218 protein-coding genes, 1 tRNA gene and 7 pseudogenes (2 of these 226 only partly in view) are annotated in these 226,693 nt (G+C 71.8%); 122 read left to right on the forward strand and 104 right to left on the reverse strand.

Translation table 11 applies throughout. The features are described from left to right. The 4 genes from O7623_RS26685 to O7623_RS26700 all read left to right on the forward strand — a co-directional run. Window positions 1-2,284 carry the 3' portion of an ATP-dependent DNA helicase gene (locus tag O7623_RS26685; RefSeq protein WP_282225702.1) on the forward strand. Its footprint begins 1,184 nt before the window's first position, so the window shows 2,284 of its 3,468 coding nt (coding positions 1,185-3,468); its start codon lies beyond the left edge, outside the window; its stop codon occupies window positions 2,282-2,284. Continuing rightward, entirely contained in the window at window positions 2,281-5,628 is a 3,348-nt protein-coding gene (locus tag O7623_RS26690) for an ATP-dependent DNA helicase (protein WP_282225703.1), read from the forward strand. The genes O7623_RS26685 and O7623_RS26690 overlap by 4 nt, the downstream gene beginning before the upstream one ends. A 240-nt stretch (window positions 5,629-5,868) precedes the next feature. After that, window positions 5,869-6,072: a cold-shock protein gene (locus O7623_RS26695; RefSeq protein WP_123605346.1), complete on the forward strand. Its 204-nt coding sequence runs from the start codon at window positions 5,869-5,871 to the stop codon at window positions 6,070-6,072. A gap of 160 nt (window positions 6,073-6,232) precedes the next feature. Next, on the forward strand, window positions 6,233-7,585 hold the full coding sequence (locus O7623_RS26700; RefSeq protein WP_282225704.1) for a DEAD/DEAH box helicase: 1,353 nt from the start codon (window positions 6,233-6,235) through the stop codon (window positions 7,583-7,585). Here O7623_RS26700 and O7623_RS26705 read toward each other — a convergent pair. Together O7623_RS26705 and O7623_RS26710 are read right to left on the reverse strand one after the other, a co-directional pair. Next, on the reverse strand, window positions 7,538-8,938 hold the full coding sequence (locus tag O7623_RS26705; RefSeq protein WP_282225705.1) for a glucose-6-phosphate dehydrogenase: 1,401 nt from the start codon (window positions 8,936-8,938) through the stop codon (window positions 7,538-7,540). The genes O7623_RS26700 and O7623_RS26705 overlap by 48 nt on opposite strands. Next, window positions 8,935-10,791, reverse strand: a complete 1,857-nt coding sequence (locus tag O7623_RS26710) for a glycoside hydrolase family 15 protein (protein WP_282225706.1) — start codon at window positions 10,789-10,791, stop codon at window positions 8,935-8,937. Before O7623_RS26710 ends, O7623_RS26705 begins: the two co-directional genes overlap by 4 nt. A 475-nt stretch (window positions 10,792-11,266) precedes the next feature. Here O7623_RS26710 and O7623_RS26715 point away from each other — a divergent pair, with 475 nt between their 5' ends. From O7623_RS26715 to nudC, 5 genes are all read left to right on the forward strand, one after another. Then, a complete protein-coding gene (locus O7623_RS26715) occupies window positions 11,267-11,467 on the forward strand; it encodes a hypothetical protein (protein WP_282225707.1) in 201 nt (66 codons plus the stop codon). A 47-nt stretch (window positions 11,468-11,514) separates the two neighbouring features. After that, window positions 11,515-12,450, forward strand: coding sequence for a hypothetical protein (locus tag O7623_RS26720; RefSeq protein ID WP_282225708.1), 936 nt, complete (start codon window positions 11,515-11,517; stop codon window positions 12,448-12,450). A 55-nt stretch (window positions 12,451-12,505) separates the two neighbouring features. Continuing rightward, window positions 12,506-13,816 carry a pitrilysin family protein gene (locus tag O7623_RS26725; protein WP_282225709.1) on the forward strand — a complete coding sequence of 437 codons (1,311 nt, stop codon included), beginning with the start codon at window positions 12,506-12,508 and terminating at the stop codon, window positions 13,814-13,816. An 89-nt stretch (window positions 13,817-13,905) separates the two neighbouring features. Beyond that, window positions 13,906-15,216, forward strand: coding sequence for a pitrilysin family protein (locus tag O7623_RS26730; protein WP_282229596.1), 1,311 nt, complete (start codon window positions 13,906-13,908; stop codon window positions 15,214-15,216). A gap of 56 nt (window positions 15,217-15,272) precedes the next feature. Beyond that, the gene (nudC, locus tag O7623_RS26735) at window positions 15,273-16,229 is read left to right on the forward strand and encodes an NAD(+) diphosphatase (RefSeq protein ID WP_282229597.1); all 957 of its coding nucleotides are present in this window, start codon (window positions 15,273-15,275) and stop codon (window positions 16,227-16,229) included. Between the two features lie 193 nt (window positions 16,230-16,422). Here nudC and O7623_RS26740 read toward each other — a convergent pair whose 3' ends face one another. From O7623_RS26740 to O7623_RS26755, 4 genes are all read right to left on the reverse strand, one after another. Beyond that, window positions 16,423-16,680 carry a hypothetical protein gene (locus O7623_RS26740; protein ID WP_282225710.1) on the reverse strand — a complete coding sequence of 86 codons (258 nt, stop codon included), beginning with the start codon at window positions 16,678-16,680 and terminating at the stop codon, window positions 16,423-16,425. A gap of 270 nt (window positions 16,681-16,950) precedes the next feature. Continuing rightward, on the reverse strand, window positions 16,951-17,187 hold the full coding sequence (locus tag O7623_RS26745; RefSeq protein ID WP_282225711.1) for a DUF397 domain-containing protein: 237 nt from the start codon (window positions 17,185-17,187) through the stop codon (window positions 16,951-16,953). Window positions 17,188-17,227: 40 nt separating this feature from the next. Continuing rightward, entirely contained in the window at window positions 17,228-18,370 is a 1,143-nt protein-coding gene (locus O7623_RS26750; protein ID WP_282225712.1) for a helix-turn-helix transcriptional regulator, read from the reverse strand. Between the two features lie 160 nt (window positions 18,371-18,530). Then, a complete protein-coding gene (locus tag O7623_RS26755; RefSeq protein ID WP_282225713.1) occupies window positions 18,531-18,776 on the reverse strand; it encodes a mycoredoxin in 246 nt (81 codons plus the stop codon). 190 nt (window positions 18,777-18,966) lie between these two features. Here O7623_RS26755 and O7623_RS26760 point away from each other — a divergent pair, with 190 nt between their 5' ends. The 3 genes from O7623_RS26760 (at window position 18,967) to O7623_RS26770 (ending at window position 22,148) form a co-directional block, all read left to right on the forward strand. Continuing rightward, complete coding sequence (locus O7623_RS26760) at window positions 18,967-21,147, forward strand: ATP-dependent DNA helicase UvrD2 (RefSeq protein ID WP_282229598.1); 2,181 nt, start codon at window positions 18,967-18,969, stop codon at window positions 21,145-21,147. A gap of 64 nt (window positions 21,148-21,211) precedes the next feature. Beyond that, the gene (locus O7623_RS26765; protein ID WP_282225714.1) at window positions 21,212-21,604 is read left to right on the forward strand and encodes a hypothetical protein; all 393 of its coding nucleotides are present in this window, start codon (window positions 21,212-21,214) and stop codon (window positions 21,602-21,604) included. Window positions 21,605-21,743: 139 nt separating this feature from the next. Continuing rightward, window positions 21,744-22,148: a WhiB family transcriptional regulator gene (locus tag O7623_RS26770; protein WP_282225715.1), complete on the forward strand. Its 405-nt coding sequence runs from the start codon at window positions 21,744-21,746 to the stop codon at window positions 22,146-22,148. Window positions 22,149-22,500: 352 nt separating this feature from the next. Here the strand turns inward: O7623_RS26770 and O7623_RS26775 are convergent, their stop codons facing one another. From O7623_RS26775 to O7623_RS26785, 3 genes are all read right to left on the reverse strand, one after another. Then, window positions 22,501-23,829 carry an AarF/ABC1/UbiB kinase family protein gene (locus O7623_RS26775; protein ID WP_282225716.1) on the reverse strand — a complete coding sequence of 443 codons (1,329 nt, stop codon included), beginning with the start codon at window positions 23,827-23,829 and terminating at the stop codon, window positions 22,501-22,503. Between the two features lie 10 nt (window positions 23,830-23,839). After that, entirely contained in the window at window positions 23,840-24,904 is a 1,065-nt protein-coding gene (locus O7623_RS26780; RefSeq protein ID WP_282225717.1) for a hypothetical protein, read from the reverse strand. A 192-nt stretch (window positions 24,905-25,096) separates the two neighbouring features. Beyond that, complete coding sequence (locus tag O7623_RS26785; RefSeq protein ID WP_233606684.1) at window positions 25,097-25,264, reverse strand: DUF5679 domain-containing protein; 168 nt, start codon at window positions 25,262-25,264, stop codon at window positions 25,097-25,099. Between the two features lie 482 nt (window positions 25,265-25,746). Between O7623_RS26785 and O7623_RS26790 the strand changes: the two genes are divergently transcribed. Next, complete coding sequence (locus tag O7623_RS26790; protein WP_282225718.1) at window positions 25,747-26,277, forward strand: M48 family metallopeptidase; 531 nt, start codon at window positions 25,747-25,749, stop codon at window positions 26,275-26,277. Window positions 26,278-26,375: 98 nt separating this feature from the next. Beyond that, entirely contained in the window at window positions 26,376-26,966 is a 591-nt protein-coding gene (locus O7623_RS26795; protein ID WP_282225719.1) for a hypothetical protein, read from the forward strand. Window positions 26,967-26,991: 25 nt separating this feature from the next. On the opposite strand, the gene O7623_RS26800 is transcribed toward O7623_RS26795, so the two are convergent. After that, complete coding sequence (locus O7623_RS26800; RefSeq protein WP_282225720.1) at window positions 26,992-28,329, reverse strand: zinc-dependent metalloprotease; 1,338 nt, start codon at window positions 28,327-28,329, stop codon at window positions 26,992-26,994. A 126-nt stretch (window positions 28,330-28,455) separates the two neighbouring features. Between O7623_RS26800 and O7623_RS26805 the strand changes: the two genes are divergently transcribed. The 3 genes from O7623_RS26805 to O7623_RS26815 all read left to right on the forward strand — a co-directional run bounded on the left by O7623_RS26805 (window position 28,456) and on the right by O7623_RS26815 (window position 32,811). Beyond that, window positions 28,456-29,478, forward strand: coding sequence for a PDZ domain-containing protein (locus O7623_RS26805; protein ID WP_282225721.1), 1,023 nt, complete (start codon window positions 28,456-28,458; stop codon window positions 29,476-29,478). 131 nt (window positions 29,479-29,609) lie between these two features. Beyond that, entirely contained in the window at window positions 29,610-32,603 is a 2,994-nt protein-coding gene (locus O7623_RS26810) for a UPF0182 family protein (protein ID WP_282225722.1), read from the forward strand. Window positions 32,604-32,734: 131 nt separating this feature from the next. Then, a tRNA-Met gene (locus O7623_RS26815) sits at window positions 32,735-32,811 on the forward strand. 151 nt (window positions 32,812-32,962) lie between these two features. Here O7623_RS26815 and O7623_RS26820 read toward each other — a convergent pair. The 6 genes from O7623_RS26820 to O7623_RS26845 all read right to left on the reverse strand — a co-directional run bounded on the left by O7623_RS26820 (window position 32,963) and on the right by O7623_RS26845 (window position 38,032). Beyond that, the gene (locus O7623_RS26820; protein ID WP_282225723.1) at window positions 32,963-33,802 is read right to left on the reverse strand and encodes a hypothetical protein; all 840 of its coding nucleotides are present in this window, start codon (window positions 33,800-33,802) and stop codon (window positions 32,963-32,965) included. Window positions 33,803-33,860: 58 nt separating this feature from the next. After that, window positions 33,861-34,574 (reverse strand): hypothetical protein, encoded by a 714-nt coding sequence (locus tag O7623_RS26825; protein WP_282225724.1) that lies wholly within the window; start codon window positions 34,572-34,574, stop codon window positions 33,861-33,863. Window positions 34,575-34,654: 80 nt separating this feature from the next. Next, window positions 34,655-35,449 (reverse strand): 2OG-Fe(II) oxygenase, encoded by a 795-nt coding sequence (locus O7623_RS26830; protein WP_282225725.1) that lies wholly within the window; start codon window positions 35,447-35,449, stop codon window positions 34,655-34,657. Window positions 35,450-35,500: 51 nt separating this feature from the next. Next, on the reverse strand, window positions 35,501-36,286 hold the full coding sequence (locus O7623_RS26835) for an aldolase/citrate lyase family protein (RefSeq protein ID WP_282225726.1): 786 nt from the start codon (window positions 36,284-36,286) through the stop codon (window positions 35,501-35,503). Further along, the gene (locus tag O7623_RS26840; protein ID WP_282225727.1) at window positions 36,283-37,119 is read right to left on the reverse strand and encodes a hypothetical protein; all 837 of its coding nucleotides are present in this window, start codon (window positions 37,117-37,119) and stop codon (window positions 36,283-36,285) included. Before O7623_RS26840 ends, O7623_RS26835 begins: the two co-directional genes overlap by 4 nt. A gap of 79 nt (window positions 37,120-37,198) precedes the next feature. Continuing rightward, complete coding sequence (locus O7623_RS26845) at window positions 37,199-38,032, reverse strand: SDR family oxidoreductase (protein ID WP_282225728.1); 834 nt, start codon at window positions 38,030-38,032, stop codon at window positions 37,199-37,201. Between the two features lie 423 nt (window positions 38,033-38,455). Here O7623_RS26845 and O7623_RS26850 point away from each other — a divergent pair, with 423 nt between their 5' ends. Beyond that, a complete protein-coding gene (locus O7623_RS26850) occupies window positions 38,456-38,941 on the forward strand; it encodes an N-6 DNA methylase (protein WP_282229599.1) in 486 nt (161 codons plus the stop codon). 943 nt (window positions 38,942-39,884) lie between these two features. Here O7623_RS26850 and O7623_RS26855 read toward each other — a convergent pair. Together O7623_RS26855 and O7623_RS26860 are read right to left on the reverse strand one after the other, a co-directional pair. Continuing rightward, window positions 39,885-40,358, reverse strand: a complete 474-nt coding sequence (locus O7623_RS26855; protein WP_282225729.1) for a hypothetical protein — start codon at window positions 40,356-40,358, stop codon at window positions 39,885-39,887. Beyond that, window positions 40,359-41,615, reverse strand: coding sequence for a helix-turn-helix transcriptional regulator (locus tag O7623_RS26860; RefSeq protein WP_282225730.1), 1,257 nt, complete (start codon window positions 41,613-41,615; stop codon window positions 40,359-40,361). A 548-nt stretch (window positions 41,616-42,163) separates the two neighbouring features. On the opposite strand from O7623_RS26860, the gene O7623_RS26865 reads away from it, so the two are divergent. After that, entirely contained in the window at window positions 42,164-42,529 is a 366-nt protein-coding gene (locus O7623_RS26865) for a hypothetical protein (protein ID WP_282225731.1), read from the forward strand. Then, entirely contained in the window at window positions 42,514-43,146 is a 633-nt protein-coding gene (locus O7623_RS26870; protein WP_282225732.1) for a GNAT family N-acetyltransferase, read from the forward strand. Before O7623_RS26865 ends, O7623_RS26870 begins: the two co-directional genes overlap by 16 nt. Window positions 43,147-43,188: 42 nt before the next feature. On the opposite strand, the gene O7623_RS26875 is transcribed toward O7623_RS26870, so the two are convergent. From O7623_RS26875 to O7623_RS26885, 3 genes are all read right to left on the reverse strand, one after another. Continuing rightward, on the reverse strand, window positions 43,189-43,428 hold the full coding sequence (locus O7623_RS26875) for a helix-turn-helix domain-containing protein (protein ID WP_282225733.1): 240 nt from the start codon (window positions 43,426-43,428) through the stop codon (window positions 43,189-43,191). 101 nt (window positions 43,429-43,529) lie between these two features. Then, complete coding sequence (locus O7623_RS26880) at window positions 43,530-43,946, reverse strand: type II toxin-antitoxin system VapC family toxin (protein WP_282225734.1); 417 nt, start codon at window positions 43,944-43,946, stop codon at window positions 43,530-43,532. A 3-nt stretch (window positions 43,947-43,949) separates the two neighbouring features. After that, window positions 43,950-44,201, reverse strand: coding sequence for a type II toxin-antitoxin system Phd/YefM family antitoxin (locus O7623_RS26885; RefSeq protein WP_278118340.1), 252 nt, complete (start codon window positions 44,199-44,201; stop codon window positions 43,950-43,952). A gap of 165 nt (window positions 44,202-44,366) precedes the next feature. Between O7623_RS26885 and O7623_RS26890 the strand changes: the two genes are divergently transcribed. Further along, window positions 44,367-44,909, forward strand: coding sequence for a class IV adenylate cyclase (locus O7623_RS26890; protein WP_282225735.1), 543 nt, complete (start codon window positions 44,367-44,369; stop codon window positions 44,907-44,909). A 328-nt stretch (window positions 44,910-45,237) separates the two neighbouring features. Here O7623_RS26890 and O7623_RS26895 read toward each other — a convergent pair whose 3' ends face one another. From O7623_RS26895 to O7623_RS26905, 4 genes and pseudogenes are all read right to left on the reverse strand, one after another. Beyond that, window positions 45,238-46,458, reverse strand: coding sequence for a cytochrome P450 (locus tag O7623_RS26895; protein ID WP_282225736.1), 1,221 nt, complete (start codon window positions 46,456-46,458; stop codon window positions 45,238-45,240). Continuing rightward, window positions 46,451-46,783 (reverse strand): nuclear transport factor 2 family protein, encoded by a 333-nt coding sequence (locus O7623_RS31425; protein WP_348775178.1) that lies wholly within the window; start codon window positions 46,781-46,783, stop codon window positions 46,451-46,453. Before O7623_RS31425 ends, O7623_RS26895 begins: the two co-directional genes overlap by 8 nt. 114 nt (window positions 46,784-46,897) lie before the next feature. Continuing rightward, a pseudogene (locus O7623_RS26900) lies at window positions 46,898-47,746 on the reverse strand (aldo/keto reductase); the annotation flags it as partial. 106 nt (window positions 47,747-47,852) lie between these two features. Next, the gene (locus O7623_RS26905; protein ID WP_282225737.1) at window positions 47,853-48,899 is read right to left on the reverse strand and encodes a type III polyketide synthase; all 1,047 of its coding nucleotides are present in this window, start codon (window positions 48,897-48,899) and stop codon (window positions 47,853-47,855) included. Between the two features lie 769 nt (window positions 48,900-49,668). On the opposite strand from O7623_RS26905, the pseudogene O7623_RS26910 reads away from it, so the two are divergent. Together O7623_RS26910 and O7623_RS26915 are read left to right on the forward strand one after the other, a co-directional pair. Beyond that, window positions 49,669-49,875 (forward strand): annotated as a pseudogene (locus O7623_RS26910) (IS5/IS1182 family transposase); the annotation flags it as partial. A 325-nt stretch (window positions 49,876-50,200) separates the two neighbouring features. Beyond that, complete coding sequence (locus O7623_RS26915; protein WP_282225738.1) at window positions 50,201-50,422, forward strand: hypothetical protein; 222 nt, start codon at window positions 50,201-50,203, stop codon at window positions 50,420-50,422. A 413-nt stretch (window positions 50,423-50,835) separates the two neighbouring features. Here O7623_RS26915 and O7623_RS26920 read toward each other — a convergent pair whose 3' ends face one another. Beyond that, window positions 50,836-51,750: a hypothetical protein gene (locus O7623_RS26920; RefSeq protein ID WP_282225739.1), complete on the reverse strand. Its 915-nt coding sequence runs from the start codon at window positions 51,748-51,750 to the stop codon at window positions 50,836-50,838. A gap of 298 nt (window positions 51,751-52,048) precedes the next feature. Here O7623_RS26920 and O7623_RS26925 point away from each other — a divergent pair, with 298 nt between their 5' ends. From O7623_RS26925 to O7623_RS26935, 3 genes are read left to right on the forward strand one after another with little or no spacing between them, the layout of a single operon-like run. Continuing rightward, a complete protein-coding gene (locus O7623_RS26925) occupies window positions 52,049-52,621 on the forward strand; it encodes a hypothetical protein (protein WP_282225740.1) in 573 nt (190 codons plus the stop codon). Between the two features lie 6 nt (window positions 52,622-52,627). Further along, window positions 52,628-53,980 carry a histidine kinase gene (locus O7623_RS26930; protein WP_282225741.1) on the forward strand — a complete coding sequence of 451 codons (1,353 nt, stop codon included), beginning with the start codon at window positions 52,628-52,630 and terminating at the stop codon, window positions 53,978-53,980. Then, on the forward strand, window positions 53,977-54,660 hold the full coding sequence (locus O7623_RS26935) for a response regulator transcription factor (protein WP_282225742.1): 684 nt from the start codon (window positions 53,977-53,979) through the stop codon (window positions 54,658-54,660). Before O7623_RS26930 ends, O7623_RS26935 begins: the two co-directional genes overlap by 4 nt. A 30-nt stretch (window positions 54,661-54,690) precedes the next feature. Here the strand turns inward: O7623_RS26935 and O7623_RS26940 are convergent, their stop codons facing one another. From O7623_RS26940 to O7623_RS26950, 3 genes are all read right to left on the reverse strand, one after another. Then, window positions 54,691-55,560 (reverse strand): ricin-type beta-trefoil lectin domain protein, encoded by an 870-nt coding sequence (locus O7623_RS26940; RefSeq protein ID WP_282225743.1) that lies wholly within the window; start codon window positions 55,558-55,560, stop codon window positions 54,691-54,693. A gap of 152 nt (window positions 55,561-55,712) precedes the next feature. Beyond that, window positions 55,713-56,141 (reverse strand): MerR family transcriptional regulator, encoded by a 429-nt coding sequence (locus O7623_RS26945; protein ID WP_282225744.1) that lies wholly within the window; start codon window positions 56,139-56,141, stop codon window positions 55,713-55,715. A 2-nt stretch (window positions 56,142-56,143) separates the two neighbouring features. After that, the gene (locus O7623_RS26950) at window positions 56,144-57,175 is read right to left on the reverse strand and encodes an NADP-dependent oxidoreductase (RefSeq protein WP_282225745.1); all 1,032 of its coding nucleotides are present in this window, start codon (window positions 57,173-57,175) and stop codon (window positions 56,144-56,146) included. Window positions 57,176-57,381: 206 nt separating this feature from the next. On the opposite strand from O7623_RS26950, the gene O7623_RS26955 reads away from it, so the two are divergent. Then, complete coding sequence (locus tag O7623_RS26955) at window positions 57,382-59,025, forward strand: L-lactate permease (RefSeq protein WP_282225746.1); 1,644 nt, start codon at window positions 57,382-57,384, stop codon at window positions 59,023-59,025. A gap of 15 nt (window positions 59,026-59,040) precedes the next feature. Here O7623_RS26955 and O7623_RS26960 read toward each other — a convergent pair whose 3' ends face one another. Next, on the reverse strand, window positions 59,041-59,649 hold the full coding sequence (locus O7623_RS26960) for an MOSC domain-containing protein (RefSeq protein WP_282225747.1): 609 nt from the start codon (window positions 59,647-59,649) through the stop codon (window positions 59,041-59,043). Window positions 59,650-59,796: 147 nt separating this feature from the next. Here O7623_RS26960 and O7623_RS26965 point away from each other — a divergent pair, with 147 nt between their 5' ends. After that, the gene (locus O7623_RS26965) at window positions 59,797-60,375 is read left to right on the forward strand and encodes a redoxin domain-containing protein (RefSeq protein ID WP_282225748.1); all 579 of its coding nucleotides are present in this window, start codon (window positions 59,797-59,799) and stop codon (window positions 60,373-60,375) included. Then, on the forward strand, window positions 60,376-61,227 hold the full coding sequence (locus tag O7623_RS26970) for a cytochrome c biogenesis protein CcdA (RefSeq protein WP_282225749.1): 852 nt from the start codon (window positions 60,376-60,378) through the stop codon (window positions 61,225-61,227). It begins immediately after the preceding gene. A gap of 32 nt (window positions 61,228-61,259) precedes the next feature. On the opposite strand, the gene O7623_RS26975 is transcribed toward O7623_RS26970, so the two are convergent. Then, on the reverse strand, window positions 61,260-61,637 hold the full coding sequence (locus tag O7623_RS26975; protein ID WP_282225750.1) for a MerR family transcriptional regulator: 378 nt from the start codon (window positions 61,635-61,637) through the stop codon (window positions 61,260-61,262). A gap of 60 nt (window positions 61,638-61,697) precedes the next feature. Between O7623_RS26975 and O7623_RS26980 the strand changes: the two genes are divergently transcribed. Continuing rightward, entirely contained in the window at window positions 61,698-62,387 is a 690-nt protein-coding gene (locus O7623_RS26980; RefSeq protein ID WP_282225751.1) for an SDR family oxidoreductase, read from the forward strand. Window positions 62,388-62,415: 28 nt separating this feature from the next. Here the strand turns inward: O7623_RS26980 and O7623_RS26985 are convergent, their stop codons facing one another. Together O7623_RS26985 and O7623_RS26990 are read right to left on the reverse strand one after the other, a co-directional pair. Continuing rightward, window positions 62,416-63,039: a hypothetical protein gene (locus O7623_RS26985; RefSeq protein ID WP_282225752.1), complete on the reverse strand. Its 624-nt coding sequence runs from the start codon at window positions 63,037-63,039 to the stop codon at window positions 62,416-62,418. Between the two features lie 13 nt (window positions 63,040-63,052). Continuing rightward, window positions 63,053-63,721: a hypothetical protein gene (locus O7623_RS26990; RefSeq protein WP_282225753.1), complete on the reverse strand. Its 669-nt coding sequence runs from the start codon at window positions 63,719-63,721 to the stop codon at window positions 63,053-63,055. 214 nt (window positions 63,722-63,935) lie between these two features. Between O7623_RS26990 and O7623_RS26995 the strand changes: the two genes are divergently transcribed. Next, a complete protein-coding gene (locus tag O7623_RS26995) occupies window positions 63,936-64,904 on the forward strand; it encodes a DUF6745 domain-containing protein (RefSeq protein ID WP_282225754.1) in 969 nt (322 codons plus the stop codon). 99 nt (window positions 64,905-65,003) lie between these two features. On the opposite strand, the gene O7623_RS27000 is transcribed toward O7623_RS26995, so the two are convergent. Next, entirely contained in the window at window positions 65,004-65,654 is a 651-nt protein-coding gene (locus O7623_RS27000; RefSeq protein ID WP_282225755.1) for a DUF4360 domain-containing protein, read from the reverse strand. Window positions 65,655-66,120: 466 nt separating this feature from the next. Here O7623_RS27000 and O7623_RS27005 point away from each other — a divergent pair, with 466 nt between their 5' ends. Continuing rightward, the gene (locus tag O7623_RS27005) at window positions 66,121-66,768 is read left to right on the forward strand and encodes a DUF4360 domain-containing protein (protein WP_282225756.1); all 648 of its coding nucleotides are present in this window, start codon (window positions 66,121-66,123) and stop codon (window positions 66,766-66,768) included. A gap of 66 nt (window positions 66,769-66,834) precedes the next feature. Here the strand turns inward: O7623_RS27005 and O7623_RS27010 are convergent, their stop codons facing one another. After that, entirely contained in the window at window positions 66,835-67,518 is a 684-nt protein-coding gene (locus tag O7623_RS27010) for a hypothetical protein (RefSeq protein ID WP_282225757.1), read from the reverse strand. A 400-nt stretch (window positions 67,519-67,918) separates the two neighbouring features. Here O7623_RS27010 and O7623_RS27015 point away from each other — a divergent pair, with 400 nt between their 5' ends. The 7 genes from O7623_RS27015 to O7623_RS27045 all read left to right on the forward strand — a co-directional run bounded on the left by O7623_RS27015 (window position 67,919) and on the right by O7623_RS27045 (window position 73,485). After that, window positions 67,919-68,299: a hypothetical protein gene (locus O7623_RS27015; protein ID WP_282225758.1), complete on the forward strand. Its 381-nt coding sequence runs from the start codon at window positions 67,919-67,921 to the stop codon at window positions 68,297-68,299. A 223-nt stretch (window positions 68,300-68,522) separates the two neighbouring features. Next, window positions 68,523-68,732, forward strand: a complete 210-nt coding sequence (locus tag O7623_RS27020; protein WP_282225759.1) for a hypothetical protein — start codon at window positions 68,523-68,525, stop codon at window positions 68,730-68,732. Beyond that, complete coding sequence (locus tag O7623_RS27025) at window positions 68,716-69,342, forward strand: GPP34 family phosphoprotein (RefSeq protein WP_282225760.1); 627 nt, start codon at window positions 68,716-68,718, stop codon at window positions 69,340-69,342. Before O7623_RS27020 ends, O7623_RS27025 begins: the two co-directional genes overlap by 17 nt. 77 nt (window positions 69,343-69,419) lie before the next feature. Then, the gene (locus tag O7623_RS27030) at window positions 69,420-70,052 is read left to right on the forward strand and encodes a GNAT family N-acetyltransferase (protein WP_282225761.1); all 633 of its coding nucleotides are present in this window, start codon (window positions 69,420-69,422) and stop codon (window positions 70,050-70,052) included. Between the two features lie 126 nt (window positions 70,053-70,178). Beyond that, window positions 70,179-70,895: a YcnI family protein gene (locus O7623_RS27035; protein ID WP_282225762.1), complete on the forward strand. Its 717-nt coding sequence runs from the start codon at window positions 70,179-70,181 to the stop codon at window positions 70,893-70,895. Window positions 70,896-71,017: 122 nt separating this feature from the next. Then, window positions 71,018-72,727 (forward strand): copper resistance protein CopC, encoded by a 1,710-nt coding sequence (locus O7623_RS27040; protein ID WP_282225763.1) that lies wholly within the window; start codon window positions 71,018-71,020, stop codon window positions 72,725-72,727. Next, on the forward strand, window positions 72,724-73,485 hold the full coding sequence (locus O7623_RS27045; RefSeq protein WP_282225764.1) for a DUF1775 domain-containing protein: 762 nt from the start codon (window positions 72,724-72,726) through the stop codon (window positions 73,483-73,485). Before O7623_RS27040 ends, O7623_RS27045 begins: the two co-directional genes overlap by 4 nt. Window positions 73,486-73,687: 202 nt before the next feature. On the opposite strand, the gene O7623_RS27050 is transcribed toward O7623_RS27045, so the two are convergent. From O7623_RS27050 to O7623_RS27060, 3 genes are all read right to left on the reverse strand, one after another. Continuing rightward, entirely contained in the window at window positions 73,688-73,855 is a 168-nt protein-coding gene (locus tag O7623_RS27050) for a hypothetical protein (RefSeq protein ID WP_282225765.1), read from the reverse strand. 156 nt (window positions 73,856-74,011) lie between these two features. Next, window positions 74,012-75,208 carry a helix-turn-helix transcriptional regulator gene (locus O7623_RS27055; protein ID WP_282225766.1) on the reverse strand — a complete coding sequence of 399 codons (1,197 nt, stop codon included), beginning with the start codon at window positions 75,206-75,208 and terminating at the stop codon, window positions 74,012-74,014. Window positions 75,209-75,347: 139 nt separating this feature from the next. Beyond that, window positions 75,348-76,661: an extracellular solute-binding protein gene (locus tag O7623_RS27060; RefSeq protein ID WP_282225767.1), complete on the reverse strand. Its 1,314-nt coding sequence runs from the start codon at window positions 76,659-76,661 to the stop codon at window positions 75,348-75,350. Window positions 76,662-76,876: 215 nt separating this feature from the next. On the opposite strand from O7623_RS27060, the gene O7623_RS27065 reads away from it, so the two are divergent. Together O7623_RS27065 and O7623_RS27070 are read left to right on the forward strand one after the other, a co-directional pair. Then, window positions 76,877-78,787: a family 16 glycoside hydrolase gene (locus tag O7623_RS27065; protein ID WP_282225768.1), complete on the forward strand. Its 1,911-nt coding sequence runs from the start codon at window positions 76,877-76,879 to the stop codon at window positions 78,785-78,787. Between the two features lie 186 nt (window positions 78,788-78,973). Then, a complete protein-coding gene (locus O7623_RS27070; RefSeq protein WP_282225769.1) occupies window positions 78,974-79,804 on the forward strand; it encodes a phosphoribosylaminoimidazolesuccinocarboxamide synthase in 831 nt (276 codons plus the stop codon). Window positions 79,805-79,961: 157 nt separating this feature from the next. Here the strand turns inward: O7623_RS27070 and O7623_RS27075 are convergent, their stop codons facing one another. Together O7623_RS27075 and O7623_RS27080 are read right to left on the reverse strand one after the other, a co-directional pair. Beyond that, window positions 79,962-81,584: an MFS transporter gene (locus tag O7623_RS27075; RefSeq protein WP_282225770.1), complete on the reverse strand. Its 1,623-nt coding sequence runs from the start codon at window positions 81,582-81,584 to the stop codon at window positions 79,962-79,964. 58 nt (window positions 81,585-81,642) lie between these two features. Then, entirely contained in the window at window positions 81,643-82,242 is a 600-nt protein-coding gene (locus tag O7623_RS27080) for an XRE family transcriptional regulator (RefSeq protein WP_282225771.1), read from the reverse strand. A gap of 78 nt (window positions 82,243-82,320) precedes the next feature. On the opposite strand from O7623_RS27080, the gene O7623_RS27085 reads away from it, so the two are divergent. Further along, window positions 82,321-82,962: a class I SAM-dependent methyltransferase gene (locus O7623_RS27085; RefSeq protein ID WP_282225772.1), complete on the forward strand. Its 642-nt coding sequence runs from the start codon at window positions 82,321-82,323 to the stop codon at window positions 82,960-82,962. Between the two features lie 103 nt (window positions 82,963-83,065). Here the strand turns inward: O7623_RS27085 and O7623_RS27090 are convergent, their stop codons facing one another. Further along, window positions 83,066-83,200 (reverse strand): hypothetical protein, encoded by a 135-nt coding sequence (locus tag O7623_RS27090; RefSeq protein ID WP_282225773.1) that lies wholly within the window; start codon window positions 83,198-83,200, stop codon window positions 83,066-83,068. A gap of 41 nt (window positions 83,201-83,241) precedes the next feature. Between O7623_RS27090 and O7623_RS27095 the strand changes: the two genes are divergently transcribed. Next, window positions 83,242-83,463: a DUF397 domain-containing protein gene (locus tag O7623_RS27095; protein WP_282225774.1), complete on the forward strand. Its 222-nt coding sequence runs from the start codon at window positions 83,242-83,244 to the stop codon at window positions 83,461-83,463. 48 nt (window positions 83,464-83,511) lie between these two features. On the opposite strand, the gene O7623_RS27100 is transcribed toward O7623_RS27095, so the two are convergent. Continuing rightward, on the reverse strand, window positions 83,512-84,423 hold the full coding sequence (locus tag O7623_RS27100) for a DUF559 domain-containing protein (protein WP_282225775.1): 912 nt from the start codon (window positions 84,421-84,423) through the stop codon (window positions 83,512-83,514). A 158-nt stretch (window positions 84,424-84,581) separates the two neighbouring features. Continuing rightward, window positions 84,582-84,914, reverse strand: coding sequence for a YnfA family protein (locus tag O7623_RS27105; RefSeq protein WP_282225776.1), 333 nt, complete (start codon window positions 84,912-84,914; stop codon window positions 84,582-84,584). A gap of 171 nt (window positions 84,915-85,085) precedes the next feature. On the opposite strand from O7623_RS27105, the gene O7623_RS27110 reads away from it, so the two are divergent. From O7623_RS27110 to thrS, 4 genes and pseudogenes are all read left to right on the forward strand, one after another. Further along, window positions 85,086-85,409: a class I SAM-dependent methyltransferase gene (locus tag O7623_RS27110; RefSeq protein WP_282225777.1), complete on the forward strand. Its 324-nt coding sequence runs from the start codon at window positions 85,086-85,088 to the stop codon at window positions 85,407-85,409. After that, entirely contained in the window at window positions 85,342-85,866 is a 525-nt protein-coding gene (locus O7623_RS27115; protein ID WP_282225778.1) for a hypothetical protein, read from the forward strand. Before O7623_RS27110 ends, O7623_RS27115 begins: the two co-directional genes overlap by 68 nt. A gap of 266 nt (window positions 85,867-86,132) precedes the next feature. Next, the gene (gene aspS / locus O7623_RS27120) at window positions 86,133-87,437 is read left to right on the forward strand and encodes an aspartate--tRNA(Asn) ligase (RefSeq protein WP_282225779.1); all 1,305 of its coding nucleotides are present in this window, start codon (window positions 86,133-86,135) and stop codon (window positions 87,435-87,437) included. Window positions 87,438-87,647: 210 nt separating this feature from the next. After that, window positions 87,648-88,934 (forward strand): annotated as a pseudogene (gene thrS / locus O7623_RS27125) (threonine--tRNA ligase); the annotation flags it as partial. A 107-nt stretch (window positions 88,935-89,041) separates the two neighbouring features. Here the strand turns inward: thrS and glpK are convergent. Continuing rightward, the gene (gene glpK / locus O7623_RS27130) at window positions 89,042-90,592 is read right to left on the reverse strand and encodes a glycerol kinase GlpK (RefSeq protein WP_282225781.1); all 1,551 of its coding nucleotides are present in this window, start codon (window positions 90,590-90,592) and stop codon (window positions 89,042-89,044) included. A gap of 64 nt (window positions 90,593-90,656) precedes the next feature. On the opposite strand from glpK, the gene O7623_RS27135 reads away from it, so the two are divergent. Together O7623_RS27135 and O7623_RS27140 are read left to right on the forward strand one after the other, a co-directional pair. Then, window positions 90,657-91,631, forward strand: a complete 975-nt coding sequence (locus O7623_RS27135; protein WP_282225782.1) for an alpha/beta fold hydrolase — start codon at window positions 90,657-90,659, stop codon at window positions 91,629-91,631. A 54-nt stretch (window positions 91,632-91,685) separates the two neighbouring features. Next, window positions 91,686-92,624 carry a ribose-phosphate pyrophosphokinase gene (locus tag O7623_RS27140; protein ID WP_282225783.1) on the forward strand — a complete coding sequence of 313 codons (939 nt, stop codon included), beginning with the start codon at window positions 91,686-91,688 and terminating at the stop codon, window positions 92,622-92,624. A gap of 9 nt (window positions 92,625-92,633) precedes the next feature. Here the strand turns inward: O7623_RS27140 and O7623_RS27145 are convergent. Then, window positions 92,634-93,084 (reverse strand): annotated as a pseudogene (locus tag O7623_RS27145) (ATP-binding protein); the annotation flags it as partial. Window positions 93,085-93,253: 169 nt separating this feature from the next. Here O7623_RS27145 and O7623_RS27150 point away from each other — a divergent pair. Both O7623_RS27150 and O7623_RS27155 read left to right on the forward strand, forming a co-directional pair. After that, window positions 93,254-94,444 carry a DUF5931 domain-containing protein gene (locus tag O7623_RS27150; RefSeq protein ID WP_282225785.1) on the forward strand — a complete coding sequence of 397 codons (1,191 nt, stop codon included), beginning with the start codon at window positions 93,254-93,256 and terminating at the stop codon, window positions 94,442-94,444. Between the two features lie 25 nt (window positions 94,445-94,469). Next, a complete protein-coding gene (locus O7623_RS27155; RefSeq protein ID WP_282225786.1) occupies window positions 94,470-95,144 on the forward strand; it encodes a response regulator transcription factor in 675 nt (224 codons plus the stop codon). Between the two features lie 77 nt (window positions 95,145-95,221). Here O7623_RS27155 and O7623_RS27160 read toward each other — a convergent pair whose 3' ends face one another. From O7623_RS27160 to O7623_RS27170, 3 genes are read right to left on the reverse strand one after another with little or no spacing between them, the layout of a single operon-like run. Beyond that, window positions 95,222-95,806 carry a DUF5709 domain-containing protein gene (locus O7623_RS27160; protein ID WP_282225787.1) on the reverse strand — a complete coding sequence of 195 codons (585 nt, stop codon included), beginning with the start codon at window positions 95,804-95,806 and terminating at the stop codon, window positions 95,222-95,224. Window positions 95,807-95,834: 28 nt separating this feature from the next. Continuing rightward, window positions 95,835-96,356 carry a hypothetical protein gene (locus O7623_RS27165; RefSeq protein ID WP_282225788.1) on the reverse strand — a complete coding sequence of 174 codons (522 nt, stop codon included), beginning with the start codon at window positions 96,354-96,356 and terminating at the stop codon, window positions 95,835-95,837. Window position 96,357: 1 nt separating this feature from the next. Continuing rightward, window positions 96,358-97,218, reverse strand: a complete 861-nt coding sequence (locus O7623_RS27170; RefSeq protein WP_282225789.1) for an ATP-binding protein — start codon at window positions 97,216-97,218, stop codon at window positions 96,358-96,360. A 163-nt stretch (window positions 97,219-97,381) separates the two neighbouring features. On the opposite strand from O7623_RS27170, the gene O7623_RS27175 reads away from it, so the two are divergent. Next, window positions 97,382-98,761 carry a glycosyltransferase gene (locus O7623_RS27175; protein WP_282225790.1) on the forward strand — a complete coding sequence of 460 codons (1,380 nt, stop codon included), beginning with the start codon at window positions 97,382-97,384 and terminating at the stop codon, window positions 98,759-98,761. Between the two features lie 176 nt (window positions 98,762-98,937). Here O7623_RS27175 and O7623_RS27180 read toward each other — a convergent pair. The 4 genes and pseudogenes from O7623_RS27180 to aroA form a co-directional block, all read right to left on the reverse strand. After that, window positions 98,938-99,720, reverse strand: a pseudogene (locus O7623_RS27180) (hypothetical protein); the annotation flags it as partial. Between the two features lie 138 nt (window positions 99,721-99,858). Further along, window positions 99,859-100,650, reverse strand: a complete 792-nt coding sequence (hisN, locus tag O7623_RS27185) for a histidinol-phosphatase (RefSeq protein WP_282225791.1) — start codon at window positions 100,648-100,650, stop codon at window positions 99,859-99,861. Between the two features lie 18 nt (window positions 100,651-100,668). Continuing rightward, on the reverse strand, window positions 100,669-101,775 hold the full coding sequence (locus tag O7623_RS27190) for a ribosome small subunit-dependent GTPase A (RefSeq protein ID WP_282229600.1): 1,107 nt from the start codon (window positions 101,773-101,775) through the stop codon (window positions 100,669-100,671). A 47-nt stretch (window positions 101,776-101,822) separates the two neighbouring features. Beyond that, window positions 101,823-103,142 carry a 3-phosphoshikimate 1-carboxyvinyltransferase gene (gene aroA, locus O7623_RS27195; protein WP_282225792.1) on the reverse strand — a complete coding sequence of 440 codons (1,320 nt, stop codon included), beginning with the start codon at window positions 103,140-103,142 and terminating at the stop codon, window positions 101,823-101,825. 50 nt (window positions 103,143-103,192) lie between these two features. Between aroA and O7623_RS27200 the strand changes: the two genes are divergently transcribed. From O7623_RS27200 to O7623_RS27225, 6 genes and pseudogenes are all read left to right on the forward strand, one after another. Then, on the forward strand, window positions 103,193-103,999 hold the full coding sequence (locus O7623_RS27200) for an SOS response-associated peptidase (protein WP_282225793.1): 807 nt from the start codon (window positions 103,193-103,195) through the stop codon (window positions 103,997-103,999). Between the two features lie 254 nt (window positions 104,000-104,253). Continuing rightward, a pseudogene (locus tag O7623_RS27205) lies at window positions 104,254-104,568 on the forward strand (WhiB family transcriptional regulator); the annotation flags it as partial. A gap of 208 nt (window positions 104,569-104,776) precedes the next feature. Beyond that, window positions 104,777-105,433, forward strand: a complete 657-nt coding sequence (locus O7623_RS27210; RefSeq protein ID WP_282225794.1) for an alpha/beta family hydrolase — start codon at window positions 104,777-104,779, stop codon at window positions 105,431-105,433. Window positions 105,434-105,873: 440 nt separating this feature from the next. Then, window positions 105,874-106,614, forward strand: a complete 741-nt coding sequence (locus O7623_RS27215) for a sigma-70 family RNA polymerase sigma factor (protein ID WP_282229601.1) — start codon at window positions 105,874-105,876, stop codon at window positions 106,612-106,614. Window positions 106,615-106,619: 5 nt separating this feature from the next. Further along, window positions 106,620-106,904 (forward strand): mycothiol system anti-sigma-R factor, encoded by a 285-nt coding sequence (gene rsrA, locus O7623_RS27220; protein ID WP_282229602.1) that lies wholly within the window; start codon window positions 106,620-106,622, stop codon window positions 106,902-106,904. A 293-nt stretch (window positions 106,905-107,197) separates the two neighbouring features. Next, window positions 107,198-107,413, forward strand: coding sequence for a biotin/lipoyl-binding carrier protein (locus O7623_RS27225; protein ID WP_282225795.1), 216 nt, complete (start codon window positions 107,198-107,200; stop codon window positions 107,411-107,413). A 67-nt stretch (window positions 107,414-107,480) separates the two neighbouring features. Here O7623_RS27225 and O7623_RS27230 read toward each other — a convergent pair whose 3' ends face one another. Further along, a complete protein-coding gene (locus O7623_RS27230; RefSeq protein WP_282229603.1) occupies window positions 107,481-109,217 on the reverse strand; it encodes a tetratricopeptide repeat protein in 1,737 nt (578 codons plus the stop codon). A gap of 287 nt (window positions 109,218-109,504) precedes the next feature. Here O7623_RS27230 and O7623_RS27235 point away from each other — a divergent pair, with 287 nt between their 5' ends. From O7623_RS27235 to O7623_RS27260, 6 genes are all read left to right on the forward strand, one after another. Beyond that, window positions 109,505-110,554 (forward strand): SIS domain-containing protein, encoded by a 1,050-nt coding sequence (locus tag O7623_RS27235; protein ID WP_282229604.1) that lies wholly within the window; start codon window positions 109,505-109,507, stop codon window positions 110,552-110,554. A 110-nt stretch (window positions 110,555-110,664) separates the two neighbouring features. Next, entirely contained in the window at window positions 110,665-112,188 is a 1,524-nt protein-coding gene (locus O7623_RS27240) for a histidine kinase N-terminal domain-containing protein (protein WP_282225796.1), read from the forward strand. A gap of 362 nt (window positions 112,189-112,550) precedes the next feature. Further along, window positions 112,551-114,242 carry a nitrite/sulfite reductase gene (locus O7623_RS27245; RefSeq protein WP_282225797.1) on the forward strand — a complete coding sequence of 564 codons (1,692 nt, stop codon included), beginning with the start codon at window positions 112,551-112,553 and terminating at the stop codon, window positions 114,240-114,242. Window positions 114,243-114,261: 19 nt separating this feature from the next. After that, a complete protein-coding gene (locus O7623_RS27250; RefSeq protein ID WP_282225798.1) occupies window positions 114,262-114,423 on the forward strand; it encodes a hypothetical protein in 162 nt (53 codons plus the stop codon). Beyond that, on the forward strand, window positions 114,420-115,181 hold the full coding sequence (locus O7623_RS27255) for a phosphoadenylyl-sulfate reductase (protein WP_282225799.1): 762 nt from the start codon (window positions 114,420-114,422) through the stop codon (window positions 115,179-115,181). Before O7623_RS27250 ends, O7623_RS27255 begins: the two co-directional genes overlap by 4 nt. Continuing rightward, a complete protein-coding gene (locus O7623_RS27260) occupies window positions 115,178-115,963 on the forward strand; it encodes a CbiX/SirB N-terminal domain-containing protein (protein ID WP_282225800.1) in 786 nt (261 codons plus the stop codon). The genes O7623_RS27255 and O7623_RS27260 overlap by 4 nt, the downstream gene beginning before the upstream one ends. 228 nt (window positions 115,964-116,191) lie before the next feature. On the opposite strand, the gene O7623_RS27265 is transcribed toward O7623_RS27260, so the two are convergent. Continuing rightward, window positions 116,192-116,449 (reverse strand): WhiB family transcriptional regulator, encoded by a 258-nt coding sequence (locus O7623_RS27265; RefSeq protein ID WP_282225801.1) that lies wholly within the window; start codon window positions 116,447-116,449, stop codon window positions 116,192-116,194. Window positions 116,450-116,873: 424 nt separating this feature from the next. Next, complete coding sequence (locus tag O7623_RS27270) at window positions 116,874-117,824, reverse strand: diacylglycerol kinase family protein (RefSeq protein WP_282225802.1); 951 nt, start codon at window positions 117,822-117,824, stop codon at window positions 116,874-116,876. 42 nt (window positions 117,825-117,866) lie between these two features. Between O7623_RS27270 and O7623_RS27275 the strand changes: the two genes are divergently transcribed. After that, window positions 117,867-118,256: a hypothetical protein gene (locus O7623_RS27275; protein ID WP_282225803.1), complete on the forward strand. Its 390-nt coding sequence runs from the start codon at window positions 117,867-117,869 to the stop codon at window positions 118,254-118,256. A 9-nt stretch (window positions 118,257-118,265) separates the two neighbouring features. On the opposite strand, the gene O7623_RS27280 is transcribed toward O7623_RS27275, so the two are convergent. Together O7623_RS27280 and sodN are read right to left on the reverse strand one after the other, a co-directional pair. Next, complete coding sequence (locus O7623_RS27280) at window positions 118,266-118,679, reverse strand: ATP-binding protein (protein WP_282225804.1); 414 nt, start codon at window positions 118,677-118,679, stop codon at window positions 118,266-118,268. A gap of 180 nt (window positions 118,680-118,859) precedes the next feature. Further along, window positions 118,860-119,267 (reverse strand): superoxide dismutase, Ni, encoded by a 408-nt coding sequence (sodN, locus tag O7623_RS27285; RefSeq protein ID WP_282225805.1) that lies wholly within the window; start codon window positions 119,265-119,267, stop codon window positions 118,860-118,862. Between the two features lie 107 nt (window positions 119,268-119,374). Here sodN and O7623_RS27290 point away from each other — a divergent pair, with 107 nt between their 5' ends. Both O7623_RS27290 and O7623_RS27295 read left to right on the forward strand, forming a co-directional pair. Beyond that, entirely contained in the window at window positions 119,375-119,698 is a 324-nt protein-coding gene (locus tag O7623_RS27290; RefSeq protein WP_282225806.1) for a S24/S26 family peptidase, read from the forward strand. 139 nt (window positions 119,699-119,837) lie between these two features. Continuing rightward, window positions 119,838-121,004 carry an NADP-dependent malic enzyme gene (locus tag O7623_RS27295; RefSeq protein WP_282225807.1) on the forward strand — a complete coding sequence of 389 codons (1,167 nt, stop codon included), beginning with the start codon at window positions 119,838-119,840 and terminating at the stop codon, window positions 121,002-121,004. A 72-nt stretch (window positions 121,005-121,076) separates the two neighbouring features. Here O7623_RS27295 and O7623_RS27300 read toward each other — a convergent pair whose 3' ends face one another. Continuing rightward, entirely contained in the window at window positions 121,077-122,021 is a 945-nt protein-coding gene (locus O7623_RS27300; RefSeq protein ID WP_282225808.1) for a hypothetical protein, read from the reverse strand. An 82-nt stretch (window positions 122,022-122,103) separates the two neighbouring features. Here O7623_RS27300 and O7623_RS27305 point away from each other — a divergent pair, with 82 nt between their 5' ends. Together O7623_RS27305 and O7623_RS27310 are read left to right on the forward strand one after the other, a co-directional pair. Beyond that, window positions 122,104-122,412 carry a DUF1707 domain-containing protein gene (locus O7623_RS27305; protein WP_282225809.1) on the forward strand — a complete coding sequence of 103 codons (309 nt, stop codon included), beginning with the start codon at window positions 122,104-122,106 and terminating at the stop codon, window positions 122,410-122,412. Between the two features lie 14 nt (window positions 122,413-122,426). Further along, the gene (locus O7623_RS27310; RefSeq protein ID WP_282225810.1) at window positions 122,427-123,389 is read left to right on the forward strand and encodes a zinc-binding dehydrogenase; all 963 of its coding nucleotides are present in this window, start codon (window positions 122,427-122,429) and stop codon (window positions 123,387-123,389) included. Here O7623_RS27310 and O7623_RS27315 read toward each other — a convergent pair. Then, complete coding sequence (locus tag O7623_RS27315; protein WP_282225811.1) at window positions 123,386-124,306, reverse strand: chlorophyllase; 921 nt, start codon at window positions 124,304-124,306, stop codon at window positions 123,386-123,388. The genes O7623_RS27310 and O7623_RS27315 overlap by 4 nt on opposite strands. A gap of 93 nt (window positions 124,307-124,399) precedes the next feature. Between O7623_RS27315 and O7623_RS27320 the strand changes: the two genes are divergently transcribed. Further along, window positions 124,400-124,564 carry a hypothetical protein gene (locus tag O7623_RS27320; RefSeq protein ID WP_282225812.1) on the forward strand — a complete coding sequence of 55 codons (165 nt, stop codon included), beginning with the start codon at window positions 124,400-124,402 and terminating at the stop codon, window positions 124,562-124,564. A gap of 76 nt (window positions 124,565-124,640) precedes the next feature. Here O7623_RS27320 and O7623_RS27325 read toward each other — a convergent pair whose 3' ends face one another. The 7 genes from O7623_RS27325 to O7623_RS27355 form a co-directional block, all read right to left on the reverse strand. Next, complete coding sequence (locus O7623_RS27325) at window positions 124,641-125,771, reverse strand: acetate kinase (protein ID WP_282225813.1); 1,131 nt, start codon at window positions 125,769-125,771, stop codon at window positions 124,641-124,643. Further along, window positions 125,768-127,831: a phosphate acetyltransferase gene (gene pta / locus O7623_RS27330; protein ID WP_282225814.1), complete on the reverse strand. Its 2,064-nt coding sequence runs from the start codon at window positions 127,829-127,831 to the stop codon at window positions 125,768-125,770. Before pta ends, O7623_RS27325 begins: the two co-directional genes overlap by 4 nt. Window positions 127,832-127,911: 80 nt before the next feature. After that, window positions 127,912-128,088, reverse strand: coding sequence for a DUF6104 family protein (locus tag O7623_RS27335; protein ID WP_282225815.1), 177 nt, complete (start codon window positions 128,086-128,088; stop codon window positions 127,912-127,914). Between the two features lie 14 nt (window positions 128,089-128,102). Beyond that, on the reverse strand, window positions 128,103-131,975 hold the full coding sequence (locus tag O7623_RS27340) for a multifunctional oxoglutarate decarboxylase/oxoglutarate dehydrogenase thiamine pyrophosphate-binding subunit/dihydrolipoyllysine-residue succinyltransferase subunit (RefSeq protein WP_282225816.1): 3,873 nt from the start codon (window positions 131,973-131,975) through the stop codon (window positions 128,103-128,105). A gap of 239 nt (window positions 131,976-132,214) precedes the next feature. Beyond that, window positions 132,215-133,042 carry an ABC transporter permease subunit gene (locus tag O7623_RS27345; RefSeq protein WP_282225817.1) on the reverse strand — a complete coding sequence of 276 codons (828 nt, stop codon included), beginning with the start codon at window positions 133,040-133,042 and terminating at the stop codon, window positions 132,215-132,217. Continuing rightward, window positions 133,039-133,950 (reverse strand): ABC transporter ATP-binding protein, encoded by a 912-nt coding sequence (locus tag O7623_RS27350; protein ID WP_282225818.1) that lies wholly within the window; start codon window positions 133,948-133,950, stop codon window positions 133,039-133,041. The genes O7623_RS27345 and O7623_RS27350 overlap by 4 nt, the downstream gene beginning before the upstream one ends. Window positions 133,951-134,031: 81 nt before the next feature. Beyond that, window positions 134,032-134,769, reverse strand: a complete 738-nt coding sequence (locus O7623_RS27355; protein WP_282225819.1) for a hypothetical protein — start codon at window positions 134,767-134,769, stop codon at window positions 134,032-134,034. Window positions 134,770-134,881: 112 nt separating this feature from the next. Here O7623_RS27355 and O7623_RS27360 point away from each other — a divergent pair, with 112 nt between their 5' ends. The 5 genes from O7623_RS27360 to O7623_RS27380 all read left to right on the forward strand — a co-directional run bounded on the left by O7623_RS27360 (window position 134,882) and on the right by O7623_RS27380 (window position 140,678). Further along, a complete protein-coding gene (locus tag O7623_RS27360; RefSeq protein WP_282229605.1) occupies window positions 134,882-135,688 on the forward strand; it encodes a GNAT family N-acyltransferase in 807 nt (268 codons plus the stop codon). Further along, window positions 135,685-136,599: a lysophospholipid acyltransferase family protein gene (locus O7623_RS27365; protein WP_282225820.1), complete on the forward strand. Its 915-nt coding sequence runs from the start codon at window positions 135,685-135,687 to the stop codon at window positions 136,597-136,599. Before O7623_RS27360 ends, O7623_RS27365 begins: the two co-directional genes overlap by 4 nt. Before the next feature lie 127 nt (window positions 136,600-136,726). Beyond that, window positions 136,727-137,428 (forward strand): response regulator transcription factor, encoded by a 702-nt coding sequence (locus tag O7623_RS27370; RefSeq protein ID WP_282225821.1) that lies wholly within the window; start codon window positions 136,727-136,729, stop codon window positions 137,426-137,428. Window positions 137,429-137,442: 14 nt separating this feature from the next. Beyond that, window positions 137,443-139,014 carry an ATP-binding protein gene (locus tag O7623_RS27375; protein ID WP_282229606.1) on the forward strand — a complete coding sequence of 524 codons (1,572 nt, stop codon included), beginning with the start codon at window positions 137,443-137,445 and terminating at the stop codon, window positions 139,012-139,014. A 62-nt stretch (window positions 139,015-139,076) separates the two neighbouring features. Then, window positions 139,077-140,678: a trypsin-like peptidase domain-containing protein gene (locus O7623_RS27380; protein WP_282225822.1), complete on the forward strand. Its 1,602-nt coding sequence runs from the start codon at window positions 139,077-139,079 to the stop codon at window positions 140,676-140,678. Window positions 140,679-140,843: 165 nt separating this feature from the next. Here the strand turns inward: O7623_RS27380 and O7623_RS27385 are convergent, their stop codons facing one another. Continuing rightward, a complete protein-coding gene (locus O7623_RS27385) occupies window positions 140,844-143,096 on the reverse strand; it encodes an MMPL family transporter (RefSeq protein WP_282225823.1) in 2,253 nt (750 codons plus the stop codon). A 174-nt stretch (window positions 143,097-143,270) separates the two neighbouring features. Between O7623_RS27385 and O7623_RS27390 the strand changes: the two genes are divergently transcribed. The 7 genes from O7623_RS27390 (at window position 143,271) to O7623_RS27420 (ending at window position 151,930) form a co-directional block, all read left to right on the forward strand. After that, the gene (locus O7623_RS27390) at window positions 143,271-144,590 is read left to right on the forward strand and encodes a sensor histidine kinase (RefSeq protein WP_282225824.1); all 1,320 of its coding nucleotides are present in this window, start codon (window positions 143,271-143,273) and stop codon (window positions 144,588-144,590) included. Then, window positions 144,587-145,267 carry a response regulator transcription factor gene (locus O7623_RS27395; protein ID WP_282225825.1) on the forward strand — a complete coding sequence of 227 codons (681 nt, stop codon included), beginning with the start codon at window positions 144,587-144,589 and terminating at the stop codon, window positions 145,265-145,267. The genes O7623_RS27390 and O7623_RS27395 overlap by 4 nt, the downstream gene beginning before the upstream one ends. 16 nt (window positions 145,268-145,283) lie before the next feature. Beyond that, window positions 145,284-145,739 carry an SRPBCC family protein gene (locus O7623_RS27400; protein WP_282225826.1) on the forward strand — a complete coding sequence of 152 codons (456 nt, stop codon included), beginning with the start codon at window positions 145,284-145,286 and terminating at the stop codon, window positions 145,737-145,739. A gap of 124 nt (window positions 145,740-145,863) precedes the next feature. Next, window positions 145,864-149,355, forward strand: coding sequence for a cyclic nucleotide-binding protein (locus tag O7623_RS27405; protein ID WP_282225827.1), 3,492 nt, complete (start codon window positions 145,864-145,866; stop codon window positions 149,353-149,355). 73 nt (window positions 149,356-149,428) lie between these two features. Then, window positions 149,429-149,584, forward strand: coding sequence for a hypothetical protein (locus O7623_RS27410; RefSeq protein WP_233606460.1), 156 nt, complete (start codon window positions 149,429-149,431; stop codon window positions 149,582-149,584). A 91-nt stretch (window positions 149,585-149,675) separates the two neighbouring features. After that, a complete protein-coding gene (locus O7623_RS27415; protein WP_282225828.1) occupies window positions 149,676-150,521 on the forward strand; it encodes an Os1348 family NHLP clan protein in 846 nt (281 codons plus the stop codon). A gap of 83 nt (window positions 150,522-150,604) precedes the next feature. Then, on the forward strand, window positions 150,605-151,930 hold the full coding sequence (locus O7623_RS27420) for an ABC transporter ATP-binding protein (RefSeq protein ID WP_282225829.1): 1,326 nt from the start codon (window positions 150,605-150,607) through the stop codon (window positions 151,928-151,930). 160 nt (window positions 151,931-152,090) lie between these two features. On the opposite strand, the gene O7623_RS27425 is transcribed toward O7623_RS27420, so the two are convergent. Then, window positions 152,091-153,620: a serine/threonine-protein kinase gene (locus O7623_RS27425; protein ID WP_282225830.1), complete on the reverse strand. Its 1,530-nt coding sequence runs from the start codon at window positions 153,618-153,620 to the stop codon at window positions 152,091-152,093. Window positions 153,621-153,775: 155 nt separating this feature from the next. Here O7623_RS27425 and O7623_RS27430 point away from each other — a divergent pair, with 155 nt between their 5' ends. The 5 genes from O7623_RS27430 to O7623_RS27450 all read left to right on the forward strand — a co-directional run bounded on the left by O7623_RS27430 (window position 153,776) and on the right by O7623_RS27450 (window position 160,668). Further along, complete coding sequence (locus O7623_RS27430; protein ID WP_282225831.1) at window positions 153,776-154,612, forward strand: patatin-like phospholipase family protein; 837 nt, start codon at window positions 153,776-153,778, stop codon at window positions 154,610-154,612. After that, on the forward strand, window positions 154,612-155,634 hold the full coding sequence (locus O7623_RS27435; protein ID WP_282225832.1) for a 1-acyl-sn-glycerol-3-phosphate acyltransferase: 1,023 nt from the start codon (window positions 154,612-154,614) through the stop codon (window positions 155,632-155,634). Before O7623_RS27430 ends, O7623_RS27435 begins: the two co-directional genes overlap by 1 nt. Window positions 155,635-155,643: 9 nt before the next feature. Continuing rightward, window positions 155,644-155,964, forward strand: coding sequence for a divalent-cation tolerance protein CutA (gene cutA / locus O7623_RS27440; protein ID WP_282225833.1), 321 nt, complete (start codon window positions 155,644-155,646; stop codon window positions 155,962-155,964). Between the two features lie 69 nt (window positions 155,965-156,033). After that, window positions 156,034-159,522, forward strand: coding sequence for a hypothetical protein (locus O7623_RS27445; RefSeq protein ID WP_282225834.1), 3,489 nt, complete (start codon window positions 156,034-156,036; stop codon window positions 159,520-159,522). 120 nt (window positions 159,523-159,642) lie between these two features. Continuing rightward, on the forward strand, window positions 159,643-160,668 hold the full coding sequence (locus O7623_RS27450) for an acyl-CoA desaturase (protein WP_282225835.1): 1,026 nt from the start codon (window positions 159,643-159,645) through the stop codon (window positions 160,666-160,668). A 61-nt stretch (window positions 160,669-160,729) separates the two neighbouring features. On the opposite strand, the gene O7623_RS27455 is transcribed toward O7623_RS27450, so the two are convergent. Next, window positions 160,730-161,518, reverse strand: coding sequence for a hypothetical protein (locus tag O7623_RS27455; protein WP_282225836.1), 789 nt, complete (start codon window positions 161,516-161,518; stop codon window positions 160,730-160,732). A 501-nt stretch (window positions 161,519-162,019) separates the two neighbouring features. Between O7623_RS27455 and O7623_RS27460 the strand changes: the two genes are divergently transcribed. Both O7623_RS27460 and O7623_RS27465 read left to right on the forward strand, forming a co-directional pair. Beyond that, window positions 162,020-162,313 carry a 4a-hydroxytetrahydrobiopterin dehydratase gene (locus O7623_RS27460; RefSeq protein ID WP_282225837.1) on the forward strand — a complete coding sequence of 98 codons (294 nt, stop codon included), beginning with the start codon at window positions 162,020-162,022 and terminating at the stop codon, window positions 162,311-162,313. A gap of 16 nt (window positions 162,314-162,329) precedes the next feature. Continuing rightward, complete coding sequence (locus tag O7623_RS27465; RefSeq protein ID WP_282225838.1) at window positions 162,330-163,445, forward strand: FHA domain-containing protein; 1,116 nt, start codon at window positions 162,330-162,332, stop codon at window positions 163,443-163,445. A 10-nt stretch (window positions 163,446-163,455) separates the two neighbouring features. On the opposite strand, the gene O7623_RS27470 is transcribed toward O7623_RS27465, so the two are convergent. Genes O7623_RS27470 through O7623_RS27480 form a run of 3 tightly spaced genes read right to left on the reverse strand, consistent with a single transcriptional unit; the run spans window position 163,456 to window position 164,660 of the window. Then, window positions 163,456-163,905 carry a Uma2 family endonuclease gene (locus tag O7623_RS27470; protein ID WP_282225839.1) on the reverse strand — a complete coding sequence of 150 codons (450 nt, stop codon included), beginning with the start codon at window positions 163,903-163,905 and terminating at the stop codon, window positions 163,456-163,458. Next, window positions 163,895-164,188 (reverse strand): hypothetical protein, encoded by a 294-nt coding sequence (locus tag O7623_RS27475; protein WP_282225840.1) that lies wholly within the window; start codon window positions 164,186-164,188, stop codon window positions 163,895-163,897. The genes O7623_RS27470 and O7623_RS27475 overlap by 11 nt, the downstream gene beginning before the upstream one ends. Then, window positions 164,172-164,660, reverse strand: coding sequence for a hypothetical protein (locus O7623_RS27480; RefSeq protein WP_282225841.1), 489 nt, complete (start codon window positions 164,658-164,660; stop codon window positions 164,172-164,174). Before O7623_RS27480 ends, O7623_RS27475 begins: the two co-directional genes overlap by 17 nt. Window positions 164,661-164,802: 142 nt before the next feature. On the opposite strand from O7623_RS27480, the gene O7623_RS27485 reads away from it, so the two are divergent. The 6 genes from O7623_RS27485 to O7623_RS27510 all read left to right on the forward strand — a co-directional run bounded on the left by O7623_RS27485 (window position 164,803) and on the right by O7623_RS27510 (window position 167,767). After that, window positions 164,803-165,576 carry a helix-turn-helix transcriptional regulator gene (locus O7623_RS27485; protein WP_282225842.1) on the forward strand — a complete coding sequence of 258 codons (774 nt, stop codon included), beginning with the start codon at window positions 164,803-164,805 and terminating at the stop codon, window positions 165,574-165,576. Beyond that, the gene (locus O7623_RS27490) at window positions 165,563-165,757 is read left to right on the forward strand and encodes a DUF397 domain-containing protein (protein ID WP_282225843.1); all 195 of its coding nucleotides are present in this window, start codon (window positions 165,563-165,565) and stop codon (window positions 165,755-165,757) included. Before O7623_RS27485 ends, O7623_RS27490 begins: the two co-directional genes overlap by 14 nt. A 285-nt stretch (window positions 165,758-166,042) precedes the next feature. Further along, complete coding sequence (locus O7623_RS27495) at window positions 166,043-166,336, forward strand: hypothetical protein (RefSeq protein WP_282225844.1); 294 nt, start codon at window positions 166,043-166,045, stop codon at window positions 166,334-166,336. Next, window positions 166,336-167,037 carry a nucleotidyl transferase AbiEii/AbiGii toxin family protein gene (locus O7623_RS27500; RefSeq protein ID WP_282225845.1) on the forward strand — a complete coding sequence of 234 codons (702 nt, stop codon included), beginning with the start codon at window positions 166,336-166,338 and terminating at the stop codon, window positions 167,035-167,037. Before O7623_RS27495 ends, O7623_RS27500 begins: the two co-directional genes overlap by 1 nt. Further along, the gene (locus O7623_RS27505) at window positions 167,034-167,228 is read left to right on the forward strand and encodes a DUF397 domain-containing protein (protein ID WP_282225846.1); all 195 of its coding nucleotides are present in this window, start codon (window positions 167,034-167,036) and stop codon (window positions 167,226-167,228) included. Before O7623_RS27500 ends, O7623_RS27505 begins: the two co-directional genes overlap by 4 nt. A gap of 14 nt (window positions 167,229-167,242) precedes the next feature. Further along, window positions 167,243-167,767, forward strand: coding sequence for a GNAT family N-acetyltransferase (locus O7623_RS27510; protein ID WP_282225847.1), 525 nt, complete (start codon window positions 167,243-167,245; stop codon window positions 167,765-167,767). On the opposite strand, the gene O7623_RS27515 is transcribed toward O7623_RS27510, so the two are convergent. The 5 genes from O7623_RS27515 to O7623_RS27535 all read right to left on the reverse strand — a co-directional run bounded on the left by O7623_RS27515 (window position 167,750) and on the right by O7623_RS27535 (window position 174,398). Next, window positions 167,750-168,658 carry a fibronectin type III domain-containing protein gene (locus O7623_RS27515; protein ID WP_282225848.1) on the reverse strand — a complete coding sequence of 303 codons (909 nt, stop codon included), beginning with the start codon at window positions 168,656-168,658 and terminating at the stop codon, window positions 167,750-167,752. The genes O7623_RS27510 and O7623_RS27515 overlap by 18 nt on opposite strands. A gap of 10 nt (window positions 168,659-168,668) precedes the next feature. Then, window positions 168,669-169,451 carry a transposase family protein gene (locus O7623_RS27520; RefSeq protein WP_282224205.1) on the reverse strand — a complete coding sequence of 261 codons (783 nt, stop codon included), beginning with the start codon at window positions 169,449-169,451 and terminating at the stop codon, window positions 168,669-168,671. A 365-nt stretch (window positions 169,452-169,816) separates the two neighbouring features. Further along, the gene (locus tag O7623_RS27525) at window positions 169,817-173,239 is read right to left on the reverse strand and encodes a tetratricopeptide repeat protein (protein ID WP_282229607.1); all 3,423 of its coding nucleotides are present in this window, start codon (window positions 173,237-173,239) and stop codon (window positions 169,817-169,819) included. Between the two features lie 185 nt (window positions 173,240-173,424). Then, window positions 173,425-173,754 carry a hypothetical protein gene (locus O7623_RS27530; RefSeq protein ID WP_282225849.1) on the reverse strand — a complete coding sequence of 110 codons (330 nt, stop codon included), beginning with the start codon at window positions 173,752-173,754 and terminating at the stop codon, window positions 173,425-173,427. Window positions 173,755-173,936: 182 nt separating this feature from the next. Then, window positions 173,937-174,398 carry an SRPBCC domain-containing protein gene (locus tag O7623_RS27535; protein WP_282225850.1) on the reverse strand — a complete coding sequence of 154 codons (462 nt, stop codon included), beginning with the start codon at window positions 174,396-174,398 and terminating at the stop codon, window positions 173,937-173,939. 164 nt (window positions 174,399-174,562) lie between these two features. On the opposite strand from O7623_RS27535, the gene O7623_RS27540 reads away from it, so the two are divergent. Together O7623_RS27540 and O7623_RS27545 are read left to right on the forward strand one after the other, a co-directional pair. After that, window positions 174,563-174,961: a hypothetical protein gene (locus O7623_RS27540; RefSeq protein ID WP_282225851.1), complete on the forward strand. Its 399-nt coding sequence runs from the start codon at window positions 174,563-174,565 to the stop codon at window positions 174,959-174,961. Window positions 174,962-175,092: 131 nt separating this feature from the next. Next, window positions 175,093-177,408: an NACHT domain-containing protein gene (locus O7623_RS27545; RefSeq protein WP_282225852.1), complete on the forward strand. Its 2,316-nt coding sequence runs from the start codon at window positions 175,093-175,095 to the stop codon at window positions 177,406-177,408. A gap of 110 nt (window positions 177,409-177,518) precedes the next feature. On the opposite strand, the gene O7623_RS27550 is transcribed toward O7623_RS27545, so the two are convergent. Then, the gene (locus tag O7623_RS27550; protein ID WP_348775112.1) at window positions 177,519-178,442 is read right to left on the reverse strand and encodes an oxidoreductase; all 924 of its coding nucleotides are present in this window, start codon (window positions 178,440-178,442) and stop codon (window positions 177,519-177,521) included. Window positions 178,443-178,545: 103 nt separating this feature from the next. Between O7623_RS27550 and O7623_RS27555 the strand changes: the two genes are divergently transcribed. Next, window positions 178,546-179,406 carry a helix-turn-helix transcriptional regulator gene (locus tag O7623_RS27555; protein ID WP_282225853.1) on the forward strand — a complete coding sequence of 287 codons (861 nt, stop codon included), beginning with the start codon at window positions 178,546-178,548 and terminating at the stop codon, window positions 179,404-179,406. A gap of 5 nt (window positions 179,407-179,411) precedes the next feature. Here the strand turns inward: O7623_RS27555 and O7623_RS27560 are convergent, their stop codons facing one another. Then, window positions 179,412-182,231, reverse strand: a complete 2,820-nt coding sequence (locus tag O7623_RS27560; RefSeq protein WP_282225854.1) for a BTAD domain-containing putative transcriptional regulator — start codon at window positions 182,229-182,231, stop codon at window positions 179,412-179,414. Window positions 182,232-182,383: 152 nt separating this feature from the next. On the opposite strand from O7623_RS27560, the gene O7623_RS27565 reads away from it, so the two are divergent. Then, the gene (locus O7623_RS27565) at window positions 182,384-183,229 is read left to right on the forward strand and encodes a hypothetical protein (protein ID WP_282225855.1); all 846 of its coding nucleotides are present in this window, start codon (window positions 182,384-182,386) and stop codon (window positions 183,227-183,229) included. Here O7623_RS27565 and O7623_RS27570 read toward each other — a convergent pair whose 3' ends face one another. Further along, window positions 183,230-183,838, reverse strand: coding sequence for an XRE family transcriptional regulator (locus O7623_RS27570; RefSeq protein WP_282225856.1), 609 nt, complete (start codon window positions 183,836-183,838; stop codon window positions 183,230-183,232). 47 nt (window positions 183,839-183,885) lie between these two features. On the opposite strand from O7623_RS27570, the gene O7623_RS27575 reads away from it, so the two are divergent. Further along, window positions 183,886-184,185, forward strand: coding sequence for a SelT/SelW/SelH family protein (locus tag O7623_RS27575; protein WP_282225857.1), 300 nt, complete (start codon window positions 183,886-183,888; stop codon window positions 184,183-184,185). Window positions 184,186-184,288: 103 nt separating this feature from the next. Then, complete coding sequence (locus tag O7623_RS27580) at window positions 184,289-185,089, forward strand: NPP1 family protein (protein ID WP_282225858.1); 801 nt, start codon at window positions 184,289-184,291, stop codon at window positions 185,087-185,089. A 17-nt stretch (window positions 185,090-185,106) separates the two neighbouring features. Here the strand turns inward: O7623_RS27580 and O7623_RS27585 are convergent, their stop codons facing one another. Continuing rightward, a complete protein-coding gene (locus O7623_RS27585; protein WP_282229707.1) occupies window positions 185,107-185,274 on the reverse strand; it encodes a hypothetical protein in 168 nt (55 codons plus the stop codon). Here O7623_RS27585 and O7623_RS27590 point away from each other — a divergent pair. The 3 genes and pseudogenes from O7623_RS27590 to O7623_RS27600 form a co-directional block, all read left to right on the forward strand. Then, window positions 185,207-185,359, forward strand: a pseudogene (locus O7623_RS27590) (hypothetical protein); the annotation flags it as partial. The gene O7623_RS27585 and the pseudogene O7623_RS27590 overlap by 68 nt on opposite strands. Window positions 185,360-185,420: 61 nt before the next feature. Continuing rightward, window positions 185,421-185,573 (forward strand): hypothetical protein, encoded by a 153-nt coding sequence (locus tag O7623_RS27595; RefSeq protein ID WP_282229708.1) that lies wholly within the window; start codon window positions 185,421-185,423, stop codon window positions 185,571-185,573. 776 nt (window positions 185,574-186,349) lie between these two features. After that, window positions 186,350-186,949, forward strand: a complete 600-nt coding sequence (locus O7623_RS27600; protein ID WP_282229609.1) for a hypothetical protein — start codon at window positions 186,350-186,352, stop codon at window positions 186,947-186,949. Between the two features lie 79 nt (window positions 186,950-187,028). Here the strand turns inward: O7623_RS27600 and O7623_RS27605 are convergent, their stop codons facing one another. From O7623_RS27605 to O7623_RS27615, 3 genes are read right to left on the reverse strand one after another with little or no spacing between them, the layout of a single operon-like run. Further along, window positions 187,029-188,048, reverse strand: a complete 1,020-nt coding sequence (locus O7623_RS27605; protein ID WP_282225859.1) for a hypothetical protein — start codon at window positions 188,046-188,048, stop codon at window positions 187,029-187,031. Window positions 188,049-188,105: 57 nt separating this feature from the next. Continuing rightward, the gene (locus O7623_RS27610) at window positions 188,106-188,594 is read right to left on the reverse strand and encodes an SRPBCC family protein (protein WP_282225860.1); all 489 of its coding nucleotides are present in this window, start codon (window positions 188,592-188,594) and stop codon (window positions 188,106-188,108) included. A 44-nt stretch (window positions 188,595-188,638) separates the two neighbouring features. Continuing rightward, window positions 188,639-189,466, reverse strand: coding sequence for a DUF72 domain-containing protein (locus O7623_RS27615; RefSeq protein WP_282229610.1), 828 nt, complete (start codon window positions 189,464-189,466; stop codon window positions 188,639-188,641). A 239-nt stretch (window positions 189,467-189,705) separates the two neighbouring features. Here O7623_RS27615 and O7623_RS27620 point away from each other — a divergent pair, with 239 nt between their 5' ends. Together O7623_RS27620 and O7623_RS27625 are read left to right on the forward strand one after the other, a co-directional pair. Continuing rightward, entirely contained in the window at window positions 189,706-190,341 is a 636-nt protein-coding gene (locus O7623_RS27620; protein WP_282225861.1) for an HNH endonuclease family protein, read from the forward strand. 38 nt (window positions 190,342-190,379) lie between these two features. Beyond that, window positions 190,380-191,018 carry a hypothetical protein gene (locus tag O7623_RS27625; RefSeq protein ID WP_282225862.1) on the forward strand — a complete coding sequence of 213 codons (639 nt, stop codon included), beginning with the start codon at window positions 190,380-190,382 and terminating at the stop codon, window positions 191,016-191,018. A gap of 63 nt (window positions 191,019-191,081) precedes the next feature. Here the strand turns inward: O7623_RS27625 and rocD are convergent, their stop codons facing one another. The 3 genes from rocD to O7623_RS27640 form a co-directional block, all read right to left on the reverse strand. After that, window positions 191,082-192,296, reverse strand: coding sequence for an ornithine--oxo-acid transaminase (gene rocD, locus O7623_RS27630; RefSeq protein WP_282229611.1), 1,215 nt, complete (start codon window positions 192,294-192,296; stop codon window positions 191,082-191,084). Beyond that, window positions 192,296-193,105 carry a dimethylargininase gene (gene ddaH / locus O7623_RS27635; protein WP_282229612.1) on the reverse strand — a complete coding sequence of 270 codons (810 nt, stop codon included), beginning with the start codon at window positions 193,103-193,105 and terminating at the stop codon, window positions 192,296-192,298. The genes rocD and ddaH overlap by 1 nt, the downstream gene beginning before the upstream one ends. Before the next feature lie 317 nt (window positions 193,106-193,422). Continuing rightward, complete coding sequence (locus O7623_RS27640) at window positions 193,423-194,073, reverse strand: hypothetical protein (protein WP_282225863.1); 651 nt, start codon at window positions 194,071-194,073, stop codon at window positions 193,423-193,425. Between the two features lie 147 nt (window positions 194,074-194,220). Here O7623_RS27640 and O7623_RS27645 point away from each other — a divergent pair, with 147 nt between their 5' ends. Beyond that, window positions 194,221-195,114 (forward strand): DNA-formamidopyrimidine glycosylase family protein, encoded by an 894-nt coding sequence (locus O7623_RS27645; protein ID WP_282225864.1) that lies wholly within the window; start codon window positions 194,221-194,223, stop codon window positions 195,112-195,114. A 94-nt stretch (window positions 195,115-195,208) separates the two neighbouring features. On the opposite strand, the gene O7623_RS27650 is transcribed toward O7623_RS27645, so the two are convergent. From O7623_RS27650 to O7623_RS27665, 4 genes are all read right to left on the reverse strand, one after another. Continuing rightward, window positions 195,209-195,847 (reverse strand): DUF1707 domain-containing protein, encoded by a 639-nt coding sequence (locus tag O7623_RS27650; protein ID WP_282225865.1) that lies wholly within the window; start codon window positions 195,845-195,847, stop codon window positions 195,209-195,211. A 71-nt stretch (window positions 195,848-195,918) separates the two neighbouring features. After that, window positions 195,919-197,298 (reverse strand): FAD-dependent oxidoreductase, encoded by a 1,380-nt coding sequence (locus tag O7623_RS27655; protein WP_282225866.1) that lies wholly within the window; start codon window positions 197,296-197,298, stop codon window positions 195,919-195,921. Beyond that, window positions 197,295-198,512, reverse strand: a complete 1,218-nt coding sequence (locus O7623_RS27660) for a glutamate--cysteine ligase (protein ID WP_282225867.1) — start codon at window positions 198,510-198,512, stop codon at window positions 197,295-197,297. Before O7623_RS27660 ends, O7623_RS27655 begins: the two co-directional genes overlap by 4 nt. Window positions 198,513-198,775: 263 nt before the next feature. After that, window positions 198,776-199,558 (reverse strand): hypothetical protein, encoded by a 783-nt coding sequence (locus O7623_RS27665; protein ID WP_282225868.1) that lies wholly within the window; start codon window positions 199,556-199,558, stop codon window positions 198,776-198,778. Window positions 199,559-199,716: 158 nt separating this feature from the next. On the opposite strand from O7623_RS27665, the gene O7623_RS27670 reads away from it, so the two are divergent. From O7623_RS27670 to O7623_RS27680, 3 genes are all read left to right on the forward strand, one after another. After that, entirely contained in the window at window positions 199,717-200,019 is a 303-nt protein-coding gene (locus O7623_RS27670; RefSeq protein ID WP_282225869.1) for a DUF6412 domain-containing protein, read from the forward strand. Between the two features lie 83 nt (window positions 200,020-200,102). Then, on the forward strand, window positions 200,103-200,930 hold the full coding sequence (gene yidC / locus O7623_RS27675; protein ID WP_282225870.1) for a membrane protein insertase YidC: 828 nt from the start codon (window positions 200,103-200,105) through the stop codon (window positions 200,928-200,930). Window positions 200,931-201,100: 170 nt separating this feature from the next. Then, window positions 201,101-202,507 carry a glycoside hydrolase family 16 protein gene (locus O7623_RS27680; RefSeq protein WP_282225871.1) on the forward strand — a complete coding sequence of 469 codons (1,407 nt, stop codon included), beginning with the start codon at window positions 201,101-201,103 and terminating at the stop codon, window positions 202,505-202,507. Window positions 202,508-202,600: 93 nt separating this feature from the next. Here the strand turns inward: O7623_RS27680 and O7623_RS27685 are convergent, their stop codons facing one another. Next, entirely contained in the window at window positions 202,601-203,332 is a 732-nt protein-coding gene (locus O7623_RS27685) for a helix-turn-helix transcriptional regulator (RefSeq protein ID WP_282225872.1), read from the reverse strand. Window positions 203,333-203,434: 102 nt separating this feature from the next. On the opposite strand from O7623_RS27685, the gene O7623_RS27690 reads away from it, so the two are divergent. From O7623_RS27690 to O7623_RS27700, 3 genes are all read left to right on the forward strand, one after another. Continuing rightward, a complete protein-coding gene (locus O7623_RS27690; RefSeq protein ID WP_282225873.1) occupies window positions 203,435-204,349 on the forward strand; it encodes an alpha/beta hydrolase in 915 nt (304 codons plus the stop codon). 36 nt (window positions 204,350-204,385) lie between these two features. Next, entirely contained in the window at window positions 204,386-204,883 is a 498-nt protein-coding gene (locus O7623_RS27695) for a DinB family protein (protein WP_282225874.1), read from the forward strand. Between the two features lie 103 nt (window positions 204,884-204,986). Beyond that, window positions 204,987-206,393, forward strand: a complete 1,407-nt coding sequence (locus tag O7623_RS27700; RefSeq protein ID WP_282225875.1) for a cellulose binding domain-containing protein — start codon at window positions 204,987-204,989, stop codon at window positions 206,391-206,393. Between the two features lie 149 nt (window positions 206,394-206,542). On the opposite strand, the gene O7623_RS27705 is transcribed toward O7623_RS27700, so the two are convergent. Next, window positions 206,543-208,600 (reverse strand): heavy metal translocating P-type ATPase, encoded by a 2,058-nt coding sequence (locus O7623_RS27705; RefSeq protein WP_282225876.1) that lies wholly within the window; start codon window positions 208,598-208,600, stop codon window positions 206,543-206,545. 99 nt (window positions 208,601-208,699) lie between these two features. On the opposite strand from O7623_RS27705, the gene O7623_RS27710 reads away from it, so the two are divergent. Next, window positions 208,700-209,182 (forward strand): DUF6153 family protein, encoded by a 483-nt coding sequence (locus O7623_RS27710; protein WP_282225877.1) that lies wholly within the window; start codon window positions 208,700-208,702, stop codon window positions 209,180-209,182. 99 nt (window positions 209,183-209,281) lie between these two features. Beyond that, window positions 209,282-209,914 (forward strand): DUF305 domain-containing protein, encoded by a 633-nt coding sequence (locus tag O7623_RS27715; RefSeq protein WP_282225878.1) that lies wholly within the window; start codon window positions 209,282-209,284, stop codon window positions 209,912-209,914. Between the two features lie 32 nt (window positions 209,915-209,946). On the opposite strand, the gene O7623_RS27720 is transcribed toward O7623_RS27715, so the two are convergent. After that, a complete protein-coding gene (locus O7623_RS27720; protein ID WP_282225879.1) occupies window positions 209,947-210,615 on the reverse strand; it encodes a DedA family protein in 669 nt (222 codons plus the stop codon). 52 nt (window positions 210,616-210,667) lie between these two features. Further along, window positions 210,668-211,669: a LacI family DNA-binding transcriptional regulator gene (locus tag O7623_RS27725; protein WP_282225880.1), complete on the reverse strand. Its 1,002-nt coding sequence runs from the start codon at window positions 211,667-211,669 to the stop codon at window positions 210,668-210,670. 236 nt (window positions 211,670-211,905) lie between these two features. Between O7623_RS27725 and O7623_RS27730 the strand changes: the two genes are divergently transcribed. After that, on the forward strand, window positions 211,906-213,573 hold the full coding sequence (locus tag O7623_RS27730; RefSeq protein WP_282225881.1) for an alpha-amylase family protein: 1,668 nt from the start codon (window positions 211,906-211,908) through the stop codon (window positions 213,571-213,573). Here O7623_RS27730 and O7623_RS27735 read toward each other — a convergent pair. Beyond that, window positions 213,552-214,019 (reverse strand): hypothetical protein, encoded by a 468-nt coding sequence (locus O7623_RS27735; protein WP_282229613.1) that lies wholly within the window; start codon window positions 214,017-214,019, stop codon window positions 213,552-213,554. The two genes, O7623_RS27730 and O7623_RS27735, sit on opposite strands and share 22 nt — an antisense overlap. A 7-nt stretch (window positions 214,020-214,026) precedes the next feature. Continuing rightward, a complete protein-coding gene (locus tag O7623_RS27740; protein WP_282225882.1) occupies window positions 214,027-214,395 on the reverse strand; it encodes a hypothetical protein in 369 nt (122 codons plus the stop codon). A gap of 163 nt (window positions 214,396-214,558) precedes the next feature. Here O7623_RS27740 and O7623_RS27745 point away from each other — a divergent pair, with 163 nt between their 5' ends. Further along, complete coding sequence (locus O7623_RS27745) at window positions 214,559-215,254, forward strand: hypothetical protein (RefSeq protein WP_282225883.1); 696 nt, start codon at window positions 214,559-214,561, stop codon at window positions 215,252-215,254. A gap of 118 nt (window positions 215,255-215,372) precedes the next feature. Further along, complete coding sequence (locus O7623_RS27750; protein ID WP_282225884.1) at window positions 215,373-216,314, forward strand: Gfo/Idh/MocA family oxidoreductase; 942 nt, start codon at window positions 215,373-215,375, stop codon at window positions 216,312-216,314. 93 nt (window positions 216,315-216,407) lie between these two features. On the opposite strand, the gene O7623_RS27755 is transcribed toward O7623_RS27750, so the two are convergent. Then, a complete protein-coding gene (locus O7623_RS27755) occupies window positions 216,408-218,459 on the reverse strand; it encodes a hypothetical protein (RefSeq protein ID WP_282225885.1) in 2,052 nt (683 codons plus the stop codon). Window positions 218,460-218,579: 120 nt separating this feature from the next. Between O7623_RS27755 and O7623_RS27760 the strand changes: the two genes are divergently transcribed. Continuing rightward, window positions 218,580-218,708 (forward strand): hypothetical protein, encoded by a 129-nt coding sequence (locus O7623_RS27760; protein WP_282225886.1) that lies wholly within the window; start codon window positions 218,580-218,582, stop codon window positions 218,706-218,708. A 205-nt stretch (window positions 218,709-218,913) separates the two neighbouring features. Next, window positions 218,914-219,768, forward strand: a complete 855-nt coding sequence (gene erm / locus O7623_RS27765; protein ID WP_282225887.1) for an ErmE/ErmH/ErmO/ErmR family 23S rRNA (adenine(2058)-N(6))-methyltransferase — start codon at window positions 218,914-218,916, stop codon at window positions 219,766-219,768. Window positions 219,769-219,783: 15 nt separating this feature from the next. On the opposite strand, the gene O7623_RS27770 is transcribed toward erm, so the two are convergent. Both O7623_RS27770 and O7623_RS27775 read right to left on the reverse strand, forming a co-directional pair. Next, the gene (locus O7623_RS27770; protein WP_282225888.1) at window positions 219,784-221,139 is read right to left on the reverse strand and encodes an Hsp70 family protein; all 1,356 of its coding nucleotides are present in this window, start codon (window positions 221,137-221,139) and stop codon (window positions 219,784-219,786) included. Then, the gene (locus tag O7623_RS27775; protein ID WP_282225889.1) at window positions 221,123-223,225 is read right to left on the reverse strand and encodes a hypothetical protein; all 2,103 of its coding nucleotides are present in this window, start codon (window positions 223,223-223,225) and stop codon (window positions 221,123-221,125) included. Before O7623_RS27775 ends, O7623_RS27770 begins: the two co-directional genes overlap by 17 nt. Window positions 223,226-223,601: 376 nt before the next feature. Here O7623_RS27775 and O7623_RS27780 point away from each other — a divergent pair, with 376 nt between their 5' ends. Together O7623_RS27780 and O7623_RS27785 are read left to right on the forward strand one after the other, a co-directional pair. After that, window positions 223,602-224,192 carry a TMEM165/GDT1 family protein gene (locus O7623_RS27780; RefSeq protein ID WP_282229614.1) on the forward strand — a complete coding sequence of 197 codons (591 nt, stop codon included), beginning with the start codon at window positions 223,602-223,604 and terminating at the stop codon, window positions 224,190-224,192. A gap of 110 nt (window positions 224,193-224,302) precedes the next feature. Then, window positions 224,303-224,695 carry a cupin domain-containing protein gene (locus tag O7623_RS27785; protein WP_282225890.1) on the forward strand — a complete coding sequence of 131 codons (393 nt, stop codon included), beginning with the start codon at window positions 224,303-224,305 and terminating at the stop codon, window positions 224,693-224,695. A gap of 21 nt (window positions 224,696-224,716) precedes the next feature. Here the strand turns inward: O7623_RS27785 and O7623_RS27790 are convergent, their stop codons facing one another. The 4 genes in view from O7623_RS27790 to O7623_RS27805 are tightly spaced (at most 24 nt apart) and all read right to left on the reverse strand, a layout consistent with a single transcriptional unit that may run on beyond the window. Continuing rightward, on the reverse strand, window positions 224,717-225,226 hold the full coding sequence (locus O7623_RS27790; protein ID WP_282225891.1) for a hypothetical protein: 510 nt from the start codon (window positions 225,224-225,226) through the stop codon (window positions 224,717-224,719). Between the two features lie 24 nt (window positions 225,227-225,250). After that, on the reverse strand, window positions 225,251-225,853 hold the full coding sequence (locus tag O7623_RS27795; RefSeq protein WP_282229615.1) for an ATP/GTP-binding protein: 603 nt from the start codon (window positions 225,851-225,853) through the stop codon (window positions 225,251-225,253). 22 nt (window positions 225,854-225,875) lie between these two features. Then, window positions 225,876-226,406, reverse strand: coding sequence for a DUF742 domain-containing protein (locus tag O7623_RS27800; RefSeq protein WP_282225892.1), 531 nt, complete (start codon window positions 226,404-226,406; stop codon window positions 225,876-225,878). Then, a protein-coding gene (locus O7623_RS27805) for a roadblock/LC7 domain-containing protein (RefSeq protein ID WP_282225893.1) crosses the window boundary here: on the reverse strand, window positions 226,403-226,693 show its 3' portion. Its footprint extends 195 nt past the window's final position; the window shows 291 of its 486 coding nt (coding positions 196-486); its start codon lies beyond the right edge, outside the window; its stop codon occupies window positions 226,403-226,405. The genes O7623_RS27800 and O7623_RS27805 overlap by 4 nt, the downstream gene beginning before the upstream one ends.

Genomic DNA, 226,693 nt, shown 5'->3' on the forward strand with positions numbered 1-226,693 from the left:
GCCAGCCCAGGCCGCCCCGCCGACGGGCGAGTCGGCGGCGACCGACCACGCCCAGGTGCGGGTGTTCCGGTCGGCGACCAGCGAGGCCAGCTACCTGGCCCACGCACTGCGGGTGGCGCACCTCGTCGACGGAGTGCCCTGGTCGCGGATGGCGGTGATCGTCCGGTCGACCACATTGCAACTGCCGCCGCTGCAACGGGCCCTGCACATCACCGGCGTACCGACCGTGGTGCACGCCGAGGACCTGCCGTTGCACCGGCAGCCGGCGGTAGCGCCGCTGCTGCTGTTGCTGCGGTGCGCCCTGGAGCCGGCCCGGCTCGACGAGGAGGCGGCGGTGGCGTTGCTGCACTCGCCGTTGGGCGGGGCGGATCCGCTGGCCGAGCGGCGACTGCGGCAGGGGTTGCGGGCGTTGGCGCTGGCCGCCGGGGACCGGCGCCCCTCCGGTGAGCTGCTGGTCGACGCGTTGCGGGATCCGGCGGAGCTGGCGGCGATCGAACGCCGCTGGGCGGCCCCGGCGCAGGCGGTCGCCACCCTGCTGGCCACCGCCCGGGAGACCGCCGCCCGGCCGGGCGCGACCGCCGAGGACGTGCTCTGGGCGGTGTGGCAGGCCAGCGGGCTGGCCGACCGCTGGTTCGGCGCGATCGTGCGGGGCCGGACCCTGGGCGGGCCGGCGGGCGCCGTACCGGCCGGTGGGGTGAACGACACCGGGGCGCGGTGGCGGGCCGCCGCCGCGGACCGGGACCTGGACGCGGTGATGGCGTTGTTCGACGCGGCGGCCCGGTTCGTCGACCGGCTGCCGGGTGCCCGGACCGAGGTCTTCCTCGACCACGTGCTCGGCCAGCAGTTGCCGGCCGACACCCTGGCGCCCACCGGCGACCGGGGCGAGGCGGTCCGGCTGCTCACCGCGCACGCCGCCAAGGGCCTGGAGTGGGACGTCGTCGCGGTCGCCGGGGTGCAGGAGGGCGTCTGGCCGGACCTGCGGCTGCGCGGCAGCCTGCTCGGTTCGGAACGGCTGGTGGACGTGCTCAGCGGCCGCTCCGACGGGGCCGGGCTCAGCGCGTCGCTGGTGGCGCAGACCTCGGCGCTGCTCGACGAGGAACGCCGGCTGTTCTACGTGGCGGTGACCCGGGCCCGGCGACGGCTGCTGGTGACGGCGGTCGCCTCCGCCGGGGTCGGCGGCCTGGACCACGAGGAGCAGCCGAGCCGGTTCCTGCACGAGCTGGGTGTGTCGGCGGTGGACGCCGACGGCGAGGAACCGCCGACGCTGCCGGTCGGGCGGCCACCCCGGTCGTTGACCCTGCCGGCGCTGGTGGCGGAGCTGCGTACCGTCGTCACCGACCAGGCGGCGGCGCCGGAGCGCCGGCACGAGGCCGCGGCGGTGCTGGGCCGGCTGGCCGTCGCCGGGGTGCCCGGCGCCCACCCGGACGACTGGTGGGGGCTGCGGCCGCTGTCGGACGACCGGCCGCTGGTCGACGACGGCGAACCGGTGCGGGTCACCCCGTCGACCATGGAGAGCGCCCTGCGGTGCAGCCTGCGCTGGCTGCTGGAACGCCACGGCGGGCGGGGCGAGCCGAGCGCGGCGGCCGGGGTCGGCAACCTCGTGCACGCGGCGGCGATGCTCGCCGAGGACGCCAGCGTCGACCGGGCGAAACTGCTGGAGTACGTCGCCGCCCGGTTCGACGCGATCGACCTGGCCGCCCGCTGGATGGCCGGCCCGGAGCTGGCCCGTGCCGAAGGCATGGTGGACAAGCTGCTGCGCTGGCTGGCCGGCAACCCGCGCCGGCTGCTCGCCATCGAGCACGAGTTCACCGTACGGCTGGACGACCCGACCCGGCCGGTGGAGCTGACCGGTCGGGTGGACCGGCTGGAGGTCGACGCCGACGGCCGGCTCGTGGTGATCGACCTCAAGACCGGTAAGTCGACCGCGGTGACCGCCGCCGAGCTGGCCGAGCATCCGCAGCTTGGTGCCTACCAGGCGGCGGTCGAGGCGGGGGCGTTCGCCGAGTACGGCGACGACTCCGGCGGTGCCGCGCTGGTGCAGCTCGGCACCCCGGTGAAGGAGGCGAAGGAGCAGCAGCAGGAGCCGCTGGCCGACACCGACGACGCCGGCTGGGCGACGGCGATGGTCCGTCGTACCGCGCAGACGATGGCGGCGTCGACCTTCTCGGCGGTGGCCAACTCCTCCTGCCGGGTCTGTCCGGTGAAGACCAGCTGCCCGGTCTCCGGCAAGGGCCGCCAGGTCGTCGAACCACCAGCCGTCGAGCCGCCCCCGGAGCGCGGATGACCCAGCCATCGCTGTTCGCCGCCACCCCGTCGCCGCGTCGTCGGGCCGACGCCGGGCCCCGCTACACCCCGCAGGAGCTGTCCCGGCTGCTGAAGCTGCCGCCGCCGACGCCGGAGCAGGCGGCGATCATCGCCGCCCCGGTGGAGCCGCTGCTGGTGGTGGCCGGGGCCGGGTCCGGCAAGACCGAGACGATGGCTGCCCGGGTGGTCTGGCTGGTCGCCAACGACCAGGTACGCCCGGAGCAGGTGCTCGGTCTGACGTTCACCCGTAAGGCTGCCGGGGAGCTGGCCCATCGGATCCGTACCCGGCTCGGACAGCTGGTCCGTCAGCTCGGTCGGCAGGGTCGCCGGCCGGAGGAGGATCCGCTGTCCGGCGAGCCGATGGTGGCCACCTACCACTCGTACGCGGCCCGGGTGGTCACCGAGCACGGGCTGCGCGCCGGCTTCGAGCCGTCGGCCCGGCTGCTCACCGAGGCGTCCCGCTGGCAGATCGTCGACTTCCTGGTCCGCAACTACGACGGTGACATGTCCGAGGTGGACCGGGCGCCGGGCACGGTCACCGATGCCGTCCTGGCCCTCGCCGGTGAGCTGGCCGAGCACCTGGTCACCCCGGACCAGCTGGCCGGCTGGACCGGCCGGTTCTTCGCCGAGGTGCAGTCGCGGCCGGGCCGGGTCTACGCCGACGTGCGCCGGGCGCTGACCATTCAGCAGATCCGGCTGCGGCTGCTGCCGCTGGTCCGGGCGTACCAGCAGCGCAAGGCCGATTTCGAGGCGATGGACTTCGGTGACCAGATGTCGCGGGCGGCGCAGGTGGCCCGGGACCATCCGGCCGTGGGCGAGCTGGAACGTGACCGGTACCGGGTGGTGCTGCTCGACGAGTACCAGGACACCAGCCACGCCCAGGTGGTGATGCTGCGGTCGCTGTTCGGCGGCGGGCACCCGGTGGTCGCCGTCGGTGACCCGTGCCAGTCGATCTACGGCTGGCGGGGGGCGAGCGCCGGTACCCTGGACCGCTTCCCGGGCGAGTTCGCCAGGGCCGACGGCACCCCGGCCCGGTCGTTGACGTTGACCACGAGTTGGCGTAACCGGCCGGAGATCCTCAGCGTCGCCAACGAACTGTCCGGCCCGTTGCGCTCGGCCGGGGCGCGGGTGGCGGCGTTGGCGGCCGCCGCGAAGGTCGACCCGCCGATCCCGGGCCGCACCGCTCGCGGCGCGCCGGCGGCGACGGTGCACTGTGCGCTGCTGGACACGGTGCTCGACGAGGCGGAGTGGATCGCCGACGGGATGCTGGCGGCCTGGCGGGGGGCGGCCGGCGCGGATCCGGGCCGGGGTGACGAGATCCCGGTCGAGTCCCGCCCGACCAGCGCGGTCCTGGTCCGGGTGCGTAGTCAGATCCCGGTGATCGAGGCGGCGCTGCGGGCCCGCGGGCTGCCGGTCGAGGTGGTCGGTCTCGGCGGCCTGCTGGACACCCCGGAGGTCCGCGACGTCGTCAGTACGCTGCGCGTGCTGGCCGATCCGACCGACGGCGCGGCCCTGCTGCGGCTGCTCACCGGTGCCCGGTGGCGGATCGGCCCCCGTGACCTGGTGGCCCTGCACCGGCGGGCCCGGGCGATCGCCGACGCCCGCCGGCAGCTGCCCCGCTCCGGCACCGCCGAGCCGGAGATCGTCGTCGACCACCTGGACGAGGCGAGCCTGGTGGAGGCGCTGGCCGATCCGGGGCCGGCCCAGCTCTACTCGGCGGAGGGCTACGCCCGGCTGCGCGCGTACGGCCGGGAGCTGGCCCTGCTGCGGCAACGGCTGGACCAGTCGCTGCCGGATCTGATCGCGGACGTGGAGCGGACCACCGGCCTGGACGTGGAGGTGGCGGTCCGGGCCGGCGGGGCCGGCGGCGGGGACGCCGGCCTGGCCCGGGGGCATCTGGACGCGCTCGGTGACGTCGCGGCCCGGTTCGCCGGCGAGTCGGACACGGCGACGCTGTCGGCGTTCCTGGCGTTCCTGGCCGCCGCCGAGGACGAGGAGCGCGGGCTCAGCCCGGGTGAGGTCGACGTGGTCTCCGGCGCGGTGCAGATCCTCACCGCGCACGCCGCCAAGGGCCTGGAGTGGGACGTGGTGGCGGTCGCCGGGTTGACCCGCGACGTCTGGCCGGGGTCGGTGCGCGGTGTCGACCACTACCTGTACGGCCTGGGGGTGCTGCCGTTCCCGCTGCGCGGTGACGCCGACGGCCTACCGGTGCTCGACCTCGACGAGGCCGAGGACCAGAAGGCGGTGGAGCGTGAGTTCACCGAGTTCGGCAAGCGCTGGCGTGAGCACGACGAGCGGGAGGAGCGGCGGCTGGCGTACGTGGCGGTGACCCGCCCGCGTCGGCTGCTGCTCTGCTCCGGCTACTGGTGGGGGGCCGGGGTGAAGCGCCACCGGGGGCCGTCGGCGTTCCTGCGGCAGATCCACGACGACTGCCTGGCCGGGGCCGGGGTGGTGGACCACTGGGCGGCGGAGCCGCTGCCGGGGGCGACGAACCCGGTCGACGAGGTGACCGTACGGGCCGAGTGGCCGGCGGATCCGCTCGGCGCGCTGCGGCCCCGCATCGCCGAGGCCGCCGGGCTGGTCCGGCAGGCGATGGACCGGGCGGCCGACCAGCCGGCCGCCGACGCCGACGGCTGGTGGCGGGAGGCGCGGATCCTGCTCGCCGAACGCGACCAGTTGGCCCACGGCGTCGGGCCGGTCGACGTACCGCTGCCGGAGCAGTTGTCCGTGTCGCAGCTGGTCGCGCTGCGCCGGGACCGGTTCGCCCTGGCCCGTACGCTGCGCCGGCCGCTGCCGAACCGGCCGGACCCGCACGCCCGCCGGGGCACCGCCTTCCACGCCTGGCTGGAGCAGCGCTTCGGGGCCGACCGGCTGCTCGACGTCGACGAGTTGCCGGGCGCGGCCGACGCCGACGCCGCCGGGGACGAGGCGTTGCAGGAGCTGCAGGAGCGCTTCCTGGCCAGCGAGTGGGCCGACCGGGTGCCGGTCGAGGTGGAGGTCCCGTTCGCCACGGTGATCGCCGGGGTGGTGGTACGGGGCCGGATGGACGCCGTCTTCGCCGGCCCGGTCGGCCGGTACGACGTGGTGGACTGGAAGACCGGCCGCCGGCCGACCGGGGTGGCCGAGACCGCCGCCACGGTGCAGCTCGCCGCGTACCGGATGGCCTGGGCGGATCTGGCCGGGGTGCCGGTGGAGCAGGTCCGGGCCGCGTTTCACTACGTCCGCGACGGGGTGACCGTGCGCCCGGCGGACCTGCTGGACCGGGCCGGCCTGGCCGCACTGATCGGTGAGTTGCCAATGCTGGGTGAAACGCCGGATCCGTGATAGCGTGGGTGACGTTGCAGTTTTGGTTCCCCGTGCCGCCCTCGGGTCCGCCCGACCGGCCGGTCACAGTGACAGTGCGAGCGCCTGTGGGATCTCGGCCCAGGCGCTCTTTGTTGTGTCCGGAGAACGTTCCGGATGGGGCGATCAGCACCGCGACGCCGATCCGCGTGACGAGCGCGGATCTCCCATCGGCCCGCAGGCAGTCTCGGGACCGATCGTTCCGTCAAGGAGAGCAGTTACATGGCAGTAGGCACCGTCAAGTGGTTCAACGCGGACAAGGGCTTCGGCTTCATCACCCCGGATGAGGGTGGCGCCGACGTGTTCGCCCACTTCTCCGCCATCCAGTCCTCCGGCTACCGCAGCCTGGACGAGAACCAGCGGGTGGAGTTCGAGATCACCCAGGGCCAGAAGGGCCCGCAGGCGGCCAACATCCGCCCGCTCTGAACCACCTCGTACTTCCCGTACGTGCGGTCCGGCTCCCACCACCCGGTGGGAGCCGGGCTACGGCAGACACACACCTGGTTCGTGCTTGTGACCGCTGGCGGCCCGGCCGCCGTCGCGCCTTCCTCGCTACGTGCCAAACCAGCGGAAGGCTGACCCGATCATGAGCACCACCACGTTGTCCCGTGCCCAGACCCCGTCCTTCGCGGACCTGGGTCTACCGGCGAACCTGTGCGCGGTCCTCGCCGCCAACGGCATCGCCGCGCCGTTTCCCATCCAGACCGCCACGTTGCCCGACTCGTTGGCCGGCCGCGACGTGCTCGGCCGGGGGCGCACCGGCTCCGGCAAGACTCTCGCCTTCGGGTTGCCGCTGGTGGCCCGTACCGCCGGGCGCCGGGCCACCGCCGGCCGGCCGCTGGCGTTGGTCCTGGTGCCGACGCGGGAGCTGGCCCAGCAGGTGACCGCCGCGCTGGAACCGTACGCCCGAGCCGCCCGGCTGCGCTGCGTCACCGTCGTCGGCGGCTTGTCGCTGCAGCGGCAGGCCGACGCGCTGCGGGCCGGCGCGGAGATCGTCGTCGCCACCCCGGGGCGGCTCAACGACCTGGTCAACCGGGGCGCCTGCCGCCTCGACCAGGTCACCCTCGCGGTTCTCGACGAGGCCGACCAGATGGCCGACATGGGCTTCCTGCCGCAGGTCACCATGATCCTGCGCCAGGTCGCGCCCGGGGGGCAGCGGATGCTCTTCTCGGCCACCCTGGACCGGGGCGTGGACCGGCTGGTCCGCGACTTCCTCAGCAACCCGGTCTCCCACCAGGTCGACCCGGGTACGGCGACGGTCACCGCGATGAGCCACCACCTGTTCCACGTGTCGGCGGCCGACAAGCCGGCCACGGCGGCGGCGATCGCCGCCCGGGACGGCCGGGTCATCATGTTCATCGGGACCAAGCACCGGGCCGACCGGCTGGCCCGCCAACTGCTCGCCGCGGGCGTGCGGGCGGCGGCCCTGCACGGCGGCAAGTCCCAGGGCCAGCGCAACCGGATCCTGGAGCAGTTCCGTTCCGGCCAGGTCACCGCGCTGGTCGCCACCGACGTCGCCGCCCGGGGCATCCACATCGACGACCTCGACCTGGTCCTCAACGTGGACCCGCCGGCCGACCACAAGGACTACCTGCACCGGGGCGGACGGACCGCCCGCGCCGGCGCGACAGGTGTCGTCGCCACCCTGGTCCTGCCGGAGCAGCGCCGGGACGTGGACCGGCTGTTCGCGGCGGCGCGGATCCGTCCGCAGTCGGCGCGGGTCGGCCCGGTCGACGCGGAACTGACCCGGGTCACCGGGGCCCGGACGCCCAGCGGCGTGCCGGTCACCCTGGCCGCACCGCCCGCCCGGCCGACGGCGCAGACCGCCGCTGGCTCCGGCGGGGCCCGTCGCCCGGCCCGCCGCCCCGGCGGACGTCGCCGGCCGGCCGGGTCAGCGTCGCGGTCCGGTACTGCCGGCCGGGTAGTCCCGCAGCGGTGACCGCCCGGCGGCCCAGCCGTCGAGCACGGGTTCGATGATCCGCCAGCTCTCCTCGGCCTCTTGGGCCTGGGCGGACAGGCGGGTGTCGCCCTCGATGATCGCCATCAGCAACTGCCCGTACGGGCTGGGCGCCTGGCGGGCGAGTTCGGTGACCAGTTCGACCGGTTCCAGGTCGAACGGGTCACCGATGCCGTTGACGTTGAGTTTCAGCGACATCCGGTCCGGGTCCAGCTGCAGCCGCAGCTCGTTGCACTGGCTGTCCCGGTCGGCGAAGATCGCGTGCGGCACGTCCGCGAACCGCACCACGATCTCCCGCCGGGCGGCGGCCATCGCCTTGCCGGTACGCAGCCGGAACGGCACTCCCGACCACCGCCAGTTGTCGATGTAGACGGTCAACTCGGCGTACGTCTCGGTGCCGCGTGCCGGATCCACCCCGGGCCCGTCGACGTAGCTGGCCACCGATCGTTCGCCGCCGCGACCGGTCACCGTGCCGGCGGTGTAGCGGCCCCGGACGGTGCAGTGGTCCACGTCGGTGTCGCGGATCGGGCGGACCGCCCGCAGCACGTCGAGTTTGCGGACCGCCAGATCCGCCGGGTCGATGGTCAGCGGCGGTTCCATCGCCACCAGGGTGAGCAGCTGCAGCAGGTGGTTCTGCACCATGTCCCGCAGCGCCCCGGCGTGGTCGTAGTAGCTGGCCCGGCCCTGGGCGTCGACCGTTTCGTCGAAGACGATGTCGACGCCGGTGATGTGGGTGTTGCTCCACAGCGGCTCCAGCACCCGGTTGGCGAACCGCAGCCCGAGCAGGTTCAGCACGGTCTGCTTGGCCAGGAAGTGGTCCACCCGGAACACCCGGTCGTCGGGCAGCACCTGGTGCAGCACCGTGTTGAGCCGCCGGGCGCTCGCCAGGTCCTCGCCGAACGGTTTCTCCACCACCACCCGGATGCCGGGGGGCAGGTCACAGCGGCCCAGCGCGACCGCGACCGGCTCGAACAGCCCGTGCGGCAGCGCCAGGTAGACCACCACCGCGTCGTCGCCCCGGCTGGCGGACCCACCGGTACGGGCGGCCCGCAGCGCCGCCTGCAGCACCTCCGGGTCGGTGACGTCGCCGTGCAGGTAGCCGGCGTCGTCGGCCAGCGCCGCCCGGGCCCGGTTGCCGACGGTCGGGGCGTGTTCGCGCAGTGCGGCACCGATCCGCTGGCGGAACTGCCGCTCGTCGATGTCGTCGCGGGCCACCCCGATGATCCGCAGCCCGTCGACGGGCCGCCCCAGCTCCTGCAACTGGGCCAGGCCGGGCAGCAGGTACCGGGTGGTCAGGTCACCGGTGGCACCGAGCACGATCACGGTCGCCGTCACGGGCGCCTCCCTCCGTACCGGGCCAGATTGACCGCGCTGCTGATCAGCCCGATGTGGCTGAACGCCTGCGGGAAGTTTCCCAGGAACGCGCCGGTGGCGGGGTCGATCTGCTCGGGTAGCAGCCCGACGTGGTTGACCCGGGCGCAGAGCCGCTCGAACAGTTCGGTCGCCCGGTCCAACCGGCCGCTGCCGGCCAGGTTGTCGACCCACCAGAACGAACAGAGCAGGAACGCCCCCTCGTGGCCGGTCAGCCCGTCGGGCGACTCGTCCGGCAGGTACCGGTAGAGCAGGTCACCGCCGGCACCGAGGCGGCGCACGACGGCGTCGACGGTGGCGACCATCCGGGGGTCGGCCGGGTCCACGACCCGGCGCAGCGGCAGCGCCAGCAGACTGGCGTCGACGGTGCCCGGCTGACCGAGGTGTTCGGTGAAGTGCCCGGCGACCGGATCCCAGGCCTCGGCGAGCAGCGTGTCGCGGATCTCGGCGGCGGCCCGCCGCCACGGTTCCACCTCGTCGCGGCGGCCGGTGGCGGTGGCGAGCCGGGCCATCCGGTCGGCCGCGACCTGGCACATCGCCACCGAGTAGGTGAACGGTCGGCCCTCCTGACGGATCTCCCAGATGCCGTGGTCCGGGGTACGCCAGTGCTCCAGCGCCGAGCGGCCCAACCGGGTCAGCCTGGCCCACCGCTGGTCGCTGAGCTCACCGCCGGCGCGGGCCCACTGCCAGGCACAGTCGAGGATCTCGCCGTACACGTCGTGCTGGATCTGGTCGGCGGCCGCGTTGCCCCAGCGCACCGGCCGCGAACCCCGGTAGCCGGCGAGCTGCGGGTCGATGTGTTCGGTCGGCGGCGCGGTGCCGTCGAGGGTGTAGAGCACCCGGGGGCGTCCGTCCTGGGTACAGGCGCGCAGCACCCAGGACAGGAAGGCGTCGGCCTCGCTGGCCATCCCCACCCGGCGTAGCGCGTACACGGTGTAGGCGGCATCGCGGACCCAGGTGAAACGGTAGTCCCAGTTGCGTTCGCCGCCGATCGCCTCGGGCAGCGACGAGGTGGGCGCGGCGACGACCGCGCCGCCGTCGTGGTCGTCGCAGAGTTTGAGCGTGATGGCGCTGCGGCGGACCAGGTCGGTGTACGGGCCACGGTAGGTGATCTCCCTGGCCCAGGTCCGCCAGGCGGCGGCGGTACGGTCCAGCGCGGCCGCCACCTGCTCGGCGTCGGTGTGGCGGGTCGGCCCGTCGACCCAGCGCAGCACCAGGCCGAGCCGTTCGCCGGCGGTCAGCCGCACCCGTCCGGCCAGCCGGTCCAGTCCGGGTACCGGCCGGCTGGCGGTCAGCCGCAGCGGCGTACCGTCGCCGGCCGGGAAGTCGAGGTGGATCTGGTCGGTGTCCGCGCGCGAGCGCAGTCCGCCCCGGCCGGTCAGCCCGATCTCCAGGTCCACCTCGCCGTGGGTGACGGTGACCAGCCGGGCCAGCTCTCCGCAGGCGGTGCCGAACCCGGCCGGGCCGGTCGGTGCGCTGGCGCCGGTGACCAGCAGCGCGTCGCGGACCTCGCAGCTGCCGGTGGCGGTGTGCAACTCGGTACGCAGTACCGCCGTGTCCGGCAGGTACTCCTGGCGTACCGACCGCAGCCCGGCGGGACGCAGCGTCCAGGCGCCACCCCGGTCGGTGTCGAGCAGGCCGGCGAAGAGCGCCGGGCCGTCGAACCGGGGCAGGCAGAGCCACCGTACGGTGCCGTCCACGCCGACCAGGGCGGCGGTCTGTCCGTCGCCGATCAGTCCGTGGTCGGCGATCTGCGGGTATCCGTCGGCGAACGGGGGTACCGGCCGGGCGGCGGTCTCCGCCAACTGGTCCGTCACGGGCGTCTCCTCGTCGTCGGCGGTCGCCCGACCTCGTGGTCCGGTGCTTACCCGGCCACCTACCCCGGTGGAGACTTCCGCTCACCTGTCGTGCCGTGATTCACTGGTCGCCTCTCGTCACGGTGGTCGGCTCGATGCGGAGGGTGTCGACTGGACCGCCGACCCGGCCAGCCGGGTGTCGACTGGCCGGCCGTAACCGGCCGGGCGTCAGCGGTACGGCCGTAACCGGCCGGGCGTCAGTGGTACGGCGGTAACCGGCCGGGTGTCGGCCGTACGGCTGGTCTCCTCCGGCTGTGTCGCTGACCGTGCCGTCCGGACGGGCCGGACCGATGATCGTCCGGTCGTGCGGATCCGCGAGACATCCACGCTTTTCGTCCGATGGCCGACTGCACGGCACGGTCGTTGCCGGGATCCTGTCGATGGCGCGCGAGTACGGGGCTCGCCGAGCGCCACCCCGGCAGGAGGTCTTGTGGAGATGGCCGCCGACACCAGTGCGACGAGGGAGGTCCTCTTCGTGGTCGGCGTCGCGCTGCTCGGTGTCGCGTTGGCGCTGGCGTCCGTCCTCACCCCCTGGTACGTCGGACCGACGGCCACCACCGGCCCGTCCGTGGTCGAGATGCGCGCGCCGCAGCACCCGCCGGCGACGACCGGAATCGACGCGGCCCCGCCGCGCTGACCAGGGCCCTGCCCGGGTACCCGACCACAGGTGTTTCACTAAGGAAGATGTCTGCCACGCCGCCACCGCCCGGGACCGCCGTGAACCGGGCCACCGGAGCCGTCACCCGGCCGGGTGACTGGGCCGCCGGCGCGGTCACCCGCCCCGGTACGCCGTACCCCCCGATGGCCGGCGGCGCTGGTGCGCCCCAGCCACCACCGGCGGCCGGTCCGCCTGGCGACCCGCCACCGTCGGACAACCGGCGACTGTGGTGGTTCGGCGGCGCCGCCGCGGCCGTGCTCGCCGTCGGCCTGGCGGCCGTCCTGGCGCTGGTGCTCAGCGGCAACCCGGATCCGTTCCGGACCCCGCCGCCGCCGGAGGACGTCCGGCCGCCGCTGGCGCAGCTCTGCGCCGGGGCCACCCCCACCGCGAGCGAACCGCCGCCACCGGCCGACCCCGGGCCGGCGCTGCCGGATCCGACCGGGCCGCGCACCGTCGACCCGGACGCCGGCATCTCCTACACCAGCTACGGAGAGCCGTGGCAGCCGTGGCGGGCGGTGTGGAACGCCGGTTCGCTGCAGGTGCCGTACAAGGTGGGGCAGCACTTCGTCACCGAGGCGCAGTACAACGGGTTCAGCGACTACCACGCTTCGATCCTGTCCGCTGCCGTACCGGTGGCCGACAACGACGCGCTCACCGTCGACCTGGAGTGCATCGGCCGGCAGGTGGCCGCCGACGTCCGCGCCGAGTACTACCCGCAGCCCAACCGCGCGGACCTGATCCGCGACGAGCGGACCGCGATCGGCGGTCGACCCGCCTGGTTGACCGTGTTCCGGTTGCACTTCACCCAGCCAGGGCTGCAGGCCACCGATGAGCTCGTCGCCGTGGCCTGCATCGACGTGGGGCGGCCCACTGCGGCCGTGCTGTTCCTGTCGATCCCGGGCACCCACCGCCACCTCGACTGGATGGTCGAGGACCTGTACGCATCGGTGCGTGTCGAATAGCGCTCGTTGGGCTCAGGCGCGGCGCGGGCCGGCGGCGACAGGTTAGGGTCGGTCCGTGGCACCACGTGCAGTGCGGATCCCGGCGACCGCGTACCCGGTGGAACGGTTCACCCTCGCCAACGGTCTGCGGGTGGTCGTCGCGCCGGACCGCAGCGCCCCGGTGGTCGGCGTCGCGGTCGTCTACGACGTCGGGATCCGCTCCGAGCCGCCAGGCCGGACCGGATTCGCGCACCTGTTCGAGCACCTGATGTTCCAGGGGTCGGCGAACCTGGAGAAGCTGGCGCACTTCCGCCACGTACAGGGCTCCGGCGGCACCTTCAACGGCAGCACCCACCTGGACTACACCGACTACTACGAGGTCCTGCCGAGCAACGCGCTGGAACGGGCGCTGTTCCTGGAGGCCGACCGGATGCGCGGCCCCCAGCTGACCGAGGAGAACCTGCGCAACCAGGTCGACGTGGTCAAGGAGGAGATCCGGGTCAACGTCCTCAACCGACCGTACGGCGGGTTCCCGTGGCTGCTGCTGCCGCCGGTGATGTTCGACAGTTTCCCGAACGCGCACGACGGTTACGGATCCTTCGTCGACCTGGAGAGCGCCACCGTCGGGGAGGCCGCCGACTTCTTCACCCGCTACTACGCCAGCGGCAACGCGGTGCTCGCGGTCGCCGGGGACGTCTCCGTGGCCGAGGCGACCGCGCTGATCGAACGGCACTTCGGGGACGTGCCGGCCCGGCCCGCGCCGCCCCGGCCCAGCTTCGCCGAGCCCGACCTGACCGGCGAACGCCGGACGACGTACACCGACGCGTTGGCGCCGCTGCCGGCGGTCGCCGTCGCCTGGCGGGTGCCGGACCCGATCGACGACCTGACCAGCTACCTGCCGTACGTGGTGCTCGCCGAGGTGCTCACCGACGGTGACGCCGCGCGGCTGGTGGACCGGCTGGTCCGCGGCGACCGGTCGGTGACCAGCATCGGCGGCTACCTGTCCTTCGAGGGGGAGCCGTTCGACGTACGGGACCCGACGGTGCTGGTGCTCCAGGCGCACCTGCCGCCCGGCGGCGACGTCGGCCGGGTGCTCGCCGCGATCGACGAGGAGCTGGACCGGCTGACCACGGACGGCTTCGACCGGGGCGAGCTGGCCCGGGTCAAGGCCCGGATGGCGACCCATCTGCTGCGGGACACCGACGCGGTGCTCGGCCGCACGTTGCGGATCGCGGTGCTGGAACAGCAGCGCGGCGCCCCGGAGCTGATCAACGAGCTGCCCCGGTTGATCGGGGCGGTCACCGAGGAGCAGATCAGACAGGCTGCCGCCACGTTGCGCCCGCATCGGCGGGCCGTGATCGAGGTCGCCGCAGGAGGTGCCCAGTGACCGCCGACGCCGTGCCGGCCGGGCCGGGTTCGACCGGGACTGGCCAAGCCGATGCCGGTGCGGCCGGGCAGCCGCAGCCGCGGCGGCCGTTGCCGCCGCTGGGGCCGACCCGCACCCCGCCGGTGCCCACCGTGGCCGAGCGGACCCTGGACACCGGGTTGCGGGTGATCGCGATCCGTCGGCCGACGGTGCCGTTGGTCGAGGTCCGGCTCTGGGTGCCGTTCGCCCGGGCCCCGCTGGCCCGGGCCACCGTGCTGTCGCAGACGATCTTCTCCGGCACCGCCGAGCGCTCCGGTGTGCGGCTGGCCGCGGAACTGCAGGCGGTCGGTGGTGGACTGGCCGCCGGGCTCGACGCCGACCGGCTGTTGATCTCCGGTGCCGGGCTGGTCACCGGGCTGCGGCGGATGCTCGAACTGCTGGGCGAGGTGCTGACCGGTGCGACGTACCCGGCCGACGAGGTGGCGGTCGAACGGGACCGGCTCGCCGACCGGATTCAGGTCGCGTTGAGCCAGCCGGCGCATCTGGCCCGTACGGCGTTGACCCGTCGGCTGTACGGACGGCACCCGTACGCCGAGCCGACGCCCGGGGTGGCGCAGGTCCGGGCGGTCCGGGCGGCGGCGCTGCGGGCGCTGCACGCCGACCGGGTGCAGCCGGCCGGGGCGAACCTGGTGCTGGTCGGTGACGTGGCCCCGAAGCGGGCGTTGGACGTCGCCGAGCAGGCGCTCGCCGGCTGGGTCACCGTCGGGCGGCAGGTGACGTTGCCGCCGGCACCGGACCCCCGGCCGGCACCGCTGCTGCTGGTCGACCGGCCGGGGTCGGTGCAGTCGTCGATGCGTATCGCGTTGCCGGCGGTCGACCGCCGGCACCCGGACCACGCGGCGTTGCAGTTGGCCAACATGGTCTTCGGCGGCTACTTCTCGTCCCGCTGGGTGGAGAACATCCGGGAGGACAAGGGCTACACCTACAGCCCGTACTCGATGGTCGAGCATTCGATCGCCGGCTCGGTGCTGATGCTCTCCGCCGACGTGGCGACCGAGGTGACCGCCCCCGCGCTGCTGGAGACGTTGTACGAGCTGGGGCGGCTGGCGGCGCTGCCGCCCGGGGCCGAGGAGTTGGAGCAGGCCCGGCAGTACGCGGTCGGCACCCTGCAGCTGGGCATGTCGACCCAGGCCGGGCTCGCCGGCCTGGCCAGCACGTACGCCGGGTTCGGTCTGCCGCTGGAGTTCCTCGCCGAGCACACCGCCCGGCTGGCGTCGGTCACCCGCGACGAGGTCGCCGAGGCGGCGACCCGCTACCTGGCGCCGGCACGGTCGTCGGGTGTGGTGCTCGGTGACGTGGCACGCATCGCCGGGCCGGTGGCCGCGTTGACGCAGGTCGAGCTGTCCGGCACCACACCGTGACCGACGTACCGTCGGCCCGGCCCGACCAGGCCGGTCAGCCGGCGCCAGCGGGCGCCCTGGCGGATCAGCCGGCGCTGGCCCGTCGCGCGGTCGACCGGGCGGCGCGGCACCGGACCGACCCGCAGTGGTTGGCACAGGCGTGGCGGCGGGCCCGGGTGCTGGTGGTGGACTCGGCCGCCGGGGGCCGGGCGGTGGTCCGCGACGACGGAGCCGGCGTGGCGTTGGTCCTGCTCGACGCGGACCGCGCGCCGGCCGTGCCGGCCGAGGAGCGGATCTTCCTCGGTACGGACGGCGACGGCACGCCGTACTTCGCCGTCGACGCGCCCCTGGAGCCACCACCAGGGCCGCCGTTGTCGCCGGCCGGTGCCCGGCTGGCCACGGTACGGCAGGTCGGTCACCTGCTCGGAGGCCGCGACGCCGGGCTGTTCACGACGGCGGCGGCGCTGGCCGGCTGGCATGCCCGGCATCCGTACGCGTCGTCGACCGGCCTCGGCACGCGCTGTGCCGACGGCGGCTGGAACCGGGTGGACGACGCCGGCACCCGGCACTGGCCACGGACCGACCCGGCGGTGATCGTGCTGGTGACCGACGGGGTAGCCGGGCCGTCGGGCCGGTGCCTGCTGGCCAACCACCACGACCGACCCGGCGACGGGGCGGGGCGGCTCTACTCCTGCCTGGCCGGGTTCGTCGAGCCGGGCGAGTCGGCGGAGGCGGCTGCGGCCCGGGAGGTGGCCGAGGAGGTGGGCGTGACGCTGACCGGGTTGACGTACGTGGCGAGCCAGTCGTGGCCGTTCCCGGGCACCCTGATGCTCGGCTATCTCGGTCTGGTCGACCCCGGTCAGCCGGTCCGGGTGGATCCGGCGGAGATCCGGCGGGCCCGCTGGTTCACCCGGGCACAGGTCGCGGCGGTGCTGGCCGGGGAGCGGGTCGACGCCGGCGACGGATTCGAGGTTCAGTTGGCGGCACCCGCGTCGATCGCCGCCTTTCTGATCCGCCGCTGGGTGTCGGCCTGACCCGGGGTGTCGGCGTGTCCCCAGGTGCCGGCCTGACCTCGGCCCGTGGACGCCGTTGCCGCGACGCCCACGGGCCGAAGCCATGGACCGTCGTGGGCCGGCGTCGGCGGCGCGCTCTGCGGCGGGCCGCCGGCCGGCGTACGACGGTCGTCCGGACTGCGCCGTCGACGCGGCGCGGCCGGGGACTACGCCGTCAGCGCGGCGGGGCCGGTGTCGGATCGCCTGGCACCGGCACCACCTTGACCCGGTGCCGGCCGGATCGGACCGAGCCGACCGTGGACAGGGCGCGGGCCAGCCGCATCGCGGATTCGCGGTCGGTGGCGCGCAACGTCTGCCGGCGTTGCTCGGGAGTGGTCTGTTCGTCGCGGATACGTCGACCGTCGATGACGGCCGTGACGAGTTCGTGGTGGGCGACCGCGCGGATCTCCGTGCGGACGATCAGATATCGCATGGGCGACTCCGGGAACCGTGACCGATGGTCGGACAGTCGACGGGTCCCGCGACGATTCCGCATGCGAAGGTCTCTCGCGCGAAAGATCCTTGTCTGGAATTTCCATCGAGTGTCTCGGTACGGGGAGAACCCGGATTACCGACCGGTCAAACCTGACGATCGGCCTGACTCCGGTGCCCGTTCGGGGGATCGACGTCGGTGCACCAGCGCCGAGGGGAGGGGAACCGAGCCGGGTCGGGGTGGCGGTGGCCACCCGGCTCGACCGGCCCGTCAGCTCAGGTCGAACTCGCCGTCCTTGGCGCTGTCGATGAACTCACGCCAGGTGGTGCGGTCGAACGACAGCACCGGCCCGGACCGGTCCTTGCTGTCGCGCATCAGCACCGGCGTGCTGCGACCAGCCAGTTCCCCGACCTCCACACAGTTGGTGCTCTGGCTGCGGCTACTGGTGCGCCAGGTGGGCGAGGCGCCGCCGACGATCCGCACGACGGACTGATCTGCTGGGTTCATTCCTGCTCCTTGCTGGTGAAGCGGACCGGCGGACACACCGTCACTCCGGTGTTGCCTGCTCGGTCCGGCGCGTGGGACGCTCACGCGGTCCACGCTGGATCGGCGGCCCGGCCGGTCGGCCGGGGCCTGTCCCGCCGGTGGCCGGCGGGGACAGCGGGGCAGGGGTGGCGGGGGGAGGGCCGTCGTCGTCACCGACGGCACTGAGCTCGGTGGCACCGGCCGCGACGTGCCGGGCGATCTCCTCGGCGAGCCAGTCGATCGACTCCGCCGGGCTGCGGGCAGCCTCGCAGAGCCAGTCGAAGACCTGGCCGTAGCGTTCCAGGACGGGGGCGTCGTTGACGATGATGTCGGCGGCCAGGGTCTCGATCGCGACGGCGCTGGGATCCTCGGGGTCGGCGAAGTGGTAGATCGAGAAGGCGGTCTCCGACAGGTACCAGGAGGCGACGGTCGCGCCCGGCGGCAGGACCCGCAGCGTGACGTTGTCCAGCTGGGCCATGGCCCTCAGGTGCTGCAGCTGGGCGACCATGACGTCCGGCGGGCCGCAGCGCAGCCCCAGCGCGGACTCCTCCAGCACCGCGGTGTAGCGCGGCACCCCGTTGTCGCGCAGCAGCATGGACTGCCGCGACTGGCGGGCCGCCACCTCGGTGTCGGGGTCGTCGGCCTGGCGGCGGGCACCGGCCGGCTGTTTCTGGTTGGCGGCCTTGCTGCTGGCCGCCTGGCGCAGGATCGTCATCTGGTCGCCCGGCCCGACCAGGGGCCGGGCCGACATGATCCGCACCTTCGCGTACGCGGAGGTCTGCAGCAGCCCGGGGATGATGACCGCGCCGTACTCCTGGATCTCGGTGCACCCGGCCTCGAGCTCGGCGTACGCCCGCTGCCGGCTGGTCATCACCTTGTACGAGCTGAGAAAGGCCCGGGTGTTGCCGGCGTCCCGGGCGATCGCGACGAGCTCGTCGCGATCGGCTCCGGTGACGCCGTACAGGTCGAGCAGGTCCATCACGTCGCCGACGCCGGGTCGGCTGCGCCCGTTCTCCAGCCGGGAGAGTTTGGAGGCGGACGCCCAGTTGACCCGCTCGATCACCTGTTCGCCGGTGAGCCCGGCGCTTTCCCGCAGTCGCCGCAGCTCGCTGCCGAGACGGCGGCGACGCAGCGTCGGACTGGGTATGGGCTGCTCGGGCTGCACCGGAAACTCCCCCCGATCCGTTGGTATCCGCCTATGTCGCGGCGTTGTGCGTCGCGGCCCGAAACAGTATGGACCGGTTGCTGCCTTCGTGGGGTCCGCTGGGGGGCGTGTTAGCCAAAAGCGACGTGCGTCATGGCGGCGGACGGACCGTGAGTGCGACTCAGCTCGCCCCGAGGTCGGCGAGCCGTTGCTTGACCTGAACGATGCTCGGGTTCGTCAATGCCGAACCGTCGGGGAAACGGATCGTCGGAACGGTCTGGTTTCCACCGTTGACGCCCATCACGTACGTCGCGGCGGCGGTGTCCTGCTCGATGTCGATCACCTCGTACGGGATCTTCTCCCGGTCGAACTGCGACTTCAGCCGATGGCAGTAGCCGCACCAACTGGTCGAATACATGGTCAACATCAGGGAGGTCCTCCGGGATACGGCGACGGGGCATCGGCCCGGGCGGCACCCGGGCTGTCCGGTGCAACGTCCGGCGGGGCTGCGATGATTCCTACCCGTGGCGGCGAACCTCAACTCAGCCCCGACCCCCGATCCCGACCCGGACGCCGGGCCGACGGCCGGGCCGGCCTCCGCGCGCGTCGCCCGGGTCCTGGCCGGGCTGGACCCGGAGCAGCGTACGGCGGTCACCGCGCCGGCCGCCCCGGTCTGCATCCTGGCCGGTGCCGGCACCGGTAAGACCCGGGCCATCACCAGTCGGATCGCCTACCGGGTGCTCTCCGGTGAGATCGCCGCCCGGCACGTGCTGGCGGTCACCTTCACCGCCCGGGCCGCCGCCGAGATGCGGGCCCGCCTCGGCGCGCTCGACGTCGGCGGCGTACAGGCCCGCACGTTCCACGCCGCCGCGTTGCGTCAGGTCCGCTACTTCGCCCCCAGGCTGCTCGGCGGCCGGCAGATGCCGGAGCTGCTGGACAGCAAGGTGCGGCTGGTCACCCTCGCCGCCGGGCGGGTCGGGATGCGCACCGACCGGGCCGCGGCCCGGGACCTGGCCGGCGAGATCGAGTGGGCCAAGTCGTCGATGGTCGAGCCGGGGGAGTACGCCGTCGCGGCGGCCAAGGCGTTGCGTGAAACACCGCACGATCCGGCCCAGGTCGCCGAGGTGTACGCCGGCTACGAGAAACTCAAGCGCTCCTCCGGGGTGATCGACTTCGAGGACGTGCTGCGGGCGGCGATCTGGGGCATCGAGGAGCATCGGGACGTGGGCGAGCAGGTCCGCGCGCAGTACCGCCACTTCGTGGTCGACGAGTACCAGGACGTCAACCCGCTGCAACAGCGGCTGCTGCAGGCCTGGGTGGCCGGGCGTGACGACCTGACCGTGGTCGGTGACGCCAGCCAGACGATCTACTCGTTCACCGGTGCCACCTCGACGTACCTGATCGATTTCGCCCGTCACCACCGCGACGCGGTGGTGGTCCGGCTGGTCCGTGACTACCGGTCGACGCCGCAGGTGGTCGGCCTGGCGAACGCGGTGATCGCGCAGGCCCGGGGCACCGAGGCCCGGTTGCGGCTGGAGCTGGTCGGGCAACGGCCGCCCGGTCCGGAGCCGGACGTACGGATCTTCACCGACGAGCCGGCCGAGGCGACGGCGGTCGCGGCCCGTTGTGCCGAGCTCATCGCGGGCGGTACGCCGGCCGCCGAGATCGCCGTGCTGTTCCGGACCAATGCCCAGTCCGAGGCGTACGAAAAGGCGCTGGCCGAGGCCGCGGTGCCGTACGTGGTGCAGGGCGCGGAGCGGTTCTTCGAACGCGCCGAGGTACGCCAGGCGATGGTGGCGCTGCGCTCCGCCGTCCGGTCGACGCCGGGGGAGACGCCGCTGGTGGAGGCGGTCGTCGCGGCGTTGTCGGCGACGGGGTGGGCACCGGGTCAGCCGCCGCCCGGCGGCGCGGCCCGGGAGCGCTGGGAGGCGCTGGCGGCGCTGGTCCAGTTGGCCGAGGAGGTCGCCGCCGCGCCGGTCGTGGTGCCGGTGGGCGAGGCGGCGGTCAGCGAACGGCCCGTGTCGCTGGCCGATTTCTGCGCCGAACTGGCCCGCCGGGCGGCGGCACAGCACGTGCCGACGGTCGCCGGGGTGACGCTGGCCTCGCTGCATTCGGCCAAGGGCCTCGAATGGGACGCGGTGTTCCTGGTGGGGTTGGCCGACGGGACGCTGCCCACCACCTACGCCCGTACGGCGGAGCAGCTGGAGGAGGAGCGTCGGCTGCTCTACGTCGGGGTGACCCGGGCGCGGCAGTGGCTGTGGCTGTCGTACGGCCAGTCGCGGTCCCCGGGTGGGCGGGCCCGGCGGCCGTGCCGGTTCCTGCCGCAGCTGGACCGTTCCGGCGGCTCCGGTGGTTCCGGCGGTGGGGCGAGGCGCGACGGTACGGCGGGTGCCGGGGCTCAACGGCGGCGCGGCCAGCCGGTGTCCTGCCGGGTCTGCGGGGCGACCCTGTTGGCCGGGGTGGACCGCAAGCTCGGCCGGTGTCCGGGCTGCCCGTCGGATCTCGACGAGGAGCTGCTGGAGCGGCTGCGGACCTGGCGGTCGCGGGCGGCCGGGCAGCAGCGGGTGCCGGCGTACGTGGTGTTCACCGACGCGACGCTCGTGGCGATCGCCGAGCGCCGGCCCGGCACCGACGCCGAGCTGCTGGCGATCGCCGGGATCGGGCCGCGCAAGCTGGGCCTTTACGGCCCGTCGGTGACCGCGCTGGTGGGCGGCGCGAGCGTAGATGATCTTGAGCCGCAAAAAAGTTCGGAATCCGACCCGGAAAATGGTTTGCCCCCGGCCACGCAAGAGGCTTAGCCTCAGGTCACACCTCGCGAGCAGTGGTCGTTCTGGCTGCTCGACCGGGGTGGGAGGGTTATCCGTGACGAGTTTCAGGCAGGAGGTGGCGACGATGGAGATCACCATGATCCCGACGTCGACGCTGGCCGCTGCCTGCGCTCCGACGGTCGGCGGCTATCTGGCCGCTGTCGCGCCCACCGGAGGATCCGGGGCGCACCAGGCCCAGTCCCAGCAGTTCCACCAGCTCCCACTCGGAGTGACCGAGGCGTCCGCCGGCCTGGCCGCGCGGCGTCGGGTCGGTGCCGAGCGGGCCCAGGTGGCCCAGGCATGGCTGCGGCACCGTGGTGCGTCGGTAGTGACGGCGACCAATGGCATCAGCAGCTCCGAAGGCAGCGTCCGCACCACCATCCCGACGGCCAAGAAGCCGTTCATGGATGCTGCCCGCGGTGTTCCCCCTCGAGGAAGGCCGGTCTGACCCACCAGACCAACCGGCTCACCTCGAGGCCGCGGAACCCGTAACCGGGATCCGCGGCCTTAATTTTTGCGACCGCACAGGTACGAGCACGTCGGAAGCGATCTACGAGATCGAAGCGAAAGAAAGAGGTGACCGGGCGATGAGTCTGGCGTTGGCCACTCTCGACCGCAGCGTCTCCCAGCCGGGTTGCCGGCCGGCCGGAACCGGCCAGCCGGATGTGCTGGCAGGCCTGCCGTGCCGGAAGTTCGACCCTGACCTGTGGTTCTCCGACTCCCCGACCGAGCTGGAGCTGGCCAAGTCGCTCTGCGTGGACTGTCCACTGCGGGTGGAGTGCCTGGCCGGCGCGGTCGAGCGGGCCGAGCCGTGGGGCGTCTGGGGCGGCGAGATCTTCGAGCGGGGCGCGGTCGTGCCGCGCAAGCGGCCGCGTGGCCGCCCCCGCAAGGAGGACCTGGCCCGCGACGCCGCCCTGCAGGTCGAGGTCGAGGCCCGGATGGCTGCGAACGGAGTCCGCGACTCCCGTCGGGCCGTGAAGGTGGCGGCCTGACATGCACCCGACAACGAGGATCGCCGGCGCACCGCCGGCCCGAACCGACAGCCCGGCGCTACCGGGCTACAGCGCACCGACCGTAACTGGAGAAACCGTCATGCATCTGCTCTACGAAGCGCTCTCCCGGGCGCGAATGCGATCGCCTCAGGCCGGCACCACGCGTACTGAGGCAACCCGACCCGCCCGTACCGTCGCGATGCAGGCCCGGCAGCACTGGGCCCGCGCGCTCGGCGGGCGCTGACCGCGCCGGTGGCGCACCGGCACGGTGCGCCACCGGCACTCACGACACTTGTCGGCTACCGGGCCGCGCAGTGCCCGCACTGCGCGGCCCGCTTCTTTCCCCACTGTTTCAATCGACTGGCGCGAAGCCGGGCAGCCACTGCTGGACGACCTCGCGGTACGCCGCTCGGGCCTCCAGTTGGCTGAGCACCCCGATCGAGCCCAGCGTCACCCGGTGGATCAGCAGGTACGCCGGCGGCAGGTTCAAATGCCGGCTCAACTGGTACGCCGGCGACTTCGGGTTGGCCAGTCGGGCCGCCTCCTCCCGCAGCCACTGCCGGGTGAACTGGAACTCCTCGGCGGCCAGCGGCGCCAGCATCGGCAGCAGGAACTCGAGCACCGCGGGCGCGTCGATCGGATCGTCGGGCTTGATGAAACCCTCGTCTCGCAGCCCGGCCACCACCGCGTCGGCGTCGCCGTCGAGCGCCAGCCGGACCAGCCGCCCGATCGGCTCCGGATGCCCGCCGGGCAGCCGGGCGACCGCGCCGAAGTCGACCACCCCGAGTCGGCCGTCGGCCATCAGCCGGAAGTTGCCCGGATGCGGGTCGGCGTGCAGCAGCCCGGCCCGCGCTGGCGCGGAGAAGTGCAGCACCGCCATCAGCAGCCCGGCCCGGTCGCGTTCCTCGGTGCTGCCCGCTGAGATGATCTTCGACAGCGGCGTACCGTCGATCCACTCGGTGACCAGGACCCGGGGGGCCGCGGCGAGCACCGCCGGCACCCGGATCTGGTCGTCGTCGGCGTACGCCGCCGCGAACGCCCGTTGCGACTCGGCTTCCAGCTCGTAGTCCAGCTCCTCGGCGAGCCGGTCCCGCAGCTCGTTGAGCAGTGGTTTGATGTCCAGCCCCGGCTGGATCGCCCGGAACATGGTGCTGAGTCGGGACAGCTGTTTGAAGTCGGCGAGCAACGCGTCGCCGGCCCCCGGGTACTGCACCTTGACCGCGACCGGCCGGCCCTCGGGCGAGCCGTCGTGCCAGCGCGCCCGGTGCACCTGCCCGATGCTGGCGGCGGCGGCCGGGTGGTCGTCGAACTCGACGAACTTCTCCCGCCAGTCGGCACCGAGCTGCTCGGCGAGGACCTTGTGCACGCTGCCGGCCGGCAGCGGCGGGGCGGCCTCCTGGAGCTTGGTCAGCGCCTGCCGGTACGGCGCCGCCAGCTCCTCGGGCAGCGCCGCCTCGAACACCGACAACGCCTGGCCGGCCTTCATCGCACCGCCCTTGAGCTGCCCGAGCACGCTGAACAGCTGCTCGGCGGTGCGTTCCTGGATCTCGGTGGAGATCACGTCGGAGGCGAGCCCGGTGACCCGCTTGCCCAGCCCCAGGACGGTACGGCCGGCGAAGCCCAGCGGCAGCGCGGCGAGCTTGGCGGTCCTGGACACGGCCCAGCGCGGGATATCGGTCACCTGGCCATTGTTACCGACGATCGCGTACGGTGACCCCTCCCTGAGCGTGGCTCATGCCACGGCGGGGTGCCGGCCGTCGCTGGCAGGGGCAGCGCGGGTGGACCGACCAGGCCCGTCGGCGCAGCTGGGCGGGGGCGTGCACCTCGACCGCCGCTCCGACGGTCTCCGGGCTCCCACCGTCGACGAAACTCAGGATCTCGGCGGTGCCGATGCTCACGGCGGCGAGCAGGGTGGCGGCGTCGCAGGTGGTCGCCGGGCCGATCGCGCACAACTGGGCGGCGAGCTGCCGCCAGCCCGGGTCACGGTCCTGCCGGTGCAGGTCGAGGCAGTGCAGGCAGGGCGCGCCGAGGGCAGGTACGAGCGGGCCGACCACCGGTGTGCGGTCCCGGACGTCGATCAGCAGGTGCGCCTGCCGGCGGCGGGCGAGACCCGCCGCGACCAGGTTGGCCGGGCGGTCGACGCCGAGCAGGACGACCAGGTCGGCCGTACCGAGCGGGCCGGGCCGTACCGGGGCGGTGCGGGTCTCCGGGGCGACCTGCTCGACCGCGCGGGTGACCTCGTCCCGGACGTGTTCCGGTGCGGGCAGGTCGAGGCCGAGGTGCCCGATCCCGGATTCGGCCAGGGCGACGGCGAGCGGCCGGACGAGCCGGCCCCGACCGGCCAGCACGATCCGGGCGCGCTGGCGGCGCCGGAGGATCTGGGCGGGTGTGTCGGCGCTGCCCGGCCGGCGCAGCGCCAGTGCGGCCGCTTCGGTGGTGAGCCGGCGTCGGGCCGGTGCGGGCAGGTTCGCCGGGAGCAGGGTGTGCGCGCCGACGACGAGTCCGTGGCCGGCGAGCGTGTCGAGCAACTGCTGGGCCTGCTCCCGGGGGACCCCGAGCCGGCCGGCGACGTCGAGGACGGCGCGGGCGGGGCGGCTGCCGTCGAGGGTGTCGAGCAGCCGGGACAGGGCCGGGTCGGCGAGTTCGAGCAGGACGGCGTGGGTGGGGTCGGCGCCGAGCTGCAGGGTGTGCGGATCGCGCCAGAGGCGGGCCAAACCGGGCAGCAGGGTCGGCCGGAGCAAGGGGTCGGCGGTCATGAATGACAGGCTGTCACCGTAACGGAACGGTGCGCGGATCGTTGTCCACAGCCGGTGGCCGCCGTACCCTCGGTTGTCCACAGGAATCGGTGAGTTATCCACAACCCGCCGGTAACTCTGTTGGCGGGTCTCGTCACCGACGGTGCGCAGCGGGAAGGGGCGGCCGCAGCCGCCCCTTCCCGCAGCTCCGGTTCAGACCTTGGCCTTGCCCAAGATCCGGTTCACTGTTGTGCCGCAGACCGGGCACTTGCCCTTGGCCATGTTCATGCCGGTCTTCGACACCTCGACGGTGCCCTCGAAGTCGCGCTTTTCCTTGCACTTCACGCAGTAACCGTTGTAGGTCTGGGCCTGGTCGGCCACGGTGCCCCTCCTCGTCTCGTCGCCGGGTGGTTGCAGACCCGGCGTGCACCCGCTCGCGGCCACCGTTGCGGCGCCGCGCGCTGGGATTTCTCCACGGCCACTGTTGACCGCTGGTCCGCGGACCCTACCCAGGACTGGGCGGTTCCATGTCAACAATTCGCCGACACTGTGAGTAAGTCGACGTCGAGAGTGTGCATGCCGGAATACATCGGATAAGTCAGATTCGCAGTGACACGCCGGTAGAAGCTCCGCGAGTGCCCTCTCGACGGGGGGTGGAGGTGAAAAGTTCTTCGCGATCGCCTACGGTGATCGACAGCGGCTCGGGCGCCAGGTGGGGCGGTCGAGTGGTTAACTTTTTTCGCGACAATCGACCCCAAAAGGGGTGATTCCGGCGCGCTACGCCGTGTTGCCTCTTGCGTTCACCTGGTCAGTACGGATTAGCGTGCCATCGTGAGCGAAACCCGGGGCTGCGCGGGCCGCTGATGGCGGGGGCGCGCAAGCCGGTCGTCGAGGTGCGGCGCAGTCAGCGCCGGCGCCGGACGGTGTCCGCGTACCGGGAAGGCGAACGGGTCGTCATCCTCATCCCGGACCAGTTCTCCCGGGCCGAGGAGAGTGAGTGGGTCGACCGGATGCTTGCTCGCCTCGCCGCCCGCGAGGAGCGACTACGGCGCTCGGACAGCGAACTCGTCGGCCGGGCCCGCCGGCTCGTCGACCGCTACCTGCCCGAGCACGCCCGGGTGGCCGAGCTCGCCAGCGTGCGCTGGGTCACCAACCAGAACAGCCGCTGGGGGTCGTGCACCCCGGCGGACCGCACCATCCGCATCTCCCACCGAATCCAGGAGATGCCCGACTGGGTGATCGACTACGTGCTGCTGCACGAGCTGGCGCACCTGGTCGTGCCCAGCCACAACGCCCGATTCTGGGAGCTCGTCGGGCGCTACCCCAAGGCCGAGCGGGCCCGTGGCTATCTGGAGGGTGTGGCTGCCGCGACCGGCTTCGTACTGGCCGACTGACCGGCCCGCCTGACCGCCCCCGCGACCCCGGCAGCGCCGCACCGGCATCCGCACTGCCGCACCGGAAGCGATCCGCGCCACCCCACTAGAGTGGGCGGGTGCGTCGCGCCGTGGTGATCCTGCTCAGTCCGGTCGGCTGGTCGCCGCCCGGCACCGACCCCGCCACTTGGCGGGCCGCCCTGGCCGAGGACATGGTCGACCTGCTCGCCACGCTCAGCCAGCTGGAACCGGCGATCGCCGCCGCCGCCGAGGACCTGCCACTGGCCCGGTCGATCGCCTGGCCGGACATGCCGATCCACACCCTGCCCGAGGCTTCGGTCAGCGCCGCGCTGAGCGCCGTGGCGGCCGACGGCTACGACCAGGCGGCGGTGCTCGCGGCGGACGCACCCGACCTGCCGGGCCTGCTGATCGGCAAACTGCTGCGGCCGATCACCACCCGACCGGTGGCCGTCGCACCGGCGCACGGCGGCGGACTGCTCGGCGTGGCCGCCCGCCTACCGGCCCCGGACTGGCTGCCACCGCTGGAGCTGACCGCCGACCCGGAACTGCTGCGGGCCGCCGCGCCGCGCCGGGCACTGGTGGCGGTGACACCGGCGTGGCATCGGTTGCGGGGCCCGGCCGACCTGGCCGCCCTCGACCCGGCGGTCGAGGGCTGGGAGACCACCCGGTCCCTGCTGACCGCCGGCTGAGCGCCACGTCGACACCGGCCGCCGCCTACTGCGGCTTGTCCGGTCCGGCTCCCGCGTCCGGTCCAGCCTCCGGCTTGTCATCCGGTCCAGCCTGCGGTGCGTCGGGTCCGGCCTGCGCGTCAGGCCGGGCCGGTGGCTCCGGCGGCGACGAGCTGAAGTCGATGTCGCCGAGATCGAAGTCGAACGTGGCGCGCGCGAACGCGTCCGGGTCGGCGAAGTCGGCGTCCGACGGCAGCAGATCCGGGTGGCTCCAGACCGCGTCCCGCCCGTCGACGCCCCGGTGGGTGGTCAGCGCGGCCCACAACGCCGCGGCCTCCCGCAGCCGGCGGGGACGCAGCTCCAACCCGACCAGCGCGGCGAAGGTCTGCTCCGCCGGGCCGCCGGCGGCCCGCCGCCGGCGGAACGCCTCGGCCAGCTTCACCACGTTCGGCAGCCGGTCGGCCGACGCGCTGTCCACGACGTGGCCCACCCAGCCCTCGATGAGGGCCAGTACGGTCTCGATCCGGGCCAGCGAGGCCTTCTGCGCGGCGGTGTCCTCCGGCGTGAAGATCCCCTCCATGGCGATCTCCTGCATCGACTCCGGGTTGGTTGGGTCGACCCGGCCGAGCGCGTCCTCGATCGCCTCCCGGTTGACGGTGATCCCCGAGGCGTACGTCTCCACCGCCGCCAGCACGTGCCCGCGCAGCCACGGCACGTGCTCGAACAGCCGCTGGTGGGCGGCCTCGCGCAGCGCCACGTAGAGGCGGACCTCGTCCTCGGGCAGTTCGAGCCCGGCACCGTACGTCTTGATGTTGGCCGGCAGCAGCGCGGCCGTGCCGGCCGGTCCCAGCGGCAGCCCGATGTCGCTGGCCGAGAGCACCTCGGTGGCGAGCGAACCGAGCGCCTGACCGAGCTGGCCGCCGAACAGCGCGCCGCCGAGCGTCGTCATCATCGCCTGCATCGGCCCGAGCTGGCCGCGCGCCTCTGGCGGCACCAGGTCACCCATCGCGCCGACCATCCGTCCGGCCACCGGGTCGCAGAGTTTGCGCCAGACGTCCAGCGTCCGGTAGATCCACTCGTTGCGGTTCCACGCCACCGACGTGCGGATCCCCGACGGCAGCGCCGCCGACGACTCCAGCCACAGGTCGGCCACGCGCAGCGCCTCCGAGACGGTGTGCCACTCGTGCGGGTTGACCGCCGGGTCACCCTGGGCGGAGAGCTGGCTGGCCGCCACCTGGCGGGCCAGATCCCAGTTCACCGGGCCGCTGCCCGGCGCGGCGAGTAGTTGCTGCAGCTGCGCCATGAACTGCTGCAGCTGCTGCGGGTCGTTGGGGTCTGGCGGTTGGCCTCCGGGAAGCTGGAAGCCGAACGGAATATCAGGCACGTCCCCCACGGTACGCGGCCGGCACCGCCGGACAGGCCAGCTGAGTTCCGCTCAGCGCGAAGCGGACCGGGTGGGAACCCCGGCTGCGGCGGCATCCGACGCGACGGCGATCGGTACGCTCGGCGCATGAGACGTCGCGGTGTCACGGTCCTCCTCGGCGCGCTGCTCACCGCACTGCTCGCGTACGGGGTGTTCGCCGCCCCGGTGCCGTACGTGGTGCTGGGTCCCGGCCCGACGGTGGACACCCTCGGCGCCGACGACGGCGAGGACGTCATCCAGATCTCCGGCGTCGACACCTCGACCTCGGCCGGCCAGCTGCGGCTGACCACGGTCGGCGTACGGCCCAACGTGGGGTTGCGGGAGGCGATCGCCGGCTGGTGGAGCGACTCCGAGGCGGTCGTGCCGTACGACGTGATCTATCCGCCGGGGCAGACCCGCGAGGAGGTCGAGGAGCGCAACGCGGAGGACTTCGCCGCCTCGCAGACCAGCGCCGAGACCGCCGCGCTGCGCCAGCTCGGCTACCCGGTGCAGGTGCTGGTGCGGGCGGTCACGCCGGACGGGCCGTCGGTGGGGCGGCTGCAGACCGACGACGTGATCACCTCGGTCGACGGTGCGCCGGTCACCTCGGCCACCCAGCTGACCGAGCTGATCCGGGCGCAGCCGGTCGGGACCACGCTGACCGTCGGCTACACCCGTGCCGACCAGCCCGGCACCGCCGAGATCACCACCCGGGCCACCGACGGCGGCCCACCCCGGATCGGCGTCGAGATCACCGAGGACCAGCCCCGGCCGTTCGAGCTGACCATCGACCTGGACGAGATCGGCGGGCCCAGCGCCGGGCTGATGTTCGCCCTGGGCATCATCGACAAGATCGAGGCGGAGGATCTCACCGGCGGGAAGATCATCGCTGGTACGGGCACCATCGACGAGCAGGGCAACGTCGGCGCGATCGGCGGCATCCCGCAGAAGCTGGTCGGGGCGAAGTCGGCCGGTGCGGTGGCGTTCCTGGTGCCCGAGGCGAACTGCGCCGAGGCGGTGGCGAACGCCGTACCGGATCTGCCCTTGCTGCGGGTGGCGACGCTCGACGAGGCGCTCGACGCGCTGGCGGACCTGCGCGCCGGGCGCCAGCCGGCGCTCTGCGACGGCTGACACCACCGCCGGGCGCGGGCGGCTGACACCGGTCAGCCTGACCTCAACCGGCCTTGAGGTGGACACACCCCGTAGTCTTGGTGCCTGATCGCCAGCGGATCACACCAACGTGCGGAGTGCCAATCGTGGTCATGCGTAGCAGCCCTATGCCCGGAATGAGCCGTCGTGGCCGCGTCACGGTCGGCGTACTGATCGGGATCTTCCTTCTCTTCACCCTGCTCGGTTGGGGGGTGAACGCCTGGACCGACTGGTTGTGGTACCAGGAAGTGGACTTCACCGGGGTCTTCACCGGCGTGCTGTTCACCCGGCTGCTGCTGTTCGCCGTCGTCGGGCTGGCGGTCGCCCTGGTCATCGCCGTCAACCTGTGGCTGGCGTACCGGTTGCGGCCCACCCTGCGCCCGCACTCGCCGGAACAGGTCAGCCTGGAGCGGTACCGGATGCTGCTGACGCCGCGTATCGGCGTCTGGATCGCGGTGCTGTCGGCGCTGGTCGGCCTCTTCGCCGGGCTCTCCGCGCAGAACCGCTGGAGCCAGTGGCTGCTGTTCCGCAACTCCCAGGAGTTCGGCATCACCGACCCGGAGTTCGGCATCGACATCGGCTTCTACGTGTTCGAGTACCCGTTCCTGCGCTACCTGCTCGGCCTGGCGTTCACCGCCGTGGTGCTGTCGGTGCTCGGCGGTCTGGCGATGCACTACATCTACGGCGGCGTACGCCTGCAGGGCATCGGCGACCGGATGACGAACGCCGCGCGGGCCCACCTGACCACGCTGGTCGCGGTCTTCGTACTGCTCAAGGCCGTGGCGTACGTGCTGGACCGGCGCGGCATGCTGCTGGAGTACAACGAGCAGGCCCGCATCTACGGCGCCGGCTACGCCGACATCAACGCGCTGCTGCCGGCCAAGGAGATCCTGGCCTACATCTCGATCGTCGTGGCGATCGCGATCATCGTCTTCTCCAACGCGGTGATGCGTAACCTGGTCTGGCCGGGCATCTCGCTGGCCCTGCTGGGCATCTCGGCGGTGGCGATCGGCGGCATCTACCCGTGGGCGGTGCAGACCTTCGAGGTCAACCCGAGCCTGCGGGACAAGGAGGCCCAGTTCATCGAGCGCGGCATCGTCGCCACCCGGGAAGCGTTCGGGCTCGACATCAGCGAGCAGACGCCGTACCCGGCAACGAACCTGACCCCGCCGGAGAGCCTGGCCACCGACACCGCCGTGGTGCCCAACATCCGGCTGCTGGACCCGCAGCTGGTCTCCGAGACCTACACCCAGTTGCAGCAGGTCCGGGGCTTCTACGACTTCGGCACCAAGCTGGACATCGACCGCTACACCATCGACGAGCAGACCCAGGACTACGTCGTGGGCATGCGGGAGATCAACTACGGCGAGCTGACCGAGCAGCAGAGCAACTGGCTCAACCGCCACACGGTCTTCACCCACGGGTACGGCATGGTCGGCGCACCGGCCAACCGGGTGGTCTGCGGCGGGCAGCCGTACTTCGTCTCCGGCTTCCTCGGTGACCAGGCACAGGAGCAGTGTTCGTCGTCGACCGAGGAGATCCCGGTCGAGCAGCCGCGGATCTACTACGGCGAGCAGATGGACGGCACCGACTACGCGATCGTCGGCTCGCCCGGCGAGAGCAACGTCGAGTTCGACCGGCCGACGGACAGCGGCGGCGAGCAGTACTACACGTACACCGGCGAAGGCGGCGTGGAGATCGGTTCGTTCGGCCGCAAGCTGCTGTACGCCATCAAGGAGCAGGAGACCAACTTCCTGCTCTCCGACGCGGTCAACGACAACTCCAAGCTGCTGTACGTGCGTAACCCCCGTGACCGGGTGGAGAAGGTGGCGCCGTTCTTGACGCTGGACGGCGACCCGTACCCGGCGGTGGTCGACGGGCGCATCCAGTGGATCGTGGACGGCTACACCACCTCGGCGACCTACCCGTACTCGGAGCGGGTCAACCTGCAGGTGGAGACGGCCGACGAGCTCACCGGCCAGGGCACGTTCGTGCTGGCCCGGGAGAACGTCAACTACATCCGTAACTCGGTCAAGGCGACCGTCGACGCCTACGACGGCACGGTGCGGCTGTACGAGTTCGACGAGAACGACCCGGTGCTCAAGGCCTGGAACGCGGCGTTCGGTGGTGACCTGGTGATCCCGAAGGCGGAGACGCCGCAGTCGCTGGTCGACCACTTCCGCTACCCGGCGGACCTGTTCAAGGTGCAGCGCAACCTGCTGGCCCGCTACCACGTCACCAACCCGGCGGAGTTCTTCTCCGGGCAGGACTTCTGGGAGGTGCCCAACGTCCCGGACTCGCCGGACAGCGGGGTCAAGCAGCCGCCGTACTACCTGATGACCCAGTGGCCGGAGCAGGACGAGCCGCGGTTCCAGCTGACCTCGGCGGTGACCCCGGCCGGCCGGCAGAACCTGGCCGCGTTGATCTCCGGTTCGTACGTCGACGGGCAGCCGCAGCTGCAGGTGCTGGAGTTGCCGGACCAGACGGCGGTCTCCGGCCCGGTGCAGGTGCACCAGCGGATGACCAACAACGCGGCGATCCGCCAGCAGCTGAACCTGCTGTCGTCGAACCAGGCCCAGGTGCAGTACGGCAACCTGCTGTCGCTGCCGTTCGGCAACGGCATGCTCTACGTCGAGCCGGTGTACGTGAAGAGCAACCAGACGAACGCGTACCCGTTGCTGCAGCGGGTGCTGCTCTCCTACGGTGACGGCGGTTCGTACGTGGTGCTCGCCAACAGCGTGCAGGACGGCATCCGGCAGCTGATCGAGCAGGCCGAGCAGGGCGGTGCGCCGACGACCCCGCCGGAGGGTGAGGAAGGCGAGGGCGAGGGTGAGGAGCCGGGCGGCACGCCGAGCCCGACGACTCCGACTCCGCCGACCGGTGATCCCGGTCTGGTGACGCCGGAGCTGCAGGCGGCGGCCGCCGAGGTCAGTGCCGCGATCGACGAGGCCCGCGCCGCGCAGGCGGCAGGTGACTTCCAGCGGTACGGCGAGGCGCTGGCCCGGCTCGATGCGGCGATGACGGCGTTCCAGGAGGCCCAGCGGGCTGCCGGGATCGGCGGCGCGGCTGCACCGCCGCCCGCCGCTGATCCTTCTCCCACCGGCTGACCACTGCCCCCGCGATCTTGCACTTATCGAGAAGATATGTCCGTATTGTCCAACGATAAGTGCAAGATCGCGGGGGAGTTGGGGGTCGTTTTGCGGCGGCCGGACGGTGTGCGCTAGTGTTAACGCATCGCCGCGGGGTGGAGCAGCTCGGTAGCTCGCTGGGCTCATAACCCAGAGGTCGCAGGTTCAAATCCTGTCCCCGCTACCACGGTGAACGGCCCGCCAAGGATTCCCTGGCGGGCCGTTTCGTGTGCGTACCGTTTCCCGTCCAGGCCGGTTTCCCGCCTGGGCCCTAGATGGCTGGACAATGCGCCCGGGCCCAGACGGAGCGCCTGGGACCCGGACGTAAACAAAGCCAACTAACTTCGCAGCGATTCGGCGATGTCGAGCAGCTGGCCGATCGTGCGGGAAGTGACGGTGTTCTCCGCCAGCTTGCCGGTGTCGGCCCGGAACCGTCGGCGCAGCTCGGCGGTGACCGTCGGGCCGTCGCCGCAGAGCAGTTCGACCAGCGCGGTGTCCTTGGCCTCGATGGGCAACTGGGCCACCCAGCCGGCCAGTTCGGCCGGGTCGGCGGCGGCCTGCGGCGTCACCGGGGCGCTGGCCTGGGCGGCCGCCGCGATCAGGTCCGGGTCGATCCGCAGGAACTCGGCGAATTCGCGCAGCGCCCCGGTGAGCCGGCCGAGTCCGGCCGGCACCGGCGGCTCGGTCGCTTCGTCGCCGAACTCGCCGCCCTGAATGAGGAACAGCCAGGCCAGGTAGAGGGCGCGGTGGTCGCCGGCGGCGAGCTGGTCGCGGACACCGACGATGTCGGCGAGCCAGCCTTCACCGTCGCGGTCGATACTGTCGTCGTCGGCGTCCTCGTCCGAGCTGGTGAAGTTGAGGATGAGGTGGTCGTCCGACTGGTACGCCTCGGCCGGTTCGGCCCAGCAGTACTGCTGGGCAGTCGTCAGGTCGAGCAACCGCAGCGGCAGCCGGAGCACCAGCTGCCGGGTGCCCCAGTTGGTGAAGTAGAGGTGCGCGTCGAAGTACTCCTCGACCATGGCCAGGGGGTCGGCCTTGAGGTCACCCCACTCGTACGAGTTGGTGAAACTGGTGGCGGTGATTTCCGCACGGGTCGACAGTTCACGGAGTTCGGCCTGCTGTCGCTTGTCGAGCGGCCGGTCGATGGCAAGGAAGTCGTAGAACTGGTACTCGCTCACCGGGCCATCATTCACCTGGCCGGTGCCGATGTCTGCCCCGGGCGGCATCATGCCGCTCCTACCATTCCCGCCACAGGGCGGTGAAGAGCAGGGCGGCGCTGGCGACGGCGAGGGTGACCGGGATCGCGCCGGCGATCCAGAGCCAGGTGTGGTCGGGTGCGACGTCGCGGGGCAGTTTCGGGTAGAGGATGCCGGCCGGGTCGACCTGGACCTTGGTCCGCTCGTCGAGCTGGAACTCGCCGACGTCGCCGGAGACGGTGAACTCCCGCTGGTCACCGTCGACCAGCCGCATCCGGTAGGACTGGTACGGATCCCCGAACCCCGGCAGCGGCTGGTAGGTCTGGGACACCTCGGTCACCACGGCGACGGCGGATGGCCCTATACGGAGGATTTCCCGGTCGTGGTGCGCGGAGACCGACACGCAGAAGGCGTAGCCGGCGGCGGCGACCAGCAGCACCCCGGTCAGCAGCGCCGCCCCGAGGTCGTCCTCGTCGACCAACCGGTTGAACACGACCATCACCCCGGCGATGCCGGCGACGGTGACCAGCGCACCGAACAGCATGGCCCGGTGCAGGTCGCCCTCGACCTGGGTGACCCGCGACACGTGCCGGCCGAGCACCCCGAACGCGACGATCATCGCCAGCTGGCAGGCGAGGATGGCGGCGCTGGGCAGCAGCGCCCGGCGCAGGCGGGCGCGCCGTTCGCGGCGCCGGTAGTCACGGAACTGTTGCCGTCGCGCCGCCAGGTCGAACTCACCCGGTCCGTTGGTCATATCGTCGACGGTAGAAGTCTGGTGCCAGCGTACCGGTGGGTCGCGGCGGTCAGCTCCACCGGCGCGGCGCGGCGGGGCGCTCAGCTCCACAGCCGCAGCGGGGCGGGCGGGTCGGCGTACCCGATGAAGCCGGACAGTGTGACGCGGCGGCCGTGGTGGGTGGGGGTGACGGCGTGCACCCGGTCGCTGCGCAGCAGGACGAGGTCGCCGGTGCGCGGCGCCAGGGAGACGGCTGGTTCACCCAGCAGGTCGCGGCGGTAGCCGTAGGTGCCGGCGACGCCGTGGTCGGTCCGGTCGACTGTGTACGGGTCGACGTCCCACAGTTGCAGTAGTCCGTCGTCGTGGCCGGCCGGCACCTGCAGGAACAGGTTGACGCCGAGCTGGCCGGTGAAGTGGTGGGCCTCAGGCACCCGGGGTGCGGCCCGGGCCAGAATGTCCATGTGCGGCAGGGCGTGTGCGCCGTCCTGCCAGATCCGCAGCATCCCGAAGACCAGTGGTGCGCCGTCGTGGCGCAGCAGTTGGCTGCCGGCCGGCCAGATCTCGTCCAGTTCGCAGCGGAGCCGGTCGACGGGGGAGGCGTACGGGGCGCAGCTGGCGCGGACGGCGCGCAACGTGTCGACGGCGCGGGACCGGTAGCGGGCCAGGGCCTCGGTGTCCTTCTGGGCTTCGCTGAAGGTGCCGACGTTGCTGCGGTAGATCCGGCTGGTGGCGCCGGCGGCCCGGTCCAGGTGGTGCAGCAGTGCGGGGACGATGTCGGCGCAGACCTGCGCCGGGGTGTAGCGGCGCACCCGGGCGATCAGGGCTTTCCCACTGGTCAGGGCGTCGAGGGTAGCGGTGTCCAGGGTGGGGGAGTCCAGGAACACGGCCGTCTCCATTCAGTTGTGGTCGTCGGTGGCCGGTGGGTGTCGGTGACTGATGGTCGTCGGTCACTCCCGCTGGTCGTCGGGGTGCCGTTTGCGGTGCAGGCTGTCCAGGGTGGCCCGGGCGGTGCCGGCCATCAGCCCGATGTCGGAGCCGATGGCGACGAAGCTGGCACCGTGCGCCAGCTCGTCGGCGGCTCCGTCGGCGGTGCCGGAGAAGATGCCGAACGGCACCTTGGCGGCACCGCAGGCGGCGCGGACCTGTGCGACGGCGGCGCGGACCGCCGGGTCGTCGACCTTGCCGAGCCGGCCCATGCTGCCGGACAGGTCGTAGGGGCCGATGAAAACGGCGTCGTAGCCGGGTACGGCGACGATGTCGTCGATGTGGCGGACCGCTTCGGCGTCCTCGATCTGCAGGATCAGCGCGGTGGCGTCGTTGGCGCGGGACAGGTAGCCGGCCAGGTCCATGCCGTAGCCGTGGGCGCGGGCGATGCCGACGCCGCGGGTGCCCAGCGGCGGGTACTTCGCTGCCCGGACCCAGCGGCGGGCGTCGTCGGCGGAGCGTACGTGCGGCACGATGACGCCGTCGGCGCCGCTGTCGAGGATCCGGGCGATCCAGCCTTCGTCGGCGACCGGGATCCGGGCGATCACGTACGCGCGTCCGGCGACCGCCTGGGTGATCCGTTGAATCGATCGGGTGTCGAGGGTGGGGGAGTGTTCGGCGTCGACGAACAGCCAGTGCATTCCGCTGATGGCGAGTGCTTCGGCGGCTTCTGGATTTTCCATCGTCACCAGGGTGCCGATCAGTGGTGGTGCGGTGGCGAGCCGGTTCGGCAGTGCGGACAACGTCATGATCCAATTTCCCTGAGTCGGTGGAATTCGTCGGTGTCCCGCAGTTCGGGGTGCAGGTCGGCGAGCAGGTCGAGGTTCGCCGCATAGACCCGGCGACCTTCGTTGATGTGCAGGGCGGCGTGCCACAGCTTGTCGAAGTGGCCGAGCATCACCTGGGCGACCGCTTCGTTGCGAATGAGTACGGAGTCCATCGCCCCGGTGAGGTTGACCGGCGGGAACAAAAAGACGAACGACTGACCGTCCTTGACGGTGATGTGCATGCTCAGCGGGTGCAGCAGCGGCCCGGTGGTCGTCTGGCGGAACACGGCGAACGACGCCCGGCCGGTGGCGGTCAGCTCCAGCGAGCGGGCCAGCAGGAAGCGGAGCTTCTGGTTGCTGTCGATGCTGGCGATGCTGCGGAAGCTGCGCAGCGGGGAGCGCTTGGCGCGGATGTAGGCGTGCAGGCGCTGGAAGTAGACGTCGAGGTTGCTGTGCTCGCCTCGCGCCGGGGAGAGGTTGAGGGTGCTGACCGTCTCGGCCCCGATGCTGATCTCGATGAGCTTTTCGAGGAATTTTTCACTGGTGTGGAACACTTCGACGCCCTGTGCCGGCTGGTTGAGGATGTTCGCCTGCTGTTCGGCGACGTGGTCGAGCCGACCATGGACGTACGCCGCAAAAGCAGTCAATGTCGCGAACATGTAGCCGATGGTCAACTCGACGGGCAGCTCCACCGGGGCGGTGGTGAACAGGTTGAAGACCCCGATTGGAAGTGCGACCAGAGTGAACGCGCCGAACAGCCAGAGTGAAACCGTTCCTGCGGTGTCGGCGTCCGGACGTCGGGTATGTTTGATCATGCAGCGGGACCCCGGGTCCAATGTCAGCTGATGAAACGTGTCAGTCCATCGTCCTGAGACAATGTCTGTTGCGCAAGTGTCAGTCGTGAATCGACCAGTTGCCACCGGCGAGGAAGCCCCCGTCGGCGTAGAAGGTGTGCCCGGTCAGGAACGCGCCGGCGTCGGAGGCGAGCAGCAGGAGCAGGCCGGTCATCTCGTGCGGGAGGCCGGGGCGGGCCAGCGGGACCCGGGTGAGGATCCAGTCGGCGATCGCCGGGTCCGCCCAGAGCGGCTCCGACAACGGAGTTTTCAGGAACCCCGGGGCCAGGCAGTTGACCCGGATCCGGTGCCGCCCCCACTCCACCGCCTGCACCCGGGTGAGCTGGGACAGTGCGGCCTTGGCGGCACCGTAGACGGCGACCCGCGCCAGCCCGAAACTGCTGTTGATCGAGCCGACGTGCACGATCGAGCCGCCGCCCTGGTCGATCATGTGCCGGGCGCTGGCCTGGGCGAGGAAGAACGGGACCTTCAGGTCGTTGTCCATGATCCGGTCGTAGGTGGACTGGTCGACGTCGAGCGTCGGTGACCTGCTGTTGACGGCGGCGCAGTTGATCAGCACGTCGAGCCGGCCGCAACGCTCGACGGTCCGGTCGATCAACTCCTGGCAGTCCTGCTGGTCGTGCAGGTCGGCCACGTCGGTGCTGGTGTCGGCGTGCGGCGACAACGCGTCGGCGGTGATCTTCAGCCGTTCGGCGTCGCGGTCGGTGAGGACGGTGTGGGCTCCGGCGGCGGCGAGGCCGGCGGCGAGCCACTGGCCCAGGCCGCCGGCGGCACCGGTGACGAGGGCGGTACGGCCGGACAGGTCGAAGAGGTGTTCCGGACGTAGATGCGTCCACTCGGCCAGCGATCGGACGCCTGCCTGGCGGTCCTCCATCGTGACTCCAAACGTGAAACGTCGTCGTGACGCAGGAATATCACGGAAATCGATCAATGTTTACCGGGCGATTGTCTAGGAGCAGATCCCGAATACGTGCTATCGCATGATTAGAGCACATTACGGTCTTTTGAGCTTCTTATCCTGTGCGGTGTCGTGACCTGCGGCGACTCGTCCGGTGGCCGGGGCAGCCTGTCCGGTGGCCGGGGTGGTCTGACCGGTGGCCGGTGGTGGCTACGCCGCCCGGTCGGTCCACACCCGCCCTTCGGCGGGGTGACAAGCATCGTCGGCATCGATACCGTGTAGCGTTCTGCACCGCTCAACACCCCTCTGTGGAGAGTTGTGGATCTTCAACGCATTCGGCGGCTCGCCAACCGGTCCGCCAGCTTGGGAGTCCTTGTGGATCGGCGAGCCAGCGTCGGCGTGAGGATCTGCTCGCCAAGGGCACGAAGGACGCCGAGTCGGGAGCCGGACGGCATGGTCAGCCTGGTGCTGGCCAACCCGCCGTTCGGGCGTAGCTCGTCGATCCGCATGATCGGCGAGGACGGGCGGGCGAGCCGCGAGGAGCGGGAGATCGAGCGCGCCGACTTCTGGGCGACAACGTCGAACAAGCAGCTCAACTTCGTGCAGCACATCGCGTCGATGCTGGAGATCGACGGGCGGACCGCGGTGGTCCTGCCCGGCAACGCTCTCCTCGAAGGCGGGGCGGGGGGAATACTCGCCCGCAGGGCGCTGGTCTGTGGACCCGTGACGGCGATCGGCCCTGCGCCGCTGTCCCCCCTCATCACGTGCGAGCTTCGGCCAACTCGAGGCGCGGGCCCAAGGCTGCGTCAGAGTTCCTCACCGGCGCTCGGCTACTCCAGACCTGCCAAGCCTCTACCGCCGCCACGGTGCCGGGCTTGTAGATGATGTCGATAGATCTGCAGCTGCGGCTGTGACTGGTCCGGGTTGATCAAGGCCCTCATCAGGCAAAACTCCGATTCTTCTTCGCAGGTGCCGATGGGTGTCGGGTTCTGGACACACTGCTCTTGAGTGTGTTGCTAGCACTTTTGGGTAATGCTCCTGGTTCTTCTGGACGGATGCGATCATGAATGCGCTTCGTGTACGGTGATCCGTGAAAATGTCCGCTGGGAAGGGGATGTAAGCTGAATGCATTGATCATCACCGTAGTAGTGGCCGTTGGTACTGCCGCGCTCCAGGTGGTCATGAAAGGAATAAGTAGAACGGACCTTCCTAACAAAAACCATGGATTGACGCGCGATGACGCCCTGTTTTGGTCGGATTGGGTTGTGGCTGCAAGCCTTGCCTTGGCGGGATCGGTAATAGTTGCCGCAAATCAGGGGAAGAGCGTTCCCGCCGCGCAAGCGCTAGCTAGCTTCATTTCTATCGTTCTTGGCTGTAGCGCATTTCCGTTTTTCCTTCGAGTCTTTGCGTATGGACCCGGTGCGCAGATGAAGAGCTGGGGGTGGAGGGGAATCGGGTGGATAATAATTGCGAACTCGGTTGGGATCATAATCCTGTTGGGAGCTGTGGTTGCGGGAGCTAAAGTTTATGACTGGGACTAGCTCGGATGAACCCCATGAGCCGTCGCCCCCAAAGTCGCAGACCGTGCCCGCTGCCGTTGGTGCGGCTGGGACGGTTGCCGGTGCTGTTGCGGCCGCAGCGATTGGGCTCGGATTCGCTGTTGTGCCTGTCACTGCGGTAGCGCTTGGGGCGGCAGTAGCGATTTCTGGAATCGTAGCTCGACATATACGTCGACAGGCTGAGTCGGATGGGTGGCAGGATCGGAACGACTAGGTTGCGGAACGCGTGCTGCCGGTTGCGCGAATTGGACCAGTTTCCGAAGGGTCGGTCAGTTACGGTGGGTGCCGGCAGGCCAGATGACGGTAACTGGGATCCCGCGAGCCTCGGCATAGGCGACGACGTCGGCGGTGCCACCGTAGGCTCGGGCGGGCATGCCGTCCCAAACGGCGAAGAGCTGATCCGACTGATCGACCATCAACTCGCTTGCGGCCATGTGGGCAGTCGAGTCGGAGACGCGGTAGTCGCAGTGGTGGACAGCTGCGGCCTGACTGATCAACTTGTCGTATGCCGCATGGGCATGTTTGGGTAGTCCGTTTCGGTACTCCTGGGCGGGGACGACGACTTCAAGCTGACCGCCGTGCCGGAGCACCGCCTCGGCAAAGAGCTGATCGGCTCCGTCGGCGAGGCAAGTTAGGCCGACGATCTCCTCCTTGACTTCGGACAGCCTCATGTTCAAGATTTCGGTGACTTTGGCTGTGACTTCGTCGTTCAGTCCGCGATGTCCAGTGATGGCGATCCGCAACTAACGATCCTCCTGGTATCTTCCGTAGAGTCGATCGTCAAGATCGAGGGTCAGCTTTCCGGCCCGTCCTCCGATGGCTTCGCGGAACCGCGAGACTGATTGGAGGATCTTCTCTGACTCATACTTCTTGCCTGCGTCGAAAGCCTCACAGGCAATGTTGCATGCCTCGTCGAGGCGTCCCGACTTCGCCAGGATCTCTGCTCGAAGGACGTCGGATAAGGCTTTGGCTTTCGGGCTTTGAGCTGGACCGCTGGCTGCTATAGAGAGCGCCCGGCTGGCCAGGTTGGGCTGATCCAGCTTGCTTGCGACTTGCGCTCGAAACGATGCCAGTTTTTGGTGATCGAAGCGAAAGATCCAAGGCCAGACGGGTTCATCGTTTCGGGCCTTCGCTAGGCGATCCTCGGCATGGTTCAGGAGGTGAAGCGACTTTTTGTCGCCAGCCTCAGCGAGCGCGAGTGACTCGATCGCGTCCATCCAGACCGTAGAGATAGCGGGCGCTGAGCGGGGAAGGGCTAGGCGAGCGGATGCGACAATCTGGACGGCTTCGCGTGCGTCGCCGCAGTTCGCTGCGAACTGGCCCAGGCTCGCCCGCATGTATGCAAGGAGCAGTGGGTGTCCAGACCGATCTGCCGCATGGACCGCGAGTTGGTAGTGGCGGCGGGCGTTGGCTCGGTCGTCGACATCGACGTACAGCCACGCGGTCAGCCCAGCGGTTTCGCTGAGCACCGAGTAAAGCTGGCGGGTGTGTACAGGTGAGCGTTCGTTCCGCGATGCGAGTTGGCGGATGAGCGCAAGGTGTGCGCTCACAGGCGGAAGGAGGCTACGCGCAGACATGCGCTGCTCTAGTCTGCGGTAGGTGGTCGAGGGGATGGTCAGTAGTTGCTCGTCGTCGCGTGATTCGAGGGGAACGCCTCCAGCAGCTGTGCCGACTAGGGCAACCCCCGTGGCTGCTGCGGCTGCGGCGACGAATTGGCGGCGGTTCGTGTCACTCTCCTGTTCATCCAGCAAGCCGGCCAGAGATCGGGGTATCCCCAGGCCGTCGCAAAGTGCCCGCACGGTGCGAAGCCCTGGATCTCGGCTCCGTCCGGTGAGCAGGCGGGAAACGTGTGGCTGCGATATGCCAACGGCTTGCGCGATCTCCGTCTGCGACACCCGAGTTTCGGTCGTGACGACCTGAAGGACGGTAGTCCAGTCGCCGGCCTTCAACGCCTGGCGTACATCCGTTCGCTCCAGGATCTCGGGTGGCAGCTTGATCATTTGCTCATGCCTGCGCAGCTCGGCGCTGGTTCATGCCCTTGCATCTGTCCCTCCTGCGGTGCTGCGCATCCGTCCGCTAGGGAAGCGAACGGACCTCCTCTACTATGCCGCTTCCGTGTCGCAGGCGTATGCCTGAAGGTATAGATCTTGATTCCTATGCCGCTGTGAGTGGCGCTGACTATCTGTGATCGCCAAGCTGCGTGTCGTCGCGATCCGCGACAGGGACAACTCAGACGCTCATGAGCACGCCGATTGGCCACGGCCGTACCGGCGTGGTGGGGAGGATCAAGAGTGTTGACCTTGGTAGGAGTCGTGTTGGCGGCGCTGGGCGGGTTGTGCGTCGGCTTCTTCACGTTCCGGTTGAAGCAGCGGTGGTGTCCGGTGTGTGGGGCGACGTTGCGGTGTCCGGAGTGTGTGCCTCGGCATTCGATGCGGTTCAGCCCGACCGGGCCGGCCGGTGCACCCGGTACGGCGGGTGCTGGTCGGCCTGGTGCTGTGGGTCGGGCTGCGGTGGACGCTGCTCGGGTGAACCGGGGCCGGTGGTCGCGGTGAGGGCGCGGTTGCGGGGCCTGGCCGCCGCTGGCGGTGGGGTGCTGGTCGTCCGTCATGACGGGCAACCTGGGGTCGGCCGGGTCGGCAGTTCGGCGTACCGGGATGTTGCTGGCGTGGAGCCGGCGGCCGACAGCGGCGGTGGTGGTGGTCATGTGGCGGTGCGGCCGTCGTGGTCGTGTGCCGGCTGCGGCGAGTTGTGGCCGTGTCTGGTGGCGCGGGTGGAGTTGGCGGGGGTGTTCGGGCCGGTCGCGTTGGCGACGTACGCGGTGGAGCGGATGACCGAGGCGGCGTTCGACCTTCCCGACGTGACGGCGGCGGAGTTGTTCGACCGGTTCCTGGTGTGGACGTGGCGGCCGTGCTGACCGTACGGGCGGCGACGGTCGCCGACGTGGAGCCGTTGGGGGAGTTGTTGGCGCAGTCGTGTGTGGTGGATCCGGTGGTGGCGTGGCTGATCGGCGATCACGCGCTGCGGTATCTGACGATGCATCAGTTCTTCACCGCCGAGCTGGAGTTCGGGATACGGCACGGGATCGTCGATGTGGTCGGGCACTGCGACGGGGTGGCGGTCTGGTATCCGCACCCGGCGGACCGGCTGCTGGGTGCGGAGCATCAGCGGCGCAGGTTGCGGTCGTGTGGTGACCGGCATGGCCCGTACGCGCACTACACGTTCACGGCCGGCCGGCTGGAGCCGACCGGCCGGCATCATCATCTGGCGTTCCTGGCGGCCGCCCCCTGGCTGAGACGCAAAGGGATCGGGTCGACGCTGCTGGCCGCGCACCACGCCCGGCTGGACCGGATCGGGATGCCGGCGGTGGTGGAGGCGAGCAGCGTGCGGCAGCGGGCGTTCTACGAACGCCACGGTTACCGCGTCGTCCGGCTCGCCCACTTGCCGGCCGGCGGCCCGCCGTTGTGGGCGATGCGCCGCTCCAGCGACCCGGTCGACCAACCACCGATGGCCGCCGCACTGCGCGTCGGCTGAGTCGGACGCTGGCCTGCGGCCACGTTGCCGCAGGCCAGCAGGTCACGAAGCGAGAGGGTACTCCGCACGGGTGCTGGTGCCGGTGATCTTGATGTCCAGCTCGCCCTCCAGTGCTCCGGCCAGGCGATGCAGCAGCGGGAGCGTCGGCGTGACCGCGCCGCCTTCGAGCCGCGAGATCACGGTCTGGGTGGTGCCAGCCCGAGCGGCGAGCTCGGCCTGGCTCAGGCCGAGCGCGACCCGACGGTCGTAAACGGCCTGCCCGAGGGCGATGCGGGCGGGCACCGGCCTCGACGTACTCAGGGCTTGCCCGGTGCTCATCCGGAACAGTCCACCTGGTGTGGTATCTCTTCATGGCCTCATCTGCGTGTGGGGTGTCTCGCCTGTCAGTGCGGATCGAAGGGGTTGACGGTGCTGACCCCGGTCCGAGAGACGTCGGCGACGTTGCGGGTGACCAGGGTGAGGCGGTGGACTTTCGCGGTCGCCGCGATCAGTCCGTCGACGACCGGTGGTGGCGCAGGCGGGATATTCATCCGGCCCCACTCGATCGCTATCTCGGTCGTCACGGGCAGCACCCGATCTCGGAAGCTCGCGATCAGGCCGGTCAGCCAGCGCTGAAGTGACTCAGCGCGCTGCGGGTCACGCGGGCGAAGCCGCTCGATTCCCTGCCGGATCTCACCTACCACGAGCACGCTCAGGTAGGCCTCGGCGGCCGAATGTGTCTTGTTCCACGCGATGACGTTCTGGTTCGGGTTTGTCTTACGCAGTTCCGACACCACGTTGGTATCCAGCAGAAATGCCAACGGTCAGCCAGCCAGGTCGATGTCGCGGGGGAGATCCTGCTGGCGTTCGATCTCGAAGTCGTCGTCCATGTCGGGATTGCTGCGAAGATACTCCATGAAGCTGGTCTGTTCGCCGCGGAGACGGCGGTACTCCGAGATGTCGATGACCACGGCCACCTCCTCGCCGTGCTTCGTCACGATCTGCGGCTCACCCCGCTCAGCTGCGCGAAGCACCTCGCTGAACCTCTGTTTCGCCTCTTGGACCTGCCAGTGCATCCAGCCGTACCTCCGTCTAGTCTGACTAGACTATACCTGCTGTCGGAGGCTGTACCGCTTGTTCTCCTGCGTCGACGCGGGTAGCCGCTGGCGTGCCGCGCTGGCGGCTCGGTGACGGCTGTGCCACGCTGCGCAGCCAGTGTGGCGACGGCAGGTGGAGGCGCGGTGCGCGAGGTCGAGGTCAAGTACCGAGTCCAGGATCGGGAAGCGTTGCTCGTCGCGCTCACCGCACGCGGCATCGAGCCGGGCCCGCCGGTCGTGCAGGACGATCAGGCGTACGCCCCGCAAAGCTGGTCGTACGGCGACAGCAAGCTCGGCGTCCCCTTCGTACGGCTGCGGACCGTCGACGGTCGGCACATCTTCACCCTGAAGCGTCCCGCCGACAACGCGCTGGCCTGCGACGAGTACGAGACGGCGGTGACCGACCGCGACCAGATGCACGCCGCGATCCTGGCGATGGGCTTCCGCGCCACCGTGCGAATCGCGAAAGTACGCCGTACCGCCGAATTGCCCGACGGCGTGCTGTGCGTCGACGACGTCGCCGGCCTCGGCACCTTCCTTGAGTTGGAACGCATCGTCTCGGACGGCGTGCCCGGCGTGGCGGTGCAGGCCGAGTTGGCGGCGTTCGTCGCCGCGCTCGGCGTGGCGGCGTCCCGCACCGACGAGACGTACGACTCGCTGGTCCGCGCGGCCCTCGCCTCAGCCTGATCGCGGTGCTGACGACCAGGTGAGGCAGGTCGGTCGGTGGCCGGTCGACACGTACTCGACAACGGCCTGCCGGGCGCCGTCGACGCTTGCGTAGCTCATCGTTGTACTTCTACGGCGCGGGCATCGCTGGTGTTCCTTCCAGGTTTCTGATTTCCATCAGACCCGGTGCGGGACACCGCCCGGCGGACCTCGTCGAGGGCGTCAGGGATCCACCCCCAAGCCGGTCCGCCGGGTGAGATGTGGTCGGTGCGCACGTGCGCCAGGCGAGCAGGTCCCCGGCGCCCCATCCGATCAGGCGTTCGTGGTCACGGCGCCGACACCGCGGGCTTCACCATCGGACCGGAAGGGCGACTGGAAAACGCCAAATGGAGCTCGCGTTCCACTCGATGTCGTCTGGATCGACAGCCAGTCGCAGGCTCGGGAACCGGTGCAGTAACGCCCCGATCGCCACCTGCAGCTCCATACGAGCCAGCTGAGCTCCAGGACAACGGTGTGGGCCGTACCCGAATGTCATGTGCGGCTTGGGTGTCCGGTCCACATCGATCTCGTCCGGCTGAGGGAAGACCTCGCCGTCTCGGTTCGCGGTCAGATACGACACGTGCACAGCATCGCCGGCGCGGATGAAGCGGCCTCCGAGTTCCACGTCTTCCATGGCTATCCGGGCGATGCCGACGCCTTGCCGGAACGGGATGAAACGCAGCAACTCCTCGATCGCCCTCGGAAGCCGCTCTGGGCGAGCACAGATCTGAGCCAGGACGGCCTCGTGGGTGAGCAAGACATAAACGATGTTGCTGATCTCGTAGGTGAGTGTGTCGTGGCCCGCGACCATGAGAACCTGACCGAGCATGGCCAGTTCGCTGTCACTCAGCGGCTCGTCCGTGCTGTCCGCCTGGCACATCGCGCTCAGGAGGTCGTTGCCGCCCTCTCGCCGGCGGCGTGCCACCAGATCCGTGAAGTACTCTCGCAAATCGGCCTTCGCGTCACTTGCCGCAGTGCCGCCCTCAGGCGCAATGGTCATGATCGAGATCGTGCGCCGCCGCAGCCAGTCACGGTCTTGCTCGGGTATGCCGAACATTGTACTCATCACCGCGAGGGGAAGATGGTCGGAAAAGTGCCCAACCAGATCCGCTGGCGCACCCTCGGCAACGAGTTCATCCAGGAGCCTGTCCACGATTTGCTCGGCGTGGGGCCGCAGACGCTCGACTGCCCCGGGGCTCAGACCGCTGGCGATGACCCGACGCAAACGTGTGTGGGCAGGCGGGTCCATGAGGTTGATGGCATCCGGGTGCGCGATGGGCTCGGGTGTCATCCTCGGCAGGTCCCGACCGACGACGGCCGCACGGCTGAACCGACGATCCTCGGTGACTACTTGCACGTCGCGGTACCTGGTCGCCAACCATGCTTCCTCGGTTCCGTACCGCATGCGAATCCGTGCGACTGGATCCTCTTTGAGCAGCTTCGACAGCAGCGGGTCGAACTCGAGCCCGTTGGCGTGGTGGAAGGGACAATCCCGGACTCCAGCGCTACGGAGCGTTTCGGCCTCACTCATGGCCTTGAGTCAGCTTTCGCACATCGTCCTGGGCGTTGTAGGCGTTTTCCCAATGCTCGACGATCCGGCCGTTGCGGAACCTCCAGACTCCGCAGAACGGAATTGCCGCGACCTGCGGATACTGCGTGCGTATGGTGCCGAGCACCGTCCCGAAGCTGTCGTTGGCGCTGATACTCTCCACATCCATCACCATCGTGCCGCGATGGGACTTCAACAGTGCGTCCTGTCGGGCCAGGACGGTGGCTTTCCCGACCAGGTCGCCTGGATCACTCGCGGTACGCCAGGCCGGGTGCAGGACGATGTCGTCGTCCGCGTAGTCCCCCATGGTGGTGACGTCCGCATAAATCGTTCGCAGGATGCCCACGTGGGGGTGCTCGTCAGGCTGGATCCGGGTCGGTGCCGTGGGCCGCTCAGGTGCCTCGTCCTTGCAGAGTTCGTCGATCTCGTCCCACTTGTCCTCGTCTAGCACGACTTCCAGCGCCCGCATGTTCTCCGTCAGGTGTGCGATTGACGTCGTTCCCGGGATCGGCAGTGTCCGGGGCGAGTCGCGGAGTAGCCAGGCAAGTGCGAGCTGAGCGGGCGTCACCCCGACATCGTCTGCGATTCTCTTCAAAGCGCCCGGCGATGCGAGGAGGCGACCGCTGCCCAGGGGCCAGTAGCAGATGTAGGCGATGTCGTGTTTCTCGGCGTATCGGACGACATCCTCGTCGGTCCGGTCGGTGACGTTGTACAGATTTTCGACTGAGGCGATAGGTGCGACGCTCGCCGCTTGGGTCAGTTGAGCGATCGAGACTCCAGGCTGCGATGACAGTCCGATGTGTCGAATCTTCCCCTCCACCTGCAACGTGCGCAGCTCCGCCACCTGGTCGACGAGCGGAACCGTCGGATCAATGCTGTGCAGCTGGTAGAGGTCGATACGGTCCAGACCGAGATTGCGTAGGCTCATCTCGACCTGCTGACGTAGATAGGCCGGCCGACCGCAAGCGACGATCCGCCCCTCGCGCCAATCGTTGGGACCGCTCCGCAGCAAACCACCCTTCGTGGAAATGACCAAGTCGTCGGGGTACGGATGCAAGGCCTCGCGGATGATTTGTTCGTTGAAGTCGGGGCCATACGAATCTGCGGTGTCGATGAAGTTGACACCCAGATCGACCGCATGGCGAAGCAATTCGATGGCTGCCTGCGGGTCGCGCGGTGGTCCCCAACACCCCGGTCCGGTCAGCTTGATGGCACCGTAACCGATACGGTTGACCTTGAGATCGCCACCGATGACGAGATCTCTCCTCATTTCAGCTCCCACTGTTCTGATGGTAGAACCTTGATAGGTGGTCAGGCTGAACGGCGGCCACGTGAGCTGCGATATTCGATCCCGAGCGCATTTCTCAAATGGTCGCTCAACATTGCCACGTGCCCACCATCATTTCTGCGGTGATACCGGGACCGAAGCCGGCCAGGAGGCAGGTCTCTCCGTCGACCATTGCAGCCTCATCGAATTTCCGACGGAGAACATCGAGCACTACCGCAGAGGCAATATTTCCATACTCACGTAGTGTTCGGCGGCTGACGTCGAGTTTCTCGGGGTCGATGCCTAGATACAGCGACAGGTCATCAAGGATTCGTGGCCCGCCGGCATGTATGACAAAATGGTCGATCTCATCGATCGACCTTGAGGTCTCCGAAACGAATGCCTTCAGCTCCGGCGCGAGCTGCTTCATCGTCGCGGGAACCCGCTTGTCCAGGAGGAAATGAAAACCGGTCTCCTTGACCATGTAGGAGATCCAGTCCTGCGTATCGGGCACAAGCCTTGAACCGACCCGCTCGATGACCAGACCACTTCGGTCACGGCCCGCCACCACGGCCGCTGCCACCGCGTCACCGAAGAGACCGTTGGAAAGCAGATTACCTACCAGGAGATCGGTCGGCTGATAACCCAACGAGCAGAACTCGCAAGCGACGATGAGGACGTTTGATCCGGGATGGGCAACCGAGTAGTCATAGGCACGTCCGATCGCGGCCCCGCCTGCCGCACAGCCCAGCTGGGCGATAGGAATCTGGACTGCATCAAGGCGGAAGCCGAGCTTGTTGATCATCCAAGTGCTCAGCGGCGGCATGGTGAAACCGGTGCAGGAGACAACGATGATCGCGTCGATGTCGACGGCGCGCAGCCCCGCGTTGTGCATAGCCTCTTGGGCCACCGGCGGAATCCGAGCTGTCGCCTGCTCGACGTAAATCTGTGTGCGCTCGGTGAGACCCGGATGCTTCAAAGTCTCTTGCAACGGCTGAACAATGTGGCGTTTGAGAACGCCGGTGTTGCCGATCAGGCGGAGCGCAAGAGACAATTTTGTGTGGTGAGCATGTACCTGTCGGGTAAGTTCGAGTGTCTCGTCCAGCGTGACGACGAATTCCGGAACGGCAACCGCAGGTTTGCAGAGTACGGGCACTGAGTCTCCAATGAGGTCGTCCCGGCGTTTGCGGGTGTCGAAGGAACCGTAGTTTTTCGACCACGTTCGGGGCGTTGGTGGCCCAGATCCTTTACGATCTTGGGCGCTGTGTACTCTGACTGATGGCTGTCGCTGTCCTGGGTGTGGTTCGGGTTCCGGGCATGGTGCGCGCCCGGCAGCGTGCCGGGCACGGCGCTCAATGCCTCAGGCGATGTGAAGGCGGGTACGGCGGCACCGCCTTGGCGCCGTGTTCGGTCGTGAACCCGATCAACCGCAGGCTCTCCGACCCAGCAACAGCCGATCAGGCGTGAGCCCTCCGTGAACCACATACATGCTGTGCAGGAAGTGCAGCAGGGTGACAAATTCTTCGGCGAAGCCGTGGGCTGCTTCGTCGGTGAACGTTCCCCCGAGTTCGGCCATTTCGACTCGGAGACGTTGCACCAGGGCCGGCCCGTACGTTGAACAGATGGTATGGGTCGAGTCCAGCAGTGGTAGCGAGATCACCGTTGTTCAGGGCGAAAGCCCTTACCCTGACCACCACCTGACCCGGTTCGGGCCTCGGTTCCGGTGCGGTGCCGAGTCTGAATTCTGAGCGCCGCGTGTGATGGACGATCAGCACAGGCACGGCTCTCTCCTCACTGATCCGACGATCCCGTGGTGGCGTGGCCGCCTTCTGCTCTATTCAACACGGTCAAAGCCGTCGATAGCTCAAAGGGGCAGTGCAGACTAGGGTATTTCCCGTGTCTGCTAGAGGTTCGTAGCGGACTCAATGTGGGTACCGCTGGCCTCGCCAGCTGCCCAGAGTGGATCTTTCCTGCTCACCGGGTTGCAGCCCGTCCAGATCCGCCGCCTGGTCAAGCTGGTCGCCGAGCGTGGCGGGGAGGCGTTCGCTGACGGCCTGCCGGCCCTTCAGTGGTCTCTCGACCTGCCGGACCGGGTGTTGCTGGTCCCCGCGTACTGGCGCACGAACCCGACACCTGCGGCGAACTCGGCCTGACTGAGGCCGAGGGCGATGCGGCGGTCATAGCCAGCCGGGCCGAGCTCGATGCGGGCACCTGCCTCGACGACTGGGCGGCCGGTCGCGAGCGGGACGAGCCGACCCTCGGCGTACTGCGGTATCAGCTGGCGGACCTGGGAGCGTACGCGCTGGCGGCGCAGGCCCAGCGGGAGAGCTTGCGCTACGCCGACACCGACTGGGACCGCGCATCAGCCTGGCAGTCCCTGGCCGAGTTGGAGCGCTGGCCGGCGACCATCAGGCCGCCTGGCAGGCGCTGGGTGAGTGCCGCCGGGCTTTGGCAGGCGTGTCCGGCTGGACGGAGGTCGGCCTCGGCCGGATGTACGTCGAGCAGCTGTTCCTGCTGGCCTGCTCCACTGACGGCGAGTTGGCGGGTGTGGTGTTCGCCGAAGCCGACCGGCAGGCCAGCGACGTCCCCAGGTTGCCCCTGGTCGTGCTGCGGGCCGCCAGCGACGCCGCCGACGTCGACCCCCTGACTCACTGGCGGCAGCGGCTGGTACCGACATGATAGGCAGGACTCGTGACCCATGCAGGCGGTCGATACCACGGTGCCGGATGGGTCGTCGACCTGTCCCGGGGCGAGCTGGCCGAAGCGGGCCGGCTCACCAGCATTCACGAGACCTGGCACAACCGGCTGCAGTTCACCACCATCTACGGACTGCTGGTCGAGGTGTTGTGGGCCGGCGCCGCCGCCTCCGGCGACGAGCGCTGGTCAGCCCAGGCGGACACGTTGCTCGCTGGCGCCGTCCGTACCCATGAGGAGTTCGCCGCCTGGATGACCGAGCAGGTGGCCGGCCCGCTGCTGACGTCGTTGCGCTCGGCCTATCCTGCCTACGCCGCGTACGCCGATCGCGCACCGACCGGAACCGGCTGGCCACGTCGCGAATCCGCGACATGGCCAGCCGGGCGTACGGGTGCGGGCTACAGCTGGCCGCCGGTGCCGGTCTGCCAGAACACCTGCCAGGTGGACCAGGATCGCAGCACCAGGTTCCCGTCGTTGTGCAGCACCAGCTCCGGCGTCGGCCCCGCCCCGACGGAGTTCGACGCCCACACCGCCGGCGCGGTGGCGGCCGAACTGGCGTAGACGACCAGGTTGCCGTCGGACTGCATCCGGGTCTCCCGGATGCTCATGCCGCCCACCACGATCTGGTTCGTCCCGGACGACCAGAGCACGCTGTTGGCCGGCCCGTACAGGACCAGGTTGCCGTCCTGCTGCTGCATCAGGTGATAGACCTCGTTCGGCGAGGACATGTAGCGCAGGGTGGTGAGCCGGTAGGAGGCCGGCATGGTGCCGGCGTACGCGAGGTAGCTGTTCTGCTCGGCCAGGCCTATCAGCAGTCTCACCATCGAACCGTCCCAGCGGGCCAGGTACAGGAAACCCTGGTTGGTGACCATCACCCTGGTCGCGCCGGAGCCGTCGGTGTTCGACGCCCAGGCGACGCTACCGTTGGGGCGGTAGACGACCAGGTTGCCGTCGCTCTGCATGACGACCCGGTTGCCGGGCTGGCCGCCGGTGTTGCTGGCCCACCAGTCGTACGGGCCCCGGCAGATGTTGGGCTGGGCCCACCCACAGGGTGACGGCCCGTAGGCGACGAGGTTCCCATCGGTCTGCATCAGCAGGCCGTAGCGGCCGTCGGGGGACAGGATGTACTGGCCCCCGTACATGGTCGTGTTCGCGTTGAGCTGGGTGCCGATCCTGGTCGTGCCGACGAACGCGCCGGTCCGGATGGCACCGGCCTGGGCGGCCGGGACACTGACGACGGCGAGGGCGCCGGTCGCGGCGACGACGCCGGCGACCAGCACCGCCAACCGACGTTTCCACATGTAACGGTGCATCTTGCTCCTCCTTCGGTGCGGCGGGTATCGGAGGAACCTGATGATCGCGGCCCGGCGGTCGAAGCGCGTCAGCCTGACGACATCTGCCGCAGGTCCGCCGCTCGACCAGCGGTGACGACCGGCGGGTCCACCTGCGGGCACGGTCCGCCGCCGATCTCCGGTCACGGTCGTACGGGCATCCGACCGAGCGGATGACACGGACCATCCGAAAGGGAGACGAAGCCGACCAGTAGCGATATCGACCGGCCTGCGGCGGACCACTACCCTGCTGGTGACTTCGATCATGGGAGTGCCAGAGATGTGTACCGGAACGACGACGCACGCCGACATCCGGGTGTCCGTCCAGGACCGCAACGCCCGGGACCGGGCCGCCGGTCATCTGGCCGCCGCCGTGCTGGTCGACGGGGATGCGGTGCTGGTGCCCAACCCGAGGCCCGAACTGCTCGATCCGGCCACTGAGCTGGAGATCCTGATCTTCCCGGCCGACCCGACCGCGCACCTGCCGGTCGAGCGCATCGACGCGTGGAAGTGGAGCCCGTTCCAGCTGACCGGGGCGAAGGAGCCGCTGGCGACCGTCGGCCGGCTGCGCCACCACTCCCGCTACAGCGCACAGATCGGCGAGGTGGACCCTCGCGAACTGGCCGCCGCCACGCAGGAACACGGCGGGGACCTGTGGGCGGCCCTGGACCAGCTCGCGGCAGTGCCGCCCGGGATCGGCGACATCAGCGGCGAACTGCTGACCGAGATTTCCCGCGTCGAGCGCGAGCAGCGGCGTCCGCGCCGGTCGGCGCATCAATTCGACTCGTACGATCAGCTGGTTGGCGGTTTCTGCGTCTTCTTCTGCTTCTGCGGCACGCACGGCACCAAGTAGCCGGTGATGCCGACCGTCGTCCCGGCCGTCACCCGGCGGACCGTACTGCTCGACACGCTGTTGGCGTTCGGTGTCGGCGTGCTGGACGTGGCGCTGTTCTCCACGGTCGGCGCCAACCTCGACGGCAGCGACCCCCGGTCGCTGCACCCGCTGATCATCACGGCGTACGGCCTGTTCGGCGCGGTGGCGCTGATCGGGCGGCGACGGTACCCGGTCGTCGTACTGGCCCTCGCCTGTCTGCACGCGCTCGTCGGGACGGCGCTGGTGGCCGGCTACCAGCCGGTCATCGCGCTGCTGGTGGCGGTCTACACCGTCGGTGCCTACCGGCCGCTGCGCTACAGCTGGCTGATCGGCCCGGCGCTGCTGCCGTACGCGGTGATCGCCGGCAACGAGGCGTGGCGGGCGCAGCAGGCCGGCACCGGGCAGTTCGGGCCGGTGCTGGCCGCGCTGCTCGCGATCTACACGGTCTTCGTCGCCGGGGTCTGGGCGGTCGGCCACTGGGCGGGGCTGAACCGGCGGCGGCTGGTCGCCGCCGAGCGGCGGCGCGCCGAGGCGGCGGCCCGCGCGGTGCACGCCGAACGGCAGCGGATCTCCGGCGAGCTGCACGACATCGTGGCGCACGCCGTGACGGTGATGGTGCTGCAGGCCAGCGGCGCGCAGCGGGTGCTGCGCAAGGACCCGGACCGGGCGGCGACCGCGTTGGAGCAGATCACCGCGCAGGGTCAGCAGGCGATCGGTGAGCTGCGCCGGATGTTGACGCTGCTGCGCGACGACGAGCCCGACGGAGAGCCCGCCGGAGAGCCCGACGACGAGCCCGCCGACCGGACCGACGACCGGGACAGCGGGCCGCAGCCCGGGTTGGCCGACCTGCCGGCGCTGCTGGACCGGTTCCGCGGCCTCGGGCTCACCGTCCACTGGGAACACACCGGCACGGTGCAGGCCGTGGACCCCAGTGTCGGCCTGGCCGTGTACCGCACGGTGCAGGAGGCGCTCACCAACGTGGTCCGCCACGCCGGCCGTACGGCGCCGGCCACCGTACGGCTCGACTGGCAGCCGACGCAGCTGTCGGTCACCGTCACCAACCAGCAGCCGACCGACCGGACCACCACGGACCCGGACGGGCCGGTCGTCGGGCTGTCCACCGGCAACGGGCTGGCCGGCCTGCGGGAACGGCTCCGGCTGATCGGCGGGCACCTGGCGGCTGGTCCGGCTGCACCTGCCGGAGCCGCCGCGTCCGCCGGACCGGCAGGGTCCGCCGGACCGGCAGGGTCCGCCGGTTTCCAGGTGGCCGCGACGCTGCCGGTGGCCACCCGGCCGGCCGCCCTGCGGCTGACCGCCGACCCGGGGGAGCCGGCATGAGCATCCGGGTGCTCCTGGTCGACGACCAACAGCTGGTCCGCTCCGGGATCGCGATGCTGCTGGCCGGTGAACCGGACATCGAGATCGTCGGCGAGTGCGCCGACGGCGCGTCGGCGGTCGCCATGGCCGCGGCCCGGCAGCCGGACGTCGTACTGATGGATGTCCGGATGCCCGGCATGGACGGCGTCGCCGCCACCCGCGAGATCACCTCGGACGACTTCGCCGCCGACCCCGACCGGCCGGTCCGGGTGATCATCCTGACCACCTACCACGTCGACGAGACGGTCTACGCGGCGCTGCGGGCCGGCGCGTCCGGCTTCCTGCTCAAGGATGCGGCACCGGCCGAACTGGCGCTCGCGGTCCGCGCGGCCACCGCCGGTGAAGCCTGGCTCGACCCGGCGGTGGCCCGCACCCTGATCGACGACCTCACCGCCCGACCGGAGCCGTCGATCGGCGTGCCCGGCCGGCTGTCCGCGCTGACCGGGCGGGAACGCGACGTGCTCGTCCTGGTCGCCCATGGCCTGTCCAATGCGGAGGTCGCCCGTCGGCTGCTGGTCGGCGAGGCCACCGTCAAGACCCACCTGGGCCGGGTGCTGATCAAGCTGGGGCTGCGCGACCGGGCCCAGGCGGTCGCGTTGGCCTACCAGAGCGGACTGGTCGCGCCCGGCTCCGCGCCGTAGCTTGCCTGCGCCCCGCCTCAGCTCAGCCGTCTACTTGAGATACCAGGACTGGTGGGCGGCACCGCTGCAGGGCCACAGGATCGTCACGGCTCCGTTGTCCTGCCGCCCGTCGTACACGTCGACACACTTGCGGGCGTGCCGGTGGTAGAGGTCGTCGACAGAGTTCAGGTGAAACTGCTGGGACGGTGCACCACTGCACCCGGCCAGGATCACCTGCGTACCGTTGGCCGTCGAGCCGTCCCGCAGGTCCAGGCACAGGCCCCGGACCCGGACAGTGCCGTCCGAGTGGAACTCCCAGCGCTGGTCGCGAGGCCGCTGCCGACAGTCGTACAGCACCACGGTGTCCAGTTCACCGGACCCGGTCAGGCACCGACCGGACGCCCCACTGGCCAGCAGCCCGGCCCGCAGCACCGGGTCCGCACCGGCGTCAGCGGGGGGTTGCGCCGATGCGGCGGGGGACGTCGGCGACGCCGCCGCAGCGTCGGCCTGCCGGTCCGGGCCTGCCGGCGACGCCGTGGGACTCGGCGTGGCGCTGGGCGACGGTGCCGCCGGATCGGGCGTACGCGGATCCTCCGGCTCAGCCGACGACGCCGCCGGCTCGCCGGTCAGCGCCACCGCCCCCGGCGTCCCGATCTCGTCGGCCCGGTTCGCGAGGGCCACGGCCGTTGCGATCGTCAGCACCACGGCGACCGTGCCGAGCGCCCCGAGCAGCAGCGCCGGCCGCCGAGGTCGGGTCGGCGGCCGGTCGCCGCCCGGGCCGGAACGCGACACCCCGCCGGCGCCCGTGGTGGCGGCACTGTCGATGCCGACGTCGCCGCTGCGTTCACCCATCGGGGTGCCGGTGACGACGACTGCCGGATCGACATCGGCCCACGGGTCGACCGGATCACCCTGCGACATCGACTCTCCTGACGGACCAGCGACAAGGTACGGGTCGTCCGGGACCCGGACGCGGCGCACCGGGGCCAGGCCACGGTGCCCGGCACAGACAAGGCGCCAGCGGGAGATCCTGCCAATCCGCGCGGGCCGCTGACCAGTTACGGCCGGTGAATCTAGGCGGTAGCCACGTCTGGCTCACCGCCGCCGACCTCGCCTGCCGGGATGTCGGTGAGCTGCGCATGACAGACGGACAGCAGTTGGCGGAGTTGAATCAGCCGTGCGATCTGCCGGTCGATGACCTCCAACCGTCGGCCGAAGGTCTCGGCCGCCTCCGGGATCCGGATGTGTGCCGGGAGGATGTGCTGCGGCAGCGTGTCGCCGTCGAGCAGGTGCAGCCGGTCGCTGAGGGTCGCGATGTCCTCGACGGTGAGGCCGAGTGACAGCAGCTCTCGGATGATCCGTACCCGGGCGACGTCGGCGGGGCCGTACGTCCGCTGCCCGGTGCGGGTGCGCGTCGGCGGTGGCAGCAGCCCGCGTTGCTCGTAGAAGCGTAGCGCTCGTGGCGTCGCTCCCGCCGCTGCCGCCGCGTCACCGATCCGCATTCCTACTCCCGTTGCTGCAGCTCCACTATGACGGCGCCGATGTGCCGACCGTCAGTGACTTGCTGGAACGCCTCCGGTGCCCGGTCGATTCCGGGCAGCCGCACATGCGGGAACTGGATGCGGCCCTCGCGCAGCCAGCCGCCGAACCGCTCGGTCCATTCGCCGAGCATGTCAGGATGGTCGGCGGCGTTGAAGCCGTGCAGGTGGATCCGCTTGAGCACGACCGGCACCAGGTCGAGCTCCACCGGGGCGCTGATGCCCAGACCTTCGGCGGCCAACTGCGCGGAGAGCGCCCCGACGAGGACGAACCGGGCGTGTGGACGGGCCACGGCCACGGCTGCCTGGAGTTGTTCGCCGCCGACGGTGTCGAGCAGCACGTCGATGCCGTCGGGCGCGCCGTCGGTGAGCTGCTTCGCGACAGGTCCCGCGCCGCGCACGACCGCGGCGTCGTAGCCGAGTTCGGTGGTCAGGCGGTCGGCCTTCTCCGCCGAACCGGTGGTGCCGATGACCCGGCCCGCGCCCAGGAGCCGGGCGATCTGACCCGCGAGCGACCCGACAGCACCGGCCGCGCCGGTGACCAGGACGGTGTCGCCGGGGCGCACGTCGACGGCCCGGGTCAGTGCGCCGTACGCCGTCCAGCCCTGCGACAGGTGTGCGACGGGGTCCGCGAGGGAGTTCCCCAGGGGCCGGCATCCGTCGACGGGCACCGTCGCGTACTCGCGCCAGCCGAGGTCGTGCCCGACGAGGTCGCCTGGCTCGAACCCGCTGCCGTCAGGGGCGGTGACGACCTCGCCGATCGCCGGTCCCGGCAGTGGCTCGCCGGGACGTACCCCGGGCAGCCCCGCCGCCGCAGCGCCGATCATGGTCCGCAGCAGCGCGGCGAACACCAGGAATGCGCGGTTGCGGACGAGGATTTCGCCCGGTCCGGGGCGTGGTGTCGGGACCTGCGCGACGGTGAAGTGCTCGGGCCGGGGCAGTCCGTCCGGGACGGCGGCGAGCCGCACCTCCCGGTGAGTCGAGGGTGTCGAGGGCATGACGCGCTCCTTCGCAAAGGGATGCAGACGGCAGCAAGGACGCTGACGGCAGACCGTAGACCTTGACCCGCGCGTCAGGGTCAAGCGAAGGCATCCCCGGGGCAACTGCGCAATTTCTGAAGGGACGTACGGTGATCGACCGGGGACAATGAGCAAGATTCGCGTACGGCATCCGCCGGGCGACGTCCTGCTCCCCGGAGGCGTGCGTGTACCGGCCGACCCTGGACCCCCTGGCCGACTCGTTGGCGTGGAGCGCCCTCGTCGCCGCGCTGCCGATCGTCACGCTGTTTCTACTGCTCGGCGTGTTCCGGGTCCGAGCCTGGCTGGCCGCCCTGGGCGCGCTCGCCGTCGCCCTGGCGGTGTCGATCCTGGCGTACGCGATGCCGACCGGGCAGGCACTGCTGGCCGCCAGCCAGGGGGCGACCTTCGCGCTGTTCCCGCTGGTGTGGACGTTCGGCACCGCGATCTGGATCTACCGGATGACTGTGACGAGCGGGCACTTCGACGTGCTCCGGCGCTCGTTCGCCCGGGTCAGCGACGACCAGCGGGTGCAGGCGATGGTGATCGCGTTCTGCTTCGGCTCGGTCCTGGAAGGGCTGGCCGGGCAGGGCACTCCGGTCGCGATCACCACGGTGATGCTGCTGGCGTTGGGTTTCGGTCCGATGAAGGCGGCTACCGTCGCGCTGGTGGCCAACACCGTGCCGGCCGCGTTCGGGCCGCTCGGCCTGCCGATCACCACACTGGCCGGAGTCACCGACCTGCCGGCGGACCAGCTGGGCGCGATGGCAGGGCGTCAGGTGCCGGTCGTCGCGCTGGTCATTCCGCTGCTGCTCGTCTTCATGGTCGACGGTCGCCGAGGGCTGCGGCGGACCTGGCACATCGCCGTCATCTGCGGGCTGTCGTTCGCGCTGGCCCAGTTCCTCACCTCGAACTACTTCTCGGTGGCCCTCGCCGACATCGTCGCCGGCCTGGTCAGCGCCGTGGTCGTGGCCGTCACCGCACGCAGGTGGTCGCCCCGGCGTACCGACGACGGCGCGGCGGCGGCCCGCGACGGCGGCGCGGCGGGCGTGCCGGACCGCCGTACGGCGACCGTCGTCGACCAGCCGGACGCCCCGGCAGAGGTCTGGCGGGCGTACGCCCCGTACCTGGTGATCGTGGCGATCTTCGGTCTGTCGCAGGTGCCCGTGATCTCCGGCGCGCTCAACTCAGTCACCGTCCTGTTCGACTGGCCAGGTCTGCATCTGCTGACCGTCTCCGGCGAACCGTCGTCGTTGCCGGTCTTCCGGTTCAACTGGCTCTCCTCGACCGGCACCCTGCTGGTCGCCGCCGGCCTGATCACGATGGCGATCCTGCGGATCACCCCGCGCGCCGCGATCGTCGCGTACGGCCGGACGCTGGCGTCGCTGCGGTGGGCGATCCTCACCGTCTGCGGGCTGCTGGCGTTGGCGTTCGTGATGAACGGCAGCGGGCAGACCGCCACCCTGGGCACCTGGATGGCCGGCGCCGGCGGCCTGTTCGCCCTGCTCTCACCGGTCCTCGGCTGGCTGGGGGTGGCGCTCACCGGCTCGGACACCTCGTCCAACTCGCTGTTCGGCGCGCTGCAGGTCACGGCCGCGCAGCGCGCCGGCCTGGACCCAGTGCTGCTCGCCGCCGCCAATGCCTCCGGCGGCGTGATCGGGAAGATGATCTCGTTGCAGAACCTGACGATCGCGGCGAGTGCGGTCGGGCTCAGCGGCCGGGAAGGCGATCTGTTCCGCCGGATGTTCGGCTGGAGCGTGGTGCTGATCTGCGCGATGGCGCTGCTGGTCGGCCTGCAGGCGACCCCGGTGCTGAGCTGGATGGTGCCCTGACGGCGACCTCGCCGGTCAGGGCTGGTCGGCGTCGGCCGGGCCGAGCACCCGGATCGGGTCGCCCGGCCGGATGACGCCGGCGACGACGACCCGTGCGTAGAGGCCACGCAGCCGGGCCTGACGACCATCCTCGCTCCAGACCAGCTTGTGCGCGTCCCGCCCGTAGCGGTGGGCGAACTTCGCGCAACCGTTGTGCGGCTCGGCCGTCACCTCGACGACCGCCTCGTCGCCCACCGCCAGTCGGGTGCCGGGTGGCAGCGCGTCGGTGTGCAGGTCGAGGTCGGCGAAGAGCTGGTCGCCCGCCAGCGCCCAGTCCTGCGGGTCGTCACCGGCGATCAGCCGGACGAAGCGGGAGTTCATGACGGTGAGTTGCCGGCCCGGGTGGGCCGACCCGTCCTCGGTCGCCGTACTGCCTCGCTGTGCCCAGCAGTCGCCGACCAGGCCGGCGGTGACATCGAGCGTGCCCTCGGCGAGCACCTCCCGCTCGTCGACGGCCGGCCGGCGGACCACCAGGTCCAGGGTGCCGGCGTCGCGGGGGGAACGGGCCACCTCGGCGAGGCCGGCGGTCAGCTCGGCGGTGGACAGCTGGCGGGGTGCCATGGTGTGTGCCCTGGCCTGCTCCATGCCCGTCAGTGTCCCAGAGCGTGCCCGTACCGTCGATGGGTTTCCCCGGCCGCCGGCGTGCGTGGACCGGACCGGACCGGACTACCGTGCCGTGCCCAGGGTCGGGGAGGATGTCAGTCGCAGCCCCTATCTGCCCAGGAGGCACGGATGGACGTACGGCACCGGGTCGCCGCCCTCGTCGCGGTCGGCGCGCTGACGCTGACCGGTTGCGGCGACGCGGCCGGCGACGCCCCGACGACGTCGGACGACCCGTCGCCGGCCGCCGCCGCGCCCGCCACCAGCGGTACGGCGGACGGCCCGACGACGTCGCAGGAGCCGGCCGCCGAGAGCCACGACTTCACCGCGCGGACCCTTGACGGCACGACGTTCGACGGACGCAGCCTGGCCGGTAAACCGGCGGTCCTGTGGTTCTGGGCACCCTGGTGCACCACCTGCCTCGGGCAGGCCGACCGGGTCAACGCCCTCGCCGCCGACTACGGCGACCGCGCCACCGTGCTCGGTGTCGCCGGGCTCGACGGCGAACCGGCGATGCGCGACTTCGTCCAGCTGGCGAAGCTGGCCGGGTTCGCGCAGCTCTCCGACGAGCAGGGCGTCGTGTGGAAGAAGTTCGGCATCACCGCCCAGAGCACCTTCGTGGTCCTCGACGCCGCCGGTGAGGTCGTCGACCGGGGTCATGTCGACGTCGACGAACTGCCGGGCACCCTCGACCGACTGCTGGCGGACTGAGTGACCGACGCGCCGCTGGCCCTGGCTCTGGCGGCGGGGATGCTCGCGGCGGTCAACCCGTGCGGGTTCGCGCTGCTGCCGGCGTACCTGTCGTTTCTCGTCGTCGGTGACGGCAGGGCCGGCACCGGCCGGGACGCCGCCATCGGTCGGGCCCTGGCCGCGACCGCCGCGATGACCATCGGGTTCGTCGCCGTCTTCGGTGTCTTCGGCCTGGTCGTGGCCCCGGTGGCCGGCGCGGTGCAGCGGCAACTGCCCTGGCTGACCATCGGCATGGGCGCGCTGCTCGTCGTGCTGGGCGTCATGGTGCTGCTCGGCCGGCAGCTGCCCGGTCTCGGTGCCGTCGTGTCCCGGGCCCCGGGCAGCGGCACGTCGACGCTGTCCATGGTGGTGTTCGGGATGGCGTACGCGGGGGCCTCGCTGTCCTGCACGATCGCGCCGTTCCTGGCGATCGTGGTGACCAGCCTGCGGGCCGGTTCGGTCACCTCCGGTGTGGCACTGTTCGTCACCTACGCGGCCGGGATGGGCCTGACCGTGGCGGTCGCGGCCGTCGCCGTGGCGCTGGCCCGTGACGGACTGCTGCGCCGGCTCCGCCGCGCCGGCCCGCTGCTGTCGCGCGTCGGTGGGGCGCTGCTGGTCGCCGCCGGCGGTTACGTCGCCTGGTACGGCTGGTACGAGATCCGGGTGCTGGGCGGTGCCGACCCCGGTGACCCGGTCATCGACTCGGCGGCGGTGGTCCAGCGGTGGCTGGCGGACCTGCTCGACCGGGCCGGCCCGGTGACCCTGGCCGGGGTGCTGGTCCTGCTGCTCGTCGTCTCCGGACTGGGCTGGCGGGCCAAGCGCCGCAAACGGTAGGCCACCGGCGGCCCGGTCGGCCGTCGGCCGGTTCAGTCCGCTGGCCCCGGCTGGTAGACGCAGGCGCTGGCCGGGTGCGCGGCGGCGGCGATCACCTCGTCCAGCCGGGTGCGGGCCGCGGTCAGCTCGGCGATCCGCGCGTCGATCCGGGCGCGTTCGGCGGCCAGCCGGGCCCGCGACTCCGGCGTGTTGACCTTGGCGTCGACGCAGGGCATCAGGTCGGCGATGGTACGGCTGGACAGGTCCGCCGCGTACAGCCGTTGGATGAGCCGCACCCGGTCGACGGCCGACTCCGGATAGTGGCGCTGACCTGCCGGGCTGCGCTGGGCGACCAGCAGGCCCTGCTCCTCGTAGTAGCGCAACGCCCGCGTGCTCACCCCGGCCCGCTCCGCCAGCTCCCCGATCCGCACGGTGGTCCGCCTCACAATCCTTTGCCTTTGACGTCAACGTCAGGTTTTAGCGTAGCCGGCATGCAGATCTCTGGAGCAACCGCCCTGGTCACCGGGGCCAACCGTGGTATCGGTCGACACTTCGCCGCCCAGCTGCTCGAACGCGGCGCCGCCACGGTGTACGCCACGGCCCGTCGCCCCGAATCCGTCGACCTGCCCGGCGTACGGGTACTGCGGCTGGACATCACCGACCCCGACTCGGTGGCCGCCGCCGCGCAGGCCGCCGGCGACGTCAACCTGCTGATCAACAACGCCGGGATCTCCACCGGTGTGGACCTCGTCGGCGGCGACCTCGACCTGATCCGCCGGGAGATGGACACCCACTTCTGGGGCACCCTCGCCATGATCCGGGCCTTCGCCCCGCAGCTCGCCGGCGGCGCGATCCTCAACGTACTGTCGGCACTGTCCTGGAGCGCCTACCCGGGTGCCGGCGGCTACGCGGCGGCGAAGGCGGCCGAGTGGAACCTCACCAACGCCGTCCGGCTGGAGCTGGCCGCGCAGCAGACCCAGGTCACCGGCCTGCTGATGGCCGCCGTCGACACCGACATGATGGCTGGGTACGACGTACCGAAAAGTGATCCGGCGGTGATCGCGAAGGCTGCCCTCGACGGCCTGGAGGCCGGCCAGTGGGAGATCCTCGCCGATGCGGCGGCCGGTGCGGTCAAGGCGTCGCTCGCCGCCGATCCCCGCGAGTTCTACCGACTGGCGTGAAACCGGTCGGCCAGCAGGGCCGGCAGGGTCAGCAGTGGAACTCGCCGGCGTCGAACACGGCCCGTAGCACGTCGGTCGGCGCGACCAGGATCTTGCCGACCGCGTCCTGCGACACCGTGAACCCGAGGCCCGCTGCGCCGTCGCCCACCACGTAGTTCTCCGCGTACGGGTTGTTCTCGGCGGTGTGCCGGACCAGCCGTACGCCGTACGCCTGACGGAGCGCCGCCGCGGTGCTGCCGACGCCGATGCCGTCGGCAGTGGACAATGGCCCGTCCTCGACGAGGATCATCGCGGCGGTGCCGTCCCCGGCGGTGTGCACCACCACCCCCGCCAGCCGCGCGTTGCCGACCAGCCGGTCCGGGCAGGCCTCGCCGGGTTCGGTGCCGAGACTGCCGTCGCCGGTCAACGCCGCGACACTGGCACCGAGGCGCAGCCCGCCGATCCCCTCCGGCGTGATCAGCAGCTCCGGGCCGGCCGGGTCGGGGTCAGCCGCCGCCGGGTCGGTGTCGTCGTCGGCGGGGGCTCCGGACGGCGACGCCGCCACGACCGGCGGTGTCGGCTCCGGCTGGTTCAGCAGCCAGACCGCGCCGGCGACGACGAGGGCGAGCACGACGACCAACCCGATGACGACCCCGGTCCGGGTACGGCGCATCAGCTTCTCCTCCTCATTGGAACTTCCCGTCGCGCCATGTCAGGGTCCTCTCCTGGGTGCCGGTGGCGACGACCAGCCGGGCACCGTCCTGGGTCACCTGCCCGGCCGCCAGGCCGGTCTCGGAATGCAGGACGCCGAACGTGGTCGGGCCGGTGAACCCGAGTACGTCGAAGTCCAGGAAACCGCCACTGCCGCAGCGGCGGCCGAACACCAGGTCCTGCTCCCCGGCACCACGCACCGTGACCGGGGTCAGCAGTATCTCGCACGCGGTGGTGTCCAGTGCGGTGACGAAGACCTGTTCCCACGTGTCGGCGGCGCAGCCGAACACGAGCAGCCGGGTCTGCTGCGGCTGCCCGGGTTCGACGCCGCCGGGGGTCAGGGCCACCGCGACGTGTTCGCCGACGGCGAGCGTCGAGTCGAACGTCAGGCTGGCGGTGACCGTGCTGCCGGCGTCGACCGCGACCGCCTGCTCGACCGGCGGGCAGGCCACCGCCGGCACCGACTGCGCCCCGGTCGTCGACGTCGACATCGGCTCACCGCCGGTGCCGATGCCGGTGCCGTTCGCGGTCGTCGACCCGTCGTCGAGGCTCTGCCACAGCCACCACCCGCTGACGGTCAGCAGTGCGGCGACGGCCGCACCGGGTAGCAACCAACGACGCGAAGACCCGGAACCTTCAGCCATGACCCCTCGTTCACCTGCGGCAACGCCAACGCCCGGCCACGCTACCGGGCTGGCCGGCGGCAAGGGATCGGCTGGTCAGCGGCACCCGGTGACCAAGTCGCCGGTGCCGGCGGTCGGGTGGACGGCTGTCCCGGCGGTTGCGTGCCCGATGGCGATGCGTCACCATTGCCGACATGATTTCTTCCCACCGGAAGGGCGGTTCCGCCCTCGCGCGATGACCGCGCCCGTGCGGCGTGACGCCGCCCGCACCATCCCCAACGGCTACGCCGATCGTGCCCTCGCCTGGTGGCGGGCGGCCGAACCGATCCGGCGCGAATGGCTCGACCACGGACTCGACACCGCGCCGGCCGACCGTCGCACCACAGAGGACACCGTAGCCCGCCTCTACGCCCGGCACCACCGGCAGCGGCCCCGGTTCCACTGGGTCGACTCACCACACGAGGCATTGCCGCTGGTGGCCGGCCTGCCCACCCACGACATGCTGCACCGTTGGGTCACCGGTCGGCCGCCGCCGGGCGTACCGCCGCTGGTCAGCGACCTCGTCGCCGGGTGGTCCCGGCTGCGCAGCGCGTTGGACGACGGCGCCGACCATCCTGACCTGACCCCGCCGCCGACGACCCGTCGCCGGTCGGCCGACCGCATGGCCGGCGACCACCGGGCAGCCGGTCGCAAGGCCGGCGGCAGAGCCGGTGACGGCGGGATGGACCCGCCAGGGACCCGCTGGCCGCTGCTGCCACCGGCCGAGGCGTTCGCCGCCGGTGTCCCACTGCGGGTCGTGCTGCGCCAGGGCATCTGGGCAGCACTGCGGGTCAGTCTCGCCGACGGGTTCTTCCTGCCGGTTCGCGCGGCGCTCGCCGCAGCGGGTCGGCCGGTGCCCAGTGCCTGGTACGGCCAGCAGGACGCGTACTGGGTCGCGTACCACGACGTGCTGCGCCGCCTCGGTCTGGCCCGTTACCGCCCGGCGGACGAGGCACAGTTCGACGAGTGGGTGACGCTGGCCCGCTGCGCCGGCTGGTGGTGGCCGGGGGAGCGGACCTGTGTGCTCGTCGACCGGCCGGTGGTGCTCCGTACCGAACGGGTGCCGGGTGGTCTGCACGACGAACGCCGGCTGGCGCGCGACGGTGCGCCGCCGATCGCGTACCGCGACGGCTGGACTCCGTCGTCGCGGGCCCAGCCAGGCTGACCGCACACGCGACGGGCGCGGGCAGGAGATCTGCCCGCGCCCGTCGCGCGCGTGTGGTGCCGATCGGCCGACCGGGTCAGCGTATGGCCGGCGTACGGCTCAGCACTGCTCCCACTTGAGGTTGAACAGAGTGTCGACGTCGCCCTCGGTGGTCGTCATCGACATGCTGGCCACCCCGGAAGCGGTGCCGGCGTCGACCCGCAGCTCGGTGTTGATGTTCAGCACCCGCTGCTGGCCGCAGGGCAGGTAGTAGAGCACCGGTGCGACGTCCTCGGTGGACCAGTAGCTGTTGTACGGGCCACCGAAGGTCGCCTCGGTGCGGCTGCTCTCCGACGAGCCCTGCCAGTAGTAGTGGGTGCGCTGGCGACCGGTCGCGCCGGCGGGGATCCGGGCACGGCCCCGGTAGTCGGCGGCGGCGACCGCGAAGGTCCAGCCGGCCGGCACCTTGACCAGGACGCCCAGCTGGCAGTTCTTCCGGCTGGCGGTCGCGTCGACGCCGCGTCCGGCGCTGGCCATGAAGTCGAAGTAGCGGATCCGGAACCCGGACTTGTCGGGGTGGGCGCTGACGACGGCGGTGCCGGGGGAGCACCCGGAGCCGTTGGCGGCCAGCACCTCGACGGTGATGTCGCTGTCCGGCGCGTTGGGGGTGGCGACAGGCACCGCGTGGGCCGGTGTGGCCAGGGACAGCGCGAGAACCGCACCGAGCGCGGCGAGGAACCCGTGTCTCGTGCCGACGAGGATTTTCTTCATTCCATTCCTCTCGGTTGCAATTGGTGTTCGGGGAGATGCGCACGTGCTTCGTCGCCGAGCTGGCGGGTGCCGCTCGCAGACCGTACTGTGGATCAAGAATTGATTGGCGGACCTGTGCCGGGGGTGTTCTGCGCAAGATGGTAGCGATGCGGTGTGATGTGCGCAAGCATCAGTACTGATCGATGTACGATTAATCTTGGCTAGCGTCTGACCTGGGATTCTGTTCAGCCAGGATCATGTCTGATGCTGGTCGCGTGGAAGACTGATTGCGGTCGACTGCCGGTCTGCCCTAGGTGATATGGGGGCATTTGACCCTTTCGTTTGCGATTCTCGAAGGTGCCACAAACAGTCGAACTCCCGCAATTTATCAACTGATCTCGTTTACCAAATCCGTGTTGACATGCGTCTATGTCGATCAGTAGCTTGTCGGGCATGTAGCGCCGTTTCCTGCATCGGAGGAGGTTTCATGCGTAAACTGCTGACGCGTGGCGGTGTGGTGCTTGCACTGCTCGCCTCGTCACTGATCGTGGGGGCACCCGCGTCCGCCCGGGGCGTCATGGACAACCCACCCCCCGACCAGGTCGTCATCGACCTGGTCGCGATGGCCGGTTCCGGGTGCCGGCCGGGCACCGCCGATGTGGCGGTCTCGCCGGACAACACCGCCTTCACCACGATCTACAGCGACTACCTGGTCCAGGCCGGCCCTGGCATCCCGGTCACCGACGGGCGCCGCAACTGCCAGCTGAACGTGCTGGTGCACGCCCCGGCCGGCTACACCTTCGCCGTCGTCAAGGTGGACTACCGGGGGTACGGCCTGCTCAACCGGGGTGCCATCGCCACGCAACGGGCAAACTACTACTTCCAGGGCATGACCCAGAGCACGTTCAGCAACCACCCGATCGCCGCACCGCTGGACGACAACTGGATGGTCTCCGACGAGGTCCCGATCGCCTCGGTGGTCTGGCACCCCTGTGGTGAGAAGCGCAACCTCAACATCAACACCGAGCTGCGGCTGAGCAAGGGTTCGTCGACGGACGTCAGCTTCCTGACGATGGACTCGACCGACGGCAGCATCGAGACGATGTACCACCTCGCCTGGCAGCCATGCCCGTGAGGTGACGCCGTAGCGCGTACCGACCCGGGGGTGACCGGTCCGTCGACCGGTCACCCCCGGCCGTCGTCAGAGCTCGGCCCCGGCCCCGGCGGTACGCGGCTCCGAACCCATCGTGTGCAACCAGTGCACCGCCTCGTGCGCGCCGGGGCAGGAGGCGGCGGAGAACGCCCTCGCCAGCGCGATCATCTCGGCACCGGGCAACATGGTGCCGTCGCGACTGCGCAGCGGCAGCGTCACGGTGCCGTCCGGCCCGACGACGGTGATCGTGGGAGTGTGCTCCGCTTCCGGCGCGAGCCGCCGTCCTGCGCCGGCAGAGTGCCGTCGCGACGGCGCGGTGCGGGTCGGCATCGTCACGACGGCTCCGGTGGCACCCGGCTCGGCGGTGTCCGGAGTGGTCGGCTCCGGATCGGGCGCGGTCCGCAGGGTGACCGACTCGGCCACGGCCAGGTCCACTGTGCGGCTGACGAGCCCCCGGACGGTGAGCCGGGTGCCGGCCAGCCAGGCACCGGTGCGGGTGGTACGGGCGATCGGCAGCCCCATCGCGGCCGCCGCGAGCGCGGCGAGCCCGCCACCGACGAGCACCGGCGGGATGGTTCCCGTGCCGTCGCCGGCCGTCGCGCCGAGGACCCCACCGCCGACGCAGGACGCCACCACCGCCAGGGCGCCGAGCACCGAGAACATCGCCAGCCGTGTCGGCTTGCTGGTCGGGTACCCGATGGAGAGTTCGAGACCGTCGCGCCCATGATCCATGTCGGCGATCGTGCCACTGTCGATCAAGGCCGGACGCGATCGGGTGGCGGTGGCCGGCGAGACGGTGACGGGGAGGGATCCCGCCGGCCACCGGGATCACCCGCGCGTGGCGTGGGAGATGCAGCCTATCCGATGTTCGCAACTGTCGGCGTCCGCCACAGCGGTGACCGTCCTCGTTGGCACGGCGGCCCCGGGTCCACCGTTCGGTGACACTCGATGCCGATCCGTGTGACCGGTCATCGTGATCAGTCGGTGAACCCGCAGCTATTTCGGGTTTTCAAACTTTCGTTGCGGTTTCATCGGCGCGTTAAGCATTGCACCACTGTGGGTGCCCTGGCAGACTCGATCTGCATCCGCCGATGGCGGCTGTTCGCTGGTGATCCAGGGTGAGGAGTTGGCGATGGCCTTCAGCCGTGGCGCGCGCCGTGAGATCACCGACGGTGCCGAGTTGAATGATGTTCGGGTCGGTACGCCCATTGTGTCCCATGGCAGTCTCCAGTCGCCGCTGTCCGGCCTGCTCTTCTGTGCAACTTGCGAACGGCAGATGATCGAGATGTCCAGGCTGAACGGTCGGGCGTACGGTGCTCCGTGCGGGTGCCGACTGAGTCCGGTCGACGCCCTGACCGTGGAGCGACTCGTCTTCAACGCCGTCGAAGCGCGCCATCCGGAACGCCTCGCCGGCCCTGCCTCACTTGATCTGTCCAGCGTATTCCGAGAGGTGCTGGCCGAGGTCAGGATAGGCGGAGCCGTGGATGAACTGGAATTCATCTGGTCCACGTGACCTGGTCCCTCAAGCGCTCTCCCCCGACAGACATCGCCGATAATCACCCGCCATCCGGATCGGCTGAGCCGACCGGACGATCCCGCGTACCGACACGCGGATCGACGATTCGGGCTGGACATATTCCATGAAATATTCTGTTGAACGCTCATGTGTCCCGGATCTGCCGCCGGGAACCGTACTCCGGTTCGCTGTCACCGAGTGGCGCTACGGTCTCGGCCCGATGGCAGGGGAGCCGTTCGAACTGCTGATCACCAGGGTCCGGGTCACCTCGGCAGCCAGCTACGACGACGAGTGGGTCTGGGTCGACGGCCACCACCTGGACTGCCGCCCCGATCACCGGCCGTGCCAGCAGGCGTTGGTCAGCGTCGCCGCCCTTCGGCGCGCCACCCCGCCCGCCGAGCAGGTGGTGGACGGTGCTGCTCGCCGATGAGTTCTTCCTGCTCGCCCACCACGATGTCACGGGCCGACCCCGACTGCACCCCCGCGCGGTCGGGCTCGGCCTGGCCAGCGCGGTCCTCGCCGAACTCGTCACCGTCGGGGCGGTCGCCGTCGACGCCGGCCAGATCTGGGTGGTGAACCCGGCCGCGCCGGCCGACGCCCTGGGCCGATCCGCGATCCGGCTGCTGCTCGACGAACCGGAGCACACCGCGCTGCGGATCTGGCTGACCGTACTCTCCGAGCGGGCACCCACCCATGTGGCGCACCGCCTCGTCGCCGGCGGAGTGGTCCAGGCCGAGCAGAGCCGCCGACTGCTGCGCAGCCGCACCGTCTACGTACCGGTGGACATGAACACCGCCGCCTGGCCCTGGGCCCGGCTGTCGATGCGGCTGCGCCGTGGTGAGCCGCTCACCGAGCCGGACCTGTTTCTCGCCGGCCTGTCGGTCGAGACCGGCCTGGACACCTACCTGCTCGACGGGGCACCACCCGAGGCGAGCCGGCACCTCGCCAGCCTGCTGCGGAGCCTGCGCCCGGACCTGCGAAGCCTGCTGCGCCACACCGGCGCGGCGGTCGGCAACGCGGTCCTGTCCGGCCGCGCCTGATCCGGTCCCGGCCGGCACCCGCGCCGGCCCGCTGTGCCAGCCACCACGAATCCGTCTCACCTATCTGGAGTGTGCCGATGAACGCGACCATGCCCGCGACGACCGTCCGCGACGCCACACCCGACGACATTCCGCAGGCGGCGACGCTGCTCACCGAGGCTTTCCTGATCGCACCGGTGTCCCAGTGGCTCGTCACCGACATCGACGCGCGGGTCACCACCTTCCGGACGCTCTTCACCCTCGAACTCGAACACGCCCTCGATGTCGGAGCCACGGTGCACGTCGCCGGCCCGCTGAGCGCCGTGGCGATCTGGTACCGCCGGGAACGACCGGCGCCGACCGGCCAGGTCACCATCCACCAGCGACGGATGCTGCTCGCCGCCGGGATCTGGCAGCACCGGGTCGCTGCGCTGGACGCCCTGCTCGACCAGCACCGCCCGGAGACACCGCACCACTATCTGGCGTACCTCGGGGTCACCCCCTGGCTGCAGGGCCGGGGCATCGGCACCGCCCTGCTGCGCCACCAGCACCAGCTGCTCGACGCCGCCGCCGAACCGGCGTACCTGGAAGCCACCACCCCCCGCAACCGGGGCCTCTACCAACGCCACGGCTACGCCGCAGCCGAGCCGATCCCACTGCCCGACGGCCCGTCGGTCTGGCCGATGTGGCGCGCACCCCGCCCCCGGGACGGTCGGCCCGCCTCACGGTGACCTTCGGCCCTGGCGAGAATCCGGGCAACCGACGGGAACCAGGCGACGCGGGCAGCCGACCAATGCACCAAGCCCCAGCCACGCCCACCGGCCATGGGCGTCCGCAGACCGAGAGGTAGCCCGTCAATGCACTCCACCCTTCGCCAGGTCGCGCGCCTCGGTGCCGTCGCCGCCCTCGCCGGCGGCGCGGTGCTGCTCGCCAGCGCACCGGCGGCGGCCCACGTCACCGTCACGCCGACGGTGACCACCGCCAACTCCTACACCGTGCTGACCGTGTCGGTGCCGCACGGCTGCGACGGCTCGTCGACCACCAAGGTCGCCATTCAGATCCCCGAGCCGATCAACGCGGTGACGCCGACGATCAATCAGGGCTGGACCGTCGAGAAGGTGATGGCCGAACTCGACCCACCGGTCACCGACAGCCACGGCAACGAGCTGACCGAGCGGGTGGCCGAGATCGTCTACACCGCCAAGACCCCGCTGCCCGAGGGACACCGGGACGTCTTCGAACTGTCCCTGAAGCTGCCCGACGCTGCCGGGGAGCGCCTGGTCTTCCCATCGATCCAGACCTGCGAACAGGGTGAGACGGCGTGGGCGCAGGTGCCGGCGGACGGCGAGGACGGTGAGGACCTGGAGCACCCGGCACCCTGGTTCGTGATCACCGCCGCCGAGGAGGCGCCGGCCGCCGACGGCGACGACACCGTACCGGCCGCCCTCACCACCACCGACTCCACCACCGACACCGGCCCCACCTCGCTGCTCGGCTGGATCGGGCTGATCCTCGGCCTGCTCGGGTTCATCGCCGGTGCCCTCGCCCTGCACCGGACGAGGAAGGCAGCCTAGCTGTGCCACGCCGTCACCGGCTGCGCCCACCGGCGCGGCCGGTCCATGGCGCGTCCCGCGGGTCGCCTCGCGCACTCAGGGCGTCCCGCACCCGGCGGGCGGGCCTCGTCGCCGTACCGGGGATGCTGCTCGGGCTGTTGCTCGGCCTGGCCGGCGCGAGCCCGGCCGCCGCGCACGCCACTTTGCTCAGTCACGACCCGGCCGACGGTGCGCTGCTGGCCGAGGCGCCGTCGACGGTCACCCTCACCTTCGACGAGCCGGTCACGCTGCGCCCCGGTGGAGTGCAGGTGCTCGACGCCGCCGGCGCCACAGTAGACGCAGCCGCCCGGTCCGTCGACCGGACCGTCGTCATCGACCTGCCCGCCGCCCTGACCGACGGGACGTACGTGGTCAGCTGGCGGGTGGTCTCGGCGGACAGCCACCCGGTGGCCGGCGGGTTCAGCTTCGCGGTCGGCGCACCCTCCGCCGGCAGCGTCGCCATCCCGGTCAGTACGCCGGACACCGCCCTGCAGGTGCTGCGCCCGGTCACCGAGGCGGTCGTCTACCTCGGCGTGCTCGGCGGCAGCGGGCTGGCCGTCTTCGCGCTGCTGTTCCTACCGGGCCGACCGGCCCCGCGCCGGACGATCCAGCTGCTCGGCGCCGCCGCTCTGGTCGCGCTGACGGTGATGCCGCCGGTCACCGCCGCCTGGCAGGACGCCGCCGACGTGACCGCGCTGGCCACCGCCGCCGCCTGGCGCACCGGCTGGACCGCGGACCTCGGCCTGTCCGCCGGCCTCGCCGGGGCCGGGGTGATCGTGGTCCTCGCCGGCACCAGAATGCTCACCCGGGTCACCGGTGGCCGCCGACGCGCCGTCGCGACAGCGGTCTTCGCCGGGGCCGGCCTCGCCCTCGGCGCGTTGCTGATCGTCGGACACACCCGCAGCTTCGGCCCGGCGTGGCTGGTGCTCGGCAGCGACCTGCTGCACCTGGCGACCGCCGCGATCTGGCTCGGCGGCATCCTGGGCCTGACCCATCTGCTGCGGAGGCCCGCCGACACGCCGCCGGCCGGGTCCGATGCGGGCACCGACGTACCGGCGGCGGGGTCCGGCACCGACGCGCCGCCGGTCGCGGAGCGGGCCGCCGTGGTGGCCGCCTTCTCCCAGGTCGCCGCCGTGCTGGTGGCGCTGCTCGGGGTGGCCGGTGTGCTGCTCGGCTGGCGGATCGTCGGATCCTGGTCGACCCTGTTCGGCACCGGGTACGGACTGGCGCTGCTGGCCAAGGTGGCTGCGGTCGCGGTGCTGATCGGGATCGCCGGCTGGAATCGGTACCGGCTGGTGCCCCGGACCAGCCGGCCGGATACCGAGGCCGCCGCGCTGGGCGCGCTGCGTCGCACCGTACGGGTCGAAGCGGCGCTGCTGGTCGCGGTGCTCGCCGTGACCGGCGTACTGGTGACCCGCGATCCCACCGCGCCACCGGTCGGCACCGACCCGACCAGCTCGGCCGACGGCACCGCACCCGACGTCGCCGAGCAGGTGGTCGTCGCCGGGGCGGGCCTCGGCGACGGCCAGGTACGGATCCGGATCACTCCGGGGGGCACCGGGATCAACGCCCTGGAGGTGGCGTTGTTCGACGCGGCCGGGCAGCCGCTGGAGCCGGTGGCACCGCCCACCGTGACCGTCAGCCTGCCGGAGTACGACCTTGGCCCGCTGGAGCGCCGGCTGTCCCAGGTCGGCACCGGGCGCTACGAGGCGATCGCGGACTTCCCACTGGCCGGTGCCTGGGAGGTCGAGATCAACGCCCGGACTTCCCGGTTCGACAGCCCGATCGCGACGATTCCCGTGGAGATCCGTTGACTGTCCTCCGCAGGCGGGCGGTGACGGTGCTGGCCCGGGCGACCCTCGGTCTGGCCGCCTTCGGTCTGGCCGCCTTCGGGGTGGCGACACCGGCCCTGGCACACACTCAGCTGGCCGGAGCCGCGCCCAACGGTGCCGGCGCGACGACGCTGACCTTCACCTTCGACCACGGCTGCGCCAACGCCGACACCACCGAATTGACCGTCGACATGCCCGAGGGCGCGATCGTCGGCACCGCCGTCGGACAGCCGGACGGCTGGACCGCCGACGTGACACCTCGGCGGGTCACCTGGACCGGACCGCCGATCGGCGACGAACAGATCGCCGCCGGCGTCGCCGAGTTCGCCGTACTGGTCCGGCTGACCGGCCGCGTCGGGCAGACGTTCTGGTTCCCGGCGGTGCAGCGCTGCGCCGACGGCGACAGCTACGACTGGTCGGAGACCCGGGCCGACGCGGAGCGTCCCGCCCCTTCACTGATCGCCACGAACGCGGTGCTGGCACCGGCACCGACGACCGGTGAGGCGGCCGCGCCGCAGCGGTCCGGCGGGGCGAGTCTGCCGCAGGCACTGACCGCCGCCGCGCTGCTGATGGTCGTCGCCGGCGCGGCCGGTCACCGCTGGGCCCGGTGGGACGGCGCTCCGGATGCCGATCTGGATGGGGGTGCCGCTGTGGGTGCCGGTGCCGGTGTGGATGCCGGCGAGGGCGCGGATGGCGGTGCCGATGCGGATGCCGGCCGCCCGCCGTCGGCCGGGACCTGACCGGAGGGCGGGCGACCGGCACCCGGCGTGGCGGAGGAAAGCTCAGGCGGGCCGGGCGACCGGTGGTCGCCGGTCAGTTCCAGCGCCCACCGGGCCTGCCAGCAGGGGTACGGCATCAGCAGGCCCCACCAGGCCAGACAGCCCTGACAACAGCCGTCGGCACCGGGCACGTGGACCCGGACGATCTCCGCTGCCCGTTCGGTCATCGCGGCCAGTGGCCCCGGTTGATCGGCACCCGGTGCAGCGCGCGACAGGGCAGTTCGGCACCGCACCGGCAGGTCCGCCGCCAGCGCCGCCACGACCACTGCGGGCGGTGCCGGCGGGCCAGTGTCGCCGCGACGGCGAAGAGATACTCGTCGTACGAGACCATGGTCACTCCCTTCACGACGGTGGACGCGGCGAACCGACGGCGCGGGCGCGACACGACAGCCGGGGTGCGACGCCGGGGGCTCTCCACTGACACCCGACGCCGCACCCCGTACCCATGACGTTAGAAGCTCCGACGTGGATTGTGCGTAACGACCGGTTACGTTGCGTGGTCCTCTGGGGAGAGTGGGTCGATGCCCATCCGGACGGCGAGCTGGCGCAGCTCGTCCGAACCGCCCCGGGGCGACGAGTCGCGCACGATGTGGGCGATGATCTCCCGTACGGTGGCGCGGCTGCGGGTCTCGTGCGGGGCGATCGCCTCGGCCCGCAGGAACGCCCGGACCGCCTCGTCGTTGCGTTTGGCGGCGTGGAAGCCGCGCCCGGCGTCCATGTGCAGCCGGGCCCGCCGCTGCGGGGTACGCAGCGCGCTCTGGTCCACCTTGCGGGCCAGCTCGGGAGCCCGACCCGGCTCACCGTTCTCCAGCACCACGCCGACCCGCCACACCGCGACGTTGGCCGGGGTGAACTCCATCCGCCACGGGTCGCCGGCGGTCCGCCGGGCCACCTCCTCCGCCTCGACGACGTGCTCCTCGGCGACGTCGTGCTGGCTGAGGCTGGCCGCGGAGAGCGCGGCGTGCAGGTGCAGCATGCCGTACCAGGCCCGGCCCTCGTCCGTACCCAGATGGGCCTGCATCCGTTCGGCGGCGGCCCGGGCCAGGGTCCAGGACCGTTTGCGCAGGCCGGTGGCGAGTACCGCCTGGGCCAGTGCGAAGTCGGCGGCGGCCTCGCAGGCCGGGTCGCCGGAGAGCTTCGCCGCCCGGACGGCGCGTTCGGCGAGCCGCATCGCCAGGTCGACATGGCCCTGCGGCTTGAGCGCCAGCGAGCCGGTGACCAGCGTCTGTACGGCGATCCGCAGCGCCGCCGGGTCGTTCTCGGCATTGGCGGTGGCCCGGATCTCGGCGATCAGCCGGGGCAGCAGAATCCCGAGGGTCGGGTTGTCGCAGGCCATCCGCGCCCGCATCGCCCGGTCGGCCTCGGCGGCGAGCTGGGCCGGCGGCCGGGCCACGGCCGGCTCGTCGTCGTCCATCGCCTTGCGGATCGCCGGTACGGCCGCCCACAGCGCCAGGTCGTTGCGGGACCGGGGCAGGTACGGCTGGGCGGTGAGATCCATGGTGGATACGCCGAGGGCGGAGGCGAGCGCGATCAGCATGGATCGTTTGGTCACGGCGCGCTTGCCGTTTTCGATCATGGATACGTACTCGCGGCTCACGCCGATCTCGGCGGCGAGTTGTTGCTGCGTCATGCCGGCGATGTCGCGCCAGCGCGCGACCCGCAGGCCGATGTAGTCCTCCGGCATCGGGGACACCTCCCATGCCGACGGTACGGATCGAACGCCGTGACGTCGACCAATGTAACTTCTTGTTACGCCCGTCTCGCCTGGTGGTGTCCGCCGCTGATCATCACGTCGGTGGTCCGCCCGGTGCGGTGACCCCGGGTCAGCCGCTGGTGAGGGTCGCGTTGGCCTGGTCGAGGAACCCCTCGGCCGCCTCCTGCGGGGTGGCGGTGCCGCCCTGCACGCTCTCGGCGGCGGTGATCAGCAACGACCGGACCTTGGTGTGCCCCGGCGGCGGTGGCACCGGCGCGGGCCCGAACAACTCGGCCATCTGCTGCTCGAACGCGACCGAGGCCTTCATCTTCTCGTCCGCGAGGGTCGCCTGCACGGTCTGGCGTACCTCCAGGTTGGAGCTCAGGCCCCGCTCGGTGCCGAGGATCCGGCCGGCCTGCGGATCGTTGACCAGGAAGTCGATCACGTCGACCACCAGCTCAGGGTGCCGGGTGCCGCGGTACCCCGCCCAGTACATCGAAGCCCGCGCCCACTGGCCCTTCGGGTCACCGGGATAGGAGACCACGCCAAGGTCGTCGTTGGTCTGTTTCTGCAGCTCGGCCAGCTGGTTGGACCACATGAAGGAGGTCGCCGCGTCGCCGGTGGCCACCAGTTGCTGGGTCACGTCACCGCTGTTCGCCGACTTGATCAGCGCGGCGTCCGGGGTGGCGCCGGCGGCGCGGGCCTGCTCCCACAACGTGAACCACCTGGTCAGATCGGCGGCGCTGAAGCCCATCCGGCGGCCCTGGTAGAGCTCCAGATCCTGGGTGCGCAGCCAGAGCCAGAGCGCCTTGTAGTCGCCGGACGGGTCCATCGTCCCGGCCACCTCGCCGTCGGTACGCGCGGTGATCTCGCTGGCCCAGTCGATGAACTGCTCGTAGGTCATCCCGATGGTCGGCTCGTCGACCCCCAACTCGGCCAGCAGGGTCTTGTTGTAGACCATGCCCGGGGTGTTCGCGGCGGCCGCCACGGCGACGGTCCGACCGGCAACCTGTCCGTACTGGACCAGACTGCTCGGAAAGCCGGAGAGGTCCAGTTCGCCGCTCTCGACGTACGGGGTGAGGTCCAGCACGACGTTCCGCTCGGCGTACTCGGTCAGGTAGTTGTCGTCGATCTGGAACAGGTCCGGGGCGTTGCCGCCGGCGGCCTGGCTGGACAGTTTGTCGTAGTAGCCGGTGTTGCCCTGCCAGGTCACCTTGAAGGTGACGCCGGGGTGGCGGGCGGCGTACACGTCGAGGGCCTGCTGGGTCAGCTCCGCCCGGCGCTCGGCACCCCACCAGAAGATGGACAGTTGGACCGGCCCGTCCTCGGTGGTGTCCTCGTCGCGCTCGCCGGTGGCGCAGGCGGTGAGACCGACGACGACGGCGAGTGCGACAGCTAGTGCTCGGGTGAGGACTCCACGTGTCGAACGGGCGGATGGTGACACGAGTTTCTCCTGATCGGGGCCGGGTTCGCCGGTCGGCGGCCCGACCATTTACACAAGCGATCCGGGCGGGTGTCAACGGTCCGACCGGATGGTCATTGCCGTGCCATTAATCGACGTATTGACATGCGTACTGATTCGTCATACCGTTCCCTGCATCGGAAAGCGCTTTCCTGCGCGCGTCGTCAGCGTACCGTCCGCCACCGGAAGGCACCGCCATGTGGCACCATCCCGACCGGGCCCACCGCCGTCGGCGGCCGCGCGGCCCGGCCCTCGCCGCCCTCGCCGTCACCGGCACCGCGCTGCTCACCGCCGGTGCCCTGCTCGCCACCACCGTCACCGGAGCCTGGGCGGCGACCCTGTTCACCGACGACTTCGACGACGGCGACGCCGCCGGCTGGTCGAAGTCCGGCGGCACCTGGGCGGTCGTCGCCGACGGCTCCCAGGTCCTGCGACAGTCCAAACCCGACGCCGGGCTCGCCCGGATGTTCGCCGGCTCCACCAACTGGACCGACTACCGGCTCCAGGCCCGGGTCAAGCCGCTGAGCTGGACCTCGTCCGGCGGATTCGTCGGACTCGCCGCCCGGTCCCCGGGCGCCACCAGCTTCGACCGACTGGCACTGTTCGACGGGCGCGTCGAACTGCAGGCCGTACGCAGCGGAGCCGTCACCGTCCTCGGCACCGCCGCCCGGCCGGTGCCCGCCGATACCTGGGCGACCCTGACCCTGGAGGTCTCCGGTGGCACCGTCCAGGGCTGGGTGGACGGCACCCTGATCGGCACCGGTGCCAGCCAACGCGGCCAGGGCCGCATCGGCGTGCAGACCGACCGCGCCACCGCCGCCTTCGACGACGTGACCGTCAGCACCGTCGGGGCCGGCCCGACACCGACGCCGACGTCCTCCGTACCGCCGACGTCCTCGCCATCGGCGAGCCCGCCGCCGACAGCGCCGCCCACGACAGCGCCGCCGACCACGGCACCGCCCACGACGGTGCCGCCCACGACGGTCCCGCCCTCGTCCGGGCCGGGCCGGGACCTGATCGTCGCCACCACCGGCGACGACGCCAACCCGGGCACCCTCGCCCAGCCGCTGCGCACCGTGCAGCGCGCCGTCGACCTGGCAGTCCCCGGCACCACCATCCGGCTGCGCGGCGGCCGCTACGCCCCGACCACCAACATCCGGATCCTCACCTCCGGCACCGCCGACGCGCCGATCACCCTCACCCGGTACGGCACCGAACACGTACTCATCGACGGCGAGCCGATGCCGCACACCCCGGCACCGCTGAACGGCAGCATCCCCAACATCGAACGCGGCGCCATACACATGCAGGCGTCGTACTGGCGGCTCGTCGACCTGGAGATCGCAAACGGCCCGTACGGGGTCTACTGCCGCACCTGCCACCACAACGTCTTCCAGCGCCTGACCACCCGTGACAACTACGAATCCGGCCTGCAGATCCAGGGCGACGCCACGTACAACCAGGTCATCGACCTCGACGCGTACGGCAACCGGGACCCGCGCAAGAACGGCGAGAGCGCCGACGGCCTGGCCATCAAGGAAGGCTCCGGCGTCGGCAACGTCGTCCGGGGCGCCCGACTGTGGAACAACGTCGACGACGGCTTCGACGCCTGGATGTTCCGGTCGCCGATCCTCATCGAGAACTCGGTGGCCTGGGGCAACGGCGTCAACCGATGGGGCTTTCCCGACTTCGCTGGCGACGGCAACGGCTTCAAGATGGGCGGCGGGATCCCTGACGCGGTGCCGCATGCCGTCCGCAACAGCATCGCGTTCGGCAACGCCGTCGACGGCTTCATCGACAACGGTAACCCGGGTGCGCACCGCTTCGACCGCAACACCGCCTGGAACAACGGCCGCAACGGTTTCACCGTCAACCGGTCGGCGTCGGTGCTGACCGGCAACCTGGCCGCGACCAACCCCACCCCGGTGTCGCTCGGCTCGTCGACCGGCACCGGCAACTCGTGGAACATCGGCGGCACCTGGACCGATGCGTCGCTGGTCAGCACCAACGCGGCGACGATCACCGGGCCGCGCCGCCCCGACGGTGCCATCCCGACGTCACCGTTCCTGCACCCGATCGGCCAGCCCCACCTGGGCGCACGCCTGTAGCCCGGGCGTCGTATGAGCCCCGCCGCGCCGCCAGCCCGGGAATCGTCGGCGGCGCGGCGGCCCCCGGCCAGGACCTCCGAACCGCCCCAGCCTGGCCAGCCCGTCCGCCCCGTCAGCTTGAGGGGCGGACGGGCACCCGGCGGTCCAGGTCCGTCGCCGCTGCGTCGTCGTGATGTACTTGCCGGCGTGGAGCTGCTGCACTCGGGCAAGGTCAGGGACGTGTACGCCGACGGCGACGACCTGATCCTCGTCGCCTCCGACCGGATCAGCGTCTACGACGTGGTGCTGCCCACCCCCATCCCGGACAAGGGCAAACTGCTCACCGCGCTGTCGCTGTGGTGGTTCGAGCAGCTCGCCGACCTGGTGCCGCACCACGTCGTCTCCGCCACCGACGTACCGGCCGAGTTCGCCGGCCGGGCCATCCGCTGCCGCCGCCTGGACATGGTGCCCGTCGAGTGCATCGCCCGCGGCTACCTGACCGGTCTCGGTCTGAAGGAGTACGAGAAGTCCGGGTCGGTCTCCGGCATCGCGCTGCCCGCCGGCCTGGTCGAGGCGTCCAAGCTGCCCGAGCCGATCTTCACCCCGACGACCAAGGCGCCGGTCGGCGAGCACGACGAGTTCATCACGTACGCCGATGTGGTCACGCAGGTCGGCGCGGAAACCGCGCAGCGGCTGCGGCAGATCACCCTGGACGTCTACCGGCGCGGCGCGGCGCTGGCCGAGGAGCGCGGCCTGATCGTCGCCGACACCAAGATCGAGCTGGGCTGGGCACCGGACGGCACCCTGGTCCTCGCCGACGAGGTGCTGACCAGCGACTCCTCCCGGTTCTGGCCGGCGGACGCGTACCAGCCGGGCCGTGCCCAGTTCTCCTTCGACAAGCAGTACGTGCGGGACTGGGCTGCCGGCACCGGTTGGGACAAGCGCCCGCCGGCCCCCGAGGTGCCGGCCGAGATCGTCGAGGTGACCCGGGCCCGCTACGTCGAGGTCTACGAACGGATCACCGGCCGCACCTGGTGAGCGGGTCAGCTCCGCGTGAGCCGGGACGCCTGAGACACCGTGGCCGTTCGCCATGTGGGCCAGGACGCGCGCCAACAACTCGTAGGCGAACCTGGTGGTTGGTGCTGAGACAGACCACGGCACCAACCACCGACACGAAGACCTGACGCCAGCGCGTTCAGCCGGCGACCGCGTCCTTCGTGAGGTTCCCCGGAGTCGGTTCCGGCTGCTCGGCTCGTGGCCTACGCTGCGGACCCCGGGCGAGCACGTAGCCGAACAGGAGCACCATCACCCCGACGCCCACCCACATGGCCTGCTGCCAGCCGTCGACGAACGACTGCTGCGCGGCCCGGACCAGCTCGTCGGCGTACGGGCCGGCGTCGTCGGCGGAGGCGAGAGCGGTGGCGATGCCCTCCCGGGCCGCGTCGGGCGCGTCGACGGCCAGCTCGTCGAGCCGGGGGTCGACGGCGTTGCGGTAACCGGCGGACACGATCGCCCCGAGCAGCGCGACGCCGAGCGCGGCACCGAACTCTCTCGTGACGTCGTTGAGCGCGGACGCGGTGCCCTGGCGGGCGCGGGGCAGGGCGCTGGTGATCGCCTCGGTGGAGGGGGTCATCGACAGGCCCATGCCGAGCCCCATGGCGAGCATCCCGGGCAGCACCGACAGGTAGCCGCCGTCGACGGAGACGAAGCTGGCCATCAGGGCCAGGCCCGCGCCGCCGAGGAAGATCCCGGCTGCCATGGTGGCGCGGGCGCCGACCAGCGCGGCCACCCGTGGGGCGAGGCCGGAGGCGACCATCATCAGCAGGGCCATCGGCATCATCGCCAGCGTGGAGCGCAGCCCGGACCAGCCGAGGACGGCCTGGAAGTACGGGAAGAGCACCACGAAGATGCCCGCCTGAACGCCGAACACCGCGAGCAGCGACACCGAGCCGCTGGACAGCCCCCGGTCGCGGAACAGTCGGACGTCGAGCAGCGGCGCGCGCCGACGCAGCTCCCAGGCGACGAAGACGACGGCCCCGACGACGCCGACGAGCAGACCCACCAGCGTGGCGGGCGCGGTCCAGCCATGTTCCGGCCCCTCGTGCAGGACGAAGATGAGTCCGACGGCGGCGAGCACCGACGACAGCGAACCGATGGTGTCGAACGGGTGACTCGACTCCTCGCGGGAGTTCGGGACGTACCGGATGGTCATGCCGGCGGCCACGACGACGAGCACGACCGGGAGGGCGAACAGCCAGCGCCAGTCCGCCACGTCGACCAGGAACGCCGACAGGTACATCCCGAGCAATCCGCCACCTCCGGCGACGGCGGTCCAGACGCCGATCGCCCGGGACCGTTCCTGGTCCGGGAAGGTCGAGGTGATCACGGCCAGGGTGATCGGCATGATCATCGCCGCGCCGATGCCGCTGAGCAGTCGTGCGGTGATCATGATCTCGGTCGAGGTGGCGAGGCCCGCGGCGGCGCTGGCGGCCCCGAAGACGATCAGGCCGGCGAGCAGTACGGGCTTGCGGCCCCACCGGTCGCCGACCGCGCCGAGCGGCAGCAGCAGCGCGGCCAGGGTGATCGTGTAGATGTTGATGATCCACAGGACGGTGCTCTGCGAAGCGCCGAACGCGACGGCGAACTCCTGCTGAGCGACGTTCAGCCCGGAGACGGAAGCGATCACCGCCATCAGCGCGATGCAGACCGCGATGAGGACGGCGCGGCGTCGGCGCGGATCGTGGATCGTCGGGTCGGAATCCGCCGCAGCGGCGTCCGCGACGGCCGACACCTGCGGAGACAGGCTTGGAGAGGTCATGCGGGAAAGCTAACGCCGCCTTGCGCTATCGGCACCAAGGCTTGCAGTAATGGCAAGACTAACTGGTTGGGGCGTCGCTCGACGACTGCGCGTGGGCCCGCTCGCCGTCCTGGTCGAAGATGGTGAGGATCTCGACCGGCCCGTTCACCGCGCCGATGGAGTGCGGGATCATCGTGGAGAACTCCGCCGCGTTCCCTTGGCCGACCGGGATCTGCCGCTCACCCAGATGCAGCAGCGCGGTGCCGCTGAGCACGAAGAACCACTCCCGACCGGGGTGCACGCTCAGATGCCCCGGACCGGTACGGCGCTCCGGGGTGATCCGCATCTTCGCCACCATGCTGCCGCCGGGCTGCCCTGAGCTGCGCGACAGCATCCAGGTGGCCAGACCCGGCTCCTGGTGTTTCATCGGCCGGATGATCACGTCGGCATCGTCGACCGGCTCGACGAGTTGATCGATCGTGGTGTCCAGCGCCCTGGCCAGGGCGACGAGCTGGTCCAGGTCGATCCGCCGGTGGCCGGTCTCGATGCGGCTCAGCGTGGACGGGCTCAGGTGGCATCGGGCGGCGAGGGAGTCGAGACTCCAGCCGCGCGCCTGCCGTAGGCCACGGATGCGCTGCCGGACCACGTCGGAAAGCTCGACCTCTGACACGCCCACCATGCTAGGTGCTACCTACTGCCTTCTTGCGGAAACCGCATGAACTCTTCCAGTTCTCGGAAGGCTCGTTACCGTCGAGGCATGACCAACGAGACCCACACCGATCATCCCGCGTTCAGCGCCGACTGGTGGGAGCAGCACTATCAGGCGCACCCGGCGGGACACGTCTCGCCGGGACCGCAGCTGGTCGCCGAGGTCGCGGACCTGCCCCCGGGTACGGCGCTCGACGCGGGCTGCGGCACCGGCGCCGACGCGATCTGGCTCGCCAGCCGGGGTTGGCAGGTGACCGCCGTCGACGCCTCGTCGACTGCAGTCGGCCGCGCCAAGGAGCTCGCCGCACAACAGGATCACGCTATTGCGCAGCGCATCACCTGGCTCACCGCCGACCTGACCAGCTGGGAGCCGGCGCAGCGCTACGACCTGGTGACCAGCCAGTACGTCCACCCCGACCTGCCGTTCGACCGGTTCGTGGCACGGCTGGCCGCCGCCGTCGCCCCCGGTGGGACCCTGCTGGTCGTCGGCCACGACCACGCCGACACCCACTCGGCTGCCCACGCCCCCCGGGCCGCGTCGATCGGCTTGGGCGCCGTCGTCGGGTCCCTGCCCGAAGCGCAGTGGAAGGTGGCCGTCGCGGAGTCCCGTACCCGCGAGGTGCACCACGACTCGAAGCAGTTGACCATCCACGACTTCGTCGTCCGGGCTCACCGTACGCCGCCAGCCTGAGAAACAGCGCTGCCTGCTGCCCTCGATGCCGTCTGCCGGGCTGGCCGATCGCGGCCAGCCCGGCAGCCGTCCGTCAGTACGCAGTTCACCTGCCGGGGGCGCGTCAACTCCCGCCGTCGGCGTAGGGCAACTCCACGTGCGCCGTCCAGTAGCAGAGGTCGGCCCGGTGCTCGACCAGCGTGACCGGCTTGCCGCAGTGCTCGGAGATCAGCGTCGCCGCCTGATCGAGGTCGCTCATCGGCGAGATCGCGGCAGCACGCGAGCGTGAGTGAGGCGAGGATGAACGTGACCGACCTGTCTGGCCGGACGTGGCGTAAGTCGAGCCGCAGTGGCTCCGACTCCAACTGCGTCGAGGTGGCAGGGCTTGCTGGCCCTGAGGCACCCGGCGTCGCGGTGCGGGACTCAAAGGATCCGTACGGTCCTGTTTTGTCCTTTTCTGGCAACTCCTGGTCTGGCTTCGTGACGGCTCTTCGCCGTCGAGGTGACGCTGACGCACGCTAAAACGCGAAAATAGCGTGCGTCAGCGTCACCTCGACCGGTGCGATGTGGTCAGGTGGTGCGTTCGGCGATCGCCGCCCGCACCTTTTGCACGACTTGTTCCTTCCGCCGGAGTACGTCGTCGGCAGTGAAGCGGAGCGCAAGCCAGCCGGCTTCCCGGAGCGCGTTGAAGCGGTACACGTCCTTGCGGAACGTCGCTCGCTCCCGGTGGTGGTCACCTTCGTACTCGATGGCGATCCGCCACTGCGGGTACGCCAGGTCGACCCGCGCGATGAACCGCCCCTTCCCGCTCAGTGAGGCGTCCCGTACCTCGTACTGCAAGGTGGGTTTCGGCAGGCCGGCGTCGTGTAGCAGCAGGCGGAGTCGGCTCTCCATTGGCGATTCACTCAACGGCTCCGCAAGAGCAAGGAGGTCCCGCACCTGCTGCAAGCCGCGTAGCCCATGGCGGGTGTCGATGTACGCCGCGAGGTGCGCGCGCGTGACAAGGCGGCGGCGTAGGACGGTGTCGAGGGCGCTGAGTGCATCAGCACGCGGCAACGAACGACCCAGGTCGAACGCGGTACGGACTCCAGTGGTCAAGGGAAGTCCGCTCAAGGACGTGATGTCGTCAGGGTCGAGTGTCCGGTATGCGGACTTTACTCTTGGGTACGAGTACCGCCTGGCCGTCTTCGGCAGGGCAATGTGTACCGGCACCACCGCCTGCCCGGGACCGCGTAGCGGCAGGAGGTTGGCCCCCCAGAGAAAGGCCGCGCTGAGCTCGTGGATCGCCGCACCGGGCGGCAGCCGTGCGGCGGCGGCTGTACACCACATCCGGTAGTCGTCGGGGTCGTACGAGCTCTCGTGTACATAGACGTCGGGGAGGATGCGGCGCCAGGACGGACCGTTGAGCATCCGCCGGGTGATCAGGCCGGCAGCGATGGCGCGGCTGCCGCAGAACGGTTCGAAGCTCAGCTCGCGTGGCACCGTGGCAGGGCGGGGCATCGGAGGAGCTTGCCCTGTCGTCACCGTCGTTTTCTGCCCGGTACGCCGGTCCAGTCGCGCATCCGACTAAAGAAGACACTCCCGGCTCCAGGAGCACCCGCCGGGCACAGGAGTACCGCCGGCAGCGTGGCCTTGGCCGTTCAGCTGCGTGGGGCGTACATGATGACGGCGACGCCGATCAGGCAGATCACCGCGCCGGTGATGTCCCAGCGGTCGGGCCGGAACTTGTCCACGACAACGCCCCAGGCGAGGGATCCGGCGACGAAGACGCCGCCGTACGCGGCGAGGATCCGGCCGAAGTTCGGATCCGGCTGCAGCGACGCGGCGAACCCGTACAGCCCGAGCGCGATCACCCCGGCGGCGATCCACAGCAGGCCACGGTGCTCCCGCCAGCCCTGCCAGATCAGCCACGCCCCGCCGATCTCGGCCAGCGCGGCGAGCATGAACAGGGCGAGGGAACGCGCGACGGTCACGACGCTGACCCTACCCAGATCCCCGCGAGCATCGGGGGTACTGTCCCGCTGCATCGAGGTGACGCTGACGCACCTTATTTCGCGATTTTGAGGTGCGTCAGCGTCACCTCGATGTAGATCAAACATCGGGACGAGCGGGCAGCGCAGGGGTACGACCGCACCTCGGCAGAAATGTTCGCACGCCATGTGCTGGACCCGACGGTGGAGTTTCTGGCCAAACTGGCCGGCACCGGTTCCGCGTTGGAGTTCGCGATCGGCACCGGCCGGGTGGCGATCCCGCTTTCCGCGAAGGGCATTTCGGTTAGCGGGATCGAGCTGTCGCAGCCGATGATCGATCAGCTACGCCGCAAGGTCCCGCTGGCAGACGACCTGCCGGTCGTCGTCGGCGACATGGCGACGGCGACGGTTCCGAAGCGGTTTTCCCCTGGTGTACGTCGTTTACAACAGCATCGGCAACCTGCGTACGCAGGACGAGCAGGTGGAGTGCTTCCGTAACGCCGCCCGGCACCTGACGTCCGGTCGGCGGTTCGTCGTCGAGCTGTGGATGCCGGGCATCCGGCGGTTCCCACCGGGGCAGTCGGCGGTGCCGTTCGAAGTGACGGACCGGCATGTCGGCTTCGACACCTACGACATGGTCACCCAGCAGGGGACCTCGCACCACTACCGGCGGAGCGACGACGGCAGCGCCAGCTACGGCAACAGCAACTTCCGCTACATCTGGCCAGCCGAGTGCGACCTGATGGCCCGGCTCGCCGGTCTGACGCTGGAGTGCCGGTTAGCGGACTGGGACGGCTCGCCGTTCACCGCCGACAGCGAGAAGCACGTCTCCGTCTGGCGTAAGCCCTTGACTGGCCCGGGAGCGAGACCGACCGATGGCGGTCGGAATCTGGATGCGGACGACGGCGCCGTACCGCTAGCGTCGACCGGTAACAGCGACGACGGAGCCGAGTAGCGGTTGCGCCCACCGGAGTGACAGAGAGCCGCCCACAGCTGAGAGGGCGGACTCCGGCCCAGCCACGAAGACCCTCCTGAGCTGCGGGAAAGAACGGCCCGTACGGGCTCAGTAGACTCCCGCCGACTCGCCCACGTCACGGGTAAGCGAAGGCCGCGCCGCGCGTACACCGCGATGGCGCGGTGAAGGTGTGGTGGCACCGCGAGGATCCCGCTCGCCCACACCTCTCTGGGGACGCGTTGCGCACACCGGAGGAGGTCACCACCATGCAACGCATCCTTTCCGCCGCTCTTCCCGACTTCGTTGGCCAGCCCGTACGGCTGGCTGGCTGGATTCACCGGCGGCGAATGCTGAAATCCGTCGCGTTCCTGATCCTGCGCGACGCCGCCGGGCTCGCCCAGGTCGTCGTCACCGACCCGGCGGTACGGGCCCAACTCGAACACCTGCCGGAGGAAACCGCCGTCGCCGTCACCGGGATCGCGACCGCCCAGCCGGCCGCCCCCGGCGGCGTCGAGGTCACCGGCCCGACGATCACGCCGCTGACCGACCCGGCGGCACCCGTACCGTTTGATCTGTATCGGCCGGACCTGCGGGCCAACCTGCCGACGATCCTGGACCACGCGCCGGTCGCGCTACGCCACCCGAAGCTGGCCGCCACGCACCGGATCTCGGCCGCCGCCGTCGCCGGCTTCCGGGAAACCCTGAACGGCATGGGCTTCGTCGAGATCCACACCCCGAAGATCGTCGGTACGGCGACCGAGAGCGGCGCGAACGTCTTCGCCCTCGACTACTTCGGCCGCCGGGCCTATCTTGCCCAGTCACCGCAGCTCTACAAGCAGATCATGGTGGGCGTCTTCGAACAGGTCTTCGAGGTGGGGCCGGTGTTCCGGGCCGAGCCGAGCGACACCGCCCGGCACCTGACCGCGTACACGTCACTTGACGCCGAACTCGGTTTCGTCGACGACCACCGGGACGTGATCGCCGCCTGCCACGCCACCGTCGCCGGGATGCTGGCGGCGGTCACCGAGCGCGCCGGGTCGGCGGTGGAGCTGCTCGGCGTACGGATGCCGGCGCTGCCGGCCGAGCCGGTGATCGTGCACTTCGCCGACGCCCTGGAGATGATCAGCGCGGCGACCGGCCGGGACGTCAGCGGCGAGCCGGACCTGGCACCGGAGCACGAACGCTGGCTGGGGGAGTGGGCGCTGCGCGAGCACGGCAGCGACTTCGTCTTCGTCGAGGGCTACCCGACCCGGCACCGGGCGTTCTACACCCATCCGGACCCGGCCCGGCCCGGCTACTCGCGCGCCATCGACCTGATCTTCCGGGGCGTGGAGCTGGTCAGCGGCGGGCAACGGCTGCACCGGTACGGCGACTACGTCGACGCGCTCGCCGAGCGGGGTGAGACCGACCTGACGCCGTACGCCGGCTATCTGGACGCGATGCGGTACGGCATGCCGCCGCACGGCGGCTTCGCGTTCGGGTTGGAGCGGTTCGTGGCCCGGCTGCTCGACGTACCCAACATTCGGCAGGTCACCCTCTTCCCGCGCGACCTGCACCGCGTCGCCCCCTGACGCGGATGGCAAACCGGTGGGCGGTGGAGCGGGGCGGGCGTACGATCGCGGGCATGGTTTTGTGGTCGGCCACGACGACGCCGGGACGTCCCGGCGTACGTTCGCGCTGACCTGACCTTCAGCTGACGACACGGCCCCGGGCGAGACGCCCGGGGCCGTTTCCGGCTTTCCGCAGGGTGTCTCGGCCGGGTCACGACCCCAGGAGACACCGTGAAGAACGTCGACCACCGCAAGCTCGGCCGGGAACTCGACCTGTTCGACTCCGATCCGCTGATCGGTGCCGGCCTGCCGTTCTGGCTGCCGGCCGGCGCGGCGGCCCGCCACGAAGTCGAGTCGTACCTGCGCGAGCTGGAACGCCGCGCCGGATACCAGCACGTCTACTCACCGGTGCTGGGCAAACGGCAGATGTACGAGTTGTCCGGTCACTGGGCCAACTTCGCCGACGACATGTTCCCGCCGATGGCCCTGGGCGGGCAGCGCGACGACAACGACGCCGACGACAGCGATGGCGACGGGGACGGCGACGGCGAGGGGGACGGGGACGCGCTGGTGCTGCGGCCGAGTCTCTGCCCGCACCACGCGTTGATCTTCAAGTCGCGACAGCGCTCCTACCGGGACCTGCCGCTACGGATCGCCGAGCTCGGTGCCATGTATCGCGCCGAACGCTCCGGTGTGCTCGGTGGCCTGACCAGGGTCCGGTCGATCTGGCTGAACGACTCGCACATCTTCTGCGCACTGCCGCAGATCGGTCCCGAGATCGCCGACGTGCTGCGGCTGATGCGGCAGGCGCACGACGCACTCGGCGTACGGGTGTCGTCGTACCAGTTGTCGCTGCGCGGTGCCGGCGGCAAGTACGCCGGGGACGACGACGCGTGGCGGCAGGCCGAGCGGCTACTGCGGCAGGCGTTGGACGCGGCGGGTGTCCGGTACGGTGTCGCCGCCGGTGAGGCCGCCTTCTACGGGCCGAAGATCGACGTGCAGATCGTCGACCCGGCCGGCCGTGAGTCGACCCTGTCCACCATCCAGGTCGACTTCCTCCAGCCGGCCCGGTTCGACCTGTCCTATGTCGACGAGCGCGGCGAACGGGTCCGGCCGGTGATGGTGCACCGCAGCCTGATCGGCTCGATGGAGCGGCTGTTCGCGCACCTGATCGAGGTGCACGCCGGTGCCTTCCCGGCCTGGTACGCCCCGGTGCAGCTACGGGTCCTGCCGGTGGCCGCCGACCAGCGACCGGCCGCCGACGCGCTGTCCGGCGACGCGATCGCCGCCGGCCTGCGCGTCGACATGGACGCCGACGGCACCATCGGGGCCCGGGTGCGGGCGGCGGTGGCGCGCAGGGTGCCGTACGTGGCGGTGATCGGGGCCCGGGAGGCACCGTACGGCCGGGTCGCGCTGCGGCTGCGTGACGGCCGGCAGCTGCCGGCGATGCCCGGTGCCGAGGCGGTCGCGTTGATCGCCTCGGCGGTCGCCTGCCGCTCGGCCGACCTGCTGCCGCCCGACGCGGCTGCCCGCCACGGGGTCGAGTCCCCGGCGATCTTGCACTTATCGAGGGACATTCACGACAAATCTTCTCGATAACTGCAAGATCGCCGAGGGAGGGTGGGCTAGTCGTCCACCCAGTCGAGGGTACGGCTGACGGCCTTGCGCCACTGGGCGTACTCGCGGTCGCGGTGTGCCGGCTCCATCGCCGGCCGCCACTGCGCGTCGGCCCGCCACTGGGCGCGTAGCGTATCCAGGTCCGGCCAGAAACCGACCGCCAACCCGGCCGCGTACGCCGCCCCCAGGCAGGTCGTCTCGCTGACCGCCGGGCGGACCACCGGCACGTCGAGCACGTCGGCGAGGAACTGCATCAGCAGCCCGTTGGCGGTCATCCCGCCGTCGACCCGCAGCCGGCGCAGCGCCACGTCCGAGTCGGCGTTCATCGCGTCGACCACCTCGCGGGTCTGCCACGCCGAGGCTTCCAGCACCGCCCGGGCCAGATGCCCCTTGGTGATGTAGCCGGTCAGCCCGGCGACCACGCCCCGGGCGTCGGCCCGCCAGTGCGGGGCGAACAGTCCGGAGAACGCCGGCACGATGTAGCAGCCGCCGTTGTCGTCGACGCTGCGGGCCAGCTCCTCGATCTGCGCCGCGCTGGAGATCAGCCCCAGGTTGTCGCGCAGCCACTGCACCAGCGAGCCGGTCACCGCGATCGCACCTTCCAGCGCGTAGTGCGCCGGGGCGTCACCGATCTGGTACGCCACCGTGGTCAGCAACCCGTGCTGCGAGGTGACCGCACTCGTCCCGGTGTTGAGCAGCAGGAAACTGCCGGTGCCGTAGGTGCATTTTGCCTCGCCGGGCTGGAAGCAGGTCTGCCCGAACAGCGCCGCCTGCTGGTCACCGAGGGCGCTGGCGACCGGTACGCCGGCCAGCGCCCCGCCGGCGACGTCGGCGTCCGCCGTACCGTAGATCGTGGCCGACGGAACGATCTCCGGCAGCATCGCGGCCGGAATGCCCGCCGCGGACAGGATCTCGTCGTCCCAGCGCAGCGTGTGCACGTCCATCAGCAGGGTCCGGCTGGCGTTGGTGACGTCGGTGACGTGCCGGCCGGTCAGTTTCCAGATCAGCCAGGATTCCATCGTGCCGAACAGCACCTCGCCGCGCTGCGCCCGCTCGGCGAGGCCATCGACGTGTTCCAGCAGCCACATCGCCTTCGGCCCGGCGAAGTACGTCGCCAGTGGCAGCCCGGTGCGTTCCCGCAGCCGCTGTTCGCCGTAGGTGTCGCCGAGGCGGTGCAGTTGCGGCCCGGTGCGGGTGTCCTGCCAGACGATGGCGTGGTGCACCGGCCGGCCGGTGGCCTTGTCCCACACCACCGTCGTCTCCCGCTGGTTGGTGATCCCGATCGCGGCGAGCCCACCAGCGCCGCCGCCGGCGTCGGCCGCACCGGCAATGCCGGCGTCGGCCAATGCCTGCCGGACCACCTGTTCGACGTTGGCCCAGATCTCCTCGGCGTCGTGCTCGACCCAGCCGGGGCGGGGGAAGATCTGCCGGTGTTCGCGCTGCGCCATCGTGACGATGGAGCCGTCGGCGTCGAACACGATGCAGCGCGACGAGGTGGTGCCCTGGTCGATGGCGGCGATGTACCGTCCGGCGGTGGCCGGGCTGCTCTGCGCGGTCATCCCGCCAGTATGGCCGTGGACAGCGCACCCCATCCGCCCCGCCGTCGCTGGTAGCGTGCCGGCCATGGCCTGGTTCGATCTTCCCCTCGATCAGCTGCGGCGCTACCAGCCCGAGCTGTCCCCGCCGGCCGATCTGCGCGCGTTCTGGGACGACACGCTCTCCGACGCCCGGTCGATGGCGGCACCGGCGGTGGCGACCCCGGTGGCGACCCCGCTGCGCATGATCGACACGTACGACGTGAGCTTCACCGGCTTCGCCGGCCAGGAGATCAAGGGCTGGCTCAACGTCCCGTCCGGTGCCGCCGGGCCGCTGCCGGTCGTCGTCGAGTTCATCGGGTACGGCGGCGGCCGTGGCCGCCCGCTCGAATGGCTGCTCTGGGCCAGCGCCGGCTTCGCCCACCTGGTGATGGACACTCGGGGTCAGGGCGGGTCGTGGCGGGGCGGGGACACCCCGGACGCCGGACCGGACGGTTCCGGGCCGACCACCCCCGGCTACCTGACCCGAGGCGTGCTGGATCCGGCCGGCTACTACTACCGGCGGCTGATCACCGACGCCGCCCGTGCCGTGGAGATCGCCCCCGAACTGCCCGGCGTCGACGGATCCCGGCTGGCCGTGGTCGGTACCAGCCAGGGCGGCGGGCTGGCCCTGGCCGCCGCCGCGCTCGCCGGGGACCGGGTCGGCGCGGTGGTGTCCCGGGTGCCGTTCCTGTGCCAGATCCGCCGGGCGGTGACCATCACCGACGCGGATCCGTACAACGAACTGGTCCGGTTCTGCCGAATCCAGCCGGAGCGGGCCGCGGCGGCGTTCGCCACGGTCGACTACGTCGACGCCGCCCACCTGGTGCCGTGGGCCAGCGCCCCGGCACTGTTCAGCGCCGCCTTGATGGACCAGACCTGCCCGCCGTCGACGGTCTTCGCCGCCTACCACGCCTACGCCGGCCCGAAGGAGATCGAGGTGTACGAGTGGGACGGGCACGAGGGCGGTCGGTCGCACTTCGACCAGGTGTCGATCGAGTTCGTCCGTAAGCAACTCGGCTGAGCCCGTCCGGGGTCGCGTCGGTCACGCCCGCGCAGGCTGACCTACGATCACCTGGTGCGTGAGATCGCGGTGTTCAGCGGCAGTGCCCACCCCGACCTGGCTGCGGAGATCTGCACCCATCTGGACGTGCCGCTGCACCCGGTGCGGGTCTCCCGGTTCGCCAACGACTGCCTCGAGGTGCAGCTGCAGGCCAACTGCCGGGAACGCGACGTCTTCCTGATCCAGCCGCTGGTACCGCCGGTGCAGGAGCACCTGGTGGAGCTGCTGCTGATGCTCGACGCCGCCCGAGGGGCCTCGGCCGGGCGGATCACCGTGGTGCTGCCGCACTACGCGTACGCCCGGTCCGACAAGAAGGACGCCCCGCGAATCTCGATCGGCGCCCGGCTCGTCGCCGACCTGCTGGTTTCCGCCGGCGCCGACCGGGTGCTGGCGATGACCTTGCACTCCCCGCAGGTACACGGCTTCTTCAGCGTCCCCGTCGACCACCTGCACGCGCTGCGGGAGCTGGCCGCGCATTTCCGCAACCACGACCTGACCGACACGGTGGTCGTCTCGCCCGACCTGGGCAACGCCAAGGAGGCCGCCGCGTTCGCCCGGATGCTGGGCACCCCGGTCGCGGCCGGCGCCAAGCAGCGGTTCAGCGACGACCGGGTGCAGATCAGCGCGGTGATCGGCGACGTCGTCGACCGCGACGTGATCGTCCTCGACGACGAGATCGCCAAGGGCAGTACGGTGATCGAACTCATCGACCACCTGCGCGACCTGAAGGTCCGGTCGATCCGCATCGCCTGCACCCACGGGCTGTTCTCCAGCGGCGCGTTGGACCGGTTGAGCAGCCAGGACGGCGTACTGGAGATCGTCTGCACGAACACGGTGCCGATCCCGGCCGGCAAACGGGTGCCGAAGCTGCAGGTGCTGTCGGTCGCACCGGCCCTGGCCGAGGCGATGCGCCGGATCCACAATGGCGAGTCGGTCAGCGCCCTGTTCGGCTGACCGGGTCGTCGGCGTCGGCGTCGGCGTCGGACAGCCCGAGGCTGATCCGTACCGTGGTGCCCTCCGGGCCGGTGGCGACGGCCATCGTGTCGGTGAGCCGCTCGGTCAGCCACAGCCCCCAGCCGCCGGCGGTGTTCGGTGCCGGCCGGTCCCGGCGGCGCAGCCGGTCCGAGCCGATCCCGGCACCGTTGTCGGAGACCTCGCAGAACATCGACTGCGCGTCGCGCCACAGCCGCAGCCACCCCCGGCCGCCGCCGTGCCGGACCGCGTTGGTGATCAACTCGTTGACCGCGAGCACGAAGTCGTCCAGGCGCTGCCCGCGCATGCCGGCCGACGTGGCGCACGATGCCACGTGATGCCGCAGGTCAGTGACCTGACCCCGGTCGAAGGACTCGCTCAGCAGATCCATCGGGTCGATAGGCACGACCGTACGCGATGATGGGGGATCTGCGTCGGTCATGGCCCATCCGGCTGCTGGTCGTACGGTGCTTTCGCGGCGTTCTCACCCTACGTTGACCGGTACGGAATTGCACCTCGCACCCGGCGTGTCCGCCGGCAGCGCGCACCGTCGGCCGCGACCGGGTCCGCCCGCACCGCCCCGGCCCGGTCGGGTGTGCCATCGTCGTCACGTGCGTCACAGCCCTGCCCCCACCGGAACCCTGAGCGTGCCGCTGTGGCGGGCGATCGCGGTCTTCCGGTTCGCCGCCCTCGGCTACGTGCTGGTGCTCTACGCCCGTAACGCGGCGGACTACGCGCATCCGTTCCTCGCGGCACCCGTACTGCTCGGGATGATCGTCTGGACGATCACCGCGACCTGGGCGTACCCGCGGCGTCAGCTGCGCCGCTGGCCGCTGCTCGCCACCGACCTGGCCGTCGCGCTGGCCACCCTGCTGGTCAGCCCGTGGCTGATCGGCCGGCCGGCGCTCGCCGACGGGGTGCCGACCATCGCCGTCGCCTGGCTGGCCGGCCCGGTGCTGGCCTGGGCGGTCGCCGGTGGCCGCCGGCTCGGGGTCGCCGCCGCCGTGGTCCTGGCCGCCACCGACCTGGCGGTACGGGACCGGCTCAACGAGTCGTCCGTGACGCCCGGGGTGCTGATGCTGCTGGCCGGCATCGCGGTCGGGCACGTCGCCCGGCTGATCGCCACCGCCGAGCAGCGGCTGCGGAGGGCGGTCGAGCTGGAGGCCGCGACGCGGGAGCTGGCCGCCGCGACCCGGGAACGGGAACGGCTGGCCCGCGACATCCACGATTCGGTGCTGCAGGTGCTCGCGATGGTCGCCCGGCGCGGCGCGCACCTCGACGGTGAAGCCGGCGAGCTGGCGCGGCTGGCGGGGGAGCAGGAGTCGGCGCTGCGGGCCCTGGTCACCAGCCGGCCGACGGCACCGTCGACGGCACCACCGGCGGACGCCGCCGCACCGCCCGGTGACGCGACCGACCTGCGGACCATGGTCGCCGGGTACGCCGCCCCCCGGGTCTCGGTCGCCGCCCCGGCCGAACCGGTGCTGCTCCCCGGCCACCTCGCCACCGAGGTCACTGCCGCGGTCGGCGCGGCCCTGGACAACGCGTTGCGCCACGGCGGCCCCGACACCCGGGCGTGGGTGCTCATCGAGGCGGAGCCCGATGCCGTTACCGTGTCGGTCCGGGACGACGGCTGTGGCATCGCCCCCGGCCGGCTCGCCGAGGCCGCCGCGCAGGGCCGCCTCGGGGTGAGCCAGTCGATCCGGGGGCGGATCGTCGAGGTGGGGGGCACGGTACGGATCCACTCCGCGCCCGACGAGGGCACGGAGATCGAACTGCGGGTGCCGGCACCGGTGCCCGGCTGACGGTGGTGGGACAGGAGTACGGCGAATGACAGCCGACGAGCGGGAGCAGGAGACGGCACCGATCCGGGTGATGGTGGTCGACGACCATCCGATGTGGCGCGAAGGCGTCGCCCGCGACCTCGCCGAAGCCGGCTACGACGTGGTCGCCACCACCGGGGAGGGCCGGCAGGCGGTACGGATCTGCGCGGCTGCCCGACCCCAGGTGGTCGTGCTGGATCTGCAGCTGCCCGACGTCTCCGGGGTCGAGGTGATCCGGGGCCTGCACGCCGCGCGACCCGGCGTCCGGGTGCTGATGCTCTCTGCCAGCGGCGAGCAGCAGTCGGTGCTGGACGCGGTCAAGGCCGGTGCCACCGGCTACCTGGTGAAGTCCGCCAGCCCGGCGGAGTTCCTCGACGCGGTGGCGCGCACCGCCGCCGGTGATGCGGTGTTCACGCCGGGGCTGGCCGGTCTGGTCCTCGGCGAGTACCGCCGACTGGCCGCCACTCCGGAACCCGGCGGCGACGAACCACGGCTGACCGACCGGGAGACCGAGGTGCTGCGGCTGGTCGCCAAGGGGCTGTCGTACAAGCAGATCGCCGCCCGACTGGGGCTGTCCCACCGGACGGTGCAGAACCACGTGCAGAACACCCTCGGCAAGCTGCATCTGCACAACCGGGTGGAGCTCACCCGGTACGCGATCGAACGCGGCCTGGACGGTTAGCAGGCCGACGGCCTGGACGAACAGCGGGCCGACGGCCTGGAACGCGGCCTGGAACGGTCAGCGGGCCGACGACCGGGTCAGGTGGCGATCGGCCGGTCCGCCGGTGGTTCGGTCTCGTGGATCGCCAGCTCCTCGGCGCTGGCCCCGCCGCCGGCCGCGCCGGCGTCCATCGCCACGGAGTCCGGTTCGTCGTCGCTGGGCGCACCTTCGTCGCCGGCGACCAGCCGACCCACCAGGCCGTCCCCGGCCGCGCCGCCGAGCCGGCCGTGGTCGTACACCGACACCGGCGAGTCGGGATCCGAGTACGGGCCAGGGTCGAGGACATCGGCGTCGCGCTGCGCCTGCGTCCGGGCCTGCTCGCTGTCGGCCTCGTCGCCGAGTGCCTGGTCGACCGGGCCGGCGAGCGGATCGTTCACCGGCTCCGGCAACGACTCCCGGGCGATCTTGTAGTCCAACGACTCGCCGTCGCGCTGCTCCTGCGCGGTGTTGCCGAAGTGGTCCACCGCCACCGGCACGTCACCCGGGATGCTCGCCGGGTCCGGGCCGTCGGCCTCCCGGCCGCTGGCCACGTCGTCGTACGCGGTCGAGTCGTCGTCGGCGATCTCGGGGATCCCTTCGGACTCCGTGTCGGAAACCGGCCGGGGGAAGTCGTCTTCACGCATGCCGTCCCAATACCCGTCGGTGTGCGGGTCACACACCGGGTGCGGACTCGCCGTACCCGGACTCGCCGTACCCGGACTCGCCGTACCGGGGCTGGCGGGGCCCGGACCCGCTGGGCCGGTCCGGGCGGCGGCGCAGCGGTGGTGGATCGCCGTCGGCGTCGGTCCCGGTCGGCACCACCGGGTCACCGACCGGCGCCACCGGGCTCGCCGTGGTGCGGCCCGGTCGGACCTCGTACGGATGTGAGGCCGTCGTCGCCGACGCGCCGCTGACCACGTCCGCCGCGAAGTCCTCGTCGGCGGGGCGGCCCGGGTGGTAGCCGAGGTCGGCGCCGGGTCGCTGCCCGGCCGGCGCGACCGCCGGGCGGACCGGGGTGACCGAACCGGGCACCGGGGCGGTGACCGTACCGGGCACCTGGGCCGCCCGGCCTGCCGCCGGGCCGCGACGTCGGTCGCGCCCGGCACCGGCGGCCCGGCGGCCGATCAGGTATCCCACCGCCGCGCCGGCCACCAGCAACGCCCATCGCACCGGACCGGAAACCACACGTACCACCTCAGACTCCTTTCCACGAACGGTCCGACGGGTCGAGCACGGCCCAGACCAGCTTGCCGTCGGCGAGTGCGGTGCAGCCCCACCGGCGGGCCACCGATTCGACCAGCCACATCCCCCGTCCACCGAGTGCGGTCGGCGACACCGGCGCACCGGGTCGCGGGGCGACGGGGGAGCCGTCCCGGACCGACACCCGCAGACAGCCGTCGCGGTACCCGACCCGGACCGACATCGCCGTACCGGCGTGCACCACCACGTTGTTGACCAGCTCGGTCAGCGCGAGCGCGGCCGGCTCGATCAGCTGCGGGACGTCCCACTGCCGGCAGCCGCGGGTCAGCAGCGTCCGCGCGGTGCGCGCCGCACCCGCGACCGGTTCGAGCTCGACGCCGAGCGCGCGGGCCGCCGGTGCCCCGGCCAGCAGGGCGCACGCCAACTGACGATCCGGCAGTACGGAGAACCCGGCGGCCGCCCACAGCGTCCCGGCCCCTGGTGGCGGGGCGGTGCAGACCAGGCCGCCGGCCGGCCAGTCGGCGACCAGCTGCGGCACGTCGGCGAGGCGCAGCAGCGCCGTCGGCTCGGCGAGGTGCAGCCCGGAGACGTCGACCCCGAGCGGAGCCGCCCGGTCGGCCAGGCAGTCGAGCAGCGCGTCGCGCAGTTGCCCCACGGTGTCGGTGGTCAGCTCACCGACCAGCCGGACGATCGGCTGCGACGACAGTCGCACGGCGGCGGTACGCGGTGGGTCGTCCGGCGGCTCCCCGGCGGTGCGCCGCCGGCTCGGGGCGTCACCGGACGGCCCGGCAGCGTCGCGGCGCGGCGACGTACCCGGTGGGCGGATGCGGCTGCTCTGCGTCCTGGTCGCTGCCATACGTACGGGTACCCCGGTTTGCTCCGGTCATACCGCCGGTGTGCGTTGTCGCACCTCATCCCGGCCTCACCCGAGGGTGGTGCTGACCGGAACCGGGTGTTCGGCCGTACGGCAGAGGTTAGAAAGAACCACTACCAACGGTGACGAACCCACGGAGGTGACGATGCGGGTCGCTCTGGTGTCCGCACACGGTGGAGCGTCGCTGCGCCGTGCCGACCCGGACCGGGACCCCGCCCGGTGCCCCGCCGACGTGAACCCGGCCGGTCAGCCGCTGACCGGTACCGCCGCGCACATCGCCCGGCTCGCCCGTGAGCTGGCCGCCCTCGGCCACGAGGTACGCGTACATGAGCGGTGGACCGACCCCGACGAGCCGCACACCGTCGAACGCGACGGCTACCAGCTGGTACGGATCCCGGCCGGGCCGCCGACCCGGCTGCCCACCGCGGACCTGCTGGCGTACCTGCCGGAGCTCGGGCGGGCGTTGGCCGGCCAGTGGCGGGCCGGCCAGTGGACGCCGGACGTGGTGCACGGGCACTTCTGGCCCGGCGGGCTCGCCGCCGCCAGCGCGGTGGCCGACAGTCGGATCCCGCTGGTGCAGACCTTCCACAGCGTCGGCAGTCACCAGCAGCGCATGCTCGGCAGCGGATACCGGGGACCGCAGGTCCGGATCGCGTTGGAGCGGGCGCTGGGCCGGGTCGTCGACGCGGCGGTCGCGCAGTGCACCGAGGAAGTCGACGAACTCGCCCGGCTGGGTCGGGACCGGGCGTCGGTGGTGCTGATCCCGCCCGGCGTGGACACGGCCCGGTTCACCCCGGACCCCGATCCGCCCCGTCGGCGGCGTCGGCGGCTGCTCGCCGTCGGCGACCTTGTCCCCGGTGCTGGTCACGACGCGCTGCTCGGCGCGTTACGGCTGGTCGGCGACGCCGATCTGATCATCGTCGGGGGGCCGCCCCGGGCCGAACTGGCCGACGATCCCGGCGCCCGCCGGCTGATCGAGCTGGCCCACCGGTACGGGGTCGCCGACCGGATCGAACTCGCCGGCCTGGTACCGGCCGAGGAGATGCCCCAGCTGTACCGCTCGGTCGACGTGGTCGTCTGCGCCGCCCGGTACGCCCCGGTCGGCACCGTGGCGTTGGAGGCGATGGCCTGTGGCATCCCGGTCGTCGGGTACGCCCACGGCGGCGTCGCCGACTGCGTGGTGGACTCGGTGACCGGGCGGCTGGTGCCGGTGGGCGACGTCCGGGCCCTCGGCGTCACCGTACGGCGGCTGCTCGCCGACGAGGCCGAGCGGTTCGCCTTCGGCCATGCCGGGATCGATCGGGTCCGGTGCCGCTACAGCTGGGAACGGACCGCTGCCGCCGTCGAACGGCTCTATCAGCGGGTGCTCGGGTTGCGGGGTACGCCGGAGGCGGCGTCGACCGCCGCGGTGGCGCTGCCCGACGGTGAGTCGGTCGCACCGGTCGAGCTGGAGCTGGACCTGACGGCGATCGACGCCGACGCGATCGAGCCGGCCCCGACCGCCGCTGCCGTCCGGGCCGCCTGACCTCCGCCGACACGGGCCGGTCCGCCCCCGGCCCGGGCCGTGGGAAGGCCACCGGGGTGGGCGGCCGGAACGCCGCCGGGGTGTGCCGGCGGAGTGCCGCCGGGGTGGGCGGCCGGTCCGGGGACTGCCGGCCGTGGCGCGGCGACCACCGGTACGGCACCGCTGTGCTGCGCCGCCGCGTACCGGGTCAGACCCACCACCGAGGCGAGCGTGATCAGGAAGCCGACCGCCGCCAGCCATTCCCGGCCCGGCCAGATCTTGTCGTTGAGCAGCAGCAGCCCGACGATGGCCGCCGGCACCGCCCCGGCGGCGTCCATCGCGGCGATCGCGGCGGTGACGGAGCCGCGCTGCATGGCCAGCCCGATCAGCCACTGACCGATCGCGGAGTGCGCGACCAGCAGGTAGAGCAACGGCTCGGTGAGCAGTTCCTGGTAGTTGTCGGCACCGGCGAGCGGCCGGGACGCGACCGCGGCCGCCGAGAACGCGAACCCGGCGAGCAGGCCGAGCCCGACCGAGGCCGACGGCCCGGTGAACCGGGCGGCGAGCGTCCCCAGCGCGGCGATCACCACGGTGGACAGCGCGATCACCGCCACCGCGCGGGGGCCGAGCTGATGCGCCGGTGCCGGTCGGGCGGAGACCACCAGCGCGGTCACCCCGATCAGCAGCAGCACCAGCAGCGCGACCTCGGCCGCCGGTAGCCGCCACCGCAGGGCCAGCACCCCGAGCAGCGCGGTCACTCCGAGCGCGGCGGCGACGCTGGCCTGCACCAGGAACAGCGGCAGGTCCCGTCGGGCGAAGAAGGCGAACAGGAAGGCGAGGATCTGGCAACCGATCCCGACCAGGTAGACCCGCTGACGGGCCAGGCGCAGCAGCAGGCCCGGGTCGAAGCGGTGCCGGACCGTCGTGCGGGCTGCGGCGACGGCCTGGAACAGATGCGCGACGCCGTACGTGGCGACCATCGCCCCGAGGAAACACCAGCCGGTCGTCGTCACCCGGCGAGGATAGACGGTGGCTTCGCTCACACCTGTGCAGGCCGGCGCGATCCCGGCGATCCGGCAGTCGTCGATACGTTCGGCGACGAACCGGACGACCGACCGTCAGCCGAGCCGGTGCAGCAGGTCCGAATGCAGCTTCCCGTTGCTGGCGACGGCGCTGCCGCCGGCCGGGCCGGGTTTGCCGGTCAGGTCGGTGAAGGTGCCGCCGGCCTCGGTGACGATCGGGATCAGCGCGGCCAGGTCCCACAACGACAGCTCCGGCTCCACCATCGCGTCGACGGCCCCCTCGGCGAGCAGCATGTAGCCGTAGAAGTCGCCGTACGCGCGGCTGCGCCACACCGACCGCATGATGCCGAGCATCGCGTCCAGCCGCCCCGACTCCTCCCAGCTGGTCAGCGACGAGTAGCAGAAGCTGGCGTCGGCGAGGCGGCGGACCCCGGAGACCCGGATCGGGGTCGCGGCGGCGGTGTGCCGCCCGGCGTACGCGCCGTGTCCGACCGCCGCCCACCAGCGGCGCCCCAGCGCCGGCGCGGAGACCAGGCCGACCACCGGCTGGTCGCCTTCCATCAGGCAGATCAGGGTGGCCCAGATCGGCACCCCGCGGATGAAGTTCTTGGTGCCGTCGATCGGGTCGATCACCCACTGACGGTTGCCCGGGCCGGCCGCCGCCACCGAGGCACCGAACTCTTCGCCGAGCACCCCGTCCCGGGGGCGGGTCCGGGCGAGGGTGGCCCGCAACGCCTTCTCCACGGCGGTGTCCGCATCGGATACCGGGGTGAGGTCCGGTTTGGCCTCGACACTCAGGTCGAGCGCCCGGAACCGGGCCATCGATATCGAGTCCGCGGTGTCCGCGAGCAGGTGGGCGAGGGAGAGATCGTCGGCGTACCGGGCCATGGCGGGAAAGGTATCGGATTACCGCACGCGATGGTCGGAGGTCCCCTGGTCGGCCTCCCCGGCACGCGAGTCCAGCAACCGCCGGTACGACGCGAGCCGCCGCGCGTCGGCGTTGCCGGCCGCCACCCAGGCCGCCAGCCGGCACTGCTCGGCCCCGCCGGTGTGCTCGCAGTTCGGCGGGCAGTCGAGACTACCCTCGACCAGGTCGGGGAATCCGTGCAACAGGCTGTCGGCCGACACGTGGGCCAGCCCGAAGCTGCGTACCCCGGGCGTGTCGACGATCCACCCCGGATCGGCGTCGCGGTCGGCGCCCGCCCCGGCACGGTTGGCCGCCGGCTGCCGGGGCAGCCGCAGCGCGACGGCGCTGGACGACGTGTGCCGGCCCCGGCCGATCGCGCTGACCGTGCCGACGGCCCGCAACGCCTCCGGCACCAACCGGTTGACCAGGGTGCTCTTGCCGACCCCGGAATGCCCGACGAGCACCGACAGCCGGCCGGCCAGCCGTTCGCGCAGCTCGGTCAGGTCGCTGCCCGGACGGCACAGCACGTACGCCAGGTCGAGGTCGCGGTAGTAGTCGACGACCTGCTCCGGGCCGGCCAGGTCGGCCTTGGTCAGGCACAGCAGCGGCGCGATCCCGGCGTCGTACGCGGCGACCAGGCACCGGTCGATGAACCCGGTCCGCGGCGGTGGATCCGCCAGCGCGCTCACGATCACCAACTGGTCGGCGTTGGCGACCACCACCCGCTCCAGCCGCCCCTCCGGGGTGGACTCGTCGTCGTCGGCGGTACGCCGCAGCACCGACACCCGCTCGTCGATGCGCACGATCCGGGCGAGACTGCCGGTTGCCCCCGAGACGTCGCCGACCAGGCCGACCCGGTCACCCACCACCACCGCCCGGCGGCCGAGCTCCCGGGCGCGCATCGCGGTCACCACCGGCGGCGGCCCGTCCGGGGAGTCCGGGACGGCGTCGGCGAGCACGCAGCCGTACCGGCCCCGGTCGACGGTGACCACGAAACCGTCGACCGCGTCGGAGTGCGCCGGCCGGGTCCGGGTACGCGGGCGGGAGGACCGGCGCGGCCGGACCCGGACGTCGTCCTCGTCGTACTCCCTGCGCCGACCGGTCAGGACGGTGCTCCCCTCTACCGGATGCCGGTGCCCGCGCTACCGGCCGGTCACGAGTCTGCCAGTTCGCCCGGGTCACCGGCGGCTACGGCGGACCACAGGGTCGGAAATTCGGGCAGTGTCTTGGAGGTGCAGCCGACGTCGGTCAGCTCGACGCCGGGCACCACAAGCCCGAGGACGGCCGCCGCGTGCGCCATGCGGTGGTCGTCGTAGGTGCGCCAGGTGCCGCCGTGCAACGGCTTCGGGTCGATCACCAGCCCGTCGGGCAGCTCGGTGACCTGGGTGCCGAGGCCGGTCAGCTCGGCGGCGAGGGCGGCCAGCCGGTCGGTCTCGTGCCCCCGGATGTGCGCGACACCGGTCAGTCGCGACGGCGAATCGGCCAGCGCGGCGAGGGCCGCGAGCACCGGGGTGAGTTCGCCGACCTCCCGCAGGTCGGCGGTGAGGCCGTGGATGGTGCCGGTGCCGGTGACGGTGAGCCCGGCCGGGCCGACGGTCACGGTGCCACCGAGCTGCTCGACGAGGTCGGTCAGCTGCCGGATCGGCTGCACGCTGTGGGTGGGCCAGCCGACCAGGGTGACCGTACCGCCGGTGACCAGCGCGGCGGCGAAGAACGGCATCGCCCCGGACAGGTCCGGCTCGACCACGCAGTCGCGGCCGGCCAGCTCGCCCGGTTCGACCCGCCAGGTGTCGGCCACCGAGTCGTCGACGACGGCGCCGGCGGCCCGCAGCATCTCGACGGTCATCCGCACGTGCGGGGTGGACGGCAGCGCGGCACCGACATGCCGGACGGTCACGCCGTCGGTGAACCGGGGCGCGGCCAGCAGCAGGCCGGAGACGAACTGGCTGGACCTGGTGGCGTCGACGGTCACGGCGCCGCCGGGGACCTGCCCGGTGCCGTGCACGGTGATCGGCAGCAGGTCGCCGTCAGCGGCGTCGATGCCCACCCCGAGGGCCCGGAGGCCGGTCAGCAGCGGCCCGAGTGGCCGGGTCCGGGCGTGCGGGTCGCCGTCGAAGGTGACCGGACCGTCGGCGAGCGCGGCGACGGCCGGCAGGAAGCGCATGATGGTGCCGGCCAGGCCGACGTCGATCTGCGTGGATCCGCGCAGCGGGCCGGGCCGGACTGCCCACCGCTGCGCCGACGAGGTGTCCAGGTCGACGCCGAGCGCGCCGAGCGCGGCACTCATCAGCGTGGTGTCCCGGGCGCGCAGCGGCCGGGTGACGGTGCCCGGCCCGGCGGCGAGGGCGGCGAGCACCAGGGCACGGGCGGTCATCGACTTCGATCCGGGCAACCGCAGGGCGGTACGGACGCCGCCGGCGGCGGTCGGCGCGCTCCACGGCCGGGGCGGTGGGGGCGTGGTCAGTTCGGGCACCCCTACAGTGTGCCAACCCGGCGCCCGCCGGACCGACTAGCCTGGGCGCCATGTGCGGGCGGTACGCGACCACGCGCAGCGCGGCGGACCTCAGCGCGCTGTTCGAGGCGCTGGACGACACGGCGGAGCCGTTGGTGGCCGACTACAACGTCGCCCCGACCGACGCGGTGCCGATCGTGCGGCTGTCCCGCCGGGCCGGTGACGCCGCCGACCGGGCCGACTCGGCCGACCAACGGACCGACCCGCAGGACGCCGACGCGGGGCAGCCCCCGGCGCGGCGGGTGCTCGGCCTGGCCCGGTGGGGGCTGGTGCCGCCGTGGGCCACCGACCCGAAGATCGGGGCGCGCATGATCAACGCGCGGGCGGAGTCGGTGGCGACGAGCCGGGCGTTCGCCCCGTCGTTCGCCCGCCGGCGGTGCCTGGTGCCAGCCGACGGCTGGTACGAGTGGGTGCGCCCGCGCGGCGTACGGCGCGGTGCGGCGCAGGCGTACTTCATGACGCCCGTCGACGGCCGGCAGTTGGCGTTCGCCGGAATCTGGTCGGTCTGGTCACGGCCCGAACCGATGATCACCAGTAGCGTGATTACCACCGCGGCCCTGGGCCCGCTGGCCGAGGTGCATGATCGGATGCCGCTGCTGCTGCCGGCGGACCGCTGGTCGGAATGGCTCGACCCGGCGGCGGACGGCACCGCGTTGCTGAGCCCACCGGATGACGATTACCTCGGCGGTATAGAGATCCGCCCGGTCGGTCCGGCGGTGGGCAACGTACGCAACAACGGTGCTGAACTGGTCCGGCGGGTCTCGTTCGCCGGCGAGCAGGGCGGCGCTGGCGGGCCTGGGCAGGCCAGCCTGTTCTGACGGTCACCCCATGGTACCGCTCCCACCCGCGTGCGGCATCAACGGCCGTGACTCCTGGTGTTCATCTGGCCACTGACGTGGAGGTTTGCCAGAGTTGCGACCGAAACGCCGGACCGAATTTTCCCCAGAATCGATCCAGCCCCTTGTACGTGTGTGGCGAAGTGCGATAGAAACCAGCGCCGACAGTGGATTTGGATTCACTCCAAGCAAACGACTTTGATCAATGTCTGTGATCCCACGGGGGAGGTGGGTAAATGACACGGGCGCGAATGCCCCGGCCGCACGAGGTCGCTGCGGCACGCCGCGACCCCAGGCTGCTCAGGGCGATGGCGGAACGCCGTCTGGACGAGGCGTGGCGGACCCGCGGTGTCTGCCAGAGCGTCGACCCGGAGACGTTCTTCCCCGCGCCGAGCGAGCCGCCCGACGCGGCGGTGGCGCTCTGCCGTACCTGCCAGGTGCAGGGGCCGTGTCTGGCCTGGGCGCTCGATGCGGGCGACAGTCACGGGGTGTGGGGAGCGACCACTCCCCGGGAACGTCGGGCCATGTTGGTGGCCTGGCAGGGTTCCGCCGACCGGGACGACGCCGACCCCGAGGGCGAGGGCACCGGGCTCGGGGGCAACGGGCTCGGGGGCAACGGGCTCGACGGCGCCGGTCCCCGCCACGCCGGGCCTGGCGGCGCTGATCCCGACGATGCCGTTGCCGTCGTCGAGCCGGTGCACGAACGGCTGCTCAGCCTGGTGCCGCTGCGCTGAGGCAGGCCACCGGCAGAATGGGTCGGTGACCGAGACCCAACCGGCGGCAGCCGTACCGGAGCTGACCGGCCAGCAACGGACCGTGCCGACCCCGCGTGGGCCCGCCCGGGTCGACCTGATCGTCCCGGATCCCGCCGTGACCAGCCTGCTCGTGCTCGGCCACGGGGCCGGCGGCGACGTGACCGCTCCCGATCTGTCGGCGCTCACCGCCGCCGCCATCCGGGCGGCGGTGGCGGTGGCCCGCGTCACCCAGCCCTACCGGGTGGCCGGCCGGCGGGCCCCGGCCCCGGCCGGCCACCTGGACGAGGCCTGGCTCGCCGTCGTAGCCGACCTGCTGGCCGGTTTCGCCACGGCGCCGGCGCTGATCGTCGGGGGCCGGTCCAGCGGCGCCCGGGTCGCCTGCCGGACGGCGGCCGCGCTGGGCGCGGCGGGCGTCGTGGCGTTGGCGTTCCCACTGCATCCGCCCGGCCGGCCGGAGCGGTCCCGACTCGCCGAGCTGGACACCGGCCGGCCGACCCTGGTCGTCAACGGCGACCGGGACCCGTTCGGCGTACCGGCACCCGCCCCCGGTCGGGACGTGGTGGTCCGGCCGGGGCAGCGGCACGACCTGAAGGGCGACCCCGCCGGTACGGCCGCGATCGTCGTCCGGTGGCTCGCCGGGCACGGCTGGGCCCACCCCTGACCGGCCCGTTCCGACCGACCCCGCCCTGGCCCGAGCGGCTTCAGGCCGGAGCGCCCGGGGCACCGGCGGGTGTGGCGTCGGCGCGTCGACCGTGTCCGCCCCGTCGTGCCGTCGTTGCATCGGATGGCCGTGGCGCCGAGCCGGCGTCCGGCGATGCCGCGGAGGCGACACCACCGCGGGAAACTCCCAGGCCCCTCTCGGCTCCGGTGCCCATCTTCGGCACCGGAGCCGGGACGGGCGCCACCGGTCCCCGACACCCGCCGCCGGCGCGCTGCCGGAATGCCCGGACACCCACCTGGCGTTACACCCCTCGGAAGTAGCGGCAACGAAGGGTGGAACGGGTGCGAACCGACATACGGGGCGGGACGCGGGCGGCGGCCGGGTGGGTTGCCGGTGGTCGGCTGCCCGGGTCCGCCGACTGGTCACCGGAGCACTGGGCGATGGGCGTACGGGCGGTCGGACAGCCTGCCACACGACTGGTGAGCACGGGCACACCTGACCGAACCACGGTTTCTGGTCGGTCGGTGCGCGTATCCTCGGCGGGACAGTCGAGGGGGGACGAGCGGTTGACCCGATCAGAGCAGACAGAGCAGCGGCGGGCGCGCTTCGAGCGTGACGCGCTGCCCTTCGTCGACCAGTTGTACGCGGCCGCCCTGCGGATGACCCGCAACCCGGCCGACGCCGAGGACCTGGTGCAGGAGACCTATCTGAAGGCGTTCTCCGCGTTCCACCAGTTCGAGGAGGGTACGAACCTCAAGGCGTGGCTCTACCGCATCCTCACGAACACCTACATCAACTCCTACCGCCGGCGGCAGCGTCAGCCGGTGCAGGCGCCGACCGAGGAGATCACCGACTGGCAGCTCGCCGCTGCCGAGTCGCACACGTCCAGCGGGTTGAAGTCGGCCGAGACCGAGGCCCTGGAGCGCCTGCCGGACAGCGACATCAAGAACGCGCTGCAGCAGCTGCCGGAGGAGTTCCGGCTCGCCGTCTACCTCGCCGACGTGGAAGGCTTCTCCTACAAGGAGATCGCCGACATCATGGGGACTCCGATCGGGACGGTCATGTCCCGGCTGCACCGGGGTCGGCGGAACCTGCGTGGCATGCTGGAGCGCTACGCCACCGACCGTGGTCTGCACCGGACCCGGGCGACGAAGCCTGCCGCAGCCGGCCAGGAGGTGTGACGATCGTGCAAGGCGGTGACTCGTTCGACCAGGACTGCCGGCAGGTGCTCGCCGAGGTCTACCTCTACCTTGACCTGGAGTGTGCCGAGGAGCGGCGGCAACGGATCCGGCACCACCTCGACGAATGCTCCCCGTGCCTGCGGGAGTACGGGGTCGAGCAGGAGGTCAAGGCGCTCGTCGCCCGCTGCTGCGGCAACGAGACCGCGCCGGCCGAGCTGCGGGACCGGCTCCGGGCCAAGCTCAGTGAGTTCGTCTTCGACGCCGAATCCCGCGAGTTCCTGCCGGACTGACCCGGTAGCTCGGCGGTCAGCACCGCGGTCGCCGGTCGGGGCCGTCGCGGCCCCGACCGGCGACCGGCGGCGTCAGGAGTTGGGGCGCTTGCCGTGGTTGGCCGCGCTCTTCTTGCGTGCCTTCTTCTTGCGAGCCTTCTTGGCCATGTGCCCTCCCGTCGGACGGTGACTCCCGTAGTTCGGGAGCTGACCCTGTTGATGCTAGGCCGGCCCGGTCACCGGCATGCGCGGTGGGCACGTGGTGGGATACCTTCCGCATGTCGCGTTCGGCACGTACGAAGGAGGGCCGGCAGATGGCCGAGGAGATCCGGGCCGAGATGGTGGCGAACGTGTGGAAGGTGGTGGCCGCCGCCGGCGACACCGTCTCCGACGGTGACACCCTGGTGATCCTGGAGTCCATGAAGATGGAGATCCCGGTGGTCGCGGAGGCGGACGGCGTGGTGGCGCGGCTGGCCGTCAACGAAGGCGACGTGGTGCAGGAAGGCGACCTGATCGCGGTCATCGAGTAGGCACGCCCCGCCGGTGTCGGTCAGTGCGTGGGTAGGGCGGTCAGTACGCCGGTCGGCCACGCTGCGGTCAGCCGCGGCCCAGTAGCCGGCGGATCAGTCCCGGCCGGCGTGGCCGGGGCACCCGCGCCGACCGGCCGGCGATCCGCCGTGCCGTGCCGGTCGTCGCGGCGTCGAGGTCCGGCGTGGCCAGTGCCAGCTGCGCCAGTGACCACAGGATCGGTACGGGGCGGTGGCCAGAGACGTCGACCGCGTCAGCGAGCCGTTCGGCGACCACCCGGGCCACGTCCGGGCGTACCGCCGGGTCCACCCACGCGGCGGTGACCAGCGCGAACAGCGCGGCCTCGGCGGACCAGTCCTCCACCCCCCAGGCCACGTCGATCAGCACCCGGCGGCGGGTCGAGTCCGGCCACGCCTCGTCGGTACGGTGGTGCAGGATGCCCAGGCACGCCCACACCTGTACGCAGCGGAGCCAGCCGGCCGGGTCGATCCCGACTTCGTCCGGCGGCGACGGCGGGTGCACCAGCAGCCCGAGCAGGTCGTCCAGATCGAGGGTGGCGAGCACCACCGCGCTGTCGTAGGCCGCCGGTGGATGGTGCCAGACCGGCTGGGCGAGCTGCTGGATCCGTTGGCTCGCCTTGGTCGACGGCCGGTCCAGCGCCGGGTCGGCCTGCCAACCGGCGTAGCGCCACAGCTGTCGGACCGGGGCGCGTCGTGGCTGGCGGGGGTCGGGGTTCGGGGTGCGTTGCACGGTGACCGGCAGGCCGGGCAGTTCGGTGCCGAGCAGCCGCATGGCGCTGGGTGGCTCGGGCTGGCGCAGGGACAGCCGGGTCGGCACCAGACCCCGGGTGAGGGCCCGTTCGATGGTGGCGACCACGGTGCCGCCGGCGGCGGGCAGTCGGGCCAGCCAGGGCCGGTCGTGGCAGCACTCGGCCAGGTCGTGGTGTTCGTGCGAGTCGTCGGGGTGGTCCCGGACGAAGTCGGCGAGGGCGACCAGGTGGTGCAGTTCGCCGTCGCGGCGGTAGCGGAGCCGGTGTGCGGTGTGGACGGCACAGTCGAACGTCGGGTTGCGGGCGAGCGCCTGTTCGATCCAGTCGATGGCCTCGTCGAGGCGCCCGGAGTCGGCCAGGGTGCCGGCGATGTCGGCGTAGATGGACAGGTCGTCGGGGTCGTGGGCGCTGGCCCGCCGGAGCGCGGCGATCGCCTCGGCGGTGCGTCCGGCGCTGCGGTAGGCGTACCCGAGCCACACCTCGGCGAGCTTGGAGGGTTCGGCCCGTACCCCCTGCGTGGCCCAGTCGAGTGCGGTGGGGATCTCGCCGAGCCGGCGGGCAAGGGCCGAGCTGGCGCCGAGCAACAGGCCGTGGTCGGCGTGCGCGGTGGTGGCGTGTTCGGCCAGTCGCAGGTACGGCAGCAGCGGCGGCCGGTCGGCGTCGGGCACCGGGTCGGGCACGCTGGCGCAGATCTGCATCAGCACGATGACGATCTGGTCCGGGTCCAGTCGGGCGGGCAGGTCGGCGGCGCCGACCCAGGGAACCCCGGCCCAGTTCACCGTCGGGGCGTGCCCGGTGGCGGCGGCCAGCAGCTCCAGTCCTTCGCCGGCCCGTCCGGCGGCGGCCAGCAGGTGCGCCCGGGCGACCACCGTGCCGATGAAGACGTGTTCGTCGAGGGGGAACAGGTCGAGTGCGCCGTCGGTGCGGGCGGCCAGCCGGGTGAGCATCTCGTGCACCTCCGGCATGGTCGGCGCGTGCGTGATGGCGCCGGCGACGTGGTCGGCGGCGTGCCGGTAGTCACCCTCGTCGAGTGCCATCCGGGCCAGTGCCAGCTCACCCTCGGCCGCCAGCCGTGGGTCGTGCAGTCCCTCGGACACGTTTTCCCGATCCTCGTGTCGTGATCGTCTCCCCTTGGCTCCGGGAGCCTAGGGCACGCAGCACCAAACGGCGTACCCTGCGCGGTACTGATCGATTCGTTGCTTTCAGCGTTCTAATCGTGCAAGAATGAGCACGCTTCACGCTGGTTTGCGCAAAGCTGGAGAGGTACGCGATGACGAACGGAAATCCGGCGGCCGGCGGCGAGCCTGGTCCGGCCGGTCGTGGCATGGCGGCCGACATCGCCGAGCAGCCGGCCGGTTACGCCCGGCTGCTGCAGTCCGACCACGTCGCCGCGATCGCCGACGTCGCCGCGGCGATCACCCGTCGCCGGCCCCGGCACGTGGTCTTCACCGCACGCGGGACCTCCGACCACGCCGCCCTGTACGCGGCGTACCTCACCGAGATCCGCCTCGGCCTGCCCGCCGGGCTCGCCTCGCCCAGTGCGGTGACCCTGTTCGGTGCCCGACCCGATCTGCGTGACGCCCTGGTCGTCGGGGTCAGCCAGAGCGGGGGCTCACCGGACCTCGCCGAGGTGCTGCGGGTGGCCCGGGAGCAGGGCGCGTTGACCGTCGCGGTCACCAACGCGCCCGACTCGCCCCTGGCGGCCGCCGCCGAACTCACCGTCGACATCGCCGCCGGCCACGAGCGGGCGGTCGCCGCGACCAAGACGTACACCGCCGAACTGCTCGCGCTGCTGATGCTCGTCGAGGGCGTCCGGTCCGGCGACGGGGCGCTGCCGGCGGCCGAACGGGCCGTGCTGGACACCCTGCCCGCGCTGGCCGCCCAGGTCCTCGCCGATCCGACCGCCACCGAGCTGGCGCACCGCTACCGGTTCGCCGCCCGGCTGGTCACCACCGGGCGCGGGTACGCCTACCCGACCGCGCGGGAGGCCGCCCTCAAACTGATGGAGACCTGCTATCTGCCGGCGCTCGCCTTCTCCGGCGCCGACCTGCTGCACGGCCCGCTGGCGATGACCGACCCCGACGTGCCGGTGCTGGCGGTCGTCGGCTCCGGTCCCGGCGGCGAGTCGATGCGGGAGGTGCTGCACCGGCTCCGCCAGCGACGCGCCGACGTGCTCACCATCGGTGCTGGTGCTGGTGCCGACAGCGGCGCGGCCGCCGCGGCCGCCGCGATCGTGCTGCCCGACGTCGACGAGCGGTACGCCCCACTGCTGGACATCCTGCCCGCACAGCAGCTCGCATTGGCACTGGCGGTCGCCCGTGGCGAGGACCCCGACGCCCCGCGTGGGCTGGCCAAGGTCACCGCCACCCGGTGACGGCGCACCCCGTCCCGGGGCGACCGGGGCCGACCGAGGTCGGGTGACCGGGTCGACCGACGTCCGGTGACGGGTGTCGGTACCCCGGCCCGGCATGGCAGGCTACGAGCGTGTCGACCCTGCGTGATCTCGTCGAGGAACACACCACCCTGCGTCCGGTCGACATCGACCACCTGCACCGGCTCGCCGGGGAGTGGCAGCTGCTGTCCGATCTGTCCTTCGCTGACCTGCTGCTCTGGGTGCCGGTCGACGACGACGGGACGTTCCTGTGCGTGGCACAGGTGCGGCCCACCACCGCCCCGACCGCGTACCAGGACGACCAGGTCGGTCGGACCGTCGACGGCCCGGAGGTCGCCCACCTGACGATCGCGTACCGCCAGGGCCGGATCTGGCGGGAGGGCGACCCGGTCTGGTACGGCAACACCCCGGCCCGGCACGAGGCGATGCCGGTCCGGCTGCGTGCGGCCGACGGCGAGTCCGGGCGGATCATCGCGGTGATCGGCCGGGACACCAACCTGTCCACCGCCCGCACCCCCAGCCAGCTCGAACTCAACTACCTGACCACCGCCGACGACCTGGCGCAGATGGTGGCCGACGGCACCTTCCCGCCGGTACGCCACCCCGGCGAGACGACCTCGGCGCCCCGGGTCGGCGACGGGTTGATCCGGCTGGACGCCAGCGGCAAGGTCACCTACGCCAGCCCGAACGCGCAGTCGGCGTTCCGCCGGATGGGCTTCGCCGCCCACCTCGTCGGCGAGGACCTCGCCGCGTTGTCCCACCGCCTCGCCGACGACCCGCTGGAGGGCACCGACGCGGCCAACCGGATGCTGGTGGCACTGCGCGGCGAGGCGCCGCCCCGCAAGGAGATCGAGGCGCGCGGCGCGACCATGCTGACCCGGGCGTTGCCGCTGATGCCGGCCGGGGTGCCGATCGGGGCCCTGGTGCTGGTCCGCGACATCACCGAGGTCCGGCGCCGGGACCGGGCGCTGATCACCAAGGACGCCACCATCCGGGAGATCCACCACCGGGTGAAGAACAACCTGCAGACGGTCGCGGCGCTGCTACGGCTGCAGGCCCGCCGGGTCGAGCAGCCGGCGGCCCGGGCGGCGTTGGAGGAGTCGGTACGCCGGGTCGCGTCGATCGCGCTGGTGCACGAGACGCTCGCCATGTCCAGCGACGAGGCGGTCGAGTTCGACGGCATCGTCGACCGGGTGGCCAGCGCGGCCACCGAGGTCGCCGCGACCGCGGTGCCGGTGACGATGCGCCGCGACGGCAGCTTCGGGGTGCTGCCGGCGGAGATCGCCACCTCGCTGGTGATGGTCCTCAACGAGCTGCTGCTCAACGCCGTGGAGCACGGCTTCCCCGAGCCGGACGAGGACGCCCCGCCGGCGGCGGCACCGGCGGTCGCCGAGGTGGTCGTCGCGGTGCACCGGCAGCGCAAGCAGTTGCACGTGACGGTCGCCGACAACGGTCGGGGCCTGCCGGCCGACTTCGACGCCGACGCCGGCGGCCGGCTCGGGCTGCAGATCGTCCGGGCCCTGGCCACCGGCGAGCTGCGCGGCACGATCGAGCTGCACGACCGCGACGGCGGCGGCACCGAGGCCGTGCTGGTCGTCCCGCTGGCCCGCCGCTGACCGGTGGAGCGGGCCGCCGTCGACCGGCGCGGGTGAGTCCGCCGTCGACCGCCGGGTGAGTCGGGCCACAGCCCGCCCGTCATGTGGGACATCGGCTACGGTGCGCTGGTCTGACCGGTACAGATGTGGCAACATCCATGTCATGACCGCTGCCGTTGAGCGCCGCTTCGTGGCCCGCCGCCACGTCGATTACGGTCGCGTCCGCAGCGCCATCTGTCCGGCTGGCTGAGTACGCCCGACCTTTTTGTGTTCCGGGCGGCACCCGCGCCGGCCCCCTCGATCTGGCCAGACCATCATCGATGGCCCCCCGCGCCCGCGTGCCGCCGACCGAGTGACGACCCGCAGACACGGAGGACGCCGCGATGGCGCGCAGCAGCACCCCGACCCGACCCGGCCGCCGGCGCGGCGAGGGGCAGTGGGCGCTCGGGCACCGCGAGCCGCTCAACCCCAACGAGCGGACGAAGAAGGACGACGACCCGCTCAACGTCCGGGCCCGGATCGAGACCATCTACGCGCACGGCGGGTTCGCCTCGATCGACCCGGCCGACCTGCGTGGCCGGTTCCGTTGGTGGGGCCTCTACACCCAGCGCAAGGCGGGCATCGACGGCGGGCGCACCGCCGTACTGGAACCGCACGAGCTGGAGGACGAGTACTTCATGCTCCGGGTGCGCATCGACGGCGGCCAGCTGAACCTGGCCCAGTTGCGCACCATCGCCGACATCTCGCAGCGCTACGCCCGGGACACCGCCGACATCACCGACCGGCAGAACATCCAGCTGCACTGGATCCGGGTCGAGGACATGCCGGCGATCTGGAAGGCTCTCGAGGACGTCGGCCTGCAGACCACCGAGGCCTGCGGTGACTGCCCGCGGATCGTGCTCGGCAGCCCGGTCGCCGGGGTCGCCGCCGCCGAGAAGATCGACCCGACCCCGGCGATCGACGAGATCGTCCGCCGTTACGTGGGCAGCAAGGAGTTCTCCAACCTGCCCCGCAAGTTCAAGTCGTCGATCTCCTGGCTCGCCGACACCCCGCACGAGGTCAACGACATCTCGTTCCTCGGGGTCGACCACCCCGACCACGGCCCCGGGTTCGACCTGTGGGTCGGCGGCGGGCTCTCCACCAACCCGATGATCGCCCAGCGGCTCGGTGTCTGGGTGCCGCTGGCCGAGGTCGCGGACGTCTGGGCCGGGGTGGTCGGTATCTTCCGCGACTACGGCTACCGTCGGCTGCGCCACCGGGCCCGGCTGAAGTTCCTGGTCGCCGACTGGGGTGTGGAGAAGTTCCGCGAGGTGCTGGAGAAGGAGTACCTCGGCCGGGCGCTGCTGGACGGGCCGCCGCCGCAGTTGCCGGCCAAGCCGATCGACCACATCGGCGTGCATCCCCAGGCCGACGGTCGCCGCTACGTCGGTGCCGCCCCGGTCGTCGGACGGGTCTCCGGCAGCCAGCTCACCGCCCTGGCGGACCTGGTGGCCGCGCACGGCTCGGACCGGGTACGGCTCACCCCGTACCAGAAGCTGCTGGTCCTCGACGTCGCGCCGGACCGGGTCGACTCGCTGGTGGACGGGATGCGCGCGATCGGCCTGGAAGCCCGGCCGTCGGTGTGGCGGCGCGGCACGATGGCCTGCACCGGCATCGAGTTCTGCAAGCTCGCCATCGTCGAGACCAAGCGGCGGGGCGAGGAGCTGGTGGCCCACCTGGAGCAGCGACTGGCCTCCGCCGGGCTCACCGACGACACCGACATCACGATCCACATCAACGGCTGCCCGAACGCCTGCGCCCGGACCCAGGTCGCCGACATCGGGCTCAAGGGCCAGCTGGTCGTCGGGCCGGACGGCCGGCAGGTCGAGGGGTACCAGATCCATCTCGGCGGTGGCCTGGGAATGGCCCAGGGGCAGACCGCCGGCTTCGGGCGCAAGGTGCGGGGTCTCAAGACCACCGCCGACGAACTGCCCGATTACGTCGAACGCGTGGTCCGCCGCTACCTGGCCGGTCGTACCGAGGGCGAGACGTTCGCCCAGTGGGTCGTCCGCGCCGACGAGGAGGAGTTGCGATGAACGAGCGAGGTGAGGTGCGATGAGCGCCGAGACACGCACGGCTCCGCTCTACTGCCCGTACTGCGGGGAGGAGAACCTCCGCCCGCACCCGGACGCGCACACCGCCTGGGAGTGCCACGCCTGCGCCCGGGTCTTCACTGTCCGGTTCACCGGCCTGCTCGCCCGGCAGGTGACCCGATGAGCCCGGTCCTCGCCGCCGACCTGAATCTGATCCGGCTCGGCCCGGCCGCCGACCGCCCGCCGACCCGCCGCAGTCCGGCCCAGTTGCGCGAGCTCGCCGAACAGGCCGGCCGGGAACTGGAGGGGGCGCCGGCGGAGGAGATCGCCCGGTGGGCGGTGGAGACCTTCGGTGACCGGTTCTGCGTGACCAGTTCGATGGCGGACGGGGTGCTGGCGCACCTGGTCTCCCGGGTCGCCCCCGGCGTCGACGTGGTCTTCCTCGACACCGGGCTGCACTTCCCGGAGACGTTGCGGGTCCGCGACCAGGTGGCCGCCACGATGCCGGTCAACCTGCGGTCGATCCGGCCCCGGATGACCGTCGGCCAGCAGGACGGCGAGTTCGGCCCCCGGCTGTTCAACCGGGCCCCGGACGAGTGCTGCGCGTTGCGCAAGGTCGAACCGCTGGAGCGGGCCCTGGGCGACTACGACGCCTGGGCGGCGGGGCTGCGCCGCGACGAGTCCCCGACCCGGGCCAACACGCCGGTCGTCGGATTCGACGCCCGCCGGGGGCGGGTCAAGGTGAATCCGATCGCCGCTTGGACCCAGGCGGACGTCGACGCCTACGTCTCCCGCTGGGGGGTGCCGGTCAACGAGCTGTTCCGGCAGGGCTACACCTCGATCGGCTGCTGGCCGTGCACCCGGCGGACCACCGCCGGTGAGGACCCACGGGCCGGGCGTTGGGCGATGTTCGAAAAGACCGAGTGCGGTCTGCACCAGTGACCGGGTCGACGCGGCCCGCCGACCGGGCCGTCCCGGTCGAGGCCGCGCCGATCGTTCTGGTGGCGCACGGCAGCCGCGACCCCCGGGCGGCCGCCGCCACCCGGGCGCTGGTGCGGGCGGTCGCCGCTGCCCGGCCCGGGGTGGACGTGCGGGCCGCCTATCTCGATCACGCCGGCCCACGCCCCGGTGCGGTGCTGGCCGACCTGCAGGCCGCCGGCTACCCGGCGGCGACCGTGGTGCCGCTGCTGCTGACCGAGGCGTTCCACGGGCGGGTGGACCTGCCTGAGGTGGTCCGGGCGGCACGGCGCGACGGCCTGCGGATGCCGGTGGCGCTGACCGACGTGATCGGTCCGCCGTTGGCCGCGCCGACGGTGGATCCGCTGCTGGTCGCGGGGCTGCGTCGCCGGTTGGCCGCCTCGGGCGCCGACTGCGACGCCGTGGTGCTGGCAGCGGCCGGTACGCGGAGCGCGTCGGCCCGTCAGACGGTCGCTCTGGCCGCTGCGGCTCTCGGTGCGGACCTGGGGCTGCCCTGCCTGGCGGGGTACGCCTCGGCGGCCCCACCGACGGCCGGTGAGGCGGTCCGGACGCTGCAGGAGTCGGGGGCCCGGCGGGTCGGGCTGGCCGGCTACTTTCTGGCACCGGGGCTGCTCTACGACACGGCGGTGGCCTCGGCCCGGCAGGCGGGGGTGGTCGCGGTGGCGGCTCCGCTCGCGGGCGCGTCGGAGATCGCCCGGCTGGTGCTGCGCCGGGTCGACCAGGTCGCCGTCGCGGTGCCGGTGTGAACCCGGCTGGCTGTGGTGCCGGTGTGAACCCGGCTGGCTGTGGTGCCGGTGTGAACCCGGCTGGCGGCACCGTGATCCGATGGCGCGACGGTGTGCTTTCGACAAGTGATCAAATGGCAATCGGTCACGAAATGGTGACCGTTCGACAAACAGTTGTCGGTGGCAATGCACGGCGCCCCGGAGTCACACTCCGGGGCGCCGAACGGACGTCGCGTGGTGGTTAGTGGGTCAGGCAGTGTGAGCGCGCAGGACGCGCAGTCCGCCGCGGCGCTTGACTGCGCGCCGCTCCTCTTCGCTCATCCCGCCCCAGACGCCTGCGTCCTGCCCGGACTCGAGTGCCCACTGCAGGCACTGATCGGTCACGGAGCAGCGCCGGCAGACAGCCTTGGCCTGCTCGACCTGCAGGATCGCGGGGCCGGACGTCCCGATCGGGAAGAACAGCTCCGGGTCCTCGTCGCGGCAGACAGCATGGTGACGCCAGTCCATGGCGGCAACACTCCTCATTCTGGATCGGTGGCGGTGAAATGCTCCGGTCTTTCTTTATGCGCCCGCGCAGTCAATACGACGGATTGCATCCGTCGGATCGGCAGCGCGTGAGCAGGCGTGTGCCTGTGGAACGTTGCTCCGAGCTGCCGCGTGGCGAGCGCATCCAGGCAACGTCCCGGGTGAATCGGTCCGCTTGTGAATACTTTCACGAACTCCTGCGATGTCAAGAGTAGCGATCAGAAAAAGTACAACTGGGTGAGCAACGTCACGACCCTTATGTCCCTTTTCTGGCGCTCACCGACACCCGGAGTGCGACAGTCAAGAATCAATGTAGTACGGTCCGCCCTGCGTTGCAGGGATTTCGACCACGTGTCCTTCGTGTGCCTGGTCACGCTCCGCAGTCGAAGTTCAGTTACGTAGCGTGTCAGTGGACGACCCGCAGGGCCTCCCGGACCGCCGTAAAACGGACTTTCAGTCGCTCGCCGAGATAGTCGCCGTCGAGTTGGAAGGCCTGCGGGCGAGTTGCGGATATCGTGAATTCGGACAAATCGTGCAGTCGGACGACCTGTCGCCCGCGTGGATCCGGCGTACGAGCCGCGACCTGGGCCAACGTACGGGTCGTGCTGGGTACCCGCAGTTGCCGTACGGCCAGCACGTCCAGGCCGAGGTCGAACGAGGCCAGCGGGTTCGGGTTGATCGCCCGGTCACCGATGAAGGTCCACGGCGCCGTGTTCTGGATCACGACGGTGGCGAGCTCCTCGTGCGCCGGCTCACCCGGCTGCTCCAGCCGGATCGCCGGGTGCCGCCGGTCCATGCCGATGAAGTACTCACTCACCATCGACCGCAGGTAGAGCCCGACCGTCGACCGGCGACCCCGCAGCCGGGCCCGCTCCACCTGCCGGATCACCGCCGCGTCCAGCCCCAGCCCGGCGCAGAAGGTGAAGTAGCGGTCGTCGGCCCGCCCCAGCCCGATGGTCCGGAACCGACCCGTCCGCAGCCCTTCGATCAGTACGCTCGTCGCCTCCGGCCACTGCGGGGGCAGGCCGACCGCCCGGGCGAAGACGTTGGTCGAGCCGACCGGCACGACGGCCAGCGCGGGCAACCGCTCGGCCGTCGCCGTCGCCGGCTGGTCCGTCGCCGGCAGCGCCGACATCAGCCCGTTGACGGCCTCGTTGACCGTACCGTCGCCACCGAGGGTCACCACGACGTCGAACCGCTCCTGCGCGGCCTGCCGGGCCAACGCCACGGCGTGCCCGCGCCGATGGGTGTACTCGACCGACAGGTCGACTTCGCTGCGCAACGCCCGGACGATCACGTCCCGGGTGCGCTCGCTGGTGGTGGTGGCCTTGGGATTGGCCACCAGAAGGGCCCGCATGGGCGGCACTGTATCGCGACCGGACGCGGGTATCGTGGCGTCGTGACCATTGCCGCACCGTCCCTGCCGGCCGGCCTGCGGTGGGCCGTACGGGTGCTCGCCGCGCAGGCGGTGGCCCTGGGGCTGCTGGCCGGGTACCTGGCCTACCAGGACCTCGCCGGGCGGGCCACCGACCTCGTCTCGGCATTGTTCGTCACCGGCTTCGCCGCTGGCGGCGCGGTCGCGCTCGGGTTGCTCTCCCGGGGCCTGCACCGGCGGCGGGCGGCGGCCCGGGCACCGGCGATCGTGCTGCAACTGATGCTGCTGCCGGTCGGCTACTACATGAGCGTCGGTGGGCTGGCCTGGCTCGGCGTACCGCTGATCGTGCTCGGAATCGGCGTGGTGTTTCTGCTGGTCACCCCGGCCACGACGCGGGCCTTCGGGCTCGACTGAGCAGGGGCCTCAGCGGCCGCCCGAGCGTCGGGTGAGCAGCCGGATGCTGGCCTGTCCGCTGCTGGCGGTCGCCGAGGCGGAGGTCGTCAGCGCCCGGAGCACCTTCCAGGCGAACGACGACTCCGGCGGAAGCTTCGCGCCGCGCGCGGTGGCGACAGTGACTTCGACGGTCAGTGCGTCGTCGGTCACCGAGAATCGGCACTCCAGGTCGGCGGGTCTGGTGGCGACGGCGAGCAGCATGGCGCACGCCTCGTCGACCGCGATCCGCAGATCCTCGATCTCGTCCAACGCGAAGTGCAACCGGGCGGCCAGACCGGCCGTCGCGGTCCGCAGCACGCTCAGGTAACCACCGTCGGCGGGCACGGTGAGGAGCACGACGTCGTCGTCGATCGTCGGCTCGGATTGTGTGACCAGCGGACTCATCCGGCATACCCCCGCGTGGACTCTACCGGTTGACGTCGATTTCCGGTGGCATCCGTGGCCAATTCCGCTCCACCGCTTGTCCCGCTCCTCTGCCGAGGCGGCTCCCGGAGTCGTCCACCGCCGACGGCGGCGGTGGGATGTCCGGCCGGCACGCCGCGCGTGCCGGCCGGACCTGAGGCCTCAGGCCTGCTTGGTCTCCCAGAAGATCTTCGCGATCTCGTCGATCTTCTGCAGCAACTCGTCGGCCTTGGCCGGGTCGACCGAGGCCTTCGTCCCGCCACCGCCACCGGCGAGCTTGGTGGCCTCGTTGAACAGCTGGTGCAGCTGCGGGTACTTCTCGAAGTGCGGCGGCTTGAAGTAGTCGGTCCAGAGCACCCACAGGTGGTGCTTGACCAGCTCGGACCGTTGCTCCTTGATGATCAGGGCACGGGTACGGAACTCCGGGTCGGTGTTCGCCTGGTACTTCTCGGCGATCGCCTTGATCGATTCTGCTTCGATCCGGGCCTGCGCCGGGTCGTACACGCCACACGGCAGATCGCAGTGGGCGCTGACCACCGTGCGCGGAGTAAGAATGCGTGGAAGTCGCATCAGGACCCTCCGTTGACTGGCCGGCGGCACGATCGCCGGCACGCGTAAGGTGGAGGAAGATCCTCCTTGCCGACCTTATCGCGCATCGGGCCCGCTGACCTGACGAGGTGCAAGTGCGTCCGCCTCTGTTCGCCGTGCTGGTGCACGGTCCATCGATGGCTCCCACGCTGCGTCACGGCGACGCACTGCTGATCCGCCGGGGTGGCCGGGCGGTCCGTCCGGGCGATGTGGTGGTCGCCACCTTTCGCGCCCGGCCCGGTCTGCTGGTGGTCAAGCGCGCCGTCCGGGCCTGCGACGGCGGCTGGTGGCTGCGTGGCGACAACGATCTCGTGACCGACGACTCGCGGGCGTACGGGGTGGCTGACGTGCACGGACGGGCGGTGCTGCGTTACTGGCCGCGACCACGACCATTTTGTTACCGGCGGGTATGACCTACTTGGCGGGAAACCGCCGCGTGGGACACTATGCTCGACACGTAACCCGGGTGACCCCCGCAGCGCCTCGCCGGTCAACGCTGACCTCGCGCCGAGCCGGCGGCTCTTTCGCACGCTCAACGGCTCTGGAGTCACCATGTCTACAGTGGCAATCTCTGATCCGGTCTTCGAACTGCACCGGGGCGGCAAGATGGCGATCACGCCGACCGTCGCACTGACCGACCGCGAAGATCTCTCCCTGGCGTACACCCCGGGTGTCGCCCGGGTCTGCGAGGCCATCGCCGCCGACCCGACGCTCGTCGACGACTACACCTGGGTGTCGCACACCGTCGCGGTGGTCACCGACGGCACCGCCGTGCTCGGCCTCGGCGACATCGGCCCGCGCGCCGCGATGCCCGTGATGGAGGGCAAGGCGGTGCTGTTCAAGCAGTTCGGCGACGTCGACGCCGTGCCGATCTGCCTGGACACCCGCGACATCGACACCATCGTCGCCACCGTCACCGCACTGGCACCCTCCTTCGGCGGGATCAACCTGGAGGACATCAGCGCGCCCCGCTGTTTCGAGATCGAACGCCGCCTCGACGAGGCGCTGCCGATCCCGGTCTTCCACGACGACCAGCACGGCACCGCGATCGTGGTGCTCGCTGCCCTGCGCAACGCCGCCACGTTGCTCGGCCGCCGACTCGGTGACCTGCGGGTGGTGGTCAGCGGGGCCGGCGCGGCCGGCGTCGCGGTGACGAAGATGCTGATCGCCGGGGGTGTCGACCCGGCGAAGACGGTGGTCTGCGACTCGCGGGGCATCATCCACAACGACCGGGCCGACCTCAACGGGGCCAAGGCCGAACTCGCCGCACTCACCGCCGCCTGCGCCGGTGGCATCGCCGACGCGCTGGTCGGCGCCGACGTGCTGATCGGCCTCTCCGGGGGCCAGATCGAGGAGTCGGCCGTCGCCGGTATGGCACCCGGCGGCATCATCTTCGCGCTGGCCAACCCGACGCCGGAGGTGCATCCGGAGATCGCCCACCGGTACGCCGCCCTGGTGGCCACCGGCCGCAGCGACTTCCCGAACCAGATCAACAACGTGCTCGCCTTCCCCGGGGTGTTCCGGGGCGCGTTGGAGGTTGGCGCCACCCGGATCACCGAGGGCATGAAGGTCGCCGCGGCCGACGCCATCGCGGCCGTGGTCGCCGACCTGCTGCAGCCGGAGGCGTTCGTGCCGTCCGCGCTGGACCCCCGGGTCGCACCGGCGGTCGCCGCGGCGGTGGCCGCCGCCGCCCGCCGCGACGGTGTCGCCCGCCGCTGACACGGCACAGCGGGCCGCCAGGGCCCGGCCGGCACGACACGCCGACCGGGCCCGGCCGAGCTTCGCGCCCGGTCAGCCGCCGAGCAGTCGACCGACCGTGCGCAGCAGGTCGGCGTAGAACGTGCCGCCGAGCTCCCGGAACACGCCGAACGGCTGGCCGGGATCGCCGAAGAAGGGCCGCAGCGTCCAGGCGAGCTGGGTGCCGACGAACCCGAAGAGCAGGATCCAGATGTAGAGCAGGCTCATGCTGGCCGGCCGCTGGCCGGCCGGACCGGGCGGTCGACCGTAGTGCGCCGGCGGGCCGACGTACAGCGGGGGGCGGTCCGGCATGCCGTTCACCGCCGGCACCGCTGGCGCTGCTACCACCTGCGTCGGCGCGGTCGCCGGCGTGGACCCAGCCGGTACGGCCACCGCCTGCGGCACGGCCTGCGCAGGTACGGCCGCTGGCGGTGCCGCCGCCCGTGCCGGTGCCGGTGCCGCCGCCGGTGCCAGCCGCTGCTGATGGTCGTTGAGCGCCTGCATGCCGGAGACCAGGAACCGTAACCCGACGACGGCACAGAGCAGCAGAATGGCAACGTTGAGCAGCTTGTAGAACTCGTAGCTCTGGGCGGTCACCAGGAAGAAGAGACTGACCGGTGCGAACGCCAGGGTCAGCGCGGCGGTCACGGTGATCGACACCAGGATCAGCGCGACCGCCTGGAGCATCGACAGCCGGGCACCGAAGACCAGGTTGAACAGGTACAGGGTGGGCAGGCAGATGGCCAGCGTCACCAGAAAGAGCAACGGCAGCTTGACCAGTGAGGAGAGGATCTGCTGCCAGCCGTACGAGGCACCGAGCACGGCTCCGTAGAGCGCCAGGCTCAACGCGGAGCTGACGACCATCTGGCGGACCAGCGGCCGCAGCTCCTGCTCGTCGACGATCTGCTGCCAGACGCCGTCCCGATCGCGCAGGATGCGCTCGATCACGAGCTGCTTCGTCGCAGCGGCGGGCTCGCCGCCGGGGTGAGTGGTCGACACGGCTGCACCGTACCGGCTGGCGCGGCAGTGCACCGCCCCGTACGGGTTCCCACACCGATGTGGACACGCCTAGTCTGTCGGCATGAACCGCCCTGACCTGCGTGCCTCGGACGCGGACCGCGAGCGGGTCGTGCGCAGCCTGGAGCGGCACACCTCGGCCGGCCGGCTGAGCCTCGACGAGCACGCCGACCGGGTGGAGCGGACCATGCACGCCCGGACGCACGGCGAACTGGCCGCCGTCCTGGCGGACCTTCCGGCCGAGCCGGACGGATCAGAGGCGGAGCCGGCCGGATCCGGGCAGACCGGGTCGGAACCGCACCAGTTGCTGGTGGCGTTCCTGGTCGCCGGGCTCGCGCTGGTCGTGCTCACCGCACTCCTGGGGCTGCGCTGAGCAGGACTGCTAGCGTGCGGTGCATGCGCGCCGTCTACGCCTCGACCATCGACGTCGACGATCCGCTTGCCGCGCTGCGCGTCGGTGAGCTGCCCGAACCGGACCTGCCCGGCCCGGACTGGGCGATGGTCGAGGTCCGGGCCAGCTCGCTGAACCACCACGACCTGTGGTCACTGCGCGGGGTCGGGCTGCCCGCCGACCGGCTGCCGATGATCCTCGGCTGCGACGCCGCCGGGGTAGACGCCGCCGGCAACGACGTCGTCGTCTACCCGGTGGTGCCCGACCCGGCGGATCCGCGCGGCATGTCGATCCTGTCCGAACGCTATCCGGGCACGTTCGCCGACCGGGTCGCGGTGCCGCGTTCGCACCTCGTTGCGAAACCCGCCGGGCTCACCTTCGCCGAGGCGGCCTGCCTGCCCACCGCCTGGCTGACCGCGTACCGGATGTTGACCACCCGGGGCCGGCTCGACCAGGCCGGGTCGGTGCTGGTCCAGGGCGCGGGCGGGGGAGTCGCGACGGCGGCCGTCGTGCTCGCCGTCGCCCTGGGCAAGCGGGTCTACGCGACCAGCCGGGACGCGGCGAAGCGGGAGCGGGTCGCCACGCTGGGCGCCACCGCGCTGGCGCCCGGTGCCCGGCTGCCCGAACGGGTCGATGTGGTGATCGAGACCGTCGGCGCGGCCACCTTCGACCACTCGTTGAAATCCGCCGCACCGGGGGCCCGGATCGTCGTCTCCGGTGCCACCAGCGGCCACCTGCCCGCCGTCGACCTGCGCCGGGTCTTCGCGATGCAGCTGGAGATCCTCGGCACCTCGATGGGCACCGCCGACGAACTGCGCGAGCTGCTGCAGCTGTGCGACACGCGCGGTATCCGGCCGGTCGTCGACACCGTGTACGGCTTCGGCGAGGCCCGGGCGGCCTTCGCCCGGCTGCACAGTGGGGACACCTTCGGCAAACTGGTCCTGGACCATCAGCGCTAGAGCTGGTCGTCGAAGACCGCCACCCCCGCCGGAGGTGCCTCGGTCAGCCGCTCCCGGGCGGCACCGTCGCCGTACAGGGTCCAGCGCAGGAAGTCCGTACTGGTGGCGATCACCACGTCGTAGGCCGGGTTGCCGGGCCGCAGCAGAGACTGCCCGTGGTCGCCGTCGGGCAGACTGAGCATCGCCTTCGGCCAGGGCACCCGGTCGTACGCCGCCTTGCCTGACGCGTACGACACCACCTCGTCGAGTTCGCCGTGGATGAACAGCTGCGGGGCGGCGGCACCGCTGAACGCCGTACCGACCCCGAGGGCGCTGCCGGCCAGCACGACACCGGCGTCCAGCCGCTCGTCACGGGCTGCGGTGAACAGCCCGACGGTGGTGATCCCGCCGGCCGAGTGCCCGGCGGCGGCGACCCGTTCGACGTCGAGCCGGCCGGCGAACTCGTCGCCGTCGCGCCCGTCGAGCGCCAGCAGCTCGTCGAGGACGTGTGAAGCGTCCGCCGGCTGGTTCAGCACGTCCAGCGCGTTGCCACCGGAGCCGCCCTGACTGGTGAACGGGTAGGTGGGGGCGGCGACGACGAACCCGGCCGCCGCCCACTGCGCCAGCACCGCCTGGTAGTCCGCCGGCTCGCCGCCCAGGCCGTGGCTGAACAGCACCACCGGGAACGGGCCGGCGTCGTCGGCCGGGTACCAGACGGTCACCGGCAACGGCCGGTCACCACGGGCGAGGTCGAGGGTGCGGGTCGCGACGTCGAGCTGACCGGCCGGTGCCGCCCGGCCGGGGGCCGGGGTGGGCGGCACCGACGCCGGCGTGTTGAACACCGGCGGCGGCGTGGGTGCGGACCCGCAGCCGGCCAGCAGGGCACCGACCAGACCGGCGGTGAGCAGGCCGGCCACCGCCGGACGACGAACACGCATCAGACGATTGTTACCGCGCGGCAGCCAGGTCGACCACCCGGACGCGTCGGTCGGTCGTGGCGGCACTTGCCCGATTTCGCTAGGGTCGTCGTCATGTCTGACGAGTACGTCGATCCGAGCGGCAACACCGAGGCCTTCCGGGCCTTCCAGACGACCCCGCCGCCGGCCGCCGACCAGCCGTCCCGGCTGCCGTTGATCATCGGTATCGCCGTCGCCGTGGCGGTCGTCGTCGCGATCGCCGTCTGGCTGCTGGTCTGACCGCGTCAGCTGCTGGTCCGACCGCGTCAGCTGCTGGTCCGACCGACCGCCACCGGTCGGCTGAGCTGCCCGACGCTCAGCGGTCGGCCAGCACCGCCCGGGTCTGACTGGCGATCTCGAGCTCCTCGTTGGTGGGGACCACCCACACTCCGACCGGCATACCGTCCGGGGAGATCCGCCGTTCGCCACCACCACCTCCACCGTTGCGGTCCGGGTCGACTTGGATGCCGAGCCCGTCGAGCCCGGTGAGCGCCGCCGCCCGGACTCCGGCGGCGTTCTCGCCGACCCCGGCGGTGAAGGTGACCGCGTCGACCCGGCCGAGCAGCGCGTAGTAGCCGCCGACGTAGAACCGGATCCGGGCGCAGTACATGTCGACGGCGAGCCGGGCACCCGGATCCCCGGCGTCGCGGCGGCGCAGCACCTCGCGCATGTCCCCGGCCCCGGCGAGGCCGACCAGCCCGCTGCGTTGATTGAGCAGCCGGTCGACGTCGGCCGTGGACCAGCCGGCGACCCGTTCCAGATGGAACACCACCGCCGGGTCGAGGTCGCCGCTGCGGCTGCCCATCACCAGGCCCTCCAACGGGGACAGCCCCATCGACGTGGCCACGCTGCGCCCGCCGGCCACCGCGCAGGCGCTGGCACCGTTGCCCAGGTGCAGGGTGATCACCCGGACCTCGGCCGGATCCCGGCCGAGCAGAGCGGCGGTACGGCGGGACACGTACGCGTGGGAGGTGCCGTGGAACCCGTACCGGCGGATGCCGTACCGCTGCGCGGTGTCGGTGTCGATCGCGTAGCTGGCCTGTTCCGGCGGCAGCGTGCGGTGGAAGGCGGTGTCGAAGACCGCGACCTGCGGTACGCCCGGCAGCAGCCGGCGGGCCTGGGCGATGCCGGTCAGGTTCGCCGGGTTGTGCAGCGGGGCCAGCGGCACCAGCCGCTCGATCTCGTCGACCACCTGGTCGGTGATCAGCGTCGGTTCGGCGAACCGGACGCCGCCGTGCACCACCCGGTGCCCGACCCCGGCGAGCCCGGTCAGGTCGAGCCGCTGCGCCATCGTCCGTAACGCCTCGGCATGGTCGGCCGGCCCGCCGCCGGCCTCGCCGATCCGTTCGACGACGCCCTTGTCGACCACCTGCTCGCCGTCGAAGAGCTGGTATTTCAGCGACGACGAGCCGCAGTTGAGGACCAGGATTCGTGCGGGGCCGCTCACTGCGCGGCGGCCTGGATCGCGGTGATCGCCACGGTGTTGACGATATCGGCCACGGTGGCGCCGCGGGACAGATCGTTGACCGGCCGCCGCAGACCCTGCATGACCGGGCCGACCGCGACCGCGCCGGCCGAGCGCTGCACCGCCTTGTAGGTGTTGTTGCCGGTGTTCAGGTCGGGGAAGACGAAGACGGTGGCCCGGCCGGCGACCTCGCTGCCGGGCAGTTTGGTGGCGGCGACCGTCGGGTCGATCGCCGCGTCGTACTGGATCGGACCCTCCACCAGCAGGTCCGGGCACCGTTTGCGGACCAGGTCGGTGGCGGCGGCCACCTTACGGACGTCGTCGCCGCTGCCGGAGGTGCCGGTGGAGTAGGACAGCATCGCCACCCTCGGCTCGATGCCGAACCGGGCGGCGGTCTGCGCCGAGCTGACCGCGATGTCGGCCAGTTGCGCGGCGTCCGGGTCCGGGTTGACCGCGCAGTCGCCGTAGACCAGCACCCGGTCGGCGAGCAGCATGAAGAAGACGCTGGAGGCGACCGAGACCTCCGGCAGCGTCTTGATGATCTCGAACGCGGGCCGGATCGTGGCGGCGGTGGTGTGGGTCGCCCCGGAGACCATGCCGTCGGCGTGGCCGGTGTGCACCATCATGGTGCCGAAGTAGTTGACGTCGCCGATCACGTCGTGTGCCAGCTCCAGGGTGACCCCCTTGTGCCGACGCAGCTGCGCGTACCGGGCGGCGAAGTCGTCGCGCCACGGGCTGGTCGCCGGGTCCACCACCCGCGCCGCGTCGACCTGTACGCCGAGCTCGCGGGCCCGCCGGGCGATGTCGTCGGCGTTGCCGAGCAGGGTCAGGTCGGCGACGCCCCGGCGCAGCAGGATCTCGGTGGCCCGCAGAATCCGTTCGTCGGTCCCCTCCGGCAGCACCAGCCGGCGCCGGTCGGCGCGGGCCCGGTCGATCAGCGCGTACTCGAACATCATCGGGGTGACCCGGGCAGAGCGGGTCACGTCGAGCCGCCGGGCCAGCTCGGCGCTGTCCACGCTGGACTCGAAGGCGCCGAGCGCGGCCTCGACCTTGCGCGGGTTCGCGGCGCTGGGCCGCGCCGAGATCCGCCCGGCGGCGGCGACCGCGTGGAAGCTGTCCGCCGGCACCGACAGCACGGCCAGGTTCGTGCCGAGCCGCTCCACCAGCCGCATCGCCCGCGGGTCCGGCTGCTCACCGAGGGTCAGCGCGATCCCGGCCAGGGAGACCAGCCCGGCCGCGTGCGCCGCGCTGACCGCGACCAGCAGATCCGCCCGGTCCCCGGGGGTGATCACCAGGGCCCCCTCGACGAGATGATCGAGCAGCACCGGCACGTGCGCCGCGCCGACCACGAAGTCCAGCACGTCGCGGCTGGTCGCGGTCTCGTCGCCGGCCAGCACGCTGGCGTCGAGCGCGGCGGCGACCTCGGCCACCGTCGGCGCCGACACCGCCGGGACCTCCGGGATGACGTACGTCGGCACCGGCAACGCCGGCGCGCTCACCTCGGCACCGACCCGGTTGGCGATCACCGCCAGCACCGTCGTGCCGAGCTCGGTCAACGAGTGGTAGGCGCTGCGTACCGCGCCGGCGACCTCGGCACCGTCGCGACGGATGCCGTCCACGACGGCCACCACCACGCTGCCGAACTCGGTCGCCAGCCGTGCGTTGAAGGCCAGCTCGCGGGGGAGTCCACCGTTGTCACCGGTGTCGTCGAAGTCGCTGCCGACCACCAGCACCGCCGCGCAGCGCCGCTCCAGCTCCCGGTAGCGGCCGACGATCCGGGAGATCAGCTCCTCGCGGCGGCCGTCGGCGACCAGCCCGGCGGCCTCGGCGTAGCTGGCCCCGTAGAGCTGCTCGTCGGGCAGGTCGATGCGGTACCGCTCGCGCAGCAGGCTCAGCGTCGCGTCCGGGCCGTCCCCGGCGACCAGCGGACGGAACACCCCGATCCGCTCGACCCGACGGGACAACAGCTCGGCCAGGCCGAGCGCGACGGTGGACTTGCCACCACCGGGGCCGAGACCGGCCACGTAGACACTTCGCGCCACCGCCCCAACGTACAAGGCGGAGACGGTCGGAGTCTGGTGACCTTGGTCCCGGCCCGGGTGGGACCACCGTCAGATGCCGATCACTCGTCCTCGTCGTCCAGGCGGGCCAGCCAGGTGGCGAACCGCTCGATCGGCGTTTCGAACTCCGGGTGCAGGTCGACGAAGTCGCGCAGCCGCTCGGCCAGCCAGGTCAGCGTGACCTCCTCCTCGCCACGGCGCTGCGCCAGCTCCTCGATGCCCCGGTCGGTGAAGTACATGCCCGCCCCCCCGTTCAGCGGCGCGGCAGCGCGGCGTCCATCAACGCCGCCTGCTCCACGTCGTGCAGCTTGGTCGAGCCGACCGCCGGCGCCGCCGCCGCCGGGCGGGAGATCCGCCGCAGCCGTACGCCGTCGAGGTGCTCCAACAGGTTGAGCGCCACGAACGACCAGGCACCCTGGTTGGCCGGCTCCTCCTGCACCCAGGCGAAGTCCTCGGCGTTCGGCACCGCCGCCAGCGTGGCCCGCAGCTGCTCCACCGGCAGCGGATACAGCTGCTCCACCCGGATGATCGCGGTGTCGGTGTCGAGCTGGCCGTTGCCGCCGGTGACCGCGTGCCGTTCGGCCCGAGCCGCCAGCAGGTCGTAGTAGACCTTGCCGGAGCAGAGCAGCACCCGCTTGATCGCCTCCGGCCGGCCGGCGGCCACCGGGTCGGGCAGCACCGGCTGGAAGGTGCCGGTGGTGAAGTCGGCGACGCTGGAGACACAGAGCTTGTGCCGCAGCAGCGACTTCGGGGTGAACACGACCAGCGGCTTGCGCTTGGGCGACAACGCCTGCCGCCGCAGCAGGTGGAAGTAGTTCGCCGGGGTGGACGGGATCGCGACCCGCATGTTGTCCTCGGCGCACAGCTGCAGGTAGCGCTCGGGGCGGCCGGAGGTGTGGTCCGGACCCTGCCCTTCGTGGCCGTGCGGCAGCAGCAGGGTCAGCGCCGAGCGTTGCCCCCACTTGACCTCGCCCGAGGAGACGAACTCGTCGACGATGGACTGCGCGCCGTTGACGAAGTCGCCGAACTGCGCCTCCCAGAGCACCAGCGCCTCCGGGTTCTCCACCGAGTAGCCGTACTCGAAGCCCATCGCCGCGTACTCGCTGAGCAGGGAGTCGTGCACGAAGAAGCGGGACTCGTCGGTGACCAGACTGGCCAACGGCAGGTAGTCGCGGCCGGTGCGGGCGTCGACCACCGAGGCGTGCCGCTGCACGAAGGTGCCCCGGCGGGAGTCCTGGCCGGCGAGCCGGACGGTGACCCCGTCGGCGAGCAGGGTGCCGAAGGCGAGGATCTCGCCGAAACCCCAGTCGATGTCGCCGGAGACCGCCATCTTGGCCCGCCGCTCCAGCAGTTGCTGGATCCGCTTGTGCGGGGTGAACCCCTCCGGCAGGTCGACGTGCGCCTCGCCGACGGCGGCGATCGCGGCGGCGTCGACGGCGGTGGCCACCTCCGGCTCCGGCTCCGGCTGGCGGGTGGGCATCCGACTGGTGGCCGACGCGGCGGCGTCGCGGGTGGCCTTGAAGACCTGCTCCAGCTGCGTCTGGTAGTCACGCAGCAGCTCCTCGGCGTCGGTGACGGTGATGTCACCGCGACCGATCAGCTCCTCCGTGTAGAGCTTGCGGACGCTGCGCTTGGAGTCGATGATCGCGTACATCAGCGGGTTGGTCATCGACGGGTCGTCGCCCTCGTTGTGGCCGCGCCGCCGGTAGCAGACCAGGTCGATCACGACGTCCTTGTTGAACGCCTGGCGGTACTCGAAGGCGAGCCGGGCGACCCGGACCACCGCCTCCGGGTCGTCGCCGTTGACGTGGAAGATCGGCGCCTGGATCATCCGGGCCACGTCGGTGCTGTACAGCGACGAACGGCTGTACTCCGGCGCGGTGGTGAACCCGACCTGGTTGTTGACCACGACGTGCACCGAACCGCCCGTACGGTAGCCACGCAGCTGCGACAAGTTCAGCGTCTCGGCGACCACACCCTGCCCGGCGAACGCCGCGTCACCGTGCACCAGCAGCGGCAGGACGGTGTAGCCCTCCAACTTGAGATCGATGCGGTCCTGCTTGGCCCGCACGATGCCCTCCAGCACCGGGTCGACCGCCTCCAGATGCGACGGGTTGGCGGTCACCGAGACGGTGATGCCGTGCTCGCCGTCCGGGGTGGTGAACTTGCCGACCTGGCCGAGGTGGTACTTCACGTCGCCGGAGCCCTGGGTGGACTTCGGGTCGAGGTGCCCCTCGAACTCGGAGAAGATCTTCTCGTACGGCTTGCCGACGATGTTTGCCAGCACGTTGAGCCGACCCCGGTGGGCCATGCCGATCACGACCTCGTCCAGGTCGGCCCGGGCCGAGGACTGCAGGATCTCGTCCAGCAACGGGATCAGCGACTCGCCGCCCTCGAGCGAGAACCGCTTCTGCCCGACGTACTTGGTCTGCAGGAAGGTTTCGAACGCCTCGGCCGCGTTGAGCCGGTTGAGGATGTGCTTCTGCTCGGCGGCGTCGGGCTTCTCGTAGCCACGTTCGATGCGTTCCTGGATCCAGCGGCGCTCCTCGGGATCCTGGATGTGCATGTACTCGACGCCGACCCGGCGGCAGTACGAGTCGCGCAACACACCGAGGATCTGCCGCAGCTTCATCCGCTGCTTGCCGGCGAACCCGTCCACCGGGAAGGTCCGGTCCAGGTCCCACAGGGTCAGGCCGTGCTGCAGGACGTCCAGGTCCGGGTGCTTGCGGATCTTGAACTCGAGCGGGTCGGTGTCGGCCATCAGGTGCCCGCGCACCCGGTAGGCGTGGATCAGCTCGTTGACCCGGGCGGTCTTGTTGATCTGACCCTCGGAGCTGACCGCCACGTCACGCATCCAGCGCACCGGCTCGTACGGGATGCGCAGCGAGGTGAAGATCTGGTCGTAGAAACCGTGCTCACCGAGGATCAGTTCGTGCATCGCCTTGAGGAACTCGCCGGACTGCGCACCCTGGATGATCCGGTGGTCGTAGGTGCTGGTCAGCGTGATGACCTTGCTGACGGCGAGGTCGGCAAGGGTCTCCTCGGACATTCCGGCGTACGGCGCCGGGTACTCCATGGCGCCGACTCCGATGATCGCGCCCTGACCGGTCATCAGCCGGGGCTGGGAGTGCACGGTGCCGATCCCGCCGGGGTTGGTCAGCGAGATCGTGGTGCCGCCGTAGTCCTCCATGGTCAGCTCGTTGCGTCGGGCGCGACGGACCACGTCCTCGTACGCCTGCCAGAACTGCCGGAAGTCCATCTGCTCGCAGGCCTTGATCGACGGCACCACCAGGGTGCGGGAGCCGTCCGGCTTGGCCAGGTCGATGGCGATACCGAGGTTGACGTGCTCCGGGGCGACCATGTGCGGCTTGCCGTCGACCTCGGCGAAGGAGTTGTTCAGCTCCGGATGCACGGCCAGGGCGCGCACCAGCGCGTACCCGATCAGGTGGGTGAAGCTGACCTTGCCACCGCGGCCCCGCGCCAGGTGGTTGTTGATCACGATCCGGTTGTCGACCAGCAGCTTCGCCGGGACGGCGCGGACGCTGGTCGCGGTCGGCACCGCCAGCGACGCGTCCATGTTCTGCACGATCCGGGCGGCCACGCCGCGCAGCGGGGTCTGCCGGCTGCCGCCGCCCCCGGCACCCGCGTCAGCGGTGGTGCCCTTCGTGGTGGCGCCCTTCGCCGGGGCGGCCTTGGTGGTCGCCCGGGTCGTGGTGGCCCGTGCCGGTGCCTTCTCGGTGCCCTTCGTCGCGCCCTTGGCCGGGGCCGCCGGGGTGCTCGACGTGTCGCTGCGGGCCGCGCCGGCGGCCTTCGCCGCCGAACCGCTGCGTCCACCGGTGGCCGCCGGGGCGGCCGGCCGATCGGTGCCGGCGTCGGGCCGGTCGACCGACCGCTGGGCGGCCGGAGCGTCGGTGCCGGCCCGCGCCGCCGAGGCGGTGGCGGTCGAGGCGGTCACCTCGGTGGGTGAAGCGGGCCGCGTCCGGTCGTAATCGGCGAAGAAGTCGTGCCAAGCGGGATCGACACTGCCGGGATCGGTGAGATACTTCTGGTACATCTCATCGACGATCCACTCGTTCGGGCCGAAACCCGCCAGCGGATTGTCCTGCGAAGTCTGCTGGGTCGACACGGCCGGTAATCGCCTCTTTCACGCGGGTCGGTTGTCACGCGGGGACGCCACCTGGCTGGGGGCGCTGGTCGAAGACGGCTTCCAGGCTACGCCGTACCGCGACGGGCGGCATTGTCGCATGCGGCTCGTGTCACTTTTCACAGCGCTGGTCCCTGCTGTCGCGGCTGTCCCGACAGCCCGTCAGGACAGCCGCGACGCAGGTCGGACCCGCTGCACCGGGTCACCACCCGGGTGCCTCGTCAAGAGATGTCGCGCCGCCGGGTGATCACCGTGCCGACGATGCCGGTCAACAGTGCGTAACCGATCAATATCAGCGCGCCCGCCCAACGGGGCGGACTGCCGGGCAGGTCGGTCCCGGCGACCATCAGCTGCGACGCCAGCGACGGCACCAGCAGCTGCAGGTCGTTGATCCAGTCACCGAACCGGGCCGCCAGGGTGGTCAGGATGATCGCCGCGCCCAGGTAACCACCCAGGTAGAGCAGGATCGCCGAGACCGTGGCACCGAGCTGGCTGCGGATCAGCACCCCGAACCCGACCCCGAAGATCGCCCACAGCAGGTACGCCAGCGCGTTCAGCCCGACGGCCTCCCAGACGGTGCCGGTGCCCAGCTGCGTGCCCACGTCGAGGACGTTGAGCAGCAGCGCGCCGACGACCAGGTTCATCACCGTGGTGACCAGCCAGAACAGCAGCCCGAGCAGGGACGCGGCGGCCAGCTTCGCCAGGATCACCTCGGTACGGCGTGGGCTGGTCAGGAAGGTGGTCGTCGCGGTCTGGTGGAAGTACTCGTTGGTCACCACGATCACGCCGAGCAGCATCACGATCAACAGCCCGAAGAACTGACCGTTGGTGTAGAGGTTGGCCGCCAGCACCGGCCCGTCGCTGACCACCTCGAGGACCTCGGCGTTGTCGCCCGTCACCTGCGCGCGGTTGGCCGGGTCGGCGAGGATGCTCGTCTGCACGTAGTTGACCAGCAGGGTCAGCCCCCACAGCGGCAGCGAGATCAAGCCGAAGATCCACCAGGTGCTGGTGGTGCCGATCTTCAGTAGCTCACTCCGTACCAGGTTCATCGGATGGCCGCCTTCGCGCTGGTCAGTTCCAGGAAGACCCGCTCCAGGTCGGGCCGTTCGGTGGTCAACTCGTGCAACTCCACGCCCTCGGCGAGCGCGGTACGCCCGACAGTCGGCGCGTCCAACCCGGTGACCAGCAGCGCCCCGTCCGGCGTCGGTGTCACCGTGGCGCTGGCCTTGGTCAGCGCCGGGGTCAACCGGTCGGCGTGCGGGGTGCGGACCCGGACAGCCGCCGCACCGGACATCGACGCCATCACCTCGGCGACCGGGCCGTGCCGGACCAGCCGACCGGCGGCGATGATCACCACGTCGTCGGCGAGCAGCTGCATCTCGGCCAGCAGGTGACTGGAGACCAGCACCGTACGACCCTGTGCCGCGAACGACTTGAGCAGATCGCGCATCCACCGGATGCCCTCCGGGTCGAGCCCGTTGGCCGGCTCGTCGAGGATCAGCACCTTCGGGTCACCGAGCATCGCCGCGGCGATGCCCAACCGCTGGCGCATTCCCAGGGAATAGCCCTTGAACTTGCGCTTGGCCGCCGGCTCCAGCCCGACCATCGCCAGGGTCTGCGCGGCCCGCTCGCGGGGCAGCCCGGCCGCCGCGCAGATCACCCGCAGGTGGTTGATCCCGGTCCGGCCCTTGTGCGCGCTGGAGGCCTCGAGCACGGCACCGACGTGGCGCAGCGGCTCCGACAGGTCGGCGTAGCGCTGACCGTCGATCGTCGCCGTACCGCTGGTCGCGGTGACCAGGTTGAGCAGCATCCGCAGCGTGGTCGTCTTACCCGCGCCGTTGGGTCCGAGGAATCCGGTCACCCGACCGGGCTCCACGGTGAACGACAGGTTGTCGACCGCCCGCACGTTGCGGTACTGCTTTGTCAGCCCGGAGACGACGATGCGTCCGTCCGACATCTGGCTCCTTCCATCGTGATGCCGCCCGGACACCCCGGTCCGGGTCGGCGTCGCCCAGCGTCACGGCTGCGCCGGGTCAGGTCAAACCGGCTCGCCCGCCCCGCCGGCCGCCACCGCGATCCAGGTGGCCTGCGCCACCGCGAGCAGATGGCCCGCCGGGTCGTACAGCGCGGTGCGGACCTCGGCCTTGCGGCCGCTGGTCGCGACCAGTTCGCCGACCACGACGCACCGCGCGCCGGGGTCGGGCAGCGCGGCCACCGTCGCGCTCATCCGCCCCAGCAGGTACGGCCGACCCGGCGTGAGCACCGCCCAGCCACCGGGGCAGTCCAGTGCCGCCCAGACCGTCGGCACCGTACGGTCGGCCGGCACGACGAACGGCGCGGCGGTGCGCCCGGGACCGGTCGGGCCGGGAAAGATCCGCAGCCCGTCGGGGTGTCGCGGGCCGCAGACGTAGCAACCGGGGAACGGGTGGGCGGTGAAACCGGGGTACGCCGTACTGGCCGCCTCGGCATCGGCCAGCGCGACCGGCGGTGGCACCGGCCCGGTCGACAGGTCGGGTCCGACCACGGGTTCGGCCTCGGCTACGAGCACCGCGCCGGCCGGCGCGTCGACGGTCAACCGTACCGCGCCGGTGGCCGGGTCGGCGTCGACCAGCAACGTCGTCTCCAGCGGCGGTGGCCGGCGCAACGTCACCCGGACGGCGCGGTCGGCGACCACCGTCGACGGGTCGGCACCCAGCACCACCTGCGCCACCAGCCCGGCGGCGTACCCGCCGTTGGCCGAGTCGGGCGGTCCGTTGAACCGGGCAGGGACGATCACCGGCCCATCCTCGCAGCCGGCCGCCACCGGCGTTCACCGGATCGACACCGCTGCCATCCGCTGGCGACACGCCGTCGGTTCCGGCACCCCTTACACAGATCTCATGGCACTGTTGTCGACTGCCACCGCACCCGTCGCCACCAGCGAATACACCGTTTCCCTCGCCGAGGACGCCGAACAGGTCGCCGCCGCGCAACGACTGCGGCACCAGGTGTTCACCGCCGAGTTCGGTGCCGGGTCGGTCGGCACGCACCCCGACCGTGACGTCGACGAGTTCGACGACCACTGTGACCACCTCGTCGTGCGGCACACCCGTACCGGGGCGGTGGTCGGCACGTACCGGCTGTTGCCGCCGGACCGGGCCCGGCGGCTCGGCCGCCGCTACGCCGACGCCGAGTTCGACACCCGACCGCTGCGGCTGCTCGACGACCATCTGGTCGAGGCCGGTCGATCCTGCGTACACCCCGATCACCGGGGCGGCGCCGTGATCAACCTGATCTGGTCCGGGATCGCCCGTTACCTGCGGTCGCGCAACCTGCGCTGGCTGGGTGGCTGCGCCTCGGTGCCGCTGGCCGACGGCGGCCTGGCCGCGCACGCCGTCTGGCGGGAGGTCCGCGGCACCCATCTCAGCCCGCCGTTGCTGCGGGTACGGCCGCGTCGACCCTGGCTCGCCGAAGCCGAACCCACGGCGGTACGGGTGACGGGCCCGGCCGGCGTCGCGGCGGCGCTGCCCCCGGCACCGGCCCGGGGACCCCGTACCGTCATGCCGCCGCTGCTGCGCGGCTACCTGCGTCTGGGGGCCTGGGTCTGCGGCGAACCGGCCTACGACCCGGCGTTCGGCGTCGCCGACCTGTACGTGCTGCTGTCGCTGGACCGGATGGACCCCCGCTACCTTCGGCACTTCCTGGAGTCACGGTGACCGGCCCGGGTACGTTCTGGCGGCCCCGCTCCGGGTGCGGCCACGGCTGCCTGCCGCCGCCGCAATCCGTACCCGCCGCCGGGATGTCGTTGCGGGCCGCCCGGCTGGCAGGGGTCCTCGCCATGCTCGCCGTCGGCGGTGCCCTGCTGCTGTGGCTGCCGGTGTCGCCCCGGCGGTGGCGGCCGGCCGTCGGCAACTGGTGGGCCCGGGGCCTGCTGCGGGCGCTCGGCGTCCGGCTGCGGCTGGTCGGCAGCCGGCCCCGTACGGCGGCGTTGCTGGCCGTCAACCACGTCTCCTGGTTGGACACCCTGGCCATCCTCGCGGTGTCCCCGGCCCGGATGCTGGCCAAGGTCGAGGTCCGGCGGTGGCCGGTCATCGGCGCACTGGCCCGCGCCGGCGGGACCCTGTTCATCGACCGGGAGCGCCCCCGGACGCTGCCGGACACCGTCGCCGCCGTTGGTGCCGTGCTGCGCTCCGGCGGGCAGGTCGCGGTCTTCCCGCAGGCCACCACGACCTGCGGGACCACCGGCCTGGCGTCGATCACCGGCCGGCCCGCGACCGGCGGCCGGTGCAGCGCCGGTACGGCGTCGCCGATGCCGTTCCGGCCGGCGCTGTTCCAGGCGGCACTCGACGCGGGGGTGCCGGTGGTGCCGGTCGGGTTGACGTACCACCTGGTCGGTGCGGCCGGGCCGGCCGCCGACGACCCGGTGCCGACCAGCGTGGCGGCGTTCATCGGCGACGAGGCGCTGTGGCCGTCGGTCCGGCGGGTGCTGGGGCTGCGCGGCCTGGCTGTCACCGTCGACGTGGCCGCGCCGGTGCCGCCGCAGCGGGCACCGCACCGGCGTACCCTTGCCCGGTTGTCCGACCGCGTCGGCCGACCGGACCGCGCGGCCCTGGACCTGGCCGGCTGACGGAGCTCGGACCTGGCCGGCTGACGGAGCTCGGACCTGGCCGGCGTGGCGCGGCGCCGAGCTGGTTCACAGCTGATTGTCAGCCGTCCTGCAGGCCAGATCCAGGCCGGTCGGGGATGATGCGCTCATGAGCGCACCGCAGACCGAGGCGAAACTGCTCGTCGTCGAGGACGACCCGAACATCCTCGAGCTGCTCTCCGCCAGTCTGCGGTTCGCCGGGTTCGACGTCACCACGGCGACCAGCGGCAGCGCGGCGCTCAACGCCGCCCGCGAGCGCCGGCCCGACCTGGTGGTGCTCGACGTGATGCTGCCCGACCTCGACGGCTTCGAGGTCATCCGGATGATGCGTGAGGCCGGTACGCGGACCCCGGTGGTCTTCCTCACCGCCCGCGACGCCACCGACGACAAGATCCGTGGGCTGACCCTGGGCGGCGACGACTACGTCACCAAGCCGTTCTCGTTGGAGGAGCTGACCGCCCGGATCCGGGCGGTGCTGCGGCGCACCAGCAGCGGCAACCAGGCGACGTCCCGGCTGACCTTCGCCGACCTGGAGCTCGACGAGGAGACCCACGAGGTGCACCGGGCCGGCAACCGGGTGCAGCTGTCGCCGACCGAGTTCAAGCTGCTGCGGTACCTGATGCTCAACGCCAACCGGGTGCTGTCCAAGGCGCAGATCCTCGACCACGTGTGGAACTACGACTTCCGGGGCGACGACAACATCGTCGAGTCCTACATCTCCTATCTGCGCCGCAAGGTCGACAACACCCAGCCACGGCTGATCCACACGCTGCGCGGCGTCGGCTACGTCCTGCGTAAACCGGCGGCGTGAAACCGCCGCCGCCGATGATGGGCTGGCTGCGCGGCGTACCGCTGCGGGTCAAGCTGGTCGCGGCCGTGCTCAGCCTGGTCTTCACGGCCCTGCTGGTGATCAGCGTCAGCACCGCGGTCTTCCTGCGCAGCCACCTCATCGACCAGATCGACGCGGAGCTGCGCGACTACGTGACGGACCTGCGCACCAAGATTGGCAACGTGCAGGATCTGCCGTACTGGCAGCAGCCGGAGACGCTCGAGGTCCAGCCGCCGAGCGACTACCTGGTCATCGTGACCGACAGCAACGGGCTGGCCAGCAGTCCGTGGTACGACATCGACCGGCTGGACCACAGTGATCTGCCGCGCTGGCCCGCCGAGCTGGCCGGCTTCGAACAGTTGCGGGGGGAGCCGTTCACCACCCACGCCCGCGACGGCTCGCCCCGGTGGCGGATGCTGTACGCGTCGCTGCCCACCGGTCAGGTCATCGCGATCGGGCAGTCGCTGGCCGACGTGGACAAGGCCGTCGGTCGGCTGGTCTGGATCGACACCATGGTCGGGTGCGGGGTGCTGGTCCTGCTGGCGCTGGCCGGCGCGGCGATCGTGCGGACCAATCTGAAACCGTTGGTGGAGATCGAGCAGACCGCGTCGGCGATCGCGGCCGGGGACCTGACCCGGCGGGTACCCGACCCGGAGCCGGGCGCGCAGGTGCCGCAGACCGAGCTGGGTCGGCTGTCGCGCACCCTCAACGCCATGCTGACCCAGATCGAGGCGGCGTTCACCGCGCGGGCCAACTCCGAGTGGGCGGCCCGGATGGCCGAGTCGGCCGCGCGGGAGGCGGCGGTGGCCGCGCAGTACTCCGAGGCCCGGGCGCGCCGCTCGGAGGAACGGATGCGGCAGTTCGTCGCCGACGCCTCGCACGAGCTGCGGACCCCGCTGACCACCATCCGCGGCTTCGCCGAGCTGTACCGGCAGGGCGCGGCCGCCGCCTCGCCGCAGGACGCGGCCCGGCTGGTCCGTCGGATCGAGGACGAGGCGGCCCGGATGGGACTGCTGGTCGAGGATCTGCTGCTGCTGGCCCGGCTGGACCGGGAGCGGCCACTCGACCTGGCCCCGGTCGAGCTGTCCGTGCTGGCCAGCGACGCCGTCCAGGCCGCACGGGTGGTGGACCCGCAGCGCCGGGTCGAGCTCGACATCGGGCCGGGCGCCGGCACGCTGGTGGTCTTCGGTGACGACGCCCGGCTGCGGCAGGTGATCGGCAACCTGATGGCCAACGCGATCAACCACACCCCGGCCGACGCCACGGTCACCCTGCGGCTGCGGGCCGAGGAGCCCGGCTTCGCCACCGTCGAGGTGGCCGACGACGGTCCCGGGCTCACCCCGGAGCAGTCCGAGCGGGTGTTCGAGCGGTTCTACCGGGCCGACGCCGCCCGGACCCGCAGCGCGGAGCGGCCGTCCGGCACCGGCCTCGGGCTGGCGATCGTGGCCGCCCTGGTGGCCGCGCATTCCGGCACCGTCGAGGTGGAGAGCACCCCGGGCGAGGGTGCCACCTTCCGGGTACGGCTACCGTTGGCGACCGGAGGACTGATCGACGATGACGAATCCTGACTCTCAGCAAAGCCTCAGCGGGAAAACAGGTGGGGCAAAGAGCCGAGGGGCAAGCTGAACTCATGAGCGAGCACGAGACCACGCCGCCGGCGGAGCCGTCGGACAAGGCTCAACCGCCGGCCAGCCCCTGGCAGGCCCCCGCCGCCGGGCAGCCCGGTAGCACCGCCGCCGGCGCTACCGCCGGTGCCGCAGCGGGTGCCGCCGAGCGGCAGTCCAGCGACTGGACGCCCACCAACCAGCCGTACGCCGGCCAGCAGTCCCAGCCGGCCGCCGCCGGCCCGGCGGCTCAGCCAACCGCCGGCCAGCCGACCGGCCCAGCGCCGGCAGCCAACCAGCAGGCGGCCGACGCCGCCGACCACCCGGTCACCGCGCCGCCGGCCACCGTACCGCCGCCGGCCACCGGGCAGGCGACGCCGTCGGCCGGCCAACCGCCGGCCGCCGGACCCTACGCCCCCGGGTACGCCCAGGTCTCCTACGGGCAGCAGTGGAGCCAGAGCCACCCGTACGCCGGCCACGGCTACGGACAGGCAGGGCACACCATCTGGACACCACCGCCCGGCGCGGCCGCGCAGGCCGCCGCCGACGGCCGCCGACCCCGCCGGATCGGCCGGATCGTCGCCGGCGCGGCGGTCGTCCTCGCGCTGATGCTCGGCTCCGGCGTCGTCGGTGGGGCAGCGGTCGTGGCCTTCGACGGTAGTTCGTCGTCGCCGACGGTCCGCACCAGCGGCAACGGCGAAGCGGCACCGGTGGTCGACCGGTCGTCGCTCGCCGAGATCGCCGACGCGGTCCAGGACAGCGTCGTGTCGATCTCCACCGGATCGGGCGAAGGCTCGGGCGTGGTGCTGAACACCGAGGGTTTCATCCTCACCAACAACCACGTGGTCGAGTCCGCCCAGGGTGGGGCGGTCGAGGTCTACTTCGCCGACGGCAGCTCCACGCAGGGCCGGGTGATCGGCACCGACGCGCGGACCGACCTGGCGGTGATCCAGGTCGAGGAGACCGACGGGCTGTCCCCGGCGACGTTCGGCGACAGCAGCAGCATGCGGGTCGGCGACACGGTGCTCGCCCTGGGCAGCCCGCTCGGGCTGCAGGGTTCGGTGACCGCCGGCATCATCAGCGCACAGGACCGCACCATCCAGGTCGGCGGCAGCCAGCAGCAGAACCCGTTCGGCGGTGGCGGCGGGCAGGTCACCTCGATGTCCGGCCTGCTGCAGACCGACGCCCCGATCAACCCGGGCAACTCCGGCGGCGCGCTGGTCAACACCAACGGCGAGGTGATCGGCATCAACACCGCGATCGCCACCTCCGGTCAGGGCGAGGGCAACATCGGGGTCGGTTTCGCGATCCCCAGCAACAAGGCCAAGGACGTCGCCGAGGCACTGATGGCCGGCGAAGAGGTCAGCCACCCGTACCTCGGGGTGAACGTGACCGTCGCCGACGGCGGCGGCGCGATGATCGCGGCGGTCGAGGAGGGCAGCCCGGCGGACCGCGCCGGCATCGCCCAGGGCGACATCGTCACCCGGGTCGGTGACACGCCCGTCAACGACGCCGACGACCTGGTCTCGGCGGTGCAGGCCGGCGCGGTCGGCGACCAGGTCGAGATCACCTACCGGCGCGACGGCGCGGAGCAGACCGTGACGGCGACCCTGGCCGAGGCGCCCTGACACCTCTCGGGCGGTGACCCGCGCCGGCGCGGCGACACCGGCCCCGGCGCGGGGCACCGACGACATCGAACTTGCCTCCCCAGAAAAGAAGCGGCGGGTGGTGTGACCAAGGGGGTTGGTCACGCCACCCGCCGGTTCGTCTCCCGGTACGGTCGTCGGCCGCTCTCAGGCGTCGGTGGTGGTCAGCAGACGGCTGGCCGGCTCGGGTGCGGCCGTGGCGAGTCGCCGGGCGAGCCGGGCACCCTCGACGTCGACGTCGGGCAGCAGCCGGTCGAGCCATCCCGGCAGCCACCACACGGACCTGCCGAGCAGGGACATCACCGCCGGCCCGATCGTCATCCGGACCAGGAAGGCGTCGACGACGATGCCGAACGCGAGGGCGAAGCCGACCGAGGCGATGACGATGTCGTCGGCGAGGACGAAGCCGGCGAAGACCGCCGCCATGATCAGCGCCGCGGCGGTGACGACGCGGACGCTGTGCGCCATCCCGGAGACGATCGCCCCGTCCGGGGTGCCGCCGTGGACGAACTCCTCTCGGATCCGGGTGACCAGGAAGACCTCGTAGTCCATGGCCAGGCCGAACAGGATTCCGACCAGGAAGATCGGGGCGAAGCTGACGATCGGGCCGGGTGACTCGATGCCCAGCAGGCCGGCGAGATTGCCCTGTTGGAACGTGAAGACCAGGGCGCCGAACGCGGCCGCGACCGACAGCAGGAAACCCGCCGTCGCCTTGATCGGCACCACGATGCTGCGGAACACCACCATCAGCAGCAGGAGCGCACAGCCCACCACGACCGCCAGGTAGCGCAGCAGCGCATCGTTGATCTTCTTCGTCACGTCGACGTCGATCGCGGACCAGCCGGTGACGGCCAGGGTCGCGCCGCCGGTGGCCGCGCTGAATCCGTCCCGACCCGCGCGGATCTCCTCGACGAGTTCTCTGGTCTGCGCGCTGGTGGGCCCGGTGCGGGGGACGACCGTGACGGTGGCGACGTCCCCGGCGGGGTTGACGGTGGGTGCCGTGGCCAGCACCACGTCCGGCAGGTCGGCGGCGAGGCGACGGGCCTGCTCACCGGCGGCTGCGGCCGTACCGGCATCGGCCTCGACCACGATGAGCAGCGGGCCGTTGATGCCGGCGCCGAACGCCCCGGCGAGCTGGTCGTACGCCTTGCGCTGGGTGGACTCCGGCGGGGCGGCACCGTCGCTGGGCAAGGTCATCCGCAGGTCGAGCGCGGGGACCGAGATGACGGCGGCGACGGCGACCGACCCGATCAGCACCGGTACGCGGTACCGGACCACGCCTCGGGCCCAGCGCTGCCCGAACGGCGTCCGGGCGGGGCGCCACCCACCGTCGGCCGCGTCAGCTGCCGCCGCGTCGGTGACATCGGCCGGTGTGGCGGCGACGGTGCGCCGGGACCGGGGCAGGACCTTGCGGCCGGCGACGCCGAGCAGGGCCGGCACCAGCGACAGGCTGACGACGACGGCCACGGTGACGGTGCCGGCGGCGGCGACGCCCATGGCGGCCAGGAACGGGACGCCGACCACGGTGAGCGCGGCCAGGGCGATGACGACGGTGAGCCCGGCGAAGACGACGGCGGATCCGGCGGTCCCCACGGCCCGGCCGGCGGCGTCCGCACCGTCGCGGCCGGCGGTGAGTTCCTGCCGGTAGCGGGTCACGATGAACAGCGCGTAGTCGATGCCGACGGCCAGACCGAGCATGGTGGCCAGCGCGGAGACGTTCGACGACAACTCGGTGAAACCGGTGGCGATGCTGATGCCGAGCAGACCCGTGGCCACCCCGATGACCGCGGTCAGCAGGGGCAGGCCGGCGGCCCGCAGCGAGCCGAAGGTGATCAGCAGGACCAAGGCGGCCACGACCAGACCGATGACCTCGGCGGCTTCGGAGGATTCGGTCTCCGCGACGACGTCACCGGAGTATTCGACGCCGAGGCCGGCGTCGCGTGCGGTGTCTCCAGCGTCGCGCAACGCCTCCCGGGATTCGGCGGTCACCTCGGTGGCGGGCACCGGGTAGGTGACGGTGGCGTAGGCGGTCGTCCCGTCGGGCGAGACGGCCCCGGCCGTGTAGGGATCGTCGACCGCCGCGACCTGGGGTGCCGACCGCAGCGCGTCGACCACGCCGGAGACGGCGGCGACCTGGGCCGGATCGGCCATCGTGGCACCCTCGGGGGCGGTGAACACCACCTTCGTCGAGGTGCCGGTCAGGCCGGTGTCGAACTCCTCGGCGAGCACCTCCATCGCCCGCCACGACTCCGTCCCGGGGATCGACACCTCGTCACTGGTGGGCCCGGACAGGTTGGCCGCGCCGACGCCGAGCAGGGTCAGCACGAGTGTCCAGCCGGCCAGGGTCAGCCACCGTCGCCGGAACGAGGCATGGCCGAGGCGGTAGAGAAGCGATGCCATGAAGGTCCTCCGTGGGTCGGGAGATTCGGTGCGGCTACACCATCGCCGGCACCTGCGGTGCGCGTCGTCGTGTGCGCGCAGGCGACCGCGTACCGCGAACGCGGTATCTCGCACGACGTCCGGTACTGCGGGAACAGGTCGAGGCGCGCGGTCGCGCCGACCTACTGTCGGACCGTGTACGCACGCGGCCGACAGCGAGCAGCCCGGTACCTCGACCGATACCGGGGCCCGCTGGGCGACGTGGTGCTGGCCGCGTTCGGGGTCGGGGTCGTCCTGCGGCTGGGCACCACCCCGGTGCACATCGGGACGGCGCTGCTGGCGGTGGCGTGTGCCGTCCTGATCCTGCTGCGCCGCTGGCGCCCCGTACCGGTGCTGCTGGCCGGCACGGCCGTGTTCATGCTGACCACCGCGCTGGGCCGGCCGCCGGACGGGATGTTCATCGTCGCCGGCGTCCTGGCCTACTCCACGGCCCTGTACGGCGAACGCCGCCGGCCCTGGTTCCACGCCGGCCTGGTCTGGGGCGCGTTGATGGTCACCGGCACGGTGGTGTATGGCACCGGCTGGTGGAACACCGAGCAGTTCACGACGTTCGCGATCGTCTTCGGCGGCGCCGCGGCCGGCGACGCGGTCCGGATGCGCCGGGCGTACATCGCCGAGGTGACCGAGCGGGCCCGGCAGGCGGAGGCGACCCGCGAGGAGGAGGCCCGCCGCCGGGTGATGGACGAGCGGCTGCGCATCGCCCGCGAGCTGCACGACGTCGTCGCCCACCACATCGCGGTGATCAGCGTCCACGCCGGTGCCGCCGGCCACGCGTTGCGCGACGATCCGGAGCGGGTGTGGCCGGTGCTGGGGCACATCCGGAGCGCCGCCGACACGGTGTTGACGGAGCTCAAGTCGGTGATCAGCGTGCTGCGCGACCCGGACGAGACCCGTAGCGCCGAGCCGGCGCCGGGGGTCGACAGACTGCCGGACCTGCTGGCCGGCCTGGCCTCGGTGGGATTCGCGGTACACCACCGGCAGTACGGCACGCCCCGGCCGTTGCCGGCGGTGGTGAGCCTGGCCGCGTACCGGATCGTGCAGGAGGCCCTGACCAATGCCCATCGGCACGGCGACGGCAGCGCCAGTCTGGACGTGGAGTACACGGCCGACACGGTGCGCATCGAGGTGGTCAACCGGGTCGTGTGGTCCGGCAGCCGTCGGCCCGGTTCCGGGTTCGGGCTGATCGGCATGCGGGAGCGGGCCGCCGCCGCGCACGGCACGATCACGACCGGACCCGTCGCCGGTGGCGGGTTCCGGGTGTACGCCGAACTGCCCACCGACGACCGGGCGGTCGACCGCCTCCACCCGCCGGTCGACCCGGCCGGGGTGGCCGTCGGTCCGGCCGCCGAGGTGGCCGTCGGTCCGGCCGCCGAGGTGTCCGCCGGTCCGGCCGCCGAGGTGTCCGCCGGTCCGGCCGCTGTCGCGGACAGCCGCCGTGGAGAGAATGTCACGTGACCATCCGGGTTCTCCTCGCTGACGATCAGGCCCTCATCCGCGCCGGTTTCAAGATGATCATCGACTCCGCACCCGACCTGGAGGTCGTCGGCGAAGCCGCCGACGGGATGGCCGCCGTCGAGCTGTGCCACCGCAGTCGGGTCGACGTCGTCCTGATGGACATCCGGATGCCGCACCTGGACGGGATCGAGGCGACCCGCCGCATCGGCGCCGACGAGCGTCTCGCCGGGGTGCGGGTGCTGGTGCTGACCACGTTCGACGACGACGACAACGTCATCTACGCGCTCCAGGCCGGGGCGAGCGGCTTCCTGGGCAAGAACGTCGCGCCCGCCGACCTGGTCGACGCCGTCCGGGTGGTCGCCGCCGGGGAGGCACTGCTGTCGCCCCGGGCCACCCGGGGCCTGGTCAGTCGGCTGCTGCACCACATCGGGCCGTCGGTGCGGCACCCTCCGGAGCTTGCCCTGGTCACCGAGCGGGAGCGGGAGGTCCTGCTGCTGGTCGCGCACGGTCTGTCGAACCACGACATCGCCGAGCGGCTCTACCTGTCGCCGCTGACGGTCAAGACCCACATCAACCGGACGATGACCAAGTTGAACGCGCGGGACCGGGCGCAACTGGTGGTCTTCGCGTACCAGCACCGTCTGGTCCGGCCGGGCGACCCGCTGCCCGAACGCTGACTACCATCTGGTGGCCATGCGTACCGAGACCTTCACCGACCGGTTCGTGGTCGCGGCGGCAGCCGACCGGGTCCACGCCCACCTGGCCGAGCCGACCAACCACATCGGGCTGTCCCCGCTGATCGTCGCGGTCCGCGACATCACGGCCGAGACCGACGACGCCGGGCGCGCGGTCCTGCGCTTCGTCGCGGTGGAACGGTTCCGCATCGTCGGTCCACTGCGTTACGACAACATTCTTCACGTACGGCAGACCGTCACCGAACCGGGCCGTCAGCTGGTGATGGAGGTTCGCAGCCCGGCCCGGGTGTCGGTCCGGTTCGTGCTGGACGTCGCGCCGGTCGACACCGGATCCCTGGTCACTGTCACGGTGAGTCTCCGGATGCCCACTCTACTGCGATCCTATGTGGTGCGGACGGCCAGGCGGGTGCAGATGTTCCGCGCGCGGGCATTGACCGAAAGGATGAGTGGCTGACCCCGCGTAGTCGATCGACGAGACTTTTTCTGCAGGACATGCTGTCCCACAGCGGTCCAGTAGTCGCGCATGGTCGGCCGGGCGGACTAGCCTGCAGCCGCGAAGACCCGCGGAGGAGCAGGCAGTGACGGTCGTCGAGACCCGGATGAGCGTGTGGGAGGCCCTGGCCGGTCGGGCACCGGGCCAGCCGGTGGCCCCCGCCGACGCCGGCCTGTGGGCCGCCGTCGTCGAACGGCTCAACCCGGCCCGCGCCAGGCCCGTGCTGCGCACCGGCATCGAGTACGTCGAACTCGTCTCGGTCCGGGGCATGCCGTACGTGATGCTCCGCTCGCCCGACGGCGGCGGCGGTGCCTGCTACCTGCGGCTGACCCCGCACGAGTGGCAGTTGGCCCAGCTGATGGACGGCACCCGCACGGTGGCCCGCCTGGTCGCCGAGTTCGCCCGTATCGCCGGCCGGCTCGCCCCCGACCAGGTCACCCGGGTCGTCGCCGACCTCGCCGGCAACCGGATGCTCGCCGAGCTGCCGCTGGACGCGTTCCGCCCGCTGGACCGGGTGCACCGCCGCCCCTGGCCGCTGCGGCTGGGCCGGACCCTGCTGGCCGTCGCGCGGGGCCGGCGTACCGTGCTGGCCGACGTCGACCCGCTGATCGGAGCCCTCTACCGGGGCGGCGGCCGGTTCCTGTTCACCCGCGTCGCCGCGAGCGTGCTCGCGGTCGTCGCGCTCGTCGGCTTCCTCGCCTTCTGCTGGACCTGGTGGCGCGGCGAGCAGGCGGTGTTCCTCACCAACGGCTCGTACGCGGCCGGTGCGGCGGTGCTGCTCGGGCTCAACGTCGTCGCCCTCGCCTGCCACGAACTCGGCCACGCGCTGGCCACCAAGCACGCCGGCCGGCGGGTGCCGGCCGCCGGTTTCCTGATCTACTTCGGCATCCCGTCGGTCTTCGTCGACACCACCGACGTGTGGATGGCCGGCCGCCGGTCCCGGCTGATCACCACCGCCGCCGGCCCGGCCGCCGGGCTCGTCCTGGCCGGCGTCGCCGGACTCGTCGGAGTTCTGTTCCCCGCCGCCGCGCCGTGGACGTTCAAACTCGCCTTCGCCTGGTACCTCAACGCGCTGTTCAACCTCAACCCGTTCCTCGCCCTCGACGGCTACTACCTGCTGATGGACTGGTTGGAGATCCCCAACCTGCGGGCCCGAGGTCTGGCGTACGTCACCGGCCGGCTGCGCCGCCGTGGCCCGCGCTGGGCGGCGCTGGACCGGGAAGGTCGACTGGTCGCCCTGTACGGCATGCTCGCCGTGCTCTGGCTGGTCATCGCGGTCAACCTGTTCTGGCGGATCTGGACCGACCGGGTCGCCGGCCTGGTCCTCGGGCTGTGGCGCTCCGGTTGGCCGGCCCGGATGCTGCTGGCGGCGGTGCTCGCCGGGCTGGCCGCCCCGTTGGTCTACCTGGCGTTCGGCGGGCTGGCCCGGCTCGGGCGGCGGGTGCGGCGCGCACTCGCGCAGCGACGGCAGGCAGCGGACCTGCCGCGTCGGCTGGACGCGCTGCGCACCAGCGCGCTGCGGACCCTGTCACCGAGCGCGTTGAACCGGCTGGCCGCGCAGGCCCGCTGGGTGCATCCCCGCACCGGTGAGCAACTGGTCGTCGCCGGCGCCGCCCAGCCCGCCGTCTTCGTCGTCGTCGACGGCGCGGTGGAGGGCCGCGCGCCGGGCGACCCGGCCGGCACCGTACGGCAACGACTCGGCCCCGGTGGGCTGGTCGGCCTCGCCGGCGCGCTGACCGGCACCCCTGCCACGCTCACCTGGCACACCGCCGGCACCACGCTGCTCGCGGTGCCGTCGGCGGCGGTCGCCACCGTCGTCGGCCCGCTGCCGGGGCCGCCGCCGGCCGACCGGGCCGCCGCCGAGTCGCTGCTCGCCGAGACACCCGCGCTGGCCGACCTGACCCTGGAGGACCGGCTCGGCCTGGTGTCCCGGGCCCGGCCGGTGTCGCTGCCGCCCGGCGCGCCGGTGCGGCTGTCCGGCCCGTACGACGCGGTGGTCCTCGAATCGGGCGTGATCGCCCTGATGGACGGCACCGAGCTGCGGCGCGGCACGATGATCGGCCCGGTCGGCGCCGAACCACCGGACGTGGTCGCGACGACCCGCACACCGGCGCGGCTGTGGCAGCTGCCGGCGGTCGCCGGGCTGCCGCTGCTGCTCGGCGCCGCGCCGGACGAGGTGGCGGCCAACGGCGCGGCGGCGGTCCGGGGCGGCGCGCCGGCCAGCGGCGCCCACCCGCCGGCCGACTACCCGCCACTGGCCGCCCCGCCGGGGCCGCCGCCGGCCACCGTCGACGACCGGATCGACCGTCGGTTCGAGCGCCGCCTCTGGTGGCTGGTCCTGCTCCTGCTGCTGTTCGCGTTGCTGATCACCGGCGGCAACCTGGTCCCTGGCCCGGCATGGGCGGAGATGCCGGCCGACCGGGCGTTGCTGAGCGCCGAGCGGGGCACCGTCGAGGTGCACACCGCGACCGGTCGGGTCGTCACGTTGCGCGACGGGGCGGCCGCGTACGTCGCCGCCGGCGACCGCGTCGAGGTCGAGGCGCGGTCCACCGGGGAACTGGTCTTCCGGGGCGGCGCGGCCAGCGTGCTGTGCGCCGGGTCGCAGGCGCAGATCGGTACGTTGGTCAGCAGCGGGACCCGACCGGTCGCGCCCAGCGGCGAACTCACCCTGGACCGGGGCCGGATCCTGGCGGACACCGCCAGCACCTCCGGGGCCTTCCGGCCGTTGGCGCTGACCATCGACAGCGGCGGCACGATCGTGGCCAACCGGGGCGAGGCGTGGTTCGCGGTCAACGCCGGCACGGTCCGCACCTCGACCGGCGAGGTCCGCCGCGACGGCGTCCGGCAGCGGGCCACCGGTGAGGAACTGGGCTGCGGCGACGGTTCCCCGATCGCCCCACCCGGCGGTACACCGAGCGCCCCGGTGCCCGGTGGCAGCACGACACCGGAGGCGCCGACGGTGCAGAGCCCGTCGCCGGACCTCTCCGCCACCAGCCAGCCGGTGCCGACCCCGGCACCGAGCCCGACGGTCAGCCAGCTTCCGGTGCCCGGCCTGACGCCGGCCAGCCCGACGCCCCGCCCGTCGACGCCGGCTCCGGTGCCCAGCACGGGACCGCCGAGCAGCTCGCCGCCGACATCGGCGCCGCCGTCCACCAGCCCGCCGCCGTCCAGCCCACCGCCCTCGTCGCCGCCGCCGACCACGCCACCGCCACCACTTGAGATCGCCTGGGTCAATCAGCCGGGTGGGGAGATCGGGCAAGAGATCGACGGAGGCCCGTGCGGGGGGCCGAATTCGCCAGTGGCCGATGCCGCCGTGCGGGTGTTCGACGACTCACCGGGTGTCAGCGTCATGCTGTTCTGGTCGGGTTTTGCCGAGGGCAGCTCCCGGATGGGCCCCGACGGTGCGATCTACTACGGTGCGGTCGGCCCGGTGCCGTATTCCGGCAAACCGAATCAGGGTGGACTGCTCACGGTCCGTGCGGTGGCGACCGACTCGGCCGGTCGTAGCGGGACCCTGCAATCGACTGTCAGAGTCGCCGGCTGCTCGGCGACTGCGGCTTCGACGAACGTCAGCTGAGTGGAGATAACAGGTGCTGTGTTGGTTCTGCCCGAAGCCGGCGCGGGGTGGCTGCCGGTTCTGTGGTCGTGGCGTGTGTGAGGACCATGCCCGCTTCGGCCCGTACCTGCTGGAGGTGCACCGCTCCGAACGCCGGGGTCGGGCGGAGGGCCTGGTGGTGGAGGACGCGTTGCAGTGCGGCACCTGCCGGCCCCGGCCGCAGCCCGTACCCATGCCGGAGCTGGACTGACCACGGGCGCGCGCGGCGCCGGTAGCCGTGCGGTCGTCACCGATTGTCGGGTCGGACTACCCTGAGGTGACATCGACGAGGGGGCCTGGCGATGAGTGACTTCGACACCGTGCTCGAACGGCTGCTCACCGATCCCGGATTCGCGTCCCGGCTCGCCGCCGACCCGGCCGGCGCGCTCGCCGGCTACCAGCTGACCGCCGACGAGCGGGAGCTGCTGGCGACCCAGGCCGGCGACGCCGCGCCCGGCGCGCCGGCGGCGGTGGAGACCCGGGCCAACCAGTCCAGCGCCTTCGGCCTGTTCAGCCCGCTCACCGGCATGCTGGACGGCTTCGGTGACATCGGGTCGGCGGTGAGCGGGCTCGGCGGGGCACAACCACCGGCGAGCGGGTTCGGCGGGGCGGGTCCGGCGGTCAGCGGTCTCGGCCCGGCACCGGCGGTGCCCTCCGCCGGGTTCGGCGCGGCCCCGGTGGAGCCTGCCGGGTTCGGCGCGGCCCCGGTGGAGCCCGCCGGGTTCGGGCCGGCACCGGTCGAGCCGGTCGAGCCGGTGGTCCCCGAGGGCTACCGGACCTGGGTCGACGTCGACGGTGACGGCGAGTGGGACCAGCATCTGGTGCGGGGCCGGGCCGACGGCGGGGTTGACATCCTCGTCGACCACGACGGCGACGGCCGGGTCGACTTCGTCGGCCGCGACGACGACGCCGACGGCCTGGTGGAGTCGGCGGCGTACGACGTCGACGGTGACGGCTACTTCGAGAAGGTCTCCTACGACGACGACGGTGACGGCTGGCTCGACCGTAGCGTCACCCAGCAGCCACCCTCGGCGCAGCCGGCACCGTCGACACCGACCCCGCCCGCCGCTGCCGCGACGCCGGCCACCCCGCCGGTCGGCGGCGGGCTGCTCGGCGACAACCTGCGGTTGCCGGAGGAGCTGCGCTGACGTACCGTTCGCCGGTGCTGCCCGTCCGTCTGCCGACAGGGACTGGCGCCGATGCCTGACTGCCCCGACGATAGGGGCTGGAGGTGATCGCCGTGGTCGCCATCGCCGCCGATCGGTTGACGAAGGTCTTCGATGACGGGACCGTGGCCGTCGACGGGGTCAGCTTCGCGATCGAGCCGGGCCAGTTCATGGTGCTGCTCGGCCCGACCGGCTGCGGCAAGTCGACGATCCTGCGGCTGGTGGCCGGGCTGGAGACGCCGACCTCCGGGCACGTGCTGATCGACGGCGAGATCGCCGACAGCTGGACGGCGCAGCGTCGACAGGTCGCGATGGTCTTCCAGGACTACGCGCTGTACCCGCACCTGACCGTCGCGCAGAACATCGCCTTTCCGCTGCGGATGGGGCACGGGCCGGTCAGTGAGCAGCGGATCCGCGCGGTCGCCGCCGAGCTGGGCATCGCCGAGCAGCTGCACCGCCTGCCCAGCGTGCTGTCCGGCGGGCAGCGGCAGCGGGTCGCGATGGCGCGGGCGATCGTCCGGGAGCCGAAGGCGTTCCTGCTCGACGAGCCGTTGTCCAACCTGGATGTCGGGCTGCGGGCGCAGCTACGGGCGGACGTGACCGGGCTGGCCCGTCGGCACGGGGTCACCACCGTCTACGTGACGCACGACCAGACCGAGGCGTTGAGCATGGCCGACCAGTTGGCGGTGCTGCGCCGAGGCCGGCTGCAGCAGGTCGGGCCGCCGGCTCAGGTGTACGGCGATCCGGCGAACCTGTTCGTCGCCGCGTTCCTCGGCACACCGCGGACCAGTCTGCTGCAGGGCGCGGTGTACGCCGAGCCGGACCGGATCGTCGTCGATCTCGGCGCGCAGACCTTGGACCTGCCGGTGGACGACCCCCGGGTGGCGGGGCTCGCGGCGCACCACACCGAACGGGTGGTGCTGGCGTTGCGGGCCGACGCGGTGCGGCTGGTCGCGGCGGGGGACACCGCGACCCTGCGCGGTACGGTCCGGGCGGTCGAGAACCTGGGCCACGAGGCTCTGGTACGGGTGACGACCGGTGGGCTGCCCGGCACCCCGGCGCAGTCGCAACTGGATCTGCCCGACCCGGACGTACGCCTGGCTGAGCTACTGGCCGAGGACCCGCCGCCCCGGCACCTGCGCCAGGCGATCGGCCGGATCATTCCGCAGCCGCGCCGTCGCCAGCCGCCGGCGACGGCCCGGACCGAGTACGGCTTCTACCCGGTCTACGAGCCGGACCCGGCCGGGCCGGACACCGACGACGACAGTGATCTGGTGGTCCGGGTGCCGATGCCGACATCGGCCCGGCCCGGCGACTCCGTGACGGTCGAGGTCGACCTGGACCGGCTGCTGCTGTTCGACCACTCCGGTGACCGGATCCGGCTGAGCTGACCGACCAGCGCCAGAACAACGCCCCCCGCACCCGGCTCGGTCTCACCCCGCTCGGTCCCGGGACCAGTATCGCGGTAGAGCGTTATTCCTGTGAGGAATAATCATTCCCTACAGGAATACCGCCTGAACCGACGTCCCGGTGGGGGGCCGTCACGTTCGGTCAGGTCGCGCTGCCGGCGAGTTGGTCGAGGGCGGCGTCGAGGCGGTCGGCGAAGCCGAAGGTGATGGCGCCCTCGGTGGCGCGGATGGCGACCTTCGACCGCAGGAATTCGACCTCGCGCCCGACGTCGGCCGTACCGTTGGCCAGGGAGACCCGCAGATTACGGACCAGGTTCTGCAGGTCCAGCCCGGCGTCGCGGCGGATCGCACCGTCGGCCAGGCCTTCGTCGATGAGCTGGCTCAGCTGGCTGATCGCCTCGTCGATCGTCGGCACCGGTGGCGGGGTCGTCGGTGCGGCGCTGCTGGTCGCAGTGGTGGGGGCGTCAGTGGCCGGGGCCGCCGGCGCCGTGGTGGCGGCGGCGGTGGCATCTGGGCTGGCCGGTGGGACCGGTGACCCGGTCGGCGGATGGCCAACGGCAGCCGGTGGGACGCCATCGCCCGCGCCGGTGCCTCCCTGCGGTACCAGATCGAGCGCCAGGAGCAGGACGGCGGTCGTGGCGAGGGCCGCGCCGACGCCGACGGCGATACCGACGACGGCGGCGCGGCGGCCGCCCTGGCGGTCCGGCGTGGTGGCTGCGGCGTCCCGGTCGTCGTCGTCGTCGGCAGTGGCGGTGTCGGTGGGCGCGGGTGCGGCCACCGTCGGGGCCTCGGCCACCGTAGGCAGGGTCATCGTCGGGGCCAGCATCGTGGCCGCCTGCGGGTCGGCCGGTAGCAGTTGGTCGCGCAGCGCCGCGCCGACCTGGTGGGCGGTGGGTCGGCGCAGCGGGTCGCGGGACAGACAGCGTAGACAGATGTCGACCACCGGTGCCGGCAGCCCGGTCACGGTCAGCGGCGGGATCTCCCCAGCCAGCGCCTGGTTGAGGTCCTCCCAGGTGTCGGCGGGGTAGGGCACCCGTCCGCTGAGCGTCTCGTAGAGCAGGACGCCGAGGGAGTAGACGTCGGTGGCGGGCTGGGCGGGCCGTCCGTCCAGCCGTTCCGGTGCCACGTACGCGGGGGTGCCGAAGGTCTCGCCCTCCTCGTCCTCGTCGGGGGCGCCGACCTGGGTGGCGATGCCGAAGTCGAGCACCTTGGCGCCGATCGCGGTCATCATGATGTTCGCCGGGGTGACGTCGCGGTGCACGATGCCGAGCCGGTGCGCGGCGGCGAGGGCCTCGGCGACCTGGGCGCAGATCTCCACCGCGGCCGGCCAGGGCAGCGGGCCGGCGGTCAGCCGGGCGTCCAGTTCCTCCCCGGAGAGCAGTTCCATCACGACGAACGCGGTGACGGTGCCGTCCGGCGCGACCGCCTCGCCGTAGTCGTGCACGGAGGTGACGTGCGGGTGGATCAGCTGGGCGGCCGAGCGTGCCTCCTCGCGGACCAGGCTGCGGAACCGGGCGTCGGCCGCGAGCGACGCGGCCAGCACCTTGATCGCGACGACCCGGTCGAGCACTTCGTCGCGGGCACGCCAGATGACGGACATACCGCCGGCACCGATCCGGTCGATGAGGCGGTACCTGCGGGCAAGCAGTTCGCCCGCGTGCAGCGATGCCATCGTTGTCGCACCTGCCTGATGGGGTGGAGGTCGTATCAGGCTGCGTGAATCGGAACGTCCTGTCAACGGCACGTTAAACAGGTGAACATTTGTCAGTATTTCCGGTCAGACGGTGATGATCTTCCCGGCGTCGTGGCCGTGCCAGGATGGATGCCATGGTCAACGGCCCGGTCGCGTTCGTGCTCGGCGGCGGCGGCGTCCTCGGCGCCGTCGAGGTCGGCATGCTGCGTGCGTTGTTCCGGTCCGGGATCGCCCCCGATCTCGTCGTCGGCACCTCGATCGGCGCGGTCAACGGGGTGCTGGTCGCCGCCGACCCCACCGAGGCGGTGACCCTGCGGCTGGTCCGGCTCTGGGCCTCGCCGGAGGCCAGCGAGGTGTACGGCGATTCGATGGCCCGCCAACTGCGCCGGTTCGCCGCCCGTACCCATCTGCACTCGCCCCGGCCGCTGCGCCGACTGCTGGAACGCGAACTCGGCGACACCAGCACCTTCGCCGACCTGCGGGTGCCGTTCCACTGCTGCGCCGCCAGCATCGAACGCGCCGCCGAGCACTGGTTCGACACCGGTCCACTGGTGCCGGCGGTGCTCGCCTCGGCCGCCGTACCGGGGCTGCTGCCGCCGATCGAGATCGACGGTGAGCACTTCATCGACGGCGGCATCGTCAACTCGATCCCGATCGGTAAGGCCGTCGAGGCGGGGGCGCGGCGGATCTTCGTCCTGCAGGTGGGTCGGATCGAGCGGCCACTCAGCCCGCCGCGCCGCCCCTGGGAGATCGCCCAGGTGGCGTTCGAGATCGCTCGCCGGCACCGGTTCGCCAGGGAGTTGGCGTCGCTCGGTCAGGATGTGGAGGTGCACGTGCTGCCGACCGGTGGGGGAGAACCACGCGATGACACGCCCTGGGCGTACCGGGACATGGCCGCCGTCGGCCGCCGGATCAGCCGCGCCTACACGGCGTCGCGGCGTTACCTCAAGACGAACGTGACCGGCCGCTGATGCCGCTGCCACCCCGATGGGTACGCCGGGTGCTGCTCGGCCCGGCCGTACTGCTGCTCACCGTCGTCGTGCTGACCACCCTGCCGGTCTGGGTCTTCCTCGCCGCCGCCGCGTCGCTGCTGGTGCCGGGCCGGCTGCGGGTGCTGCGGCTGTTCTGGGTCTTCGTCGTCTACCTGGTCTGGGACGCGGCGGCGCTGATCGCCCTGTTCGGACTCTGGCTCGCCGCGGGCTGCGGCTGGAAGATCCGCAGCCCGACGTTCCAACGTGCCCACTACGTGCTGACCGGATGGTTCCTGTCGTTCTTCTTCTGGCACGCCCGCTGGGCGCTGCGGCTGAGCATCGACGTGGTCGGCACCGACCCGGACACCGCACTGCCCGGCCGGCCCGAACTGGTGGTGTGCCGGCACGCCGGGCCGGGCGACTCGTTCATCCTGATTCACGGCCTGGTCAACTGGTTCGACCGGGAGCCACGGATCGTGCTCAAGGAGACCCTGCAGTGGGATCCGGCGATCGACGTGCTGCTGAACCGGCTGCCCAACCGGTTCATCGCCCCCGGAGACCCGCGTGGCGAGCCGGTCGAGACCCAGATCGCGCACCTGGCGACCGGGCTGGACGCCAACGACGCCTTCGTCATCTTCCCCGAGGGCGGCAACTTCACCCCGGGCCGGCGCAGCCGGGCCATCGACCGGCTGCACGCACTCGGCCTGCACGGCATGGCGGCCCGGGCCGAGAAGATGCGGCACGTGCTCGCGCCCCGACCCGGTGGACTACTGGCGGCGCTGGACGCGGCACCGGACGCGGGCGTCATCTTCGTCGCACACACCGGACTGGACAGGATGCTGACGGTCGCCGATGTGTGGCGGGAACTGCCGATGGACAAGCGCATCGTGATGCGCTTCTGGTCGGTGCCGCCGGAGGAGATTCCGACGGGACGGGACGAACGCATCGAATGGCTCTACGACTGGTGGGCGCGGATCGATTTGTGGATCGAGAAGAACCATTCCGACGCCCGGAGGGCGTAGGGTCGCCCCGTGGATCAGATCTCCGTTGTGACGACGGTGGTGGATGCCCGTTCGGTCGCCGAGGTGCTCGCCGCATCGGCGGTCGCCGGTCGGTTCGCCGCCTGCGCCCAGATCGGTGGACCGCTGGCCAGCACCTACTGGTGGCAGGGGCGGGTCGAAACCACCAAGGAGTGGTCGGTGCAGTTCAAGACCGCCACCGACCGTAGCGATCCGTTGGTCGCCTATCTCCGCACCGCACACCCCTACGACATTCCCGAAATCCTGGTCGCCGTCATCGACGCCGGTAACCCCGACTACGCACGGTGGGTATTCGAACACACTCGTCCCTGAGTCGTCCACCAGCCGGACTGAGTATCCGCACTCTGTCCTGCGTGTCTGCGCATCACCGACGATGCCGTCATGAGCAGGACCGCAGCTAGCAGCTATCCGTGCCCGGCCTGTGGCACGCCGGCGAATCTCATCGCCGGCTGCCCGGGCTGCGGCCGGGCACCCGACCCGGTCGCCGCCGAGGTGATCCGGCTCGACGGCGAGATCGCCGGGCTGACCGCCCGGGTCGAGCAGATCCGAGTGGCGTGGCTGGCGGCGACCCACCAGTTGCGCGCCGCGCAGACCCGCCGGCACCAGCTCGCCAGCCAGGTCCAGGCGGCGGTACGGGCGACGACCGTACCGCCCGCCCGGTCGGTCGTCGCCGGCCCACTGCCGGGTCCCGCTACGCCGCCGCCGGTACGGCGGGAAGCCTCCACCCGTACCGTGCAGAACATTCTGTTCGTCCTCGGTGGACTTCTGCTCGGCACCGCCGCGATCGTCTTCACCGCGGTCGCCTGGGCCAGCGTCGGCGTCGGCGGCCGGGCCGCGATCCTGACCGGTGTCACCGCCGTACTGCTCGCCCTGCCGCTGCTGGCGGCCTGGCGCGGCCTGCGCGGCACCGCCGAGACCTTCGCCGCGCTCGGCCTGCTGCTGGTGCTGCTCGACGGATACGCGGCCCGCTACGTCGACCTGTTCGGCGCCGCCGACCTGCCCGGTGCCCGGTACGCCGCCGTGACCTTCGCGCTCACCGGTCTGGTCGCCGCCGGCTACCACCTGCTCACCGGCCTGGCCGCCGCCCGCTTCGCCGCCCTGCTCGCCGTGCAGCCGGTCCTGCCGCTGCTCGCCGTCGACCTGCGCGCCGACGCCGCCGGCACGACCCTGCTGCTGCTCGGCACCGCCCTGGGCACCCTGGCGATGATCGCGCTCACCCCGCCGACCCGGCCGGCGCTGCGGATCACCGGCTGGGTGGCCGTCGGGGCGGCGCTGACCGCCGCCGGGATCGCCGCCCTGGCCGCCGCCATCCTCGGCCACCCGTCCGGTGCCCCCGCCCTGGCCGGGCTGCCGCTGCTGGCCGTCGCCGCCGTGGTGGTCGTCGCCGGCCGGCTCACCGGCGTACCGGCGCTGCTGGCGATCAGCCTGGCCGGGTTGGCACCGGCGGTCACCATCGCCGTGCTCCTGGCCGGCACCGCACCGGCACCGTCGCTGGCGCTGGCCATCGTCGCCGGCACCGCCGTCGGGCTCGCCCTCGCCGGCCGGTACCTGCGCGGTCGGCTGCCGGCGGTGGTGCGCACCGGGCCGTGGGCGGGTGCGCTGGTGGTGACCGGGCTGCTCGGGGTCGGCGTAGCGCTGGCCGCCCTGACCGTCGCCGCCGAGGGCATCGCGGCGGCCCGCCCACTCTGGCGGGCCGGCACCGGCCCGGTCGACGCGCCGGGCGACTGGCAGTTGCCGTTCGCCGTCGTCGCGGTCACCGGCGCGCTGATCCTGCTGCTGCCCCGGGCGGTCCGGCCGATGCTGCTCACCGTCGGGGCCGCCACCGCACTACTGGCCGCGCCAGCGGCGATCCCGGCGCCCTGGTGGGCGGTCGCCGCCGCCGGCCTGCTGGCCGGGGCCGTGGCGGCGGTGCGGGCCGCCGGCTCGCGCAGCACCGTCGTCGCGCTGCCCAGCGCGGCCGTCGCCGCCCTGCTGACCGGCCATGCGCTGCTGGTCAGCGCCGGCCGACCGGCGGTCGCCACGGCTGCCGCCGCCGTCGTCGTCGGCACCGCGCTCACCGTCGCCGCCGTCGCCCGCCGCGCCGTGCGGCGACCCGACGCCCGCTGGTGGCAGGCCCCGATCGGTGGAGTCGGCGTCGCCGTCGCGGTCGCCGGCTGGCCGGCCCTCGTCGCGCTCGCCGTCCACACCTTCGACGCACCGGCGGGCTGGCCGGCCCGCGCCGGGGCGGCCGCCGCGATCGGGCTGCCGGTCGCGTTGGTCGCGGTCCGCCGCTGGTGGCCCGGATACCTCTGGTACGCCGGGGCGGCGCTGCCGGTCACCGTCGTCGCCGCCCTCGTCGCCCCGGCCGCTGGTGCCGTGCCGTACATGCCGGGGGAGTCCACCGGCGGGTACGCCGCCGCCGGGGCGCTGCTGCTGGCCGTCGCCGCGACCCTCGTTTCCCGGGGCGTGCTGCGACTGCTGCTCACCGGCGTCGCCGCAGCCCTGGTGCTGCCGGCGGCGGTCAGCACCCTGCCGGTGCTGGCGGCGCTGCTGCTCACCCCGTACCGCTGGCTGGACGCCAGCTGGGCCGGCGTGCCGGTCGGGGTCGGGCTCAGCCCCGCGCTGCCGGTCCCGGTCCCCGCCGCCGGGGCGGTCACCCTGGCCCTGCTCGCCGCCGTCGCCGCGCTGGCCGGCCACCGGGTGCGGTACGCGGTGCTGGCCGGCGGCCCGGTCGCCCTGCTCACCCTGCTGGTCGCCCTGGCCAGCGCCGGTACGCCGTGGCCGGTGGTGCCGGCGTTGAGTCTCGCCGCCGGGCTCGCCGGCCTGGTGGTCGCCGCCCGGTCCACCGCCGTCCCGCAGGTGGCGGTCACCCTGCTGGTCGGTGCCCCGCTGGCCGGGGCCGGACTGGCCGGCCTGCTGCCCACCCGGGTCGCCACCCTGACCGCGCTGGCCGCCGTGGTGGCGTGCGCCGCCGGGATCGGCGCGGCGGGTCGCCGTACCCCGGTGCGGGTCGCCGGCGCGGTCGTCGCGGTCGTCGCCGGCGGTGTTCTCGCGGCGACCGGCGTGCGCGCCGCCGACCTGCCGGTCCGGGTCGGCGGGTACGCGGTTCTCGCCGTCGCCGCGCTGGCCCTGGCCGTCGGCGCGGTGCTGACCCTCCGGCTGGCCGCCGGGGGCGTACGGGGGCGGGCCGAGTCGATCGGCGTCGAGGTCGCTGGGCACGCCGCCGCTGGCGCGGCCCTGCTGATGACGGTCGGCTCGGCCCGGTACGCGGCCGGTGTCTGCACCCTCTGGGGCGTCGTGCTCGGCGCCCGCGCCCTGCTGACCGGCAGCGCGCCGGCGGTCGGTCAGCCGGGATCGGCGGCCGGTCGGCCGGCGGCGGTGCACCGGGCGTGGCCGTTGGCCGTCGCCGCGCTGGCGAGCGAGATCCTCGCGTGGTGGCTACTGTTGACGAGTACCCAGGTGTCACTGACCGAGGCGTACACCTTGCCGGCGGCGCTCGCCGCGCTGGCGGTCGGCTGGTTCACCCTGCGGGCCCACCCGCTGCGGTCCAGCTGGGTCTGCTACGCCCCCGGGCTGGCCGCCGCGCTGCTGCCCAGCCTCGCGTCGGTGCTGGTCGTCGACGGGCAACCGGTTCGCCGGTTGCTGCTCGGTGCCGGGGCGCTGGTGGTGGTGCTGGCCGGGGCGGCGTACCGCAGGCAGGCGCCCGTGGTGATCGGCGGCGTGGTGCTCACTGTGCTGGCGTTGCGGGAGGTCGTGGCGGTGTGGGACCTGCTGCCCCGGTGGAGTTTCCTGGCTGTCGGCGGTCTGGCGCTGATCACCCTGGCGGTCACCTATGAACGGCGGCTGCGGGACCTGCACCGGCTGCGCAGCGCGGTCGGGCGGATGAGCTGACCCACAGGTACGGGGGCTAACCTCACCACCGATGCGGTGGTACGCCTGATGGCTCGGCGGCGCCGGCCCGCACAGACTCGTTGTTGCAACACCCCACCCCCACTCATGAGGAAGCTGCCGATGACCGTTGCCGCACCCGCCCGTACCGGCCCGCCCCGGAGGGGCAGTGACTTCGCCGACCTGTCGCGCCGGGTCGCCGAGGCCGGCCTGCTCGACCGCCGCCCCGGCTGGTACGCCGCCCGGATCGGGCTGACCGTCGGGGCGTACCTGGCCTGCTGGGCGGTGCTGCTGATCGGCGGGGACAGCTGGTGGCAGCTGCTGACCGCCGTCGCGCTCGCGGTCACCGCGACCCAGGTGGCGTTCCTCGGCCACGACGCCGGGCACCGGCAGATGTCCCGTACCCGCCGGGCCAGTGAGACCGCCGGGCTGCTGCTGGGCAACCTGGCGGTCGGGCTCGGCTACGGCTGGTGGATGGACAAACACACCCGCCACCACGCCAACCCGAACCATGTCGACTCCGATCCGGACGTCGGGGCGGGTGCGCTGGTCTGGACCGAGGAGCAGGCCGCCGCGACCCGGGGCTTCGGTCGCTGGCTGGCGCGCCGGCAGGCGTACCTGTTCTTTCCGATGCTGCTGCTCGAAGGCCTCGCGCTGCGGGTCTCCAGCGTCCAGGCGGTGATCAGCGGACCGGTGAAGCGCCGGGCCGTGGAAGGGGTGCTGCTGGCGGTGCACACCGCCGCGTACCTCGGACTGGTCTTCGCGGTGCTCTCGCCGCTGCGGGCGGTGGCCTTCATCGTGCTGCACCAGGCGCTGTGGGGTCTCTACATGGGCTGCGCGTTCGCGCCGAACCACAAGGGGATGCCGATCTTCGGCCCGGACGCCGAACTGGACTTCCTGCGCAAGCAGGTGCTGACCTCCCGCAACGTGCGCGGCGGCGGGTTCGTCGACCTGCTGCTCGGTGGGCTCAACTACCAGATCGAGCACCACCTGTTCCCCAGCATGCCGCGGCCGCATCTGCGCTACGCCCAGCCGATCGTGCGTGACTACTGCCGGGAGCTCGGCCTGCCGTACACCGAGGCCGGGCTGACCGCCTCGTACGCCGAGGCGCTGCGCCACCTGCACGCCGTCGGTCGCCCGCTGCGCTGACCTGGCCGGTGCGGCGGTGACCGTCGTGGTCACCGCCGCACCGGCCGGCGCACGCTGCCGATCAGCTGTCGAACATCTCCAGCATGTCGTCCGACATGTCGATGATCTCGCCGGTCGGGACCTCGACGGCGACCGGCTCACCGAAGTTGGCGTAGCTGATGGTGATCACGCCGGCCTCCGACGACACGCTCTCCGCGTCGATGACCATCTCGACGAGCCGGCCCTCGGCGTCGAGGGTCGCGGTGAACGGGACGGCCTTCGCGGCCTCGCCCATCTCCGCCACCAGTTCGGCGTCGGCCTCCGCCGACGTCGTCATGTCGATCGTGCCGGTGATCTCGGTGTCGCTGCTCCACTGCGCCTCGGCGATGCTGCCCACCATCTCGGCGGGGTCGCCGGTCGGCATCATGCTGAAGGCGGCGTTCTCCGGCAGCTTCGACGTGTCACCCTTCATCCACACGTCGGCGAGCTCGGCCATGTCGGCACCGCCGAGCTGCATGTAGACGTCGGCACCGAGCTGGCGCAGCACGATCGTCATCGCCTCGCCCTCGCCGCCGAGGTTGATCTCGATGTTGGACTTCTCGCTGGCCGGGTCGAGGTCGCCGACGATCTCCATCAGGACGCCGTCGGCCTCGGTGCCCAGGCTCATGGTGAGCCGGGCGCTTCCCTCGGCGTTCTTCGCGGTGGCGGCGGCGAGCGCCTCCTTGGCGTCGCCCCGGCCATCGGCGGCCGACTCGGCGCTGCTGTCGGGGGACGGGGAGCCGGTGTCAGCCGTGCCGCCGCAGCCGGAGACTGCGAGCGAGAGCGCGGCGACGACGCCGATGCCGGCGGTCGTCAACCGTCGAATGCGCATAGAAACTTCCATCCCTCGTGAGTGGTGGCCGTGCGGGTGGCGCCGCAGCTGGTGGCGCGCAGGCGTGCCGGAGCGAAGGGCGCGTAGTCGGGTCCGCCGGCCGATGCCGGGTCAGACTACCGGCACCCGCAAGTCGATTGTGTCCGTCGGTACTTGGGCGGGCGTCGGCGGCCAGGTGCCGGCGGGCGGTGCCGGCGGGCGGTGCCGGGCGGTGGCTGCCGGGCGGTGGCTGAGCGCGTGCCTGCGCCCACCGGGACACCAACTGCGGTCCGACACTATTCCTGTGTGGAATAGTTATTCCTCACAGGAATACCGTCGGAATCCGTACCGGACCGCAACAGCCGGCAGCCGGCAGCCGGCAGTCGGCAGTCGCGGACCGCAGCCGTCGTCGTAGCCGCAGGGCCGCAGCCGGTCCCCGGCCACCGCCACACCCCGCGCATGGATGCCACGCACTGCCGCGACCTGACCTGCCGGCGGCCGGCAGAAGGTAAGGTCAGCGGCATGGCAGAGGTGCTCGACACCGCCCAGGTGCAGGCCGCGCTCACCGGGCTGACCGACTGGTCCGGCGACGCGACGGCGATCACCCGTACCGTCTCGTTGGCGACCTTTCCCGACGCGATCGCCGTCGTGACCCGCGTGGCGATGACCGCCGAGGAGATGGACCACCACCCCGACATCGACATCCGGTGGCGGACCCTGACCTTCCGCTGCAGCACCCACTCGGTACGCGGCACCACGGCCCTCGACATAGAGTTGGCCCGCCGCATCGACGAGATCGTCGCGGCGCAGGGCTGAACGGGGGAGGTACGCGGTGAGATTCGAGGTCAGCAAGGTGCTCGACGCGATCGAGCGCCGGTTGAGCACCGACCCGGCGACCGCGCGCGCCGTCGTGGACCTGGCCGAGGTCGTGCGGTACGCCGACTTCGACAACGGCCGCCCGGCGAACATGCTGCGGCTCGGGCAACTCATCGACGCCCTCGGCCGCAGCGTCGCCGAGGAGAACGTCCCGGTGTACGTCGTCGTGCACCGCGGCCTGCTCTCCGACGCCGATCTGACCTCCAACGAGCGGATGGTCGCCCGCCGATGGGCCGACGACGGGCTGGTGGAGGTGCTCGCCGAGCCCGCCGACCGGGTCCTGGAGGTCGCCGAACTGCTCGGCCTGCCGGTGCTCAGCCGCAACCGGTTCGACGGCCTGCGCGGGCGTTACCAGTGGCTGGGCCAGCCGGGCCGGCTGCTCGCCCCGCTGCCCGGCCACGGTGGTCCGGTGCTGACCGCCCGCGTCGGCGGCGACACCGCCCCGGCGGTCGCCGAGCCGTCGCCGGCCGGCGCGCAACTGCTGGTCCGGCTCTGGAGCTGCCCCGACCCGGAGTGCGCCCTGTTCGGGCGGATGCGGGTCGGCCGTCCCGGCGGGCAGCCGCCGCCGACGCTGCGTACCGGGCAGCCGACCTGCCCCCGGCACGGGGAACGGCTCACCGAGGCGGGTGCCCGCCCGCCGGCCGAGGTGCTGTCGATCCGCATCGACGGCATGGTCCGGCAGCGGTTCGTGGTCTCCGCAGACCATCCGGTGGTGGTCGGCCGGGCACCCGAGCGCGGCGAGGGCATCATGCTCGGCCAGTGGCTCACCGAGGAGGCGCGGCGCTGGATCAGCCGCAGCCACGTCCGGTTCGAGCTGCACGGCAAGGAGCTGGTGTTGCAGGACATCAGCACCAACGGCACCGGCGTACGGCCGGGTGGCTCGACCGACGACGAGGAACGCCGTACGGTCAAACGCCAGGCCCGGCCGTTGCAGCCCACCGATGTCGTCGAGCTGTACCCGGGGGTGCACATCGCCCGGTCGAAGGTCTGGGCCACCGGCGGGGTCGCCAACCCGTCGTCGGTGATGGCCGACGCGCCGACCATGGCGATGCGGATGATGGACCGTTCCTGACCCGTCGCTCTCAGCCGAGGTGGTCGGCCGGGGACGTCTGCAGCAGCCAGGCCAGCGGCATCTTGGCGCTCTCCTGGTAGGTGCCGTACGCGGTGAGCCGGTGCAGGGTGACGGTCTGTGCGCCGTCCCGGTCGACAACCCAGTACTGCGGGATGCCCGCCGACGCGTACTCGCGGACCTTCGTCACCGCGTCGATGCCCTCCGAGCCGGGCGAGACGATCTCGATCACGAGTGCGATGTCGCTCGCCACCGACCAGACGCTCTTCGGCGGGGGCTTCTGCCAGACGCTGATGTCCGGGATCCTGCCACCGTCTCCATCCGGCCCGGGGATCCGAACCCCCGCCGCCTGCAGCACCTGCTCGGCCGGCCAACCCGCCATGATGAACCAGGCGCACAGCCGGCTAGCGGTCACCGCGTGCGCTGAATCAGGCGGTACGGCCGGCGTGGGCTCAGCGTTCATGAGGCTGATTGTCGTAGGTCTCGCCGTTGACGGGGCGGGGGCGCTCGACGACACCGGGGCGGGTCAGCGCGGTCTTGTAGACGGCGATCGCCACCATCCGGCCGTCGCGGCCACCGGCGACGACGGTGCCGATGATCCCGACGACCTGCGAGTGCTCCTCGTCGAGGCCGTAGCGGATGTCGGCGACCCGGACGATCATCGACCGGTCGGCGTACACCCAGTCGGCCTTGCCGAGACGCAGCGTGTCGCCGACGCGAAGCAGTTCGTCACGCGACATCGTCACCATTCCCATCCTCATCGGTGTCGTCGGCGTCGGTGTCGTCGTCGAAGGAGACCGGCGGCCACAGGCCGGCGAGATAGAGCACGGTCATCACCCGCCGGGCCTTTCCCGGATCGTGTCGGCGCAGCACCGCGAGCGCCTTCGTGAACGGCTCGCAGAGCGCGGGCAAATTGCACACCCGGCATTCGGCGAGTCGGCTCGGCAGATGCGTACTGACGATTTCCCGGGCCCGCCGTACCACCGGATGATCAACTGACAGTCGGCCGCTCTCCGGTTTCGGTGCCGGGGCGTATGCCCGTGCGCCGACCAGCCGGAATCGTGGATCGTGTTCGAGGTCGGTCTCGCCGGGATTCCGCCTCGGCAGCGGCGGTCGGTTCGGCGTCGGATCATGATCCTCTTTCCCGCCGGGTGGCGTGCCGATCGAGGTGTAGCGGGCGAGGCGGGGTGTGCCGCCGATTCCGTCGTTGCGTAACACGTGATCTCCCTTGCCGCCGTCGAAGCTCCTCTGGTGATTTCCACCCTGGACTGTGCGACCTCGACAAGGAATACTCAGTTCACCGATTGCCGTACGTCAGTCATTCCAGCGCGTACCAATGGATTCCAATGGAGGCCAGGAGATGAGCGAGCTTCAAGATCTGTTGCGCAGTGAGCGCCTCAAGCGCAACCTGACCCAGGCCCAGGTGGGTGAGGCCATCCGGGTCAGCAATTCCCTCATCGGTGCGTTCGAGACCGGCAAGTCGATCCCGCTGCCGGACACCGCCGTCGACCTCGACCGCATCTACGAGACCGGCAACCAGATCCAGCGGCTGTCCCGGACCGCCCGGGAGGACGCGCAGGCCCTGTGGCTGCGCTCCTGGCTGGAGAGTGAGCGTCGCGCGCTGGTGCTGCGCTCGTTCCAGCCGTTGGTGGTCCCGGGGCTGTTGCAGACCGAGGCGTACGCCCGCGCGGTCCTCACCGTCGGGCCGCGCACCCGGCGACTGCTCGACGAGGCGATCGCCGTCCGACTGGAACGCCAGTCGGCCACGCTGGACCGCGACGAGGACATCCAGGTCACCGCGATCATCGCCGAGGCGGCGCTGCGCCTGACCGGTGCCTTCATGAAGGAGCAGCTGGAACACCTGGTCGACATCGGCCACCGCCTCGACGTCCAGATCCGGGTGCTCCCCGCCGATGTCGGCATGCACCCCGGGATCGCGGGCGCGTTCGTCGTCGCCTGCCTTCCCAACGACCGGCGGGTCTGCTACCTGGACGACCAGTTGAGCGGGCGGATCGTCACCGAGGCTCAGGACGTGCTCGACCTGGAACAGACGTGGGATGCTCTGTCGGGACTGGCACTCACCGTAGGCCAGAGCCGCGACCTGATGCTAAGGATGATCGATGAACACGAGTGAGCCGATCTGGCGCAAGTCCAGCCGCAGCAGCTCGAACGGCGGCGACTGCGTGGAGGTCGCCGACAACCTGCCGGGCCGGGTGCTGGTGCGCGATTCCAAGGACCGGACCGGTGGCACGTTGGCCTTCGCGCCGGCCGCCTGGTCCGCCTTCGTCGCCCACACCCCCTCAGCCGTACGCTGACCCACCCCCAACGCCGCCCCACCCAGCCCTCGGGCATGTGCACTCAGCCGACCGGCTCGCCCCCATCTCATCAGCGGGCGAGCCGGTCGGACACCATCGCGTGCCCGGTGGCGGGACAATGCTGGTGTGGCAGCGTGAGTTGGCGGTAAGCCGAGCGCGCCGTCGTTATGATTCGTCGTAGTCGACGATGTGTTGGCCAGGATCGGGGACTGGGACGTGGACGAGTTCAGCAGGGCGGGGCGAGGCGCGCCAAGCGGGTCGCGTTACGCCGACCAGCGTCCGTACGTGGTCAGCGACCACCTCGACGATCTGCACGGGCCGGTCAGTGGGCAGATTACGTTGAGTAAGAGCCTCGACTGGTCGGGGCGAGCGCGGTACGACCTCACCAACCCTCGCCGGCTCGCCAGCATGTACGAGACAGTGCTCCGCGAAGCCACGACAGTGGATGACCTTATTCAATGGTTGGACGGCCCGACGCTGGTCCGCCTCTGGCCTACGCTGGTCCTGCCTCCACAGGTCCGGCAGGCGTGGGAGTCCAAGCACCAGGTTCTCGCGCATGCCCGGCAGGCCGCCGCGTAGTGCCGCACGAGACTCACCCACTCCATCGACGACTGGCTGAAATCGGTCTGCGGGCGGGCGGACCCTTCGGTTTCGCGTTGGCCGGCGGCCATGCTGTGGCAGCGCATGGGATCCTCGATCGGCCGAGTGAAGACGTCGATCTCTTTTCCGACTGGCAGCGTCGCGCCGACTTTCCCCAGGCTGTTGATGTCGTCATCGCTGCCTACGAAGCCGAAGGATTCAACGTCACCGTCGATCTTCGGCTGGACACTTTCGCTCGACTGCACATCAGTCACGGCGATGCCCCGGGCGAGCAGCACCGCGTTGAACTTGTCGCGAACTGGCGCGCGCAACCGCCCGTCGAGATGCAGATCGGCCCGGTGCTCCACCCTGACGATGTGATGGCAGGCAAGATGGACGCGCTCTACAACCGCGCGGCAGCACGCGACTTCCTCGACATCGACGCCGCCCTAACACGTGGCCGGTACACCCATGACAAGCTCTGCGCGCTCGCCGCAGACGCAGATGCTGGCTTCGACCAGCAGCTCTTCGCGCAGATGCTCGGCTCGATCGCGCGGTTCGATGACCAGGACTTCATCGACTACGGGCTCGACGCCAACGATGTGGCCGCATTGCGTGACCGGTTCAGCACCTGGCAGGCTCGGATCCGGGCCCAGCTCTTCGGAGTCGCACCGCGATCTGAACGTGAGGATGATCGATGAACGCGAGTGAGCCGATCTGGCGCAAGTCGAGCCGCAGCAGCCCGAACGGCGGCAACTGCGTGGAGGTCGCCGACAACCTGCCGGGCCGGGTGCTGGTGCGCGATTCGAAGGACCGGGCCGCTGGCGCCCTGGCCTTCGCGCCAGCTGCCTGGTCCGCCTTTGTCGCCCACACCCCGTCAGCCGTACGCTGACCACCGGGGTCGGCGTGCGCCCGCCGGAGCTTCCATCGACGCCGGTCGGCCTGACGCCGGTCGACCGGTCGCACCGGGCGGTGCTCGGCAACTTGGGGCAGCTCTACCGGTACGACCTCGCCGAAGCGTATCGCCACCTGCCGAACGCGGACGGCACCTACCACAATCGCCGTCTCGATCGCTTTCTGGCCGGCGCGGATCCGGACACTCGGGCGTGGCTGATCACAGTGGCGGGAGAGCTCGGCGGCTTCGTCATGGCAGGCCGGGTGGATCAGGTCGCCTCGATCAACGACTTCTTCGTGGTCCGGCCGCTGCGGCGAACTGGGGTGGGACGTGTGGCCGCTGGCCAGGTCATCGCCGAATGGCCGGGCCGGTGGCGGATCGTATTCCAGGCGTACAACCCAGGAGCGCAGCTGTTCTGGCAGCGGGTGGCGACCGACGCGGTCGGACCGCGCTGGCGCCAATCCGGGGTGGCGTCGGTGCCGGGCGCACCTGCGGATATCTGCCTCAGCTTCGATACGTCACCAACGACCGGGTGATGTTCGATCATGGCTGGGGGCGGTGAAGGTTACAGTTTCGGAGGGGGCGGACGTTATGCCAGCCTGGTCGACCGCCCGTACGTAGACCTCGTATGTCCCGCCTGGGGAAACGGCGAACGTGACGGTCCGTACGTCCGGCGTGGGGTTCGGGATTCCGAGGCCGACGCCGTTGACGTACGGGTAGTACCGAGAGATCGGGAGGTCGCCCGGCGTCGAGGCCGTCCACGACACCGTCGCAGATGTCGGGCTGAGCGCGGTGACGGTCAGGTCGGACGGCGGGGACGGCGGCACCGACGGGACGGTGGTGAAGGCGCCCCGTGCCGACGGGGCCGAACGCGGCGTGCCGCCGGTGTATCGGACGACGACGAGGAAAACGTAGCTCGTGCCCGGCCTGAGCCCGGTGAGCTGGACGCTGGTCGTCGACGGGTCTGTCCTCGCCCGGATCTGGATCGGCTGGGTCGGGGTAGCGGGTGGGACGATCAGGTCGTAACCGGCGATCCGTTCGACGGCGACCGCCGGTGGTTGCCAGGAGACCGTGGCGGTGGTGGCGGTGACGTCGGTCGCCACCGGCGGGCCGGGAACGATCTCGCTCGGCAGGGTCGTGATGTTGACTGGGGCCGAAGCTGGCCCACGGAGGCCGCTGGTGTCCCGTGCGCGTACGAAAAGGTCGTAGTTCGTAGCCGGGCGCAACCCTCCGATCGGCACGAAGACCCACGAGCTGGTCGTGGTGGCGACCAGTTCGTCCGGGTAGATCCAGCCCAGCCGGCGGGCGTAGACCTCATACGCCGAGATCGGGTTGGTGCCGGCGGCGGCCGGCATCCACGCCAGGTCGACTGTGGTGGCGGAGAGGAACTGCGTGCCGGCGGCCTGCGGAGCACCGGGCGGGGTCACTGAGCCATTTTCATCCTGTGTAGCGGTTGGCTTCGACGTGGTGCAGGACGAGGATGGCCTGCACGATCGCGGTGGCGCGGTGTGGGCTGCAGCGCAGCTTGGTCAGGATCTTCCAGGTCTTGAGCGTGGCGATGGCCCGTTCGCCGTGTGCTCGGATCTTCGCGTGTGCCCGGTTGATCGTCTTCTGTCGGCGTGACAGCTTCGGCCGGGAGCGGTGGCGCTTGAACGGGGTGCGGACGGTGCCTCGGGCGCCCTGGTAGCCCTTGTCGGCGAAGGTCATCACCTGGGCGCTGGTCAGCGCGTGGGTGATGCCGTGGACACGGGCGGCGGTGAGGTCGTGCGCCGAGCCCGGCAGTGTCCGGGAGGCCCAGACGAGCCGGCCGGCGGGGTCGGCGATGACCTGCACGTTCACGCCGTGGCGCCGGTGTTTGCCGGAGTAGTACGGCTTCTGGTCCGCCACGCGGTCGATCGGGATCAGCGTGCCGTCGAGGATCGTGTACGCCAGGTGTCGGATGCGGCGCATCGCCGTGGCCAGGTCCTCGGCGACCGCGGCGAGCAGGGCGATCGCTTCCTGCACGTACCGCCAGGCGGTGGCGACGCCGATGGCGAACCCGGCGGCGAGCCGGGTGTAGGTGTCGCCGTTGTGTAGGTGGGCCAGGGCGAGTAGTGCCTGGCGGCCGGGGTCGAGGCGCCGCCATCGGGATCGATGCTGGTTGCGGTGGGCTCGGATGAGGTCGGTGAGGTGGTTGAGGGTGCGGCTGGACAGCGGGATCGTGGAGGGGTAAGACAGCACGGGCGAGGCTCCCGGTCGGGGCATCGGATCTTGGTCGACTGCTGTCTTACCTGGAGCCTCGCCCTCATCGCTCTCCTGGCTTGCTGCGCCCGCCCTGACCTGCAAGATCAGCTTGGAAAAGGCTCACTGACGTGCTGGCCTGTGCCGGCACCGGTCCCGAGATCACCAACGCGACGGCGAGCGCGACGCCGAGAAAATGCCTGTGTCCCATTCTGGCATGCTGCGCCCAGCAATGACGTTTGTCAATTTAACCGCCCAGGTTCGACCGACGTCCGCGAGGGCATCTCGCTGGCAGAATGACCGCGTACGAGCGTACGCCTGCCGTCCACATCGCCGGCCGGGCCGCCGTCGCGGGTTACCTCATGTCACTCCTGGCCGGGCTGGTCCAGCAGGCTGACCAGTTCGGCACGCATCTCCTCAGGTACAATCGCCGCGACGAGCCGCTCGAATTCGCCAGACGCCAGACGCGCGCGGCCTTGCCGGATCTCGTCGAGCGTGTTGGTGGCCCATACGCCGGTCGAAGCATGCCACGACACCGCCGCTTTTAGTAGTGCCTCGACGGACTCGCGATGCCTCTCGAGCACGCCGAATAGTAGTCCTAGCTGGCGGTAGGTGGGTGCGGCGCCGTGTTGGTTGTTGTGTGTGAGTTTGATGTCGAGTGATTGTTGGTAGTATTGTTCGGCTTGGTCGTAGCGTCGTTGTTCTTGGGCGATGATGCCGAGTTGGTGGTAGGTGGTGGCAGCACTGTGTTTGTTGTTGTGGGTTAGAAAGATGTTGAGTGCCTGTCGGTAATGCTGTTCGGCTTGGTCGTAGCGGCGCTGTTCCAAGGCGACGTTGCCAAGTTGTCCTTGAGTGAGAGCTGCGCCGAGTTGGTTGTTGTGTTCGAGTTCGATGGTGAGTGATTGTTGGTAGTATTGTTCGGCTTGGTCGTAGCGTTGTCGTTCTTGGGCGATGATGCCGAGTTGGTGGTAGGTGCTTGCGGCGCTGTGTTGGTTGTTGTGTGCAAGGTGGATGTCGAGTGATTGTCGGTAGTGCTGTTCGGCTTGGTCGAATTGTCGCCGTTCTTGGGCGATGATGCCGAGTTGGTGGTAGGTGATTGCGGCGCTGTGTTGGTTGTTGTGTGCAAGGTGGATGTTGAGTGCCTGTCGGTAGTGCTGTTCGGCTTCGTCGTAGCGTCGCTGTTCTTGGGCGATCATTCCGAGTTGGTGATAGGTAACGGCTTCGGTCTTTCGGCGGCCGAGAGATTTTTTCATTCTCAGTTCGGCGGCGTAGTGATTCTCGGCATCGTCGAATCTGCGCTGCATAAGGGCGGTATGTCCGGCCAGATTATGCAGGTTGATCAGTTCCCACTTTTGATCGGTAGTGATGGTCGCAGGGTGGCGGGCGATAGCATCATCGAGCAGTCGTCGTCGGGCGTCGTGCTGCTGCGTCTGATCCAGATATTCGTCGAGCGCGCGGATAACGGTGAGTACGGTTTGCGCAGTGCGCTGTCCGTGCGCCAACGCCGCCGACAGATTGGCGTACTCGGACTGGACGATGGCGCGGCCAGTAATTCGCTGCTGTGGCTCCTTCCCGTCCAACATTTGCCACAATTCGTGAGCGAGCTGTCCGTACAACCGGTAGTGAGCCTGGTCCGCCGCATTTTCGATCGCAGGGTCGCCTCGGAGCCGGTTGCGCAGGAAATAGGGCAGGATCGGCACCACCTGCAGCCAACCGCCGCCCAGCAGCGGGTGCTCGCCGGCCAGGCCGACCCGGCTCAGCTCAGCGACCGCAGCGGGCAGGTCGATGTCACCGGCCGCGCGGACCGCCTCCTGCTCGGCCAACGCCTCCGCGTAGACATTCAGAAACGGGGTGGGAATGCTCGCGGTGAACGGGGCCAGCAGCCGCATCGACGTCTGCAGCGCCGGGTCGAGCTTGCCGTGGCTGTACTCGATCGCCCGCCGCGCGGCGCTGGTCGGGTCGGCGCCCTCGCCGCCGGCGCGCAACTCGGCCAGGATCTGCGTGGGCGGAGTGTTGGCGAGCTGCGGAAAGACCACCGTCATCGGCAGCGGGAAACCGCCGAGCAGCGTGGACAGCTCCTTTACCGCCTCCCGCTGCTGTGGATCGGCGGAGTCGGTGAGGTAGTGGCCGCCGCCGTGCCGGTTCAGGATTCGCTCCAACAGGTCCGACGCCGCCTGCGGGTCGAGCCCCGGCAGTTCGTACACGTTGCCGCCGAAAGCCGACGCGGCCAGCCACGTCTCGGCCTCGCGGGACCCGACCAGCACCAGGCTGCGGCCGCCGCGCAGAGCGGCGAGCAGCCGCGCCAGATGCTGCCGTTCTGCCTCGGGCAGTGCGTGCGGGATCGCCGCCGGGCTGGCGGTGATCGACTCCGCGTTGTCCAGGATGATCAGGTGCCGGTGCCCGCGTAGCAGGGTGGTCACCTGCCCGACCTTCGCTGTCGCCGACTGGCTGTCCCACTGGGCGAACTGCACCCGGTCGAACAGTTGCTGGGCGATGTATCGGGCGATCTGGTCGGCGGTCCAGGCCTGGTGCTCGTAGGAGAAGGCGAACACCTGATCCACCAGGCCGGTGCGCTGCCACCACCAGCCCGCGTGGGCGAGCAGCGTCGACTTGCCCGCCCCCGCCATGCCCCGCACCAGCACCTGATTGGGCCGATCCGGCAGCAGCAGCGCCCGTTCCAGGGCGTGGATGTCCAGGTCCCGGCCGACGAACCCGTACTCTACCGCCGGTGCCGCACTGACCTGCGCCTGCCGACGGTAGAAGTCCTCCTGCTCGGCGGCGGTCATCTCCCGCAGCCGCAACCCGGCCGGACGCTGCCCGAACACGACCGGCAGGATCCAGTCCTCCAGTTCCAGATCCTGCTCGAAGTAGGCCCGCCGGGCCTTGACGTCGTGCAGCGCCTGCCGGGCCACCCACGCCGCCGTCACCGGGTCGTCGCCAGCGGCCAGCCGTTCGTAGAACACCGGCATTGCCCGCGCGGCGGCGCTGACCGTCACCGAGTACGCCATCCCCACCGCCAGTGGGGCACCCGCCGCCACCAGATCCTGCGCCAGGCTCGCCTCGCTCCCTGACTGCATCGCAGACTGGCAGGCGTTCAGCACCGCGACCGCGACCCGATGCTCGGCCAGCAACTGCGCCACCTCGGTCGACGGCACCGGCCGCGCCTGACCCACCGTGCCGGTCTCGAAGAACACGAATCCCTGCCGGCCGTCACCCGGCTGCGCCGACGGATCGAACAGGTAGCCGCCGGCTGGTGGCGCGCTGGCGCCGGCGACCGCCGCTGCCGTGTCGAACCCGCCGTGTACGTCGAAGTGCACCACCTGATACCAGCCGTGGCCGTGCTCGCGGGACGCCACCCGTAGGGCGTCCCGCAACGCTTCCCAGGTGCCGGGGCGCACCAGGTCGACCCGGACCGGCATCCGGCCCCGGCTGATCGCCTCGACCAGCGGCTGGGAGATGGTCCGGTAGCCGACGTCGCGTGGCCCGAATGGTCGCGCCGTCACCACCAGCACGTTGACCGTCGGAGCCGGGTTCGCCGGTTCGTAGCGCAGCGGCGTCGACGCGACCCGGCGCACCAGCGGTATCCGCAACGCCAGCGGCCGGCCACCGTCCGGGTCGCGCACGGTCTCCCAGTGCAGCCGGTGTAGCGCCGCCGAACCCTGTACGACCAGCCGGCAGCCTTCTAAGCCGCGATCCCGCAGCCGGCGGTAGCCGTACGCGGCCTCGCCGGTGAACACCTGCCCGAACAGGGTGCGGCCGTATTCCTCGACCAGCCGCGCGGCCCGCATTTCCAGATCCTTGTCCAGGAACGGGTAGCGCAGGTGCTCCTCGAAGTACCAGGCAAGGAGCTTTTCGCCGGCGGCGTCGACCGGGCTGGACACCGTCGCGTCGCCACCACCGTCGTCGCCGAACTCCACCCGTACGGTGAAGGTGCCGTCCGCCGTCGCCGACAGCTCGCGGATGACGATCTCGGTCACGACGACTCTCGTCGGGAGCGGGCGACGACGATCCGGTCCCCGGCGGCGGTGGTGACCTCGACCACCTCCACCTCGGTCACCTCACGTCGGCGGGCCGACCGGGCGAGCACCCGGCGGACCAGGTCGTAGATCACTGCGGCTGCCAGGTTGACCGCCATCGGCACCACGACCAGCTCCGTCAATCCAGGTAGGAAGGTGCCCTCCCGTACCGGTAGGAGTGTGGCCGGCCCCAGATCGGCGGTATCCGGTTCGGCATCCCACGACGCGGCGAACTGTTCCGGGCTGACCCCGACCGAGGCGTCCACCGCCACCATTACGCGACCCATTGCACCACTGTGCCAGCAGCAGCCAAGCGTGATCGACCCCGGAGAACCAGAATCAAGATCCACATAGAATCGATCATGAATATTGGACCGATTGGCTGATCCCGTCCTTACCGGAGCGACGCTGCATACCGATCGTTCGGGTGCTGCCAAGCCAAGCCTCTGCCCGTCTGCGGCAACCGAGGCTACCGCTCGACGTACGTGGCGAGGTTCGCCAGCGAGGAGGCGAGGCCGGCGGCGTGGTCCACCGCGCTGATGCCGGCGGGTACGTCCTCGGCGCGGATCGCCACCCGGGTGCCGCCGTCGACGGCGGTCACTTCCCAGGTCATCGTCATCGTGCCGGCGTACGCGGGATCGTCGGCGACGAAGTCGACGGCCTGCACGACCCGTACGCCGGGGACGAGGTCGACGAAGCGGGCCTCGACGATGTCGGAGTCGGCGGTGGCCTTGCCCGGCGCGGTCGTCGCGTCGACGTAGGTCAGGACCAGCCGGTACCCGCCGCCGGGCCGGGCGTCGAACCGCTCGAACCGGCCGGTCATCCCCTGCGGCGGCAGCCACGCGGCGAGCGCGTCCGGGTCGACCAGAGCGGCGTAGACGCGCGCGACCGGGGCGGCCACCACCCGGGCTGCCGAATCGGTACGGGTCACAGCGGCCAGCGTAGCGGAGGCGAGGGTTCGCCGATCGGACCGCCAGCTCGCCGCCGACTCTGGACGTGACCGGTTTCCGACTCCGTACTTGATGAATGCGACTGACTCCGGATAATCGCCCCTGCGATTGATTCAACTCAACCCCTCCGAGACGAGGCAGGGCGATGGATCCGGTGTCGATCGGACTTGCAGTCGCGGCGGTGGCCGGTGCCAGCGCCGCTGAAGGCTTCGCCAACCAGGTGGGCATCGACGCGTGGCAGGCGGTTCAGCGGATGCTGGGCGCGGTGCGGGCGCGCCTGACACCCGGCGGCGCAGCGGCGCTTGACCGGCTGACTGCGGGCGACGGCGGAGCTGGCGGCGGCAGCGGGGTCGACGCCGAGGTGATCGCCGGCGAGGTGCACACCACGGTCGTAGCCGACCCGGTGTTTCGCGCGGAGGTGGCCGACCTGCTGGATCAGGCCGTCGGTAACCAGAAACTGGCCACGGTGATTGCGGTGGCCCAGGACAACGCCAAGCAGATCAACATCGGTGGCGACAATCACGGGCCGATGACCTTCAACTGATGGGCACCCCTGGGATGGACCGCCAGCCCGAGGGCAGGGTCACCGCAGAGGCGTCCGGCCATGCCGTCCAACTGAACATCGGCGGAAACAATTACGGACCGGTCGCCATCAGGCTGAGAACGCCGAGGCAGGTGCGGCAACTGCCGTTCGCCGCCCCCGATTTCAGTGGCCGTACGGCGCAGATCGCTACCGTCAACCAGTGGTTGGACATCGGGACCCGGCCGACGGTCGTCAACGTCGCGGGTCTCCCCGGATCGGGAAAATCGGCCCTGGCGATCCACCTCGCGCACCAGGTGAGCGACAGATTCCCCGACTGTCAGCTGTACTTCGACTTCAGGTCGACCGATCAGCCGATCCGGGTGGAGGATCTGCTCAGCGGTGTGCTGGTGCAACTTGGCGTGCAGCCGGCCGAGGTGCCCAGCGGCCTGCTGCTGCGTTCCGCGTACTACCGGTCGGCGCTGGCCGACCGGCGGTCGGTGATCGTCATCGACAACGCCTCCAGCGCCGCGCAGGTTGAACCGTTGCTGCCCGGAGATTCCGACGCGGTGGTGCTGATCACGAGCTGGATGCCGCTCGCCGAACTGCCCGGCGTCCGGCTGCTGCCACTGCGGCGGCTGCCCGACGACGAAGCCACGGCGATGCTGGCCGCCGTCGCGATGCGTGAGATCACCGAAGCCGACCAGGTCGAGGTGCGACGGATCAACGGCTGTGCCGGGAACCTTCCGCTAGCGCTGCGGATCGCCGGCGCCATGCTCAAGGCCCGGCCCCACTGGACCTGGGGAGATCTGGCCCGCAGACTGGGCGACCCCGGTCCGGGCCGGCTGCGGAGGCTCACCGCCGGTGAGCTTTCCGTGCAGGCGAGCATCGACCTGGCGTACCGGGAACTGCCGCCCGCCGTCGCGCGCGGCTACCGGCTGCTCGGCCTCGCGCCGTCGGCGCTGATGAACCCGGACCTGGTCCGAGCGTTGGTCGCTGACGATGCCGACCTGGCGGACGAGATCCTCGACCAACTGATCGGGTACGCGTTCCTGCAGCCCGAGACCGACACCGCCGTACGCATGCATGACCTGTTGTGGCTGCGTGCCCGGCAGTTGGCGGCAGCCGAGGACCAGCGGGACTCGCAGCGCGCAGCCCAGGAGCGGATGGTCGACTGGTCGCTGAACCGGCTCAACACCGACTATCTGCCTCAGCTCCAGTTCGAGCTGAACCTGCTGCCCGCACTTGCCAGGAGAACGAGCCTGCGTCATCTACGACCCGCCGACCTGTACGTGGACACCCCACTGCTGCACGCCGAGCCGGCCAGTGGAGTGAGCCGGCTCGCCGACGTGTTCCCGGCCCGCCGTCGGCTCATGCTGGTCGCGCCCGGCGGCACCGGCAAGACCACGATGGTGAACCACCTGTGCCACGGCGCGGCGCAGCGGCGGCTAAGCGACCAGCAGGGCCCGCTGCCGATCATGGTCCTGCTGCGCGACTGGCGCACCGGTGACGACGACGGCGTGTCCGCCCTCATCAGGCGCAGCCTTACCCATCGGTACGGGATCGAGTTGACTCCGGACACGTTGGACGTTGCGCTGCGAAGTGGGCAGGTCTTTGTGGTGTTGGACGGTCTGGACGAGGTCGTCGACCGGGCCCGTCGTGAGACGGTGGCGTCGGTGCGGCGGTTCGCTGCGGAGAACCCGCAGGTGCCGATGCTCGTCACCACTCGGCCGTACGCCACGTTGCACGAGGACCTGCCCGGCTTCGACCGGGTGGGCATCAGACCGTGGGACCGGGACCTGGCGGCGAGCTACCTGGCTTCGTTCGGTAGGACCGGCATCGAGGGCTTTCCCCGGTCCGACAACCCGGCCGTGCTGAGCCCGCTGGGACTGCAGATGGCGTTGTCGATGTCGGATACCGATCAGCTGGCAGCGGAGGGCTTCACCGGGCTGATGGAGGAGATCGTCAATCAGATGGTGTACCTCCGGGAGTACAGCCGGGGCACCCTTGAACCCTCCGCCGGTGACCTGCGGGAGGCTCTGGAGCGAGTCGCGTACCGCATGCAGTCCAGTTCAGACGACCGCATCGTGATCAGTGGTGACGAGATCGGCGACCTGGCCCGCCGGGTGGTTCACGACCTGCACGGGGCCGGCCACGGTCGACGTACGGAGCTTCTCGCCCACGCGTTGACCTCGCGCGTCGTCGTGCTGAGAGACGTCGGGCGGGGATGGTTCGCCTTCACCCACACCGCGTTCCGGGAGCACCTCGCCGCCTCCCACCTGGCCAGGATGTCAGGTGATGCCTTCATCGACGTGGTCAAGGAACGTCTCGCCGACGCGTCCTGGATGGCGGTGTTCTCCGTAGCCGTCGAACTGATCCGACGCCGCAGAAACTCGGTCGACGAGATCATCGTGCGGGCACGGGAACGGGGTGACAGCCACGTCGCTGACGCCATCGAGGCGTGGCGCTGACGGGTAGATGCGGCATTGGAGAGTATTCCTGTGAGGAATGATTATTCCTCACAGGAATAATGTTGAGCGGCACTACCTGTCGCCGCCCGGCACCGGAGTGCCGGGCCGCGTCAGAGGTACGTGACGCCGGTGAGCCGGGCCGCCGCCGCCCACATCCGGCGACCGTTGCCCGGATCCCGGGCCTGTGCGCTGGCCTGCACCTCGGCGACCCTGCCACGGATCTCCTGGAACCCGCCCGGCCCGAAGAACTGCCCACTCCGTACGCCGGGGGCGGTCGCCGCGTACAGCTGGGGTCGGGCCCCGGACTCGACATCGCTGACCAGCAGCGACAGCAGCCGGCTGCCGGCCCGCATCAGCCGGCCCCGGTCGGCCATCGCGCGCGGGGTCAGGTTGGTGCGGGTCATGCCGGGGTGGGCGAGCACGCTGACGACCGGCGACCCGGCGGCCCGCAGCCGCCGGTCCAGCTCCAGGCCGAGGATCGTGCCGACCAGCTTCGACAGCGCGTACGCCCGGTTGCCGTTGTAGGAACGCTCCATCATCAGGTCGTCCAGGTCCAGATTGCGCCATTTGTGAACGATCGACGACACACTTACCACCCGGGGCTCCTTTCCTGCGGCCAACCGGTCCAGCAGCAGCCCGGTCAGCGCGTACGGCCCGAGCGCGTTGGTGCCCACCTGCAGGTCGAACCCGTCCACGGTCAACGGCGGTCGCGGGCCGGTCAGCACCAGTCCGGCGTTGTTGACCAGCAGGTCGAGCTCGCCGGTGAAGTCGGCGGCGAAGGACCGGATCGAGGCGAGTGACGCCAGGTCCAGTCGACGCACCTCGATGTCGGCACCCGGCACTTCGCGCCGGATCGCGGCGGCTGCCTCCTCGCCGGCCGCCACGTTACGTACCGCCAGCACGACGGCGGCCCCGTGCCGGGCCAGCTCCAGCGCGGTGACCCGCCCCACGCCGGAGTTCGCCCCGGTCACCACCGCGCGGCGACCGTGCTGGTCGGGGATCTGCTCTGCGGTCCAGTTCCGTATGTCCTGCATGACCGCCGACGCTAGGTAGCCGGACGTGCCGCCGGAGAGACCTGACCAACCTGGGACCACGGGACCTACCCTGCGGGGCACCTCGACCGGCACACTCGATGGTGTGACGAGCACCGTCTACGCCCGCGAGCTGGCCGACTTCCTACGCCAGCGGCGGTCCCGGCTGCGGCCGGAGGAGATCGGCCTGGCGCCTGGCCCGCGCCGTCGGGTCGCCGGGCTGCGCCGTGAGGAGCTGGCGCTGCTCGCCGGCGTGAGCACCGACTACTACCAACGGCTGGAGCAGGGCCGCGACGTCCGCCCCTCCGACGACGTACTGACCGGCATCGCCCGCGCCCTCGCGCTCAACGCCGAGGAGACCCGCCACCTGCGGGCCCTGGCCCGCCGGGCACAGCAGCCGCCGCCACCGCGCCGCCGCGCCCGGGTGACCGTGCCGGAGAGCACCCGCCGGCTGCTGCACAGCCTGCACACCCCGGCCGTGGTGGTCAGCCGCCACCTGGACCTGCTCGCCTGGAACGCCATGGCCGCCGCCCTTTACCCGGGCATCGGGCCGACCAACGCGCTGATCGACATGTTCGACCACGCGCAGGCACACGGCCGCTGCCCCGGCTGGCAGGAGACGGTGCTGGACTACCTGGGCTTCCTGCGCGCGGCGGTCGCCGCCGACCCGGAGCACCCGCGTGCCCGGGAGATCGTCGGCACCCTCAGCATCCGTAGCGACGAGTTCCGCCAGCTCTGGGCCCGCCACGACGTGCGCGAGTCGGTCAGCGGCAGCAAGACGTTCCCGCATCCGCTGGTCGGCGACCTGCGGCTGGACTGGGACGCCTACACCCCGCCGGGCCGGTCCGGGCCGATCCTGATCGTCTACACGGCCGCGCCGGGCAGCGCCGACGCCGAACGGCTGCAACTGCTCGCCACGTTCGCCGCACCGGCCGGGCCGCGTCCCGCCGGGCCGCCGACAGCCTGACCGGTTCATCCGTCGAGGCGGCGGCGGACCTGCTCGGCGTCGGGATGGCCGAGGTCGGTGTAGATGTCGAGCGCGGCCCGCCAGGCGGTGCGCGCGGCAGCCCGGTCCCCGGCGGCGTCGTGCGTCTCACCCAGGTTGACCAGCACGTCGGCCTCGTCGTACCGGTCACCGAGCCGGCGGTGCAGCGCCAACGCTCGCTCGTAGCAGTCAGCCGCCGCACCGTACTCGCCCAGTTGGTGCCGGATGTAGCCGAGGTTGTCGAGGGACAGCGCCGCCCCGTGCCGGTTGGCGTGCCGCTCGTGCAACTCCAACGCCTGGGTGCAGCAGGTCAGCGCCGTGTCGAACGCCCCCCGACGGGCCTGCAACCAGCCGATGTTGTTGAGCGCCTTCGCCTGGCCGGCCGGCGAGTCGACCGCCCGGTAGAGGGCGAGCGCGGACCGTGCCCGGTCCAGCGCCGCGTCGAGGTCACCGTCGCGGGCACACACCCAGCAGAGCCCGAGGTACGCGTCGGCCTGTCCCTCCCGGTCACCCAGCTCACGGTTGAGGTCCAGGCTGCGTCCGTACGCGGCGAGCGCGTCGGCGGTGCGGCCCCACCAGGTGTACGCGATCGCCAGCCCCCGGTGGGCCTGCACCTGCCCGGCCACCGACCGGTCCCGGCGGGCGGCGGCCAACGCAGTCGCCTGGCAGGCGGCGAGATCGTGCCAGTGGCCCTGCCGGTCCAGGAAGGTGACCAGGGTGGCGGCCAGCTGCCAGGCGTACCAGTCGTGGCCGGTGTCGGCGGCCTGCCCCACCAGGGCGAGCAGCACCGGCCGTTCCGTGCGCAGCCACGCCAGGGCCGCCTGCTGGCCGTCGTGGTCGAGCACCGTCACCGCCGGGTCCGGCTTCGGCAGCGGCGCCGACGTCGCCAACCGGTACGGGTCGATGCCGAGGTCGGCGGCGTGTGCCGTGTGCAGACAGTGGTCCAGCAGCCGGCGGGCCGCCGCGTCCCGGTCGTCGGCGGAGTCGACCGCGACGGCCAGTTCCCGCGCGTACGCCCGTAGCAGGTCGTGCTGGTCGAACCGGCCCAGGCGGCGCTGCGTGAGCAGGTTCGCCTCGACCAGCGCCGCCAGCAGCGGGCGTACCGCCGGCACCGGCTCCCCGGCGAGGCTCGCCGCCGCCGCGACCGACACCTCCGGGCCCGGATGCAGGCCCAACAGGCGGAACAGCCGGGCGGCCGGCGGGTCCAGAGTGCGGTACGACCAGGAGAAGACCGCCCGTACGTCGGTGCGTGGATCCGCCGCCGTGAACGGCGTCAAAGCCGCCGGTGTCTCCCGCAGCTCGTCGGCGTGGTCGGCCAACGGGGTACCGGGGGTGGCGGCGATCCGGGCGGCGACGACCGCCAACGCCAGCGGCAACCGGGCGCAGGCGTGCACGATGTCGTCGACGGCGGCGGGCTCGGCCGCCACCCGGTCCGGGCCGACCCGGCTGGCGAGCAGCTGCCGGCACTCGGCGACGGTGAGCAGGTCCAACGGCAGCGTACGGGCACCTTCGGCGACGACCAGCCCGGTGAGCCGGTCCCGGCTGGTGACCAGCACGAGGCAGCCGGGCGCACCGGGCAGCAACGGACGCACCTGTTCGGCGTCGCGGGCGTTGTCCAGCAGCACCGCCATCCGCCGCCCGGCCATCAGGCTGCGGTACAGGCCGGCCTGCTGGTCGGCGTCGGCCGGTACCCGGTGCGGGTGCACGCCCAGCGCGGCGAGGAAACCGCGCAGCACCTCACCGGTGGCGGCGCCGCGCCCGTCCGGGTCGAAGCCGCGCAGGTTCACGTAGAGCTGCCCGTCGGGGAACCGGTGTGCGACCCGGTGCATCCAGTGCACCGCGAGGGCCGTCTTGCCGACCCCGGCGGTGCCACCGATCGCCGAGATCACCACCGTGGTCGGGGCGTCGGTCGGATCGGCCGGCAGCAGCGCGTCCAGCGCGGCGAGCGCGTCGCGCCGTCCGCTGAACATGGGAATGCCGGCCGGCAGCTGGGCGGGCGTCGGCGTACCCGTGGTCGGCGTCGCCGGCGCCGGCCGGGTCACCTGCCTCGCTGGCGTCGCCTGCTGCTCGGGCAGCTCCTGCCGCAGCACCCGCAGATGCGCCCGGGTCAGCTGGTCACCGGGGGCGACGCCGAGCTCCTCGCACAGCCGGCTCCGGGTCCGTTCGTACAGCGCCAACGCCTGCGCCTGCTGGCCGTGCCCGGCCAGCGCGAGCATCAGCGCCCCGACCAGACCTTCCCGCAGCGGATGCGCGGCGGCCAGCGGGGTGAGCAGGTCGACCGCCGCCGCGTACCGCCCCTGGGCCAGCTCCGCGTCGGCCAACAGCTCCTGGGCGTCGAGCCGTTCGGCGTCCAGTGTGGCGGCCGCCGCGTCGACGAACGCCCCGGCCGCCCCGGTCAGCGGGCTGCCCCGCCACAGGGCGAGACCCTGGCGCAGCGTCGTGGCGGCCACCGCGTACGCCCCGGCGGCGCTGGCCGACCGGGCCCGCCGTACGCAGCCGGTGAACTCGGTGTAGTCGCAGCCGCCGTCGACCGCGAGCCGGTAACCGCCAGCCACGGTGGACAGTGCCGGGTCGAGCCCGGCGTCGCGCAGCGCTGCCCGGATCCGCGACACACAGACCTGCACCTGGGTGCGGGCGCTGGGTGGCGGCCGGTCACCCCAGAGCGCGGCGACGAGGCGGCCGGCCGGCACGACCCGGTCCGCGTCGAGTGCCAGTACGGCCAGCACGGCCCGCTCCTGCGGCCGGTTGACGGGCAGCGCCCGACCGTCGACGACCACCTCGACCGGGCCGAGGATGCGAAACCTCATCGGCGGTGACCACCCCTTCCGACCGGGCAATTGTCGTCGCGGTCGGGCGGGCGCGGTGCCAAGCGGTCGCATAGCCGACGCCAAGCGGCACCGTCCACTCTGAGGCGGCGTCGGCCAGCCCGGCCGTACGCACCAGCAGAGTTGGGGGAATCGTGAAACTGATCGAATCGATGCGGGCCGGGGTCGCGGCCGCCGTACTGGTCGGCGCTGTCGGCATCGGACTCGGCCCGGCGGGGCCGGCCGCCGCCGACCCGCCGGGTCTGGTCCGGGTCGGTGCCACCTCGGCGAGCACCAGCGCCGACAAGAACATGACGGTGTCCTGCCCGGCCGGCACGGTGGTCACCGGCGGAGGCGGCTACCTGACCGCGCCGGCCGGGTCGCACCTGGGACTGCTGTCGCTGGACCGGCTGGAGCCGTTGAACAACGGCAGCGGGTTCGTCGCCCGGATGCGGGAGGTGCACCCGGACGCCGGCAACTGGGCGCTGACCGCCGAGGCGATGTGCGCCCCGGCCCCGCCCGGCTGGGACGTGGTGTCGTTCACCCAGGCGCCGAACACCCAGGTCGCCACGGTCTCCTGCGGCAACAAGACGGTGATCGGCGCCGGTGGTCGGATCAACGACGGCTTCGGCGACGTCGTCCTCGACCACGTCGTGCCGTCGGCGGGCCTGACCTCGGTCACCGTGCGCGGCACGGTGGTGCCCGGAACCGCGCCGGTCGGCTGGTCGGTGACCGCGTTCGCGGTCTGCGCCACCGTCACCGGGGTCCAGCGGGTCAGCTTCGCCAACCCGCCGAGCGCGCCCGGGTCGAAGAGCATCAGCGGAGACTGCCCGGCCGGCACCGCGCTGTACGGGCTGGGCGGTGCGGTGTCGCCGGGCAGCGGTCAGGTCTACCTCGACCTGGTGCACGCGATCGGCACCGACACGGTGGCGACCCGGGCCAGCACGGTGGGGGCACCACTGCCGTGGACCCTGTTCGCGTACGGCATCTGTGCCAGCTGATCAGCCGGCGCTGGTGGCCTTGGGGCGGGCGCGCAGATGGGCGCGCTCGCCCTGCTGGCCGAAGAGGCTGAGGAATTCGACCGGCTCGTCACCGACCGCGCCGAACCAGTGTGGCACCCGGGTGTCGAACTCCGCCGCCTCACCGGGGGAGAGGATCAGGTCGTGCTCGCCGAGCAGGACGCGCAGCCGCCCGTCGAGGACGTACAGCCATTCGTAGCCTTCGTGGGTCTTCAGGTCCGGGACCCGGCGCGGGCTGCGCGGCGGGATGATCAACTTGTACGCCTGGATGCCGCCGGCCCGGCGGCTCAGCGGCAGCATGGTCATCCCGTGCCGGGTGACCGGCCGCAGGTGGATCCGTGGGTCGCCGGTCGGTGGCGCGTCGACCAGCTCGTCCAGGCTCACCCCGTGCGCGCGGGCGAGGGGTAGCAGCAGTTCGAGGGTGGGGCGGCGGGCACCGGACTCCAGCCGGGACAGGGTGCTCACCGAGATGCCGGTGGCGGCCGACAGCTCGGCGAGCGTCGTGCCGCGCCGCTTGCGCAGCGCCCGCAGCCGGGGGCCGACCGAATCGAGGGCCCGGTCGAGGTCGAGGTCGTCGCGGTCGTCACCCATGGCACCAAGTTTGCCGCCCCGGTGGTCGGCGCAGGCATACTCGGTTGGTGACCACCAAGAAACAGCCCCGGCTGGAGATCGAGTACTGCACGCAGTGTCGCTGGATGCTGCGGGCGGCGTGGACGGCGCAGGAGCTGCTCACCACCTTCGCGCTGCGACTCGGCGAGGTGGCCCTGGTGCCGGGCACCGGCGGGATCTTCGAGGTCCGGCTTGACGGCGAGACGATCTGGTCGCGCGCGGAGACCGGCTTCCCGGACATCCCGGAGCTGAAGCGACTGGTCCGGGACCGCATCGCGCCCGATCTCAGCCTCGGCCACACCGACCGGGTGGCGCCACGCCCAGTCTGAGTCATCGCTCAGCTGTGCACCGTACGGCCATCGATAGTCAACTCCTTGGATATCGAAGTCGACCACAATACGCTGGTCACCTCGGTCATTCAGGGAGGCCGTCTTGCGTCACGTCACCACCCCGTCCCGTACGGCGATCCGCAGCCGGAACTGGATCGGGGCCGCCGCCTTGTCCACTGTGCTGGTAATTGCTCCCGCCACCGCCGCACGGGCCGCGAACCTGCCCAACCTGCCCCAGTCCGCCGGCGGCTACGAGCTGACCTTCTCTCCGGCCTACGACTACGACGGGGACGGGTGCTACCCGGTGGCGGCGATCGCCCCCGACGGCACCCTCAACGGCGGGCTGAACACCACCGGCGCGGTCAACGGGAACTGCCGGGACCGGGAGGACCTCGACCGGACCCAGACGTACGCCCGGTCCAAGTGCAACAACGGCTGGTGCGCCGTCGTGTACGCGAGCTACTTCGAGAAGGACCAGACCGTGCAGGGCTGCTGCGGTCACCGGCACGACTGGGAGCACGTCGTCTCTTGGGTCAACCAGGCCGCGCACCAGGTCGACTTCGTGTCCCGTACCGTGCACGGCGAGGTGGAGACCTATCCGCGCTCCTCGGTGCGCTTCGACGGCACCCACCCGAAGGTCGTCTACCACAAGGAAGGCGCCTTCGGCTCGCACAACTTCCGACTGGCCAACAGCAACGACGACCCGCCGGAGAACCACTACGGCACCTGGCGGTACCCGCCGATCGTCGACTGGAACGGCTGGCCCAGCACCGCGCTGCGGGACCGGCTGATGACCGCCAACTTCGGCTCCGCCAGCATCAAGATCACCGATCAGGACGACCGGTTCCGCAACCTACTGAGCAGGTCGAAACCGGCCGGCATCCCCTTCGACCCGTGGGCCTGACCCAGCGGGGCGAACGCCTACCGTCGGCCCATGGCGTTGCCGTACCGGGCGGACCTGCGGCCGACCAAACTCGAGTTGCTGGCGAACTGACTACCCGGCCGGGACTGGTCCCGGGGGTTGGGCGCGGGTGAACTGACCCGGGTCGCGGCGTACCGCTTCGACGACCCGGCGGGGCAGGTCGGCATCGAGACCATCCTGGTCCGGGCCGGGCAGGGGCCGATTCTCCAGGTCCCGCTGACCTACCGGGACGCGGCGCTGCCCGGCGCGGACGAGTGGCTGATCGGCACCTGCGAGCACTCGGTGCTCGGAAATAACCACTATCGTGACGCTGATGGTCGAACTACTCTTGGTCCGCCGTCCCGGCCAGACGGAGCCACTGGGCAGCGGTACGGACGGTGCGGCGCTCACCGGCCGCTGGGACGGTCAACCCGACCCGTTGCCGCTGGCGTACGCGACCCTGCGCCGGCCGCCGGCCCCGGGATGATCCGCCGGGCCTGCCCCGCCGGAATGATCGGTCGGGCCGGGTCGTTGTGCATGGTCCGGGCCGCGCAGTAGCCAGCGACCGGTCGCCTCGGGTCGCCTACCCGGCCGCGCGTTCACGGCAGGTCCGCCCGCCTGGCGTGCCCAGCGGCACGGCGGCCGACATCTCGGCCCGCAGGCAGCCGCCGCCTGCGGCTCCAGTGGCCATGCGGCCCGCCACGTCACCGACCGTGACGGACCGGGCGCCACACAGGGACAACTGTCCGAACGATATTCCTCAGAGGAATGATTATTCCTCTGAGGAATACTGCTCTACCGCAGTACCGGTTCGCCAGGACGCCCGGGCCGGGTGGAACGGGTAGGCCTGCCGGGGCCGGTCAGGGCCCGCGCTGGATCGTCCCCGGCTCCGCCGGCACCCCGGGCTGGCACCCGGGCCGTGGACAGAGCCGGCACCCGGGCCGTTGGGCCGGGTCCCGGCGGGGAATGGCCGGCCGGTCGGCGTGGTTGTACGTGGTCGCGACGCGCAGAAGGCAGCGCCCGACAGTGCCGGCCCGAGAAACACACATCCCGCCGGTACGGCCGACGGAGCGGCCATATGGCCGACGGAGCGCCCCGCGCGGCGAGACTGCCCGTGTCAGCGGATGTACCCGGTACCACCCGGATGACCGTTTACCGCACACCCCACGCACCACCCGCCCGTTGCAGGGGCCGGGTGAGGGGTGTGCCCCCTCGGAAAACGGAAGGTGGACCCCCCTTATGGCCACGATCATCAGCCGTACCCTGGCCACCAGCCTGCGCAACACCGCCCTGGGCATCGCCGGTCTCACCCTCGCCGGCGGGGCGATCGCCGCCCCCGCCCTGGCCGCCGACCACGCCCCCACCGCTCTGGCCGCACCCGCCTCGGCGGCCGCGGCCAGCGACAGCGGCAGCGGCGTCGACTCGAGCACGCTGATCCCGCACGGCGTGCAGGGCGAGCAGTCCCGGATCACCCTGTCCGGCGAGCAGACCGACAACGTCAAGGGCATCATCGCCGCCACGAAGAAGGCCGGCATGGACGAGCGTGCCGCGGTGGTCGCGATCGCCACCGCCCTGCAGGAGTCGAAGCTGGAGAACCTGGGCCACCTGGGTGACCGTAACGACCACGACTCGCAGGGCCTGTTCCAGCAGCGGCCGTCGTCGGGCTGGGGCACGGTGGAGCAGATCACCGACGTGGAGTACTCGACCACCGCGTTCCTCAACGGCCTCAAGGCCGTCGACGGCTGGCAGGACATGCCGCTGACCGAGGCCGCCCAGGCGGTGCAGGTGTCGGCGTACCCGTTCCACTACGCCCAGTGGGAGACCCAGGCCGCCGAGCTCGTCGCCCAGCACTGGAACAGCTGACCGCAACAGCCGACCCGACACCGCAGCAGAAACGTCGATGGGCCGGACCCCGGGTACGGGGTCCGGCCCATCGACCGTGTCACCGGCCCGGTACCGGGCCGGCCGGCTCCGGGCCGGACAGGAAGTCGAGAAGTCGCCCGACGAGCAGCCCGATGGTGATCGCCACCGCCGGCACCAGCCCGATGGAGATCCAGATAGGGGCGTCCTCCACGGCGAGTGCGGTGCTGACCAGCACCAGCAGGATGGTCGCCAACAGCGTCCCGGCGATCCCACCGCGTCGGCCGAACGCACTGACGCCACCGAGCAGCACCACCGCCAGGCCGAGTGCCAGCCGTGACAGATCCGCCCCGGTGGGACCAGCCGCCCGCATGCTCGTCGCCACCACCAGGCCGCTCAACGCGGCGAGCAGGCTGGAGCCGGCGAAACCGACGACAGCACCGACCAGCCGCCGGGCGCTCCAGCCACCGGGCGCGCCGTCGGAACGGTTGGCTGACAGCAGAGCGCGGACCGCCGGCACCTGCCAGAGCAGCGCTCCGCCGAGCGTCGTGACGCCGAACAGCAGCAGCCAGACGGTCGCGACCCCGGTGGTCGGGGCGCCGGCGTTTCGGATGACGATGTGTTGACCGTCGGTGACGGCGAGGACGACCGCTGCGGCACCGGCCAGGCCGGCCACCGAGACCGCCCAGGCGGGCACCGAGGTCAGGCCGGTGATCAGGCCCAGGATCAGGCCGCATGTCACGACCACGATGACCCCGACGGCGGCAGCGGGCACCATCGACCAGCCGGCGTCGAGCAACGCCACGTAGCTGACGCCGCTGAGGCTGGCGAGGGCGGGGGCAGCCAGGTTCGGTGTGCCGGTCCGCAGCGACAGCGCCAGTCCGGTGGCGAGCAGGCCGAGACCGGCGATGTTGAACAGCAGTCCGGGGTTGCCGAGCACGTCGGCGCGCGCCGCGATCAAAGCGGCCACTGCCAGCACCAGGAGCAACAGCAGTGCCTCCCAGACCAGGTGCGGCAGCAACCGACGGAGCCAGGGTCGGGTGGCCGGGCCGGCTGGTGCGTGCGACGCGGTCGGCGCTGCCGGTGCGGGCGGGGCTGTCACGTTGCCTCCGATCGTCGATTCGATGTCGCGCCCCACCGTAGAACCGGCTGGCGAGTGTCACCGGGTCAGCGTCCGGCGGGCGGCGGCGACCACCTCCGGGTCCGTACACCCGGCCGCGTATCCGGCGATCCGGCGGCGAATGTCGCGGCCCAGCAGCCAGATCCCGATCCGGTCGGCGAGCGGGCGCAGCGGCGCCGGTCGGCAGCGGAAGCTGTAGCGCCAGGTCGCGACGGTGTGACCGGGCTCGGGTGCCGGGGCGAACCGCCAGCCGCCGGCGAACATCTCGAAGAACCACGGACCACGCACCATCTTCATGCCGACGTTGGTCGGCGGCGCGTAGGAGACGTACTCGCTGATCATCGTCAGGCCGTGCCGGGACCGGGTGAAGGTGCGGACGCCCTTGCCGGGGCGGGTGGCACCGTCGACGAAGTGCTGTGTGCGGATGAACGGATCCCAGCGGTGCCGTACCGGCGTGGTGGTCTGGGACACCGCGAAGGCGAGATCCGGCGGTACGGGGACGGTGACCACCGCTTCGACGACTGGCATCAGCCCATCCTCCGCTTCCGGGACCAGGCGCCGTCAAGCGTCGGTCAGAACAGGGTCAGCGGCTGCGCCGGGATCGGCTCGGGCAGCGCGGCGAGCTGCGGTAGTTCTGCCCGTACCTCGTCGTGGAAACGACGGGCCAGCGTCGGCGCGTCGGCGTTGTCCGGGGTGTGGATGAACACCGTGGGCGAGCGGCCCTGCCGCAGCCAGGACACCGACGCCTCGACCCAGCGGCGCCAGCCGGCCACGGTCTGCTCGACGTCGTCGCGGCCGAGGTAGCGCACGATCGGCCGGTCGGTCAACGCCCGGGTGCGCAGCGGCGTGCGCGGCTTCTTGACCCAGGCGTCGCGTTCGGCGTCGCTGGTCGGCCCGGTGGCGAAGAACGTCGTGGTGTCGAACGGCACCCATTCGGCGGCTGCGTCGGCGAGCACCTGCTCGAGCCGCCGGGTCGCGGCAGGGTCGGTGAAGAACGCCGGGTGGCGGACCTCGACGGCGTACCGGTGGTCGCGGGGCAGGCGGCGCAGGAACCGGGCGAGGGTCGGCACGTCGTCGGGACCGAACGACGCCGGCAGTTGGGCCCAGAGCGCATGGGTACGCGGTCCGAGTGGCGCGATCGCGTCGAGGAAAGCGGTCAACGGCGCGTCGGCGTCGGTGAGCCGGTGTTCGTGGGTGACGGTTCTCGGCAGTTTGAGGACGAAGCGGAAGTCCGGGTCGGTCTGCGTCGCCCAGGTCGCGACGGTCTCCCGGGTCGGGGTGGCGTAGAAGGTGGTGTTGCCCTCGACAGCGGTGCACCAGGCGGCGTAGTGGCGCAGCCGCTCGGCCGGCGGTAGCGGGTGCGCGATCAACCGGCCCTGCCAGGACTTGTGCGTCCACATCGCGCACCCCACCGCGAGTCGGGGCGGCGTCGGCGGCGGACCGGAGAGGGCGGGGCGGCTCGGCACGCCGACAACGATAGAGCCACCCCGTTCGAGCGCTGGACTTTACGTCACGTTCATCGAACAGTCTTGATCATGGCGATTGAGCGGCTTAGATTCCCGGCATCGACCTGCTCGCCGTACCCCCAGGCTGGAGCACCCGACCCGGCCGCGGCGGGCAGCGACACCGGGAGCCCCGCATGGCCCGCCGTACCATCAGCGCCGCCGTCGCCGCGACGGTCGCCGCCCTCGTCGCCCTCACCCTGACCACCGTCCCCGCCCAGGCCACTCCGCCGAACATCCCGTCCTACAGCACCGCGGTGAGCCGGCTGAACTCGCTGACCGTCGCCGCCGAGACGAACCAGTCCAGTTACGACCGGTCGCTGTTCCCGCACTGGATCACGATCACGGGTTCCTGCAACACCCGCGAGCAGGTGCTCAAGCGTGACGGCACGAACGTGGTGGTCAACAGCAGTTGCGCCGCGACCTCCGGCACCTGGTACAGCCCGTTCGACGGGGCCACCTGGACCGCCGCCTCCGACGTCGACATCGACCACATGGTGCCGCTGGCCGAGGCGTGGCGCTCCGGTGCCCACGCCTGGACCACCGCCCGGCGGCAGGCGTACGCCAACGACCTCGGCGGGCCGGAGCTGTGGGCGGTGACCGACAACGTCAACCAGGCCAAGGGTGACAAGGATCCGGCCGACTGGCAGCCGCCGCTGGCGTCGTTCCGCTGCACGTACGCCCGCGCCTGGATCCAGGTGAAGTGGTACTACGGGCTGACCGTGGACAGCGCGGAGAAGTCCGCCCTGTCCGGCATGCTCGCCACCTGCTGACTGACGGCCTGTCGGACGGTCCGGCTACCCTGCCCCGCATGAGTCTCGCGGTAACGGTCGGCATCACCACGGCACTGTCCGGCATCGACGATGAGGGGGCGGCGCGCAGCCGCGCCGCCCTCGACGAGTTGAGCACCGCGCTGACTGCCGAGGGCGTCGCCTGGCAGGAGCCCTACGAGGTGGCGGTGCCGTCGACCCGGCCGCACCTGCGCGGTTTTCCCACCGTCGGTCTGCACCAGCTGCGGCGGGTGCTGGCCCTGGTGGATGCGGCGACACCGGTCACCCCGGTCACCGACGCCGGTGGGCTCGCCGCCGACCGGGAGCTCATCGACGATCAGGCGGCGCTGCTGGAGTCGCACCTGCTGTGCCACTCCGACAGCGCCGGCTACTACGTCCCGGTCGACTTCGGTGACCCGCTGTTCCTGCCGGCCGAGACCGGGGTCGCCGGCGGCGGCATCGTCGGGTCGAGTCAGGGCCTGCTCGCCGAGCTGCGGCGCTGCGCGGGGGCGCTCGGCGTCCGGCTCGACCCGGCCGGTGACCTGCCGGACACCGAGGCGGCCCGGTTGTTCGCCCTGCCCGACGACGCCGACTATGCGGTCGAGACGCAGACCTGGCTCACTCTGCACGAGGCGTGCCGGGCGAGCATCGCCAGCGGTCGGGCCATCGTGTTCCACTGACCGTGCTCCTCGACGACCGGCCCCCGGCCGGGCGGCGCATCGCCCCCCGGCCGGCCGGTGTGCTCAGCGCAGCACGAAGGAAAGCTGTTCGATGGCGAAGTCGACGTCGGATGCGTCGACGACCAGCGGCGGGGCGAGCCGGATCGTCGCGCCGTGGGTGTCCTTGGCCAGGACGCCACGGTCGGCCAGCCGCTCACACACCTGCCGGCCGGTGAGCTTCCCGGGGGCCAGGTCCAGCCCGGCCCACAGGCCGCGACCGCGGACGGCGGACAGCTGGCCGGCGTCGCGCAGGGCACCGAGCCCGGCGTGCAGCCGGGCACCCAGCTCGGTCGAGCGCCGCTGGTACTCGCCGGTGGCCAGTAACCGGACCACCTCGGTGGCGACCGCGCACGCGAGGGGGTTGCCGCCGAACGTCGACCCGTGTTCGCCGGGGCGCAGGACGCCGAGCACCGAGCGGTCGGCGACCACGGCCGACACCGGCACGATGCCGCCGCCGAGCGCCTTGCCCAGCAGGTACATGTCCGGCACCACGCCCTCGTGGTCGCAGGCGAAGGTGGCCCCGGTGCGGCCCAGCCCGGACTGGATCTCGTCGGCGACGAAGAGCACGTCGTTGCGGGTGCACAGGTCGCGTACCCCGGTCAGGTAGCCGTCCGGTGGCACCACCACGCCCTGCTCGCCCTGGATCGGTTCCAGCAGCACCGCGACGCAGGTCTCGTCGATCGCGTCGGCCAGCGCGGCGAGGTCGCCGTACGGCACGACCCGGAACCCCGGGGTGTACGGCCCGAAGTCGGCGCGGGCCTCGGCGTCGGTCGAGAAGCTGATGATCGTCGTGGTCCGGCCGTGGAAGTTGCCGGCGGCGACCACGATGGTGGCCTGCCCGTCCGGTACGCCTTTGACCTGGTAGCCCCACTTGCGGGCGACCTTGATCGCGGTCTCCACCGCCTCGGCACCGGTGTTCATCGGCAGCACCATGTCCTTGCCGCACAGCGCCGCCAGCTCGCGGCAGAAGTCGGCGAACTGGTCGTGCACGAACGCCCGGCTGGTCAGGGTCAGCCGGTCCAGTTGGGCGTGGGCCGCCGCGATCAGCGTCGGGTGCCGGTGGCCGAAGTTGAGGGCCGAGTAGCCGGCGAGGCAGTCCAGGTACCGTTTTCCGTCGACGTCGGTGACCCAGGCGCCGGCGGCCTCGCGGAGCACCACCGGCAGCGGGTGGTAGTTGTGCGCGGTCCACCGTTCGGCGTCGCGCAGCGCGCCGGGTGTCCGCAGCATCCCGTCGACGATCATCGGCCGGACCCCCTCAGCTCCAGAGTGCAGCACTTCACCCCGCCGCCGGCCTTGCGCAGCTCGGACAGGTCCACCCCGATCGGCTGGTAGCCGCGCTCGCGCAGCGCCGTGGCCAGCCCTTCGGCCTGCACCGGCAGCACCACGTTACGGCCGTCGCTGACCGCGTTGAGCCCGAACGCCGCCGCGTCGGCCAGGCTGGCCGCGATCGCGTCGGGGAACAGTCGCCGCAGCGCGGCGAGACTGCCGGGGGAGAAGGCCTCCGGCAGGTACGCGATGGTCCGTTCGTCGATCACGGCGAGCGCGGTGTCCAGGTGGTAGAAGCACGGGTCGACCAGCTGCAGGGTGACCACCGGGCGGCCGAAGACCTCCTGGGCGTGTGCGTGCGCGGCGGGTGCGGTGCGGAACCCGGTGCCGGCGAGCAGGTAGTCGCCGACCACCAGGAAGTCGCCTTCGCCCTCGTTGACGTGCTTGGCCTCGTGCACGGTGAATCCGGCCTGCTCCAGCCAGTGGCGGTAGGCGGGGGCCTCGTCGGCCCGTTGCGGCTCGCGGAACTGTACGGCGAGGGCGTGGCCGTCGATGACGGTGGCGCCGTTGGCGGCGAAGACCATGTCCGGCAGGCCGGGCAGCGGCGTGATCTCGTCGACCGTGTGACCCAGCTCCCGGTACGTGTCGCGCAGCTGTTCCCACTGCGCGATCGCCAACTCCCGGTCGACCGGGCGGGTCGGGTCCATCCACGGGTTGATCGCGTATTCCACGGCGAAGTACGTCGGCCGGCACATCAGATAGTGCCGGTGGGTGGCGTGCATCGTCATGTGTCTGGCTCCTGGGGGTCGAAGGCGCGCCCCGGCGGTGGCCGTGGGCTGGCGCTTGTCTCCACGCTAGAAGCTCAGACCAGCAGAAACCACTGCTGTGGATTGCTTGTAGCGGCGAATCGTTGCGTCATGAATGGGAACAGCCAGCGAAACGTTGCGTACACCTGCTTTCGGGGGACGACCACGCTGTCGCCCCCCGAAGTTGCGGTGCCCGGTGAACCACCGGTGTTCTCGGCACCCCTGCGGTGAACCACCGCTTCTTCGGGGGCCGGGTGGGGCGGTGAACCACCGTCCCGGCTGACAATTGCCCGTCAGAAGATTCCGGCAAACTGTGAATCAAGCCACTGCCGTACCTGCTGCACCATGTCCGTCTCGGTGGTCAGCCAGGTCAGCGAGCCGGTCAGCGCCAGGCTGCCGACGAGCATCGTCCCGAGGGCGAGGACGATCCCCATCAGCGCCTCGGTCCGCCCGGCGATGTGCCGGCGAGCGGTGGCCGAGATCCCGCCGAGGCCGAGGGCGAGCGCGACGACGCCGACCGCGATCCCGTACGGCGCGAGGGGGCCGGAGAGGACGAACAGCGCGCCGACGAGCCCGGTGATCAGGCTCAGGGTGGCCAGCAGGCTGGCCCGGGGGCGGGGGCCGGCCGGAGCCGGCGGGGGAGTCGGCCGACCGGTGGTCTCCTCCCGGGTCGGTGGCTCCGGGCGAGGCCCAGGGGCGGTCGGCCGGGTGGCCGGGTCGGTGACGGCGGTGTCGCTGCGACGTACCGTGTCGTCGCGGCCTGCGGTGTCGGTCCGCGCCGTGCCCTGCGGCGGCGTCGCGGTCTGCGGCGGCGTCCGGTCACCGGTCGGCGGGTCGGCCGGGGTCGGGTGGGGCGCGGTCCGAGTGGTGCCGCCGGGTGGCGGCGCGGTCTCGGCCGACGCCGTCGGCTCCGTACGCCGCGTCAGCGAGGGAATCCTGACCATCAGACCATCCTCCTTATCGGTGCGCCGGCTCCCCGGTGGTGCAGCCGGCGGTTTCTCCCGGGATACCCACACGTCCCGTCCGTCACACACCCCCACCATGCGACCGTTTCGCCGACGATGAACTTCGGGCCGATAGGCTCTGTCGCCATGCCTGAGGGACACACCATCCACCGGCTGGCCGCCCACCACCACGTCGTACTGGGCGGAGCGCAGGTCGTCGCGACCAGCCCGCAGGGCCGGTTCGCGGCCGGCGCGCAGCGGCTCACCGGCGCCACCCTCACGGCCACCGAGGCGTACGGCAAACACCTGCTGCACCACTACGACGGCGGCAACGGCGGCGGGATCCTGCACGTGCACCTCGGGCTCTACGGCACCGTCACCGACGGGGCCGGCGCGCCGCCGCCACCGGTCGGGCAGGTCCGGCTGCGGCTGGTCAGCCAACGGCACTGGGTCGACCTGCGCGGCCCGGCCGCCTGCGAACTGCTCACGCCTGCGGAGGTCGACGCGCTGCGCGGCCGGCTCGGCGCGGACCCGCTGCGCGACGACGCCGACCCGGACACCGCCGGCGCAAAGATCCGGCGCAGCGCCAGACCGCTCGGCGCGCTGCTGCTCGACCAGTCGATTGTCGCCGGGGTCGGCCTGGTCTACGCCACCGAAGTGCTGTTCCGGGCCGGGATCGCCCCGACAAGACCAGGTCGGCGGCTCACCGCCGACCAGTGGCAGGCGATCTGGGTCGACCTGGTCGACCTGATGCGGATCGGGGTGCACCGAGGCCGCATCGACACGGTCCGCGAAAAGCACCTTCCAGAGGCGATGGGCCGCGCGCCACGCGCCGACCGGCACGGTGGCGAGGTGTACGTCTATCGCCGCACCGGCCAACCCTGCCTGTGCTGCGGCGACACCGTCGCCGGCAGCCCCGCCAGCACCACCACCAGCGCCACCAGCGCCGCCACCACCACCGCTGTCAGGGTTCCCGGTGCCACTGGCGGTGCCCTGGGTGCGCGGAACTCCTATTGGTGCCCGACCTGCCAACCCGGCTGACCAAGATCCCGACGATCTTGCACTTATCATGGCACAAAGTGGACAAAAGCTCGCGATAACTGCAAGATCGTCGGGATCTTCGGTGGGCGGTGGGTCACCACCACTTGCGCTTCGGTGGGCGGACCACCACCGAACCGAGGATCACGTTGCAGACCACCTCGATGACCGGCGCGCCCGGTCGCGGCAGCGCGGTCAGCTTCGACTTCTTGTCGCCGAAGACCGCCGTGCCGCTCATCCGGACGTCGACGCCCTCCGGCACGTACACGGTCACCGACCCGAAGATCGACGTCGCCTCGATCGTGGTGACGTGATGCTGCAGCTGAGCGTCCTGCAACTCGATCTTGCAGTCGCCGAACACCGCCCGCGCCTCCAACCGGTCCGGGACCAGCCAGTGCCCCTTACGGACCTCGTCGCCGAAGATCGCCACCATCCGTTCCACCGGGGCCGGCAGGGCGTTCCCGCCGGCCGGCACCGGCACGCCGGCCGGGCCACGTGCGACCACCGCGCCGCCGACGCCCGGCAACGGGCTGGCCGAATCCGTCGGCAGGTCGGCGGTGAGCCGGGCCAACTCGCCACGGGTCTTGGCGTTGTGCGCCTCGGTTGCCCGCTCGGCGTACTCGTCGAGGGTCAACCGACCCTCCGCGGTCGCCTGACCGAGAAGCTCCACCACCTGTTCCCGTTCGGCGTCGGAGACACGCAGGTGGTCATCGCTGGGGTGCGTCGCCGGATCCACCCTGCCCAGCCTAACCGCCTCCGCCCAGCCGGGCGGGAAACGCCGGTCCGGCCCCACCACCGATGACCGGGTCAGTCGGTCCGGGCGACCGTGTCGTTGGCGCGGCGGGCGGCCACCAGCACCGGATCCCAGACCGGCGAGTACGGCGGGGCGTAGCCGAGGTCCAGCGCGGTCATCTCGGCCACCGACATCCGGTTCCATACCGCCACGGCGAGTACGTCGATCCGCTTCGCCGCCTCGGACTTGCCGACGATCTGCGCCCCCAGCAACTGCCCGGTGTGCCGCTCGGCGAGCAGCTTGATGGTCATCGGGGCGGTGCCGGGGAAGTACCCGGCCCGGTTGCCCGACTCCACGGTCGCTGAAACGTAGTCGTAGCCGGCCTGCTCCGCCTCCCTCTCGAGCAGCCCGGTCCGGGCGACCTCCAGGTCGCAGACCTTGGTGACCGCGGTGCCGATCACCCCGGGGAAGGTGGCGTAGCTGCCGCCGATGTTGATGCCGGCGACCCGGCCCTGCTTGTTGGCGTGTGTGCCCAGCGGCACGTGCACCGGCTGGCCGCTGACCCGGTGGTACGTCTCGACACAGTCGCCGGCCGCCCACACCTCGGGCAGCCCGACCACCCGCATCTGCAGGTCGGTACGGACACCGCCGGTGACGCCGATGGGCAGCCCCGCCTGCTTGGCGAGTGCCGTGTTGGGCCGTACGCCCAACCCGAGCACCACCACGTCGGCCGGCAGCGACCCGTCGTCGGTCAGCACCTCGCAGACCCGCCCGTCCCGCTCGTGCAGTCCGGTGACCGACACCCCGGTCCGCACGTCGATGCCGAGCCCGACCAGCGCCGACCGGACCAGCGCCCCCATGTCCGGGTCGACCGTGGACATCGGCTGGGGGCTGCGCTCCACCAGGGTCACCCCGAGCCCTCGGCGGATCATCGCCTCGGCCATCTCCACCCCGATGTAGCCGCCGCCGACCACCACCGCCCGGCGCGGCGGGTCGTCCTGGTCGAGCCATTCCCGCAGCGCCGCCCCGTCATCGAGGGTCTGCACCCCGAACACGCCCAGGGTCGCCGAACGCGCCCAGGGCGGGTGCGCCGGCAGTGCTCCGGTCGCGTACACCAGGGTGTCGAACGGCTCCCGGACCTCGCGCCCGCCGTCGGCGAACGAGGTGGCGACGACCTCGCGCGCGTCCAGGTCGATCCGGGTCACCTCGTGGCGGATCCGCACGTCGACGTGGTGGTCGCGGCGGAACGTCTCCGGGTCGCGGACGATGAGTTCCTGCGCGTCGTCGACCAGGCCGGAGATCCAGTACGGGATCCCGCAGGCCGAGTAGGAGGTGAACCGGCCGCGTTCGAACGCGACGATCGACAGGTCGTCCGGGCCACGCAGTTGCCGGGCCTGCGAGGCGGCCGACATCCCGGCCGCGTCGCCGCCGATCACCACCATCCGGTGTGTCAACGGACTTCCTCCGATCCAGGGTCGGTCGCTGCCGGCAGCCGGTTGCGGGCCACGCCCGTCGGTGCCGGGATGATGGTTGCGCTGCGTGTCTGACCGGCCAGGTAGCCGACGACGTCACGAAGGTCACCGGTGCCGGCGTGGACCGCCCGCTGTCGGGCCGCCCCGCTGCCCTGCGCCCGCAGCCGGCCGAGCAGAGAGTTCACCAGCCCGACGTCGCCGTGCCGGTCGAGCTCGGGCCGGATCTGATCGACCAGTCGACGCAGCAGGTGCCAGGCCGGGCGCAGGGTGGGGGAGCCGGACAGATCCACGGCCCGGCCCTCCAGCCCGTCGTGGGCAGCCCGCCAGTGCGCCGCCGCCAGCACATGGTGCGCCACCTCCGGCGCGGGCCTGCCCTGCGCGACGGCGGTCAACGCGGTGCCGACCAGCCCCCGCACCAGGGCGGCCAGCAGGATCGTGTCGTCCAGGCTCGGGCAGACGTCACCGATGCGGATCTCGACGGTCGGGTAGTGCGCCGACAGCCGGGCGTACCAGTAGAGCATCCCCTCGTCGAGGATGATCCCGGTCGCCATCAGATCGTCGATCAACGACAGGTAGTGCTCGTGCGAGCGCAGCCACGGCGTCGGCGCGACCGCAGGCCATCGTTCCCACATCATCGACCGCCAGCTGGCGTACCCGGTGTCGACGCCGTCGAAGAACGGCGAATTGACGGTCACCGCCTGCAGCACCGGCAGCCAGGGCCGCAGGTGGTTGAGCACCTCGACACCGATTCGCGGGTCCGGTACGCCGACGTGGATGTGCAGCCCGTTGTTTCCCGGACCGGGCACCAGCATGCCGTACCGCTCGACGATCCGGTGGAACCGTGGGTCGTCGACCACCGCCGGCAGCGGCCCGGCGATCGGCGCGGTGCCGACGGCGAGCAGCCGCACCCCGGCCCGCTCGGCGGCGTCGGCGACCCCGCCGCGTAGCGTACCGAGGGTCCGCCGCAACGCGCGCAGGTCGAGGCCTGGTGGGCTGCCGATCTCGATCTGGCTGGTCTGGAACTCGCGCTGCACCTGGCCGCGCAGCTCCGGCGGGATCTCGGCCAGGACCGACTCGACCGCCGGGGCGGCGACGCCGGTGTCCGGGTGGACGAGGAGGAACTCCTCCTCGATGCCGACGGTCAGCTCGTCGGGCCGGTGTCGCGACGGCGCTTCGGCGACGGTACTGCTGGTCATATGGACACCGCCTGTCGTCGCACGCCGCCGCTCGGCGCGCCGGCGATCGCATACCCCACCGGTCAGGTGGGGTAAACGTGACCGGTCCGGTGGTCCGTGACCAGGGTGCCTGCCCGGGCCGGTCGTCGTCGTGACCATCTTGCGCCTTCCGGCGGCGGTCGCGGTACGAATGTCGGCAGCGCGTCGCTGGTGATCGGCGTCGCGCGGCGCTGGCTGCGGTGGGGCGGGCGGGTTTCCGGTGGGGTGGGTGGGTGTCCGGCGGGTCAGCGGCGGGGCGGGCGGTGCAGCGGCAGGTCGTGCCGGCCGGCGATCAGCTCCTGAATCCGGATCTTCACCAGGATGATCGGCTGCCGGTAGCGGCGTTCCCGGTCGGCGGCCCGGGTCCGGCGCCACTCGGCCCAGCGGCTGTCGCCCCGGTAGAACCAGCGCGCCCAGGGCGCGTGCGGCCGGGCCAGTCGCAGCGCGCCGACGATCAGCAGCACCGGCAGGAACAGACCGAGCAGTCCGGTCCATATCTTGCCCTTGAGCAGGGTGACGGCGGCCAGCACCAGGTTGATCACGATGAGCGCCGCGCCGGCGAACTGCGCCGGGTCGGTCTCACCGGTGAGGAACTCGTTGGCCCCCAACGGCCGCAGACCGATCAGCAGCAGCCCGGAGACGGCCACGGCGACGAAGACGGCGTCGATCGAGGTGCGGCCCCGCTCCGACCAGTAGACGTCGCTCAGGTGCAGCAGCAGGGCGAACTCGTCGAGCACCAGGGCGGCGCCGATGCCGAACAGCGCCGCCGCCACCGCCCGCCACAGGGTCAGCTCCACCGGGATCACCAGCCCGGCGACCCCGGCGACCAGCATGAAGACCACCCCGAACACGACGTGGTGGATGTGCAGGTCACCAGGGGTGATGTTGCCAGGCCACCAGCGGACCCGGGCCCTGATCATCCGGACCGAGAAGCGGATGAAGGCGAAGCCGAGGACCACCCCGACGAAGAAGCAGAACAGCGGGAGCCGGCCGGTCGAGACGATGGTGCGCTCGAACCAGCCGGTCACCGACGTGCTCCGTGAGACGTGCGCACCCTGACTACCACTCCTCGCTGTCGCATCGTCGTATCGTCGCCGGTCCGGATCGTGGCCGTGCCGTCGCCGGTCCGGATCGTGGCCGTGTCGTCGCGCGGCCGGGGTTGCGGACGCCTCCTAGCATGGCCTGCGTGCCGGTGCTTCCGCTGAGCCTGATCGGGATCTGGGCGTACGCCCTGTCGCTGATCACCGTCTCCAGCGTGCCACCGACGCACCTGCTCGCCGCCGCCGCGGCGTCGGTCACCCTGATGATCGCGACCGTCCTGGCCGTTCGGCTGGTTTGCAACGCCTCCGCGGTCGACAAGCTGCCGGGCCGACCGGGTCCCGGCGCCCAGCGGCCCGGCGACGGTCGGCACGTTCCCCGTCAGGCCGACCCGGACGCACCCGGCCGGCCCCGTCCCCGCGCGCCCGGCAGGCCTCTCGTCACCGCCTGACCGCCGCCCGGCCCGGGTCGCGCGTCGCCGACACCGGTCGACGCCCCGGGCGGGTTCCGCCCGTGTGCAAGGGAATCCTGTCGATGACTGCTGTCCTGTCCGCCGTACCCGCCGACGCCGGCCCGTTCGAGCCGATCGTGGCGTACGCCACCGACCTCGTCACCGGGCTGGCGGTGGCGTTCACCCCGTTGGCCGGGGCCAACGCCACCGCTGTCGCCATCATCGCCGTCACCGTCGTGGTGCGGCTGCTGTTGAGCCCCCTGACCTGGCTGCAGATCCGGGCCGAGGTCCGCCGGGCCGCGCTCGCCCCGCAGCTGGCCGAGCTGCGCGGCCGGTACGTCGACGATCCGCAACGGCTCGCCGTCGAGACGATGACGCTGTACCGCTCGGCGGGTGCGTCACCGTTCGCCGGGTGTCTGCCGGCGCTGGCCGCGGCACCGGTGTTCATCCTGATGTACCACCTGGTGACCAGCTCGTCCGGTGCCGACGGCCTGCTCGCCGGGTCGCTGTTCGGTGTCGGGCTGGGCACCTCCGTACCGCAGCTGTCCGGGCTGGCCGAGGCTGGTGTGTTCGGCCTGGTGCTGGCGCTACTGGCGGTCGCCGCCCGGGCGACGTCGCGTCGGATGCGCCGCTCGGCCCGGGCCGCCCAGATGGCCGCCGACGGGGCGGCGTCGGCTCCGGTGGCCGCCCGGCCGCGCGCGGCCGCGGACGGGCCGGCTGAGCCGTCGCCGATGGCAGTTATCGGCCGGCTGCTGCCTCTGCTGCCGTACGGCACGGTGCTGGTCGCGCTGGTGGTGCCGCTGGCCGCCGGTCTCTACCTGGCCACCACGACGACCTGGACGGTGCTGGAGCAGAGCGTGCTGCGCCACTGGTTGACGGGCGAGCCGGCTGAGCGCACCGGCGGCGGCTGACATCGACGGTGGTTGACAAGTGCGGTCCGGCGACGTACAACACCTGAGAGCGCTCTCTCGGTTCGCCTGAGTGAGGTTCGTCCGTCCTGATCAGTCTTGATGCTCTGAGCCCGACATCCGGCACCCCCTCCGGAGAGAACGCTCTCACCCCCCACGCAGAGAGGCACCTGATGACCGCACCCGCGCGCGGCCCGCACCGTCGCCCCCGTACCCGGATCGTCGCCGTCGCGGCGGCGGTGACCGCGACCGCCCTGGTCGCCTCGGTCACCGCGCACGCCAACGCCGCGATCCCACCCACCCCCAGCGGCTGGAATCTGGTCTGGAGCGACGACTTCACCGGCGCCGCCAACACGCTGCCCTCGTCGGCCAACTGGATCATCGACACCGGCACCAGCTACCCCGGCGGCCCGCCGCAGTGGGGCACCGGCGAGATCCAGACCTACACCAACAGCACCGCCAACGTCCGCCACGACGGCAACGGCAACCTGCGGATCACCCCGATCCGCGACGGTGCCGGCAACTGGACCTCCGCCCGCATCGAGACCGTACGCAGCAACTTCAAGCCGCCGTCCGGTGGCGTGATGGCGATCGAGGGCCGGATCCAGGTGCCGAACGTGACCGGGGCCGCCGCCTCCGGCTACTGGCCGGCGTTCTGGGCGCTCGGGTCGCCGTACCGGGGCAACTACCAGAACTGGCCGGCGATCGGCGAGTTCGACGTGATGGAGAACGTCAACGGGCTGAACAACGTCTGGGGTGTGCTGCACTGCGGCGTCGCCCCGGGCGGGCCGTGCGACGAGTTCAACGGCATCGGCGGCTCCCGGGCCTGCCCCGGTGCCTCCTGCCAGTCGGCGTTCCACACCTACCGCTTCGAGTGGGACGCCAGCGTCAGCCCGCAGCAGCTGCGCTGGTACGTCGACGGGCAGCACTACCACACGGTCACGCAGGGGCAGATCCCCGAGCCGCACTGGTCCAACATGACCAGCCACGCCGGCTACTTCATCCTGCTCAACGTGGCGATGGGCGGCGCCTTCCCGAACGGCGTCGCCGGCTCCACCACGCCGACCGCGGCCACCGTCTCCGGCGTACCGATGCTGGTCGACTACGTCGCCGTCTACACCCGCGGCGGCGGGTCCACCCCGCCGCCGCCCACGACCCCGCCGCCGGGCGGGGTGGTGAACGCGTACGCCGCGATCCAGGCCGAGTCGTTCAACGCCCACAACGGGGTCGGGACCGAGGCGTGCAGCGAGGGCGGGCAGAACATCGGCTGGCTGGCCAACGGCGACTGGGCCCGCTACGACAACGTCGACTTCGGCTCGACCCCGCCGCGTGACTTCATCGCCCGGGTCGCCTCCGGCGCCGGAGCCGGGGTCAGCGGCCTGGTCCAGGTCCGCATCGGCAGCCCGACCGCCGCGCCGATCGGCAGCTTCGCCGTCGGTGACACCGGCGGCTGGCAGACCTGGCGTACGGTGCCCGGCAACGTCTCCGGGGTGACCGGCCGGCAGACGGTCTACCTGACCTTCAGCAGCGGCCAGCCGAACGACTTCGTCAACGTCAACTGGTTCCACTTCCGGCGCTGATCCGGCGGGGAGCCCGGCCGGTCGACCCGCTTCGGCGGGGCGAGCCGGGCTCCCCGGCCGGTCCAGGGCGATGCCAGCGTCGTGGGAACGGCTTCAGACCTGCACGTCCGGCCGCCGCTCGACTCGACTGGCAACGGTCTGGCTGGGCAGGCGGCCGGTCACGGCGTGGCTGGACAACAGGGCCAGCGCGTCGGCATCCGGGCCGCCCGGCTCGGCGTGATAGACGGTCAGCGTGTGTCCACTGCCGTCTTCGAGCCGGAACGTCTCGTAGTCGACCGCGAACTCACCCACGACCGGGTGCCGGAAAGTCTTGCGCCCGGTCGACCTGGCTCGCACGTCGTGCCGCGCCCAGAACCGGGCGAAGTCGTGGCTCTTCAGCGTCAACTCGCCCACCAGCGACGCCAGCCGGACGCTGTCCGGGTCGGCCTCGGCACGCAGCCATGCCACCGCCGTACGGGCGGCCTGCTCCCACTGCGGGAAGAGATCGCGCTCGCCGGCATCGAGGAAGAAGGAACGCAGCAGGTTGCGATCGCGCGCCAGCCCTGGGTGGATCGCACCGGCCAGGCGCCGTAGGTAGGCCATGCCGTCACCGTCGAGACCAAAGACCCGCCCGAGCGCGCCGAGCACCTCGTCCGACGGGTTCCGCTCGCGCCCCCGCTCGAGGCGTACGTAGTAGTCGGTGCTCATCCCGGCGAGCACGGCCACCTCCTCGCGGCGCAGCCCCGGCACCCGCCGTCGCCCGCCCGACGGCATACCGAAGTCGTCCGGACGACTTCCTGCCCGGCGAGTGCGCAGGAAGTCGCCGAGGGTGTTGCTGCTGCTCATCCACCGATGCTACGAAGACCGGGCGCGACAGCGGGTAGGAGTGGCACTCCTTTGAAATGCCTTGCCTCGGTGGTTGCGCACAGCGCTGCGAAGGTCGACTGCGTGGATGACGTCCTGCAACAGATGGCCGACGGTTTCAGTGCCCTACACGAACGCGCACCGATCCTGCACACGCCCGACGAGGCCGGGCTCGCCTACGAGAACGTCACGTTCGCCTCCGGCGACGGCGTGCCCCTCGAGGGCTGGTTCATCCCCGCGCCCGGCTCGCGACGGGTCGTCATCGCCAATCACCCGCTCGGCTTCACCCGGGCCGGCCTGCCCTCGCACCTCGAGCCGTGGCACTCGCGATGGGCCGCGAGCGGCAACGGCATCGAGGTCGACTTCATCCGCGACTACAAGATCCTGCACGACGCGGGATATCACGTCCTCGCCTACGACATGCGCAACTCCGGCCACAGCGGCGCCGCGAACGGTGGCGTGATCTCGGCCCGCTATTGCGCGCGCGACGTGCTCGGTTCGCTCGCCTACACGCGATCCCGCTCGGATCTGCGCGACCCCGCGATCGGTCTGTTCAGTCGATGCATGGGCGCCAACGCCACCATGTCGGCGATGGCCATGCATCCCGGGGCGTTCAGGGACGTCCGCTGCATGGTCGCTCCCCAACCCCTGTCCGTACGGGTGGCGCTGGAACGCTCCCTGGAACTGGTCGGCATGACCGCCGCCGACCACATCGAGGATCTGGGCGAGCTGATTCGCCGCCACACCAGCCTGCGCATGGACGACGATTCGCCGGTCGAGGCAGCCGGGTCCGTCACTGTTCCGACCTTCCTCTATCAGGTCAAGGACGACATCCTGACCCGCCCCAGTGACGTGCAGTCCATGTACGACAACATCCCGATACCCGACAAGGAGCTGTTCTGGATCGAGGGCAGCACCCGCCGCTGGGACGGCTACCTGCAGTTCGCCAAGGACCCCAGCCGCATGCTGGCCTGGTTCGGCCGTCACATGGTGGGCTGAGCCGGCGGTGGCCAGCCGGGCTGGGATGCTTCGGGTATGCCTACCTATCCACCGACCTTCGCCGAGCAGGTCGTCACCCAGCCGCTTCGCGTGCAGTTCGAGGCGTTCCTCGACGAGCACCGCGCCGCGCTCAACAGCTGTCTGGACGGGTTGACCGAGGAACAGGCCCGTCGATCGTTGGTGCCCTCCCGGACCACCCTGCTGGGGCTGGTCAAGCACGTGACCTTCGTCGAGAAGGTCTGGTTCGACGAGGCCGTGACGTGCCGGCCGCGTACGGAGCTCGGGCTGCCCGCGACGGCGGACGAGTCGTTCATTCTCGGCGACGAGGACACGATCGCCAGTGTCCAACGCGCACACCTCGAAGCCTGCGAAGCGTCCCGCCGGGCGACGTCGTCCCTGGAGCTGGACGACATCCTGCACGGCAACCGGCGGGGCCCGCTTCCGCTGCGCTGGGTGTACCTGCACGTGCTGCGCGAGCTCGCCCAGCACTGCGGGCATGCGGACATCCTGCGGGAGCAGCTCCTTCGGGCCTGACACACGAACCGTCGACCGGCTCCTCCGACCAGAGGTGTTTACAAAACTGTAAAGAGTCCTAATAATTGCCGGCACTGGTGCTTGCTTCGAGGGAGGGATGTCGATGAGACCCGTACGGATAGTCGCCCCGGTGCTGGCTGCGGTCCTCGCCGTCGCAGGGGTGATCTGGGCGGCCGGCCCGGCGCTCGCCGCCGGCCCCACCGCGACCTTCGTCAAGACCTCCGACTGGGGCAGCGGCTGGGAAGGCCGGATCACCGTGACCAACGGCGGTACGGCGACCCTCACCAGCTGGACCGTCGCCTTCGACCTGCCCGCCGGCACCACGGTCGGCACCTACTGGGACGCCCTGCTGACCGTCTCCGGCCAGCGGTTCACCTTCACCAACCGCAGTTGGAACGGCAGCATCGCACCCGGCGCGTCGGTCTCCTTCGGGTTCCTCGGCAGCGGTCCGGGCGCACCGCTGCACTGCACCGTCAACGGGGCGGCCTGTGGTGGCCAGCAGCCGCCACCCACCACCGCGCCACCCACCTCGGCCCCACCGACCACCGCCCCGCCCACGACCGCTCCACCGACCACCGCCCCGCCCACGACCCCACCGCCCACCGGTGACGGGCTGCCGAAACACTTCCTCACCGGCTACTGGCACAACTTCGACAATCCGGCCGTCGAACTGCGGCTGCGCGACGTCCCGGCCGAGTACGACCTGATCGCCGTCGCCTTCGCCGAGGCCACCAGCGTCCCCGGTCAGGTCACCTTCGGCATCGACCCGGGCCTGTCCGCCGCGCTCGGCGGCTACACCGACGCCCAGTTCGCCGCCGACGTCGCCACGCTGCACCAGCGCGGCAAGAAGGTGATCATCTCCATCGGTGGGGAGACCGGCCGGGTCGCGGTCAACGACGCGGCGTCGGCGAGCGCCCTGGCCGACAGCCTGTACCGGCTGATCCAGCAGTACGGCTTCGACGGCGTCGACATCGACCTGGAGAACGGGCTCAACCCGACCTACATGGCCCAGGCGATGCGGACGCTGCGCAGCCGTACCGGGCCGGGGCTGATCATCACGATGGCGCCGCAGACGATCGACATGCAGTCGCCGTCGGTGTCGTACTTCAAGCTGGCTCTGGACATTCGCGACATCCTGACCGTGGTGCACACCCAGTTCTACAACTCCGGCTCGATGCTCGGCTGCGATCAGGCCTTCGCCTACAGCCAGGGCACGGTCAACTTCATGACCGCCCTGGCCTGCCTGCAGCTGGAAGCCGGCCTGCGGCCCGACCAGGTGGCGCTCGGTCTGCCCGCCGGCCCCGGAGCGGCCGGCGGCGGTGTCGTCGCCCCGACCATGGTCAACCAGGCCCTCGACTGCCTGGCCCGGGGGACCAGTTGCGGCAGTTTCCGGCCGCCACGTACCTACCCCGGCATCCGGGGTGCGATGACCTGGTCGATCAACTGGGACGTCAGCAACGGCAACGCGTTCGCCCGTACCGTCAAGCCGCACCTGGCGACGCTGCCCTGACCGCGACGCTGCCCTGACCGCGACGCTGCCCTGACCGCCGGGACCGTGACTCGGATCCGCCGGTATTCCTGTGGGGAATGATTGTTCCTCACAGGAATACCGGTAGGTCGCGACATACCTCGGTCGGACGCCGACCACCCGGCGTCGCCTCACTGGTCCTGCGGGGTGAGTCGTACCCGGCGGAGCAGTTGCGCGTTGAGAGCGACCACGATGGTGGACGCGGACATCAGGATCGCCCCGACCGCCGGACTCAGCGTCACTCCCGCCCAGGCCAGCGCGCCGGCCGCGAGCGGAATCGCCACGATGTTGTAGCCGGCGGCCCAGCCCAGGTTCTGGACCATCTTGCGGTAGGAGGCCTTCGACAACCGGATCACTCCGGTGACCCCACGCGGGTCGGACGAGGCGAGGACGACCCCGGCGGACTCGATCGCGACGTCGGTGCCGGCCCCGATCGCGATCCCGACGTCGGCGCGGGCCAGCGCCGGAGCATCGTTGACCCCGTCGCCGACCATCGCCACGGTGAGTCCCCGCGCCTGCAGGTCCGCCACTGCCCGGTCCTTGTCGGCGGGCAGCACCTCGGCGAAGATCTCGTCCACACCGGGCCGGAAGCCGAGGTCGCCGGCGACGGCCTCAGCGACCGGTCGGGCGTCGCCGGTGATCATCACGATCTTGTCGATGCCCTGCTCGCGCAGTTCGGCGATTGCCTGCCGAGCCTCCGGTCGGACCTCGTCGGCCAACCCGATCGCTCCGATCACGTCGGCGCGGTCGCCGTCGAGGGTCAACAGATGCAGTACGGCCGCGCCGCGTGCCGACCACGCCTCGGTCGTGTCCGGCAGCTCCGGCGGCATCCGGGCGTCGAGTTCGCGCAGCAGCGCCGGCCCGCCGACGGCGTACCGGGTGCCGTCGACGTCCGCCCGCACACCCCGGCCGGTCAGCGACCGGAAGTCGGTCGCGGTGCTCGTCGGTCCGGAGCGGGCGGCGGCCACGATGGCCCGGGCCAGTGGATGCTCGCTGTCGGCCTCGACCGCGGCGGCCAGCCGCAGTACGTCGTCCTCGCGGTGCCCGGGTGCCGCCGCGACCGCGGTGACCGTGTGCGCGCCCTTGGTCAAGGTGCCGGTCTTGTCGAACAGCACCGCGTCCACGGTCCGCATCCGTTCCAGGGCCAGCCGGTCCTTGACCAGAATCCCGGCCTTGGCGGCCACGGCCGTCGACAGGGCGATCACCAGGGGGATCGCCAGGCCGAGGGCATGTGGGCAGGCGATCACCAGAACGGTCACCGTACGGATCACGGACTGGTCGAGGCTGCCGAACGCCCACCACGTGACGAAGGTCAGCACTGCGGCGGCCATCGCCACGTAGAACAGCAACGCGGCGAACCGGTCCGCGAGCACCTGTGCCCGGCCGCTGGCGGCCTGGGCCTGTGCGACGAGGCGTTGGATACCGGCCAGGGCGGTCTCCTCGCCGACGGCCTCGACCCGTACCCGGATCGTCGAGTCGGTCGCCACCGTGCCGGCCACCACCGGGTCACCGATGCCCCGCCGTACCGGCCGGGACTCGCCAGTGATCATCGACTCGTCCAGCTCCGCCGCGCCGTCGGTGATCCGTCCGTCGGCGGGGACCCGGCCGCCGGAGCGCACCAGGACAAGGTCGCCGGCCCGCAGCTCGGTCACGCTCACGCGGTGGGTCCGCCCGTCCTCGGTGATCTGCTCCGCGTCGTCGGGCAGCAGCGCCGCCAACGCCGACAGGGCACCCTGCGCCTGACCGATCGCCTTCATCTCCTGCCAGTGGCCGAGCAGCATGATCGTCACCAGCGCCGCCAGTTCCCACCAGAAGTCCAGGTCGACGGCGCCGATGTTGGTGGCCAGCGAGGCGACGTAGGCGACGGTGATCGCCATCGAGATCAGCAGCATCATGCCGGGGGCGCGGTCGCGGATCTCCCGGACCCCGCCGACCAGGAACGGCCAGCCGCCGTAGAAGAAGACCACCGAGCCGAGCACCGGTCCGACCAGGGACATCCCGGTGAAGTCCAGCGAGTAGCCGAACCAGTCCATCACCATGTGACTGGTGACCACGACCGGCACCGTCAGTGCCAGGCTCAGCCAGAACCTGCGGCGGAACATCTCCGGGTCGTGGCCGGCGTGCTTGTCGTGCCCACCGTGGGCGGCGTGCCTGTCGTGCCTGTCGTGCGGGGTCCGGTCCGTCTCCATGCCTTCACCATACCCCAGGGGGGTATATTCGCAAGTGATCCGGCGGTAACGGCCGCTGAGTGCGATCTGAGGTGGGTGACGATGACTACGATGGCCACGATGTCCACCACCGTCCGCTGGCATGTCCGACGGGTCCGCCAGCGCGGGCCGGTGTCGACGCTGGCATGGCTCCGACCGCTGGCCGTGCTCGCCGTACTCACCGGACTGGTCTTCATGCACCAGCTCGTCGGCGGCTCGACGACGAGTGGGCACGACCATGCCGACCACCCGTCAGCGCCGAATGGGTACGCGGCAGCGGCGGACGAACACGTCGGCCCCGAGCCGAACGCCGGTCGGGTCAGCCATTGTCCGCTGGAGGACGACGGCTGCCCCGCTCCGGCACCTGGGCATCCGGACCACACCTGCCAGCTCACCGCGCCCGGCCCACCGGCGGTCGTGACGCCCCCGCCACGCGCTGCGGCCCCCGGCGAGCCGACGCCAGCCGTACCGCTGGCCTCGCCGTGGACCGCCGCGCACGACGCGGCCCGCGGTACCGGTTGTGGGCCGCCCACCCTGGCTGAACTGTCCATCTGGCGAATTTAGGCCGACTCCTGCCCGGACCGGCGTCGCCCGCGTACTGCGGAGCGAGCTGCGGGCACCCGCGCCATGTCCTTTTCCACTGGCTCAAGGAGTCGATCACCCATGCACGCCAACCGACCATTGTCGGGTTTCTCCGTTGCGGCCGCAGCCGCCATCGCCGTGGCGGCCCTCGCCACCGGCTGCGGTGATGCCACTTCGCACGACGGTGGACACACCACCAGCCCATCCGCAGCCGCTGGCTCGTCGCCGGCCGCGCTGCACAACCAGGCGGACATCTCCTTCGCGCAGGGCATGATCCCGCACCACCAACAGGCCGTGGAGATGGCCGAAGTCGCGTCGAGCCGAGCCGGCGATCCACAGGTCAAAGCACTCGCGGCGGACATCGCGGCGGCACAGGGACCCGAGATCGAAACGATGACGACCTGGCTGACCGAGTGGGGCGCACCGCTGCCGACCGAGGATCCCGACCCGCACGGCGGTGCTCACGGCGAGGCGCACGACATGCCCGGAATGATGACAGGTCAGGAGATGGCGGCCCTGGCGGATGCCGAGGGCGACCAGTTCGACCGGATGTTCCTGGAGATGATGATCCGTCACCACGAGGGCGCGGTGGAGATGGCCGCCATCGAACAGCAGCAGGGTCGCCATCCGGCGGCGAAGGCCCTGGCCGAGAAGATCCACGCCGACCAGACCAGCGAGATCGCGCTGATGCGCGACTTGCTCGACGGTCGCTGACCACAGCGGGTACGCCGCCGGGCGTACCGGGGTCAGGACGCCGGGTGGCGGTCCGCCGCCGCCCGGCGTCGCCGCCGCCGTACCTGCCCGACCACCCAGTGCACGACCACACCACCGAGGAGTACGAACACGGCGACGTCGAACCAGCGGCTGTACCGCTCGACCTGCTGCCACTGCGAGCCGAGAGCGAAGCCGGCACCGACGAACAACGCGTTCCACACCCCGCTGCCCAGCGTGGTGAAGACGCTGAACTGGGTCAACGGCATCCGGTCGGCGCCGGCCGGCACCGAGACCAGACTCCGTACGATCGGCACCATCCGCCCGAACAGCACCGCCCAGCGTCCGTACCGGTCGAACCAGCGGTCGGCGGAGTCCAGGTCCTCCGGGTCGACCAGCGGCAGCTTGTCCAACCAGCGCCGCAGTCGTGGCTCGCCGATCGCCGCACCCAGCCAGTAGAGCAGCAGCGCGCCGGCCAGCGAACCGGCGGTCGCCGCGAGCCACACCAGGACCAGGTTGACCCGGTCCTGGCTGGCCAGGTAGCCGGCCATCGCGAGGACCACCTCGCTGGGGATCGGCGGGATCACACTCTCCAGCGCCACCAGCAGTCCGACGCCGATCTCGCCGAGACGTTCGATGACGCCGGCCACCCAGCCGGTCAGGCCACCCGCCTGCTCAGGTGGGGTGTCGACGGTGACGGCCATGGCGCTCCCGGGTGCTCGTGCGGGTCCTTGCCGTACCCGCCGGCCGCCCGCCTCACACCTTGCGGCGGGTCGAGCTCTCCCGTACCTGCAGCTTCGTCGGCAGGGTCACCGTGGTCGCGGCCCGGTCCGGGTCCGCGATCCGGGCGGCGAGCAGGTGCGCGGCGGCCTCACCCAACTCGTACGTCGGCTGTGTGACGGTGGTCAACGCCGGGCGGACCAGGTGTGCCCACGGCAGATCGTCGAAGCCGACCACGCCCATCTCCGCCGGCACGTCGACGCCCTGGTCGACCAGGCACTCGACCGCGCCGACGGTCATCAGGTTGTTGGCGGCGAACAGCGCGTCCGGCCGGGGCGACATCCGCAGCAGGTCGGCCATCGCCTGGTAGCCGCCGTCGGTGCGGAAGTCGGCGTACCGGACCAGCTCCTCCCGGTACGGCTGCCCGGCGTCGGCCAGGGCCAGCCGGTATCCGGCCAGTCGGCTGCTGGCGGTGTAGACGCCGCGCCGCCCGGTGATACAGGCGATCCGGCGGTAACCGGACTCGGCCAGGTGGGCGGTGGCGAGTCGGGCTCCGTGCTCGTTGTCGACCAGTACGGTGTCGATCCGGCCGCCGTGCAGCTGCCGGTCGATCACCACGAACGGCACCCGTAGCGCGGTCAGCCGGTCCAGGTCGCCGGCCGCGCCGGACGGGGCGATGAGAACCCCGGCGACCTGCTCGGCGAGGACGGCGTTGAGGTAGCGGGCCTCCTTGGCGGGATCCTCGTCGGTGTTGCACAGCACCACGGAGTAGCCGACCTGCTGGGCGACGTCCTCCACCCCGCGGACCAGGGCGGTGAAGAACGGGTTGCCGATGTCACTGATCAGCACCGCCCACAGTGTCGTCCGGCTGCGCCGCAGGTTACGGGCGAGCGCGTTCGGCCGGTAGTCCAGCTCCCGCATCGCCTGCCGGACCCGGTCGGCAAGCACCGGGTCCACGTTGGCGTGCCCGTTGACGACCCGGGACACGGTGGCCGGGGAGACCCTCGCCTGTCGCGCGACGTCGTAGATGGTCGCCATGTCCTCGCCCTCTTCACCTGCCGTCGACCGCCGGGGTCGACCCACGGAACCCGCACGATGATTACAGACCGGGTACGGAGTGCGACGGCCGGCCAGGTCGGGCAATTGCCACTTGTCGCACGATGGTTCGGCGGAGGGTTTGCCGGCCGCGGCCGCTGGAGAAGCTGACCGGTCATGGGCAGGCAGAGCGTGAACAGCGGTTCCTCCGGTGACGTCGGCAGCGGCGGGGTGCGGGCATGAGCGACCGCTGGTTCAGCAAGGCGGTCGTCTACTGTCTGGATATCGACACTTTCGTCGACTCCAATGGGGACGGGGTCGGCGACATTCCGGGGCTGATCGGTCGCCTCGACTATCTGGCCCGACTCGGCGTCACCTGTCTGTGGTTGCACCCGATCCACCCGTCGCCCGGCCGCGACGACGGCTACGACGTCACCGACTTCTACAACGTCGACCCGCGCTTCGGCACCCTGGGTGACTTCGCCGAACTGCTGCACCAGGCTGGCAACCGGGGTATCCGGGTGATCATCGACCTGGTCGTCAACCACACCTCCGACCAGCATCCGTGGTTCGAGTCGGCCCGATCGTCGCCGGACTCGCCGTACCGCGACTGGTACGTCTGGTCCGACACCGAGCCCAGCGACCGCTACCAGGGCATGGTCTTTCCCGGCGAGCAGCACGAGACGTGGAGCTACGACCGGAGCGCCAAGGCCTGGTACTACCACCGGTTCTACCGGTTCCAGCCGGACCTCGACATCCGCAACGAGCAGGTCCGCGACGAGATCAAGAAGATCATGTCGTTCTGGCTGCAGCTCGGCGTCGCCGGGTTCCGGATGGACGCGGTGCCGTTCATCATCGAGCACACCACGCCGGGCAAGCCGTCGTCACCGAAGGACTTCGACGTCCTCACCGAACTGCGCCAGCACGTCCAGTGGCGGCGCGGCGACGCCGTTCTGCTCGCCGAGGCCAACGTCGAACCGGACCAGCTCGTCGACTACTTCGCCGACGCCGGCGGCTCGGCCAACCGGCTGCACATGCTCTTCGACTTCATGCTCAACGGCCGGCTGCTGCTCGCCCTGGCCCGGCAGGACCCGGAGCCGGTCATCGAGGCGCTGCGCGACACCCCGGCGCTGCCGGCAGGTGCCTCCTGGGCCACGTTCCTGCGCAACCACGACGAGATCGACCTGTCCCGGCTGACCGCCACCCAACGCGGCGAGGTGTACGCCCAGTTCGGCCCGGAGGAACACATGCGGCTGTACGGGCGCGGCATCCGCCGCCGGCTCGCCCCGATGCTCGGCAACGACCGGCGCCGCATCGAGTTGGCGTACTCGCTGCAGTTCACCCTGCGCGGCACCCCGGTGCTGCGCTACGGCGAGGAGATCGGCATGGGTGAGGACCTGTCGCTGGACGGCCGGGAGGCGATCCGTACCCCGATGCAGTGGTCGCCGCTGCGTAACGCCGGGTTCTCCACCGCCGACCCGGCCGACCTGGTCCGCCCGATCGTCGACGACGACGAGTACGGCTACCGCACGGTCAACGTCACCACGCAGCGCCGTGACCGGGGCTCGCTGCTCGCCTGGTTCGAGCGCATGATCCGTACGCTGCGGGAGGCCCCGGAGGTCGGTGCCGGCGCCTGTACGCACGTCGACGTGCCCGCCCCGCCGGGCGTCCTGGTGCACCGCGCCGACGACCACAGCGGCGCGATGCTCTTCCTGCACAACCTCGGGGCCGAGCCGGCCACCGTCGACCTCGGTGACCTCTTTGACGACGCTGAGCTGCCCACCGAGGTGCTGGCCGACCAGGACTACCCGTCGGTCGGCACGCTCGACGCCCTCGACCTCGACGGGTACGGCTACCGCTGGATCCGGCTGCGGCTGCGCACCGGTTACGACGTCGGAGCCAGCTGATCGCCGTCGCCGCCAACGGGGACGGTCCGGTTCCTGGTCCGGCGCAGCCACCACAGCCCGATCACCGGCAGCACCAGCGGAATGTAGCCGTACCCGCTGCCGAACCCGGACCAGACCGTCTCGTCGGGGAACGCGGCCGGTACGGCGACGCTCGCCGCGCCGACGCCGAGCACCCCGGCCAGTTCGACGCTGCAGCACACGTACGCGATCCGTCGGCCGACGGGGCCGTCGACGATGAGCCCGGCGGCGGCCACCAGGTAGACCAGCGCGGCTATCGCCGACAGCAGGTACGCCACCGGGGCCTCGGTGAACCGGGTGGCGATCTGCACCCCGGCCCGCGACGAGGCGGCGATCGCGAACAGGATGTAGACGCCGATCAGCACCCGGCCGGGGCCGCTGCGGGTCCGGCCCGCCCGGCCGTCCCGCGCCGCCCGGCCGTCCCCGATCCGCTGCTCAGCCACCGGCCACCGCCGCCCAGGTCTGCTGCAACCGTACGACGAGCACCGGGATCACCAGGCAGAAGACGCCGACGGTGAGTGAACCCCACCGGGTCGGCTCCATCCGGCCGAGCACCCCCGCCATCGGGGGCAGGCACAGGGTGGTGATCAGGTAGCCGGCGAACACCGGCGGGTCACCGGGGTGGTGCCCGCCGACCACTGCCACCACGGCGACGACGGTCAACGCCAGCAGCGCGACCTCGACGGCCGCCAGGCCGGCGTACTGGACCAGGCCCGGCGGGCGGTCCAGCGCCGCGCAGAGCAGCGCCCAGCCGGCCACCAGCAACGCCCCGACGATGACCACGATGGCGAGCGGCCCGTTCATCCGCGCTCCGCCTCAACTGCCCCAGCCACGCCCACACCCTACTCACCACGGCGTCCGCCCCCGCCGGGCTGGGCGCCGCGCGACCACCCGGGTACGGACAGTGGCCTGCTGTATCCATTGAGGTCTATAGTCGGCGCGGGACGGTCCGACCCTGGGAGAGCGCGTGGCGACCGGCGCCGGCATGTGGGGCCTGCTGCTCGCCAGCTGTCTGGTGCTGCTCGCCCTGCTCGCCCTCGCCGCGCTGGCGGTCCGCGACCCGCAGCCGGGCGTCGACCGTCGGGTGCTGCGCGCGGAGGCCGACGAGTTGGCCGCCGAGGCCGCCGCCATCGCCGAGGCAGCCGCCGTCGCCCACGTCCGGGCCGAGCAGGCCCGCCGCGTCGCGGCCGCCGCCGAGCAGGACCGCGACGCGGCCTGGCAGCGGCAGGAAGCCGCCGGTGCCCGCTACCAGCAGGCGCTGCGGTCGGCCCGGCAGCGCCGACCGGCCGCCGCGGGGACACCGACCGTGCCCGCGCAACACCAACGCGACGTCAGCCGGGCGGCGCTGACCGCGTACCGGCGTGGCGAGATCTCCGTACAGCAACTGCGGCAACTGTGGCGGCGGGCCGGCGACCCGGACCCGGCCGGACACGACCTTCGCGACGCACTCGACCGGGCCGTGGACCAGCGCCGGGCCGCCGACCACGCGGCCCGCCGCGAACACGACGTACTCGCCGCAACCGCCCGCCGGGCCGCCGAGACGGCCCGGATCGCCGAGGTCGCCGCCGGGGCGCTGGCCGCCGAGGCCGTCGCCGCCGCCGCCGAGGCCGACGAGGCGGCCGGGTACGCCGACCGGGCCGACCGGGACCGCCGCCGGCGGTGAGCACCGACCGGACCGGCCGGCCCTTCGCCAGCGCCGACCGACCCGCCCGGTACGGCACACTGGGCCGGACGCCCGGCGCGTAGGCATCCGGACGGGCGAGCAGGGTGAGGAGCAGCAGATGGCGTTGCGGTTCGGACTGTTCGGCACCGGCCACTGGGCGGCGCAGACGCACGCCGTCGGGCTCGCCGGTCATCCTGGTGCCCGACTGGTCGGAGTCTGGGGCCGGGATCCGGCCAAGGCCGAGGTGCTCGCCGCACGTCACGGGGCGGCCGCGTACCGGGAGGTGGACGCGTTGCTCGACGACGTCGACGCGGTCGCCGTCGCGGTGCCGCCGGACGTCCAGGCACCGATCGCGGTCCGGGCCGCCGAGGCCGGCAGGCACCTGCTGCTGGACAAGCCGTTGGCGGTGACGCTGGACGACGCCGACCGGATCGTGGCCGCCGCGCAGCGCCGGCAGGTCGCCTCGGTGGTCTTCTTCACCAGCCGGTTCAATCCGGGCATGGTCGAGTTCCTGGCCCGGTCGGCTGACGGTGCCCGGTCCGCTGACAGCGCAGGTCCCACCGGCGGTGTCTGGCACGGGGCGAGGGGTGCCCTGTTCGCGGCGATCTCCGAGCCCGGCAACCCGTACGGTGCCTCGCCCTGGCGGCACACCTACGGCGGCCTGTGGGACATCGGCCCGCACGTACTGTCGATCGTGCTGCCGGTGCTCGGCCCGGTCGCCGACGTCGCCGCGATGGACGGCCCGGCCGGCGGCCTGCACCTGCTGCTGCGGCACACCGGCGGCGCGGTCAGCTCCCTGTCACTCAACCTCGACGGGCCACCGGCGGCGAAGACCTTCGACGTGACGTTCTTCGGCGAACCCGGGATCGTGCCGGTGCCGCACCGTGACGTGACCGTCGTTCAGGCCTTCCACGCCGCCGTCGACGCGCTGGTCGGCCAGGTCGCCGAGGGCCGTCCCGGCCACCCCTGCGACGTGCGGTTCGGCCGAGAGGTGGTCGCCGTACTGGCCGCCGCGCAGGCCGCCCGCACGCAGCGTCGTACCGTCGTCGTCGCCGGCTGAACCACCCCGGCTGAACCACCCCGGCTGAACCACCCCGGCTGAACCACCCCGGCTGAACCACCGCCGGCTGGACCGACCTCGACGGACCGCCCGTCAGTCCAGCACCGCGACCGCGCGCCCGGTCGGGTCGGTCGCCCGGACCTGCACCGGCCCCACCGGACCGTCCGGATGCGCCGCCGACACCAGCAGCCCGGTGCCCTGCTGCCGCTGCCCCCGGATGGTGACCTCCAGCTGCGCAACCGCGCCGCCGCTGGCCGTCACGTGATGCCACCCACCGGCCGGCGACTCCCACCACCAGGCCACCGCCACCGCCGGCGCGAGCGGACTGCACAGCCGGGTGTCGGCGGCGGTCGCCACCGCCCGCGCCGGCGCGTCGGGCACCAGCAGGACCGCCGCCACCAGGTTCGCGTCCCGGGGCAGCTCCGCCCGTACGCAGGTCAGCCGAACCTCGTCGGCGCGCCCCGGCAGGGCACCCGCCCAGACCTCCCAGGCCAGCACCGAATGCGGCGCGTGCGCGGTCAGCTCGCCGGCCAGGCACCCCAGTCCGGACCAGGCCCGCGCCCCGGCCGGGGTGTCCGCGTCGTCGACGTGCTGCCCCGGGTCGCGCTGCGGCGACAGGTAGCTCAGCCGGCTCAGCGGGACCCGCCCCAGGTCGGCCAGGGTGAACGGGCGGTCGACCCCCACCTCGGTGACCCGCATCCGCAGCAGCGGCCCGGCCCAGCAGCCGCCCGAGTCGGCCGCCGCGCGGTGCTCGGCCGGCACCGGGTCGGTCACCCCGGCCCGGACCGCCAGCTCGTGCCACGGACCACCGGCCAGGCCGCGGGACTGCACCTGCCGTACCCACGGCGCCACCAGGTACCGGGCCGGCTCCGTCGGGGCGCTGAGCCGGATCGCGCTGGCGGCGTGGGCGTCCGCCGCCGGAGCCGGCTCGATCCGCAACGACCGGTCGGCACCAGCGGCACGGAAGACCGCGACCCGGCTCACGTCGGCCAGCACGGCCACCGCCGCCGTGGCGCCCCCGGCACCGGTCAGTTCACCTGCGTACAACAGGTGGGCGGTGCCGACGGGTGCCGTCACCGGCACCTGCGGGGCGGCGAAGGCGGTCACCACCCCGGCCCCGGTCCGTACCGCCAGCCCGGCGGCGGCACCGTCCGGATCGCTCGCACCGTGGGCCGCCGTACGGGCCGGCGGGTCCCCGGCGGTCGCCTCGGCCAGCGCCAGCCAACTGTCCAGCGCCGTGTCCACCAGGACGGTGTCGTCGGTCCGGGAACCCCGGGTCGGCCACGACGCGAGACTCAGCCGGGCGGCGCCACGCCAGGCCTCGTCGCCGACGCGGCGGATCCCGTCCGGCGTCGGCACGCCCGTACCGTCCACCGCCGGTCCGGCCACCTCGGGCGGGAACCGCGCCAGCCGTGGGGACAGCGTCGCGGTCACTGCCACCGCCGCCAGCAGCACCGCCGCCAGCGCGGCGAGCCGGCCCAGCCGGGCCCACCGCACCGTACGCTGGTCCGGCGGCCGCAGTCGGACGGTCATCGGGTCGGTCAGCGGTCCGGTCAGCAGTTGCCGCTGGCGGGCCGGCGTGATGCCCTCGGTGTCGGCGAGCCGCTGCCGTTCGGCGGCACCGGCGGCGACCTGGACGACCGGGTCCGGCCAGCCCGCCTCGTGCAGCACCCCGATCGCGTCCCGGGGCGGCAGCTGCTCCACGACCAGCAGGACGTACCCCGCGCGTACCGGGGTCGGCAGGGTGGTCAGTGCGGCCAGCAGCCGGTCCCACTGCGGGTCGTCCTCCTCGGGCACCGGCCGGCCCCAGTGCCCCGGCAGGGTGACGGTGAACCGGGGCGGGTTGGCCGCCCGGCGGACCACCCGGGCCAGCAACCACAGGTATTCGTCGTCGGTCACCTGGCGCCACGGCAGCGAGCGGCGGACCACCCGGTGTGCCCGCGCGATCCGCTGGTCGGTGGCGCGGCGACCGGGGCCGGCCAGCGGCTCGGTCGAGTCCGCGAGCACCAGGTACGCCACCCGCACCAGCCGGTCGTAGTGGCGCTGCGTCGGCGTGCCGGGCCGCACCCGCGAGGGCACCGGTAGCCGGTCCGGCACCGCCCCGACCGACGGGTCCGAGGGCGGCTCGGCCGGTCCGCTGGACACTGCTGGTTCCTCGGCGCGCACGCGTTGACAACGCGGACGCGCCGTACCGGGTCACGGGCGTTTCCCACCGGGACCCGAAATGGCGTTGCCGGCGTCCCGGCCCGGCCGTAGCCTGCCGACGTGTCGATCACGTTCCAGGCGCTGATCCGGGCCGGCCTCGCGCCGACCGGTTGGTGCCCGCTGTTGACAGCCCGCCCCCGGGTCCGGCGCCCCGCCCTGGCCGACGGCCAGTTCGCGTCCGGCAACTGACCCGCCCGTCGCCCGACCCACCGGTCGCCGATCACTGATCGGTCACCCGGTGCGCCCGGTGCGACCCGGTCACCCGACGCGCCGTACGCCCCGTCAGGCCAGCGCGGTCCGAGTCCTGCCCGAGATGGACCGGTCCGCCGTCGGTGGCACCGGTCCGTGAACCGTCGCGGTGGCAGCTCGCCATCGCGGCAGACTGGACCTGGCTGTGACCCGCCCTGCCCGTGACGACCATGCTGCCCGTGCGGTATCCGCCGCCGATGCCGTACCCGCCGCCCGCCGCGGTGCCGCCGACCGCACCCGACGCGCCTACTCCCAGACCAACCTGTCCGACCGGCTCGCGATCGACCGGGTCGTGCGGGCCGCCCGAGTGACCGGGTCGCTGACCGTCGAGGTCGGCGCCGGCACCGGCCAGCTGACCGGCCCACTGGCCCGCTCCCGGGCCCGCGCCGGTGGCCGCCTGCTCGCCTACGAGGTCGATCCGGCGCTGGCCGGGCGGCTCGCCCGGCGCTGCGCCGCGCTGCCGAACGTGACCGTACTGGCGGCGGACTTCCTGGCCGCCGCGCCGCCGGCGGAACCGTTCGACGTGGTCGGCAACATTCCGTACGCGGCGACCGCGCCGATCGTGGCCTGGTGCCTGCGGGCACCCGCGCTGCAGGCGGCCACGCTGGTGACCCAACTCGAGTACGCCCGTAAACGCACCGGTGACTTCGGCCGGTGGTCCCGGCTGACCGTGCGTACCTGGCCGGTGTTCGACTGGCGACTCGCCGGACGGATCACGCGGACCGCGTTCCGTCCGGTGCCTGTGGTCGACGGCGGCATCCTGCGGTTGACCCGCCGGCCGGTGCCGCTGGTGCCGGCGGCCGCGCTGCCGGCGTACCAGCAGCTCGTCGATCTCGGCTTCAGCGGGGTGGGCGGCTCGGTGGCCGCCTCGCTGCGGCGCCGCTTCCCGCAACGGCGGGTGTCCGCCGCGTTGCGGGCGAACCGGATCGACGCCGACGCGCTCGCCGGGCAGCTCTGGCCCGAACAGTGGATCGCGCTGTTCCGGCTGCTCCAGGCGTGACGGGGCGCTCCCGGGTCAGGGGGTGGCCAGGGCGAGCCACTGGTGGCTGGCGACCTCGGCGTTCGGCGGCACCAGCAGCCGGTCGAGGCTGCCCGGTGCGCCGGCTGCCAGGTCCCACAGCGCGCCCCCGGGCAGCCGGACCCGGGCCAGCGGTGTCCCGGCCGGGTACGGCTGCCCCGGAACGATCAGCCACCGCAGCAGCCGGGCCGATCCACCCGGGATCGCGAACGACACCGGGACCATCCGGGTCGTCTCGGTCGACGCGCGGATCACCCGGGGTCCGCTGCGGGGCAGCCACCGGGCCGCGCCCTGCACGGTGGCCAGCTCCGGCTCCTCGACCTGGCGCAGCGGACGCTGGAACGCCCGGTGCACGGCGTCGGCCACCGCGGGCATCCGGGCGCCGCCGCCGACCAGCAGGACCGAGCCGAGGCTGGTCGGCGGCACCGCCAGGTCGGCCAGCAGCTGCCGGCAACAGGCGATCGTCCGGTCCAGCAGCGGCGCCACCAGTTGCGCCAGTTCCGCCCGGCCCAACCGGTACGCCGGAGTGTCCGGCAGCAGGAAGTCCTCCACGGTCGACGTGTCGCTGAGTTGATGCTTGATCCGTTTGGCGAAGTCGGTGACCGCCATCTGCAACCGCAACGTCGCCGGGGCGGACTGGTCGGCTGCCGCCGTCGCCTGCAGCGGCGCCAGCCACTGCTGGCCGTCGGCGTGGATCCGTTCGGCCAGCAGTGCGTCGATGTCCCGGCCGCCGCAGTCGTCGATGGCGGCGTGGCCGAGTACCTCGTGCCAGCGTTCGTCGATGCGGACCAACGCGGTGTCGAAGGTGCCGCCGCCGAGGTCGTAGACGAGCACCAGTTCACCCGGGACCGGTGCCGGACCGGCGACCGGGGCGAACGCGGCGGCGACCGGCTCGGGAAGCAGCTCGACCGGGCCCAGCCCGGCGGCTTCGGCGGCGGCGATCATCTGGGCCCGCCGGGGGTCGTCGGGGGCGTACGACGCCGGGATCGTCACCACGGTACGGCGTACCGGGTGGCCGCACCGCCGTTCGGCCTCCGCCCGCAGCGCGGTCAACAGGGCCGCCACCTGCTCGATCGGCCGGAACCGGCGGTCGCCGAGCAGCACCGGTACGTCGGCGGCCATACCGCGTTTGAACTCGGCGGCGTAAGCCGTCGGCTCGGAGCGTTTGCGCCGCTCCGCCAAGGCGCCGACGAGCATGCTCTGACCGTCCCAGTGCACGGCCGAGGGCCACGCCGGGGCGCCGGTCACCGGGTCCGGAACCGGGGTGACGACGTCGCCGGTGACGACCGCCGCCGCCGACGACGACGTGCCGAAGTCGACCACCAGGACCGGCGGCTCAGACATCCCAGACATCGATCAGGCTCCGCTCGTTGGACTCCCAGTTGGCCAGCAGGTGCCGGCTGTCGGCACTGAACCCGACCCGGAGCCGCTGCCCGGTGCCGCCCAGGACGCGGAACAGTTCCTGCCCGGTCACGGTGTCCTGCAGCAGCATCGCGGTGATGCCGTCGAGACCGTCGGCGACGCTGGCCCGCAGCTGCCCGTCGGCGCTGACCACGCTCGCGCGGAAGCCACCCAGCTGGCTCTGCTCGGCGAACTCGGGCAGGTGCTGCTGCCACGCGTCGTCGGTGATCCGGTCGATGCGGTTGCCGGTCCGCAGATCCCAGAGCGTCACGACGGTACGGCGGTACCGGCCGACGGCCCTGGTACGGCCTTCCGCCGCCGCCCGCCAGCCGGTCTCGTCGACCAGCACCCGGTGCGGTTCGCCGGGATCGCGGAACCGTACGGTGAGTTTGCCGGTCTCGATGTCCCACACCGACAGGAAGCCGTCGGTGTCCCAGGTGACCACCGCCAGCCGGCCCTCCGGGTCGATGAACACCCGGCCCTGTGGGTCGCCGCCGGGTCCGTGGTCGGGGCGGAACTCCGCCCGTACCGTGTCGTCGGCGATCGCGCGAAGTCGGATCAGCCGCGCGGCCCGGTCGCACTCCACCAGGTGCTCACCGTCGGGGGTGAGCAGCCAGCTGCCGGTCGATTCCAGGTGTCGGCGCCGGGGCGGGGGCTGGCCCTGCAGCGCGGTCGCGTCCTTGGCGGCGGCCACCACCAGCACCGGGCCGACCAGGTCACCGACGGACACCTGCTGTCCCAGTTGGCGACCCTGCTGCGCGGCGGTGAGTTCGAAGATGCGTTCGTCCGGCGTCCGGATGTGGGCCAGCACCGCCCCGGCCTGGTACGGCTCGCCCGGCGGTACGCACCAGCGGGCCAGCCGGGCCCGCCCGCCGGGGATCTCCCAGGACGTCGGTTCGACCCGCCACCGGGGCGGGTCGGCGGTGACGACCCGCCCGGCGGCGCCCGCCGCGAACCGGGCCGCCCCACGCAGGACCGCCAGCTCCGGTTCCGCGGCGACCCGCAGCGGCTCGGGAGCGGCCGCCCGGTGAGCGCCGCCGGGCGGCTCGTAGCCGAGGCCGGAGCGCACTGCGGCGTGCGCGGCGGACAGGTAGGCGCCGCCGCCGGAGACCACCACCGCGGCGAGGTCCGCCGCAGTGGCGCCGACCGTGCCCAGCACGCCGTGGACGCTGTCGACCAGCCACCGCAGCGCGGGCGCCGCGAAGGCCTCCAGCCAGTCGCGGGTGAGCCGGTACGGCGGCGACAGCGGGGTCAGGTGGTCGACCACCTCGTCGGAGTCGACGAGCTGGTGCTTCAACCGACGGACGAAGTCGATCGCCTCGTAGTAGGCCCGCAGCCCGGCGTCACCGGGCGCGGCGAGCAACGGCTCCAGCCAGGTGCGCCCCTGGGTACGCAGGTCGTTGATGAGCAGCGCGTCCAACTCCTGGCCGGCCGGGCTGCTCTCCTGGGCGAGCTGGACGGTGTGGCTGCCGTACACCTGCACGACGGCGGTGGTCCAGGTCGCGCCGAGGTCGCAGACCAGGACCAGCGCTCCGGCCGGCAGGTTGTCGGTACGGGGATCCAGGGCGGCGGCGACCGCGCCGCCGATCAGTTCGACGTCGCGGAAGCCGGCCGCCTCACCGATCGCGATCATCGTGTCCCGCCGGGGGTCGCCGGGCAGGTAGTCGGCGGGTACGGTCAGCGTCAGCCGGTCGATCGGGCCCAGGCCGAACAGTTGCCGGGTCTCGTTGCCGACGACGGTGAGGTAGGCGGCGAGTGCTTCCGGGCCGGTGACCTCCCGGTGCTCCAGCCAGATGGAGGCGGAGGCATCGACGGCGCGGCGCGGCCCGTCGATGTAGCGCCGTGGCATGGCGCGTTTGCGCACCTCGGCTGGAGTGCCGACCAGGAAGCCCTCGTCGGCCAGGCAGACCGAGGACGGCCAGCTCGCGGCGCCACTGGCCGGCTCCTTGACCAGGGTTGTCTGGTCTGCGACGACCAGGGCCACCCGGGTACCCGATGCACCCACATCGACCACCAGGTTCGGCTCGGTCAAGGTCATGCCCTCACCACGGTTTCGGCGATTGATATCTCTGGAAGCTCCGGCATAGTGTCCGCGAGCGTCGCCGCCGCGTCCACCCTGGGCGATGGGCGCCGTTCGCCACGGATGATGGTGAACGTAACGGAAACTGCCGAGGCGGCCGGAGCCGCCCCCGTGTGTTGTGTCACTCCCGGTGGATTCGGCTGCGGTACGCGTTACGCTCAGCTCCAGCGAGGGGGAGTAGCTCCCAACATCGCGGTCGACACACTGGTGCTGCGCACCCGGCCGCGGCGACCTGACGATCTGGCGTCAGGTGGGCGAGACCTTCGACTCAGGCTGCACAAGCCGGGTCGAGGTCCGCGTGCCACGATCCGGCCCGGACCGGATGAGAGGCACCATGGACGGGTTCCTGACCGCCACCGCGATCAGCTTTGGCGTGATCTTCATAGCTGAGCTGGGCGACAAGTCCCAGTTGATGGCGATGACCTTCGCCACCCGGTTCAAGATGTGGCCGGTCCTGATCGGGATCACCGCGGCCACCGCCGTCGTGCACCTGGTGTCGGTCGGCCTCGGTCACGGCCTCGGCGTGGCGCTGCCCACCGGCTGGATCTCCCTGGTGGCGGCGGTGGCGTTCTTCGGGTTCGCGCTCTGGACGCTGCGCGGCGACTCGCTCACCGACGAGGAGTCCCGGCGGGCGCAGCGCACCACCCGGTCGGCGATCGTCGCCGTGTTCACGGCGTTCTTCCTGGCCGAACTGGGGGACAAGACGATGCTCGCCACCATCACCCTGGCGACCCGGCACGGCTGGTTCGGCACCTGGCTCGGGTCGACCCTCGGCATGGTGGCGGCCGACGCGTTGGCCATCGTGGTCGGCCGGATGCTGGGCAAGCGACTGCCCGAGCGGGTCATCGCCTACGGTGCCGCCGCGCTGTTCGCGTTGTTCGGCTGCTGGCTGCTGGTCGAGGCGGTCCGGGAACTGACCGGCTGATCTGCGCCCCCGGGGCCGGCCGGCCTGCGCCCCACGCCGGCTGTCCGGCGGGGGGCGTGGTGTGCGTGACAACAGGCGTGACAACCGGTCGCCGTGGGTACGGTGACCGTATGGAGCACTTCACGATCGCCACCGTCGCTGAGCAGAGTCCGGACTTCCGTCGGGTGCTCTGGACCGGTGAGCATTCCCAGCTTGTGATCATGACCATCCCGCCGGGCGGCGAGATCGGCGAGGAGGTCCACGACGAGATCGACCAGATCCTCACCTTCGTCAGCGGTGTCGGTGAGGCGTTGGTGGCCGGTGAGCGCAGGGAGGTCGCCCAGGGTGACTTGGTGGCGGTCCCAGCCGGTACGAAGCACAACTTCCGCAACACCGGGCCCAACCCACTGGTCCTCTACACCGTGTACGGGCCACCGGAGCACGCCGACGGTGCCGTGCACCACACCAAGGAGGAAGCCGACGCGGCCGAGGAGTCCGGCCAGGACGAGCCGCCGAACTCCTGAACCACCGGGGCGGGCCCGCCGTCAGCTGTCGGCGGTGCCGCCCAGCAGCGACGGGTCCTGGCGGATCAGCTCCGCGAGCCGGGCGGCCGGGCTGCCGGCAGGCGGCTCGGCACGCGGCGGCCAGTCGGGTGGTCCGCCGGCGGTCGGTACGCCGACCGCCGGCGGCTCGCTGAAGGTGCCGGTGATCACGGTCGGAGCGCCGGTGCCCGTGTCCCGCCGTTCGTTGTGACCGTGCCGGGGCCCGTCACCGGGGCGACGGTTCCCCGAGGTGACGGGACCGGCAGCGGTGGGACCGGCGATGTGTACCTCGACCCGGCCGCCATGATGGCTCACCGACAGGTCGACCGACTGGCCACCGTCGGTGAGCCGGACGACCGCGGCCAGCCCCGGGTGTCGCTCCACCACCTGCCGTACGGCCGCGGCGAGCTCCTCCGCCGCCGACGTGGCCCGGTCGGTGCCCTGGTTGACCCGCTTGTGCAGCTGGTCCCGTCGGGCAAGCCGGGCGAGCGCGTCGTCCAGGTCACCACGCATCTTCGACCTCCCGTTGTCATCGCCTCAGGATGGCTGACTCCTTACCGCGCGGTCCAGAGCCCGGTCCAGAACCACCAGCAGGGCGTCGCGCACCGACAGCCGGTCCCGTGCGTCGAAGGCGACGATCGGGACCTTCTGGTCCGTCGCCAACGCCCACCTGACCTCGTCGATGCTATGACTCAGCCGTCCGTTGAAGGTATTAACTCCTACCACGAACGGCAGCCCGGCCCGTTCGAAGTAGTCCACCGCCGGATAGCAGTCGTCCAGGCGTGAGCTGTCCACCACCACCAGCGCGCCGAGCGCACCCCGCGCCAGGTCGTCCCACATGAATCCGAAACGGGTCTGACCCGGGGTGCCGAACAGGTAGAGCTTCAGGCTCCGGTCGATCGTGACACATCCGAAGTCCATCGCCACCGTGGTGGTGGTCTTGCCGGACTCCGTACCGGGGTCGTCCACGCCGACCGAGACGGCGGTCATCTCCGCCTCGGTGGTGAGCGGGGCGATCTCGGAGATCGCCCCCACGGTGGTGGTCTTGCCCACGCCGAAGCCACCCGCGATCACGATCTTCACCGGGATCGGCGCGGTACGGGTCGCCGGCTGGGGCGCTGGCCGCCGCCGGTTCCGCATCGGCAGGCCGGCGGCCAACGGGTCAGGAGATGGCACGAAGTCCACGGATCACTCGCAGGATGGTGTCGGCATCGGCAGGGGCCTCGACGTCGGGTACGTGCACGTCGAGGTGAGCGGTTGCCCGCAGGTCACCGACCAGCACCCGGGTCACCCCGAGGTGCAGCCCCAGCCGGGCGGAGAGTTCCGCCACGGAGATCGGGTCAGCGGCGAGCGCGATGATCGCCTGAAGTTCGGGTGCCAGGCTGTGCACCGGTGCCGCGGGCGCGAACATGTCCGGTACCCGCGCGGTGACCTGGGTCTCCAACTTGATGTCCGGGTCGACGCCGGCGACCCGGCCGGCGGTGAGCACGAACGGCCGTAGCCCGGACGCCGCAGTCGGGGCGGCCGCCGGCCCGGCCGCGGTGGCGTCCGGGTGCCCGCTGCCACCGCGGCCTTCGACCGGCCCGGCTCCGTCGTCCGGTCCGGCTCCGTCGACCGGCGGGGTACGCAGGTAGGGGCGGATCCGCACAGGCGGCTCGGCCGGATCGTCCGCCCCGAACGGCGACCGGGTCACGACTGGACGGAGTTCTTCAACTCGGCGATCAACCGGGGAGTCAGCGCGCCACCGGCGCGCCCGGCGAACAACGTCATCTCGTAGGCGACGGTGCCGAGGCTGGCCGACCGGTCGGCGACCACTCCCAGCACCGAACCGCTGCTGATCGAACTGACCAGCAGGTAGCCGTCGGCCATGTCCACCACCACCCGGTTCAACGTGCCGAGGGAGTACCAGTTGGCGGCGCCCCCGGCGAGGCTGGTCATCCCGGAGACGATCGCCGCCAGCCGTTCGGCGTTGGCCCGGTC

This window comes from Solwaraspora sp. WMMD791, assembly GCF_029581195.1.
GTDB lineage: Bacteria > Actinomycetota > Actinomycetes > Mycobacteriales > Micromonosporaceae > Micromonospora_E.

Coding starts and splice junctions, on each gene's coding strand:
- O7623_RS26690 (WP_282225703.1), top strand. CDS start 2,281: ATGACCCAGCCATCGCTGTTCGCCGCCACCCCGTCGCCGCGTCGTCGG.
- O7623_RS26695 (WP_123605346.1), top strand. CDS start 5,869: ATGGCAGTAGGCACCGTCAAGTGGTTCAACGCGGACAAGGGCTTCGGC.
- O7623_RS26700 (WP_282225704.1), top strand. CDS start 6,233: ATGAGCACCACCACGTTGTCCCGTGCCCAGACCCCGTCCTTCGCGGAC.
- O7623_RS26715 (WP_282225707.1), top strand. CDS start 11,267: ATGGCCGCCGACACCAGTGCGACGAGGGAGGTCCTCTTCGTGGTCGGC.
- O7623_RS26720 (WP_282225708.1), top strand. CDS start 11,515: ATGTCTGCCACGCCGCCACCGCCCGGGACCGCCGTGAACCGGGCCACC.
- O7623_RS26740 (WP_282225710.1), bottom strand. CDS start 16,680: ATGCGATATCTGATCGTCCGCACGGAGATCCGCGCGGTCGCCCACCAC.
- O7623_RS26745 (WP_282225711.1), bottom strand. CDS start 17,187: ATGAACCCAGCAGATCAGTCCGTCGTGCGGATCGTCGGCGGCGCCTCG.
- O7623_RS26755 (WP_282225713.1), bottom strand. CDS start 18,776: ATGTTGACCATGTATTCGACCAGTTGGTGCGGCTACTGCCATCGGCTG.
- O7623_RS26770 (WP_282225715.1), top strand. CDS start 21,744: ATGAGTCTGGCGTTGGCCACTCTCGACCGCAGCGTCTCCCAGCCGGGT.
- O7623_RS26780 (WP_282225717.1), bottom strand. CDS start 24,904: ATGACCGCCGACCCCTTGCTCCGGCCGACCCTGCTGCCCGGTTTGGCC.
- O7623_RS26790 (WP_282225718.1), top strand. CDS start 25,747: ATGGCGGGGGCGCGCAAGCCGGTCGTCGAGGTGCGGCGCAGTCAGCGC.
- O7623_RS26805 (WP_282225721.1), top strand. CDS start 28,456: ATGAGACGTCGCGGTGTCACGGTCCTCCTCGGCGCGCTGCTCACCGCA.
- O7623_RS26810 (WP_282225722.1), top strand. CDS start 29,610: ATGCGTAGCAGCCCTATGCCCGGAATGAGCCGTCGTGGCCGCGTCACG.
- O7623_RS26825 (WP_282225724.1), bottom strand. CDS start 34,574: ATGACCAACGGACCGGGTGAGTTCGACCTGGCGGCGCGACGGCAACAG.
- O7623_RS26830 (WP_282225725.1), bottom strand. CDS start 35,449: ATGGAGACGGCCGTGTTCCTGGACTCCCCCACCCTGGACACCGCTACC.
- O7623_RS26835 (WP_282225726.1), bottom strand. CDS start 36,286: ATGACGTTGTCCGCACTGCCGAACCGGCTCGCCACCGCACCACCACTG.
- O7623_RS26840 (WP_282225727.1), bottom strand. CDS start 37,119: ATGATCAAACATACCCGACGTCCGGACGCCGACACCGCAGGAACGGTT.
- O7623_RS26845 (WP_282225728.1), bottom strand. CDS start 38,032: ATGGAGGACCGCCAGGCAGGCGTCCGATCGCTGGCCGAGTGGACGCAT.
- O7623_RS26860 (WP_282225730.1), bottom strand. CDS start 41,615: ATGATCAAGCTGCCACCCGAGATCCTGGAGCGAACGGATGTACGCCAG.
- O7623_RS26885 (WP_278118340.1), bottom strand. CDS start 44,201: ATGCACTGGCAGGTCCAAGAGGCGAAACAGAGGTTCAGCGAGGTGCTT.
- O7623_RS26895 (WP_282225736.1), bottom strand. CDS start 46,458: ATGAGTGAGGCCGAAACGCTCCGTAGCGCTGGAGTCCGGGATTGTCCC.
- O7623_RS31425 (WP_348775178.1), bottom strand. CDS start 46,783: ATGGGGGACTACGCGGACGACGACATCGTCCTGCACCCGGCCTGGCGT.
- O7623_RS26920 (WP_282225739.1), bottom strand. CDS start 51,750: ATGCACCGTTACATGTGGAAACGTCGGTTGGCGGTGCTGGTCGCCGGC.
- O7623_RS26925 (WP_282225740.1), top strand. CDS start 52,049: ATGTGTACCGGAACGACGACGCACGCCGACATCCGGGTGTCCGTCCAG.
- O7623_RS26930 (WP_282225741.1), top strand. CDS start 52,628: ATGCCGACCGTCGTCCCGGCCGTCACCCGGCGGACCGTACTGCTCGAC.
- O7623_RS26935 (WP_282225742.1), top strand. CDS start 53,977: ATGAGCATCCGGGTGCTCCTGGTCGACGACCAACAGCTGGTCCGCTCC.
- O7623_RS26940 (WP_282225743.1), bottom strand. CDS start 55,560: ATGTCGCAGGGTGATCCGGTCGACCCGTGGGCCGATGTCGATCCGGCA.
- O7623_RS26945 (WP_282225744.1), bottom strand. CDS start 56,141: ATGCGGATCGGTGACGCGGCGGCAGCGGCGGGAGCGACGCCACGAGCG.
- O7623_RS26950 (WP_282225745.1), bottom strand. CDS start 57,175: ATGCCCTCGACACCCTCGACTCACCGGGAGGTGCGGCTCGCCGCCGTC.
- O7623_RS26960 (WP_282225747.1), bottom strand. CDS start 59,649: ATGGAGCAGGCCAGGGCACACACCATGGCACCCCGCCAGCTGTCCACC.
- O7623_RS26965 (WP_282225748.1), top strand. CDS start 59,797: ATGGACGTACGGCACCGGGTCGCCGCCCTCGTCGCGGTCGGCGCGCTG.
- O7623_RS26980 (WP_282225751.1), top strand. CDS start 61,698: ATGCAGATCTCTGGAGCAACCGCCCTGGTCACCGGGGCCAACCGTGGT.
- O7623_RS26985 (WP_282225752.1), bottom strand. CDS start 63,039: ATGCGCCGTACCCGGACCGGGGTCGTCATCGGGTTGGTCGTCGTGCTC.
- O7623_RS26990 (WP_282225753.1), bottom strand. CDS start 63,721: ATGGCTGAAGGTTCCGGGTCTTCGCGTCGTTGGTTGCTACCCGGTGCG.
- O7623_RS26995 (WP_282225754.1), top strand. CDS start 63,936: ATGACCGCGCCCGTGCGGCGTGACGCCGCCCGCACCATCCCCAACGGC.
- O7623_RS27000 (WP_282225755.1), bottom strand. CDS start 65,654: ATGAAGAAAATCCTCGTCGGCACGAGACACGGGTTCCTCGCCGCGCTC.
- O7623_RS27005 (WP_282225756.1), top strand. CDS start 66,121: ATGCGTAAACTGCTGACGCGTGGCGGTGTGGTGCTTGCACTGCTCGCC.
- O7623_RS27010 (WP_282225757.1), bottom strand. CDS start 67,518: ATGGATCATGGGCGCGACGGTCTCGAACTCTCCATCGGGTACCCGACC.
- O7623_RS27015 (WP_282225758.1), top strand. CDS start 67,919: ATGGCCTTCAGCCGTGGCGCGCGCCGTGAGATCACCGACGGTGCCGAG.
- O7623_RS27020 (WP_282225759.1), top strand. CDS start 68,523: ATGGCAGGGGAGCCGTTCGAACTGCTGATCACCAGGGTCCGGGTCACC.
- O7623_RS27030 (WP_282225761.1), top strand. CDS start 69,420: ATGAACGCGACCATGCCCGCGACGACCGTCCGCGACGCCACACCCGAC.
- O7623_RS27035 (WP_282225762.1), top strand. CDS start 70,179: ATGCACTCCACCCTTCGCCAGGTCGCGCGCCTCGGTGCCGTCGCCGCC.
- O7623_RS27040 (WP_282225763.1), top strand. CDS start 71,018: ATGCTGCTCGGGCTGTTGCTCGGCCTGGCCGGCGCGAGCCCGGCCGCC.
- O7623_RS27050 (WP_282225765.1), bottom strand. CDS start 73,855: ATGGTCTCGTACGACGAGTATCTCTTCGCCGTCGCGGCGACACTGGCC.
- O7623_RS27055 (WP_282225766.1), bottom strand. CDS start 75,208: ATGCCGGAGGACTACATCGGCCTGCGGGTCGCGCGCTGGCGCGACATC.
- O7623_RS27065 (WP_282225768.1), top strand. CDS start 76,877: ATGTGGCACCATCCCGACCGGGCCCACCGCCGTCGGCGGCCGCGCGGC.
- O7623_RS27075 (WP_282225770.1), bottom strand. CDS start 81,584: ATGACCTCTCCAAGCCTGTCTCCGCAGGTGTCGGCCGTCGCGGACGCC.
- O7623_RS27080 (WP_282225771.1), bottom strand. CDS start 82,242: ATGGTGGGCGTGTCAGAGGTCGAGCTTTCCGACGTGGTCCGGCAGCGC.
- O7623_RS27085 (WP_282225772.1), top strand. CDS start 82,321: ATGACCAACGAGACCCACACCGATCATCCCGCGTTCAGCGCCGACTGG.
- O7623_RS27090 (WP_282225773.1), bottom strand. CDS start 83,200: ATGAGCGACCTCGATCAGGCGGCGACGCTGATCTCCGAGCACTGCGGC.
- O7623_RS27095 (WP_282225774.1), top strand. CDS start 83,242: ATGAACGTGACCGACCTGTCTGGCCGGACGTGGCGTAAGTCGAGCCGC.
- O7623_RS27110 (WP_282225777.1), top strand. CDS start 85,086: ATGTTCGCACGCCATGTGCTGGACCCGACGGTGGAGTTTCTGGCCAAA.
- aspS (WP_282225779.1), top strand. CDS start 86,133: ATGCAACGCATCCTTTCCGCCGCTCTTCCCGACTTCGTTGGCCAGCCC.
- glpK (WP_282225781.1), bottom strand. CDS start 90,592: ATGACCGCGCAGAGCAGCCCGGCCACCGCCGGACGGTACATCGCCGCC.
- O7623_RS27135 (WP_282225782.1), top strand. CDS start 90,657: ATGGCCTGGTTCGATCTTCCCCTCGATCAGCTGCGGCGCTACCAGCCC.
- O7623_RS27155 (WP_282225786.1), top strand. CDS start 94,470: ATGACAGCCGACGAGCGGGAGCAGGAGACGGCACCGATCCGGGTGATG.
- O7623_RS27160 (WP_282225787.1), bottom strand. CDS start 95,806: ATGCGTGAAGACGACTTCCCCCGGCCGGTTTCCGACACGGAGTCCGAA.
- O7623_RS27170 (WP_282225789.1), bottom strand. CDS start 97,218: ATGGCAGCGACCAGGACGCAGAGCAGCCGCATCCGCCCACCGGGTACG.
- O7623_RS27175 (WP_282225790.1), top strand. CDS start 97,382: ATGCGGGTCGCTCTGGTGTCCGCACACGGTGGAGCGTCGCTGCGCCGT.
- hisN (WP_282225791.1), bottom strand. CDS start 100,650: ATGGCCCGGTACGCCGACGATCTCTCCCTCGCCCACCTGCTCGCGGAC.
- O7623_RS27200 (WP_282225793.1), top strand. CDS start 103,193: ATGTGCGGGCGGTACGCGACCACGCGCAGCGCGGCGGACCTCAGCGCG.
- O7623_RS27215 (WP_282229601.1), top strand. CDS start 105,874: ATGGGCGTACGGGCGGTCGGACAGCCTGCCACACGACTGGTGAGCACG.
- O7623_RS27225 (WP_282225795.1), top strand. CDS start 107,198: ATGGCCGAGGAGATCCGGGCCGAGATGGTGGCGAACGTGTGGAAGGTG.
- O7623_RS27230 (WP_282229603.1), bottom strand. CDS start 109,217: ATGGCACTCGACGAGGGTGACTACCGGCACGCCGCCGACCACGTCGCC.
- O7623_RS27235 (WP_282229604.1), top strand. CDS start 109,505: ATGGCGGCCGACATCGCCGAGCAGCCGGCCGGTTACGCCCGGCTGCTG.
- O7623_RS27245 (WP_282225797.1), top strand. CDS start 112,551: ATGGCGCGCAGCAGCACCCCGACCCGACCCGGCCGCCGGCGCGGCGAG.
- O7623_RS27250 (WP_282225798.1), top strand. CDS start 114,262: ATGAGCGCCGAGACACGCACGGCTCCGCTCTACTGCCCGTACTGCGGG.
- O7623_RS27255 (WP_282225799.1), top strand. CDS start 114,420: ATGAGCCCGGTCCTCGCCGCCGACCTGAATCTGATCCGGCTCGGCCCG.
- O7623_RS27265 (WP_282225801.1), bottom strand. CDS start 116,449: ATGGACTGGCGTCACCATGCTGTCTGCCGCGACGAGGACCCGGAGCTG.
- O7623_RS27270 (WP_282225802.1), bottom strand. CDS start 117,824: ATGCGGGCCCTTCTGGTGGCCAATCCCAAGGCCACCACCACCAGCGAG.
- O7623_RS27280 (WP_282225804.1), bottom strand. CDS start 118,679: ATGAGTCCGCTGGTCACACAATCCGAGCCGACGATCGACGACGACGTC.
- sodN (WP_282225805.1), bottom strand. CDS start 119,267: ATGCGACTTCCACGCATTCTTACTCCGCGCACGGTGGTCAGCGCCCAC.
- O7623_RS27295 (WP_282225807.1), top strand. CDS start 119,838: ATGTCTACAGTGGCAATCTCTGATCCGGTCTTCGAACTGCACCGGGGC.
- O7623_RS27305 (WP_282225809.1), top strand. CDS start 122,104: ATGAACCGCCCTGACCTGCGTGCCTCGGACGCGGACCGCGAGCGGGTC.
- O7623_RS27315 (WP_282225811.1), bottom strand. CDS start 124,306: ATGCGTGTTCGTCGTCCGGCGGTGGCCGGCCTGCTCACCGCCGGTCTG.
- O7623_RS27320 (WP_282225812.1), top strand. CDS start 124,400: ATGTCTGACGAGTACGTCGATCCGAGCGGCAACACCGAGGCCTTCCGG.
- O7623_RS27335 (WP_282225815.1), bottom strand. CDS start 128,088: ATGTACTTCACCGACCGGGGCATCGAGGAGCTGGCGCAGCGCCGTGGC.
- O7623_RS27345 (WP_282225817.1), bottom strand. CDS start 133,042: ATGAACCTGGTACGGAGTGAGCTACTGAAGATCGGCACCACCAGCACC.
- O7623_RS27350 (WP_282225818.1), bottom strand. CDS start 133,950: ATGTCGGACGGACGCATCGTCGTCTCCGGGCTGACAAAGCAGTACCGC.
- O7623_RS27370 (WP_282225821.1), top strand. CDS start 136,727: ATGAGCGCACCGCAGACCGAGGCGAAACTGCTCGTCGTCGAGGACGAC.
- O7623_RS27375 (WP_282229606.1), top strand. CDS start 137,443: ATGATGGGCTGGCTGCGCGGCGTACCGCTGCGGGTCAAGCTGGTCGCG.
- O7623_RS27380 (WP_282225822.1), top strand. CDS start 139,077: ATGAGCGAGCACGAGACCACGCCGCCGGCGGAGCCGTCGGACAAGGCT.
- O7623_RS27385 (WP_282225823.1), bottom strand. CDS start 143,096: ATGGCATCGCTTCTCTACCGCCTCGGCCATGCCTCGTTCCGGCGACGG.
- O7623_RS27400 (WP_282225826.1), top strand. CDS start 145,284: ATGCGTACCGAGACCTTCACCGACCGGTTCGTGGTCGCGGCGGCAGCC.
- O7623_RS27415 (WP_282225828.1), top strand. CDS start 149,676: ATGAGTGACTTCGACACCGTGCTCGAACGGCTGCTCACCGATCCCGGA.
- O7623_RS27425 (WP_282225830.1), bottom strand. CDS start 153,620: ATGGCATCGCTGCACGCGGGCGAACTGCTTGCCCGCAGGTACCGCCTC.
- O7623_RS27430 (WP_282225831.1), top strand. CDS start 153,776: ATGGTCAACGGCCCGGTCGCGTTCGTGCTCGGCGGCGGCGGCGTCCTC.
- O7623_RS27435 (WP_282225832.1), top strand. CDS start 154,612: ATGCCGCTGCCACCCCGATGGGTACGCCGGGTGCTGCTCGGCCCGGCC.
- O7623_RS27445 (WP_282225834.1), top strand. CDS start 156,034: ATGAGCAGGACCGCAGCTAGCAGCTATCCGTGCCCGGCCTGTGGCACG.
- O7623_RS27450 (WP_282225835.1), top strand. CDS start 159,643: ATGACCGTTGCCGCACCCGCCCGTACCGGCCCGCCCCGGAGGGGCAGT.
- O7623_RS27455 (WP_282225836.1), bottom strand. CDS start 161,518: ATGCGCATTCGACGGTTGACGACCGCCGGCATCGGCGTCGTCGCCGCG.
- O7623_RS27460 (WP_282225837.1), top strand. CDS start 162,020: ATGGCAGAGGTGCTCGACACCGCCCAGGTGCAGGCCGCGCTCACCGGG.
- O7623_RS27470 (WP_282225839.1), bottom strand. CDS start 163,905: ATGAACGCTGAGCCCACGCCGGCCGTACCGCCTGATTCAGCGCACGCG.
- O7623_RS27485 (WP_282225842.1), top strand. CDS start 164,803: ATGAGCGAGCTTCAAGATCTGTTGCGCAGTGAGCGCCTCAAGCGCAAC.
- O7623_RS27490 (WP_282225843.1), top strand. CDS start 165,563: ATGAACACGAGTGAGCCGATCTGGCGCAAGTCCAGCCGCAGCAGCTCG.
- O7623_RS27505 (WP_282225846.1), top strand. CDS start 167,034: ATGAACGCGAGTGAGCCGATCTGGCGCAAGTCGAGCCGCAGCAGCCCG.
- O7623_RS27525 (WP_282229607.1), bottom strand. CDS start 173,239: ATGCGGGCCGCGCGGCTGGTCGAGGAATACGGCCGCACCCTGTTCGGG.
- O7623_RS27530 (WP_282225849.1), bottom strand. CDS start 173,754: ATGGGTCGCGTAATGGTGGCGGTGGACGCCTCGGTCGGGGTCAGCCCG.
- O7623_RS27540 (WP_282225851.1), top strand. CDS start 174,563: ATGGATCCGGTGTCGATCGGACTTGCAGTCGCGGCGGTGGCCGGTGCC.
- O7623_RS27550 (WP_348775112.1), bottom strand. CDS start 178,442: ATGCAGGACATACGGAACTGGACCGCAGAGCAGATCCCCGACCAGCAC.
- O7623_RS27560 (WP_282225854.1), bottom strand. CDS start 182,231: ATGAGGTTTCGCATCCTCGGCCCGGTCGAGGTGGTCGTCGACGGTCGG.
- O7623_RS27570 (WP_282225856.1), bottom strand. CDS start 183,838: ATGGGTGACGACCGCGACGACCTCGACCTCGACCGGGCCCTCGATTCG.
- O7623_RS27585 (WP_282229707.1), bottom strand. CDS start 185,274: ATGCCGACCTGCCCCGCCGGGTCGTCGAAGCGGTACGCCGCGACCCGG.
- O7623_RS27595 (WP_282229708.1), top strand. CDS start 185,421: ATGGTCGAACTACTCTTGGTCCGCCGTCCCGGCCAGACGGAGCCACTG.
- O7623_RS27610 (WP_282225860.1), bottom strand. CDS start 188,594: ATGCCAGTCGTCGAAGCGGTGGTCACCGTCCCCGTACCGCCGGATCTC.
- O7623_RS27615 (WP_282229610.1), bottom strand. CDS start 189,466: ATGTGGACGCACAAGTCCTGGCAGGGCCGGTTGATCGCGCACCCGCTA.
- O7623_RS27620 (WP_282225861.1), top strand. CDS start 189,706: ATGGCCCGCCGTACCATCAGCGCCGCCGTCGCCGCGACGGTCGCCGCC.
- O7623_RS27625 (WP_282225862.1), top strand. CDS start 190,380: ATGAGTCTCGCGGTAACGGTCGGCATCACCACGGCACTGTCCGGCATC.
- ddaH (WP_282229612.1), bottom strand. CDS start 193,105: ATGCACGCCACCCACCGGCACTATCTGATGTGCCGGCCGACGTACTTC.
- O7623_RS27640 (WP_282225863.1), bottom strand. CDS start 194,073: ATGGTCAGGATTCCCTCGCTGACGCGGCGTACGGAGCCGACGGCGTCG.
- O7623_RS27645 (WP_282225864.1), top strand. CDS start 194,221: ATGCCTGAGGGACACACCATCCACCGGCTGGCCGCCCACCACCACGTC.
- O7623_RS27660 (WP_282225867.1), bottom strand. CDS start 198,512: ATGACCAGCAGTACCGTCGCCGAAGCGCCGTCGCGACACCGGCCCGAC.
- yidC (WP_282225870.1), top strand. CDS start 200,103: ATGACTGCTGTCCTGTCCGCCGTACCCGCCGACGCCGGCCCGTTCGAG.
- O7623_RS27680 (WP_282225871.1), top strand. CDS start 201,101: ATGACCGCACCCGCGCGCGGCCCGCACCGTCGCCCCCGTACCCGGATC.
- O7623_RS27685 (WP_282225872.1), bottom strand. CDS start 203,332: ATGAGCAGCAGCAACACCCTCGGCGACTTCCTGCGCACTCGCCGGGCA.
- O7623_RS27695 (WP_282225874.1), top strand. CDS start 204,386: ATGCCTACCTATCCACCGACCTTCGCCGAGCAGGTCGTCACCCAGCCG.
- O7623_RS27700 (WP_282225875.1), top strand. CDS start 204,987: ATGAGACCCGTACGGATAGTCGCCCCGGTGCTGGCTGCGGTCCTCGCC.
- O7623_RS27705 (WP_282225876.1), bottom strand. CDS start 208,600: ATGGAGACGGACCGGACCCCGCACGACAGGCACGACAGGCACGCCGCC.
- O7623_RS27710 (WP_282225877.1), top strand. CDS start 208,700: ATGTCCACCACCGTCCGCTGGCATGTCCGACGGGTCCGCCAGCGCGGG.
- O7623_RS27715 (WP_282225878.1), top strand. CDS start 209,282: ATGCACGCCAACCGACCATTGTCGGGTTTCTCCGTTGCGGCCGCAGCC.
- O7623_RS27720 (WP_282225879.1), bottom strand. CDS start 210,615: ATGGCCGTCACCGTCGACACCCCACCTGAGCAGGCGGGTGGCCTGACC.
- O7623_RS27725 (WP_282225880.1), bottom strand. CDS start 211,669: ATGGCGACCATCTACGACGTCGCGCGACAGGCGAGGGTCTCCCCGGCC.
- O7623_RS27730 (WP_282225881.1), top strand. CDS start 211,906: ATGAGCGACCGCTGGTTCAGCAAGGCGGTCGTCTACTGTCTGGATATC.
- O7623_RS27740 (WP_282225882.1), bottom strand. CDS start 214,395: ATGAACGGGCCGCTCGCCATCGTGGTCATCGTCGGGGCGTTGCTGGTG.
- O7623_RS27750 (WP_282225884.1), top strand. CDS start 215,373: ATGGCGTTGCGGTTCGGACTGTTCGGCACCGGCCACTGGGCGGCGCAG.
- O7623_RS27770 (WP_282225888.1), bottom strand. CDS start 221,139: ATGTCTGGGATGTCTGAGCCGCCGGTCCTGGTGGTCGACTTCGGCACG.
- O7623_RS27775 (WP_282225889.1), bottom strand. CDS start 223,225: ATGACCTTGACCGAGCCGAACCTGGTGGTCGATGTGGGTGCATCGGGT.
- O7623_RS27780 (WP_282229614.1), top strand. CDS start 223,602: ATGGACGGGTTCCTGACCGCCACCGCGATCAGCTTTGGCGTGATCTTC.
- O7623_RS27785 (WP_282225890.1), top strand. CDS start 224,303: ATGGAGCACTTCACGATCGCCACCGTCGCTGAGCAGAGTCCGGACTTC.
- O7623_RS27790 (WP_282225891.1), bottom strand. CDS start 225,226: ATGCGTGGTGACCTGGACGACGCGCTCGCCCGGCTTGCCCGACGGGAC.
- O7623_RS27795 (WP_282229615.1), bottom strand. CDS start 225,853: ATGCGGAACCGGCGGCGGCCAGCGCCCCAGCCGGCGACCCGTACCGCG.